At 42.8% G+C, this 161,896-nt stretch carries 145 protein-coding genes, 11 tRNA genes and 1 rRNA gene (1 of these 157 running past the window's edge); 108 read left to right on the top strand and 49 right to left on the bottom strand.

Annotated elements, in window-relative coordinates; translation table 11 throughout:
- Positions 1-7 precede the first annotated feature (7 nt).
- The 3 genes from rrf (at position 8) to C5469_RS09120 (ending at position 334) form a co-directional block, all read left to right on the top strand.
- Positions 8-123, top strand: a 5S ribosomal RNA gene (gene rrf / locus C5469_RS09130).
- 50 nt (positions 124-173) lie between these two features.
- Positions 174-250: transfer RNA gene (locus C5469_RS09125), tRNA-Asp, on the top strand.
- Between the two features lie 8 nt (positions 251-258).
- A tRNA-Trp gene (locus C5469_RS09120) sits at positions 259-334 on the top strand.
- 597 nt (positions 335-931) lie between these two features.
- Here C5469_RS09120 and C5469_RS24035 read toward each other — a convergent pair.
- Both C5469_RS24035 and hdfR read right to left on the bottom strand, forming a co-directional pair.
- Positions 932-1,060 carry a hypothetical protein gene (locus C5469_RS24035; RefSeq protein WP_278249752.1) on the bottom strand — a complete coding sequence of 43 codons (129 nt, stop codon included), beginning with the start codon at positions 1,058-1,060 and terminating at the stop codon, positions 932-934.
- Between the two features lie 474 nt (positions 1,061-1,534).
- Positions 1,535-2,371 carry an HTH-type transcriptional regulator HdfR gene (gene hdfR / locus C5469_RS09115; protein ID WP_166305140.1) on the bottom strand — a complete coding sequence of 279 codons (837 nt, stop codon included), beginning with the start codon at positions 2,369-2,371 and terminating at the stop codon, positions 1,535-1,537.
- Between the two features lie 125 nt (positions 2,372-2,496).
- Here hdfR and C5469_RS09110 point away from each other — a divergent pair, with 125 nt between their 5' ends.
- Positions 2,497-2,835, top strand: coding sequence for a MaoP family protein (locus C5469_RS09110; RefSeq protein WP_166305137.1), 339 nt, complete (start codon positions 2,497-2,499; stop codon positions 2,833-2,835).
- A gap of 47 nt (positions 2,836-2,882) precedes the next feature.
- Here C5469_RS09110 and C5469_RS09105 read toward each other — a convergent pair whose 3' ends face one another.
- The gene (locus tag C5469_RS09105; protein WP_166305134.1) at positions 2,883-4,406 is read right to left on the bottom strand and encodes a YifB family Mg chelatase-like AAA ATPase; all 1,524 of its coding nucleotides are present in this window, start codon (positions 4,404-4,406) and stop codon (positions 2,883-2,885) included.
- Between the two features lie 627 nt (positions 4,407-5,033).
- Here C5469_RS09105 and ilvL point away from each other — a divergent pair.
- The 6 genes from ilvL to ilvA all read left to right on the top strand — a co-directional run bounded on the left by ilvL (position 5,034) and on the right by ilvA (position 11,620).
- Positions 5,034-5,132: an ilv operon leader peptide gene (gene ilvL / locus C5469_RS09100; protein WP_072161874.1), complete on the top strand. Its 99-nt coding sequence runs from the start codon at positions 5,034-5,036 to the stop codon at positions 5,130-5,132.
- Positions 5,133-5,270: 138 nt separating this feature from the next.
- Entirely contained in the window at positions 5,271-6,917 is a 1,647-nt protein-coding gene (gene ilvG / locus C5469_RS09095; protein ID WP_166305131.1) for an acetolactate synthase 2 catalytic subunit, read from the top strand.
- Positions 6,914-7,171 carry an acetolactate synthase 2 small subunit gene (gene ilvM / locus C5469_RS09090; protein ID WP_054478877.1) on the top strand — a complete coding sequence of 86 codons (258 nt, stop codon included), beginning with the start codon at positions 6,914-6,916 and terminating at the stop codon, positions 7,169-7,171. The genes ilvG and ilvM overlap by 4 nt, the downstream gene beginning before the upstream one ends.
- Positions 7,172-7,194: 23 nt before the next feature.
- Positions 7,195-8,121, top strand: a complete 927-nt coding sequence (locus tag C5469_RS09085; protein ID WP_166305128.1) for a branched-chain amino acid transaminase — start codon at positions 7,195-7,197, stop codon at positions 8,119-8,121.
- Positions 8,122-8,190: 69 nt separating this feature from the next.
- Entirely contained in the window at positions 8,191-10,041 is a 1,851-nt protein-coding gene (ilvD, locus tag C5469_RS09080) for a dihydroxy-acid dehydratase (protein WP_166305125.1), read from the top strand.
- A gap of 4 nt (positions 10,042-10,045) precedes the next feature.
- A complete protein-coding gene (gene ilvA, locus C5469_RS09075) occupies positions 10,046-11,620 on the top strand; it encodes a threonine ammonia-lyase, biosynthetic (RefSeq protein WP_166305123.1) in 1,575 nt (524 codons plus the stop codon).
- 114 nt (positions 11,621-11,734) lie between these two features.
- Here ilvA and C5469_RS09070 read toward each other — a convergent pair whose 3' ends face one another.
- The 9 genes from C5469_RS09070 to C5469_RS09030 form a co-directional block, all read right to left on the bottom strand.
- On the bottom strand, positions 11,735-13,252 hold the full coding sequence (locus C5469_RS09070; protein ID WP_166305121.1) for a DHA2 family efflux MFS transporter permease subunit: 1,518 nt from the start codon (positions 13,250-13,252) through the stop codon (positions 11,735-11,737).
- A 7-nt stretch (positions 13,253-13,259) separates the two neighbouring features.
- A complete protein-coding gene (emrA, locus tag C5469_RS09065; protein WP_166305119.1) occupies positions 13,260-14,432 on the bottom strand; it encodes a multidrug efflux MFS transporter periplasmic adaptor subunit EmrA in 1,173 nt (390 codons plus the stop codon).
- 329 nt (positions 14,433-14,761) lie between these two features.
- Positions 14,762-15,505, bottom strand: coding sequence for a 3-oxoacyl-ACP reductase FabG (fabG, locus tag C5469_RS09060; RefSeq protein ID WP_166305117.1), 744 nt, complete (start codon positions 15,503-15,505; stop codon positions 14,762-14,764).
- Positions 15,506-15,690: 185 nt separating this feature from the next.
- Positions 15,691-16,323, bottom strand: a complete 633-nt coding sequence (locus C5469_RS09055) for a MaoC/PaaZ C-terminal domain-containing protein (protein WP_242689422.1) — start codon at positions 16,321-16,323, stop codon at positions 15,691-15,693.
- Entirely contained in the window at positions 16,320-17,585 is a 1,266-nt protein-coding gene (locus C5469_RS09050; protein WP_166305115.1) for a beta-ketoacyl-[acyl-carrier-protein] synthase family protein, read from the bottom strand. The genes C5469_RS09055 and C5469_RS09050 overlap by 4 nt, the downstream gene beginning before the upstream one ends.
- 154 nt (positions 17,586-17,739) lie before the next feature.
- Positions 17,740-17,976, bottom strand: coding sequence for an acyl carrier protein (locus C5469_RS09045; RefSeq protein ID WP_054478893.1), 237 nt, complete (start codon positions 17,974-17,976; stop codon positions 17,740-17,742).
- 123 nt (positions 17,977-18,099) lie between these two features.
- A complete protein-coding gene (locus C5469_RS09040; RefSeq protein WP_166305113.1) occupies positions 18,100-19,284 on the bottom strand; it encodes a cysteine desulfurase family protein in 1,185 nt (394 codons plus the stop codon).
- Positions 19,281-19,637 carry an iron-sulfur cluster assembly scaffold protein gene (locus C5469_RS09035; RefSeq protein WP_166305111.1) on the bottom strand — a complete coding sequence of 119 codons (357 nt, stop codon included), beginning with the start codon at positions 19,635-19,637 and terminating at the stop codon, positions 19,281-19,283. Before C5469_RS09035 ends, C5469_RS09040 begins: the two co-directional genes overlap by 4 nt.
- A gap of 16 nt (positions 19,638-19,653) precedes the next feature.
- Positions 19,654-20,832 (bottom strand): LuxE/PaaK family acyltransferase, encoded by a 1,179-nt coding sequence (locus C5469_RS09030; protein ID WP_166305109.1) that lies wholly within the window; start codon positions 20,830-20,832, stop codon positions 19,654-19,656.
- A 385-nt stretch (positions 20,833-21,217) separates the two neighbouring features.
- Here C5469_RS09030 and C5469_RS09025 point away from each other — a divergent pair, with 385 nt between their 5' ends.
- Positions 21,218-22,303 (top strand): flavin-containing monooxygenase, encoded by a 1,086-nt coding sequence (locus tag C5469_RS09025; RefSeq protein ID WP_166305107.1) that lies wholly within the window; start codon positions 21,218-21,220, stop codon positions 22,301-22,303.
- 230 nt (positions 22,304-22,533) lie between these two features.
- On the opposite strand, the gene C5469_RS09020 is transcribed toward C5469_RS09025, so the two are convergent.
- Positions 22,534-23,370: an AraC family transcriptional regulator gene (locus C5469_RS09020; protein ID WP_166305105.1), complete on the bottom strand. Its 837-nt coding sequence runs from the start codon at positions 23,368-23,370 to the stop codon at positions 22,534-22,536.
- 577 nt (positions 23,371-23,947) lie between these two features.
- A complete protein-coding gene (gene ilvY, locus C5469_RS09015) occupies positions 23,948-24,829 on the bottom strand; it encodes an HTH-type transcriptional activator IlvY (protein ID WP_166305103.1) in 882 nt (293 codons plus the stop codon).
- A gap of 190 nt (positions 24,830-25,019) precedes the next feature.
- On the opposite strand from ilvY, the gene ilvC reads away from it, so the two are divergent.
- Together ilvC and rep are read left to right on the top strand one after the other, a co-directional pair.
- Positions 25,020-26,498 (top strand): ketol-acid reductoisomerase, encoded by a 1,479-nt coding sequence (gene ilvC, locus C5469_RS09010; protein WP_166305179.1) that lies wholly within the window; start codon positions 25,020-25,022, stop codon positions 26,496-26,498.
- A gap of 187 nt (positions 26,499-26,685) precedes the next feature.
- Entirely contained in the window at positions 26,686-28,713 is a 2,028-nt protein-coding gene (gene rep, locus C5469_RS09005) for a DNA helicase Rep (RefSeq protein WP_166305101.1), read from the top strand.
- Positions 28,714-28,761: 48 nt separating this feature from the next.
- Here rep and gppA read toward each other — a convergent pair whose 3' ends face one another.
- The gene (gene gppA, locus C5469_RS09000) at positions 28,762-30,276 is read right to left on the bottom strand and encodes a guanosine-5'-triphosphate,3'-diphosphate diphosphatase (protein ID WP_166305176.1); all 1,515 of its coding nucleotides are present in this window, start codon (positions 30,274-30,276) and stop codon (positions 28,762-28,764) included.
- An 8-nt stretch (positions 30,277-30,284) separates the two neighbouring features.
- Positions 30,285-31,571 carry an ATP-dependent RNA helicase RhlB gene (gene rhlB / locus C5469_RS08995; protein WP_166305100.1) on the bottom strand — a complete coding sequence of 429 codons (1,287 nt, stop codon included), beginning with the start codon at positions 31,569-31,571 and terminating at the stop codon, positions 30,285-30,287.
- Between the two features lie 118 nt (positions 31,572-31,689).
- Between rhlB and trxA the strand changes: the two genes are divergently transcribed.
- The 20 genes from trxA to C5469_RS08895 all read left to right on the top strand — a co-directional run bounded on the left by trxA (position 31,690) and on the right by C5469_RS08895 (position 50,224).
- Complete coding sequence (gene trxA / locus C5469_RS08990; RefSeq protein ID WP_054478909.1) at positions 31,690-32,016, top strand: thioredoxin TrxA; 327 nt, start codon at positions 31,690-31,692, stop codon at positions 32,014-32,016.
- A gap of 476 nt (positions 32,017-32,492) precedes the next feature.
- Positions 32,493-33,752: a transcription termination factor Rho gene (gene rho, locus C5469_RS08985; protein ID WP_015836218.1), complete on the top strand. Its 1,260-nt coding sequence runs from the start codon at positions 32,493-32,495 to the stop codon at positions 33,750-33,752.
- 291 nt (positions 33,753-34,043) lie between these two features.
- Positions 34,044-35,129, top strand: a complete 1,086-nt coding sequence (wecA, locus tag C5469_RS08980; protein WP_166305099.1) for a UDP-N-acetylglucosamine--undecaprenyl-phosphate N-acetylglucosaminephosphotransferase — start codon at positions 34,044-34,046, stop codon at positions 35,127-35,129.
- Between the two features lie 26 nt (positions 35,130-35,155).
- The gene (gene wzzE, locus C5469_RS08975; RefSeq protein ID WP_166305098.1) at positions 35,156-36,211 is read left to right on the top strand and encodes an ECA polysaccharide chain length modulation protein; all 1,056 of its coding nucleotides are present in this window, start codon (positions 35,156-35,158) and stop codon (positions 36,209-36,211) included.
- A 126-nt stretch (positions 36,212-36,337) separates the two neighbouring features.
- Entirely contained in the window at positions 36,338-37,459 is a 1,122-nt protein-coding gene (gene wecB / locus C5469_RS08970; protein ID WP_166305097.1) for a non-hydrolyzing UDP-N-acetylglucosamine 2-epimerase, read from the top strand.
- A 4-nt stretch (positions 37,460-37,463) separates the two neighbouring features.
- A complete protein-coding gene (gene wecC, locus C5469_RS08965) occupies positions 37,464-38,726 on the top strand; it encodes a UDP-N-acetyl-D-mannosamine dehydrogenase (protein WP_166305096.1) in 1,263 nt (420 codons plus the stop codon).
- Positions 38,723-39,793 carry a dTDP-glucose 4,6-dehydratase gene (rffG, locus tag C5469_RS08960; RefSeq protein WP_166305173.1) on the top strand — a complete coding sequence of 357 codons (1,071 nt, stop codon included), beginning with the start codon at positions 38,723-38,725 and terminating at the stop codon, positions 39,791-39,793. Before wecC ends, rffG begins: the two co-directional genes overlap by 4 nt.
- Positions 39,794-39,810: 17 nt before the next feature.
- Complete coding sequence (gene rfbA / locus C5469_RS08955) at positions 39,811-40,692, top strand: glucose-1-phosphate thymidylyltransferase RfbA (RefSeq protein WP_166305095.1); 882 nt, start codon at positions 39,811-39,813, stop codon at positions 40,690-40,692.
- Entirely contained in the window at positions 40,670-41,410 is a 741-nt protein-coding gene (rffC, locus tag C5469_RS08950; protein WP_166305094.1) for a dTDP-4-amino-4,6-dideoxy-D-galactose acyltransferase, read from the top strand. Before rfbA ends, rffC begins: the two co-directional genes overlap by 23 nt.
- Complete coding sequence (gene rffA / locus C5469_RS08945) at positions 41,397-42,527, top strand: dTDP-4-amino-4,6-dideoxygalactose transaminase (protein WP_166305093.1); 1,131 nt, start codon at positions 41,397-41,399, stop codon at positions 42,525-42,527. Before rffC ends, rffA begins: the two co-directional genes overlap by 14 nt.
- Position 42,528: 1 nt before the next feature.
- A complete protein-coding gene (gene wzxE, locus C5469_RS08940; protein ID WP_166305092.1) occupies positions 42,529-43,779 on the top strand; it encodes a lipid III flippase WzxE in 1,251 nt (416 codons plus the stop codon).
- On the top strand, positions 43,776-44,861 hold the full coding sequence (locus C5469_RS08935; RefSeq protein WP_166305091.1) for a TDP-N-acetylfucosamine:lipid II N-acetylfucosaminyltransferase: 1,086 nt from the start codon (positions 43,776-43,778) through the stop codon (positions 44,859-44,861). The genes wzxE and C5469_RS08935 overlap by 4 nt, the downstream gene beginning before the upstream one ends.
- Entirely contained in the window at positions 44,858-46,213 is a 1,356-nt protein-coding gene (wzyE, locus tag C5469_RS08930) for an ECA oligosaccharide polymerase (protein WP_166305090.1), read from the top strand. The genes C5469_RS08935 and wzyE overlap by 4 nt, the downstream gene beginning before the upstream one ends.
- 16 nt (positions 46,214-46,229) lie before the next feature.
- Complete coding sequence (wecG, locus tag C5469_RS08925) at positions 46,230-46,967, top strand: lipopolysaccharide N-acetylmannosaminouronosyltransferase (RefSeq protein WP_166305089.1); 738 nt, start codon at positions 46,230-46,232, stop codon at positions 46,965-46,967.
- A 242-nt stretch (positions 46,968-47,209) separates the two neighbouring features.
- Positions 47,210-48,589 (top strand): bifunctional threonine/serine APC transporter ThrP, encoded by a 1,380-nt coding sequence (gene thrP / locus C5469_RS08920; RefSeq protein ID WP_166305088.1) that lies wholly within the window; start codon positions 47,210-47,212, stop codon positions 48,587-48,589.
- A gap of 153 nt (positions 48,590-48,742) precedes the next feature.
- Positions 48,743-48,819, top strand: a tRNA-Arg gene (locus C5469_RS08915).
- 67 nt (positions 48,820-48,886) lie between these two features.
- Positions 48,887-48,962: transfer RNA gene (locus C5469_RS08910), tRNA-His, on the top strand.
- A 15-nt stretch (positions 48,963-48,977) separates the two neighbouring features.
- Positions 48,978-49,064, top strand: a tRNA-Leu gene (locus C5469_RS08905).
- Between the two features lie 17 nt (positions 49,065-49,081).
- Positions 49,082-49,158, top strand: a tRNA-Pro gene (locus C5469_RS08900).
- Between the two features lie 763 nt (positions 49,159-49,921).
- The gene (locus C5469_RS08895; protein WP_166305086.1) at positions 49,922-50,224 is read left to right on the top strand and encodes an NINE protein; all 303 of its coding nucleotides are present in this window, start codon (positions 49,922-49,924) and stop codon (positions 50,222-50,224) included.
- 99 nt (positions 50,225-50,323) lie between these two features.
- Here C5469_RS08895 and hemY read toward each other — a convergent pair whose 3' ends face one another.
- From hemY to hemC, 4 genes are read right to left on the bottom strand one after another with little or no spacing between them, the layout of a single operon-like run.
- Positions 50,324-51,532 (bottom strand): protoheme IX biogenesis protein HemY, encoded by a 1,209-nt coding sequence (hemY, locus tag C5469_RS08890; protein ID WP_166305084.1) that lies wholly within the window; start codon positions 51,530-51,532, stop codon positions 50,324-50,326.
- A 3-nt stretch (positions 51,533-51,535) separates the two neighbouring features.
- Positions 51,536-52,669 carry a uroporphyrinogen-III C-methyltransferase gene (gene hemX / locus C5469_RS08885; RefSeq protein WP_166305081.1) on the bottom strand — a complete coding sequence of 378 codons (1,134 nt, stop codon included), beginning with the start codon at positions 52,667-52,669 and terminating at the stop codon, positions 51,536-51,538.
- Positions 52,670-52,689: 20 nt separating this feature from the next.
- Complete coding sequence (hemD, locus tag C5469_RS08880; protein WP_166305078.1) at positions 52,690-53,430, bottom strand: uroporphyrinogen-III synthase; 741 nt, start codon at positions 53,428-53,430, stop codon at positions 52,690-52,692.
- Positions 53,427-54,368, bottom strand: a complete 942-nt coding sequence (gene hemC, locus C5469_RS08875) for a hydroxymethylbilane synthase (protein WP_166305075.1) — start codon at positions 54,366-54,368, stop codon at positions 53,427-53,429. Before hemC ends, hemD begins: the two co-directional genes overlap by 4 nt.
- A 596-nt stretch (positions 54,369-54,964) precedes the next feature.
- Between hemC and C5469_RS08870 the strand changes: the two genes are divergently transcribed.
- On the top strand, positions 54,965-57,547 hold the full coding sequence (locus tag C5469_RS08870; protein ID WP_166305170.1) for a class I adenylate cyclase: 2,583 nt from the start codon (positions 54,965-54,967) through the stop codon (positions 57,545-57,547).
- A gap of 29 nt (positions 57,548-57,576) precedes the next feature.
- On the opposite strand, the gene cyaY is transcribed toward C5469_RS08870, so the two are convergent.
- A complete protein-coding gene (gene cyaY, locus C5469_RS08865; protein WP_166305072.1) occupies positions 57,577-57,897 on the bottom strand; it encodes an iron donor protein CyaY in 321 nt (106 codons plus the stop codon).
- A 78-nt stretch (positions 57,898-57,975) separates the two neighbouring features.
- Between cyaY and lptM the strand changes: the two genes are divergently transcribed.
- The 7 genes from lptM (at position 57,976) to corA (ending at position 64,671) form a co-directional block, all read left to right on the top strand.
- Positions 57,976-58,164 (top strand): LPS translocon maturation chaperone LptM, encoded by a 189-nt coding sequence (gene lptM / locus C5469_RS08860; RefSeq protein WP_166305069.1) that lies wholly within the window; start codon positions 57,976-57,978, stop codon positions 58,162-58,164.
- 45 nt (positions 58,165-58,209) lie between these two features.
- Positions 58,210-59,034 (top strand): diaminopimelate epimerase, encoded by an 825-nt coding sequence (gene dapF, locus C5469_RS08855; protein ID WP_166305066.1) that lies wholly within the window; start codon positions 58,210-58,212, stop codon positions 59,032-59,034.
- Positions 59,035-59,067: 33 nt separating this feature from the next.
- Positions 59,068-59,772 carry a DUF484 domain-containing protein gene (locus tag C5469_RS08850; RefSeq protein WP_166305063.1) on the top strand — a complete coding sequence of 235 codons (705 nt, stop codon included), beginning with the start codon at positions 59,068-59,070 and terminating at the stop codon, positions 59,770-59,772.
- Positions 59,769-60,680, top strand: coding sequence for a tyrosine recombinase XerC (gene xerC, locus C5469_RS08845; protein WP_166305060.1), 912 nt, complete (start codon positions 59,769-59,771; stop codon positions 60,678-60,680). The genes C5469_RS08850 and xerC overlap by 4 nt, the downstream gene beginning before the upstream one ends.
- Positions 60,680-61,396 (top strand): 5-amino-6-(5-phospho-D-ribitylamino)uracil phosphatase YigB, encoded by a 717-nt coding sequence (yigB, locus tag C5469_RS08840; protein ID WP_166305057.1) that lies wholly within the window; start codon positions 60,680-60,682, stop codon positions 61,394-61,396. Before xerC ends, yigB begins: the two co-directional genes overlap by 1 nt.
- Before the next feature lie 66 nt (positions 61,397-61,462).
- Positions 61,463-63,625, top strand: a complete 2,163-nt coding sequence (gene uvrD / locus C5469_RS08835; protein WP_166305054.1) for a DNA helicase II — start codon at positions 61,463-61,465, stop codon at positions 63,623-63,625.
- A 95-nt stretch (positions 63,626-63,720) separates the two neighbouring features.
- Positions 63,721-64,671 carry a magnesium/cobalt transporter CorA gene (gene corA, locus C5469_RS08830; protein WP_054480821.1) on the top strand — a complete coding sequence of 317 codons (951 nt, stop codon included), beginning with the start codon at positions 63,721-63,723 and terminating at the stop codon, positions 64,669-64,671.
- A 302-nt stretch (positions 64,672-64,973) separates the two neighbouring features.
- Here corA and C5469_RS08825 read toward each other — a convergent pair whose 3' ends face one another.
- The 3 genes from C5469_RS08825 to C5469_RS08815 form a co-directional block, all read right to left on the bottom strand.
- The gene (locus C5469_RS08825) at positions 64,974-65,312 is read right to left on the bottom strand and encodes a GNAT family N-acetyltransferase (RefSeq protein WP_166305051.1); all 339 of its coding nucleotides are present in this window, start codon (positions 65,310-65,312) and stop codon (positions 64,974-64,976) included.
- A gap of 8 nt (positions 65,313-65,320) precedes the next feature.
- Complete coding sequence (gene rarD / locus C5469_RS08820) at positions 65,321-66,211, bottom strand: EamA family transporter RarD (protein ID WP_166305048.1); 891 nt, start codon at positions 66,209-66,211, stop codon at positions 65,321-65,323.
- A gap of 120 nt (positions 66,212-66,331) precedes the next feature.
- Complete coding sequence (locus C5469_RS08815) at positions 66,332-66,802, bottom strand: thioesterase family protein (RefSeq protein WP_166305045.1); 471 nt, start codon at positions 66,800-66,802, stop codon at positions 66,332-66,334.
- Between the two features lie 402 nt (positions 66,803-67,204).
- Between C5469_RS08815 and recQ the strand changes: the two genes are divergently transcribed.
- The 5 genes from recQ (at position 67,205) to C5469_RS08790 (ending at position 72,506) form a co-directional block, all read left to right on the top strand.
- The gene (gene recQ, locus C5469_RS08810; protein ID WP_166305042.1) at positions 67,205-69,031 is read left to right on the top strand and encodes an ATP-dependent DNA helicase RecQ; all 1,827 of its coding nucleotides are present in this window, start codon (positions 67,205-67,207) and stop codon (positions 69,029-69,031) included.
- 14 nt (positions 69,032-69,045) lie between these two features.
- Positions 69,046-70,044 carry a lysophospholipase L2 gene (pldB, locus tag C5469_RS08805; protein WP_166305039.1) on the top strand — a complete coding sequence of 333 codons (999 nt, stop codon included), beginning with the start codon at positions 69,046-69,048 and terminating at the stop codon, positions 70,042-70,044.
- 21 nt (positions 70,045-70,065) lie between these two features.
- Positions 70,066-70,866 (top strand): sugar/pyridoxal phosphate phosphatase YigL, encoded by an 801-nt coding sequence (yigL, locus tag C5469_RS08800; protein WP_166305036.1) that lies wholly within the window; start codon positions 70,066-70,068, stop codon positions 70,864-70,866.
- A gap of 1,134 nt (positions 70,867-72,000) precedes the next feature.
- Positions 72,001-72,255 (top strand): type II toxin-antitoxin system Phd/YefM family antitoxin, encoded by a 255-nt coding sequence (locus C5469_RS08795; RefSeq protein ID WP_166305033.1) that lies wholly within the window; start codon positions 72,001-72,003, stop codon positions 72,253-72,255.
- Positions 72,252-72,506 (top strand): Txe/YoeB family addiction module toxin, encoded by a 255-nt coding sequence (locus tag C5469_RS08790; protein ID WP_166305030.1) that lies wholly within the window; start codon positions 72,252-72,254, stop codon positions 72,504-72,506. The genes C5469_RS08795 and C5469_RS08790 overlap by 4 nt, the downstream gene beginning before the upstream one ends.
- Before the next feature lie 94 nt (positions 72,507-72,600).
- Here the strand turns inward: C5469_RS08790 and C5469_RS24030 are convergent, their stop codons facing one another.
- From C5469_RS24030 to C5469_RS08780, 3 genes are read right to left on the bottom strand one after another with little or no spacing between them, the layout of a single operon-like run.
- Positions 72,601-72,723 carry a hypothetical protein gene (locus C5469_RS24030; RefSeq protein WP_278249751.1) on the bottom strand — a complete coding sequence of 41 codons (123 nt, stop codon included), beginning with the start codon at positions 72,721-72,723 and terminating at the stop codon, positions 72,601-72,603.
- A complete protein-coding gene (locus C5469_RS08785; RefSeq protein WP_166305025.1) occupies positions 72,720-73,943 on the bottom strand; it encodes a hypothetical protein in 1,224 nt (407 codons plus the stop codon). Before C5469_RS08785 ends, C5469_RS24030 begins: the two co-directional genes overlap by 4 nt.
- Positions 73,940-74,248, bottom strand: a complete 309-nt coding sequence (locus C5469_RS08780; protein ID WP_166305022.1) for a hypothetical protein — start codon at positions 74,246-74,248, stop codon at positions 73,940-73,942. The genes C5469_RS08785 and C5469_RS08780 overlap by 4 nt, the downstream gene beginning before the upstream one ends.
- Before the next feature lie 285 nt (positions 74,249-74,533).
- Between C5469_RS08780 and C5469_RS08775 the strand changes: the two genes are divergently transcribed.
- Positions 74,534-74,797 (top strand): PAAR domain-containing protein, encoded by a 264-nt coding sequence (locus C5469_RS08775; RefSeq protein ID WP_166305019.1) that lies wholly within the window; start codon positions 74,534-74,536, stop codon positions 74,795-74,797.
- Positions 74,798-74,875: 78 nt separating this feature from the next.
- Here the strand turns inward: C5469_RS08775 and mscM are convergent, their stop codons facing one another.
- From mscM to rsgA, 3 genes are all read right to left on the bottom strand, one after another.
- Positions 74,876-78,211, bottom strand: a complete 3,336-nt coding sequence (gene mscM / locus C5469_RS08770) for a miniconductance mechanosensitive channel MscM (RefSeq protein WP_166305016.1) — start codon at positions 78,209-78,211, stop codon at positions 74,876-74,878.
- Positions 78,212-78,237: 26 nt separating this feature from the next.
- Entirely contained in the window at positions 78,238-79,131 is an 894-nt protein-coding gene (gene asd, locus C5469_RS08765; RefSeq protein ID WP_166305013.1) for an archaetidylserine decarboxylase, read from the bottom strand.
- A 76-nt stretch (positions 79,132-79,207) separates the two neighbouring features.
- The gene (gene rsgA / locus C5469_RS08760; protein ID WP_166305011.1) at positions 79,208-80,263 is read right to left on the bottom strand and encodes a small ribosomal subunit biogenesis GTPase RsgA; all 1,056 of its coding nucleotides are present in this window, start codon (positions 80,261-80,263) and stop codon (positions 79,208-79,210) included.
- 94 nt (positions 80,264-80,357) lie between these two features.
- Here rsgA and orn point away from each other — a divergent pair, with 94 nt between their 5' ends.
- The 4 genes from orn to C5469_RS08740 all read left to right on the top strand — a co-directional run bounded on the left by orn (position 80,358) and on the right by C5469_RS08740 (position 81,483).
- Complete coding sequence (orn, locus tag C5469_RS08755) at positions 80,358-80,903, top strand: oligoribonuclease (protein WP_166305008.1); 546 nt, start codon at positions 80,358-80,360, stop codon at positions 80,901-80,903.
- A 218-nt stretch (positions 80,904-81,121) separates the two neighbouring features.
- Positions 81,122-81,197: transfer RNA gene (locus C5469_RS08750), tRNA-Gly, on the top strand.
- A 61-nt stretch (positions 81,198-81,258) separates the two neighbouring features.
- Positions 81,259-81,334, top strand: a tRNA-Gly gene (locus tag C5469_RS08745).
- Positions 81,335-81,407: 73 nt separating this feature from the next.
- A tRNA-Gly gene (locus C5469_RS08740) sits at positions 81,408-81,483 on the top strand.
- Between the two features lie 11 nt (positions 81,484-81,494).
- Here the strand turns inward: C5469_RS08740 and C5469_RS08735 are convergent.
- The 4 genes from C5469_RS08735 to C5469_RS08720 all read right to left on the bottom strand — a co-directional run bounded on the left by C5469_RS08735 (position 81,495) and on the right by C5469_RS08720 (position 84,642).
- Positions 81,495-81,827 carry a type II toxin-antitoxin system RelE/ParE family toxin gene (locus C5469_RS08735; protein ID WP_166305006.1) on the bottom strand — a complete coding sequence of 111 codons (333 nt, stop codon included), beginning with the start codon at positions 81,825-81,827 and terminating at the stop codon, positions 81,495-81,497.
- The gene (locus C5469_RS08730) at positions 81,827-82,102 is read right to left on the bottom strand and encodes a type II toxin-antitoxin system Phd/YefM family antitoxin (protein WP_166305003.1); all 276 of its coding nucleotides are present in this window, start codon (positions 82,100-82,102) and stop codon (positions 81,827-81,829) included. Before C5469_RS08730 ends, C5469_RS08735 begins: the two co-directional genes overlap by 1 nt.
- Positions 82,103-82,437: 335 nt before the next feature.
- Positions 82,438-83,433: a DMT family transporter gene (locus C5469_RS08725; protein WP_166305001.1), complete on the bottom strand. Its 996-nt coding sequence runs from the start codon at positions 83,431-83,433 to the stop codon at positions 82,438-82,440.
- A gap of 18 nt (positions 83,434-83,451) precedes the next feature.
- Positions 83,452-84,642: a tetratricopeptide repeat protein gene (locus C5469_RS08720; RefSeq protein ID WP_166304998.1), complete on the bottom strand. Its 1,191-nt coding sequence runs from the start codon at positions 84,640-84,642 to the stop codon at positions 83,452-83,454.
- 147 nt (positions 84,643-84,789) lie between these two features.
- Here C5469_RS08720 and C5469_RS08715 point away from each other — a divergent pair, with 147 nt between their 5' ends.
- Positions 84,790-85,707 (top strand): LysR substrate-binding domain-containing protein, encoded by a 918-nt coding sequence (locus tag C5469_RS08715; protein ID WP_166304996.1) that lies wholly within the window; start codon positions 84,790-84,792, stop codon positions 85,705-85,707.
- A gap of 239 nt (positions 85,708-85,946) precedes the next feature.
- The gene (locus C5469_RS08710) at positions 85,947-86,402 is read left to right on the top strand and encodes a hypothetical protein (RefSeq protein ID WP_166304993.1); all 456 of its coding nucleotides are present in this window, start codon (positions 85,947-85,949) and stop codon (positions 86,400-86,402) included.
- 644 nt (positions 86,403-87,046) lie between these two features.
- Here C5469_RS08710 and queG read toward each other — a convergent pair.
- Positions 87,047-88,204 (bottom strand): tRNA epoxyqueuosine(34) reductase QueG, encoded by a 1,158-nt coding sequence (queG, locus tag C5469_RS08705; RefSeq protein ID WP_166305167.1) that lies wholly within the window; start codon positions 88,202-88,204, stop codon positions 87,047-87,049.
- Positions 88,205-88,375: 171 nt separating this feature from the next.
- Here queG and tsaE point away from each other — a divergent pair, with 171 nt between their 5' ends.
- The 19 genes from tsaE (at position 88,376) to C5469_RS08610 (ending at position 108,879) form a co-directional block, all read left to right on the top strand.
- Positions 88,376-88,840, top strand: a complete 465-nt coding sequence (gene tsaE, locus C5469_RS08700; RefSeq protein WP_166304990.1) for a tRNA (adenosine(37)-N6)-threonylcarbamoyltransferase complex ATPase subunit type 1 TsaE — start codon at positions 88,376-88,378, stop codon at positions 88,838-88,840.
- Between the two features lie 14 nt (positions 88,841-88,854).
- Positions 88,855-90,138, top strand: a complete 1,284-nt coding sequence (amiB, locus tag C5469_RS08695; protein WP_166304988.1) for an N-acetylmuramoyl-L-alanine amidase AmiB — start codon at positions 88,855-88,857, stop codon at positions 90,136-90,138.
- Positions 90,139-90,149: 11 nt separating this feature from the next.
- On the top strand, positions 90,150-92,051 hold the full coding sequence (mutL, locus tag C5469_RS08690; protein WP_166304985.1) for a DNA mismatch repair endonuclease MutL: 1,902 nt from the start codon (positions 90,150-90,152) through the stop codon (positions 92,049-92,051).
- Entirely contained in the window at positions 92,044-92,985 is a 942-nt protein-coding gene (gene miaA / locus C5469_RS08685; RefSeq protein ID WP_166304982.1) for a tRNA (adenosine(37)-N6)-dimethylallyltransferase MiaA, read from the top strand. Before mutL ends, miaA begins: the two co-directional genes overlap by 8 nt.
- A gap of 110 nt (positions 92,986-93,095) precedes the next feature.
- Complete coding sequence (gene hfq, locus C5469_RS08680; protein WP_054478358.1) at positions 93,096-93,404, top strand: RNA chaperone Hfq; 309 nt, start codon at positions 93,096-93,098, stop codon at positions 93,402-93,404.
- A 97-nt stretch (positions 93,405-93,501) separates the two neighbouring features.
- Positions 93,502-94,782 (top strand): ribosome rescue GTPase HflX, encoded by a 1,281-nt coding sequence (gene hflX, locus C5469_RS08675; RefSeq protein ID WP_166304979.1) that lies wholly within the window; start codon positions 93,502-93,504, stop codon positions 94,780-94,782.
- 105 nt (positions 94,783-94,887) lie between these two features.
- Positions 94,888-96,114 carry an FtsH protease activity modulator HflK gene (hflK, locus tag C5469_RS08670; RefSeq protein WP_166304977.1) on the top strand — a complete coding sequence of 409 codons (1,227 nt, stop codon included), beginning with the start codon at positions 94,888-94,890 and terminating at the stop codon, positions 96,112-96,114.
- Positions 96,115-96,116: 2 nt separating this feature from the next.
- Positions 96,117-97,127 (top strand): protease modulator HflC, encoded by a 1,011-nt coding sequence (gene hflC, locus C5469_RS08665; protein ID WP_166304975.1) that lies wholly within the window; start codon positions 96,117-96,119, stop codon positions 97,125-97,127.
- Between the two features lie 148 nt (positions 97,128-97,275).
- Positions 97,276-98,574 carry an adenylosuccinate synthase gene (locus C5469_RS08660; protein ID WP_166304973.1) on the top strand — a complete coding sequence of 433 codons (1,299 nt, stop codon included), beginning with the start codon at positions 97,276-97,278 and terminating at the stop codon, positions 98,572-98,574.
- Positions 98,575-98,765: 191 nt separating this feature from the next.
- The gene (gene nsrR, locus C5469_RS08655; protein WP_054478350.1) at positions 98,766-99,191 is read left to right on the top strand and encodes a nitric oxide-sensing transcriptional repressor NsrR; all 426 of its coding nucleotides are present in this window, start codon (positions 98,766-98,768) and stop codon (positions 99,189-99,191) included.
- A gap of 47 nt (positions 99,192-99,238) precedes the next feature.
- Complete coding sequence (gene rnr / locus C5469_RS08650) at positions 99,239-101,680, top strand: ribonuclease R (protein WP_166305164.1); 2,442 nt, start codon at positions 99,239-99,241, stop codon at positions 101,678-101,680.
- A gap of 116 nt (positions 101,681-101,796) precedes the next feature.
- The gene (gene rlmB / locus C5469_RS08645) at positions 101,797-102,531 is read left to right on the top strand and encodes a 23S rRNA (guanosine(2251)-2'-O)-methyltransferase RlmB (protein WP_166304971.1); all 735 of its coding nucleotides are present in this window, start codon (positions 101,797-101,799) and stop codon (positions 102,529-102,531) included.
- Positions 102,532-102,690: 159 nt separating this feature from the next.
- Positions 102,691-103,086, top strand: coding sequence for a 30S ribosomal protein S6 (gene rpsF / locus C5469_RS08640; RefSeq protein ID WP_036770502.1), 396 nt, complete (start codon positions 102,691-102,693; stop codon positions 103,084-103,086).
- 5 nt (positions 103,087-103,091) lie between these two features.
- A complete protein-coding gene (priB, locus tag C5469_RS08635; protein WP_166304969.1) occupies positions 103,092-103,409 on the top strand; it encodes a primosomal replication protein N in 318 nt (105 codons plus the stop codon).
- A gap of 4 nt (positions 103,410-103,413) precedes the next feature.
- On the top strand, positions 103,414-103,641 hold the full coding sequence (gene rpsR, locus C5469_RS08630; protein ID WP_000135199.1) for a 30S ribosomal protein S18: 228 nt from the start codon (positions 103,414-103,416) through the stop codon (positions 103,639-103,641).
- Positions 103,642-103,679: 38 nt separating this feature from the next.
- Entirely contained in the window at positions 103,680-104,132 is a 453-nt protein-coding gene (rplI, locus tag C5469_RS08625) for a 50S ribosomal protein L9 (RefSeq protein ID WP_166304967.1), read from the top strand.
- A 679-nt stretch (positions 104,133-104,811) separates the two neighbouring features.
- On the top strand, positions 104,812-105,477 hold the full coding sequence (locus C5469_RS08620) for a pyridoxal-phosphate dependent enzyme (RefSeq protein ID WP_242689421.1): 666 nt from the start codon (positions 104,812-104,814) through the stop codon (positions 105,475-105,477).
- Entirely contained in the window at positions 105,474-106,664 is a 1,191-nt protein-coding gene (locus tag C5469_RS08615; RefSeq protein WP_166304965.1) for an argininosuccinate synthase, read from the top strand. Before C5469_RS08620 ends, C5469_RS08615 begins: the two co-directional genes overlap by 4 nt.
- A gap of 517 nt (positions 106,665-107,181) precedes the next feature.
- Positions 107,182-108,879: a carbamoyltransferase family protein gene (locus C5469_RS08610; protein ID WP_166304962.1), complete on the top strand. Its 1,698-nt coding sequence runs from the start codon at positions 107,182-107,184 to the stop codon at positions 108,877-108,879.
- Between the two features lie 631 nt (positions 108,880-109,510).
- Here the strand turns inward: C5469_RS08610 and C5469_RS08605 are convergent.
- A complete protein-coding gene (locus C5469_RS08605; RefSeq protein ID WP_166304959.1) occupies positions 109,511-110,221 on the bottom strand; it encodes a helix-turn-helix domain-containing protein in 711 nt (236 codons plus the stop codon).
- 324 nt (positions 110,222-110,545) lie between these two features.
- On the opposite strand from C5469_RS08605, the gene bamJ reads away from it, so the two are divergent.
- Together bamJ and cysQ are read left to right on the top strand one after the other, a co-directional pair.
- Positions 110,546-111,166, top strand: coding sequence for a BamJ family beta-barrel-assembly machinery protein (gene bamJ / locus C5469_RS08600; protein ID WP_166304956.1), 621 nt, complete (start codon positions 110,546-110,548; stop codon positions 111,164-111,166).
- A gap of 148 nt (positions 111,167-111,314) precedes the next feature.
- Positions 111,315-112,058, top strand: a complete 744-nt coding sequence (gene cysQ, locus C5469_RS08595; protein WP_166305161.1) for a 3'(2'),5'-bisphosphate nucleotidase CysQ — start codon at positions 111,315-111,317, stop codon at positions 112,056-112,058.
- A gap of 81 nt (positions 112,059-112,139) precedes the next feature.
- On the opposite strand, the gene C5469_RS08590 is transcribed toward cysQ, so the two are convergent.
- Positions 112,140-112,694: a YtfJ family protein gene (locus C5469_RS08590; RefSeq protein WP_166304953.1), complete on the bottom strand. Its 555-nt coding sequence runs from the start codon at positions 112,692-112,694 to the stop codon at positions 112,140-112,142.
- A 288-nt stretch (positions 112,695-112,982) separates the two neighbouring features.
- On the opposite strand from C5469_RS08590, the gene C5469_RS08585 reads away from it, so the two are divergent.
- Positions 112,983-113,189: a DUF1107 domain-containing protein gene (locus tag C5469_RS08585; protein WP_015836134.1), complete on the top strand. Its 207-nt coding sequence runs from the start codon at positions 112,983-112,985 to the stop codon at positions 113,187-113,189.
- Between the two features lie 116 nt (positions 113,190-113,305).
- On the opposite strand, the gene paeA is transcribed toward C5469_RS08585, so the two are convergent.
- A complete protein-coding gene (gene paeA, locus C5469_RS08580; protein WP_166304950.1) occupies positions 113,306-114,628 on the bottom strand; it encodes a polyamine export protein PaeA in 1,323 nt (440 codons plus the stop codon).
- Positions 114,629-114,784: 156 nt separating this feature from the next.
- Positions 114,785-115,432 (bottom strand): peptide-methionine (S)-S-oxide reductase MsrA, encoded by a 648-nt coding sequence (gene msrA / locus C5469_RS08575; protein WP_166304947.1) that lies wholly within the window; start codon positions 115,430-115,432, stop codon positions 114,785-114,787.
- A 115-nt stretch (positions 115,433-115,547) separates the two neighbouring features.
- Between msrA and tamA the strand changes: the two genes are divergently transcribed.
- The 3 genes from tamA to C5469_RS08560 are packed head-to-tail and all read left to right on the top strand — an operon-like array spanning position 115,548 to position 121,410.
- Complete coding sequence (gene tamA, locus C5469_RS08570) at positions 115,548-117,290, top strand: autotransporter assembly complex protein TamA (RefSeq protein WP_166304944.1); 1,743 nt, start codon at positions 115,548-115,550, stop codon at positions 117,288-117,290.
- Positions 117,287-121,060, top strand: coding sequence for an autotransporter assembly complex protein TamB (gene tamB, locus C5469_RS08565; RefSeq protein WP_166304941.1), 3,774 nt, complete (start codon positions 117,287-117,289; stop codon positions 121,058-121,060). The genes tamA and tamB overlap by 4 nt, the downstream gene beginning before the upstream one ends.
- A 2-nt stretch (positions 121,061-121,062) precedes the next feature.
- A complete protein-coding gene (locus C5469_RS08560) occupies positions 121,063-121,410 on the top strand; it encodes a gamma-glutamylcyclotransferase family protein (protein WP_166304938.1) in 348 nt (115 codons plus the stop codon).
- A 101-nt stretch (positions 121,411-121,511) separates the two neighbouring features.
- Here C5469_RS08560 and ppa read toward each other — a convergent pair whose 3' ends face one another.
- On the bottom strand, positions 121,512-122,042 hold the full coding sequence (gene ppa, locus C5469_RS08555; RefSeq protein WP_166304936.1) for an inorganic diphosphatase: 531 nt from the start codon (positions 122,040-122,042) through the stop codon (positions 121,512-121,514).
- Between the two features lie 415 nt (positions 122,043-122,457).
- Here ppa and C5469_RS08550 point away from each other — a divergent pair, with 415 nt between their 5' ends.
- The 4 genes from C5469_RS08550 to C5469_RS24020 all read left to right on the top strand — a co-directional run bounded on the left by C5469_RS08550 (position 122,458) and on the right by C5469_RS24020 (position 126,886).
- A complete protein-coding gene (locus C5469_RS08550; RefSeq protein ID WP_166304933.1) occupies positions 122,458-123,900 on the top strand; it encodes an L-tyrosine/L-tryptophan isonitrile synthase family protein in 1,443 nt (480 codons plus the stop codon).
- 35 nt (positions 123,901-123,935) lie between these two features.
- Entirely contained in the window at positions 123,936-125,345 is a 1,410-nt protein-coding gene (locus tag C5469_RS08545) for a hypothetical protein (protein ID WP_166304930.1), read from the top strand.
- Positions 125,346-125,359: 14 nt separating this feature from the next.
- Entirely contained in the window at positions 125,360-126,538 is a 1,179-nt protein-coding gene (locus tag C5469_RS08540; protein WP_166304927.1) for an MFS transporter, read from the top strand.
- Positions 126,539-126,757: 219 nt separating this feature from the next.
- Complete coding sequence (locus C5469_RS24020; protein ID WP_278249750.1) at positions 126,758-126,886, top strand: hypothetical protein; 129 nt, start codon at positions 126,758-126,760, stop codon at positions 126,884-126,886.
- A gap of 152 nt (positions 126,887-127,038) precedes the next feature.
- Here C5469_RS24020 and fbp read toward each other — a convergent pair whose 3' ends face one another.
- Positions 127,039-128,043, bottom strand: a complete 1,005-nt coding sequence (gene fbp, locus C5469_RS08535; RefSeq protein WP_166304924.1) for a class 1 fructose-bisphosphatase — start codon at positions 128,041-128,043, stop codon at positions 127,039-127,041.
- A 166-nt stretch (positions 128,044-128,209) separates the two neighbouring features.
- On the opposite strand from fbp, the gene mpl reads away from it, so the two are divergent.
- Complete coding sequence (gene mpl / locus C5469_RS08530; protein WP_166304921.1) at positions 128,210-129,580, top strand: UDP-N-acetylmuramate:L-alanyl-gamma-D-glutamyl-meso-diaminopimelate ligase; 1,371 nt, start codon at positions 128,210-128,212, stop codon at positions 129,578-129,580.
- A gap of 44 nt (positions 129,581-129,624) precedes the next feature.
- Here the strand turns inward: mpl and argR are convergent, their stop codons facing one another.
- Positions 129,625-130,095: a transcriptional regulator ArgR gene (gene argR / locus C5469_RS08525; RefSeq protein ID WP_054478317.1), complete on the bottom strand. Its 471-nt coding sequence runs from the start codon at positions 130,093-130,095 to the stop codon at positions 129,625-129,627.
- A 455-nt stretch (positions 130,096-130,550) separates the two neighbouring features.
- Here argR and mdh point away from each other — a divergent pair, with 455 nt between their 5' ends.
- Positions 130,551-131,489, top strand: coding sequence for a malate dehydrogenase (mdh, locus tag C5469_RS08520; protein ID WP_166304918.1), 939 nt, complete (start codon positions 130,551-130,553; stop codon positions 131,487-131,489).
- Between the two features lie 99 nt (positions 131,490-131,588).
- On the opposite strand, the gene C5469_RS08515 is transcribed toward mdh, so the two are convergent.
- On the bottom strand, positions 131,589-131,855 hold the full coding sequence (locus C5469_RS08515; RefSeq protein ID WP_036770439.1) for a helix-turn-helix domain-containing protein: 267 nt from the start codon (positions 131,853-131,855) through the stop codon (positions 131,589-131,591).
- 185 nt (positions 131,856-132,040) lie between these two features.
- Between C5469_RS08515 and C5469_RS08510 the strand changes: the two genes are divergently transcribed.
- Both C5469_RS08510 and C5469_RS08505 read left to right on the top strand, forming a co-directional pair.
- Positions 132,041-132,388, top strand: coding sequence for a DNA-binding protein (locus C5469_RS08510; RefSeq protein ID WP_166304915.1), 348 nt, complete (start codon positions 132,041-132,043; stop codon positions 132,386-132,388).
- A gap of 76 nt (positions 132,389-132,464) precedes the next feature.
- Positions 132,465-132,845 (top strand): DNA-binding protein, encoded by a 381-nt coding sequence (locus tag C5469_RS08505; protein ID WP_166304912.1) that lies wholly within the window; start codon positions 132,465-132,467, stop codon positions 132,843-132,845.
- A gap of 22 nt (positions 132,846-132,867) precedes the next feature.
- Here C5469_RS08505 and ispB read toward each other — a convergent pair whose 3' ends face one another.
- Positions 132,868-133,839 (bottom strand): octaprenyl diphosphate synthase, encoded by a 972-nt coding sequence (ispB, locus tag C5469_RS08500; RefSeq protein ID WP_166304909.1) that lies wholly within the window; start codon positions 133,837-133,839, stop codon positions 132,868-132,870.
- A 251-nt stretch (positions 133,840-134,090) separates the two neighbouring features.
- Here ispB and rplU point away from each other — a divergent pair, with 251 nt between their 5' ends.
- The 3 genes from rplU (at position 134,091) to cgtA (ending at position 135,979) form a co-directional block, all read left to right on the top strand.
- Positions 134,091-134,399, top strand: coding sequence for a 50S ribosomal protein L21 (gene rplU, locus C5469_RS08495; protein WP_166304906.1), 309 nt, complete (start codon positions 134,091-134,093; stop codon positions 134,397-134,399).
- Positions 134,400-134,418: 19 nt separating this feature from the next.
- Complete coding sequence (gene rpmA / locus C5469_RS08490) at positions 134,419-134,676, top strand: 50S ribosomal protein L27 (protein WP_054480223.1); 258 nt, start codon at positions 134,419-134,421, stop codon at positions 134,674-134,676.
- Between the two features lie 127 nt (positions 134,677-134,803).
- Positions 134,804-135,979 carry an Obg family GTPase CgtA gene (gene cgtA, locus C5469_RS08485; protein WP_166304898.1) on the top strand — a complete coding sequence of 392 codons (1,176 nt, stop codon included), beginning with the start codon at positions 134,804-134,806 and terminating at the stop codon, positions 135,977-135,979.
- A gap of 56 nt (positions 135,980-136,035) precedes the next feature.
- Here cgtA and dacB read toward each other — a convergent pair whose 3' ends face one another.
- Positions 136,036-137,469: a serine-type D-Ala-D-Ala carboxypeptidase gene (gene dacB / locus C5469_RS08480; RefSeq protein ID WP_166305158.1), complete on the bottom strand. Its 1,434-nt coding sequence runs from the start codon at positions 137,467-137,469 to the stop codon at positions 136,036-136,038.
- Positions 137,470-137,744: 275 nt separating this feature from the next.
- Here dacB and greA point away from each other — a divergent pair, with 275 nt between their 5' ends.
- Positions 137,745-138,221: a transcription elongation factor GreA gene (gene greA, locus C5469_RS08475; protein WP_166304895.1), complete on the top strand. Its 477-nt coding sequence runs from the start codon at positions 137,745-137,747 to the stop codon at positions 138,219-138,221.
- 136 nt (positions 138,222-138,357) lie between these two features.
- On the opposite strand, the gene yhbY is transcribed toward greA, so the two are convergent.
- Positions 138,358-138,651 carry a ribosome assembly RNA-binding protein YhbY gene (gene yhbY / locus C5469_RS08470; protein ID WP_021323300.1) on the bottom strand — a complete coding sequence of 98 codons (294 nt, stop codon included), beginning with the start codon at positions 138,649-138,651 and terminating at the stop codon, positions 138,358-138,360.
- A 137-nt stretch (positions 138,652-138,788) separates the two neighbouring features.
- Here yhbY and rlmE point away from each other — a divergent pair, with 137 nt between their 5' ends.
- The 17 genes from rlmE to C5469_RS08385 all read left to right on the top strand — a co-directional run bounded on the left by rlmE (position 138,789) and on the right by C5469_RS08385 (position 156,737).
- The gene (gene rlmE / locus C5469_RS08465; protein ID WP_166304892.1) at positions 138,789-139,418 is read left to right on the top strand and encodes a 23S rRNA (uridine(2552)-2'-O)-methyltransferase RlmE; all 630 of its coding nucleotides are present in this window, start codon (positions 138,789-138,791) and stop codon (positions 139,416-139,418) included.
- 57 nt (positions 139,419-139,475) lie between these two features.
- On the top strand, positions 139,476-141,428 hold the full coding sequence (gene ftsH, locus C5469_RS08460; protein WP_166305155.1) for an ATP-dependent zinc metalloprotease FtsH: 1,953 nt from the start codon (positions 139,476-139,478) through the stop codon (positions 141,426-141,428).
- 76 nt (positions 141,429-141,504) lie between these two features.
- Positions 141,505-142,353, top strand: coding sequence for a dihydropteroate synthase (gene folP / locus C5469_RS08455; RefSeq protein WP_166304889.1), 849 nt, complete (start codon positions 141,505-141,507; stop codon positions 142,351-142,353).
- Positions 142,346-143,683: a phosphoglucosamine mutase gene (glmM, locus tag C5469_RS08450; protein ID WP_166304886.1), complete on the top strand. Its 1,338-nt coding sequence runs from the start codon at positions 142,346-142,348 to the stop codon at positions 143,681-143,683. The genes folP and glmM overlap by 8 nt, the downstream gene beginning before the upstream one ends.
- A gap of 177 nt (positions 143,684-143,860) precedes the next feature.
- A complete protein-coding gene (gene secG, locus C5469_RS08445; RefSeq protein WP_166304883.1) occupies positions 143,861-144,199 on the top strand; it encodes a preprotein translocase subunit SecG in 339 nt (112 codons plus the stop codon).
- A gap of 58 nt (positions 144,200-144,257) precedes the next feature.
- A tRNA-Leu gene (locus tag C5469_RS08440) sits at positions 144,258-144,346 on the top strand.
- A 58-nt stretch (positions 144,347-144,404) separates the two neighbouring features.
- A tRNA-Met gene (locus C5469_RS08435) sits at positions 144,405-144,481 on the top strand.
- A gap of 210 nt (positions 144,482-144,691) precedes the next feature.
- Positions 144,692-145,144 (top strand): ribosome maturation factor RimP, encoded by a 453-nt coding sequence (rimP, locus tag C5469_RS08430; RefSeq protein ID WP_166304880.1) that lies wholly within the window; start codon positions 144,692-144,694, stop codon positions 145,142-145,144.
- Positions 145,145-145,165: 21 nt separating this feature from the next.
- Positions 145,166-146,674, top strand: a complete 1,509-nt coding sequence (gene nusA, locus C5469_RS08425; protein WP_166304877.1) for a transcription termination factor NusA — start codon at positions 145,166-145,168, stop codon at positions 146,672-146,674.
- A 24-nt stretch (positions 146,675-146,698) separates the two neighbouring features.
- Complete coding sequence (gene infB, locus C5469_RS08420) at positions 146,699-149,428, top strand: translation initiation factor IF-2 (RefSeq protein ID WP_166304874.1); 2,730 nt, start codon at positions 146,699-146,701, stop codon at positions 149,426-149,428.
- Between the two features lie 64 nt (positions 149,429-149,492).
- Complete coding sequence (gene rbfA / locus C5469_RS08415) at positions 149,493-149,903, top strand: 30S ribosome-binding factor RbfA (RefSeq protein ID WP_054480212.1); 411 nt, start codon at positions 149,493-149,495, stop codon at positions 149,901-149,903.
- Positions 149,903-150,850, top strand: coding sequence for a tRNA pseudouridine(55) synthase TruB (gene truB / locus C5469_RS08410; RefSeq protein ID WP_166304871.1), 948 nt, complete (start codon positions 149,903-149,905; stop codon positions 150,848-150,850). Before rbfA ends, truB begins: the two co-directional genes overlap by 1 nt.
- A 124-nt stretch (positions 150,851-150,974) precedes the next feature.
- Positions 150,975-151,244: a 30S ribosomal protein S15 gene (gene rpsO, locus C5469_RS08405; protein WP_166304868.1), complete on the top strand. Its 270-nt coding sequence runs from the start codon at positions 150,975-150,977 to the stop codon at positions 151,242-151,244.
- Positions 151,245-151,491: 247 nt separating this feature from the next.
- Positions 151,492-153,621: a polyribonucleotide nucleotidyltransferase gene (pnp, locus tag C5469_RS08400; RefSeq protein ID WP_166304865.1), complete on the top strand. Its 2,130-nt coding sequence runs from the start codon at positions 151,492-151,494 to the stop codon at positions 153,619-153,621.
- Between the two features lie 125 nt (positions 153,622-153,746).
- Entirely contained in the window at positions 153,747-154,631 is an 885-nt protein-coding gene (gene nlpI, locus C5469_RS08395; protein WP_166304862.1) for a lipoprotein NlpI, read from the top strand.
- Between the two features lie 101 nt (positions 154,632-154,732).
- Positions 154,733-154,813 (top strand): protein YrbN, encoded by an 81-nt coding sequence (gene yrbN, locus C5469_RS24440; protein ID WP_105394837.1) that lies wholly within the window; start codon positions 154,733-154,735, stop codon positions 154,811-154,813.
- Positions 154,803-156,737, top strand: a complete 1,935-nt coding sequence (locus C5469_RS08385) for a DEAD/DEAH family ATP-dependent RNA helicase (protein ID WP_166304859.1) — start codon at positions 154,803-154,805, stop codon at positions 156,735-156,737. Before yrbN ends, C5469_RS08385 begins: the two co-directional genes overlap by 11 nt.
- A gap of 274 nt (positions 156,738-157,011) precedes the next feature.
- On the opposite strand, the gene C5469_RS08380 is transcribed toward C5469_RS08385, so the two are convergent.
- From C5469_RS08380 to C5469_RS08370, 3 genes are all read right to left on the bottom strand, one after another.
- Complete coding sequence (locus C5469_RS08380) at positions 157,012-158,814, bottom strand: carbon starvation CstA family protein (protein ID WP_166304856.1); 1,803 nt, start codon at positions 158,812-158,814, stop codon at positions 157,012-157,014.
- Positions 158,815-158,985: 171 nt separating this feature from the next.
- Positions 158,986-159,702, bottom strand: a complete 717-nt coding sequence (gene btsR / locus C5469_RS08375; protein WP_166304853.1) for a two-component system response regulator BtsR — start codon at positions 159,700-159,702, stop codon at positions 158,986-158,988.
- 2 nt (positions 159,703-159,704) lie between these two features.
- Positions 159,705-161,402, bottom strand: coding sequence for a sensor histidine kinase (locus tag C5469_RS08370; protein WP_166304849.1), 1,698 nt, complete (start codon positions 161,400-161,402; stop codon positions 159,705-159,707).
- A 235-nt stretch (positions 161,403-161,637) separates the two neighbouring features.
- On the opposite strand from C5469_RS08370, the gene C5469_RS08365 reads away from it, so the two are divergent.
- On the top strand, positions 161,638-161,896 hold the 5' portion of the coding sequence (locus C5469_RS08365) for an HlyD family secretion protein (protein ID WP_166304846.1). Its footprint extends 713 nt past the window's final position; the window shows 259 of its 972 coding nt (coding positions 1-259); it begins with the start codon at positions 161,638-161,640; its stop codon lies off the right edge, out of view.

The following is a 161,896-nucleotide window of genomic DNA, read 5'->3' as shown; positions in this document are numbered from 1 at the left end:
GAATATGCCTGGCGGCGATAGCGCGGTGGTCCCACCTGACCCCATGCCGAACTCAGCAGTGAAACGCCGTAGCGCCGATGGTAGTGTGGGGACTCCCCATGCGAGAGTAGGGCACTGCCAGGCTTTAAATTAAAGTGTTATGTTGTCGCGACATAGGACGTAAGGAATTCGGTGGTGCGGTAGTTCAGTTGGTTAGAATACCGGCCTGTCACGCCGGGGGTCGCGGGTTCGAGCCCCGTCCGCACCGCCACCTAATTTAGGGGCGTAGTTCAATTGGTAGAGCACCGGTCTCCAAAACCGGGTGTTGGGAGTTCGAGTCTCTCCGCCCCTGCCAATTACAAACTAAGTAATAACGAAAGTAGTTCCTGATATTGATAACCCAGCTATTTAGCTGGGTTTTTTCTTATGTGTGCTAGATACGGTGTGTGTAGTTTTAATGGGACTCTTCTTTAGAAAACTGTGGTATAGGACAATATTCTCATCCGATTACACTGTAGTTTCATAATACTCCGGGGACGGATAACCAACGTAGAATGTTTACGACGTTCGGTTTAAAACACTTTGATATGATTAAATATCATGCTCATTGCTTGCCCTAAGGCTTCAGGCAACGAATCACTTCAAGTCTGTGAGGATTATAATGGCTATGATACGAAATACGCTATTTGTTTGCTGCACGATCTCCCACTCGCTATTAAGTCTGCGGTAATTGGTTTTACTCGAAGGCACAGTAACTGTAGACTGACGTCTCATAACGCAGGAAATCTAGATTCCTAACGTAATTTCTTATTGTCTGTATGGATAATGACTCTTTCCTACATTTGACGCCGGTTTACCTCTATTCTGTTGTCCAGGCGATGATATTGGGTGTTACCGGATAATGATACTGACTGTTAGTCATCATTTTATATCGTGGCTGATTAGTGGTTTTCTACTCGGCTAGCTTCATTAGCCAACTGATACGGACTTTACCATGAAAATGCGGCTCATCGTACAAATCACTTTGCAAACGTCGGATACCGTAGGTCCCCTGAAGCTGAATTATCCGCTGTTTAATCACTTCATTCTGCTATTGAGCTGACAAGGTAAGCAACTATGTCACGCGGATAACTCCTGCACGCTGTCCTTGAGTAACAGATAGATCTGATTAACTAAATGGAGAGCTGATAAATGAGAGACTATGACATTTTTCAGAGGCTTTTCTGCGTAAATAACGCCGCTTTTTTCAGGATAATGTTATTCATTTTCCAGCTTGACTATTTTGTTAAGGCACGACGGATCTCCAGTTGTAGAGTTGTATTCTCTTTGATATCGGTTTCTTGCGTCATGTGGGCACGGATTTGCTTCTTTCGAGTAACCGAGCGACAGCTTTGCGTTTGAACTCTAGAGCATATTGTTGTTTTATCATGTGCCCTCCTCACCTTTGTTGATTGATTTGAAAATAAGGTGGGTACTAAATCAAGAACTGTAAGAACAGGTCAAATACATATTTGTTCATTGAATAAAAGTGGATTTATTTTGCATAAAATGTTCCTTAACCTCTTATTGAGGTATTTATGACAGGTATTTTTAATAGCTGCTGAATGCATGCTTGCTGATCATTTTTTTGTAACCATATAGCGTATAATGGACGTTCAATCAGTTCAGTATTTGGGTAAGAAACAAGTTCTGAATACTCATTTTGCCAGTGTAGTGGTAAGAAGGCGGCTCCTCTTACACTATCGAGTAGTTGACGGGCTATATGTGCTGAAGTGGTTGTGATGATGGGTAACTGCTCACTTTTTAAAATCTGTTGCTCCTGATGATGGAAATCAGCCCCCCATTCTAGTTTGATGTAATTTTTAACTTGGTATTTCAGATTTTCTTCCGTCGTTAATAATTTCAGGCGAATATTCCCTAACAACAGGCTCTGGAACTCATCCATTTTAGGTGGTTCAGTGGTTATTAAAAGATCTAATTCACGTGAATGAAGTTGTTTAATAAGGGATTGCCGTGTAGAAACCCGGGATTCCAATCTTAGTCCCTGATGTTTTTTATAGAAATCCTGTAGCCAGGGCGTTAAATAAGCTTCCCATAGTGATGCAGTAGCGCCAATTGTTAATTCAGTATGCTGAGATGCATGTGTTATCTCTTTTTTAGCCAACTGCCAGGTATTCATCAGTGATTCTGCATAGGGAACAAGGCGCTCGCCAGCAGCTGTAAGACGGATGTTATTACGATGACGAGTAAAAAGATTAGCACCTAATTGATTTTCTAATTGGCGTATGCGAAAGCTGACTGCTGACTGTGTCAAGTACAGTGATTCGGCTGCACGACCAAAGTGACGAGTTTTACTGACCTCCAGAAAGGTTTTCAGTAATTCAGTGTCCACGTATATCTCCAATAATTTTTATCGTTAAGATTTAAATTTTTTGTTTTACAGAATGCCGGGCCTATCTAATACTCCGCGCCATAATTGGCATGATAGTAACAGTACTAGAATTAGGAGTGTGTCAGATGGCTGAAAGCTTCATCACGACTAATCGTTTTTTTGATAACAAACATTATCCTCGCGGGTTTTCCCGTCATGGCGATTTCACCATTAAAGAGGCGCAATTGCTAGAGCGCCATGGCTATGTGTTTAATGAGTTAGATCTCGGTAAACGCGAGCCTCAAACAGAAATAGAAAAACTGTTTGTTGCTGTTTGCCGGGGTGAACGTCAGCCTGTGACAATGGAAGAAAAGGTTTGGACTAAGTATCTTGCAAGGATTAGTCGTCCAAAGCGTTTTCATACTCTTTCAGGTGGTAAGCCTCAGGTTGATTCTTCTGATGACTATACCGACACTGATGATTAATATCATCACAAGTTATGAATGCAGGGGGCTTTGCCCCTTTTTTATTTTTAACTTGATTGCTTTTGTAACTGTATTAATAGTCTGTCCATACTACGGTAGCTTAAGGCTTCCATGATATGCGGTTTTTCTATCTCTTTTTTTTCTTCTAAGTCAGCAAGTGTCCGAGATGTTTTGAGAATTCGGTGCCATGCTCGAATTGAAAGCCCAAGTTTTACGAGTGTTTCTTCTAGAAACACCGCATCGTTAGGTTTGAGTTTGCAAAATGATTCTGTTTCTTTACTGTTCAGGTGAGCATTAATTTTACCACAACGTTTCAGTTGTATTTCCCGTGCTGTCAGTACTCTTAATTTTACATCTTTGCTGCTTTCGCTTAATCTCACTGGGCTACTCAATGTGCCAATGGGTAATAAAGGAACCTCAATTGAGAGATCAAAACGATCTAAAAAAGGTCCGGATAGTTTTGCCAGGTATCGAAGGATTTGCTGAGGATTACTCCGATTGTGAATTCCTTGATGGTAGCCTGTAGGACTGGGATTCATTGCTGCTATCAATTGAACCTGTGCAGGAAAACAAACTTTTGCTCTGGCCCGGGAGATGATGATTTCCCCTGATTCCAATGGTTCTCGGAGAGCATCAAGGACTCTGCGTTCAAATTCGGGCAGTTCATCCAGAAACAGCACCCCATTGTGAGCAAGCGAAATTTCACCGGGTTTAGGAAGTCCACCCCCGCCAATTAGTGCTGCCATTGAAGAGCTGTGATGAGGCGCTCTGAATGGGCGTGTATGCCATTGTTCAGGTGGAAGGTAGGTATCCATTAAGCTGTTGATAGCGGCAACCTCAAGGGCTTCTTTGTTTGTTAATGGCGGCAATAAACTACATAGGCGGCTTGCTAACATTGTTTTTCCTGTCCCTGGTGGGCCAAGTAATAGAAGATTATGTCCACCTGCTGCTGTGACTTCTAGTGTGCGTTTTGCTTGTTCTTGACCAATAATATCCTGTAGATCTGGTTGTGATTGTTCTGTTGAGAATTCATGTCGGGCCGGTGCTGTCAGTCGTTGTTTTTCTCCCTGAAGAAAGTGGCAGATGTGCAAGAGGTGTTCTGCCATTAAGGTTTCATTCTGAGATAAGATTGCCAGCTCAGCTTCGTTTTCTATCGATAAAATAAGTTGCCTTCCTGCTTCTCTTGAGCAGAGTGCCGCTGGAATTGCGCCAGTTACTTTCCGCAAGCTTCCTGATAGAGCGAGCTCACCAAGAAATTCGTAATGATTCAGTTTATTGGTAGGTATCTGTTCTGAGGCTGCCAGAATTGCGATAGCGATTGGCAAATCATAACGACCACCTTCTTTGGGCAGATCTGCTGGTGCAAGATTGACTGTGATTCTTTTCGCTGGATAAGTAAATCCGCTGTTGATCAACGCGCTTCTGACACGATCTCTGGCTTCTTTGACAGCTGTTTCAGGCAAGCCGACCAGAGTTAATCCAGGTAAACCATTACTAATATGCGCTTCAACAGTAACAATGGGTGCCTGAATACCAATAGTCGCTCTGGTATAAATAACAGAGAGGGACATCCTATTCTCCTTAGTAATAAAGCGTATATGATGGCCTGAAATTAGATAATAAATAGTGTTCTGTTATTTTTTTGCGGGATGGCTCTGAGAAATATTTTGCGAAGTGGCTCTAAAGTTATTCTTCATAAAATGATTTGCAAATTTTTATCAACTTGTTGATTTTGATCTATTTATTAATTTGTGGTGTTAATCATGATGTTTATTGTTTTTATAAGTTTTAAATAGCGTTCTGAGACTGATTTTTTAGTGAAATAGCATATTTAAACTTTTGGTTAATATATTATTACGGTAAATAAAATTGGTGTTTTATGTAATTCTACTTTATTAATAATAATAAATTTTTGTCACTCAGGTGATTAATAATCAGATATTTATTTGATAACAGTTAAATAATTTAATTCTCTGATTTATTTCTTATGGATTATTTTATTCTTATCTGAAATTAGTTGGTTTTTATCACTTAAGGATGGCTTTTTTTGGGTAAATAATTTGGAATTTAATTATTTTATTGAAAACAAAAGATATTTTTTAATATGAAGTAAAAAAATAAAATAAATGTTGTTTAGTTATGAAGAACATGGTAACTCTTAAATATACGTAAAACAAACGAGTTAAACGACCAGAATTATGAACGCATTCGTCCAAGTGATTAGCCTAGTTATCGTCAGCGTGGTGGTGATTATTATCCCACCGTGCGGGGCTGCACTTGGACGAAGACAGGCTTAGACAAACAGCCAGATCTCTCGAAGACCCCCGCACCGAAAGGCGCGGGGGTTTTTTTTGGCAGGTGGAAATCAAGCAGAGGCAAAAACATACAACAGAACAAAATTTTGTCTCACAGGGTAAACACAGGGGATATGAAAAATGAATGGGGCGCAGTGGGTTGTAAAAGTATTACGAACGCAGGGAGTTGATAAGGTTTTCGGCTATCCTGGTGGTGCGATTATGCCGGTTTATGATGCTTTGTACGATGGTGGTGTGGAACACTTGCTTTGCCGACATGAACAGGGGGCCGTTATGGCCGCTATCGGCTATGCGAGAGCTAGTGGTAAACCGGGAGTTTGTATCGCTACATCGGGACCGGGAGCAACAAATTTAATCACTGGATTAGCAGATGCGCTGTTAGATTCTGTTCCTATTGTGGCTATCACCGGCCAGGTGAGTTCTGAATTTATTGGAACAGATGCCTTTCAGGAAGTCGATGTTCTAGGTCTTTCCCTTGCTTGCACCAAACATAGTTTCTTAGTGGATTCCCTGGAAAATCTGCCTCAAATTATGGCGAACGCCTTTTCTATTGCAACCAGTGGTCGACCTGGCCCGGTTTTGATTGATATTCCTAAAAATATTCAACTGAAAGAGGGGAGTTTGACTCCATATTTAGTTCCTGTTGAGCAAGAGATACTCTGTTCGAAAAGTGAATTAGAACAGGCCAGGAAGATAATTGCCGCTGCGGTAAAACCAGTATTGTATGTTGGTGGTGGAGTAGGTATGTCACAGGCCGTTTCTGTTCTGCGTGATTTTGTCACTGAAACGGGTATGCCGGTTGTTTCCACATTGAAAGGTTTGGGCGCTGCTGATGCAGAACATCCATATTATCTGGGAATGCTTGGAATGCATGGCACGAAAGCAGCAAACTTGGCGGTTCAGTCATGTGATTTACTGATTGCCGCAGGTGCTCGTTTTGATGATCGCGTGACTGGCAAACTCAACACTTTTGCACCGAATGCAAAAGTTATTCATTTGGATATTGACCCGGCAGAGTTAGGTAAATTACGTCAGACTTATGTGTCGTTACTCGGAGATTTGAAGGCGTTATTACCTCGTTTACAGCAGCCATTATCAATTATGTCCTGGCAACAAGAAGTTCAGCGCATGAAAGTTGAATATTCTTGGTGTTATGACCATCAGGGCGAGAGCATCTACGCACCTTTGTTACTAAAGCAGGTTTCAGATCGCAAAGCGTTAAACACGGTTGTTACCACTGATGTTGGGCAGCATCAGATGTGGACTGCTCAGCATATGACCTTTGACAGACCTGAAAATTTCATTACATCCAGTGGGTTAGGAGCTATGGGGCTTGGTATTCCTGCTGCAATTGGCGCTCAGATTGCCCGACAGGAAGACATGGTGATCTGCGTATCCGGTGATGGTTCTTTCATGATGAATGTGCAGGAATTGGGGACAATTAAACGCAAACAACTGCCAGTAAAAATTTTATTGCTGGATAACCAGCGACTGGGAATGGTGCGGCAGTGGCAGGAACTGTTTTTTGATAAACGATATAGCGAAACAACATTAACAGATAACCCTGATTTTGTTGCATTAGCGAAAGCGTTTGATATTCCTGGGCAACATATCACTGAGAAATCACAGATTGATGAAGCTCTGGATGCATTGTTCAACAGTAAAGGGCCATATTTACTGCGGGTATCCATTGAAGAATTAGAGAATGTTTGGCCGTTGGTCCCTCCCGGTGCAAGCAATGAAACTATGTTGGAGAAATCATTATGATGCAGCATCAACTTGCAATCCAGGCTCGTTTCTGTCCTGAAATATTAGAGCGCATCTTACGAGTAACGCGGCATCGTGGATTTCAGATATGTTCAATGAATATGGATCAAACAATGGATGGCGATAATGTTAATATCGAACTAATTGTTGCCAGCCAAAGACCTGTTAATTTGTTGTTTTCGCAATTGACTAAATTAGTGGATGTCGCTGGTGTCAAGATCCTGCAACAAAAATCACAACTAATACGTGCATAATTGTAGAAATAAAGGAATAGAGAATGACTAAGCAATCCGATTATATTTGGTTCAATGGTGAGATGGTTCCTTGGGCAGCTGCTAAAGTTCACGTAATGTCCCATGCCTTACATTACGGTACGTCTGTCTTTGAGGGAATTCGTTGCTATGACTCTCATAAAGGGCCTGTCGTTTTCCGCCATCGTGAGCATATGCAGCGCTTACATGATTCTGCAAAGATTTACCGCATGCCACTAAGTCAGAGTGTCGATGAATTGATGGAAGCTTGCCGGGCAACTCTGCGTAAAAATAATTTAGTCAGTGCTTATATACGCCCATTGGTTTTTATCGGTGATGTTGGAATGGGGGTTAATCCACCTGCTGGCTATAAAACGGATGTCATAATTGCCGCTTTTCCATGGGGGGCTTATCTCGGAGAGGGGGCGCTGGATCAAGGAATTGATGCCATGGTTTCTTCATGGCACCGTGCAGCGCCAAATACAACGCCAACTGCGGCTAAAGCAGGTGGTAACTATTTGTCTTCTCTGCTGGTGGGGAGTGAAGCTCGTCGTCATGGATATCAGGAAGGTATTGCACTGGATGTTTATGGTTATATCTCTGAAGGTGCCGGTGAAAATCTGTTTGAAGTAAAAAATGGCGTACTGTTTACTCCACCATTCACTTCATCTGCACTGCCAGGGATTACTCGTGATGCCATCATTAAACTAGCGAAAGATTTGGGGCTGGAAGTGCGTGAACAGGTACTATCGCGTGAATCTCTGTATCTGGCTGACGAAGTGTTTATGTCTGGTACTGCGGCTGAAATCACACCAGTTCGTAGTGTTGATGGTATTCAGGTTGGTATCGGTAAATGTGGGCCTATCACTAAGAAAATTCAGAAAGCTTTCTTTGGTTTGTTTAATAGCGAGACAGACGATAAATGGGGTTGGTTAGATCCAATAAACTCTTAATAGAACTATAAATAATTTACAGGCGGTTCGTTCCCCGCCTGTTTGTTTTGATAACACGGGAGTGAAATAATGCCTAAGTATCGTTCTGCTACCACGACCCACGGCCGTAATATGGCCGGGGCTCGCGCTTTATGGCGTGCGACAGGGATGACCGACGCAGATTTCGGTAAGCCGATTATTGCGGTAGTTAACTCATTTACTCAGTTTGTCCCAGGACATGTTCATTTACGGGATTTGGGTAAACTAGTTGCTGAGCAGATTGAAGTATCAGGCGGTGTTGCAAAAGAATTTAATACAATAGCGGTAGATGACGGTATCGCAATGGGGCATGGTGGTATGCTCTATTCTCTGCCATCACGTGAATTGATCGCTGACTCCGTCGAATATATGGTGAATGCTCACTGTGCTGATGCCATGGTGTGTATTTCCAATTGTGACAAAATCACGCCGGGAATGCTGATGGCAGCATTGCGTTTGAACATTCCAGTGATTTTTGTTTCCGGTGGCCCCATGGAAGCGGGTAAAACTAAATTGTCGGATCAGATTATCAAGCTTGATCTGATCGATGCCATGATCCAAGGGGCAAACCCTAATGTCAGTGATGAAGATAGTCATCAGATTGAGCGCTCTGCTTGCCCAACCTGCGGTTCCTGTTCAGGAATGTTTACTGCTAATTCCATGAATTGTCTGACAGAGGCGCTGGGTCTGTCTCAGCCAGGGAATGGCTCATTGCTGGCGACTCATGCAGATCGCAAGGCGCTATTTCTCAACGCGGGCAAACGTATTGTTGAGCTGACTAAGCGCTACTATGAGCAAAATGATGACAGTGCTTTGCCGCGTAATATTGCAACGAAAGCCGCATTTGAAAATGCGATGATGCTGGACATTGCAATGGGTGGCTCAACTAATACTGTGCTTCACTTACTGGCTGCGGCGCAGGAAGGGGAAGTTGATTTCACCATGGCAGATATTGACCGTTTGTCTCGCCAGATTCCGCATCTGTGTAAGGTTGCACCAAGCACACAAAAATACCATATGGAAGATGTTCATCGTGCTGGTGGTGTGATCGGTATTTTAGGTGAGTTGAATAGAGCGGGTCTGTTGAATTGTCAGGTTAAAAATGTTTTGGGGTTAGACTTACTACAAACGTTTAATCAGTATGATGTGATGCAGACGGCAGATGAATCGGTGAAGAAAATGTATTCAGCGGGCCCGGCAGGTATTCGTACTACTCAGGCATTTTCACAGGATTGTCGCTGGCTTTCTTTGGATACAGATCGCGTAGAAGGCTGTATTCGTGACATTGAACATGCATATAGCCAAGATGGTGGCCTCGCGGTTTTATTCGGCAATTTGGCTATGGATGGTTGTATTGTAAAAACCGCAGGGGTTGATGAAGGTAGCCTGACGTTCCGTGGGCCAGCCAAAGTTTATGAAAGCCAGGAAGATGCAGTTGATGCGATTCTTGGTGGAAGAGTCGTTGCTGGTGATGTGGTCGTCATTCGCTATGAAGGACCAAAAGGTGGACCAGGCATGCAGGAGATGTTGTATCCGACGACTTATCTAAAATCTATGGGGTTGGGTAAAAGTTGTGCATTGATTACCGATGGCCGTTTCTCTGGTGGTACATCTGGTTTGTCTATCGGCCATGTTTCTCCAGAAGCGGCTAATGGTGGCCTGATAGGTTTGGTTCAAGATGGCGATATTATTGATATTGATATTCCACAGCGGAAAATTCAGCTTGATGTGGATGAAAGTACGCTTATCGCCCGTAAAGAGGTGGAACTAGTCCGTGGTGATAAAGCGTGGACTCCAAAATCCCGTGAACGTCAGGTATCTTTTGCTTTGCGAGCTTATGCTTCATTGGCGACCAGTGCGGATAAAGGAGCTGTTCGCGATAAATCTAAGTTAGGGGGATAATCGCATGGCTGCATTTCTTCCCTTAACTTCTGCACCAAGCGGTGCGGAATATCTGAAAGCCGCATTAAGTGCTCCTGTTTATGAAGTTGCTCAGGTGACTCCCTTACAGGAAATGAATAAAATTTCGGCCCGTTTGGGAAATACTATTTTGGTAAAACGGGAAGATCGGCAGCCTGTTCACAGTTTCAAGCTCCGTGGTGCTTACACCATGATTGCGGGTTTGACTGAAGAACAAAAAAAACAGGGCGTGATTACTGCATCTGCGGGTAATCATGCTCAGGGTGTTGCACTGTCTGCTAATCGCTTGGGAATTAAGTCCCTGATTGTTATGCCGATTGCCACTGCGGATATCAAAGTCGATGCGGTCCGTAGTCTCGGTGGTGAAGTCCTGTTATATGGCGTCAATTTTGATGAAGCTAAAGCCAAAGCAATAGAAATAGCACAGCAGCAAGGCTATACCTTTGTTCCTCCATTTGATCATCCAGATGTCATTGCAGGTCAGGCGACCTTGGCGATGGAACTTTTGCAACAGGATGTGCATCTGGATCGAATCTTTGTGCCTGTAGGTGGAGGGGGATTGATTGCTGGAGTTGCTGTATTGATTAAGCAACTGATGCCAGAAATCAAAATTATTGGTGTGGAAGCAAAAGATTCCTCTTGCTTGAAAGAGGCAATGGAAGCTGGGCATCCGGTAGATTTACCAAGAGTAGGTCTGTTTGCCGAAGGTGTTGCGGTTAAACGTATTGGTGATGAAACTTTTCGTTTGTGTCAGCAATATGTAGATGATGTTATTACGGTAGACAGTGATGCCATTTGTGCAGCAGTAAAAGATCTGTTTGAAGATGTACGTGCTATTGCGGAGCCATCTGGTGCATTGGCACTGGCTGGGCTGAAAAAGTATGTTCAGCAGTATCAGATCAGAGGTGAGCGGTTGGCGCATATTCTTTCTGGTGCTAACGTAAACTTCCATGGATTACGTTATGTCTCTGAGCGTTGTGAATTGGGTGAACAGCGGGAAGCATTGTTGGCTGTGACTATTCCTGAGCAGAAAGGTAGTTTCTTGCGTTTTTGCCAGAAACTGGGTGATCGAGCGGTAACCGAGTTCAATTACCGCTACACGGATGCTGATCCTGAACAGGCTTGTCTTTTCGTTGGTGTCCGCCTGAGCCGTGGTGAGGTGGAGCGACGAGAAATCATTGAAGAATTGCGAGCCGAAGGATATCAGGTTGCAGACCTTTCAGATGATGAGATGGCGAAATTACATGTCCGCTATATGATTGGGGGACGTCCATCTACGCCATTGAAAGAGCGTTTGTTTAGTTTTGAATTTCCTGAATCGCCGGGTGCTTTGCTGAAATTCCTACAAACTTTGGGAACTTACTGGAATATTACGTTATTCCATTATCGCAATTATGGTACAGATTATGGTCGGGTGTTAGCAGCATTTGAATTGTCAGAAGCAGAAGTGCGTTTTAAACGTCATCTTGATGCATTAGGCTACGCGTATCACGATGAGACGGATACCCCTGCGTTTAAATTCTTTTTAATGTGCCAAGTATCAGAAACAGACAGATGCTAGTAAGTGTTTTGACGTTAAAGAAATATATTCTATAGAACAACAAAATAGCACCTTCGGGGTGCTATTTTAAAAAAAGGTTTAGTGTTTGCAGAGGTTTCCACCTTTGTTATTGTTTTATTTCTTCTCTCCAATTGTGGGTTTTGCCAGCCAGATAAGAAGCAGCAAGACGAGAAAAATAAAGCCAAATAGCCAGTAAAGCTCGTTAGCGGCAATAATCAATCCTTGATTAGTGACTTCGCGCGCCAGAGAGCTGCTAGCTTGAGGCTGTGACATCCCTAACTGCTCCATTTTCTGATAGGCTTGCTGAGCAATGGGATTATGTGGGGTTATCGACTCAGTTAATTGAACGTGATGGACTGCTTCACGGCGGGACCACATGGTAGTGGTAATTGAGGTGCCCACGGATGTTGCCAGAGTGCGTAGGAAGTTGAACAGGCTGCCCGCAGAGGCGACTTTAGCGGGTTCGACATCGGACAAAATAATGGCGGCTAGTGGCATTATTAAACAGGCAATAGCAAAGCCTTGAATAAATTGTGGCCAGGCAGCGGTAGCAAAGTCCATTGATAGTTCGAAGGTATAAGCCCGCCAAAAAAAACAGAGTGCAAAAACGATAAAGCTGAACATCACCAAATAACGCATATCGATTTTTGAACTAAAACGGCCAATCAGTGGAGCAAGTATTATCGGCACGATCCCTAATGGGGCCATTACCAACCCTGCCCAAGTGGCCGTATAGCCAAAGACCATCTGTAATAGTTGGGGTTGCAGAACCAAAGTGCCGATGTGGAGTAAGAAGGCCAAACTGATACATAAGGTACCGATAGTAAAATTACGTGATTTAAATAGTGATAAATCAATGATCGGATCATCATCGGTCAGTTCCCAGATGATCAGGAAAGTAATGGCAATAATCGCGATAATCGCTAAGGCAATAATTTCTGTTGAGTTAAACCAGTCAAGTTCCTTCCCTCTATCAAGTAATAACTGAAAACAGCCGACACCGGTAATCAATAAAATCAGCCCTATGCCATCAATTGGTCTGATCTTTGTTTCAGTTTCTCGATTTTTTAATAGTGTCCAGGTGATAGCGATAACGGCACAGCCGACCGGGACATTGATGAGGAAGATCCACCCCCAATGATAGTTGTCACTGATCCAACCACCGAGTATGGGACCACAAACTGGAGCGACAACGATAGTCATTGACCACATTGCCAGTGCCATATTTCGTTTTAGTGGAGGGTAGTTGTTTAGTAATAAACTTTGTGAAAGGGGCATAATCGGCCCGGCTGAGATACCTTGTAAAATGCGGGAAATAATCAACATTTCCAGGCTATTAGCAATACCGCACAACCAGGAAGTTATCACAAACAAGATCATTGAAATTAAGAAAACACGAACTTCTCCAAACTGTTTAGCTAACCAGCCAGTTAATGGGATAGAAATCGCATTAGCAACGGCAAATGAAGTAATAACCCAGGTACCCTGCGATACCGATGAACCCAAATCTCCGGCGATCGTCGATATTGCGACGTTAGCAATGGTCAGGTCTAATATTTGTAAAAAAGCGGCTAATGCTAAAGCCAGGGTTAGCCAGCCAAGTTTGGCTCCTGATAATGGCTCTTTTAGCATGTTAACCTCACTCATTTTGACTGGTATTAACTTGAATGATTTCGTTAATTAGCCGATCAATTTCTCCTGTGTTGTAAGACAAAACGCTGGTTTCATAAACAATGCCATTGCGAGGCGTGTCGGCAAGCACCAGTCCATCTCGATTTCTGGTATCGACAGTGGCATGCATGGATAAACCGATCCGTAAAGGGTGATCAATAAGTTGCTGTGCTTCCAGTTCAACACGGACAGGCAAACGTTGGACCACTTTGATCCAGTTACCGGTGGCGTTTTGTGCTGGTAGTAAAGAAAATGCGCTACCAGTACCCATATCAAGACCTACGATCCGGCCCTGATAAGTAACATCACTACCATAGAAATCGCTAATCAGGGTTACTGATTGACCAATACGCACATTGGCAAGTTGAACCTCTTTGAAGTTAGCTTCGACCCAAAGTTGGTTAGCAGGCACGATAACCATCAGCGGGGCGCCACTTTTTATTTGCGATCCTACCTGAACACTACGGCGCGAAACGTAGCCTGTCACGGGGGCTGTAATTTGGGTGCGCTGTAAGGTTAACCATGCATCACGGAGTTGGGAGGCTGCAAGTTTAATGGCTGGTTGTTGTTCTAATGGGGTATCTATAATTAACGCTTTGTTAGCATAGTATTGTTGCCGGGCGACATTCAGCTCAGATTTTGCCATTCGAACGCTATTACGGGCATGAATGAGATTTTCTTTGGCGATAGCGCCTGTTATTCCCAGATGTTCACGTCGTTTCAAATCATCCTGAGCTTGCTGTAGTACAGTTTTTTTTAGCTCAATATTAGCCAGCAACTTTTCATTATCAATTATGGTCTGGTGGGTTTGTCTAACATGATTAGCCAGTGTATTTTTTGCCCGTTCAAAGGCATGTTCTGCATCAATACTATCTAAACGCAGCAGAATGTCTCCCTGCTGGACGAAGTCGGTATTATCGGCATAGATAGTGGTTACGCTTCCCGTGATTTGCGCCATTACTTGCACTTGATTACCGACAACATAAGCATCATCAGTAGTTTGGTAATGACGTAGTGCAACAAACCAATAGGCAAAGTAACCTAATCCGGCAAAAACAAATAAGAGAGTTGCAAGGATCAGAGCTAACTTACGTTTTGACTTTTTCTCACTAAGTGGAGGTGATTGTATTTCTTCGGCCATGTTCCTCTCCCATAACAGCGATCAAAAATAAATTATTCTTGTTAATGTATTTGTGTTTGATTAAACACCTTGGAGTCGACTTCAAGGTCAAGCTTTATTAGCATTGATAAATTTAAAATTTGTGATATTTAGCACTTAATGCTAAATATATTATTAACATCGAAATTATTTATCATAGTTATTAACATTTATCTGAGATGCCGGTTGTCTATCTGACGGTGTGATTTATGACTAATGGCATTAGGTGTCAGTACCCAGAATGTTTTTCTGGGTACAAATAACCGTTGGATTATAGATACGAAACCACTGATGCCAATTACTTAAACTGATCAGGCAGTCATTCCCCCATCAATAACGAATGTTTGCCCGGTGATGTAACGCCCTCCAGGGCTGAGCAAGAAATTGATTGTCAGGGCAATATCTTCCACTGACCCTAAACGACCCAGTGGAATATTGGATAATAGTTTTTTCTTATGTGGTGCTGGGATGTGATCTAGCATTTCAGTATCAATCAAGCCTGGAGCGACTGTATTAACGCGAATGTTAAATCGGCCAACTTCAACGGCTAATGAGCGGGTAATGCCGATCATAGCGGCTTTGGTTGCAGCGTAGTTAACTTGCCCTGAGTTAGCTTTAAACGCGGTGACTGAGCTCATGTGGATAATACAACCTTCTCCAGCAGTGAGCATTTCAGGTAGAAATGCGTGATTGACTAAATAAACAGAGGAAAGATTGGTGGAAATCACATTGTGCCACTCTTCTTCTTTCATATTTATCAGTAATGCATCTTGTGTAATTCCAGCGTTATTGATAATTGCATAGGGAGGGCCATATTGTGAGATAAGCTTTGCCGATAGTGTTGCGACTTCTTCAGCATTTGATACGTCACATTGATGGCCTTCACAGCTATAACCTTGTTGCTGAATTTCCTGACAAAGTATTTGAGCTTCACTTGTACTTGATTTGTAGGTAAAAACCACATGATAATTTTGAGTGGCCAGCATCTTTACTATGCCTTTACCAATACCACGTGATCCTCCTGAAACAAAAACCCAAGGTATGCTGATATTCATTAATTTATTCCTCTAAATTTATGCCATTCGTCTGCCAATACAGAATTCATCAACCTTAGTTGGCAATCTGTTTTCTTTTTGTTGTTCCCATCAGGCTCATCTCAACAACTAAAGAGATTTCTCCATTTAGCCAGATTGGAATTTCCAACGTGCCGTATAATGAGCCATCAACATCAAAGGTATCCTTAGGCAGGAGAGAAACTGACTGTATGCATAACATGTAAGACGATAAGATCTTTGAGGCATGTTTCATCATGTTTCCCTTGTTTGCCGAAATAGTTTTTAAATTCTGTTGCTAGTGCAGTTTTTGCACTTTGTTGCATAAAGAGATAAAAAATCAGGGCATCCAGAAAGATCCAGAACTCATTGACCTCAGGGAAGGTGTTCTTGAATTCAATGGCTTTTCTTGTCGTTTCTTGTAGGGGAACCTGGCACTGTGGTTTTTCCGGAAAGCCAGTTTTTTGCGAAAAATCGAAGTGACTATAATGACCAACTAAAGGTTTTAGGTTTGTTGTTTCATCTTGCAGATTGAAAGTAGTTTTCCCATTTAAATCAGTGTGCTTAGTTTTGACACAATAGCAAGCATCCAAAGGCACGGGATTTCGTAAATTAGCGTGCCATTGTCTGCCAATGTTCTTGTTTGGTTGCGATAGATAGTTATATCCACTTTTAAGCGGGATCATTGCCAACATGCCGTGTACTGCAATGCCACCCAATCCAACTTCTCTTGCGATTTTTTCATCAAAATGGATGGGATTGTAGTCTCCAGAGAATTCAGCCCACTGTTTGAGATCTTTTTTGCTAAATTGAACGTTCATCTGTCGGCTTTCCTGAAAATAAGTGCACAGTTTGTACCGCCGAATCCATAGTTAACATTTAAAGCAGTATCGATAACTTGGTGAGTTCGGTGGGTGTTGGGTACGTAATCCAGATCGCATAGCGGATCTGGATTGTTCAAGTGCATAGTTGCGGGAATAGTGGCTGTTTCTATTGCTTTGATACAGAAAATGGATTCAATTGCTCCTGCCCCGGCAATAAGATGGCCTGTGTAGGATTTTGTACTGGAAATAGGAACATGGTAGGCGTGCTCTCCCAGGCTCATTTTTAGAACATCAGTTTCGTTAATATCGTTTAACGGGGTTGATGTCCCATGAGCATTGATATAGTGAATATCTGAAGTGGAGAGTTGGGCTTGTTCCAGCGCTGCTTGAATTGCCATTACTCGCCCTTTGCAATCAGGTGCTGGTGCTGTCATATCAGATGCATCGGAGCAGTTACCATAGCCAATGATTTCTGCTAGTATTTTGGCTCCTCTGGCAACAGCGCTGTCATAATCTTCAAGGCATAATACTGCCGCGCCTTCCGACATAACAAAACCACTACGGTCTTTGCTAAATGGGCAACAGGCTTTTTCGACCGATTCTTGTTCTTTACTTAGTGCGCCAAGAATGTCGATGCTCCAAACGATGAAAGGATCTCTGATACTTTCACCGCCACCTGCCAACATCATTTTAGTGCGTCCGCTCCGGATAAGTTCAAAAGCATCCCCTATTGCCATGCTGCCAGTTGCACATGCTGCAACTGGGGTATTCTGATATCCCCGTAAATTCCAGTTCATTGAAATAGCTGCTGTACCTACACTGTGCATGGACATAATATTTGTCATGGGTGAGGCAATACCTTGGGTAGCATAGGAATGGTTGTTTTCAACGGTTGCATCTTCCCCACCCCATCCAGTACCAAAAATGACACCTCGTTCAAAAGGTGAATAACTTTCGTCAAGGGCTGCTTTATCGTTACCAAATGCCATTTTGATTGCATCGTCCGCAGCAATCAGCCCAAGTTTGCTGAATCTGGGAAGGTTCTTTAGCAACTTTTTGGAAAATCGTGACACATCAGGAGCAAAAGATATGTTGCCGAAGAATTTTGCAACAACAGAAGCGTCTGGGTGGGTTTCCTTTTTGTAACCTACACGATAGTTTAGGATTGCATCCCAAATTTCCTGAGTATTTTGCCCAAGAGAACAGATAGAACCATAGCCTGTGATGGCAACGCGGCGGTAGTTAGTTTGAAAATTCATGAAACATTATCTCCAAAAGTAAGTTCCTGGTGACATGCTTTATTTTTTAATACAACCAAATAATGGGATTGGTAGATAAAAGCATCACAAAAATAAATGTTAGCTGTGTCGTGATATGCCATAGACAGCTAACATCCAAGTATATTGATAATAATTATTTTGTTGCTTCACTGACGTAATTGACGAAATCGCCGATTGTCGTCGTATTATCTCGCTGGAATTTATCGAAATTCAGTTGAATACCCATTTCTCTTTTTAAAGCAACTTGAATGGATACAAAATCCAGGCTCACCAGGTGAATATCATCGAGTAAGGTGTCAAGAGTAATGTCCTCTGGTTCGATATCAGTCAATTCAGTAATCTGAGATTGCAGTAATTCAAATAGTTTCATATTAATATCCCGTAAAATCTAAAAAAATATTAACGGAGCTTAGGCGCAGGAATATAGGTATCAATAGGTAATAAGTTAGTTATTCCTGCTGTGCCGTCTTTAAATGTTGTTTTACTGTTATTCCTAAGCGTTTAAAGATTTGCCCGAAATTTTCAGCAAGTTATAAGTTTCCTGTTTGATAGCGTTAGCCAGCATTTCAATATCATTTTGGCTTGTTGTATGTCCAAAACTGATACGTACCGCGCTATCAATACGATCATCAGGCAGCCCCATAGCAACCAGAACATGGGAACGTTGCGTTGATTTGTTATTGCTACAGGCTGATCCTAAAGATAAGGAGACTCCGTGACATAAATCCAACCTACTGGCCAATGATTCAGCTCGGACCCCAGGGAAACTTAAATTGAGTGTCCAGGGTGCTTGAAACTCTGGGTTTGTACTGCCATTAACCAGATAGTTAACATGATGCTGTTCCAACAGAGATAGCAAGGTTTCTCTGAGTGTTTTGTAGGTATCGAAACGTTCTTTCAACCCGTTCAGAGATTCTTTAGCTGCGGCAGCCAGTCCTGCAAGGCCCAGAGTGTTCTCAGTGCCACTGCGTATTCCTTGTTCTTGCCCTCCTCCATGTAACAAAGGATTTAATGGAATGCCTGGTGCATGATATAGACCACCGATACCTTTAGGACCATTAAATTTATGGCCTGAAAAAGATACGGTTGTTATGCCAGCAAATTTGTCACAGTTAAAAGGCAGTTTACCAATAGCCTGTACCGCATCTATGTGCAGATAAACATTGGCTTCTTTTGCCAAAGAGGCGACGGCTTCATAGGGCTGTATCACACCGGTTTCATTGTTAATTGCCATTAATGTGATCAGGCGTGTTTCTGGCCGCAAGTTTTTCTCAATGCTTTGTACACTTATTCGTCCCTGATTATCAGGATCGATTAGTGTCAACTGAAGCCCGCGTTGTTGGTACCAGAGTAATGGTGCCAGAACAGACGGATGTTCAATGGAAGAGCTAATGACATGATATGCAGACAGATCCGAGCCGGGAAGTGTCGCTAACAGGCTGGACAACGCTTGGTTATTACTTTCGGTTCCTCCTGATGTAAACAGGATTTGTTCTGGTACCGTGCCCATTAATGACGCCATAGATCTTCTGGCGTCGGTGAGCAAGTTTTTAGCCATGTTGCTTAAGCTGTAGTGGCTGGATGGATTAGCAAAAACAGATAAAGCGTCTTTAATCGCCAACTGTGCTTTAACACTTAGCGGTGTTGTGGCGTTGTAGTCGAAGTATAGGCTTGTCATATTTTTCCCTTTAGCTGCTCGAATAGCTTATGCAGCATATCAAGGCAGTGTTGCTGGGCTGGTTCTAACTCTCCTAATAACGCATCAATGCCATCAGGTGATAATGTGTTTAATTCTTCGAGAGTTTTGCCTTTAGCGTGACGACAAAATTGGTTAGACATTGCCAGGGATGCGGTGCACCCCCATGCACGGAAACAGGCATTATTTATCCGCCCCTGGTTATCTAATGTCAGGTCAATATCAACCTTGTCACCACATACAGGGTTGCCTAACGCCAGCTTAATTGTGGGTTCGGATAACTTCCCCTGACAGTCAGGATTGCAAAAATTGTCAATAATGATGCTGTTAAACATAATTCCACCTTGCTATTTATACCGCGGGGGTAGCTGAGGAATCTTCGTCGTTTGACATTTTTCTTTCAAGATTGACCGCACAACAACCAAACTCTTTAGCTGCGGCAGTGCGCATAACAAACTGAATTCGCTGAGAAGTACGCCAGGATTTGTTAGGGTCAGTGCGTAAGTAGACCAAGTCTTCTGTCAGTAACATACCCGGGGTAGAAACAGAAAGTGGGTCCAGAATGACTAATTGTCCTGTTTCTCCATCAGGTAATTCGCGTGATAAATCATTAGGATCACGGACGGAGAAATGAATATAAGGCGGAACATGCTTATGGTTATATTCATCTTCTATAGCAAGAACGTTGGCTTCAACCAGACCGTACATATCACGTGTCCGGGATGCTGGAATTCCCATCCATTCTTCAATATCTGCATTCAGTTCGCCACGGGAGATCATATCTCCGGTAAAACGTTTCCAGCCGCCCATTGTGATTACCATGCTATCGCGGTCTAAAGTGAGTTTGGTCTTATTCTCTTTTAGAAACGTGATAAAACGATGGATTATGAATGGAGGACCAATTAAATGCCGGGTGAATTTGCCTTTCCACTCGATTAATTGATTCAGTGCATCTTCTGGGGAAAAACGATCTTGATTGATCATATAGCGTCGAGTATCTAATAAACCTGTAAAGAAATTAAAGATTTTGACCAACGCCATTTCTGGAATATCTTCCGTTGAAGGGCATAAGCATAAGACAGCACCGCCAGATACTTTGAACATGCTGCGATAATTAGAGTAAACAGCTAATACTGTGTGATCCATAGTATCGTGGCAACGGCGATAAACACTAGGAATTCCACTTGTACCGGTTGAACGCATTTCATGTTCGATTTCAGATAAAGGTTTGCTTAATAAGCGATGACTTTCGGCTGATTTATATGTTGCAACAGGTATCAGTGGAATGCGAACTAAATCATTATAACTCTGGATATCTTCTGGTTTAATGTTTTGCTTTTCACAGATATCTTTATAGTAAGGGTTATTATGGTAATGAAAATGAAAAGCATCTTTAAGTAAGCAAGTTTTTAATTCTTGTTGCTCTTCTTTAGACAGCTTATAGAGAAAGTCGACATCTGCTATTAACCATTTCAGCGGATTTCCTCCACGAAATTTTATACCATCATATATATTTTTGATATTTTCCATTTTTGCATCTCCGGTAGAGTAGATGAACTCATCTTTGTTTATTATATGTTATAGCAATAATGCATAAGTTACGTAGGCAAAAAGGATAGTTATTAATTATGTCATTTTATTGAATAAATCGGCTATATTATTATTGCTGATAACTATATGGACTTATCAATATTGATAAATTCATGATAAGAACAGCTGATTTATTCAAAATATCCACTTTAATACGAATATGACCAGTTAATTCAAGTAAATTTTTTAGTTATCTTTTATATTTTTGTGAAGTTTGTTGTTTTTCAATCTATTAAATGGTTTTCCATAAAATTTTTATTGTCCTAAGATTGAGATAATGATAAAAATAAAATACAGATAAATTCCGAATTAAAAACGAGTACGCATGATGAAAATGGACTGTTTAATTGTGGGTGCCGGTCAAGCCGGGTTAAGTTTAGCCGCTATCCTTGCTGCTAAGAATATTAATGTTTGCATATTAGAGCGAGAGGTGCGTATTGGTGATGTGTGGCGTAAGCGTCCTGATAATATGCTATTATTCACTTCACGTGGTATGACTCAGCTTCATGGCTTCCCGTTTCCTGGAATCGAAGATGGATATCCGGATAAAAATGAAGTTGCTGATTACCTTGAATGCTATGCCACACATCATAATCTTAATATACATACTCAAACCGAAGTAGTTGAAGTGACGCATGATAAAAACGGCTACCGTGTTAAAACAAAAGATGGAAAAGTATTTAGTGCGCCTTGTCTGGTTAATGCAACAGGTGCTAATCAGTTAGCTGATGTTCCTGCATTTGCTAAGCAACTTTCGGCTGATATACAGCAACTGGTGGCAGATAAATATCAGGGGCCTAAACAAATTAAAGAAGGTAGTAGAGTAGCCGTTGTTGGTGATGGTGCTAGTGGGCGCCAGATTGCTAAAGATTTAGCGGCTACTACGAATGTGACGTTATTTTGCGGTTCTTCCCGTCCTCTCTTACCTAATAGAATAATGGGCAAAGATATCTTTTGGTGGTTGAGTAAAAGTGGTCTGTTATTTGCTAATTATTATAGCCTGGTGGGAAAAATCATGCGCCGGCGTAATCCCATTCCTTGTGGGGATCTAAAAAACCATCGGTTAGCTGCTTTTGGCGTAAAAGTAGCAAATAGATTGGTTGATATAAAAGATAATAAATTATGTGATTTGTCTGGTAATCAATATGAAACAGATACTGTTATTTGGTGCCTGGGTTATAAAGATAATACAGCATGGTTGACTCTTCCCGGTGCTACGGATGCCAATGGATTTGTTTGTAAAAATGGTCATGCAGAAGGTGGGAAAACACCTTACCCAGGGTTATTTATCGTCGGGCGGAAATGGCTGAGTAGCCGTGGTTCTGAACTAATATTAGGTGCTTATAAAGATACAAGCCGGATAGCTAAATGGGTAGAGAATTATTTGAAAGAGTATGTATCATTAAAATGAATAATTAGTACAGGATAGTGATATTTTTCTCTGTATGTTTTATTTGTAATGGATTTGTGATTTATTGGCTGATATTGTTATGAAGTTATTCTGAATTCTGTATCATTACTAAAAGTACATAATTTAAATATGTTATTGGTGTAGAATGATACAGAATCTTTAATATACTGGTTCTTGATAATGACAATTATAAATAGGATTTATTTATTCTAGGTGATTTATCAAAAATACTATTCATGCATGACACAGATATTTTGCTTTGGAAAATTTAATCCTGCTAATGTTGATGAAAAATTGAGTTGTTTTTGTTGTAATCTGTTCATACAAGCATTTTTTAATTCAGATGGTCTTAATCCATATAGCATCATACAGGTACGACTGAAATGTGCGCTATCGGAAAACCCGCTATTACTGGCTAATAGAGTAAGGGAATCAGATAAATGTATCTCATCAATAGCATGATGTAGGCGTTTCCATAATAGATAGCTACGGAAATTTGTTCCCATTTTTTCTCGAAATAGATGTAAAAATCGACTTTCAGATAAATAAAGTTGGTTTGATATTTCTCGGGAAGATATACATTTAACCGGCAGTTCAGTGATGAGAGTGGCTGCTTTCATGATCCTTTTATCCTGATAACAATGACAATTTTCTATTTCACCTAAGAGGTTATTTAAGATAAAAATATCTGGGGAGGTTTCTGATTGTAAACAATTGATAAAATAATTTGCTATCAAACTGGATGACTCTTGACTTAAATATATTATATCTGAGTTTCCCATTTGATGTGATAACAAATGGCATAGAGGATTGGCTGGATCTATTAGTAAATTAAAACAGAGTTGTTCTTCTGTGTGTAATTTATGTTTAATATTAGAAGAAATAATAAATCCATGCACTTGTCTAGATTCATTGTCAGTGTCAATTCTCATGGATGAATTATTTGGTGTTACACTTAATTGTATACAAGGGTGGCGATGCCATTCTGTTTTCATATTATAAGAGAAAACTAAATCTTGCAGATGAAACTTATAGAATTTAATAAAATACGGTATTTTATGTAACATAATCTTATCCTTTATTAAATTGTTGTGTGTGTTTGAGTTAATTATTTCCTGTGATTATAATAAATCCATGATATTAATTTTTTAATTAAATAATTATTATTGTAAACTATATTGCATTGATATTATAAAATGATTATTATGAAATTGATATTATTTCCTATGGTATCGTTCGGGGAATAATTTCACTATTGGCAAATATCGTTTTGTCATAGCATAGAGAATTTTTCACCGCTATGTTTGTAGCTGATGAAATATTCAAAGTGACTTGCTTTTGCTAGCCAATCTTAACAATAGTTGAGTGCTTTAGTGGTAAATATCACTATCCACTTGATATAGCTATAGATATTTTCTTTAGTAACATAATTAGTAACCAAAAACTTAATGAAGAGTCAATATTTCATATAATTATTATTGATTAGTTATAACTTATATTAAACATATTATCGTGAAAACTATATGGTTATTTTTTTATATTCTTTGTGAATTATGTCACACCAATCATAAGTATATGAGCATAATGCGGGAAGTGGGTTATATCAGACTTGTAATGAATAAAAATACCTGCTAAGGCTATTCATTATAGCAATCCCCAAAATGCTTTAATTAAGGGCTCATTTAGCCGTTTTCTCTGTACACATATACCCAATTCGAACGGCTCCACCAGAGAAATGTTCTCCAGTAAAGATATGCGATTGCGCACTGGTTCAGGACTGTTCTCTACAACTACATTGGGAATTAATGCAATTCCACAACCTAGCGCAACCATAGAAACAATCGCTTCGTGGCCGGATACTGTAGCGTAAATCAATGGGTTGTTGATTTGATGATGGCGGAACCAGTACTCAATGCGTTTACGTGAAGGACCATGTTCCGGCAAAATAAAGGGGATAGTATCCCAGTCAGGGTTCTCTTGTGTTACGAGCGTTCGCACAGTACAGGGGAGGGACGGTGCAATCAATACTAGTGGTACTTCACCGATTTTGGTGAAGCTGACATTATCTGGTAGCTTTTCTGGCTTACCTGCGATTCCTAAATCGGCATCATTAGACTGTACTTTATTGACTGCATCTGCGGCATCACCAGTGGTAAGTTTGATTTCAACCAGGGGATGCTCCGCACGGAAACGATCAAGAATCTGTGGTAAGTGACTGTAGGCCGCAGTGACTGAACAAAACAGACGTAATTCGCCACTTAACGATGGGCTTTGTTGATTTAGTGAGTGTTGTAGTTGCTGATATTGTAACAATGTTTGTTGGGCGAATTGTTTAAGTTGCTCTCCAGCGAATGTCAGCTTTACGGTGCGATTATCCCGTAAAAATAATGGATGACCCAGAATATCTTCAATGCGCTGGATTTGGCGAGATAATGTAGAAGGACTGACATGCATTGATTTCGCAGTGCGGCCAAAATGACAGCTTTCAGCCAGATGCAGAAACAGTTTTAGATCACGTATGTCCATAATCTGTTTACCTTTTATTATCCCATAATCAGTATTGCATAAAATGCAATGTAGTATTGTTAATATATCAATTTAAGCAATAGCTTTCATGTCATATATTGAAAATATGCAGACACCTCACTGGGTGAGGAAATATCAAAAACAGTCGCAGCACTTAATTGCTGAACACAACATGACCACGGAGTTACTAATGGCTAATTATTTTAATACGCTGAACTTGCGTCAGCAGTTGGCGCAGTTAGGTAAATGTCGTTTTATGGCACGGGAAGAATTTGTTGATGAGGCAGGATATTTAAAAGGCAAAAAGGTCGTCATCGTCGGTTGCGGTGCGCAGGGGCTGAATCAAGGTCTGAATATGCGTGACTCCGGTTTGGATATCGCTTATGCCCTGCGTAAAGAGGCAATTGAAGAAAAACGAGCTTCATGGCGTAAAGCAACAGAAAATGGTTTTCAAGTCGGTACTTATGAAGAGCTGATCCCGCAGGCTGATTTAGTTATTAACCTGACGCCAGATAAACAACATTCTTCTGTTGTTCGCGCAGTTCAACCGTTGATGAAAGAGGATGTTGCACTGGGTTATTCTCACGGTTTAAATATTGTTGAAGTAGGTGAACAAATCCGTAAAGACATCACTGTTGTGATGGTAGCGCCTAAGTGCCCTGGTACTGAAGTGCGTGAAGAATACAAACGGGGTTTTGGTGTTCCTACCTTGATCGCTGTTCACCCAGAAAACGATCCAAAAGGTGAAGGTATGGCGATCGCTAAGGCATGGGCAGCGGCAATGGGTGGGCATCGCGCCGGTGTTCTGGAATCTTCTTTCGTTGCTGAAGTGAAGTCCGACCTGATGGGTGAACAAACCATTCTGTGCGGTATGTTACAAGCTGGCTCACTACTGTGTTATGACAAATTGATAGAGGAAGGTGCTGAACCAGGTTATGCAGGAAAGCTGATCCAATTTGGTTGGGAAACCATCACCGAAGCACTGAAACAAGGTGGTATTACCTTGATGATGGATCGCTTGTCTAACCCTGCAAAATTGCGTGCATATGCGTTATCTGAGCAATTGAAAGACATCATGACGCCACTGTTCCAAAAACATATGGATGATATTATTTCTGGTGAATTCTCTTCCGGTATGATGGCGGACTGGGCTAATGATGATAAGAAGTTATTAGGATGGCGTGAGGAAACTGGTAACACTCAGTTTGAAAATTCACCGCAATATGATGGCAAAATCGGTGAACAGGAATACTTTGATCACGGTGTTTTGATGGTTGCTATGGTGAAAGCTGGGGTTGAACTGGCATTCGAAGTTATGGTTGATACCGGTATTATTGCAGAATCTGCATATTATGAATCTCTGCATGAATTGCCGCTAATTGCTAATACTATCTCTCGTAAACGTCTGTATGAAATGAACGTGGTTATTTCTGATACAGCAGAATATGGTAACTATTTGTTCTCTCATGTTGTGGTTCCATTGCTGAAAGAAAAGTTCATGAGATCACTACAGGCAGGTGATTTAGGTAAGTCTGTTGCAGAGAATGGTATTGATAACGCTCAGTTACGTGATGTTAATGAAGCTATCCGTAACCATCCAATTGAGGTTGTTGGCCGTGTGTTACGTGGCTATATGACAGATATGAAACGTATTTCTGTTGGTGATTGATATCAGATTTGAGTTAAAGATAGAGGGAGATAAATCTTCCCTCTTTAAATTTAAAATGTGTTGAGTAACAAGCCATCGTGATTGAGAAAGGTGGCTTGTTGCTTTAAAGAAAACGGCGTTTCCTTCCCCTCTTTCTGCTACAATTCCACCCCCTGGAGTTCTGTCCTGATATAACTCATTAGATACTATGCGATTAAATCCTAGCCAACAACAAGCAGTTGAATTTGTTACCGGCCCCTGTCTGGTTTTGGCGGGGGCTGGTTCCGGCAAAACCAGAGTGATTACGAATAAGATCGCTCATCTTATCCGTATTTGTGGCTATCAGCCTCGTAATATCGCAGCTGTGACTTTTACTAATAAAGCAGCAAGGGAAATGAAAGAGCGTGTAGCGCAGACTCTAGGGCGTAAAGAGGCTAAGGGGCTGATGATTTCTACTTTCCATACCTTGGGATTGGAAATCATTAAGCGCGAATACAAGGCGCTGGGAATGAAAAGCAATTTCTCACTGTTTGATGAGCAGGACCAAATGGCTTTGCTGAAAGATCTGACAGCTGATTTGTTAGAAGAAGATAAGGAACTGCTACAAAAACTAATTTCTTCCATTTCAAACTGGAAAAATGATCTGCTTTCTCCACAACAAGCAGCGGCATTGGCCCGTTCTGCTCAGGAGCATCAGTTTGCTGAATGCTATCACCGTTATGATTTACATCTGGCGAGTTGTAATGTGTTGGATTTTGACGATCTGATTGCCAAACCTACCTTGTTGATGCAGCGTGATGAAGAAGTCAGGGAACGTTGGCAAAACCGCATCCGTTATCTGTTGGTAGACGAATATCAGGACACCAATACTAGTCAATATCAATTGGTTAAATTGCTGGTGGGACAAAGGGCTCGTTTTACTGTGGTGGGTGATGATGACCAGTCGATTTATTCATGGCGCGGAGCAAGACCACAAAATCTGGTGTTATTGAAACAAGATTTTCCGAAACTTAATGTGATCAAGCTGGAACAAAACTATCGTTCTTCGGGCTGTATTCTGAAAGCCGCTAATATTCTGATCGCCAATAACCCCCATGTATTTGAAAAACGTCTTTTTTCTGAGCTGGGGTATGGTGATCCGTTGAAAGTTATCACGGCTAATAATGAAGATCATGAGGCGGAAAGAGTTGTCGGAGAGCTGATTGCACATCACTTTATTAATAAAACCCAATATAAAGATTACGCTATTCTCTATCGGGGAAATCACCAATCCCGAGTGTTTGAAAAAATGCTGATGCAAAACCGTATTCCTTATCGGATTTCTGGTGGTACTTCTTTTTTTGCTCGTCCTGAAATTAAGGATCTGCTGGCTTATCTGCGGGTGCTGACTAATCCTGAAGATGACAGTGCATTTCTGCGGATTGTTAATACGCCAAGACGTGAAATTGGTGCGGCTACAGTCCAAAAACTGGGCGAGTGGGCGAATCAACGCAGTAAAAGTCTCTATCAAGCCAGTTTTGATCTTGGTTTGGAACAAAGTCTGACCGGTCGTGGTCTGGTTGCATTGCAGCGTTTTACTCACTGGATGGACGAGATAGCCCGCCAGGTTGAACAGGAACCTTTGCTGGCTGTGCGTGATTTACTGCATGGTATGGATTATGAAAGTTGGTTGTACGAAACATCACCGAGTCCGAAAGCAGCTGAAATGCGGATGAAAAATATTAATCAGTTATTCACTTGGATGAGTGAAATGTTGGAAGGTGATGAACTGAATGAACCAATGAATTTACCTCAGGTGGTAGCACGTTTCACATTGCGGGATATGATGGAGCGTGGCGAAGATGGTGAGGAGTTTGATCAGGTACAATTGATGACTCTGCATGCCTCTAAAGGGCTGGAGTTTCCATATGTATTTCTGGTCGGTATGGAAGAAGGGTTATTACCTCATCAGAGCAGTATTGATGAAGACAATATTGATGAAGAGAGACGATTGGCTTATGTGGGAATCACCCGTGCACAACGGGAGCTATTCTTCACCTTATGTAAAGAACGTCGTCAATATGGTGAATTAATCCGTCCAGAACCAAGCCGTTTTTTACATGAGTTACCACAGGATGATTTGCATTGGCCAAAAGATAAAAAAATGGTGACTGCTGAAGAGAGAATGCAGAAAGGACAATCACGTATTGCAGATATCAAGTCACGTTTAGGGCTTGGGCAGAAAAATAAGCAGTAAAAAATACATAGGAGGTCCCTATGTTACAGAGATACGGCGAGATGTGATTTAGCTCAGATTTGAGCCACCTAATTCTTGTTCTTGCAAAATAAGCGGCCACTGAACATGGTTTTGCCACTGAATTTCTTGCTGTAAAGACTCTGCTCGTAGAGGATGTTGCATTAGCCAGCCATGAGGCAAGGTGATCATCAATTCTTCCCCCCTCACATTTAAACGCAGAGCAGAAAAGGTGTCATCTCGGTGATGACTGGCTAATATAATAGCTAATCGCAATAGACGGCATAAACGTTGGGCCTGTATTAGAGGCAAAGCATTTTGTTGACTGAAGGAAACTGGATCAATCGTGGCACTCTGGTTCTTTAGCAATGTGGCTAATAGCTGTTTTTGTGCGGGAGTATAGCCGGGAAGATCGAGGTAACTGATAAGATAGGCAGCGTGCGATGGAGCCTGATGGAAGTCAACACTCAGGCCAATTTCGTGTATCAGACAAGCACTGAATAATAATTCATGACATCGGCTATCAAGTTCCCAAGGTTTAGCAATCTGTTGTAAAAAGTGTTCAGCCAACTGTTTGACTCGTTGAGATTGTTCAACTTCTAACTGAAAGCGGCGCTGTATATTACGTAAAGTTCTGATGCGAATATCTTGTTCTATCGGTAAATCCAGCATGCCGTAAACAAGACCTTCCCGTAAAGCGCCGCCAGCAAGAGTCATACTTTCAATATTTAATGTCTGAAAAATAGCTATCAGGATAGCAAGACCGCTTGGGAAAACCAGTGCCCGTTCCAGCGTCAATCCTTCGATTTCCAATTCTTCCAGCTTACCGCATTCAATCGCTTTATGTTTGAGTTCCTGGAGTTTTGGCAAAGTAATCAGCTCATCCATACCTTGGGCAATCATGATTTCTTGCAGTGCCTGAACTGTGCCGGAAGCTCCGACGCAAATCTGCCAGCCTTGTTCTATAAGCTTTGAAGCAACAGGTTTCAGCGTTTCATGTGCGGCAGCTTCGGCTTTGGCAAAGTTTTCTTCCGTCAGGCTACGATCATTAAAGTAACATTCAAGCCAAGTAACACAGCCCATGCTCAGGCTGGATAACTGATTAGCCTTTGCCCCATTTCCTGTGACCAGTTCTGTACTTGCACCGCCAATATCGACAACCAAGCGTTTTTCAGGGCCGCCGGTCGTATGAGCAACCCCTTGATAAATAAGCCTAGCTTCGTCTTCGCCACTGATTACTGTAACTGGGCAACCAAGTATTTCTGATGCTTTTTTCACAAACTCACCAGAATTTCCGGCGATACGCAAAGTTGCTGTAGCAACGACGCGGATTTGTGATGGCGGTATATCCTGTAAGCGTTCAGAGAAAACTCTGAGACATTGCCAACCTCTCTCCATTGTTTGCTGGGATAAATAGTTATTTTTATCCAGTCCGGCGGCTAACCTGACTTTACGTTTGATTCGAGCTAGTATCTGCATACTGCCGGATATTTCACGCACGACCAGCATATGAAAACTGTTTGAACCCAGGTCAATAGCCGCGTAGAGAGAAGAGGAACTCAACATCATTTAATTTAACCTGAACGTTTACGGTTATTACGCGGTGTATTGTTACGATGCGACAAATTATTTCGACGCTGATGGTTCCCTGAACGCGAACGATGGCGGCGTTTAGGAACCGGTAAATCTTTCAGCAATGCATTACTGTTATATTTACTGACAGGGATTTGGTGCTGAATATAATCTTCGATTGCTGGCAGGTTCAGAGCATATTCTTCACAGGCCAGGCTGATAGAGTGGCCACTTTCACCTGCACGTCCAGTACGGCCAATGCGGTGAACATAATCTTCGCAGTCATCTGGTAAGTCATAGTTAAAAACATGAGTTACGGATGGAATGTGCAATCCACGAGCTGCCACGTCAGTTGCAACCAGAATATCAATATTGCCCTTGCTGAATTCTTCCAGAATACGTAACCGTTTTTTCTGTGCAACATCACCAGTTAGCAAACCAACGCGATGCCCGTCAGTAGCAAGATGGGCCCAGATGTCTTCACAACGATATTTAGTATTGGCGAAAATAATGCAGCGATCGGGCCATTCTTCTTCCAATAACGTTTGAAGCAGACGCATTTTCTCTTCATTAGAAGGATAAAACAGCTCTTCGCGGATACGGTGCCCCGTTTTCTGTAGCGGTTCCACTTCTACATATTCTGCATGATTCATTTGCTCAAATGCCAGTTCTCGGACTCGGTAAGACAGAGTGGCAGAAAACAGCAGGTTCATGCGTTCATTTGCAGGTGGCATCCGACGGAATAGCCAGCGGATATCTTTGATAAAACCCAGATCGTACATACGATCAGCTTCATCAAGCACCATAACCTGAATGGCATTCAGATTAATATGCCCTTGTTTGGTATAGTCGATCAGACGTCCGGTTGTGCCGATGAGAATGTCAACACCGGATTCCAGCACTTTCAGCTGTTTGTCATAACCATCGCCACCATAGGCAAGACCCATCTTTAATCCCGTTGTTTGCGCTAGATCTTCTGCATCAGAGTAAATCTGTACGGCTAGTTCGCGGGTAGGAGCCATAATCAGCGCTCTTGGCTGATTGGTTTGACGCCCCTTTGTTGTGGGATGAGTCAGTAAATAATGAAAAGCAGACGCTAAAAATGCTAGTGTCTTCCCGGTACCAGTTTGCGCTTGCCCCGCGACATCACGACCTTCGACAGTGAAAGGTAATGTCAGTGCCTGTATAGGCGTACAATTAGAAAACCCCTTGTTATCAAGAGCTTCTATGACTCTGGGGTGCAAGGCGAAGTCGGAAAACTTCTTTTCTGTCAAGTGTGTTTTACTCATAGTGTGGTAGAATATCAGTTAACCGTTGTTTTACGGAAGTGTATCCTCTGAAATAAAAGCAACCTTATATCAGTAATGTTACACTAGCATAGTAAAAAATTATTCTTTGGAGTAAAAAATGAGCGATAAAATTATTCATTTGAGTGATGATAGCTTTGATGCTGATGTTCTGAAAGCAGCGGGTCCAGTTCTTGTCGATTTTTGGGCGGCATGGTGTGGTCCATGTAAAATGATTGCACCTATTTTAGATGAAATTGCACCGGAATATTTAGGCAAACTGACGATTGCAAAACTGAACATTGATGATAACCCGGCAACTGCTCCTAAGTATGGTATCCGCGGTATTCCTACGCTACTACTGTTTAAAGACGGTCAGGTAGCTGCCACCAAAGTGGGGGCATTGTCAAAAACTCAGTTGAAAGAATTTTTGGATGCTAATCTCTGATTGAAGTGAGATCACACTAATACCGGACGTTTGGCGTATATCACTATTTATTTCATTGACCGCTAGACGTCCGTAAAGAAGCATGATAAGTTAGCGCCACTGCCTGTATCACATACCTCTATGTTTAGAAGTATGTTGCATACTGAACAATCTGTAGTGTCTGATAAGTCTGTTATCTCTGGATAGTCTAAAATATCCAATGGGTTGTACAGGAATAATCTGGTGTATAACTCATTACGTTGAGATAGTTTTTTTATAGAAATCAGTAATGTTTCGGCATTATCTCAACAGCGTTTTTGACAGCCTGTCAGTCTTATTTGAGCTCAATCTTGGTACTTCAAATTATTACCTTTTTATATAAATGATGTATTAAAGGTCTTATTTGTTTTTGTACAAAATAAACAGGCATCGATGACGCTGCCATACTATTCACGTTCATAGTTCGAGATATACCCCGAGTTAAAGAACCCACCATTATGAATCTTACCGAATTAAAGAATACGCCGGTATCTGAACTGATTACACTCGGCGAAAATATGGGGCTGGAAAATCTGGCCCGTATGCGTAAACAAGATATTATCTTCTCTATTCTTAAGCAGCATGCGAAAAGTGGAGAAGATATCTTCGGTGACGGTGTGCTGGAGATATTGCAGGATGGATTTGGATTCCTCCGTTCAGCAGACAGCTCCTACCTTGCCGGTCCCGATGATATCTACGTCTCTCCCAGCCAAATCCGCCGTTTTAACCTCCGTACCGGTGACACAATTTCAGGTAAAATCCGTCCACCTAAAGAAGGTGAGCGCTATTTTGCACTGTTGAAGGTTAACGAAGTTAACTTTGATAAACCAGAAAATGCCCGCAGCAAAATTCTTTTTGAAAACTTAACTCCTTTGCATGCGAATAACCGTTTGCGGATGGAGCGTGGTAATGGTTCCACTGAGGATCTGACGGCTCGTGTTCTGGATCTGGCGGCACCAATTGGTCGCGGACAACGTGGTCTTATTGTTGCTCCACCAAAAGCGGGTAAAACTATGTTGCTGCAAAATATCGCAGCTAACATCGCTCATAATCATCCGGATTGTGTATTGATGGTACTTCTGATTGATGAACGTCCGGAAGAAGTCACTGAAATGCAACGTTTGGTGAAGGGTGAGGTTATTGCTTCTACTTTTGATGAGCCGGCTTCCCGCCACGTTCAGGTGGCAGAGATGGTCATTGAGAAAGCAAAGCGTCTGGTTGAACATAAAAAAGACGTTATTATCCTGCTTGATTCTATTACTCGTCTGGCACGTGCCTATAACACTGTTGTTCCGGCATCCGGTAAGGTACTGACTGGTGGTGTAGATGCTAACGCGTTACATCGTCCAAAACGTTTCTTCGGGGCTGCACGTAATGTAGAAGAGGGTGGAAGCTTGACCATTATTGCTACTGCATTGGTGGATACAGGCTCGAAGATGGATGAAGTGATTTACGAAGAGTTTAAAGGCACTGGTAATATGGAGTTGCACCTCTCACGTAAAATTGCTGAAAAGCGCGTCTTCCCTGCTATCGATTACAACCGCTCCGGTACACGTAAAGAAGAGTTACTTACCACATCTGAAGAGCTACAAAAGATGTGGATTCTTCGCAAAATTATTCACCCAATGGGAGAAATTGATGCGATGGAGTTCCTTATCAATAAACTGGCTATGAGTAAAACAAACGACGATTTCTTTGACATGATGAAACGCTCGTAGTTTTTAACTTGGTTCATGATGATTTTTCAACGCCACAGTTCTGTGGCGTTTTTTGCATCTGGTGCGATAGCACCATATAGATATGGTATGTATTTTGCATGGAACTTATATACTGCCATTTTCCAATAAGCATCGTAGATTATGATGTAAAGGTTATTAATTTTTCTACAGTAAAGAAAAGTATCCTCACAAAATGGAGAATTTATGGGGTTGGTTCCTGGCCAGAAAAACCATGTGGCTGTGGATGATAAATAACCAGGTTATATTTGTTTTTCACGGAGAGTTTTTATCGTGAATATTCCCAGTATGAGTATTGAAATTTTTTGCATTTTTCTGTTTTCGTTTGCGTTTTTGTTTATGGCGCGTATCGCAGGAAGGAAAATTGGCCTCGTTGATAAACCCAATTATCGTAAGCATCATCAGGGACTAGTACCTCTGGTTGGTGGGATAACTGTATTTGCTGGTATCTGTTTTGCTTTTGTTATAACAAACGAGTTTATACCTCATAAATGGCCGTACTTAATTTGTGCCACTGTACTGGTATTTGTTGGTGCATTGGATGATCGTTTTGATATCAGCGTTAAGGTCCGGGCAACTATTCAGGCTCTGGTTGGTATTGCAATGATGTATTTTGCTGGCCTGAAATTAAATAGCCTTGGCTATGCTTTTGGTCCTTGGGATATGAATCTTGGGCCATTCAGTTATGTTGTGACGCTATTTGCTGTTTGGGCTGCTATTAATGCATTCAATATGGTTGATGGGATAGATGGACTATTAGGTGGATTATCTTGTGTCTCTTTCGGTGCTTTGGGGATCTTACTGTATCGAAGTGGTAACACGGCACTGGCATTATGGTGTTTTGCATTTATTGCGGCCATTCTTCCTTATATTCTTCTCAATCTTGGTTTCTTAAGCCAACGTTTCAAAGTATTTATGGGTGATGCGGGCAGTACACTGATTGGTTTTACCATTATCTGGCTACTTATTGAATCTACTCAGGGGAATGAACCTTCTGTGAAGCCAGTTACTGCATTGTGGATTATTGCCATTCCCTTAATGGATATGGTTGCCATCATGTACCGTCGCTTGCGTAAAGGAATGAGCCCATTTTCTCCAGATAGACAACATATTCACCACCTGATTATGCGGTCTGGATTTTCATCACGTCAGGCATTTGTTTTGATCACTGTTGCTGCGGCTTTATTCGCGGCTACCGGAATGATCGGAGAATGGTTGGAGTTTGTTCCTGAATGGGTAATGTTGGCATTGTTCTTGCTTGCATTTATGTTGTATGGCTATTGCATCAAGCGTGCATGGCGGGTGGCTCGTTTCATTAAACGGCAAAAACGTCGTATACGCTATTCTGCTAACCATTAAACATCTATCAACAGAGGTTTTGTGCAGTGATAAAATCAGAAACGAAATCTATTCAAGATCAACAGACTCTGGAGCATGAGCTGGATATCGGGGCCTTGTGTAGTGCTCTATGGCGTGGAAAAATATGGATTGTCGTACTGGCAATAATCTTCGCTGCTATAGCTCTGGGAGCATCTTATCTGATGCAACAGAAATGGAGTGCAACGGCAACCATTGACTTGCCTACGACTAATCATTTGGGTAGTTATTATTCTCAGCAGCAGTTTTTACGCAACTTGGATACTCACATTAACGTTTCAAAGGAAACTCAGTTACCGTCTATTCCAGAAGAAGCGTATAAAGAACTTGTCACTCAGCTCGCGGCATATGATACCCGCCGTGAATTTTGGTTAAAGTCTGATTACTACAAACGACATCAGGAGGGTGATGCCAGAGCAGATGCAGCTTTACTGGATGAGTTAATCAATAATATTCAGTTCATTCCTCATGATGATAAAAAAGTGCTGAATGATAGTATCAAACTGACAGCAGACTCTTCTGCACAAGCGAATCAACTCTTACGCCAATACATTGCTTTTGCAAACAGTCACGCTAGTACCCATTTGAATGATGAAGTAAAAGGTGCATGGACTACCCGTACTAACTCTATGAACGCATTGGTTAAACGACAAAAAATGGTTGCTAAAGCGGTTTATAACCGTGAAATGAATGTATTGCAGCAATCTTTGAAAATTGCGGAAAAGCAAGGGATTCGGCGTAGTCAAACTGATACACCGATGGATCAGTTACCTGATTCAAAAATGTTTATGTTAGGTGCACCGTTGTTACAGGCTCAGCTTGAAACTCTCGAAGCAATAGGTCCTGATTACGATGTGGACTATGAGCAGAATATTGCGATGTTAGCAACATTGAATGTTAGCCCGATATTGCAGGATCAATTCCAGACTTACCGTTATCTGAGAACCCCAGAGGAACCTGTTACCAGAGACAGCCCACGCAGAATGTTCATTGTAATCATGTGGGGTGCGGTTGGTACTTTAATTGGTGCCGGAGTGGCGCTAATACGGCGTTCGCGTAAGTAACCAAGTAGTTATAGAAGTGACTGCTTTTGAGAGATACTTTTCGCAACTACAGAAGCAGAAATAAATAGTATCAAATAGTGTTTTTGCAGGAAGATCTGCAAATTACTGACCAATAAGAGAGTCACTGTGAAAGTGTTGACTGTGTTTGGTACCCGGCCAGAAGCCATCAAGATGGCTCCGTTGGTACATGCGCTGGCAAAGGATGAAGCCTTCGAAGCAAAAGTATGTGTCACTGCCCAACACCGGGAAATGTTGGATCAGGTATTACATCTTTTTGAGATCACTCCCGATTTTGATCTCAATATTATGAAATCAGGGCAAGATTTAACGGATATTACGTGTCGTATTCTGGAGGGATTAAAGCCTGTTTTGGCCGAATTTAAGCCTGATGTTGTGTTGGTTCACGGTGATACTACAACAACTATGGCAACCAGTTTAGCTGCGTTCTACCAGCGTGTCCCTGTCGGTCATATTGAAGCTGGACTGAGAACCGGCGACCTCTATTCCCCTTGGCCGGAAGAGGCAAACCGTAAGATTGCTGGGCACCTGGCAATGTACCATTTTGCTCCGACGGAAAACTCTCGTAAGAATTTGCAGAAAGAATCGATTGCAGATAATCAGGTTTTTGTCACGGGCAATACAGTGATTGATGCGTTGTTATGGGTACGCGATCGAATAATGAATGACGAGATTATGCGGAGTAAGTTGGCGGAACACTACCCGTTTATTGATACCAATAAAAAAATGATTCTGGTAACAGGCCATCGTCGTGAAAGTTTTGGTGGTGGATTTGAACGAATTTGTGAAGCTTTGGCGCAGATAGCCCGTACTCATCCAGAAGTGCAGGTAGTTTATCCGGTTCATTTGAACCCAAATGTTTGTGAGCCGGTAAAGCGCATTTTGCATAATATTGATAATATCATTCTTATAAAACCACAGGACTATTTGCCATTCGTCTATCTGATGAACCATTCCTATATGATCCTGACGGATTCCGGTGGCATTCAGGAAGAAGCGCCTTCTTTGGGAAAACCGGTTTTGGTGATGCGTAATACTACTGAACGACCAGAAGCGGTTGATGCCGGAACGGTACGGCTGGTAGGAACAGACACAAAAACTATCGTAGAAGAGGTGACACGATTGTTGACAGACGATACCGCCTATCAGCAAATGAGCCGTGCTCATAATCCTTACGGGGACGGTGATGCCTGTCAACGTATTCTCGATGCTTTGAAAAAAATCAGGTGACATTATGAGTTTTGAAACTATTTCTGTTATCGGTCTTGGGTATATCGGTTTACCCACTGCGGCAGCGTTTGCATCCCGTAATAAGAAAGTCATAGGAGTCGATATTAATCAGCACGCGGTAGAAACGATTAACCGAGGTGCAATTCATATTATAGAACCGGATCTGGACAAAGTGGTGAAAATTGCTGTGGAAGAGGGTTACCTGAAAGCGGTGACTTCTCCGTTACCAGCAGATGCTTTTTTGATAGCTGTTCCAACTCCTTTTAAAGGTGATCATGAGCCGGATATGAAGTATGTGTGTTCCGCTGCTGAATCAGTGGCACCAATTCTGAAAAAAGGCGATCTGTTGATTCTGGAATCTACTTCACCAGTGGGTGCGACGGAGCAGATGGCAGCATGGTTGGCGGCAGCACGTCCTGATTTGACTTTTCCTCAGCAGGTAGGTGAGGAATCTGATATTGATATTGCTTACTGTCCTGAACGCGTGTTACCAGGCCAGGTTATGGTCGAACTGATTAAGAATGACCGTGTTGTTGGCGGTATGACACGAAAATCTTCAGCCAGAGCCAGCGAGCTGTATAAAATTTTCCTTGAAGGTGAATGTGTTATCACTAACTCAAGGACAGCAGAAATGTGTAAGCTGACAGAAAATAGCTTTCGAGATGTAAACATTGCATTTGCTAACGAACTTTCCCTGATTTGTGCTGATCAAGGTATCGACGTGTGGGAACTTATCAGTTTGGCAAACCGCCATCCCCGCGTAAATATTCTTCAGCCGGGGCCTGGTGTGGGTGGTCACTGTATTGCTGTTGACCCGTGGTTCATTGTTTCCCAAAACCCGGAACAATCACGTCTTATACATACAGCACGTTTGGTTAATGATGGCAAGCCCTTGTGGGTTGTGGATCAAATAAAAGCGGCTGTTGCGGACTGTCTGGCTGAGAGTGGAAAACGTGCCGGAGAAGTGAAAATTGCCTGTTTTGGTTTGGCATTTAAACCAAATATTGATGATTTGCGTGAAAGTCCAGCGGTGCATATCACCCGTATGATTGCGCAATGGCATGCAGGTGAGACATTGGCTGTAGAACCTAATGTTCATGAATTACCAACTTCTTTGAAGGAAATAGTTCGACTGGTTAACTTGGAGAAAGCTTTGGAAGAAGCAGATATCCTGTTGATGCTGGTGGATCATAATCAGTTTAAAGCGATAAATGGTTATGACATTAAACAGAAATGGATTGTGGATACAAAAGGGGTCTGGTGTTGAGACGTATTCTAATCACAGGTGGAGCGGGTTTTATTGGTTCTGCTGTTGTGCGACATGTTATTGATAATACAGAAGACAGTGTAGTTGTGGTTGATAGCTTGACTTATGCTGGCAATCTAGAGTCTCTTGCCTCGGTTGCGGATAGCCCACGCTATGCTTTTGAACAGGTTGATATTTGCCAGCGTGAAGCGCTGGACCGGGTGTTTGAGCAGTATCAACCGGATTGTGTGATGCATCTGGCGGCAGAAAGTCATGTGGATCGCTCTATTGATGGCCCTGCGGCTTTTGTCGAAACCAACATTGTTGGTACTTATGTTTTGCTGGAAGTTGCTCGAGCTTTCTGGCAAAAATTGAGTAAAGAGAAACAGGCCGCTTTCCGTTTTCATCATATTTCAACAGATGAAGTGTATGGTGATTTACATGGTGAGGATGGTTTCTTTACCGAAGAGACACCTTATGCGCCAAGCAGCCCATATTCAGCGTCCAAGGCATCTAGTGACCATCTGGTAAGAGCATGGCACCGAACTTATGGTTTGCCGACAATTATCACTAATTGTTCAAATAATTATGGTCCTTACCACTTCCCGGAAAAATTGATACCGCTGATGATTTTGAATGCATTAGCGGGCAAGTCCCTGCCAGTATATGGAGAAGGGAAGCAAATTCGTGATTGGCTGTATGTGGAAGATCATGCCAGGGCGCTTTATCTGGTTGTAACAACAGCAGAACCGGGTAAAACCTACAATATCGGCGGTCATAATGAACGAAAAAATATTGATGTGGTTTACGCGATTTGTGAATTGTTGGAAGAATTTCACCCAGAGAAGCCAGCAAATATTGCTTACTATCGTGATTTGATTACTTATGTCATAGATCGTCCTGGTCATGATATGCGCTATGCCATTGATGCGGCGAAAATTGAACATGAGTTGGGCTGGAAACCCCAGGAAACTTTTGAATCTGGTATTCGTAAGACAGTTCAATGGTATCTGGAAAATGAAAACTGGTGGAGCAGAGTTCAGGATGGTTCTTATGCTGGTGAGCGTCTTGGATTAGGTAAAGACTGAGTTACTTTGGAGGTAACATGAAAGGCATTATTCTGGCAGGAGGATCGGGTACCCGGTTGCATCCGATAACACGAGGTGTTTCTAAGCAATTACTGCCAATTTATGATAAGCCGATGATTTACTATCCCTTGTCAGTACTAATGCTGGCAGGGATACGCGATGTTTTGATTATCTCCACGCCAGAAGATTTACCTTCTTTCCAGCGATTGCTTGGCAATGGTGACGCATTTGGTATTCGCTTGAGTTATGCAGAGCAGCCATCACCGGATGGTTTAGCTCAGGCATTTCTGATTGGTGAAGAGTTCATTAACGGCGAATCCTGTTGCTTGGTATTGGGAGACAATGTCTACTTTGGGCAAGCATTCAGTCCGAAACTGAAGAGTGTCGTTTCCCGTGGAAAAGGAGCGACTATTTTTGGTTATCAGGTGATGGACCCTGAGCGATTTGGTGTGGTGGAGTTTGATGACGAGTTTCATGTTCTTTCCATTGAAGAAAAACCAGAAAAACCAAAATCTAACTGGGCAGTAACAGGTCTCTATTTCTATGATAATCAGGTTGTGGATTTTGCTAAACAGGTAAAGCCTTCTGCACGGGGTGAATTAGAAATTACCAGTATTAACCAGATGTATCTGGATCGCGGTGAACTGAATATTGAACTGTTAGGGCGCGGTTTTGCTTGGTTGGATACCGGCACTCACGATAGTCTGATTGAGGCCAGCACTTTTGTGCAGACTGTTGAGAAGCGTCAAGGTTTCAAAGTCGCCTGTCTTGAAGAAATTGCCTGGCGTAATGGTTGGTTAGATGATGATCACTTAAGAGAAACAGCAAAATCCTTGTCAAAGACTGGTTACGGCCAATATCTGTTGGATCTGCTTCATGTCCGTTCGCGCCAATATTGAACCGTTAGAGTGGGATAGCCATTATTTTGGATTCTCCACTGCTCGCCTTGATTTTGCACCTGATTCCAGGTTGTTAACTTTATCTCAGTTAGAACAGTATTCTTTAGTGCAGGCTAAAGTGCTAGTACAACGGCCAGACATTATTGATGGATTATCGGCATTGGGTTTTTCGCTGGTGGAAGGGGAAGTAGACTTCTCTTTAATGATTGGCACAAAAAATGCGTATACTACGAATTGTAGTGATAGTTCTGAGACTGAGATGATATCGGCAACGCAGCAAGATATTCCCATGTTGAAAGAAGTGGCTTCTAAAGTATTTTCTTCAAGCCGTTTCCGCACCCCTTGGTATCAGCCGCTGGATGGTGGTCGTTTCTACGCTACTTGGGTTGAGAAAGCGGTGTTGGGCACATTTGATCATCAATGTTTACTGGTAAATGGGGATAATGGGCAACCCGCAGGGTTCGTTACTTTGCGGGAGTTAGAGAGAGGCCAGGCTCGCATGGGGTTGCTGGCAGTGTTTCCAGGAAATACCGGTTGTGGGATCGGTTCAAAATTAATGTCGACGGCGCAACAGTGGTGCCAGTACCATCAAATACAACGATTAAGAATCGCGACACAAACCAGCAACATCGCTGCTTTGCGTCTCTATAAACGCAGTGGTGCATTTGTTGAAAGCACTGCTTATTGGTTATATCGGGGGCGAAATGATTCCATTTAACAGACCGCCAGTAGTCGGCACTGAATTAGATTATATGAAGCAGGCAATAGCGAGCGGTAAGCTCTGCGGGGATGGTGGTTTTACCAAACGTTGTGAAGAGTGGATGGAACAACATTTCAATTGCCTGAAAGTTCTATTGACACCATCCTGCACAGCTTCGCTAGAAATGGCGGCTATTTTGCTAAATATCCAGCCCGGTGATGAGGTTATCATGCCGAGTTTCACTTTCGTTTCTACTTCGAACGCATTTGTACTGCGTGGAGCAACGATTGTTTTTGTGGATATCCGTCCGGATACCATGAATATTGATGAAACTAAAATCGAAGCAGCGATTACAGATAGAACACGTGCGATTGTTCCTGTTCATTACGCGGGTGTGGCTTGTGAAATGGATATAATCATGGCTTTGGCAGAGAAATATAATCTGTTTGTAGTAGAAGATGCAGCACAGGGCGTAATGTCTACTTATAAAGGCCGCGCATTGGGAACTATTGGACACATCGGTTGTTACAGTTTCCATGAAACCAAGAACTATTCTTCTGGTGGTGAAGGTGGTGCAATACTTATTAATGACAAATCACTGATCTCCCGTGCGGAAATTGTCCGTGAAAAAGGAACTAACCGCAGCCAGTTTTTTCGTGGTCAGGTCGATAAATATACCTGGCGTGATATTGGTTCCAGTTATCTGATGTCAGAACTTCAGGCTGCTTATTTGTGGGCACAACTTGAAGCTGCTGAGAAAATCAATGAACGTCGTCTTGCCTTGTGGGATACCTATTATCAGTCGTTAAAACCTTTGGCTGATGTTGGTCGCCTGACATTGCCTGTAATACCGGAAGGATTAGAGCATAATGCCCATATGTTCTATATCAAGCTGAAAGATATTGGAGAACGCTCTGCATTCAATAGCTATATGAACGATGCTGGTGTACTAACGGTATTCCATTATGTTTCTCTGCACAGTAGCCCAGGTGGTGAGAAATTTGGCCGTTTCCATGGAGAAGATCGCTTTACTACTAGTGAAAGTGATCGCTTGGTACGTTTGCCAATGTTTTACAACATAACAGAGACTGAGCAACAAACTGTTATCAAACATATCAAGGAATTCTTTTCCTGATATGTCACTGGCTAAAGCATCGGTATGGACTGCTGGCTCTACACTGATAAAGATCGGTGTGGGGCTTTTGATTGTTAAATTACTGGCAGTTGCTTTCGGTCCCAGTGGTGTTGGGCTGGCGGGTAATTTCCGTCAACTTATTACCGTGCTGGGGGTATTGGCAGGAGCAGGTATTTTTAATGGTGTGACTAAATATGTTGCTGAATATCAGCAGCAACCGGAAAGGCTGCGTGCGGTATTAGGAACGTCTTCTGCCATTATCTTGGGGTTTTCCACGCTGTTGGCAGTAATTTTTTTGTTGTTCAGTGGGTCAATCAGTATTAGGTTATTTGGCCATCGAGATTATGAACCCGTTGTGCAGGCGCTCGCATTTATTCAAATGGGTATTGCCAGTGCCAACTATTTTCTGGCTATTTTGAAAGGATACTGGGATGCTCAGGGGAATGCCCTGGCGATTATTCTTGGTAGTTTAATTGGTGTGATGGCCTATTATCTCTGCTTTACTCTTGGAGGGTATGAAGGTGCTTTGGCTGGTTTGGCTTTAGTGCCAGCACTGATAATATTTCCTGCGGGGCTGATGCTTTGGTATCGCAAAGTGGTTCCGTTATCAGCTCTTAAGCCTATGTGGGATAAGGTACTCGCTAGTCAACTCGGCAAATTTACCCTTATGGCTTTGTTGACTTCTATCACTTTACCAGTTGCTTATATTATGATGCGAAACTTGCTGGCAGCGCATTATAGTTGGGATGATGTGGGTATCTGGCAAGGTGTAAGTAGTATTTCCGATGCTTACCTGCAATTTATTACGGCTTCTTTCAGTGTTTATCTGTTGCCAACGCTTTCACGATTACAGGGTAAGGTCGAAATATCAGATGAGATAGTCAAGGCGTTGAAACTTGTTTTGCCAGCGGTGGCTGTTGCAAGTTTTACTGTATGGTTGTTGCGTGATTTTGCCATTTGGTTGCTGTTTTCCGACAAATTTACGGCTATGCGTGATTTGTTTGCTTGGCAGTTGGTTGGTGATGTCTTGAAAGTGGGTGCCTATGTTTTTGGTTATTTGGTGATTGCCAAAGCTGCGTTGCGTTTTTATGTGCTGACTGAGGTTAGTCAGTTTTTGTTGCTTACTGGTTTTTCCCACTGGCTTATTCCTGCTAATGGAGCGTTAGGTGCAGCACAAGCCTATATGACAACTTATATTGTTTATTTCACCCTTTGTTGTGGTGTATTTCTTATTTACCGTAGGCGAGCATGACTACCCTAATTCACGTTCTGGGATCTGATATTCCGCATCACAATCGAACGGTATTGCGCTTTTTTAATGATGTATTAGTGCAAGAAATTGGTTTTTCGGCCAAACCAAAGTTTATGGTGGTGACCAGGAATCGAGCTTCTCTGGATGATTGTCCGGAGTTGGATATGACATTTTTTGACAGTAAAAAAGTTCTGGCGCGGGCGGTTACTGCTAAAGCGCAATCAGACAGAGCTTGCCGGTTTTTTTTTCATGGTCAATTTAATACAGGTTTGTGGTTGGCACTGTTGTCAGGAAAAATTAAACGTAATCAATTTTGGTGGCATGCTTGGGGAGCAGATCTGTATGAAGATTCTCGCCAGTTGAAATTCCGCCTGTTTTATTTTTTACGTCGTTTGGCGCAGAGTCGGGTGGAACATGTATTTGCGACTCGTGGGGATTCACATTTTTATTCTCAGCATCATCTGGAGGTACCAACATCATTGCTTTATTTCCCAATCAGAATGGAGCCAGCTTTGACGATGGTAGAAAAAACACCTTCTGACGATAACAGAGTGACAATTTTGCTAGGGAACTCCGGTGATCGATCAAACCGACATATTGCCGCACTCAAAGCTATTCATAAGCAATTTGGTGATAAGGTACGAATAGTCATTCCGATGGGTTATCCAGAGAATAATCAGGTTTATATTGCTCAGGTTGAGCAAACGGCTTTATCACTGTTTTGCTCAGAAAGTTTGAAAATTATTAAGCAAAAGATGGAATTTGATGACTATCTGGCATTATTGCGTTGTTGCGATTTAGGGTATTTCATGTTTGACCGCCAGCAAGGGGTTGGAACAATTTGCCTGTTGATACAATTTGGTGTGCCGTTTGTACTTAGTCGTCGAAATCTTTTCTGGCAGGATCTGACAGAACAGCAGGTACCGGTATTTTTCCTCGGCGATCCTTTGGATAGACAATTGATTGCCGAAGCACAACGGCAGATGCTTTCCTTAGACAGGAATACAATAGCTTTCTTCAGCCCGAACTTTGTTGATGGTTGGCGGCAGGCGCTGGCAAAAGCGGCAGGAGAGCAGCAATGAGTTTAACGCAGTTTGGCGGATTATTTACTGTTTACCTGATATCACTGGTTTTTATCCTGACGCTAACTTATCAGGAATTCCGGCGTGTACGTTTTAATTTTAATGTGTTCTTCTCATTGCTTTATTTGCTGACGTTCTATTTCGGTTTCCCACTGACGTGCTTGCTGGTTTTTCAGTTTGATGTTGAGGTGGTACCAGTAGACTCTTTGTTACATGCTCTGTTGGCTTCAACGTGCTTCTATGCAATTTATTACGTCAGTTATAAAACTCGGCTAAAAAAACCTTCTGGGCAACCCAAAGCACCTGTATTCACCATGAACCGGGTAGAAACTAATTTGACATGGTTACTACTGACATTAGTTGCGGTTGTGACAGTTGGGCTATTCTTCATGCAGAATGGTTTTCTATTGTTTAAGTTACAGTCGTATAGTCAGATTTTCTCCAGTCAGGTGTCTGGTGTTGCCTTAAAACGGTTCTTTTACTTCTTTATTCCAGCCATGCTAGTCGTTTATTTCCTGAAGCCGACACAATTACGCTGGCTGTTTTTTCTGATAAGCACGGTTGCTTTCGGGATTTTGACTTATGTGATTGTTGGGGGAACGCGGGCTAATATTATTATTGCGTTTGCGCTGTTTCTGTTTATCGGCATTGTTCGTGGTTGGATAACATTGTGGATGCTGATAACTGCGGGAGCAGTGGGAATTGTTGGTATGTTCTGGTTGGCACTTAAACGCTATAGTTTGGATGTTAGTGGTGCAGAAGCGTTTTATACTTTCCTTTATCTCACAAGAGATACTTTCTCTCCGTGGGAAAATTTTGCGTTATTATTGAATAACTACGACAAAATCGATTTTCAGGGGTTGGCACCTATTATCCGTGATTTCTATGTCTTCATTCCAAGCTGGCTTTGGCCAGGACGCCCTGATGCTGTGTTGAATTCTGCAAATTACTTTACTTGGGAAGTGTTAGATAACCACTCCGGCTTGGCAATCTCCCCAACTTTGATAGGATCTTTGATTGTTATGGGGGGAGTGCTGTTTATTCCGGTTGGTGCGATTGTTGTTGGGTTGATAATTAAGTGGTTTGACTGGATTTATGAGTTGGGGAAACAGGAGACTAATCGTTATAAGGCTGCTATTTTGCAGGCATTTTGCTTCGGGGCGATCTTCAACATGATAGTTCTGGCTCGTGAAGGGTTGGATTCATTTGTTTCCCGTGTGGTGTTTTTCTGTATTATTTTTGGTTTATGTTTGGTGGTTGCTAAGTTGTTGTATTGGCTGTTTGACAGTGCTGGGCTTATCAGAAAATATTTGACTAGCAACCTGGCTTTATCGCAAAAACGTCCGTTGTAATATTTAAGGAAAGAAAATGGAGCTAAACAATATTCCTAAGTATAACATTCGCGGCTTGAATATTTGGGGTTTCCGCGATATGGCGCACTTTCTTGACCATATTTTTCAGCGAGGGCAGGTAAAGACGGGTACTCTGGTTGCAATTAATGCAGAAAAAGTTCTGACAGCAGAAGAAGACAATATTCTGAGTACTTTGTTAGGTGAAGTAGAATATCTGTATGCCGATGGTATCAGTATTGTACGTGCTATCCGCCGTAAATACTTTGATGCTGAAGTTTCTCGTGTAGCGGGTGCAGATTTGTGGGAAGCGATGATGGAACGTGCTGGCAAGGAAGGCACACCTGTTTTTCTGGTTGGGGGAAAACCAGAGATATTGGAGCAAACGGAAAACAAATTACGGACTCAATGGAACGTCAATATTGTTGGCAGCCAGAATGGTTATTTCACACCAGAAGAACGTAGTATTGTTTTTGAACGGATTCATGCTAGCGGAGCAGCAATTGTAACAGTTGCAATGGGGTCGCCTAAGCAGGAAATTTTCATGCGCGACTGCCGTAAAATTCATTTCGATGCTCTCTATATGGGGGTTGGTGGTACTTATGACGTATTTACCGGTCATGTAAAACGTGCGCCGAAAGTATGGCAGAACCTTGGGCTTGAATGGTTTTATCGTTTGTTATCACAACCAAGCCGTATCCGTCGTCAGTTTAAGCTATTGAAGTTTTTGGGATATTACTACTTCAATCGCCTGTAAATGTGTTGTCTGCCTGTCGTATAACAATTTGCGACAGGTTGTCAAAAAATTCATTTCACAGCGTCTATATAACCGTTTGATCCTGCCGGGCTTTTACTATCAATACTAATTATTAGGTAATTTTTTATTCCACTGAGTGGAAAAACATGTTTTGATCCCTGCCATTTTTATGGCTGGTCAAAACCAGTTTTGTATATTTTGACTATTACACATTACAACACATAACAATGGACAGGGAATTTATGGCAGATCAACAACAGGGCCTGCAACGAGGTTTAGAAGCCCGTCATATCGAGCTAATCGCATTAGGTGGAACTATTGGTGTCGGTCTGTTTATGGGCTCAGCCAGCACGCTGAAATGGGCTGGTCCTTCTGTTTTGCTGGCTTACATTATTGCCGGAATTTTTGTTTTCTTCATTATGCGCTCCATGGGTGAAATGCTGTTTCTTGAGCCTGTCACGGGTTCTTTCGCTTCTTTTGGACATAAATATCTCAGCCCATATTGGGGATGCCTGACCGCTTGGGGTTATTGGTTTATGTGGGTGGCAGTAGGGATATCAGAAATAACAGCTATTGGCGTTTATGCCGAGTTCTGGTTCCCAGAACTTCCTCAATGGGTGTCAGCATTAATTGCAGTGGCATTGGTCGCTTTGGCAAACTTGGCGGCGGTACGTCTTTATGGTGAGCTAGAATTTTGGTTTGCCATGATTAAGGTGACCACAATTATCGTGATGATCCTGGTTGGTCTGGCGCTGATATTTTTTGGCATCGGTAATCAATGGCAACCTATTGGATTGGGTAATTTGACTGCTCATGGTGGTTTTTTTGCTGGTAGTTGGCAAGGGTTCTTGTTTGCGCTCTGTATTGTGGTTGCATCTTATCAGGGGGTGGAACTGGTAGGTATCACGGCGGGGGAGGCTAAAAATCCACAGGTTACGTTAAAGAAAGCGATTAACAATATTCTCTGGCGCATCCTGATTTTCTACGTGGGCGCGATTTTCATTGTGGTTACATTATTTCCGTGGACAGAAGTTGGTTCACAGGGTAGCCCGTTTGTGATGACATTTACCAAAGTAGGGATCACTTCAGCAGCAGCCGTGATTAACTTTGTCGTATTGACCGCTGCACTTTCCGGCTGTAATAGTGGTATGTACAGTGGTGGACGTATGCTCTATGCATTGGCGCAAAACCGCCAGTTACCTTCATCACTGACTAAATTGTCAAAGAATGGTGTACCGGTAACTTGTATTGCCATTACGATCTTGTGCTTGATGGTAGGTTCCAGTTTGAATTACCTGATCCCAAATCCACAGGCGGTTTTTGTTTATGTCTATAGTGCTAGTGTCCTGCCGGGGATGGTTCCGTGGTTTGTTATTCTGATGAGCCAGCTGCGTTTTCGTCAGCATCATCAAGCAGCACTGAAACAACATAGTTTCAAATCTATTTTGTTCCCATATGTAAATTATCTGACATTGGCATTTTTATGTTGTGTGTTGGTGGGCATGGCAATTAACCCTGATACCCGTTTTTCACTGCTGGTAGGCGGAGGATTTTTGCTAATAGTGTCGCTGATTTATTGGTTGGTAAGGCTTTTTAGTGGTAGAAAGCTAATAGCCCGATAGATTAATTTGCTGTCATAGCTGGGGTGGTAGGAAAATTGAGAGCTAGCTTTATCAACGAAATGAACAAGGTGTAATCAAACGCATCATTTCTTTAAAAAAGCACTGGACAGCATATCATTAAATCCGTACTATCCCCATCCGCAACGGCGTTAAGCGCCCGTAGCTCAGCTGGATAGAGCGCTGCCCTCCGGAGGCAGAGGTCTCAGGTTCGAATCCTGTCGGGCGCGCCATTAATAGCGTGCGAGAGCTGCGGTGATTATTCTGCTGTTGTAAGTAGCGAATTAGTAAATAGCTATGGTGGCTATAGCTCAGTTGGTAGAGCCCTGGATTGTGATTCCAGTTGTCGTGGGTTCGAGTCCCATTAGCCACCCCATCTTTTTTGTGACACGCGAGGGTGGCGGAATTGGTAGACGCGCTAGCTTCAGGTGTTAGTGTCCTTACGGACGTGGGGGTTCAAGTCCCCCCCTTCGCACCATAAAAAAGAAAAAATTTCGGCGAGTAGCGCAGCTTGGTAGCGCAACTGGTTTGGGACCAGTGGGTCGGAGGTTCGAATCCTCTCTCGCCGACCAGATTCTGAAAAAACCTGCTTAGGCAGGTTTTTTTGCATTCAGCGCTTCTACCTCTCAATTTTTCTGTTCCCTCTTTAGTCTCTTATTTCAATGTGTGCTCTGTTGAGATAGGTTCAGTGAATTTTTTTCTTCTTGATACTAACCATTCGTTTTATATGGCAATTTATTATTTTGTTATATTCTGACGACAATTGATATATTAACTGTCTCAAATAAGAGACTCATAACATATTGAATTTAATTAAAAAATTTAAAACGTGGGACGAATTGTCTCAAATAAGAGACAGTTAATGAGGCTGGCTTTATCGTGGTTTGCTTTCTTATTGTAATAAATGGAGAAATAGCTGATAAAGCGAGGCAGTTATTCACTTGTATAAAAGCTGGCACGTTAAATGCATACCATAAAAATGTAGATGCTCATCCTATTTCTTATGACAGCATAGGCTTCATAAACCCAGGGATGATGCAGAGCCAATTATCGGTGCCTATTGTCCATGTCACAGATGAATAAGATGCAGTTATCTTTTCATCACCGACCGGACTCAACGTTGAGTGAGGCACTATCCGTCTGTAGACCTGATTGTATTTATACACCTATCTTTCTAAGGTAGGTGTTTTTTTGGCCCATCTTTAGGAATATCTTTGATCTATAAACTGTTCAGATATGAATATCTAATATAGGCAAAGCTGAAAATATGATTGCTGGTTTCGCTATAAAACAGGTTTGGTTACTTTTTTTAACCTACTTAAAGGGAATATATAAATGTCAAGAATGATTGGATGCTTTGGCTGCGGAAAAATGTTGCATGAATCTGCACAGTCGTGCCCACATTGTGGGGCGATGATAAGAGCATATTCTTCTGGTAGTAATAACAGAATTGTGGCTGCATTACTGGCATTTTTTCTTGGTGGCTTTGGTGCTCATAAATTTTATTTGGGCAAGATAGGTATGGGAATTTTATATCTGGTATTTTGCTGGACGTTCATTCCTTCACTTATCTCATTCGTTGAATTTATTATTTACCTCTGTACTTCCGATGAAGATTTTGGCAGAAAATATGGCTAGAAACATGCCCTCGTATGGGAGGGCATTTTTAACGAGTAGTGTGAAAAATGCGCAAAGGAATAACGGTAACTGGATAGCGAAGACACCGTGTTATCTGAGCTATTTGCTATAAACTACGTTACTCTCCTGCTTCAAAGTTAGCACCAATCCCTCACGGCGAACCTGTGCCGCTTCTTCCGGTTTGCGTAACTTATCCAATGCATCTGCTAGCCAGGCATAATCATGAGCATCGGGACGCTGAGCTAATGCTGCTTTAAAATCTTTTGTTGCTTTTTCCCATTCTCCGTGGCGTAAAGCAACCTGCCCAAGAGTACTATTCAATAAAGGAGTAGTACCATATTGCTTTAATTGATGGTCCAGTGCTTTTTGTACCGGTTTTGGATCTTCATTTTTCAACCGTGGGATCAGCCGCAGTAAACGTTCATCGTATTGACGTTTTAAACTTTCTAGGATGATCTTTTGTGCAGTTTCATGATCGTCACATTCGATCAAATGCTCAGATATTGCAATTTGCAAAGCCACATTATGACGAATTTTACGGCCTTGATCATGCCACCAACGTTTTAAACCTTCACTGCCCTGTTCTGACATATATTGATTCATCAGACCGATATAGGCTTGTTGACGCAGCTTATGAATTTGTGACTCATCATGGAGATGGATTTTTTCCATTGTCGGTAGTATGTCAATCAGTGACTGGTAAGCCCCTGATCTTGTATAAGCTTGCTCAGCCAGGCGCAACACTTCTGGATGGCGTGAAGCTTGATTCAGTAGTTTGTCCACACCATGGCGGGCCGCATGAATTTCACCTTGCGCTAGTTGAATACGTACACGGGTAATATCCACAGGCAACTGATTGTTGTCTGCGACTTCTGCTGCACGTTCCAGATATTGATTAGTACGGAATTCATCTCCGCGTTGCTGGGCTGCTTCAGCGGCCAGTAAATAGTTGACTACAGGTTGTTCTGCATGATCAGCATTACGGGTCAGCAATTGCTCTACCTGTTTGAAATCACCTTCTGCCAGTTTAATCAGTGCTTCTTTTGTTTGGGCATGGGCACGGCTGCGTTTGCGCCCAAGGAACCAACCTCGAGTGCGTGAGCTTGTGCGCATAACTCTGCGGTAGCACCAACCAAGAAAGCAAAGTACTAACTGTAAAAGAACAAATATAATAAACAGACCGGTAACGCTAGTTTCAATATTGTAGTTGTCAGTTTGAATTAGTACATACCCTTGATGACCCGCAACTATTGGACCAAGCACAATACCAACAATCAGCACAACAAACAGTAACAGAACTTTCAGCATAGCTTAGCCCTCCTGACTGGTTTCAGAAGATTGGGACAGCAAGCTGCGGACCCGGGTTTGCATCAGCTTTTCCAGTAAAGGCTGGCTTGAAAGATGGTCTGGCACAGTGATGGAAATAGGTTGCTGACTCAGTGAATCAATTTCTTCCAGGAATGTTTTAGTATTTGGATCGTTAATATTAAAGTAAGCTCTGACCCAGGTTGAAACCGTTTCCAGTGACTGTTTAAATACTTCTCCTTGATGACGCGGTATTGCCTGAGCTGCAATCAATAAACGGGCGCGGATATTTTCCCGTAGATAGATATCCTGATTTGGTGCCAATAATGGCTCAGCAGCAGTATCACGGCGACGGATAGTAATGAAGTTATCCATAAAACTGTTCCAGCTTTTGCTCAGGTTCTGGCGCCATTCGGATAACGTACCGGTTAATTGATGATTGTCTTCATCCATTGGTGAACCATCGGGGGTATTGTCAGCCAGACGCAGGTTGTCTACCTGATTAGAGAGCTGATTAACTCGCAGGATAATGCCATCAAAATCAACTTGACTGATGGCAGACAATTCGCTGATGTCCTGTGTAATTGCACGACGGATTTCAATCAGGCTTGGATCATTCATTTCAGCAAGACTGGCATCTGCATTTTTTAGCAGAGCAGCGGCAGTGACGACATCCTGGTCATTCCATAATTTTCGGCCAGCCATTTTGACTAGAAAATCAGCCTGTGCCAGTAGCCAGCTTTTTACATCAGAACTGGATAACGCAGATATTTTGGCCTGTAATTCTTGCAGATGACGATCCAATTGCTCATTTTGTGCGGCTTGTGTGGCAACCTTGCTAGAAGCTTGCGCCTGCTCTTTGAACAGAGCTTCAATACGTTGCTGATCTTGTGATTGTTGATGTTTCAGCGATTCCAGTTGTTGGCGCAGCTCATGGTTCTCTGCACTTAGTAAGTGGCTTTGCTGTTGTCCGTAGTAATAAAGACCACCACCGATTGCCAGAATAATTGCAATAGTAATAATGTTTCTCAGAACGCCAGAACGTTTTTGCTTCTGAGGCTCTACTCTGGGCTGTTGCGGGGGTTCAACCGTTTCTATTGTTTTTTCAACTGTCTCGGCGGACTGTTTTTGTTCCGTCATAGTGGGTATCCCATGTCAGTTTATTCTAGGGCCTGAATTAAGGCATCATTATCTGCACTTTTAGCAACTTTAATATCTTGCCAGCCCAAATTCCGGGCGGTATGTGCAAGACGTTCGCTTACCACAATAAGATGGCAATTCAATAACCACCCGTTTCGATCACTTTCGGGTATTAAGTTGTATAACAATTGCAGTATTTCGCCGCTGGTTACAACTAAAGTTTTTACCCCATATCTTTGCCAGCGGGCGCTGAATTCTACTGCCGAATAATCTACTCGCTGGCGAAAATAACATTCACAATAATTAACTGTGGCACCTCTTTCTGTCAAAGTTTGGGCAATAAGTTCACGCCCGCCATTTCCTCTGAGCAGCAACGCTTGTTTATTTTCAACCTGATATAATGAGGGTAGTTCTAGCAGGATTTCGCTGGTTTCGCCCTCTGATGGCCAGGCAATATTTATACCAGTCAGTTGATGAAAAGCCAGAGCGGTTGATCTGCCAATAGCATAATAAATCAGCTTGTCTGGCCATGATAGATTAATTTGATTTAACTTTGAGTTTGCATAATGCACTGCATTTTTTGACAGCAGAAATACCATATCACCGGTATTCAGACGGCAAAGTTTTTCAGCCAGTTGTGACAGCTCTGAACCTAGGCGAATATAGATTAAAGGTGCGCTAAAAGCAGTTTTGCCCGCGGCCTGTAACCTTCTAACTAATTCTTCTCCGGCAGGAGAAGGGCGTGTTACCAGAATGCTCATGTGGGAGGATTGCCTTGATAAACTTCCGCCAGAATTTCTCTTGCTCCCCGCTCCAGCAATTCTTCGGCCAGTTCAACACCTGCTTGACATGCATCTTTGGGTAAGATTGTTCGCTCGCCACGAATAATAACGCTGCCATCTGGCGCTCCAACCAATGCTCGCAGCCAGATTTTTCCATCCTGCCAGATGGCATAGCTACCTATTGGTACCTGACAGCCTCCTTCCAGACGGGTGTTCATTGCTCGTTCGGCAAGAACACAGATTTCTGTATCATAGTGGTTTAATGGTGCCAGTAGAGCTCGTGTTTGCTGGTCGTCAAGGCGGCATTCAATCCCCACGGCTCCTTGACCAACGGCAGGTAATGATTGTTTTGCGGATAATGGTATACGGATACGGTCATGCAATTCTAACCTTTTCAATCCTGCAACAGCGAGAATGATGGCATCGTAATGACCATTATCCAGCTTACTCAGACGGGTTCCAACATTACCTCGAAGGTCACGGATAATCAGGTCAGGGTGTAATTCACGGAGTTGACACTGACGGCGTAAACTTGATGTGCCAACAATGCTGCCTGTTGGCAGTTCATCAAGAGAGTGATATTTAGCAGAAACAAAAGCATCACGCGGATCATCACGTTCGCAGATAGTGACCAATCCTAGCCCTTCAGGAAAAGAGATAGGTACATCTTTCATCGAGTGAACGGCGATATCGGCCCGGTTTTCAAGCAGAGCCAGTTCAAGTTCTTTGACAAATAGTCCCTTACCACCCACTTTTGCCAGAGGTGTGTCCAGAATGATGTCTCCCTGGGTTACCATAGGAACCAGTTGAACTTCCAGATCTGGGTGAAATTGTTGTAATTTTTGCTGAACATATAGTGCCTGCCACATAGCCAGAGGGCTTTGGCGGGTTGCGATACGGATGGCTTTATTTGACATAGATGCTTGTATTTTTCAGGCTTTGCAGCCGCCATATAAATGAAAAACATAATACCTGTTTTAACACTTCAACAGTTTTTTTTCCAGCTAAGACCTGGGAAGATAATATACAGATCATATTAAAATATAAAATAAATTTTAATTTTTAAATTATTTTTATGTCAATGCCATTGGATTGATTTAAATGTGAATTAAATTTTCCAGTAAATTATTTCTGTAATTGGAGAATTCTGAATAGAAAGAATTGCTAATTGAAATATAACCAATAAGGTGATTTCTATAAGGTCGTTAATAACAAAGAATTACATACAATACCTGAAAACCGGACAGGGGAAATTTCCTTATATAAAAGAAAGTATAAATGGTGTGGGTTTTGTTGTTATTTTTATATATAACAATGTGTTACTCGGTTTCTTGTTGGGAGAGATATTGCAATTCAATTGCTTTACTGACTTTACGGTTTATCTACAAGGTGTTAAATTGATCACGTTTCCGGTAATAAATTGGTAAAAATCATTATAAATAATTCCATTGAGCTATATCAGCCGGAAGCAGGGGATTTATCTGGGCACTGGAACTCAATCGGGCGATACGTCTTGTACCTTTATATTGAAACGCTGAAGCAGAGACTGGACGCGATAAACCAACTCAGGTTAGAACGCGCCTCTACCGCCATGAGTGCGGAATTCAAACAGGTATACAGTTTACTGCCAGTATTATTGCATTATCATCATCCGCTGATGCCAGGTTACATCAATGGTAATGTTCCCTATGGCGTGTGTTTTTTCGAGCATGATCATGATGAAGTACAGAAATCTTATCTTATTGATTTAGAGAATAAATTAAATCACGTTATGGAACCGCCTGCCAATGGTGAACTTCCTATTACTGGTATCTATTCAATGGGGAGTACTTCGTCAATCGGGCAAAGCTGTTGTTCCGATCTGGATATTTGGGTATGTCATCAGTCATGGCTTGATAATGATGAGCGCCTTCTGCTGCAACGTAAATGTACGCTTATTGAACAGTGGGCTGCGGCGCTTGACATCGAAGTTAATTTTTTTCTTATTGATGAAAACCGATTTCGCCATAATACCAGTGGTAGCCTTGGTGGTGAGGATTGTGGTTCTACTCAGCATATTCTGTTACTTGATGAATTTTATCGTACTGCTGTACGTATGGCCGGTAAGCGTTTGCTATGGGAGATGGTGCCAGTAGAAGAAGAGAGCCATTATGATGAATATGTTTTGTCGCTTTATGCGCAAGGTGTTCTGACTCCAAATGAGTGGCTTGATCTCGGTGGATTGGGCGAATTATCCGCTGAAGAATACTTTGGCGCCAGTTTATGGCAACTGTACAAAAGTATTGACTCTCCTTATAAAGCTGTATTGAAAAGCCTGTTATTAGAAGCATATTCTTGGGAATATCCCAACGGTAAGTTATTGGCAATGGAGATGAAGCAGCGTTTGCACGCTGGTGAAATCGTCTCCTTTGGCCTTGATGCATATAGCATGATGCTTGAGTGTGTTACCCGCTATCTGACAGAAATTAATGATACGACTCGCTTGGATCTAATACGTCGATGTTTCTATTTAAAAGTTTGTGAAAAGCTCTCTCTTGATCAAGATGATAAAGGTTGTAACGGCTGGCGGTGCCAAGTTCTGACTCAACTAGTATATGAGTGGAAATGGGATGCAGAACGGTTGGAAATCTTGGATAACCGTAATTCATGGAAAATTGAACAGGTTCGTGACGCTCATAATGAGCTGCTTGATACCATGATGCAAAGTTATCGTAACCTAATCCGTTTCGCTCGCCGCAATAATCTGAGTGTCAGTGCCAGTCCACAGGATATTGGTGTACTGACCCGTAAGCTATACGCTGCATTTGAAGCGTTGCCGGGGAAGGTGACGCTGGTTAATCCACAGATTTCGCCAGACTTGTCAGAAAAAAATTTAACATTTATTTATGTTCCTCAAGGGCGTGCAAATCGTAGTGGTTGGTATCTCTACAATCAAGCACCAACCATTGAATCAATTATTGGTCACCAGCCTCTGGAATATAACCGTTATCTGAATAAACTGGTGTCGTGGACCTATTTTAACGGCTTGTTGACAGAAAAATCCTGTATTCATATTCATAATGGTGAAGCCCAGTGTGATGAGCTGAAATTGCATGAATTAATTAACGATATTTCCGTTCATTTCCCTATCCGTCTGCCAGCCCCGACGCCAAAGGCCCTTTATAGTCCATGTGAGATTCGCCATCTGGCAATTATTGTCAATCTGGAGAAAGATCCGACCGCTGAGTTCGCCAATCAGGTCGTGCATTTTGATTTCCGTAAGCTTGATGTATTCAGCTTTGGTGAATCGCAACGATGTTTGGTCGGCAGTATTGACTTACTTTACCGTAATTCATGGAATGAAGTGCGAACTTTACATTTTAGTGGCGAACAATCTGTTCTGGAAGCATTGAAAACCATTTTGGGCAAAATGCATCAGGATGCTGCGCCACCAGCAGCGGTTGAAGTGTTCTGTTACAGCCAGCATTTACGTGGACTTATCCGCACTCGAATTCAGCAACTCGTATCTGAATGTATTGAGTTGCGTTTATCCAGCAATCGCCAGGACCCGGGCCGTTTTAAGGCGTTGCGCATTGCAGGACAGACCTGGGGGCTTTTCTTTGAACGTCTTAACGTATCTGTGCAGAAGTTAGAAAATGCGGTGGAATTTTATGGGGCAATTTCTAATAACAAATTGCATGGGTTGCCGGTAAAAATCAATACCAAAGAGACACATTTGCCTGCGGTGGTTGATGGTTTTGCCAGTGAGGGGATCATTCAATTTTTCTTCGAAAATGCGGAAGATGGCAAAGGCTTTAATATTTATATTCTGGATGAAGCCAATCGGGTAGAAATTTACTCTCATTGTGAGGGTAGTAAGGAGGAACTGGTGCGCGATGTCAGCCGGTTTTATTCTTCATCTCATGATCGGTTTACTTACGGATCAAGTTTTATTAATTTTAACTTGCCACAGTTTTATCAAATTGTCCAAATGGGAGGCCAGATTCAGGTTATTCCATTCAGCGGATCATCTTTCTCACATTTATGTGTGACTGATGATGGGGAAAACAGTGCAGAAGAGCCGCAGGAACTTTATCGTTCTGTATCACATTATTGATTTACCCCGCTACGCGGGGTATGGGTTAATCATTCAAAACTGAACAGTTCACCACTTTGTTCTGTGATGGACTGCGCCAGCATGGTGAGGAAATCTCCGCCGCTACGGTCGCAAATCCACTGACCATCTTTATAGTCAAAATGATAACCCCCGTTTTTGGTTGCTAGCCAGATTTGATGGAAAGGTTCCTGGCGGTTGATAATAATTTTGCTATCGTTATCAAAGCTCAGGGTTATGACACCGCCATTGGTTTCACAGTCAATATCAGCATTGCCATCATAGTTATCCAGTTGTTCTTCAATATAAAGCATTAGTTGGTCAGCTAACTGATGAAATTCACTATCGTTCATCTTCATTTCCTATTTGCTTTTCGAGGTCTAACTGCGATTATAGAGAATATTGACGTATGAATTACAGGCATTAATGCAATGAAGAAAAAATTACACGGGTTTCTGGCTATCATAACCTTATTTACACTTTCTGGTTGTGGCCTAAAAGGCCCTCTTTATTTTCCACCAGAACAACCCCCGGCAGAAAAAATGGCGACTGCGGCTCAGGTACATGAAGATAGCGCGCAGAAAGAGCAGAAAGTGGGCAGCAGCATCTCTCAGAAATAAGCGAGATAAGCCGGGTAGTTACCGCGATTTACGGTGGAGCGTTATATGCAGTTCTCCAAAATGCATGGTCTTGGTAATGACTTTATGGTCGTTGATGCTGTGACCCAAAATGTTTATTTCTCACCAGAACTGATCTGCCGTCTGGCAGACAGGAATACGGGTATCGGCTTCGATCAATTGTTAATTGTTGAAGCCCCTTATGATCCGGATCTGGATTTCCATTATCGCATTTTTAATTCCGATGGTAGTGAAGTCGCACAATGTGGCAATGGAGCCCGTTGTTTTGCCCGTTTTGTCCGTCTTAAGGGATTGATTAATAAACGTGAGATAAAAGTCAGTACCCAATCGGGACGTATGGTGCTGAATATCACCAATGATGATCAGGTTTGCGTTAATATGGGGGAACCTGAATTTGAGCCCCATAATGTACCATTTCGCGCGTTAAGAGCAGAAAAAACCTATATTTTAAGGGTAATAGAGAAAACGGTTCTTTGTAGTGTTGTTTCTATGGGAAATCCCCATTGTGTGATTCAAGTAGCAGACGTAGAGACCGCCGAAGTGGAAATTCTGGGGCCAGCCCTGGAAAGCCACGAAAGATTTCCTGAACGGGCTAATATTGGTTTCATGCAAGTTTTAAACCGTGGTCATATTCGTTTACGGGTTTATGAACGTGGAGTTGGGGAAACTCAAGCTTGTGGTAGCGGCGCTTGTGCTGCGGTGGCAGTTGGTATTCAGCAACAACTACTCGATAGTCATGTCCGGGTAGATTTGCCGGGAGGCTCGTTGTTTATTTGCTGGGCCGGGCAGGGAAACCCCCTCTACATGACTGGACCGGCGACACATGTTTATGATGGCACAATTCATCTGTAATCGATTCTGTTTTGAACTATGGGGTGTCGGAAGATGGAGAAAAAAGAAGAGCCGTTAAACATCAGTGGTATACTTGATGATCAGACGGTTGTGGATTATTTGTTGGAAAACCCCAACTTCTTTATCCGCAATGCACGTGCCGTTGAACAGCTACAGGTTCCTCACCCGGTAAGAGAAGCGGTTTCTTTGGTTGAATGGTATATGAGCCGTCAGAGAACACGTATTACTTATCTGGAAGAAGAGATAACCCTGCTAATGGAGCAGGCCAGAGTGAATGAGCGATTGTTTGAGCAATTGTTTAAAGTACTTGTTGATTTGTCGGCGGCAGAAAGTTTACAGGATATGTTTGGTCGGTTGAATTCATGGGCGAAGAATCTGGGGCTAAATAGCGCAACTATCCGTCTTTTCAGCGATCTATGGCATATTGGAACACCGTTTAATGCGCCTGGTTTAGCGCTTTCCCGTAATGCTTTCGAACCAATCCGTATTCAGCGTTTTGGTAATAATAACCACTACCTCGGAATGCTGAATGGGCCGGAAATTTTATTGTTATTGCCACAGGTTCGTCATGTAGGTTCAGTTGCTGTATCTCTACTGGGTACTAGGGGAGAGTTAGGGATGGTGATATTTAACAGCCGAAATCATCAGCATTATCAGGAGGGCATGGGAACTGATATGCTTGATCATCTGGCTAAGTTATTGCCGGATATACTATCCCGATGGATTAAACGGATATGACGCAGGAAATCGATCTATTACTGGAGCCGGTTGAGGCATTTCTGCGGTATCTCAGGGTAGAGCGCCGGCTAAGCCCGGTGACTATCATTAATTACCGTCGTCATCTTTCTGCGCTGGCAGAGATGGTTTTAGCAATAGATGTTAGACAATGGAAAGATCTTGATCCTGCCAAAGTGAGAATGCTGGTAACACGTAGTCGCCGCGCTGGTTTACAGTCAGCTAATCTGTCTTTGCGTTTATCTTCCTTGCGCAGTTTCCTTGATTGGCTGGTTACTCAGGGCGTGATTGCTGTTAACCCGGGTAAAGTCGTGAGTACTCCGGGAACTAAGCGCCACTTGCCGAAAAATATTGATGTGGATGAAGTCAACCAATTACTAAATATCAATTTCGATGATCCATTATCAGTGCGTGACCGGACTATGTTGGAAGTGATGTATGGTGCTGGGTTGCGTTTATCGGAGCTGGTTGGTCTTGATTGCCGGCATCTGGATCTTGAAAGTGGAGAGGTATGGGTTTCAGGTAAAGGGAGTAAAGAGCGGAAGGTTCCTGTGGGACAGACTGCTGTTGAATGGCTTAATCGTTGGCTGGAGATGCGAGAACTGTTCGAACCGGGGGATAATGCTGTTTTTATCTCAAATAGGGGGCGAAGAATATCAACCCGGAATGTACAGCAGCGATTTGCGCAGTGGGGCATACGTCAGGGGATAAGCAGCCATATCCATCCTCATAAATTGCGCCACTCTTTTGCCACTCATATTCTAGAATCCAGTGGTGACTTGCGAGCGGTTCAGGAACTACTTGGTCATGCCAGCTTGTCTACCACGCAAGTCTACACACATCTGGATTTCCAGCATTTAACAAAAGTGTATGATGTCGCTCATCCCAGAGCCAAACGAGGGAAATCGTGATGCATTTTTATCGGCCTCTTGCGCCAGTCTCAGCAATGACATTTGATCTGGATGATACTCTTTACGACAATCGTCCAGTGTTAGATAAGGCAGAAGAAGCGGTATTGAATTTTGTGCGGCAATACTCACCTAAATTTAGTCACCTCGATCATCAGGATCTGTGTGTTTTCCGTAAAGCGATACTTGAGCAACATCCTGACATTTATCATGATATGACTTTATTGCGTTGGCAGTCTGCTGAGTTGATGTTTTGTCATTACGGTTTTAGCCGTGAAGATGCTTGTCGGGGAGCTGATGAGATTACGGCTCATTTCGCACACTGGCGCAATCAGATTGATGTGCCTGAAGCAACACATAAAACCCTAGCTATACTTGCTGAACGGATGCCATTGGTAGCCATTACGAATGGTAATGCAGAACCAGCGGCTTGTGGTCTTGCTCGTTATTTTAAATTTGTGTTGAAAGCTGGCCCTGATGGGCGCTCAAAACCTTACAGTGATATGTACCGTTTGGCAGCCGATCGTTTGAGTTTACCGCTTGGGCGAATTTTGCATGTCGGTGATGACCTGAATACCGATGTGGAAGGGGCACTTCGTAGTGGTATGCAGGCTTGCTGGATTAATACAGAAAATAAAAAACTATTGCAGGTAGCTGAAAGTCGCCTGTTGCCGCATATTGAGATTTCCGATTTGGCTTCTTTGACAGCATTGATATAATCAAGAAATTATTCTGTATAAAAACACAGCAGCCTTTGGTTGCTGTCTAATCAACTGATGGTAATTATGGACGTCTCCTATCTGCTCGAAAGTCTAAATGACAAACAACGGGAAGCTGTAGCGGCCCCGTGGACAAACATGTTGGTACTGGCCGGAGCAGGGAGTGGTAAAACCCGGGTTCTGGTACACCGGATTGCCTGGTTATTATCAGTGGAGAATGCTTCACCATTTTCCATTATGGCAGTGACTTTTACCAATAAGGCTGCTGCAGAAATGCGTCACCGGATTGAAAACTTGATCGGTACCAGTCAAGGGGGCATGTGGATTGGTACATTCCATGGTTTGGCCCATCGTTTATTACGGGCACATCATCTGGATGCCAATCTGCCACAGGATTTTCAGATTCTTGACAGCGAAGATCAGCATCGTTTGCTTAAACGTATTATCAAAGCGATGAATTTGGATGATAAACAATGGCCGGCCCGTCAGGGTATGTGGTACATCAACGGCAAAAAAGATGAAGGGTTGCGGCCACAGAATATTGAAAGTTATGGCAACCCTGTTGAGATGACATGGCAGAAAGTTTATCAGGCTTATCAGGAGGCTTGTGATCGGGCCGGGCTGGTAGATTTTGCTGAGCTTCTACTACGGGCTCATGAACTGTGGCTGAATAAACCGCAGATCTTGCAACACTACCGTGGTCGCTTTACTAATATTTTGGTGGATGAGTTTCAAGACACTAACAGTATTCAATATGCCTGGATTCATTTGCTGGCAGGGGAAACGGGCAAAGTGATGATTGTCGGGGACGATGATCAATCTATTTATGGCTGGCGTGGGGCTCAGGTTGAGAATATTCAGCGTTTTCTGAAAGATTTTTCTGGCGCTGAAACTATCCGTTTGGAGCAGAACTACCGTTCTACCAGTAATATTCTGAAGGTTGCAAATACACTGATTGCTAATAACAGTGATCGTCTGGGTAAGAATCTGTGGACTGATGGTGTAGAGGGTGAACCCATTTCCCTTTATTGTGCATTTAATGAATTGGATGAAGCTCGTTATGTGGTCAGTCGGATTAAAAACTGGCTCGAAAACGGGGGTGCGTTGAAAAACTGTGCCATACTTTACCGCAGCAATGCCCAGTCCCGTGTACTGGAAGAGGCGCTGTTACAGGCATCAATGCCGTACCGTATTTATGGTGGTCAACGGTTCTTTGAACGTCAGGAAATTAAAGATGCACTGGCTTACTTACGTTTAATTGCTAACCGCAATGATGACGCGGCGTTTGAACGCGTGGTGAATACGCCTACCCGTGGTATTGGTGACAGAACGTTGGATATTGTCCGCCAGGCTGCCCGTGAACGGCAGGAAACGTTGTGGGACTGTTGTCAAATTTTGCTTCAGGAGAAGGTACTGGCTGGGCGTGCAGCTTCTTCCTTACAGCGCTTTATTGAACTGATAGAGGCGTTATCATCAGAAACTGAAGATATGCCATTGCATGTTCAGACTGACAGGGTTATTCGTGATTCTGGCCTGCGAGCGATGTATCAGCAGGAAAAAGGTGAAAAAGCACAGGCGCGTATAGAGAACCTTGAGGAACTTGTCACTGCAACCCGCCAATTTAATTATCAAGATGAGGATGAAGATTTGATGCCATTGCAGGCATTTCTTTCTCATGCAGCGCTGGAATCAGGAGAAGGTCAGGCAGATGCCTATCAGGATTCGGTGCAACTGATGACATTACATTCGGCTAAGGGGTTAGAGTTCCCGCAGGTATTTATTGTTGGCATGGAAGAAGGTATGTTCCCAAGCCAGATGTCGATTGAAGAAAGTGGACGTTTGGAAGAAGAGCGTCGTCTGGCTTATGTGGGCCTGACACGAGCAATGGAAAAGTTGACAATCACTTATGCAGAAAGCCGCCGTTTATATGGCAAAGAAGTTTATCATCGGCCATCCCGTTTTATTGGGGAGCTGCCGCCAGAATGTATTGAAGAGGTTCGGTTACGTGCGACAGTATCTCGTCCAGTCAGCCATCGTCGGTTAGGTACGCCAATAAGTTCCAATGATAGCGGTTATACTCTCGGACAACGAGTTCGTCACCCTAAATTTGGTGAAGGAACCATTGTTAATATGGAGGGTGATGGTGAACATAGCCGGTTGCAAATCGCGTTTCAGGGCGAAGGGATTAAGTGGCTGGTAGCTGCTTATGCCAGGCTTGAAACGGTCTGAAAATAATATCCAGGTTGAATGTTGACACGCTTTTTCTTCTAAGCGTAACATTCGCGCCTTACGATCATGTAGGGAGTAAAGGAGACTTATGATACATGCTGAGCGCATTTAAGTTAGAGAATAATCGCCTGCTCCGTCTTGAATTAGAAGAGGGAGAAAAGTTATCCGATTCCTTGTGGGTAGATTTGGTTGAGCCGGAAGAACAAGATAGGCTTCATGTCCAAAATGAATTAGGCCAGATTTTGGCAACCCGACCGGAATTGGATGATATTGAGGCATCAGCGCGTTTTTTTGAAGATGAAGACGGAATACACGTCCACTCATTTTTTTACTTCGAAGACGCAGAAGACCATGCTGGCAACGCGACAGTTGCATTTACTATTCGTGATGGTCGTCTCTATACATTGCGAGAGCGTGAGCTCCCTGCATTCCGATTGTACCGTATGCGTGCTCGTAATCAGATATTAGTTGATGGTAATGCTTATGAAGTGCTGATGGATTTGTTTGAAACAAAAATCGAACAGCTGGCTGATGTTATCGAAAATATTTATAGCGTGCTGGAATCCCTGAGCCGGGTCATTATGGAAGGGAAACAGGGGGATGAGTTTGACATTGCCTTGTCCAGTCTTGCTGAGCAGGAAGATATTGGTTGGAAGGTTCGTTTGTGCCTGATGGATACTCAGCGCGCGCTTAACTTTTTGGTGCGACGTGCCCGTTTACCGGCTGATCAACTTGAGCAAGCCCGTGAAATACTGCGGGATATCGAATCCTTGTTGCCACATAATGAATCTTTGTTCCAGAAAGTTAACTTCCTGATGCAGGCAGCAATGGGATTTATCAATATAGAACAGAGCCGGATTATCAAAATTTTCTCAGTTGTCTCAGTGGTATTTTTGCCACCAACGCTGGTGGCTTCCAGTTACGGTATGAACTTTGAGTTTATGCCAGAGTTGCACTGGACATTTGGTTATCCGGGCGCAATTGGTCTAATGATTGCGGCTGGCCTTGCGCCGTATCTTTATTTTAAGCGGAAGAATTGGTTGTAATGTATTACAGATTACTGACAAAATGCTGGTTCTCTTTATCCGGCATTTTGTTTTAATCAAGTTCCGTCCACCAAACAGAGTTTGCCGCCATTGATTTCGAATTTATCCGTGAATTAGTTGCTCTTTTGTATTGCCATAATAATGGCTGGCCTACCGTCGATCCGGTATATACCCGTTATCTTTCAAGTTGCCTCTTTGTTGGCTGCACTCACCCCGGTCACATAGTTCGCTATGCTCCCGGGGATTCGCTCCTTTGCCGTCGCGATGCATCTTGAAATCCATAGGGTATAGATAATCAGAAATTAGTAACAAAAATGAATGTTCATGATATGTTTGAATGACGAGAAATACATTCCTTGCCTGCCGATACCTTGATGCCAGGCAGTGGGTTCAACAAATAATCCATCAAGTTCTGAATCTCCATCAGATTGCGGCAATACAACACTGAACCCTAGAATTACGCCAGCTTGTTCCGCAATATAAACATACCCTGCTTCAATATATTCTGTAGGGAGTTCTATCATGTGAGGATTTGCTAATAATAATTCCCGATTTTCTTCCCACATCAGAGAAGCACGTAACTGAAGTGCTTCAAGGGCAATTTGTTCTGTTGTTTTGGCTAATCTGATGGTTCTTTTCATTATTTTTGCTATCTCTGCAATCTACGCTGTGTATACACGGCATCCAGTGTAAATAGCATCAATGCAGCCCAGATAAAGCCGAAAGTAATCAGCCGGTCAGTGCCTATTTGTTCATCGTAAACCAAGGTTGCCAGCAAGAACATCAGTATTGGGCCGACATACTGGAAGAATCCGAGCGTAGATAGACGCAGATGAGCAGCAGCTTCTGTGAATAACAGTAATGGCACAGTAGTGATAATGCCCGCAGAAATCAGCAATAAATTAAGTGTTGTAGAGTTAGTACTTAAATCACTGGTTGGACTGTTGGCAAAACCAAACAGGTAAATGGCCGCAACCGGCAGTAACCACAGTGTTTCAATCGTCATACCCGTTTGCGCATCAACATTCATCTTCTTACGAAGCAGGGCATACAAGGCAAAAGTGACCGCTAAACTTAACCCAATGACCGGTATAGAGCCAAATTGCCATAGCTGGATTAACACGCCGGTAAAGGCCAGAATAACCGCAACCCATTGCATTCGACGGAAACGCTCACTCAGAAACAGCATACCAAACAAAACGTTAACTAGTGGGCTAATAAAATAACCCAGGCTGGCTTCCAACATATGACCGTGATTGACCGCCCAGATGTAAATCAGCCAGTTACAGGCAACTACAGTAGCAGTCACGGCCAGCAGCAGCACTTTTTTAGGTTGATGAAAAACCTTGGCTACCTGTGACCAGTGGCGAGTTAATGTTACCAGCAGCAACATAAAGAAAAATGACCATATGACACGATGGGTCAAAATTTCGTCGGCAGGTACTTGCTGAATATATTTAAAATAAACTGGAGCAATTCCCCAGATAAAACAGGCTCCTAAGGCGTATAGAACTCCTTTGGTAGTTTGTGGTTTGTTCATATTGTCCTGATGCAAATTAAAGGTGGAAAAAGTGTTATGAGCTTTTAGCCCGTTAACATGGAAATAATATGTCATCGGGCTGAATATTACGCAATGGATTAAATAGTTAAAATTATATGATTAGCCTACCAGATAAGCCGCCGTTGCGCTGGCAATATGGGCTCTTTGCTCATTATGGAGTTCAGCTCTGGCAACAGAAACTTTATTTCCACTACGGATAATACTACTGGTAGCAGTAAATAATTCACCTCTGCCGGGGCGTAGATAATCCACCCGCAAATCGATAGTTCCCATTGTTGATAATCGCTTTTCTAATTCTTCTCGTGAAATGGGGGTCAGACGGCTTAACGTATTACCGATGCAGACCAGTCCGGCGCATACATCCAAGACTGAGGCAATCACACCACCATGTAAAATTTTCTGCGCGATATTACCTACCAGCTTACTCTGATTATGGAACTGTATTTCTGCATAATCCTGTTCAAATCGAAGTAATTCAAGCCCTAATAACTGGTTAAAGGGCATATGGTGAACAAAAGCATCTCCAATCAGTTGACGGGCTTCCTCTAGGGTTATTTCAGTTGTAGGCATTTAATTTAATCCCAAATCAAGGTATGTGTTATTAACATGACTTTATATAGTTAATGAATTGTTGATATTATGCTTTTGTTGCTAACCTTGCCAGTTTGCCGGGAATATAGAGTAATAACCTGAAAAAAATCAAATTACTAAATAATATGATTGGATGTAACCATGACAAATTGAAACCCCAATATTGGGCTTAACTTACTGAAAATAGACTATTTCGTACTTAAAAGTATTGAAGTCAGCTGATTAACTTCGGGGAAAGGGAAATAGTCAAAGATTTGTCCAGACTGTGTTGGTATCGGGCTGATTGTTCAATGACATGCTGTAATTATTCCAAGAGTGAGATAGCATAATGCACAGGCGTTTTGAATAGCGTCTGTGATTTTTTAATGGTTGAGGAAAAGTGTGTCTACCGCAGAAGTCATCAATACGATATCACTGACAGAGCAGGTATTGCGGGAAACCTTTGGTTACCAGCAATTTCGGCCTGGACAGCAACAAGTCATTAATACCATTCTTGAAGGGCGTGATTGTCTGGTCATTATGCCGACGGGTGGTGGTAAATCGTTGTGTTACCAAATCCCGGCACTGGTACAGGGCGGGATCACGTTGGTTGTTTCCCCATTGATCTCTCTGATGAAAGATCAGGTGGATCAATTGCAGGCAAATGGCGTTGCTGCTGATTGCCTGAATTCAACTCAGTCTCGCGAACAGCAGATTGATGTGATACGGCGCTGCCGTCAGGGAATGATCAAATTGCTATATATCGCCCCTGAGCGCTTGATGATGGATAACTTCCTTGAGCAACTTCTGGAATGGCAACCGGCTATGCTGGCGGTGGATGAAGCACACTGTATTTCACAATGGGGCCATGATTTTCGGCCTGAATATCGGGCGTTGGGGCAGCTCAGGCAACGGTTTCCAACATTACCGGTCATTGCGTTGACCGCGACCGCTGATGAAACTACCCGCAATGATATTGTCCGCCTACTGAATCTTAATAATCCGCTTATCCATATCAGCAGTTTTGATCGTCCCAATATTCGTTATACCTTGATAGAAAAATACAAGCCATTAGATCAATTATGGCTATTTATCCGTGCTCAGAAAGGCAAAAGTGGCATCGTTTACTGCAACAGCCGCAGTAAAGTTGAAGAAACGTCAGAACGCCTACAAAAACGTGGCTTGAGTGTTGCTCCATACCATGCCGGGTTAGATAACAGCCAGCGTGCTCGGGTACAGGATGCATTTCAGCGTGATGACTTGCAGGTTGTTGTGGCAACAGTCGCGTTTGGTATGGGAATTAATAAACCCAATGTTCGGTTTGTGGTTCATTTTAATATTCCACGTAATATCGAATCCTATTATCAGGAGACAGGGCGGGCCGGACGTGATGGACTTCCTGCGGAAGCGGTGTTGTTCTATGATCCGGCTGACATGGTATGGCTTCGCCGTTGTTTGGAAGAGAAACCTGTTGGCACGCAACAGGATATTGAACGGCATAAACTTAATGCAATGGGCGCTTTTGCCGAAGCACAAACTTGCCGCCGTCTGGTATTGCTGAATTATTTTGGTGAAAATAAGCAAAACCTTTGTGGCAACTGTGATATTTGCCTTGATCCACCTAAAAATTATGATGGTCTGGTGGATGCGCAAAAAGCGCTTTCTTGTGTTTACCGGGTTGGTCAGCGCTTTGGTATCGGCTATATCGTTGAAGTGCTCAGAGGCGCGAATAATCAGCGTATCCGTGATATGGGGCATGACCATTTACCAGTTTATGGCATCGGTAAAGATCAAAGCCAAGAGTATTGGATCAGTGTATTGCGGCAACTTATTCACTTAGGCTTTATCAGTCAAAACATCACCAATTATTCTGCACTACAATTAACAGAAGCCGCACGGCCAGTATTGCGTGGTGAAGTTCCGCTGAAACTGGCTGTTCCACGAATACAGAGTCTGAAAGGGCGCAGTCAGCAAAGTAAATCATATAGTGGTAATTACGATCGTAAGCTGTTTGCTAAGCTGCGTAAGTTGCGGAAATCGATTGCTGACGAAAATAATATCCCTCCCTTTGTTGTATTTAACGATGTCACCTTGATTGAAATGTCAGAGCAATGCCCGGTCACTTCTGATGAAATGTTATTAATCAACGGGGTAGGGCAACGGAAACTTGAACGTTTTGGTAGCGTTTTTATGGCTTTGATCTGTGAACATCTGGAGGAATTCGAATAGCTTGAGGACAATTTATGACGCCCGAAAGATTGAAAGAAAGCTGGCTCAATCGTGAGATACAGTTCTCTGCTTTTGCTAACGGGCCTCTGTTAGATTTCTGGCAAACCAGAGAAGAACATGAGTTTATCGGTGTCGATAATGTGCTGATACGCTATGTCCGTTTTTGTACAACCACAAAGAATCATAGAGCGGTTGTTATCTTGCCTGGCCGTAGTGAAAGTTATGTCAAATACCCGGAAGTGGCATTTGATTTCTATCACCTGGGCTACGATGTTTTTATTATTGATCATCGTGGGCAAGGGCGATCCAGTAGGATGCTTGAAGATCCGCAAAAAGGGCATGTAGAAAAATTCAATGACTATATTGATGATGTTGAAACGTTTATAGAAAGAGAAATTCTTCCTCGTCATTATTCCCACTGTTATGCGCTGGCTCATTCCATGGGGGCGGCAATATTAGGGGGATTCTTATTACGTCATAGCCAGGTTTTTGATGCAGCGGCCCTGTGTGCTCCTATGTTTGGTATTAACTTACCTATGCCACGTTGGTTGGCAACCTTTCTGGTAAACCGGGCAGAAAAGTACCCGGATATACGCAACAATTACGCAATATTGACCGGGAAATGGCGCCCATTGCCTTATTTGATCAACCTTCTGACACATAGCCAGGAACGTTATTGCCGTTACCTTCGTTATTACGCTGATTACCCAGAATTACGCATAGGTGGCCCGACATATCATTGGATGCGGGAAAGTATGCAGGTTGGCGACATACTGATAGAAAAAGCAGGGAAAATTGAGACGCCACTGATGGTTTTAAAAGCCAGCGAGGATAAGGTCATTAATAATCAGAAATTACGGGCTTTTTGTGAATTACGTCAGAAAGAAGAGATTCTCATTCAAGAGCAGTCACCTTTGATTATACAGGGGGCACATCATGAAATCCTGTTTGAAAAAGATAAATTACGTAGCCAGGCACTCAACGCCATTTGTGATTTTTTTGATCAAAATTGATTTAATTTAGGAACTATAACTATGTATCACATTGTTGCTTCAGATTTAGATGGCACTTTGCTGTCTCCTGATCACAAATTAACTTCTTACACCAAGGAAACGCTTAATTTACTGATAAAAAAAGGCATCCATTTTATTTTTGCTACCGGCCGTCACCATGTGGATGTTGCGCAAATCCGGGATGGTCTTGGTATTGATGCCTATATGATCACTTCCAATGGTGCTAGGGTACATAATACTGCGGGTGAATTGGTTTTCAGTCACAATGTTGATCCTGATATTGTGCATGACTTATGTTTAATGGAGTTTGATAATCCCAATATTCTGACGAATTATTACCGTAATGACGACTGGTATATGAATCGTGAAAGCCCTGAGCAGGAAGCATTTTTCCAGGAGTCAGTATTCCATTATCAGCTTTTTGAGCGTGATAATTTTAAGACTGATGGTGTGTGCAAAGTTTACTTTACCTGTGAAGATCATGATTTATTGATTACTCTGGAGGAAGCAATTAACGCACGTTGGGGTGATAGAGTAAATGTGAGTTTTTCATTGCGTAATTGTTTGGAGGTTATGGCTGGTGGTGTTTCCAAAGGTCATGCACTTGAGCAAGTTGCTAAATCTATGGGTTATAAACTAAGTGACTGCATAGCTTTTGGTGATGGGATGAATGATCTGGAAATGCTAATGGCGGCAGGTAAGGGTTGTATTATGCGGGATGCTCACCAGCGCTTGAAAGATATCCTGCCAGATATGGATGTGATTGGCTCAAATGCGGATGATGCTGTTTCCCGCTATTTATGCAAAATGTATCAGGTTTAACTGGTCAATCATCATTAAGTGCTATTGGTTTAGATTACTGGTGAAAATGCGAGTTCTTTAATTGGCATTTAATGAGTAATGGTCTTTTCAAATCAAGCCGTGTGGATGGAAACATCCCGCGGTTTTTCTGTTTTTACTGTTGCTCTGAGACAAAATCAGTGTGGTTTTAAAATCTGGAAAAAGGGTAAATGTATTACGAAGAAACAGGTAAAAACTTTAATCATTAAAGGTAAAACATAAATGATTAAAGATTTTTTTAAGCAGGTAAAAAATGCGGTTTTACACTAATATTGGAAGAGAAAACATCAGGAAAAGCGGATTTTAAGTTTATTAAAAAATGACGAGTTAACTAAAAAACAGAAATATGAGATTATATAAAAATATTTAACAGGATTAACCGCATTAAGAAAATTTGCTTAAACAAAAGATTTTGAATGGCTGAAAAAAGTTTATGAAAAACTAAAGGTAATCGTTGAAACTTACATTTCCATTTTTTGGCGATAGCAAATTTCTTTTTATCGGTGATTAACTTAGTTATCTATCAGCCAAGGATTAAAGGATAGGTTATCGATTAATGCTCGGTTTTTAAATAGACATAAAGTGACTAAAAAAAGCTGGTTTAATTCATTTGCCTAACCTCCATAACTATTTAAAAGAGTAAATGAAGAGATATTAAAACTTTTATATCAAGAGGGGTTAACTAAATAAGTGCAGATTTTCAGAAAGATGGTTAATCGCACTTAATCAAAACCATCAACCATTAATAGAAAGTTGAAAAGAAATTAGCCCGTAAAAGAATATTATCTGAAAAGACGGGTATTTAAGCGTTATTTTATGAAAAAAACCATAAAAAATAACGCAATAGAAAAATGGATAAAAAAGTTAATTTTCAGGGTTTAAGCTAATACATTTAAGCCCTAAAAACACCTCTCATTTTTTTACTGTTTAAGTTTGTCGTCGGTTTTGTCAGATGAAAATTCCGGGTGGAAAACATGAAATTATCATCGAAAATTCCCACTCAGTAATTTTCTTCATGAGATTGGATTGGAGTCACAGAAATATCATTAGTGCAACACTTGCGTACTTATATTTGTACAAGTACAGTTATGGGTACAACATTGGGAGGTAATGACTATGAATACGATGAGCTATTCAGCATTTCGGGCTAACTTGACCAGAACTCTGGATAAAGTAAATGATGACCACAAGCCCATTATTATCACTCGCCGGAACGGTAAACCAGCGGTCGTTATTAGTTTAGAGGATTTCCAGGCTTATGAAGAGACAGCCTACTTGATGGCCAGTCCCAAAAATGCTGCTCGTTTGAACCAGGCCATTGCGGAAGTGGAAGCTGGTAAAACCGTTGAAAAAGGACTGTTGGAAGAATGATTTTATCTTGGGTGGGGATGGCATGGGAGGATTATCTGCACTGGCAACAAACTGATAAAAAAATCTTAAAGCGCATAAATACGTTAATTAAAGATATTAAACGGCAGCCCTTTGATGGGCTGGGTGATCCAGAGCCTTTAAAACATAATTGGTCGGGGTATTGGTCCAGGCGGATTGATCGAGAACATCGTTTGGTTTACAAGGTGACAGACGAAGCAATCATTATTGTGCAATGTCGTTATCACTACTAAAAACCTTATTGATGCTCTTTAGGGGTATTTTATGAAAGTACAGGATCATCCAGATTTTTTCAGGACATCCCAATAATACCAGCCAATTACATTGCTATAGAGTTTTAATATCCGGCGGTTCGCTAGAAGCTTTTTCCCAACGAGCCAGCCGTTTAGCTGGCAGTGGATGAATCGTAGGAAACCATTTTTTAAGTAATCTTTTTAATCGCTGCTTCATAATATGCGTTCTCCGTCAAAACTACCTTTAATGATATTTTCTGCTGTGGGTACTTCTCCCTGGAGATAGCGCAGAGGGGCGATGACATTTTCTGATTGCTCATAATACCAGTACAGTTCGCTACTGCGGGGATAAACGCCCATTGTTTCCGTGACTGTTATCTCCAACGTTGCTGTATCGCCATTTAGGGTCAATTTGGCCTGTTCCTGAGCTTCCCTGAATTTGGCATTGCGAAAAGCATCAGGGGTATATTTGAGGCGGTTAATCTCAATATAATCGACTTTTCCTTCCCAATAGTAGGGAGTTCTAGACGGAGTTACAAAAACCCTTCGGATATTTGAGAGACTCATCTGAAAAGCTGGCAGGGTAAAACGATAGGTAGTAATTCCAATCCCCTGCTGTATTTTTAATTGTGGTTGAATAAAGAGATTTAGAAATTCCTGATTTTCTATAGAAAAGCAGTTTTGTGTAACATTATCCATCTTTCTTGCGGTCTTGAGTTGTCCCAAAATACTTGGACGCTCATCCTCTGGCCAAAAATCATATTTCTTCCCCGCCCCCCAGAAACAGTTATTCAACACTTTCTCTAAATCTGACCAGGCACTGCTGGCTTGAACGATGCTGCCACCGATAAACAAATTGGCTCCTGCGACTATCGCAGTGAGTACCCCCCCTGTCAGGAAGGTGCCTGCGGCAACCCCGATCCAGACCGCGGTTGTCAGAATAATGGAGCCTGTCCCTATCGCCACCTGACTATAACCTTCCACTTTATTACCTACTTTAAAGGCGTTACTGGCATCATAGAAGGAAACCATCGCCCCTAAATAGCCTGCCACGCTACCGGCAACCCGGGAGAACTGACTGACCATGGACGTATTGATGGTAGGTACTTTTATCCCATTCATCAGCGCCTTGACTATCGGGGAGTTCACTTTGCTCGCCAGCGTCGAGCCGATAGAGGCTAAATCAGCACTCATACCAATCACCGCGGTACTAAAGCGTAGCAGATTCATATAGGTCGGGCCGGGTTGTAACGGGTTGTTACGGGCATATTCTGTCTGCGTGAGCACGTCCGATAGGGTAAACGTATTTAAAAACAGGCTGACACCGGTCATTGAAGAATCAAACAGTAAGCCAATAGAAGGTTTACCGGCTCCTTCCAAGGTAAAAAGCTGAACCGGTGAGTCTGCACTGGTTTTAACCGCAGGCAGGGTTATCACCGGTTTATTGCCGAGTGATTCCAGGCGTTTACTCCAGTTAAAATAGCCTGTGTCCGCACCGCTGGATCTGGCAGGTGGCGATTCGTTTTCGATTCCAGCCGCTTGAGTACTTCCTGATAGCTCTGTTCACTGAGTGCCACCCGGCCACCCGGTTCAATCACTACACCTAACGTAGATAACAGAGCGGGGACAAATTGTTGGGTTATCTGGTCAATGGCTTTCTGGGGAAGTTGTCGGACATAATCTGCCCCCTGAGAAATCGCCTGATCGGGGTTAGCGCAGACGGTGGCCAGAAAGGTCCCCATCCCTTGTAAAATATTATCAACTCCGCTTCTTTTGTGCTCAACTGTTAATGTAAATTTATATTTTGATCTGATGAATATCAAGGTTGATTGTTTGAATGTATGAAAATTGTGGTTTAAAACAGTTGATGATGTAAATTTTATAGGCGTTCAGGTAACTTGATTATGTAGTTTATTTTGATGAATTTGATTGGGGGAGGTTTGCCTTAATTAAGAAGTTATGACGCCTTGATAGCCAGATGGCGGAAGCTGAAATTAATATTCAATTAATAGTTAAGAGGGTGAAATATGTTACGTTCCATTATTTTGGTTGGGGATTCGACTTCGCATGGTGGCAAAGTGTTAACCGGTGATGAAAGCTGTGATGTGTTGGGGAAGAAAGCGGCTCGGGTTGGGGATGCGGTATCCTGTCCAAAATGTGGTGGCAATCAAACCATCGTGGAAGGAACGCCTGGCATAGTCGGCTCTAATGGGCAAACATATGCTCTGGAGGGAATGAAAACCTCTTGTGGGGCGACATTGATTGCTTCGCAAAGTCTATTTCAGGCATAGGATGGCGGTAAAAGGTAATACTTTGCCTGAAATAGAGTGGGTTGATTTAAGTACGGGTGTTCAGTGCTTCATCATTTTTTACAAACTACCCGGTTGACGTGGTGGATTTCGGCCTGACATATTGGTTGTAGTGCTGCGGATATTTTGACCAATTATATCAATGCTAGCCTGAAATGGCGGGAATGGCAGAGTAATACCATGCTTGTGAAATTCTTGCAGAATAAGCTGGTGGATTTCATGGCGGACAGGCATCCGGTGCCCCATTTCAGCGGCATAAATACGTAATTCAAATATCTGAATGCCGTGCTGGAGATCAACCAGATACACTTCAGGCGCCGGGTTATCCAGGATCAGAGAGCTGCGTTTGGCCGCATTTAACAGGATTTGGGTGATTTCTTCGCTGTTATTCTCTGCCGGAGCAGGAATTGTCAGTACGACACGGGTGATGGTGTCTGACAATGACCAGTTAATAAACTGCTCAGTGATAAAGGCTTTGTTAGGAACAATAATCTCTTTCCGGTCCCAATCTGAAAGCGTTGTTGCCCGTGTATTGATCTTGGTGATGCTGCCGGTCAGATTGCGGATAGTGACGGTATCACCGATACGGATGGGCTTTTCAAACAGGATCATCAGGCCAGAAACGATGTTGGCGAAGATCTCTTGTAAACCAAAACCAAGCCCAACCCCTAGCGCAGCAACAAGCCATTGTAGTTTTGACCATTCAATACCAATCAGCGAGAAACCTACTAAGCCTCCGATCAGGGTAATGGTGTATTTAGTCAGTGTGGTAATGGCAAAGCCAGTACCTGGCGTTAACTCCAAATGCTGCAATAAGGCCAGCTCAAGTAGTGCGGGCAGGTTACGTACCAATTGAGTTGTGATAATAATGACCAGTATGGCAATCAATACAGAACCCATGGTGATGGGTTGGATAGTTTCTATATTGTTCATTGTGGTGGTGACATCCCACAAACGGATGTTTTCTAGGAATGAGAAAGCTGAATGGAGTTCTGACCAGAGCCAAATCAATGAAACCAGCGCAAACATGGTTAGAATTGAACGTATCAGTCCCAATGATTGGGCACTAATTGCATCCAAATCAATAATCGGTTCGTCAACTTCAATAGCACCTTCGATGCTGCTTGAACCCGTTGAATCATCTTCTCCTTTGGCACGTTGAGCCAGAATTTCTGCCCGCCGCTGTTTTGCCCGTTCGAAGGCGATCTTGCGTCGCTGAATTAACATCCAGCGCCGGATAATATGGTAAATAACCAGCAGGAAGAACCAGATAGCAACAGAAGTCTCCAAACGTCCCAGTAATGCCTGCGATGTACTGAAATAGCCCAGTATGGAAGCCAGAGCTGCGATTATCGGCGCAGAGAGTAAAATCCACCAGAGAGCAGTATTGATAACGTTTTCACCGGAGCCATTTTTATCCAGATAGAGCGGGACTCTTGCCCGTTTCAGGCTGCTGGTAATCAAGCTTAAGGAGACGCACAGTATCAGGAAACAGAGCCTGCCAAGTGTGGAGGCAAATTCTCGATCACTGTAATGTTCGAAAGTGATTAGTGCCATCACCAATGGCACAATGGCAAAGATAGAGAGCTGGTAGAATCGCAATGCCCGTTTGACCCGTTCTTCCTGCCAACGAAAATGGGCAATGAATAATCCATTTGGATGTGCAAAAGTCGCACTCAGCATAAAGATCCATAATACGGGCGTCGTCGCACTGACACCGTATCCAATGGCGATCGCCATTGGATACTGCCAGGCGCTTTGCAGCCCATAGCCAATTGCAGACCAGAGCATTGGCAAAGGTAATGCGACAATAACTGACCAGAACACAGTACGTAAAGTGAGGGAAAAGTGATCATATGTTACTTTGCCAATACGGTTACTCGCGCGTTCAAGAAATGCGTGATAGTGGCGGAGAGAGCTGATACTGAATATCACAAGGAGTAGCGCGCCAAGCAGATATAGCAGTGTATCCTGAGTGGTCAGCATGACTATCAGGGCACCACTTAACTGAGAGAAAGTATCCAGTGATAATAAACGAGTCAGATCCTGCACAACATTAATAGGGTAATTGAGCGAAACAGAATTGACATCTGCGACCCAGAACAGATAACGGTGGGTGGCTTCTTTTACTTCTGTCAGTGCATCGTTTAGCTGGTTGGTAGAGACTTTTAGCTTGGTTAGTTCAAGAATCTCACTGTCATAACCAGATAGTAGTGAATTGAGTAATTCTTTACGGGTACGAATCAGGGAATCGTAAATCCGTTCTTGTTCGGCCGTCAGTGCAACGTTGTTTGCCTGCGTTGGTTTTGTTTCTTTTTGTAACTGTTCTAGCATATCTTCGTATTTCAGCCGATCGACCCTGAATTTGACAATATTCCGGTCAAGTTGCTGAGGTTTAGACATGTCGGGTAAACGGGCAAGCTGAGTTCGAAGTGCTTCCCCAAGCGTCGTAGAGCCACCAAGCCATTGTGCCTGTTCACGAATGGTACTCAGTGCTTGCCGGACTTGAATAATATCACTGGCGGCCTGGCGTTGCTTTGAGCCTATGGTATTCATTCGTTGTACTTGCTGATTTAGCTCCTGAGATAAATGGCGGTTCAGTTGTAATTCATCAAGCAGAAATTTGGGTAGTTGATCACTTTGTTCTGCCAGCATTTCGGTATGTTCCAGAGCTAATTCTGCTTTTTGCTGGCGTTGTGCATTGAGTTGGCTGCGGAGTTGTTGCAGCTCAAGATCAAGTCGCTGATAACGCTTTTTGAACAGATCAACTCGCATACGGGAAATTTCCTGCCGGTTATTGGCAGAAAGCTGAGCTATTTCCAGTTCATTAACTGTCGCTTTGTGAGCATTTACTTCGGCTTGAGCTAAAGCAAATTGAGCTTCTCCTAATGGAGTGGATGGTGTTCCTAATGATTGAAGGCGAGAGGATGCTTCAGTCAGAAGGCGTCGTGCTTCTGATTGTTGTTGTGGTAATAACCCAAGGGAGTCGCTGATTTCCCGCCCTTTGTCCTGTTCTTGCTGTAATTGCCCACCTTGGTCCAGCAACCGACTGCTGATCTGAATAATCTGCTGCTCAAGATTTGCGATTGACTGGTTAGCAGGAATTTGGCGGGGAGTATCACTTTCAGCAAGTAATTTTTGACGAAGCTCTCTGATTATTTTTGGAAAGTTATCAATGGCAGCCTGATATTTCTGCGTTCTGTCGTTAGTAGATTTAGTATCGGCAATCCAATTGAGCGCCCCTTGAAGCGCCTGAGCAACTTCTGCATCCTGCGGATTTTTACTGGATTCAATTTGTTTCAGTTCTTGTTTGAGCTGGTTTTCATCAAGTTGAGTAGCAGCAAAAACTGGACTAATAATGAGCAGGCTAAGCAATAAGCTGATAATCAGGCGCACGATAGAGGGCTCTCCTTGGAAGGGAATTAGCTTATGTTATCAGTAGGTTCTTCAGGTATTACAGCCTGGGCTAATAGTTCACCCATACGGGTTGCTGAACCACTGTTTAAGTTCCCGGCTAACTGCACCTGATTTGCTGCGAACAGGTTAATAACGGTAGAGCCCAGTTTGAAGCGCCCCATTTCTTCACCCTTCTTGAAAGAAATCGCGCCAGTTGCACCAGCTTCAGGGTAAGTCCAACGTTTTATGATGCCTTCCCGTGGTGGTGTCACTGTACCACACCAGACCATTTCAATACTGCCGACGATAGTTGCACCAACCAGAATCTGTATCATTGGTCCAAAGTGAGTATCAAACAGGCAGATGACTCTTTCATTACGAGCGAACAGGTTTGGCACGTTGGCGGCAGTCAGTGGATTTACAGAGAATAGATCACCGGGAACATAGATCATCTCTTTCAGCAATCCATCACAAGGCATATGCACACGGTGATAATCTTTAGGTGATAAGTAAGTGGTTACAAACTGCCCATCACGGAATATTTCTGCTAACTGGTAATTTCCGGCTAGCAAGGCTTCAAGTGTATAGTGGTGACCTTTGGCCTGGAGAATTTGGTCTGATTGGATATTACCTAACTGACTAATGATACCATCAGCAGGTTGCGCTAATTGATGTTCTTCGCTGACAATCGGGCGAATACCATCTTTTAACGGACGGATAAAGAATTCATTGAATGTAGTATAGGCTGAAAATTCAGGCGCTTTCGCTTCATTCATATTCACTTTATAAACACGGGCAAACGCCTTGATTGCTAGTTGGGTGAGCCAGCCAGCCTTTTTGTTTGCAAACCAGCCTGCCAGATTAGTAATTCCCTGTTTAGGGAGTAAATAATGCAACCTGATTTTAATGTTATCCAGCACGTCAACCTCTTGGATTTTATTATCGGCAAATTAGACAAAAGGGTGTTATTGTACCTGCCCTTTTATTTGATGTCAGTTAGCTATTGTTTTTTGTAAATGTCTTGCGTGGTTTAATTTGGTCCATGCTGTCGAGAATACGGTGATAATTCTCAAAACGCTCTTCAGCTATTTCATTATTTTCTACAGCTTTTCGTAACGCACACTCTGGGTCATCCCGATGTTTACAATCACGGAATTTACAGCTTCCCAGATAATCACGGAATTCCACAAAACCTTGAGTGACTTGTTCTGGTGTTAAATGCCATAGCCCAAATTCCCGTACACCGGGAGAATCAATAACATCACCGCCATGTGGAAAATGATAAAGGCGGGATGCAGTCGTAGTGTGCTGACCCAAACCAGAAACATCGGAAACCTGATTGACCAATATTTCTTCTTCATCTTCCGGCAGGAGTGTATTGAGTAAGCTTGATTTACCCACACCGGACTGACCAGCAAAAATACTGATTCTGCCAGCGAGCATTTTTACCAACTCTTCCATACCTTCACCAGTATGGCTTGATAGCTGTAATACTCGGTAACCAATATTATGGTATGTAGACATCACTTCGCTGACCCACTCACGGCTTTCTTCGTCCAGTAGATCGATTTTATTCAGTACAATCAATGGCTCGATACCCCGTGTTTCACAGGCAACAAGGTAACGATCGATAATATTGAGTGAAAGCTCAGGAAGAATTGCCGAAACGATGACTATTTGGTCAATATTGGCGGCAATAGGTTTGATGCCATCATAGTAGTCAGGGCGTGTAAGTACGGAAATACGCTCGTGAACCGCTTCAACAATGCCATTCACTTTAACATCCGTTTGTGTTTGTAGTGAAGGACGCCATACCACTTGATCACCGGTTACCAGTGAACGAATAGTCCTGCGGATATTACAGCGTTGTATAGAACCGTTTTTTGCCTCTACGTCAGCATGTTGACCGAAACGGCTAATGACCAGACCTTCTTGGGGTTCACCTAACTGGCTGTCATCCATTTCAGGTTTATTATCCTGTGTTTTCAGTCTGCGCTGATGATTTGCCTGTACCCGCCGTTGTTGGCCTTTGGATAGTTTATGTTTAGCCACTAAACCTCACTTGTTCCGCATTTATCGCTGCTATTTCTTAAAAGCGTTATGATACACCATTAATGAGAATTATCTCTCTAACCTAGGATATAACATGTCAAAAAGTGAGCACAATCTTATCTGGATAGATTTGGAAATGACGGGTTTAGATCCAGAGCGGGATCGCATTATTGAAATTGCAACAATTGTCACTGATGCAAATTTGAATATCTTGGCTGAGGGACCTGTCATTGCGGTTCATCAGTCTGATGAACAACTTGCTCTGATGGATGAATGGAACGTGCGTACTCATACTGGCAGTGGGTTAGTTGAACGTGTTAAAGCAAGCAAAATTGATGCGCGTGGCGCCGAGAAGGCGACGATTGAATTTCTGGAAAAATGGGTTCCGGCGGGTGTTTCACCCATTTGTGGTAATAGTGTTGGTCAGGACCGCCGTTTCCTGTTCTGTTATATGCCAGAATTGGAAGCCTATTTCCACTACCGTTATCTGGATGTCAGCACATTGAAAGAGTTAGCCCGTCGCTGGAATCCAGAGATCCTGACTGGATTTAAAAAACAAAATACTCATCAGGCACTGGATGATATCCGCGAATCAGTTGCTGAATTGGCTTATTATCGGGAACATTTTATTCAATCGTAACAAGAGTAACAAGAACGTTTGATTTTTGTCCTTTGCTGGTATGATAATGCAAGCCCGGTATGATGATTAATTAATCTGAGTTGGTGTTTAAATCATCACTCGACCGAAAAGTTTATTTTTTTGCGTTGAAGGGCTTGCGAGCGCAAGGATTTCTCGTATAATGCGCTCCCCGTACCGATGAAGAATTTCATAGGGTATGATGGCATACTAAAAAGATTGCGGGAATAGCTCAGTTGGTAGAGCACGACCTTGCCAAGGTCGGGGTCGCGAGTTCGAGTCTCGTTTCCCGCTCCAAATTTGGTAGTTAGTTGGAAGTTAGTATGTTGTTTCAGGCTGTCATTAGCCCATCAGTGACGCGGGAATAGCTCAGTTGGTAGAGCACAACCTTGCCAAGGTTGGGGTCGCGAGTTCGAGTCTCGTTTCCCGCTCCAAGTTCAAGCCTGAAATCGATATCGTGAGATTAATGTATTGTCTCAAGTTATCACCAGCCAGCCAGTCAGTAATGCGGGAATAGCTCAGTTGGTAGAGCACGACCTTGCCAAGGTCGGGGTCGCGAGTTCGAGTCTCGTTTCCCGCTCCAATCCTTACTTATCATGCAGATACACTTAGCAACCGGTGCGTAAGCAAGGTTTGCATATCCCGTCGACCATCGGCAATCACAAAAATGACCACCTGTTGATCTATGATTTGATAAATGACCCGGTAAGGTTTAAAAAATGTTTGGCGGAAGTCGCGAATCCCTAACTCCTGCAACTCTTTGGGATAATTGCCTTTCTCAGGAAAGTTAGCCAGATTGTCTGCTGTTTTCAGCAACTGATCCAATACATAATCGGCTTTCTCTGAACTGTCATTTTCGACAATGTAATCGTAAATATCCTCTAAATCCGCTTCGGCATTTTTAGTCAGCACTATATGATATGGCATTAGGAGAACTTCCCTTTGTTCTTTAAACGTTGAACCACATCATTTACTGGTGTGACTTCACCTGCTTTAACTTGTTGTTGTCCTAAAGCTAAAATCTTTAACAACGCTATAGTTTCCTGAGTCTGCTCATAAGAGGCAATATCTTGAATCACCGCTTTTGCCTCGCCATTTTGTGTAATAATCATCGGTGAGCGAGACTCAGCGAGTGTCGTCATCACCGTAGCTGCATTGGCTTTTAGGTAACTAATGGGCTTAATCTGTTCTGAATAACGCATAGAATCCCTCATATCAAAGAAGACTAAATATAGACTATAAAAAGTCAATTAATTGATTATAAAATGACTTAACCAATTAAGCAAATGCCGATTTTGGAAAAGTGGAACAAACAAGTCTATTGACATGAGGTAATGTAGGAAAAGTGATTATTTTTTGGCTTGTTAGAGAGAGAGGTTGTGAATTGCATTTCTCCGTTCCAATTTTTGATATGCAAATGTCCGTTGAAGTTTCTTACATTCACGGTTTTTAAGTCCAGAAATCAGGTTTGCCATCAGTTTTTGTAAGATCGACGCTTTTGTTCTGTACCAAAGCGTCGATAGGGTAAAATTCTGGTTTATCTCCTGTAACTTTTTGTTTTAACTATATGGTCGATCCCAGGTTTAGATTTGTGTGGAATAAGTTTCTTACTGGTTGATGTCTTATTGCAGATCAGAATACCTCCAATAACGAGGGCACCTCCGACGAACATTGGGAACGTTAATCCTTCATTTAATAGTACTGCGCCAAGCAATACCGCGGTTAAAGGATTAAGTGCAATGAATACGCCAGAGCGAGTGGAACCAATCCTTTGGATTCCGTTGTAATACCAGATGTAGGCTATTGCTGAACCCACTACGCCAAGATAAAGTACGCTGTAGAGATCTGTAATAGATAATGCATGTATTGCCGATAAATTCATTTGCTCGGTAAAAATGGCAGTTGCTGTCAGCATGATAGCTCCCGCCAGAATGGAGTATGTCACTGTGTGTAGCGGACCGATTTGGTTTACGATGTTCTTGCAGAAGACACTATAAGCAACCCAGCTTAAAACACAGCCGAAGATCAACGCGTCACCTAACCAGTTGCCCCCTTCTCCAACAGTAAGTTGTGGTGCTTTGCTAAAGATCACGATTATTGCACCAAGCAAGCAAAATGTAATTCCCAGTGCTTTTAATGGCGATAGCTTTTCCTTATAAAAGAAATATGAAAAAATCGCCATTATTGCTGGATTCAGCGCTACGATAAGTGAAGCTCTGGATGCGGTGGTGTGATGCAGACCATAAAAGAAGAAAAGGTTGTAGGTGTATATCCCGCAGAAGCCAAGTCCAATGATTTTCAATAGTTGATGCCGATTAATCTTGACGAACATTTTTCCCGATAGAATAAGGAAGATGATTAGTGTCATGGCCGCAAGAATGAATCTCAGGCTTGCTGAGAGTAAGGGGGGCGTTTCGGCAGAAATGTATCGACCTGCAACAAATGTCCCGCCCCAGATGATAGCGACAAGAGACAGCTTGATATAGGTTGAATGGTTGTTGACCGACTGCGTTAATGTGTGATTGCTTTTCATGTTTGTTAGTGTCGAAATTTATATGATAGAAGATGCTTTTAAGGCAGCGTATTCCATGGTCTGGTCCAATATTTCACGTTGAGCACGGCTACCTCCTAATAATGGCCACTTCTCATGGCTGAGGTAGAGTTTGCTTAGACACTCCTCGTAGTGTTTAGCTATGAATAGTAAGATCGCTTTAAGGACGTCTATACCTGTGGAATGTGTGTCAGGTTCGATGCCAAATCCATCACTTTCTGCGATCAGCTTCTCGATAAGGAAAGACTGGTTTGTTGCAGAAAAAGCTAATGCTGCATGGATCTTGTGGAAGTAAGATGTGGATGCGCTGATGCTTCCTGTCCAAAGGATGGCAAGACGCTCCCATATTGGTTGGAACTTGGTATCAGCAGATTTGAGCCTGAGCCGCCATAAGAATCCTACGGCGTCCAGGTCCTGTTTGGCGAATGGATTGTCTTTTAGCGCATATAATTCATCAAAAGCTTGCAGTGCCAGTGTGATTTCATTGGATCGTTCGTAAGCAATAGCCAGATGCCAGTACACATGCATTCGCATCCCGGCGTTGGTTATCCAATTCTCTTTGCAGTCGGTCAGGAAGTGGCAAAGGTCTTTCCAGCGACCTAGCTCATGCAAGGCATGCGCGACAGCATGAATGCCATATATGTTGTTTGGCATTAATTTAACAGATTCAATACCAATCTCTAAGGCATCATTAAAACATTGATCTTCACAAAGGACGAATGATTTTATGGAAAGATAGTATGGATAGAGGTAATGAGTTTTAGGAATGTATGCGTCACAATAAAGCAGAAGAGGTTTCAGTTTGGCTGTTTTTCCTGTACAGAAATCAAGCATGTGAATAAAGAAGATCGCAACAATATCCGATGGGTAAGCTCGAATATGCTGTGTCAGAAGCGATCTCGCGTTATCGTAATCAAATTTCACCCAAGCAGTGAATGCTTTATGGATAAGGCAAAGCTCAGGGCGAGAGATTTCTTGCTCGTCCATTTGAGCTAATATAATTTTGAATCTATAAAGCTCTTTCATTTCGCAAGTGGTGATTGCATCAAGTCCCATCAGGAGTTTTTTGTAGGTTCTCTGAGTCTCATTCATTGGAATGAGTTTGTCTGAAAATCCACGGAGAGATAAGAATGTTCTGTTGATCTCCGGCCATATGGAAGATATTCCGTCTGAAGACCATTGGTAACTCATAAAATCCCCTTTTTAATTAATTATGGTTTGGAAACTCTGGTGAGTGCTAGACGAGCATGCCTTGCCTATTAGCTTTATACCCGCATTGCATATACTTATTCAGATGTATGATCATGAGGAAATGAGTGATTACTCAAGGGGGAGATAGTGACTTTAACTCAGCTCGAAATTTTTGCTGTTGTTGCCGAACGGAAGGGCTTTACCTTAGCAGCAGCCCAGCTCAAGATCTCTCAGTCTGGGGTCTCCCATGCCATCAGAGTCCTTGAACAGGAACTGGGTGTAGAGCTGTTTCATCGGTATCAAGGAATTATTGAACTGACAGATATAGGGGAAAGTTTGCTTCGGAAAGCCCAGGCAATTCTTGGTCTGGCGGAGACCATGCAGCAAGAAGCATCCGATGTACGAGGAATGAAGTGGGGGACGTTGCGGATCGGATCGTTTGGTCCAACCTCATCCCTGCGGCTGTTGCCAGCGGTACTGGCTGACTATCGCAAGCTTTATCCTGGTATTGAGATTCATGTTGATGAGGGACCTGACAGGCAAGTTGTGCAATGGCTTATGGATAGGCGAGTAGATGTGGGATTCGTGACGCTACCGGAAGATCAATTCGATACCTATCCGATTCTTGAAGATCAGATGGTGGCGTTGCTGCCGACAGATCATCCTTTGGCATTGGAAGATACCGTGACATTGAAGGATCTGTGTGTCGGTCCATTCGTGTTGACAGAAGCGGGATCGGCTGAACTGGTTTCCAGACTTTTTTTATCAGCAAAGTTGCAACCCAATATTCGTTATCGAACGTCTCAATTGTTAAGCACCTTGGCCACGGTTGCATGTGGGGATGCGGTGACGATTGTTGCTGAGTCATCTCTGCCGCTGACTATCGAAGCTCGTTATGTTAAGAAGGCTCTGAATCCAAAAGTGAAACGACGCGTTGGATTAGCTGTGTTTGATGAACGTCAGTCGTCACCAGCTACTAAAGCATTTATCACATTGATGACTAAAAAATTTCGCGTAGCGAGTCCGACTTCCTCTTTAATTTCCAGGGTGCTCGTCAACGAATGAGCGCGGGTAGTGTCATTTTGTTGTTGATGGCTAAGGTTTTGCCGGAATCGATCGTTTCGCTGATAATTAGTTGAAGGTGCACGTATAAGCTAAGAAGCGGGAAGTTGTGTATGGAGTATTCTCGGTGAAAATTAGGTGCGCCGAAGTTTTGTGTTTTTTCAGGTAGATGTTGTTCGGTTGAAGGTTGTTTGTTCGAAAGTAACTAACTTAATTTCAATAAAGAGCAATAGGGGTAAGAAATGAAAAAACTACTTTTCCTGGCATTATTGGGGGCTGTATCTCCTGTATTAGCTGCGTCACACACTATTGTTAAGACTGTTAATCCACCTATTCTAATGGTGTTCTCAACGGGTACGGGTTCTTCTCTTAGTCAGTTTTCATTGCTATCGTCAGATTTCCCTTCTGGGACATTGAACGCAACCAAAAAGTTGTCATCAGTTAACTGGAGGACTTCGTCCTATCCCACTACAACTGGAGAACGGGCGGAACTCTGTTACTCCCAACCTTACTCTTCGACAGAAGTTCTTTGCATTCCGGTTGCGCTCAATTCGGCAGGAAGTACGGATGTATTCAACAACTATCGGTTTGACAATGGCGTTAGAGTGGTTATCCGGCATGTGGTGACAAACGGCACGCCTTCATATTATCACAGCCCAGCCGGGCAGGAGCAGGTATCGTTCACTTACAGCTACTAATTGTGTATCTGAGATAGTTTGAACAATAAATGTCAGCCCTTTTGCTATGGGGCTGATATCAAGAGGTTGTTAATGGAGGGAATTAACTTTGGTTTATCGTCGTTTGGTGCAGAGAGTGTAGGGAAGGGTATTATGCTTAATTCCAAAATATTTTTTCAACTTCTGCTTGCCAAATTTTCCAGGGTGGTACATAATGCACTCCTTTCAGTGCCTGGTAGTAATAAAAATATCTTCTTAATCAATAAGTTATATGAGGTTTGATGGGTTTACCTCTCGTTCTAAGTTTCTTCCTCAATGACAATACTCGCTTATTTTGATTCGATTTTGGGGCTATCCCGTTCGATACAGCTTCCTGTTTTTTTATCCACAGAGTGGAAAGTCATTGCCCAATAAATAAGTACGACACCTTAAAATTATCACACAGACTTATCCACAGGCTGTTTCCTTTAGATTTTTCTTATTCTAAATTTTATAAAACAGATGTTTCTTCTGTAACCTATTGATAATTTTTCGGAATGCTCCTTTGTTAAGAAATGACATATTGATCACTTGCGCTTTTTTTGAACATTGATCAGCAAGGGGTTTTTATTTTATTCACAGGAGAATTATCTGACTCTTTTGTGTATTAGATAAATGGCTAATAATTAAGCGTCTCTGGGCAATCCCTTGATTATCGCTTTAATAAGCCGTTTTTGTTGTGAAGTCTGTACATTGACAATATTAGCTTTGCGACGAGTCATTTGTTGCTCAATAGCCCAATGAATGTGTTCATCAAGCATGGTGTTTAATCCTAATTTCTGTTGTAGAGATAGAACGATATCGTCTTGATATGGCGCGTTTCCTAAAGCAACAATAATGTTACGTAACCAGCGTAAATGACCAATACGTCGGATTGCGGAACCTTCCGTTATCCGAAGGAATTTTTCTTCACTCCAATTAAATAAATCCAATAACTTCGGTGCATGTAGTGCTGCTCGTGGACTGAAATCATCTTCATCTGTCAACTGAGAAAAGCGGTTCCATGGGCAGATAATCTGACAGTCATCACAACCATAAATGCGGTTTCCCATTAGTGGGCGCAATTCTTCAGGAATAACACCTTCCAGTTCAATCGTGAGATAGGAAATACAACGGCGGGCATCAATGATATAAGGGGCGGTAATCGCGCCTGTTGGGCAGGTTGTCATACAGGCCACACAGCGGCCACAATGTTCTTCTTGTGGAGTGTCTACAGGCAGGGGAAGATTAATCAGTAGCTCACCAAGGAAAAACCATGAACCAGCTTCTTTATTAAGGATAAGTGAGTGTTTGCCAACCCATCCTAATCCGGCTTTAGCGGCTAGTGGACGCTCCATTATCGGGGCTGAATCAACAAAAGGCCGGAAATTAAGGACTCCCTGATACTCAAAATCATGGCAATAATCTTGAATTTGTTCACCCAATTTCTTCAGGCGTTGGCGTAGTAGTTTGTGATAATCTCTTCCCAAGGCATAGCGGCTTACATAGCCGAGTTCGGGATCATTCAACGTGCTAGCAAAAGAAGCTTTGGCAGGGAGATAATTCATTCTTACACTGATAACTCTCAATGTCCCTGGTAGTAGTTCATTAGGACGTGTACGCATCATACCGTGGCGTTCCATCCATGCCATCTCGCCGTGATACTGTTTATCCAGCCATTCCTGAAATTTTGGCTCTTCTACTGATAAATCAGTATCGCAAATGCCAACTTGCTGAAAACCAAGAAAGAGGCCCCATTGTTTGATATTTGTGGTCAGGAGATTGAGGTCGAGAGGAGCTGCCATGGTGGAAATTAGTTTATGCTGCAAGGAGCCACAGTGTAGCATGATCTGTTGCAGGCTAAAAATAATGAGTTTGGTAATGAAACTGAGTAGAAGACGTTAGATGTTGATAATAGGGCTGTGTTAGGGTTATCGTTTTAACTGATGAGTTAATAAAACAGCAGATATTATTCGATGAAAGAACTTGTTTTGTCACTTCAAAATGAAGATGCGACTGTTTCTCTTGGGCGTGCGGTTGCGGTTGCCTGTAATCGTGGCAGTGTAATTTATTTGTATGGTGATTTAGGTGCCGGTAAGACCACATTTAGTCGTGGTTTTTTGCAATCTTTGGGTCATAAAGGACATGTAAAAAGCCCAACTTATACTTTGGTTGAACCTTATGCTTTAACGCCAAGGCCGGTTTACCATTTCGATCTTTACCGATTAGCTGATCCAGAAGAATTGGAATTTATGGGAATACGTGATTATTTTCATCAGGATGCTATTTGTCTGGTTGAATGGCCTCAGCAAGGAGAAGGCGTGTTACCGGATGCAGATATTAAATTACATTTGAGTTACCAGTCTGAGGGGCGGCAGGCACATTTTATTGCTTTGTCTGAATATGGTGAGAGCCTGTTAGATAATTTGAAATATTTATGAGGGATCACCCGAGTATGATGCGTGCTTTAGTCGCAAAAATGATAAAGAAATGGCAAATTCGTTTTATGATGATTTGCTGGTTGTTTATCATAATGAGCAGTTTAGTGGTGACAACAGCAACAGCGGCAACTTTATCCAATATTCACGTCAGTAACAGTATAAGTGAATCTAAAGTGACCATGGTTTTTTTAGGTGGTCGCCCTGATTATAGTTTTTTCCCACTACATTCGCCGGAACGTTTAGTCGTAGATATCCACCAGTCTGGAAATATTATTGGTTTGCCAATGAGCTTGCCGGGGCAGGACTTAGTGAGGAAAATCCGATCCAGTCAATCACCTGTGCCACAAAAAAAACGTATCGTGCTTGAACTAAATCATAAAGTTAAAGTCAACTCTATAGTGCAGAAATCGGGGAGTGAACATCAGGTTATCTTTACCTTACGGGCTTCCGACATGTCTGTCAGCAATCCTGTTTTCAGAGAAAGCTCACAGGTGGCAGCAAGTAAGCCGTTACTTACTAACAATAAATTACCTGCGACAAAAAAGGTAGTTCCACAAATAATACCTAAAGGCTGTCAGCAGGTCGTTGTTGCTATTGATGCAGGCCATGGCGGACAAGATCCTGGAGCAATTGGACAACGTGGACTGAAAGAGAAGAATGTCACTATCAGTGTAGCGCGTAAACTTGAAGTGTTGTTACGCAATGATCCTATGTTCAAACCTGTTCTGACCCGTAACGGAGACTATTTTATTTCTGTCGCTGGTCGTTCCGAGGTTGCGCGTAAGCATAGTGCAAATATGCTGGTTTCTATTCATGCGGATGCCGCACCTAATCATAGTGCGAGTGGTGCCTCTGTGTGGGTACTGTCGAACAAGCGTGCAAACAGTGAATTGGGTAATTGGCTTGAACAGCATGAGAAACAGTCTGAATTATTGGGTGGGGCAGGTGATGCATTGGCAAATGGGGCAGATCCTTATCTGAGCCAAGCTGTGTTGGATTTGCAATTCGGTCACTCTCAACGGGTGGGTTATAATGTTGCTGTACAGGTTTTGAGCGAGTTGCGTAAAGTCGGTTCATTACATAAACGTTCGCCAGAACATGCCAGCTTGGGTGTATTACGTTCACCGGATATACCTTCAATTTTGGTAGAAACAGGATTTATCAGTAACTCAGCTGAAGAAACATTACTTGGTTCTAGTGATTTTCAGGATAAGCTGGCAAGTGCTATCCACAGAGGATTGCGTAACTATTTTCTGAAAAATCCATTACAGGCTGCACCTAAAACAGCTGGGAAGTAAAGGTTAAAAATATGGCGATCAAGATCTTACCTCCTCAATTAGCAAACCAAATTGCTGCCGGCGAAGTAGTAGAACGTCCTGCATCAGTAGTAAAAGAGTTGGTGGAGAATAGCCTTGATGCTGGCGCTAGCCGCATTGATATTGAAATTGAGCGCGGTGGAGTAAAGCTTATTCGTGTCCGTGATAATGGCTGTGGAATCAATCACCAGGATCTTGCTCTAGCGCTGGCTCGTCATGCCACCAGTAAGATTGCAACACTGGATGATCTGGAAGCCATTATTAGTATGGGATTTCGTGGAGAGGCGCTGGCCAGTATCAGCTCAGTCTCGCGTTTGACATTAACTTCCCGTACGGAAGAGCAAAATGAAGCCTGGCAAGCATACGCTGAAGGGCGGGATATGGAAGTGACGGTGAAACCGGCTGCGCATCCGGTGGGCAGTACTGTCGAAGTGTTGGATTTGTTTTATAACACACCGGCACGGCGCAAATTCCTTCGAACAGAAAAAACGGAATTTGGTCATATTGACGAAGTTATCAGACGTATTGCATTGGCCCGTCTGGATGTATCAATCAATCTGCATCATAGCGGCAAACTGGTTCGCCAGTACCGGCCGGCAAAAGATGAATCCCAGCATGAACGGCGGTTGGCCTCTATTTGTGGTACCGCTTTTATGCAGCAGGCGCTTTCTCTTTCGTGGCAGCACGGAGATTTATCAATCAAAGGGTGGGTTGCCGACCCAATGAATGCTACTGCGAGTGGAGATATTCAGTACTGTTATGTGAATGGACGCATGATGCGTGATCGTTTGATCAATCATGCTATTCGCCAAGCTTATCAGGATTTGATACGGGGAGAACAACAGCCGGCTTATGTTTTGTATCTGGAAGTTGATCCGCATCAGGTGGATGTTAATGTGCATCCGGCAAAGCATGAAGTTCGCTTCCATCAAGCCCGCTTGGTACATGATTTTATCTATCAGGGTGTGACAGCCGTATTAAAACAACGCAGCAGTGGCGCTGAACTGGATATGGCATGCTGTGAACCTGCACCGGTTTGGGAGCCGGAAAACCGCCCATCAGCGGGAGAAAATCATTTTTCCCGGCAGAATAACGCCGCATCTGTGGCAACTTCATTACCAAAAGAAGCTCCGTCAAGTAAGGGGAGCACGGGTTTTTCTCGTAGTGGTGAAAACTACCAGTATCATGGGGACGTTTATCAGAAACGTCAGGGTGAGTTGTATCAAAAGATGATGCAATCTGCGCCGGAGACTGAAGAGAAAAGAGAACTGTTTCCGACAAGAACCGTTCCTGTTATGGTGGAAAAGGTGACTTCTTCTCCTGTTCAGGTTAGAAATAATAGCCATAGTTTTGGTAAAGTGCTAGGCATATATCCGCCATGCTATGCTCTGATTGAATCTCCATTAGGAATTGGGTTGTTATCCTTGACAGTTGCTGAATGTTGGTTAAAACAAGTACAGTTAACACCAACGGAGCAAGGACTGAAATCACAGCCACTTTTGATACCGCTAAAACTTTCTCTCAGTAAAGACGAAGCTGGTGCTTTAAATCGTTATAGTGACTTATTAGGCTCTTTTGGTGTTGAAGCATCTGTATCTCATGGAAAAGCAACACTACGTGCGGTATCGTTACCATTGCGTCAGCAAAATTTGCCTAAATTAATTCCTCAGTTGCTGGGTTACTTGGCACAGCAGCCATCAGCATCGGCAGAACAGGTTGTAACCTGGCTTGCTTGCCATATCGGTAGTGAGCATGAAACGTGGAATGTTGCTCAGGCAGTGCAGTTGTTGGCTGATGTTGAGCGGCTTTGCCCACAACTGGTGAAATCTCCGCCAGGTGGGTTATTACAATTAATTGATTTACAAGCAGTGGTGGCATCCCTTACTCATGAGTGATCAGAAAACTCAACATCTGCCGACGGCAATCTTTGTTATGGGCCCGACGGCTTCTGGCAAAACAGCCTTATCTATCGCTTTACGCCAGCATCTTCCTGTGGAACTTATCAGTGTTGATTCTGCGCTGATTTATCGTGGAATGAATATCGGTACGGCTAAACCGACAGCGGAAGAGCAAACATTGGCACCTCATCGTTTGATCGATATTTTGGACCCTTCTCAACCCTATTCTGCGGCTGATTTCCGTCGGGACGCGTTGAGAGAAATGGCAGAAATTACAGCTTCCGGCCGTATTCCTCTATTAGTTGGTGGAACTATGCTCTATTTCAAAGCATTACTTGAAGGTTTATCACCATTGCCTTCGGCTGATCCGGTTATTCGGGCGCAGATAGAACAACAGGCAGCAGAACAAGGATGGGATGTATTACATCAACAATTACAGAAGATTGATCCTGTGGCTGCATTAAGAATTCATCCAAATGATCCGCAGAGACTTTCCCGGGCATTGGAAGTTTTTCTTATTTCAGGTAAAACTCTTACTGAACTGACTAAATTGTCAGGCGAAGATCTTCCTTATCGTGTCCATCAATTTGCTATTGCTCCAGCAAAGCGTGAGATCCTTCACCAACGTATTGAAGAGCGTTTTCATCAAATGCTTGAATCAGGGTTTGAAGAAGAAGCTAAAGCACTTTATGCTCGTAATGATCTGCATGTGGACTTACCTTCTATTCGTTGTGTTGGTTATCGCCAGATGTGGTCCTACCTTTCCGGCGAGATTGACTATGATGAAATGGTTTATCGCGGTATTTGTGCGACGCGCCAGTTGGCAAAGCGTCAAATAACTTGGCTCAGAGGTTGGAAGTCGGTTCATTGGTTGGAGAGTTCCCAACCTGAACAGGCTTTAAGCACAGTTATGCAGGTTGTTAGTGCATAGGTTTATTGATTGTGTACAATTGATGAGTACCAAAGCGCAATTTTTGAGTAGTTCATTTTTTCGAACCTCTAGGTTCTTAGTTAAAAACAACAAAATAAGGAAAATATAGAATGGCTAAGGGGCAATCTTTGCAAGATCCGTTCCTGAACGCATTACGGCGTGAAAGGGTCCCGGTTTCTATTTATTTGGTCAACGGCATCAAATTGCAGGGTCAGATTGAATCTTTTGACCAGTTTGTCATTTTACTGAAAAATACGGTTAGCCAGATGGTTTATAAACATGCCATCTCTACTGTTGTACCTTCTCGCCCGGTTTCTCATCACAGTAGCAATACAGGTGTAGGGGCCAGTGTAGGTAATTATCACTCCGGGGGAGCCTCAGCTCCAGCAGCACAACAGGACAGTGATGGCGCTGAATAAGCTTGAGAATAGTGACTGAATGAAGAAAAACATAGGTAGGGAGGTTTTACCTATGTTTTTTCCTGTAATTTTTGACTCAGCCTGAGAGGTCGCACCTTTGTTTGAGCGTTATGAAGGCGGTGAACAAGCCGTTGTGGTGCATGTTTTCTTCTTGCAGGATAAAGACACCGATAATCTCAGAGAGTTTGAATCACTGGTAATTTCTGCTGGTGTAGTTCCTGTACAGATTGTCACGGGAAGTAGAAAAGCCCCTCATCCGAAATATTTTGTCGGAGAAGGTAAGGCTGAGGAGATTGCTGAGGCTGTACAGGCCAGTGGTGCTGATGTTGTGTTGTTTAATCATGCACTCAGTCCTGCACAGGAGCGCAATCTTGAACGGCTCTGTCAATGTCGGGTGATCGACCGTACCGGCGTGATTCTGGATATTTTTGCCCAGCGGGCACGGACTCACGAAGGGAAGTTACAGGTAGAATTGGCGCAGTTACGCCATCTTTCTACCCGTCTTATTCGTGGTTGGACTCACCTTGAACGCCAGAAAGGTGGGATTGGCCTAAGAGGGCCAGGGGAAACTCAGCTTGAGACGGATAGGCGTTTATTGCGGGATAAAATTCGCCAGATTTTGAGCCGTCTCAGCCGGGTTGAGAAACAGCGAGAGCAGGGGCGTCAGGCGCGGAATAAAGCGGATATACCGACGATTTCACTGGTGGGATATACCAATGCCGGTAAATCGAGCTTGTTTAACCGTATGACTTCCGCTGAAGTTTATGCGGCTGATCAATTATTTGCTACTCTGGACCCAACGCTGCGGCGGATTGAAGTTGATGATGTTGGCACTGCGGTGTTGGCTGATACTGTTGGTTTTATCCGTCATTTGCCTCATGATCTGGTTGCGGCATTTAAAGCCACATTGCAGGAAACCCGGCAGGCAACATTATTGCTGCATGTCGTTGATGCTGCGGATAGTCGTATAGACGAAAATATTGCCGCAGTTGACAGCGTACTGGAAGAGATAGACGCTCATGAAATTCCGGTACTGCTGGTGATGAATAAGATTGATATGTTGGGAGATTTTACACCGCGTATTGATCGCAACGAAGATAACTTACCGGTCAGAGTTTGGTTGTCAGCGCAAACCGGTGAAGGTATCCCGTTGTTGTTACAAGCGTTGACGGAGCGTCTTTCGGGTGAAATCGCACACTACGAATTGCGCTTGCCGCCAGAGGCGGGTCGTTTACGCAGCCGCTTCTATCAACTTCAGGCAATAGAGAAAGAGTGGATAGAAGAGGACGGCAAAGTTGGTATCGAAGTGAGAATGCCGATTGTTGACTGGCGCCGTCTGTGCAAACAAGAACAGGATTTGCTTGATTACATCGTCTGATTTATCTGGCAGATGAATATCAGAAAACTTGTGTGATTGAGAGTTAGCTTGTTTACAAGCAGCTCTTAGCCTGAAAAACCAATCATAAAAGAATGGAGCTAAAACATGGCGTGGAATCAGCCCGGGAACAACGGACAAGACCGCGACCCGTGGGGGAGCAGCAATAATAATAGCGGCAACTCCGGCGGGAACAAAGGTAGTCGAAACCGTGGGGCATCTGATCTCGACGATCTGTTCCGTAAGCTGAGCAGTAAACTCGGTGGTTTCGGTGGGAATAAGGGCAGTAATGGTTCTGATCAGGGGGCAAAATTTGGCGGGCGTATTGTTAGCCTTGCTGTTGTCGCGGTCGTCGTGATCTGGGCCGCCAGTGGTTTCTATACGATTAAAGAAACAGAACGTGGTGTTGTTACCCGTTTGGGTAAATTGAGCCATATCGTGCAGCCAGGTCTGAACTGGAAACCAACGTTCATTGATGAAGTGGTTCCGGTCAACGTGGAATCTGTTCGTGAACTGGCGGCATCCGGTGTGATGCTGACTTCCGATGAAAACGTTGTTCGCGTGGAAATGAACGTTCAGTACCGTGTGACGAATCCAGCCGCTTATCTCTACAGCGTAACAAGCCCTGATAACAGCCTGCGTCAGGCAACTGACAGCGCGGTTCGCGGTGTTATCGGCAAATACACTATGGATAAAATCTTGACTGAAGGCCGTACTATTGTACGTAGCGATACCCAGAAGGTACTGGAAGAAACGATTCGTCCATACAAAATGGGTATTACTTTGCTGGATGTTAACTTCCAGACTGCCCGTCCACCGGAAGAAGTAAAAGCGTCATTTGACGATGCGATAGCTGCCCGGGAAAATGAACAGCAGTACATTCGTGAGGCGGAAGCTTACGCTAATGAGGTTCAACCGCGTGCAAATGGTCAGGCTCAACGATTAATCGAAGATGCTAAGGCTTATAAAGCGCGTGTGGTATTGGAAGCGCAGGGTGAAGTGGCGAGTTTTGCCAAGATGCTGCCTGAATATAAAGCAGCACCGGAAATTACCCGTGAGCGTCTGTATATTGAAACTATGGAAAAAGTACTGAGTAATACCCGCAAAGTTATTGCTAATGAGAACAGTAATAACCTGATGGTCCTGCCATTGGAGCAAATGTTCCGTAGCGATGCAGCCAGTGGTAAAACAGCCGTGGAAAGTCAGCTTGGTAATACCACTGTTTCTGGTTCGCACATTACTCGCCCGACAGCACCCTTAAGTTCAAACCGGACAGTAGATTACAACCGTACTGATAATCTGCGTAACGATACTGTCAGAGTAGGGAGACAATAATCATGCGTAAGTCATTCCTCGTTATTATTGTTGCTGTATTGGTGGTTTTGTATACTTCAGTGTTTGTTGTGCATGAAGGACAGCGCGGTATTGTTCTGCGTTTCAGTAAGGTTGCCCGTGACGCGGAAAATAAACCGATTGTTTATGCACCGGGTTTGCACTTTAAAGTGCCATTCATTGAAACAGTGAAAACACTTGATGCTCGTATCCAGACTATGGATATTCAGGCGGACCGTTTCCTGACCAGTGAAAACAAAGACCTGATTGTCGATTCTTACCTGAAATGGCGCATTATCGACTTCAGCCGTTATTATCTGGCTACCGGTAATGGTGATATTTCTCAGGCTGAAGTGCTGTTGAAACGTAAGTTCAGTGACCGTTTGCGTTCTGAGATTGGTCGTCTGGATGTTCGCGGCATTGTGACTGATTCCCGTGGTAAGCTGACTACCGATGTTCGTGACGCCCTGAACAAAGGTACGACTGACGGTGAAGCGGTGGCTACCAGTGAAGCCGATGATGCGATTGCCTCAGCGGCGGCTCGTGTAGAGAAAGAAACTGCGGATAAACAACTAGCTATTAACCCGAACAGTATGGCTGCTCTGGGGATTGAGGTTGTTGATGTGCGTATCAAACAGATTAACCTGCCATTGGAAGTTTCAGAAGCTATCTTCCAGCGTATGCGTGCAGAGCGTGAAGCGGTAGCCCGTCGTCACCGTTCTCAGGGTCAGGAAGAAGCAGAGAAATTGCGCGCAACATCGGATAAACAAGTGACTGAAACATTGGCAAGAGCGGAGCGTGAAGCCCGTACCTTGCGTGGTTCCGGTGATGCAGAAGCCGCTAAACTGTTTGCTGATGCATTCAGCAAAGATCCTGACTTCTATGCCTTTATCCGTAGCTTACGTGCTTACGAGAAGAGCTTCAGTGAAGATGGAAAAGATGTTCTGGTGCTAAGCCCAGATACTGATTTCTTCCGTTATATGAAAGCACCTGAAAAACGTGCAGCTCAGCATTGATAGATGTTTGAATATCTAAGTAAGGCCCGCATCAGGCGGGCCTTGTCGTGTCAGGTGGTCAACAAAAATAACAGATCTGATAAAAATTACTGAAAGGTGTGGAATGAGATGTTAGAATCCATTTTTAAGCAACCGAGTGAATTTTGAAATGGGTAAGAACGTTGTCGTATTGGGCACCCAATGGGGTGACGAGGGCAAGGGCAAGATCGTCGACTTGCTGACTGAACGAGCTAAGTATGTTGTTCGTTATCAAGGTGGCCATAATGCTGGTCATACACTGGTTATTAACGGTGAAAAAACCGTTCTCCACTTAATCCCATCTGGGATCTTGCGTGAAAATGTTATTAGCATCATTGCAAACGGGGTCGTATTAGCGCCTGATGCACTGATGAAAGAGATGAACGCATTAGAGTCCCGTGGTGTTCCTGTTCGCGAACGTCTGCTTATTTCAGAAGCTTGTCCGCTTATTCTTCCATACCATGTTGCATTAGATAATGCCCGCGAGAAAGCCCGTGGTGCAAAAGCTATTGGTACAACCGGTCGTGGTATCGGTCCTGCGTATGAAGACAAAGTTGCACGTCGCGGCTTACGTGTTGGTGACTTGTTTGATAAAGAAGCATTCGCAGCTAAACTGAAAGAAATTATCGAATATCACAACTTTCAACTGGTTAACTATTACAAAGAACCTGCGGTTGATTACCAGAAAACTCTTGACGAAATCATGGCTGTTGCCGATATCCTGACGGGTATGGTCGTTGACGTTTCTGACCTGCTGTACAAAGCAACTCAGAAAGGTGAATTGGTTATGTTCGAAGGAGCGCAAGGTACTTTGCTGGATATCGACCACGGTACCTATCCATACGTGACCTCTTCCAACACTACGGCTGGTGGCGTTGCAACAGGTTCCGGTTTAGGTCCATGCTATGTTGATTATGTTCTGGGGATCATTAAGGCTTATTCTACCCGCGTAGGTGCTGGCCCATTCCCAACGGAGCTGTTTGATGAAACTGGCAACTACCTGCGTGAAAAGGGTCAAGAGTTTGGTGCGACTACTGGCCGTAGCCGTCGTACCGGCTGGCTGGACATCATTGCTATCCGCCGTGCGGTACAGATCAACTCGCTGTCAGGTTTCTGTATGACCAAATTAGACGTGCTGGATGGCTTAAAAGAAGTAAAAATTTGTGTTGGCTACCGTATGCCTGATGGCCGAGTGGTTGAAACGACTCCTTTGGCAGCAGATGATTGGGAAGGTATTGAACCCGTTTATGAGCCAATGCCTGGCTGGGACGAAAGTACTTTCGGTGTGAAAGAGCATAGCAAATTGCCTCTGGCAGCGTTGAACTATATCAAACGTGTAGAAGAACTTACTGGTGTTCCTGTTGATATTATTTCTACAGGTCCAGATCGTTCAGAGACAATGATTCTGCGTGATCCGTTTGATGCCTGATTGTGTGAGATAATTAGGTAAAGCCGGGCTTTTCAGCCCGGTTTTTTGCTATTTATTATGGCCTTTTTTGCTTAACTACCAGAAGATCAACAGAATTTTGGCCAATCCATGGTATATAATTTGAACAAATGCTTATTTTTTCAGTTTGTTCTCGGATATATTAACTTATATCTCATTATCCAGAGGTTGATGTGCAGTTAACGAGTTTTACAGATTATGGCTTGCGCGCGCTAATTTATATGGCTGCTTTACCGCAAAGCCAGATGACCAGTATTTCTGAAGTCACTGATGTTTATGGTGTTTCTCGTAACCATATGGTAAAGATCATTAACCAATTGAGCCATTTAGGATTAGTGGATGCTGTTCGTGGTAAAAACGGCGGCATTCGTCTGGGTAAACCGGCAAAAGATATCAGAATTGGTGATGTAGTTCGTGCGCTAGAACCATTGTCATTGGTTAACTGTAGTCAGGAATCTTGCCATATTACGTCTGCATGTCGTCTGAAGATGGTATTAAATCAGGCAATAGAGAAGTTTTTAGAAGAATTGGATAAGCATACTTTAGCTGATATGGTTGAAGGCAATATCCCCCTTTATAAGCTGCTTCTGACCGAATGAAGAAATGGCGCAAACAGCTTGCTGATGACAACGGAGGAACAACTACCATGTCACAAGATCCTTTTCTGAAACGAGAGGCGGAAAAATATGAATCGCCTATTCCAAGTCGTGAGTACATCTTAGACATTATTTCTAAACGTGCTGTACCTGTAAGTCGCCAGGAACTGGCACAAGAGCTGAATCTGACCAATGATGAGGATCTTGAAGCATTACGTCGCCGTTTACGGGCTATGGAACGTGATGGTCAACTGGTTTTCACCCGTCGTCAATGTTACGCCTTGCCAGAAAGACTGGATTTATTGAAAGGTATCGTCATTGGTCACAGGGATGGTTATGGTTTTCTGAGGGTGGAAGGGTATAAAGATGATTTTTATCTTTCTGCCGAGCAGTTGAAAATGGCTATTCATGGTGATGTTGTATTGGCGCAGCCATTGCCTTCAGATCGTAAAGGGCGCAGTGAAGCGCGTATCGTTCGTGTATTGGTACCTAAGACCAGTCAGATTGTTGGCCGTTATTTTCTTGACTCTGGCATGGGGTTTGTCGTACCGGATGACAGTCGCTTGAGCTTCGATATCTTGATCCCGAAAGATGAGAGTTGTGGTGCTCGTATGGGGAACGTGGTAGTGGTGGAATTAACTACACGCCCAACGCGCCGCACAAAAGCGGTGGGTAAAATTGTTGAAGTGTTGGGTGAAACCATGGGAACGAATATGGCAGTGGAAATTGCCTTGCGTACTCATGAAATTCCACACAATTGGCCACCACAAGTGGAAAATCAGGTGGCATCTCTGGATGAACAGGTGCCTGAATTTGCGAAAGAAGGCCGTGTTGATCTACGTGCCCTACCATTGGTGACTATTGATGGTGAAGATGCTCGTGATTTTGATGACGCCGTTTATTGCGAGAGGAAGAGAAGCGGTGGTTGGCGTTTATGGGTTGCTATTGCTGATGTCAGTTACTATGTTCGCCCACAAACGGCATTGGATACAGAAGCCTGTAACCGGAGTAACTCGGTTTACTTCCCGTCTCAGGTTGTTCCTATGTTGCCAGAGGTGCTTTCCAATGGCCTTTGTTCGTTGAACCCACAGGTTGATCGTCTTTGTATGGTGTGTGAGATGACAGTTTCAGCTCAAGGAAAATTGTCATCTTATAAATTTTATGAAGCAGTCATGAATTCTCATGCCCGCCTGACATATACCAAAGTATGGCGTATGTTGCAGGGAGATGAAGAGTTGCGTGAGCAATATAAGCCTCTGGTTCAGCATATTGAGCACTTACATAAACTTTATCAGGCATTGGAAAGTGCCCGAGAGCAGCGTGGTGCGATCTCTTTTGAATCGGAAGAGGCGAAGTTTATCTTTAATGCTGAACGCCGAATTGAGCGGATTGAACCAGTTGTTCGCAATGACGCGCATAAACTGATTGAAGAGTGCATGATTCTGGCGAATATTGCTGCTGCGCGTTTCGTAGAGAAAAACAGAGAACCGGTGCTTTACCGTATTCATGATCGACCAAGAGAAGAGAGCATTCTTAACCTGCGTTCTGTTTTTAGCGAATTGGGATTGACTTTGCCGGGTGGCATGACGCCAACGCCAAAGGATTATGCGCAACTTATGCATCAAGTGGCGGAACGTCCCGATCGTGAATTACTGCAAACCATGTTGCTGCGTTCAATGAAACAGGCAATTTATGACTCGGAAAATCGAGGTCACTTTGGCCTGTCATTAAACTCTTATGCGCACTTTACTTCACCTATCCGACGCTATCCTGATTTGGTACTGCATCGGGCGATAAAATATCTGTTGGCAAAACAGGAAGGTATTGTTGAGCAATGCGGAACAACAACCGGTGGATGGCATAACGATGTGGAGCATATGCTGCAACTGGGCGAACACTGTTCTATGACTGAGCGCCGTGCAGATGAAGCGACGAGAGATGTTGCTGATTGGCTTAAGTGTGATTTCATGCAGGATCAGGTGGGCAATATTTTTACCGGAATTATCACCAGTGTGACAGGCTTCGGCTTCTTTGTTCGCTTGAGTGATCTGTTTATCGACGGCTTAGTACATGTTTCCACACTGCATAATGATTATTATCGCTTTGATAATGTGGGGCAGCGTTTAATTGGTGAATCTTCTGGTCAAACTTACCGGTTGGGGGATGAAGTTGAAATCCGAGTGGAAGCTGTCCATATGGATGAGCGTAATATTGATTTTAAATTGCTTTCCACTACCCGCAAAGCCCGGAATGCAGGCAAAACAGCGCGTGACAAGCTGAAAAAAGCAGAGCCTGGCCGTAGGGACGGTAAGAAAGGGCGTGGTTATAGCAAAGAGACTCGCTTTGAACCTGATGGTGCTTTCCGTAAAAAGAAATCTGCGGATAAGCCGAAAGGGAATAAGAAAAAAGATAAGAAAAAACCTTCAGCCGAAACACAAAAAATTGCCTCTAAATTCAAAGCTAAACGGGCTAAGAAAAGTGCAGAGAAGTAATCAAAGGGCTATTCCTTCCGAGGTAGCCTGAATATTTTAGTGTCTTGAATACAGAGAGCCTGATGGATAGGCTCAAAGTATCAGTCAGTACTGTATAATAGTGAAATAAGAAGATTATGAGTGAAATTATCTACGGTATTCATGCCGTTAAAGCTTTACTGGAGCGTGATCCTCAGCGTTTTATAGAAGTTTATGTACTGAAAGGGCGCGAAGATCGTCGTTTGATGCCTCTGATTAATGAACTGGAAAACATTGGGATGGTTGTCCAATTGGCAAATCGTCAGTGGCTGGATAATCAAACGGAAGGTGCTGTGCATCAGGGGATTATCGCCAAAGTGAAGTCAGGGCGTCAATATCAGGAAAATGACTTACCAGATTTACTGGCACAGGTGGACACGCCTTTTTTGCTGGTGCTTGATGGTGTGACAGATCCACATAATCTGGGTGCTTGTTTGCGTAGTGCTGATGCGGCAGGTGTGCATGCGGTTATTGTTCCCCGTGACCGTTCCGCTCAGCTTAATGCTACGGCGAAAAAAGTGGCATGTGGCGCTGCGGAGAGCGTACCACTTGTTTGTGTAACTAATCTTGCCCGTACTCTGCGTTTGTTGCAGGAACATAATATTTGGGTGGTTGGTACAGCTGGGGAAGCCGACCATACGCTATATCAGAGCAAACTAACAGGCCCCATTGCTTTGGTGATGGGGGCGGAAGGGGAAGGTATGCGTCGTTTGACCCGTGAACACTGTGATGAATTGATTAGTATTCCTATGGCGGGTTCTGTCTCATCCCTTAATGTGTCTGTTGCAACGGGTGTTTGCCTGTTTGAAGCGATGCGTCAGCGTAGTTCGTAGTAACGAAAAATATAAAGCGTTGTTCGCTCCTTGAGTTTTTTATGTGAGGCGGGTATAGTTACGCGTCAATTTTTCAGCCGCACTTAAACAAGTTCCTTGCCTCCACGGGCCGCGGTTGACCCTGACAGGAGGCTGAATAATCCGTAAGGAGCAATACTAATGCGTCATTACGAAATCGTTTTTATGGTCCATCCTGACCAAAGCGAACAGGTTCCGGGCATGATCGAGCGTTACAGTGCGACTATCACTAACGCGCAAGGTCAGATTCACCGTCTGGAAGACTGGGGTCGCCGTCAACTGGCTTATCCAATCAACAAACTGCACAAAGCCCACTACGTTCTGATGAACGTTGAAGCTCCGCAGGAAGTGGTTGATGAGCTGGAAACTAACTTCCGCTTCAACGATGCCGTTATCCGCAGCATGATTATGCGCGTTAAGCACGCGGTAACTGAAGCATCTCCAATGGTTAAAGCCAAAGATGAACGTCGCAGCCGCGATTACTCTCTGGAAGACGCCGGCGTTGATGCTGAAGAAGCTGGGGATTCTGAAGAGTAATAACTGTGACAACTAATCGTTTGGTGCTTTCTGGCACAGTGTGCAAAGCCCCTATTCGAAAAGTCAGTCCAGCCGGCATCCCTCATTGCCAGTTTGTACTTGAGCATCGTTCACAGCAACAGGAAGCCGGTCTAAGCAGGCAAGCATGGTGCAGAATGCCCGTCATTGTCAGCGGACAAACGTTACAAGTTTTAACTCACAGTATAACGGTCGGCAGTCGATTAACCGTTTTAGGATTCATTAGTTGCCATCAAGGTCGCAATGGTCTTAACAAACTGGTTCTTCATGCCGAGCAGATTGAATTGATAGATTCTGGAGACTAGCCAAATGGCACGTTATTTCCGTCGTCGCAAGTTCTGCCGTTTCACCGCGGAAGGCGTTCAAGAGATTGATTATAAAGACATCGCTACGCTGAAAAACTACATCACCGAGAGCGGTAAAATTGTACCAAGCCGTATTACTGGCACCCGTGCAAAATACCAGCGTCAGCTCGCTCGTGCTATCAAGCGCGCGCGCTACCTGTCTTTGTTGCCTTACACTGATCGTCATCAGTAATCGGCACAGTCCATTAACGACTCTGAGAGGATAAGGTAATGCAAATTATTCTGCTTGATAAAGTAGCAAACCTGGGTAGCCTGGGTGATCAAGTTAACGTTAAACCGGGTTATGCCCGTAACTACTTAGTACCACAGGGCAAAGCTGTTCCTGCGACTAAGAAAAACATCGAATTCTTCGAAGCTCGTCGCGCTGAACTGGAAGCTAAACTGGCTGACGTTCTGGCAGCGGCGCAAGCTCGTGCTGAGAAAATCAGCGCACTGGGTTCCGTTACTATCGCTTCTAAAGCGGGTGACGAAGGTAAACTGTTCGGTTCTATCGGTACCCGCGATATTGCTGATGCAGTGACTGCCGCAGGTGTTGAAGTATCTAAAAGTGAAGTTCGCCTGCCTAATGGTGTTCTGCGTACCACTGGTGAACATGAAGTTCATTTCCAGGTACACAGCGATGTATTCGCGAAACTGAACGTTAACATTGTTGCTGAAGCTTAATATCTAATTAACGGATGCAACAAGTAAAAAACGCTGGCAATGCTGGCGTTTTTTGTTTTGCCAATTCATTATTACCTTGTTCGGCTATAAGATTTTCTCTGATAGTTTCCGTTAAATCTGATTGCGGTTCTGTCTATGCTTTTCCAGAATATTCTACTATTATTTTACCTTTTAGTTCGTTTTATTTCTTGGTATTGGTAAAAACACCGTTGATTAGTGGGTAATAATTGGATTGATTTTTCCCTTCTCTAATAATATGGTATTACCAATTCAATTGTAATATGGGGATTTATTGCTAGATATTCTCTAATTTACCTACTTGCAAATATAATTTATATTCTTATTATATAGAAATAAGAAAATTAATAATCTTTATATTCCAATAATAATTTTAAAGATTTATATGGTTTTTTAGACTAAACTGTCAAGATTGACAGTAGACTTCTGCGCGGGAATTTATAATCATTATCTATGTTAATTAATTATTGTGTAAGAGCGTAGATAAATGAAATTACTTATAATAGGAATGATATTATTTTCTGGGATTATTTCTAAAATAGGTAATTTCATAGATAAATTAATCTATTAATGAAACATAAAAGTACTTTACTTATTTTAGAATAAAAATACCTTGTCATCGTTGTATATTTTTCACATTAGTCAAAAAATGAGAGACAAAATGGGTATGAAGACAGGTAAAAATATTATAGGCTTAGCCAAAAATATCGTAGAAGCATATCCAAATGCGTTCAGTCCTATGCAATTTGATAATCAGCTTAATCCCGATGAACATTATCACTCTACAGGACGTGAGTTGTATGAAACCTTTGGTGATAATTTGGCAGCTTGTTTTGCGACGGCAGGAAGTTGTGGAACGCTTACTGGGGTCTCCCGTTATTCGAAAGAGAAAAACCCACAGGTGCGAATTTATGGTGTTGAACCTATTGGATCTGTTATTTTCGGTGGTGAACAAGGAAAATTTTTGGTACAGGAAGCGGGGCTGCCATTTACACCTTCTATTCTCGATATCAATAACATCGATTTTACTTTAAAGGTTGCAGATATTGATGCATTCCGGACGGCAAGAAAATTAGCTAGAAGTGAAGGCATTTTGATTGGAGAAACGGGAGCGTGTTCGGTTTATGCTGCATTAGATCATTTAAATGATTTTAAGCCTAGAAATAATATTGTTGTCATTATTCCTGATGGTGGGGAACGTTACATAGACACCATTTATAACAATGCCTGGTTATCTGAAAATAATTTCTCAGAATTAATTGAGGAAAGCACAATGGAGCCTGGCTTAGAAGAAATTATTATAATAGAGGGGGGGCAGGCTAAATGAACTCTAATAGTGTTTTGGTGATTTATTATAATCGCCGCTACAATCCTCTTATCATCAGAAGTCTTAAATATGAATTTAAAGAGGTGATTTCTCTTTATATTGATGAGGGTAAAGTAAGAGATATTGAGGATATTGAAGACATTGAATTGGAGTGCATGGTTGCGGGTGCTGATAAATTTATTTATAAAGATTATCGAATACAATATGTTGAAAACTTTATTTTAAAGGCAATAAAAGCGAATGCTATTTATCAAAATGGTTGTTTTCTTAGTGCTGAACTTTCCCGATCAGCAATTGCTGAAGCGGCAGTTGAAGTGGCAAATGATCTTAATATTGATTATATTGCACATCAATTCAGTGGTAATGATCAAGTCAGAATGGATATGAATATAGAAATTCTGAATAAAATACCTATTGCTGCCTTGAGAGAGTTTAAATACGATGAAAATATCGTATTTAATTATGCTATGCGGTATGGTATTCCTCAAGAGTTTGGTGGTAATAACCCTTATTCTATTAATGAAAATATAGGCGGATTCAGTATCGAGAGCAGTCCGTTGGAAGAGTCAGAAATATTACTTCCTGAAGATGGAAAAGAGAAATTATTTGAGCATGCACTATCAGCCACTGAGCCAATATTTTTGTCATTAGATTTTGAGAATGGCGTACCTATATCACTTGATGGTGAAAAAAAATCATTATATGAAATTATTGAAATATTAAATGAGATTGGTAAAAAACTATCAATTGGTATTTTTGACATTGTTGAAGATGGCATTGTTGGTTTGAAAACACGTGCAATTTATCAATCACCTGCTGCACATGTATTAATTACCGCTCACCGTGATTTGGAATATTATTGTAGTAATCGTAATGAAAATTGGTTTAAAGAAATAATCGATAAAAAATGGGGTGAACTAGTTTATTCTGGGCTTTGGTATGATCCTTTATTAACTCATTTAAACCATTTTATTAATAGCATGAACCAAAATGTCAATGGTGAGGTTACACTTGAGTTAGGTTATAAGTATGTCAATGTTTGCTCTCGTACTTCAAAGACCAGCATTCATGATCATAATCTAGCAATATATAACCGAGGGAATTTATATAGTCAAAGTTATGCCGAGGTATTTGAAAAAACATTTAATATCTATAATAAACAAAACGCTAAACCTAAAATGAGATAAATTTCTTGATGAATCTTAATAACAAATTTTTTGCCAGTAGTTTCCGGTATGCTGACCGTTAGGGTGAAAGTCAGTACTATAGATTATTTTGAAAAATTGGGTTATGGCCTTAGATTATATAAAGAAGAAATAAATAAAATTAAAAAAGGGTATTCGGAGCTGAGGGTTAAATCTTAGTTATATATCCAGGATAATGTTTTTTTATGTGGTCATAGAATTTCAATTTTTTGATGAATATACTGTTATTTATTATCCAGAAATACTTACTAAATAAAACTAATATTATATTGCTGAAACATTTGAACGAAGAATCTCAATGCCATAATATGATGCCAAAGAATTATTTTTATGTAATAACATTTCAATAGGTAAATATATTCTAATGCATGATTTTTCTGTAGAGGTTGAACGTTATGGTTACAATTTCGTCAAATGCAATATGATTGAATTCTTAGCGATTGGTGGTAGCTTGTGCTGCTTGATATTAAAGATAAAATAACTATGAGGATAATAGGCCATGTATGTTTTAGGTATAAATTCTGTTTACCATGAATCAGCAGTTTGTTTATTAAAAGATGGAGAAACTATTTTTGCTATTGAAGAAGAGAGATTAAATAGGAGGAAACACGGTAAACCAGCAAATATTGATAATCCAGATGAACTACCATTAGCTTCCATTGAAGTTGCATTAAACTTTGCGGGTATTAGTTTGGAGGATGTGAGTCATATCGGGTATTCTATTGATCCGATAGAACGAAGAAAGTCAATCTTCATTGATGAAGTAACGAATGAAGGAAGCTGGGGAAGTGAATCAGGTGAATCAATTTTCTATCGTAAAATCACTTCAGTACCAGAGATTTTGCAATCAATGGGATTTCGTGGTCAATTTCATTGGGTTCCACATCACACCGCTCATGCGGCGTCTGCTTATTTTGTTTCACCATTTGATAAAGCGCTAACATTATCACTGGATGGTGTTGGAGAGGATAATACCGCAGGGGTATATCTGGGCGATGGTAATAGCATGAAAAAAATTAAAACCATTGAATATCCTAATTCAATCGGTTTTATGTGGGAAAAATTGGCAGAATTTCTGGGTTTCTCTGTATACGATGCCTGTAAGGTGATGGGAATGTCCGCTTATGGTAAACCTGAAGGTTTTATGCCGGCATTTCGACAATTAGTTAAGATTGGTGAGAAAGGCGAGTTTACTATCGATCACACCATTCTTGATTTCCGCATCGAAGAATTTTCTAAATTAGAATCCCTGTTTGGTATTGAGAAAAGAGTGCCTGGTGGAGAAGTTGCACAGGAATACTATGATATTGCTGCATCTCTTCAGCAAATAACTGATGAGATAGTTTTAAATATGGCTCGTCATTATTTGCAGGAAACAGCAACGAATAAACTCTGTCTTGCGGGTGGTGTTGCATTAAATTGCATAACGAATAAACGATTATATGAGGAATTGGATATCGAAGATATCTTTGTTCAGCCTGCCGCCCATGATGCAGGGACTGCTACAGGTGCCGCGTTATTTATTTGGCATCAGATTCTTGAAAATAATCAACGTTATCCTTTGACTCACACATATTGGGGGCTTGAATATAGTGAAGATGATTACCAGCGTAGTTTGAAAGCCTATGGTTTGGAGTGGACATATGAAGAGAATATTTATGAAGTAGTGGCAGGTTTATTGGCTGAAAATAATGTGGTTGGCTGGTTCCAGGGGAGAATGGAGTTTGGGCCGCGAGCGCTGGGTAATCGTAGTTTGTTGGCAGATCCGAGAAATAAAGATATTCGGGATTTGATGAATCGTAAAGTTAAACATCGTGAAATGTTCAGACCGTTTGCGCCTAGCGTACTACGTCAGCATGTGGCTGATTGGTTCCATGTTCGGAAAGAATTACCTGAAGCTGCAAAATATATGCTGTTGGCGATGGATGCTAAAGTAGATAAAGCATCACAAATTCCGGCAGTCGTTCATGAGGATGGTACTGCTAGAGTTCAGGTTGTAGATAGTGGGTCAAATTCAGGTTATGCTCAGTTGATTGAGGAGTTTTATCGGAAAACAGGTGTTCCTATGTTGTTGAACACCTCTTATAACGATAGCGAACCAATCGTTTGTTCTCCTGAGGATGCTATTAAAACTTTCATGAAAACAAATATTGATTATTTAGTTCTGGGCAATTATTTGATTAAATCTATTCATTAATTTTTTAGTAGTAAAAGTCTATCCCAGCAGGCGTAATTGGTTCAGTTAATTAGAGAATTATTTGTTATAAGGAATAGAAAATAGAATAGCTTAATGGGATAGATAATAAGGTTGAGGTAATACTAATGATACACAGAATTTTCATAAAGTTATTATGTTTACTGTGCTTGTATTAGTGTATACCTCGACCAATAGTGCTTCACTTTCATCTTTAATGAAGTTCAATAGTTGGAAAATTTTTATGATTTTGTTCCGTATGGTGTGATGATTAAACCTAACTGTGGTCGGGGAAATCTTGGTGTCGTGGCTGTCAAAGGTAGAAGTAAAATTCCTGTTGTTTTTACTCAATCTGTTATGCAGCTTGGCGGTAATTAAATTCTTGCAGGAAATCTTAGTTGATCATTTAGATTATGAAATAATTGCAATGAAAATTAATTTGGATAAGAATTCATACACTTAAGAAATACCTAAGAGTAATAATGATTTCTGTGGTTATGTTTGTGTGCATATTAATGATGAGTATATCAAATGTGAATCCCTGGTGAATGAGATTAATGATGGTTGCCAGAGCATTTTGGCGAATTATATTTCATAGCTCCATCTGGTTAGAGCCTCAATCTGGCTATAATTATTATATAATCAGGTTATACGCTATTGCTTTGGCAACCGCAGCAACTTTGTTGGGGACAACTAATTTTTCCATAACGTTATTAATGTGGAAATTAACTGTTCTTGTTGATATATCCAGTATATTGGCTATTTCAGCAGATGTTTTTCCTTCGCAAGTCCATCTTATTACTTCGACTTCTCTTGTGGACAGTGTTGGAACGATTATCTTATCCTTTTTATTTTTTAAGTTATTAAACGTTTTTATGCATTCATTCGCTAATATTCCTAACATTCCTGCTTTGTTAAGTATTTCATTGTGGGAGATAGCGCCTTCTTTTCTGGACACTGAAAAAATTGATCTTTCCCCATGGTAGCCTTTGATTTTAATTGAAATACTGTTTCTAATCTCATTTTGATTGGTTTTTTTAATCATGAAGTCAGTATGCTTTGATGTTTTATCATTACAAATTGAAGGGATAGAGAAAATAAAATCACCATTCATTAGTTGATCACTGTCATGATTGTCATTTCTATTATAACCACCCATGGCTTCTGTGTTTAAATTGGTTATTAGAACATATTTTTTTGTCGTGAATGGGTATTTTTCTTCTTGATAAATTGAGTAGAATTCAAAGTCCAGATAATTTATAGCATTTAGTACCTTATCTTCTAATTCTGGTATGGTTTTGGTCTTCTGAATTTCCGATAAGGCTTCATTAAATAAAGTATTCATAAGATTTCTCCCATTAAACAATATTTTCAATAAAACTAATTTTATATCAGTAATATTTTATTCATATAATCAATTATAAGTAAAAATATTTTTAAAGAGATTATTTATATTGAAATTTTAAGAAGTAAAGACGCTAATCTGGAGCAATATCCTTAATTGAGTTCTATATTTTTTAGTAAAAAAACTACCGTAACCCTTTGTTCTACCTCCAGAGAGTGAGGAATCGTGGCTTGAATATTTCCCTCTGATGATATCTTCAGTTTACCCTGTTACATAGCACTGCTATGCTTGCAAGCCTAATTTGATTTAATCACAGGTATTTTCATGGCAAAACTTTCTTTTGACTCTATCGAAGCACAAGCAAGTTATGGGGTTGGCTTGCAAATTGGTCAGCAATTATTGGAATCTGGCCTGCAAGGTCTGGAGCCCGAAGCACTGTTAGCAGGGTTATGTGATGCGTTGGAAAGTCAGTCTCCAGCGGTGCCAGTTGAAACACTGCATCGTGCTTTACGTGAAATGCATGAACGTGCGGATAGTGTGCGCCGTGAACGTCAGCAGGCTATGGCAGAAGATGGTCAGAAGTTTCTGGCAGAAAACGCTCAGCGTGATGGTATAAGTACGACAGAATCTGGTTTGCAGTTCTCAGTACTGAAACAGGGTGATGGTGCAATTCCTGCCCATACTGACCATGTACGTGTTCATTATACTGGCCGCTTAATTGATGGCACTGTGTTTGACAGTTCAATTCAACGCGGTGAACCTGCTGAATTTCCAGTAAATGGTGTGATTGCCGGATGGATCGAAGCATTAACCTTGATGCCTGTTGGTTCTAAATGGGAACTTTATATCCCACATAATTTGGCTTATGGTGAAAATGGTGCTGGTGCATCGATTCCTCCATACAGTGCGCTGATTTTTGAAGTGGAGTTACTGGATATTCTATAATTTTATCCAGGAATATGATTTAAAAATAGCCGGTATATCCGGCTGTTTTTGTTTTGATGATAGTAATAAAACTCTTACAATCCCAGTAAAAGCTCAATCAGTAATATAGTCTAAAATGATAACAGATAACTAACCGCAGAGGTGTATGATGCTAGAACAAATCTGCCAACTGGCCCGGGAAGCTGGCGCGGCTATTATGACAATTTATCAGGATGAACATCCTTTGAAAGTTGAGCATAAGCAGGATGATTCACCGGTTACTGTGGCTGATATTGCGGCTCATAAAATAATTAAAGCTGGATTATCCCGCATTGCACCGGAAATTCCGCTGTTGTCGGAAGAAGAGCCGCCTGCTTGGGAAGAAAGGCGTGATTGGAAGCGTTATTGGTTAGTTGACCCTCTGGATGGGACTAAGGAGTTTATTAATCGTAATGGTGAGTTCACGGTTAATATTGCCCTGATTGATGAGGGAATCCCGGTGATGGGGGTGGTATATGCTCCAGTGCGGGATACGCTTTATTCAGGGCAGGGGCGGCAGGCATGGAAAAAAACCGGTGGTGGTCAGTGGCTACCGATTAAAATTCGTGATGCCAATCCCCCGATGGTGGTTGTTAGCCGCTCTCATATGGATACAGAATTGGAAGATTATCTCAATCAGTTAGGTGAACATCAGACTGTTTCTGTTGGTTCTTCATTGAAATTTTGCTTGGTGGCCGAAGGAAAGGCACAACTTTATCCTCGCTTTGGGCCAACTCATATCTGGGATACCGCGGCGGGCCATGCTGTAGCAATTGCTGCTGGTGCTCATGTGACAAACTGGAAAGGTCAAACTCTGGATTATACGCCTCGTGAATCATTTTTGAATCCGGGATTTAGAGTAACAATTTTTTAGCTGCGGCGGTTTTTTAGTAAAGATCGTGGTGATAATTGCAAATCGAAACGTATCTGCAAATCGTTATCACCACGAATGTTTTTATTGTAATTCTTTACGAACTAATTCAATGACGTGTTTGACTTCGCTACCACTTAATGCCCCTTCTTTGGCAAACTTCGCTACGCCGTTTTTATCCAGGACAATAATGGCAGAACTTTTAGGCTCCAACTGCCATGATTTTTTGGCTACGCCATTGCTATCAGCGATAAATTGGGACCATGGAAACTCTCTTTTACTGTCTTCAATACTGCTACGGACAAATGGCCCAGTACCGAATATTGCATCATTAGTATTGATGATAGTGGTTGTTTGATATTTTTCTTTTGGAAAATCAGCACGTTTTATCTCTTCTATCAATGGAGCATTCATCTCTTTAGCTGCACTGCGACCTGCAATATGTTGTATGACTCTCACTTTTCCAATCAGTTTTCCACTATCCCAATTTTGGTAGCTAAACTTGTTATTATTGAGTAGCAGTTCTCCTTTATCAGAAATACTGACCGCAGGAACTTGTTGTTCCAAGGTAATGTTGTGAGCGAATGCTAAAGCGGGAGAGCAAAGTAGCGCAGCATATAACATGAAATTCTTTATCATAATTTTTCCTTTATAAGTGAATGTGACGATGCACGGGTTTTTAGCATAGCGGTTATTAATGGATTTATCCCTTTAAAGAAGATCAATTTTTTAACATTAAGTAAGACATAAAGTTACATAGTTATGTATGTCTAAATATCTGTCATTTTATGTAAATTCAGTGAATAGAACTAAAAATAGGAGGAACAAAACTCGATAAATTCAGTCTATTATTCTACATAACGGTATGGTGTATGTAGTTGGTTCACCAAGGTAACCGTAAGAAGCATTAAGAGGAAAAAAGCAGAGATGAAAATTTTTCACCAATATAACCCACTGAAAATTGCTCTCTACGTTAAAACCCTATTCCGTGGACGTTTATACATTAAAGATATGGGGGCTTTTGAGTTCGACTGCGGTAAAATTTTACCACCGAAGGTGAGAGATAAGCGCCATTTTAGTGTGATGAGCGAAGTTAATCAGCAGGTGTTACGTTTGCAGGCCGAAATAGGATAGATAACGAGAAAAGCCGAGCAATAGCATACTGAATAATCAGCGCCACAAATTAAGTGGCGCTTAATACAGAAATATTAAACGGTTTAGATAGATGAACCGTTTTTACTTATTGATTATCACCGAATGGGTGATTCTTGTATTGGAACTGTGGTTAATGTATCTGTGATTTTTGTGACTAATAGCTGATCGATTTTGTAGTTATCAATATCGACAACTTCAAACTTATAACCAGCAAACTTGACAGAATCGGTACGTTTTGGAATTTTCCGCAGCCGAAACATCATAAAACCCGCTATAGTTTCGTAGTTGCTGGAGTCAGGGAAATCATCGATATCCAGTACCCGTTGTACATCATCAATAGGTGTGCCACCTTCAACTAGCCATGAATTCTCGTCACGGACGATAATCTGTTCTTCCTGTCCCTGACCAACTAAATCGCCCATCAGTGTGGTCATAACATCATTGAGAGTAATTACACCCATCACCAGTGCGTATTCATTCAAGATGATAGCGAAATCTTCACCAGCAGCTTTAAAACTTTCTAGTGCATCTGAGAGTGTCAGAGTATCTGGAATGATTAGAGCATTGCGGAGCTGGACGCCTTTATTGAAGCTCAGGCTCTGACCACTTAGGACACGGTTAAGCAGGTCTTTAGAATCGACATAGCCAATAACATGATCGATATCGCCATCACATATCAGATATTTGGAATGTGGTTGGGTAGAAACCTGTTGTTTGATACTTTCTTCACTTTCATTTTTATCAAAATAGACGACACTTTCTCGTGAGGTCATAGCCGAAGGAACAGTGCGAGATTCAAGTTCGAATACGTTTTCAATCAGTTCATGTTCTTGCTTACGGAGGATACCTGCGACAGCGCCTGCTTCTACAACAGCAAAAATATCATCAGATGTGATGTCTTCATTTCGAGCCATCGGAATTTTAAAGATCTTAAAGATAAGATCAGCCAGGCCATTAAACAGCCAGACTAATGGGCGGCAAATTGCCAGGCAAAAACGCATTGGGTTAACGATTTTCACTGCGACAGCTTCTGGTTTGATCATGCCAATACGCTTTGGTGTCAGGTCAGCAAGCAAAATAAACAGACTTGTCACAATGGCAAATGAACAGATAAAGCCTAGTTGTTCTGCCCATTCATAGCTCATAAATTTAATGAAAAAAGCTTTTAGTGAAGGAGAGAATGCAGATTCACCAACAACACCAGCCAAAATGGCAACTGCATTTAGGCCGATTTGCACGACAGTAAAAAACATTCCCGGCGTTTCTTGTAATTTGAGGACATGGGCTGCGTTGACATTACCTTCATCTGCCATCAGCTTTAATTTGATCCGCCTTGAGGCGGCGAGAGAAATTTCAGATAACGAAAAAAAGGCGCTTATCGCACACAGTAAAAGCACCACTAATAGACTATTCAACATAAAGTATCCATGTTTTACCTCCGGTGGTAGGGTAGGTTGTCATTGAAAGAACACCGGAGGAAACAGTAAAAATCATATAAAATAAAAAGTTGCAATAAATACAGAAAGAAACTATTTATTATCGTAATAATTATAACATTAACTTAAATAAATCGGCTAGTTTTTATCCATTTGTGGCAAGCAAACACCAATACCACCTAACCCACAATACCCTTCAGGATTTTTAAACAGATATTGCTGGTGATAGTCTTCTGCAAAATAGAATGGCCCAGCTTCTGTGATTTCCGTTGTAACAGGACGGTTATCTCCTTGCTGTTGCATTGCCTTTTGGAAATGTTCACGGCTGGCTAATGCCAATTCATGCTGTTGAGGTGACACAGTATAAATTGCGGAGCGGTACTGAGTGCCAATATCTCCGCCTTGGCGCATTCCCTGAGCCGGATCGTGGTTTTCCCAGAAAAGCTTTAATAGGTTTTCATAACTATTTTTTGCCGGATCATAAACAATTCTGACAATCTCAGCATGTCCAGTCAGACCGCTACAGACTTCTTCATAAGTTGGATTCGGTGTTGTGCCACCGCTATAACCTGCGGAGGTCGTGTAAATATCAGGTTGTTGCCAGAATAGACGCTCTACGCCCCAGAAGCATCCCATACCAAAATAGGCAACTTCCATATTTTCTGGAACAGGCTCTATCGCATGGTTGGTGACAACATGGTCTGATGAAACCTTAAGTGGTTCTGTTCTGCCTGACAGTATGTGTTGAGAATCAACAGATTGGATCTTGTTAGTTGAAGTTGGCAAAATTCCCTCTCGTAATTATTAGGTTTTCAGATATTAATAGATTGTATATATTATAAACTTTAATCAAAATAAATTTTATTATAGTCAAATTATTCCGATCAGGTTAGGAGTTCGCGTGTCGAGATACCCCGTTTTATGTTTTCTTTGTGTGTCTGTCGCAACTCCCATCGCTCATAGTGCTAGTCTTCGCCTGAAAATGGAAGGATTAACAGGCAATTTAGAAAAAAATGCTCGAGTTCATCTTTCAACTATCAGCACTGACGAAGTTGCTGCTGATGGTCGTTTCCGCTCTCGCGTAGATAAAGCGATTCGTGAAGGTTTGCGACCTCTTGGTTATTATGAACCTATCATTGAATTTACCTATCAGGAAAATAAACCTCCCGCTCGTTCGGTATTAACAGCAAAAGTCATCGCGGGTGAGCCTGTACGGATTGCCGGTGTTAATGTTGTTTTGGAAGGTGGAGCTAAGACAGATGGAGATTATGCCAAACTTGTCAAAAGCAAAAGTCCGAAAAAGGGGACAATTCTTAATCATGGTGAATATGAAAGCTTCAAAAGCTCTTTAACTGGACTTGCTATTAGAAAAGGTTACTTTGACGCCGTCATGAAGAAGAACCAATTAGGTGTTTCCAAAGAGCGGCATGAGGCATTCTGGGATTTTGATTTTGACAGTGGTGAACGTTATCGCTTTGGTCCGGTATATTATCAAGGCTCACAGATTCGCGAAGATTATCTGAGTAACTTAGTTCCGTTCAAAGAAGGGGATTTTTATACCTTAGAGCAATTGGCAGAGCTGAACCGGCGACTGGCAGAAACCGGCTGGTTTAACTCGGCACTAGTGACACCTGATTTTGCTCCTGCCAGAAAAAGAGGTAATAGGACTCTCCCTCTTGATGCGGTCTTAACACCACGTTCCGGAAATTATGTTGAACTTGGGGGTGGCTATGGCTCAGATGTGGGGCCACGGGTTAAGGCTAAATGGGCAAAACCGTGGCTTAATTCCCGTGGACACAGCTTTAATACCAGCGTCAACCTTTCTGCACCCGAACAGATTATTGATGCCAGCTATAAAATGCCGCTAAAAGCGAACCCTCTGGAGCAGTATTATGCGTTGCAGACCGGTTATAAACGCAAGGATCTCAACGATACCGTATCAGATACTGCGACGGTGAATCTTTCTCGTAATTGGGATCTCTCTACTGGCTGGCAGTATGGAATCAACATGCGTTGGAGTCTCAGCCACTTTACTCAGGCGGATGTCACTAACACCACTATGTTGTTGTATCCGGGAGCGAATGTCAGCCGTATCCGCCAGCGTGGTGGTACGATGCCTTATTGGGGCGATAGTCAGCGCTATTCCATTGATATCTCTGATACTACTTGGGGTTCTGATGTGGATTTTTTGGTATTACAGGCGAAAAACGTTTGGATAAGAACTTACTGGGATAATCATCGCTTTGTTGTTCGAGGTAATCTGGGTTGGATAGAAACTAATGAATTCCAGAAAGTTCCACCTGATTTACGTTTCTTTGCTGGTGGTGATCACAGTGTCCGTGGCTACAAATACCAGAAAATTTCTCCTAAAGACGATAAAGGAAAATTAACGGGGGCATCTGCATTGATAGTGGGTTCTCTCGAGTATCAGTATAACGTAACGGGTGATTGGTGGAGCGCGGTTTTTGTTGATACAGGTGAAGCAGTCAATGATATTAAAAACAGCGACTTCAAAACCGGCGCAGGAATTGGTGTGCGTTGGGCTTCTCCTGTCGGGCCAATTAAGTTTGATCTTGCCAGGCCAATAGGGGGTTCAGAATCCCATGATATCCAGTTTTACATTGGATTAGGATCTGAATTATGAGATGGATTAAAAAGATCAGTATTGCTTTTTTGCTGACGGTTACTCTGTTGGTCATTACTGCGGCTGGGTTGATAGGAACGCAATCTGGCTTGCATTTTATGATTAACAGTGCTGCCCGTTGGGTCCCGGGGCTGGATATAGCTAGCGTCAGTGGTGGCTGGCGTGATTTAACCCTGAAAGAAGTCAGGTATCAGGTGCCCGGTGTTGATGTCAATGTGGATCAATTCCACCTTTCGTTACGTCTTTCTTGTTTGAAAAACAGTCAGTTATGTATTAATGCATTGACGACGGAAGGAGTGAAAATTGCGATTAACACTAAACAATTTCCTGTTTCGGAGGAACTATCACCAGAATCAGAACCTCTGACTGAGCTAAGGACTCCGTATCCGATTTCACTTGATTTGCTATCTGTTAAAAATGCCACTGTTACCGTAGATGATATGGTAATTGCCCTTGATGAATTCAGAACAGCGGCTCAGTGGCAGCAAAAGGTGTTAACTTTTAAGCCAACTCAAATCAATAAGTTATTAGTTGGATTGCCAAAAACTACCCCTGAACAATTGAAAATTGCGGAAGCAGCAAAGAAAGTAAAACAGGAGGTTGAACCGGAAAAGTCGCTGGGAGAAATCCTGAAAGAATTGTTCTCTCAGCCGTTACTGGAAAAGTTACCGGAAGTGCCTATTCCACTGGATATTACTGTTGAAGAGATCAGTGGTAAACAATTACAGCTGACCGGTGATACCAATATCACAATCAATGACTTATCACTGCAACTGAGCAATCAGGGGCAGCAGATTCAGCTCAATAAACTGAATATTAATGCGCCGGAAGGCTCTTTAGCTATTAATGGCTCAGCGACTCTGGCACAGCAATGGCCAGTAAAACTGACAATAAAAGGTGAATTGAATCGGCAAGAGATACAAGGGCAAAAAGTTGATTTGAAGCTTGATGGTGCCTTGCTGGAACAACTCAACTTGGGTCTGAATTTGTCTGGTCCTGTCAGCGCTAAACTTGATGCCCAGGTAGAATTAGCTCAGGCCGGGTTGCCAATGCGTGTAACGCTTGAAAGCCAGCAATTTAGCTGGCCTTTGACTGGAGAGCCTGAGTATCAGCTTGATAGTATAAAAATGCGGTTGAATGGTAAGGCCAGTGGTTATGACTTGTCATTACGCTCGGATATTAAGGGTAATGAAATTCCACCGGTATTACTCGTGCTGGATGCTAAAGGTAATGAAGAGCAGTTCAGGTTGACTCGTTTACGTCTGTCTGCTTTGCAGGGAAGGGCTGAATTAACCGGTGTGGCAGATTGGAGTAAAGCGGTAAGTTGGAATACGGTGCTGACACTCTCTGGGATCAATACTGCGAAAGAGTGGCCGGAATGGCCAGCCAGAATAGATGGCAAAATTGTTACCCGTGGTAGCTTGCACGGTGGTAGTTGGCAGCTCCAGATCCCGGAAATCACACTGGATGGCAATGTAAAACAGAACTTGGTAAAAGCCAGAGGTAAGGTTTCTGGTAATGCTGCTGGTCAGTGGAATATTCCTCAGTTTGAGCTGGCTTTGGGGCGTAATAAAATGAATTTCCAGGGGCAGTTGTTCAAACAATGGAAACTTGATGGCGATATCAATGCACCGAGACTGGATGGTTTATTGCCGGGGCTTGGCGGTGTGGTTAATGGAACACTGAAACTACGTGGTAGTATGCAAGCACCGCAGCTTTTGGCGGATCTGAATGCTAATGGATTGAAATGGCAGGATCTGCGCATTGATAGTGTAAATGTGAAGGGGAATGTGCGTTCTGCTGAACAGATCCAGGGGGATCTTGCTGTCAATGTCCGTCAGTTAAAACAGGTTGACTTGATCATCCGTAATCTAACGCTGAATGCCAAAGGCAATGAAAAACAGCATGATTTGCAACTAAGGATCGATGGCGAACCTGTTTCCGGTCAATTTGCACTTAACGGTAGTTTTGATCGCAAGCAACAACGCTGGAAAGGCAACATCAACAATACCCGTTTTGACACTCCGATTGGAGAATGGCGTTTAACTAAACCTATTATTGTCGATTATCTCAACCCGCAGCAAAAAGTGACTGTGGGTACTCATTGCTGGCTGAATCCACATGCTCAGCTGTGTGTACCTAAACCGATTGAAGCTGGTGCTAACGGCAGCGCATCTGTTGTTCTTGAACGTTTTGATCTCGCTATGATCCAACCATTACTGGGACCTGAAACACAACTGAAAGGTGTATTTAGTGGTAATGCAGATGTTAAATGGAGTGCGGGACATGGATTGCCTCAAGCTAATGTTAATTTGCGCGGTAGCGAGGTGCAGGTTAAACAGATGGTCGATGGTGTTGCACTACCCGTAGATTTCCAGACACTGACACTCAAGGCTGGCTTGAAGAATGGTACAGCGGAGCTAGATTGGTTGTTTAAAATCATGGGAAATGGTCAGTTTAACGGTGACGTACAGATTGCAGATCTTGAAGGGCGTCGCAAACTATCTGGCAATGCAGGTATTCAGGATATCTCACTGGCATTGATTAAGCCAATCCTTGATAAAGGCGATAAAGCTGAAGGTCATCTGAACGCTAATCTGCGCCTGGGAGGAAATGCCAAAAACCCATTACTGTTTGGCCGACTGGCTCTAAGTTCACTGCAAGCTTCGGGTCATTGGATTCCATTTGATATTACTCAAGGGCAACTTGGGGTAAATTTTGATGGAGTGCGCTCTGCTCTTGATGGTGTTATCAAAACGCCTAAAGGGCAACTTAACTTAAGTGGTGATGCTGACTGGCATGATTTGAATGCATGGCATGCAAGAGTTGCCGCTAACGGTAATAAGCTGAGGGTAACTTTTCCTCCAATGGTAAAAATTGATGTTAGCCCTGATCTGGTATTTGAGGCTTCACCTCAATTGTTGAAATTAGATGGTAATGTTGATATTCCTTGGGCGCTCATTACAGTTAAGGAATTACCAGAATCGGCAGTTGAGGCTTCATCGGATGAGGTTATATTGAATGAGAACTTTCAGCCATTAGAAGAGAAAAAAGCATCAATTCCGATTCAAAGTAATTTGACGATTCATATAGGGGAAGATGTTCGCCTCAGTGCTTTCGGCCTTAAAGCTCAGCTTAAAGGTGATCTGAAAGTTGCTCAAGATAAGCAAGGTCTAGGTTTGAATGGTCAAGTTGATATTCTTGATGGTCGTTTCCACGCTTATGGACAGGATTTGATCGTCCGCAAAGGGCTGATTATGTTCTCAGGTCCACCGGATCAGCCATTGCTTAACATTGAGGCTATCCGTAACCCAGAATCAACTTATGGCCGTGTTATTGCTGGGGTGAGAGTGACGGGTCTGGCAGATCAACCAAAAATAGAAATTTTCTCAGAACCTGTTAAATCACAACAGGAAGCGCTTTCCTTCCTGTTGCGTGGAGAAGGATTAGAGAGCAGTGGCTCTGATAACTCAAAAATGACGGCTGTGCTGATAGGCTTAGGAGTTGCACAGAGTGGTCAACTGGTGGGTAAAATCGGTGAAACATTCGGTGTTTCCGATTTGGCACTGGATACACAAGGGGCTGGCGATAAATCACAGGTGGTTGTTAGCGGAAGGATTACAAAAGATCTGCAAGTTAAGTATGGTGTTGGTATATTTGATTCGCTGGCAACGTTAACCTTACGCTATAGGTTAATGCCTAGATTGTATCTGGAAGCAATGTCTGGTATTGATCAGGCATTGGATTTGCTCTATCAGTTTGAGTTTTAAAAATGCGAATTATTGTTTATGGCAGCTTACGGCGCAAACAGGGCAATCATCACTGGATGACCGATGCTCAATGGTTAGGGGATCACAAGCTAGAAGGCTATGAGTTGTATGACCTTGGGCATTATCCTGCGGTAATCCGTGGTGACGGGAATATTGAGTGTGAGGTATATCGTATCAATTCTACTATCCTGACAGAGTTAGATGATTTGAAACATAATTCTCGGGAATATGTAAGGGAGTTGATTCAGACTCCGTATGGCAGTGCATGGATATATCTTTATCAGTTTCCGGTAGCGGGTTTACGACGGATAAAAAGCGGCGATTGGCTGAAACGCCACGAAAAAGAGTAAGGCGAGGTTCCCTTTTATACTGAAGGTAAAGGGGCTGTGATATCAAAAACCTCTGTCAGAGATCTTCTGGCAGAGGTTTTAATTATGCAGGCAGAGAAAAATTATTTCTTAGCCGCACGTTCGAAAGAGGAGATAATTTCTGCTTTAGCAGCTTCGGCGTTATCCCAACCGTCAACTTTAACCCATTTACCTTTTTCCAGATCTTTGTAGCGCTCAAAGAAGTGGGTGATCTGAGCGCGCAGCAATTCTGGCAAATCGTTCACATCTTTGATGTGATCATATTCTTTGGTCAATTTGCTGTGTGGAACCGCAACCAGTTTGGCATCTTCACCTGATTCATCAGTCATTTTCAGAACGCCAACCGGACGGCAACGGATCACAGAACCTGGTTGCAGCGGGTATGGAGTTGGAACCAGAACATCAACCGGGTCACCATCCAGAGACAGAGTGTTGTTGATGTAACCATAGTTGCATGGATAGAACATTGCGGTAGACATAAAACGATCTACAAACAGTGCACCAGATTCTTTATCAACTTCATATTTAATGGGATCTGCGTTGGCAGGGATCTCAATGATGACGTAAATGTCTTCAGGCAGTTCTTTCCCTGCCGGTACTGAGTTCAGACTCATGAAAGTTTCCTTTATTTCAAACCAGAATGGAGTGGGGGTTATTATAGCCAGAATGAGGGGGAAGTGGAACGATGGCGTGGGATGGTGTCGTTTCCATGCGTCAGTAATACCTTCATAGTGCTGTGAGATATGAAGCTTGGTATTTCAAACATGAGATAAGCATATATTAATTAGTTACGATGAGAATTATCTCATGTTGGTAATTATATGTTTATTTCATTTTATTTAAATTGAAGTTATTTTTTCTAATATTGTTTATTTTATTTTTGTTAATTTTAATTATTTATTGAAATTATTTATGTGTTTAAGTGATTTTGCTCACAATTATGGTTTCTTGATCTGATTATTATTAATATTGTAAGTTAATATACTAATAATAAAGTTGATTCTTATATTAATTACATTGGGAATATGGATGAATTCGGAGAAGATATTTACTACGGACAGGATGAGGACACAGATATCCAGTAGTCATCGTTTAATAGAATTAACGAGAAAATTACGTTATTCTCTTTATCTTGGAGGTGAGACTAATGTAAAGTCAGAATGTATTTCGGCTGATTATTTTTTGGATGAATTTATTCCTTTATTACAAAATGTAATGAATAAATCCATATCACAGCGCCAGAGCGCTACGCTCATAAGAGCAAGAAAATTACAGAACGAATATGAGGTTAAAAATATAGGTATTCCAGAGATCGTAGCTGAATCTCTATTTGATAATTATTTCTTTAAAATTAAGAAAGATTATACACCTAGGAACTATATTCGTGATCAGGTAAAGAACTGTCTTAATAAAGAAGAGAAAATTGAGCTATTATTACCTATTTTATCAAGAAAACCTCTCTCACCTATTAAAAACCGTGGAGGATTGGCTGATTTGGCAGAGATTCAGACCATTATCCGCTGTGCTAAACTTGGGCGTTTGACGAATAATCTTTCCCCTACAGGATGTAAATTTACGATCTTATCGGATGGATTAAAATATAATCGAGCTTGTGGTACTCCTTCTCATATTGTACAGGAATATCAAAATTCCATTGCTTTTTGGATTAAAAAATTAGGAGTTGAAGATGTAATCAATTTTCAGGATTATGAAAGTTGGATTGATAAACGTATGCCATCTAACCGATATACACAAAGAGATAAGATGTATAAAGGACATTGTGATGATTTATCAACTCATTATGATAAATATTTTAGCCATGATGATTTGATGGTATCTTTGCAGAAGATAAATGAGAAAGATGATATTGGTAATCAGCTTTATTACACATTTTTTTCTATTATTACATCCGTTTACTATAAATGCTTATATGATGGAAAGGCAATAAATGAATATTATACTGACTCATATACTCAAAGCCTGTATATTGCCTATATATCCTCATTGCATCTTAACTTAAATAATATTTCCTATATGGGGTTATTGTCTGGTTTTTCAGGTAATTCTCATGTTATCGATATTATATCGGCAATGAGAGATGAAGCCTGGAATGCCGCAAAACGTTATGTTGCAATATCATTAACTGACAGAAAACTTGATACAATCTTTGGTTCTTCTCCTAATGGATTAAAGTTAACGATTCATGGCAAAAAGGATGAATTACATTTTATATCAAGTTCATCAAAAGATGTCGCTATGACCGCTCAGCATTGTGTTGGTGGTCTGGATAATTCTCACGGAAAGTTATCTATTAATTTTAGATATCGTTTGGAAAGGGAAGCCAGAAAAGAGCTACCTGTATTCATTGAGAATCTCCCTGATACATTGTTTAATAGGCAGCATTATGGGCCTTTACTTAATATGGCAAATGCCGCTCAACCAATTTATTATATAGATAATAAAAACAACTAATTGTTAATTTCCCAAAATAAAAAACGAGTAAATATATGGAAAGTAATCTCTTATTCTTAAAAGAAAGAGAAGTTCTTAGTGAGTCTGGGCTTCCTGATTTCCTGGCAAGAAAATGGCGAGAAGAATATTTTGAGCAAGAGGATTCAGAAGTTATCTATTTAGATAACGAGCAAATTAGAGCACTACTTCCTGTGTGGAAAAAAACGATAGACAGAGAAGCATCTGAATTGGTAAAAAAAGCCAGAGGAACACTATCTGGATTACCTGAAGGGTGTATGTATCGTAATATTAATATCCCTGACTGGCATAAAGCGGCACTGATCGTAGAAATTTTTCGCAACAGCGCTATATCAAAGAACGCGGGTGTTCTTGCAACGGAAGAGTTACAGAAAAAGCTAGCGAGTATTATTCATATTGGTGAAATTGTTTTTGTGCTTGGATGGGGACAACCTAAACGCTCTTGTGGTGGTTTGAAAACTTTAGGTGCCTATGCTGATTTTTCTGAATTATATGCGATAGCACGGTTACAGATATTATCAAAAGCATTGAGTTTGGTTACTGGGAATAAGATTTTAATTAAAGTCCTAACAGGGGGAAGTCGTTTTTGGCAAGCTCTTTTTACTCGCCCTGAATTGACACGAGAATATGATAGGCAAAGAAATTCAATAGCGGAATGTTTTGCTGCAGAACAGAGCCGCGTGATGTTTCTTCCATGGACTGAAGAAAACTTTTATCAAAATGAAGATATTGAAAAATTAGTGACTGAACAGGCTAGTTCTGTTGATGAAAATGTCGTCAGCGGAAAGATTAGTACTATTCTATTGAATATTGATTGGGACACTATCATAGATAGCGATTCACTCATATCTCCACATAATATTAAATTGCCGGAAGTACTAAAACAGTTTTTAATTACAAATGGAAACAACGTTAAAAGTACACTCATTTATGCTGGAATAGTTTCACTGCTCAACCCAAGAACACAAAATTATTGGCTTGCGAAAATTGGTAATGAAGAAGTGTTTGAAGCATTAATTTCATTTATGTATAAAGTGGCATATGAATCAGCACGTAAATATATAGCTATTCATACTCTTAATCCTGATTCTGAAAAAATCTTAGAAACTAAAGAGTTGAATAATGCTATTCGTTTGACTGTACATGTAAAAAGAGATCGTCCTGATATTCCTGCAATATTTACATTAGGGGAACAGGGAGGGAATAAGCTTTCTCAGCATGTTATCGCATGTGTAAATAATGAAAGTAAGGTTCATTTTATGACCCATGTTGAGGCTATGAGCTTAGTTAATCGGCCATTAGCGATGAAAGCTGCTTCATCTGATGTTCCTTTTAGCTGGCTTTCCAATGCTCAACAACCATTACTGTATTTTAGCAATGGCTGTGCCGACCCGATTGAAATGCTAAAGAGAATCTCTTTTAATTGATGGAAACATTCGCCATGAACATTTCTCAGAAGAAAAATATTGTATGGTTGGCATTGGGGCAGGGATTAACGGGCAGCATCATTTCATTACTGACGCTATCATCAACCTTGGTTGGTGTACGATTAGCGCCTATTCCTGAATTAGCGACATTACCGGTTACTGGGACAGTTGTAGGCGCGGCGCTGATGATTTATTCCGTTTCGACTTTGATGGAAAAGTTTGGGCGGAGGATTGCTTTTATCATCGGTTCAATGTTGGGGTTATTAGGGTGTTTGATTGCGGGTGGTGCGCTTTTGTGGCACAGCTTTGCTTTTTTTGCTGTGGGAACCTTTGTGCTTGGTGCTTTTAGTGCATTTAACCAATACTACCGTTTTGCTGCTGCTGAAGTTTGTGAAGATGGCGAAAATAAAAAACGGGCCACTGCTTGGGTTGTCGGAGGAGGGATAATGGGCGGATTTCTGGGTCCATTTGTTGCCAGCCAGGGGGTAGAATTATTTCCTGAATATCCTTTCTTTGGTAGTTTCGTTTTTGCCGCTTTAATTTGCTTGCTTACTGCGATTGTTCAGGCGCAACTGACTTTAGGCGACACTGTGGCTAAAAGTTCTGTTGGGAAGGATATACGTCCATTATCTGCATTGCTTAAGGACAGGGCTTTCTTAATGGGCACCGCTAGCTGTGCAATCGCGTTTTCTGTTATGACGCTATTAATGAACTCAGCGCCATTAGCGATGCATCATCATCATTTTTCGATAGTGAATAGCGCTGTTGTACTGCAATGGCACTTTGTTGCTATGTACGCTCCTGCATTGTTATTGGTAGGATTAGCAACAAGGCTACGTTCTGAGATGATTATCGTGTTGGGAGTAGCGATGAACCTTATTGGTATCTTGCTAGCATACAGTGGAACTTCATTTTTCCATTTCCTTAGTTCACTTATCATGTTTGGTATTGGTTGGGCTTTTATGTTCAACGGTGGAACGTTCTTATTGAATGCTTTTTCTCACTCTATTCATAAGTCTCGTATTCAAGGAATCAATTCACTGATTACCTATGTACTGAATGCGATTGCCTCCCTGTCGGTGGGTGGAATGATGGCAATGGGAAATGGATGGGATCTTGTCAACACAATTGGGTTAGTTGGCGTGATAGCATTGCTGGCAATCTTGCTGGCAAATAAATGGAAAAAAGGGTAATAAGGTCTGTTTGAGCCTGTTTGGTCGTTTTTCAACCTATATACCCTATGGATTTCAGGATGTATCACGGCGGCAAGGGAGCGAATCCCCGGGAGCATAGATAACTATGTGACTGGGGTGAGTGAGTGCAGCCAACAAAGAGGCAACTTGAAAGATAACAGGTATAGTGACTGGCATAAATATTAGGGGTGGGAAGTCCCCTGAGGTATCCCCATAATTATGCCTGCGCTGACTTCCCTACATCTCTATCGTCAACGGACGCCACATCTGCTGTTATCAATGGTGCGTCATTGGTTCTCACCAGTATTGGCGACACTTACCCGGTTACGTTGGCGGAGAATGTCCTGAGGTATTCTCCGCAGTTATTTGTCAGGACCTCACTGGATAAATCTTTAAAATTACTCAGCCAGCGATACACAGAAATGATTTTAGTTTACTAAGGGATTTGTGGGGATACCTCAGGGGAAACCCCACCGTTTATTCATAATTAACCGATGAAATTATTCATCTGAAAATTCAGCCATAAAACTTTCGGCTTTCTCTACCATTGATTTACTGCCAACAAAGAAAGGCATTCGCTGATGCAGTTTAGACGGGATGATATCCAGAATGCGGTTGGCACCATCACTGGCTTTGCCTCCGGCTTGTTCAGCCAGAAATGCCATTGGGTTACATTCATACAGCAGGCGTAATTTTCCTGATGGGTGGCTGGCGGTACTTGGATAGATGTAGATGCCGCCTTTCAGTAAATTGCGGTGGAAATCAGCAACCAGTGAACCGATATAACGAGTGGTATAAGGACGCTGAGTCGCTTCATCCTGTTCCTGACAATACTTGATGTATTTCTTTACTCCCATAGGGAATTTGATGTAGTTCCCTTCGTTGATGGAGTACATATTGCCTTTGGGGGGGAATTGTACTTTTTCATGGGACAAGCAGAACACCCCAAGAGATGGATCGTAAGTAAAGGCGTGCACACCGCAACCAGTTGTATAGACCAGCATAGTTGAAGAGCCATAAACAACATATCCGGCTGCGACTTGGCGGTTACCCGGTTGCAGGAAATCTTCTTCAGTGACGGGTTTGCCGACAGGTGTAATACGGCGATAGATAGAGAAGATAGTACCAACGGAAACGTTTACATCAATATTGGAAGAACCATCTAGTGGGTCCATCAAAACAACATATTTTGCATTTTCAGCGCGGTCGCCTTCAAAAATAACGATATCGTCTTCTTCCTCTGAAGCGATACCGGCAACTTCACCGCGTGCTTTTAGTGCTGCTTTGAGTTTTTCGTTAGCATACAGGTCCAGCTTCATCTGCACTTCACCCTGGACGTTGGATACGCCGCTGGTTCCTAAGATATCCACTAAACCGGCTTTATTGATATCACGGTGAATAATCTTTGCTCCGAGCTTAATAGCAGAAAGCAATGCAGTGAGTTCACCTGTGGCATGAGAAAAATCGTGCTGCTTTTCGACGATGAATTCGCCTAATGTTTTCATGACGAAAGTCCTGAATGTGATTTGATAGTGGTTTCTGAGTGTCCATTGCACTCTTGCGCGGGCAGTTTAGCCAAAGAAAGGGATGATTCATAGGCTATTCCATTTCTTAATCTTGCTTTTGATGGTTAGAATAGTGACTAACTTCATGCTATGGAATGGAAAATCAATGCGTATTCATATTCTTGGTATCTGCGGCACTTTTATGGGTGGACTGGCAATTTTGGCACGTTCTCTTGGCCATGAAGTGACGGGGTCAGATGCCAATGTTTATCCACCAATGAGTACCTTACTGGAAAAACATGGGATTAGCCTGATTCAGGGATATGACCCGGCACAGTTAGAGCCTGCGCCAGATGTGGTCATCATCGGTAATGTTATGAGCCGCGGTAATCCTTGTGTAGAAGCCGTGTTGGAACGTGGCCTTCCTTATACTTCTGGCCCACAATGGCTACATGACTATGTTTTGCCTGAGCGTTGGGTTCTGGCAGTTGCTGGCACTCATGGCAAGACAACAACCGCCGGTATGTTAGCTTGGATTCTGGAAGCTTGTGGCTATAAACCGGGTTTTTTGATCGGTGGTGCCCCGGGTAATTTTGAAACATCAGCTCAGATCGGGGAAAGTCCGTTTTTCGTCATAGAAGCTGATGAATATGACAGTGCTTTTTTTGATAAACGATCTAAATTTGTTCATTACAGTCCACGCACGCTGATTATGAATAACTTGGAATTCGATCACGGTGATATTTTCGGGGATCTGGCAGCTGTTCAGAGACAATTCCATCATCTTGTCAGGATTGTTCCTGGTAATGGCAAGATTTTTGTCCCAGATAACGATATTAACCTGAAACAGGTTTTGTCTATGGGGTGCTGGAGCGAATTGGAACAGGTGGGTGAAACCGGTAACTGGCAGGCAAAAAAGGTAAGCACAGACAGCAGCGATTATCGGGTGTTTTATTGTGGTGAAGTTGTCGGAGAGGTGAATTGGTCATTAGTTGGCGAACATAATATGCGGAATGGGCTGATTGCGATTGCAGCTGCACACCATGTTGGTGTTCAACCAGCGGATGCTTGCCGTGCTTTGAGTGATTTTATTAATGCTCGCCGTCGTCTTGAACTACGCGGTGAGGAAAACGGCATTACTGTTTATGATGATTTTGCGCATCACCCAACAGCAATTTTGGCAACACTCGAAGCCCTGCGTAGTAAGGTTGGAGGAACTGCCCGTATTATTACCGTACTGGAACCGCGTTCAAATACAATGAAAATGGGTATAAGTAAGAATGAGATCGCACCAGCGTTGGGGCGTGCTGATGAAGTGTTCTTATTCCAGCCAGCTAATATCAAATGGCATGTATCAGAAATTGCAGATCACTGTGTTCAGCCTGCGTATTGGAGTGCTGATATCGATTCGTTGGTGCATATGATTGTTGATAAGGCACAACCGGGGGATCATATTCTGGTTATGAGTAATGGTGGGTTTGGTGATATTCATGAAAAATTACTCTCTAAGCTGAGTAAAAAAGCTTATCAATCCTGAAAATGGCAGCAGGAAAATGAATCGCGCCATGTTGGCGCGTTCATTTAAAGCTCTTGTTCGAAAAACCTAAGGATGGTTCCACGCAGCTGTTCTGCGGTGAAATCTCTGGCAGGCGTAATGAAAATGGTGTCATCACCTGCAATACTGCCGAGTATACCTTCTGCTTTGCCAAGAGAATCCAGCTGACGAGCAATAAGCTGAGCAGCACCAGGGCTTGTGCGAATTACAACTATGGAATGGTTGTGATCAACGTCCAGTACTAGATTTTTTATTGGGCTAGTGGCGGTAGGAACACCAAGCTCGGCAGGCAGGCAGTAAACCATCTCCATTTTAGCATTACGGGTGCGAACAGCGCCAAATTTAGTGAGCATTCTGGAGACTTTGGATTGGTTAATGTTCTCAAAACCTTCTTCCAGTAGAGCGGTGACGATTTCGCCCTGAGAGCTAAATTTTTCCTCTTTCAATAACGCCTTGAAAGCTTTTATTAAATCTTCCTGTTTAGAGGGAGTACGCATATTCCACCATATTCAATCAATTATGAAAGTTGCATTATGCATATTAGTGAATTTTTATGCAATAAAAATGATTGTTCGACTAAGTTGCAAAGCATAAGTTAGTCTTATGATAAATAGAAATTCACAAAATATGAATATGATGAATTTGTTTTCTACAGTTGGTTATCTGGTGAATATATTGTTAATCAAATGATATTGTTTAGTATTGTTGTTGGGTGTAAGGTATTTAACCGATTTTTTCATAAAATCATAGGACAATTCTTAAAATAGTGTCCGTTATCTCATTAACAGATAAGCATTTTGCCTAGAATACCGCGACTTTGACGTCCCATGATTAGAGCGTAAGTCCACAATTTGGCTGTTAATAGATTGTTTTTCAAAACGTAGTAATCTATGGTTTGTAACCAGATGAATTCACAGCATTTTAAAGTATAAACGATTTAAGGAGTATCAGGATGAAAGTTGCAGTTCTCGGTGCAGCCGGTGGTATTGGTCAGGCTCTTGCTCTTCTACTAAAAACCCAGCTTCCTTCAGGTTCAGAACTCTCTTTATATGATATCGCTCCAGTTACCCCTGGGGTGGCTGTTGATCTGAGCCACATTCCAACGGGAGTGAAAATTAAAGGTTTTGCTGGTGAAGATGCTACTCCAGCGTTGGAAGGAGCGGATGTTGTATTGATTTCTGCAGGTGTTGCTCGTAAACCAGGTATGGATCGTTCAGATCTGTTTAATGTTAACGCGGGTATTGTCCGTAACCTGGTAGAACAAGTGGCTAAAACTTGTCCGAAAGCACTGGTTGGTATCATTACTAACCCAGTTAACACAACTGTAGCTATTGCAGCCGAAGTGCTGAAAAAAGCAGGTGTATATGACAAAAACCGTCTGTTTGGTATAACAACCTTGGATGTTATCCGCTCCAATACTTTTGTTGCTGAATTGAAAGGTAAAAATCCACAGGAAATTGAAGTGCCGGTAATCGGTGGTCATTCTGGTGTGACTATCCTTCCTCTGTTGTCTCAGATCCCCGGTGTGAGTTTTACTGATGAAGAGTTGGCCGCTCTGACTAAGCGTATTCAAAATGCAGGTACTGAAGTTGTTGAAGCTAAAGCGGGTGGCGGATCTGCAACTTTGTCTATGGGACAAGCTGCTGCTCGTCTGGGCCTTTCTTTGATCCGTGGCTTACAAGGCGAAAGTAATGTTGTGGAATGTGCCTACGTTGAAGGTGATGGCGAGTATGCCCGTTTCTTCGCTCAGCCGGTTCGCTTGGGCAAAAATGGTGTAGAAGAGCGTTTGGACATCGGTAAGCTGAGCGATTTTGAACAGAAAGCATTGGAAGATATGTTGGATGTATTGAGAAAAGATATAGAATTAGGCGAAAATTTTATTAATAACTAATTAATATATTTTATAAATAAAAAATATATCCGTGAAGCAATAAAAACCGCTGGTATGACAATTACCGGCGGTTTTTATTTAACGAATATAATTCATTAGCTAATTATTTGTTTGTTCGCGTATTTTCCTTTCTAATAATTCTCCCGTGTTTGGATCAAAATAACGACTCGGCCAAATTTCGGAGGGGTGTATTTCCAGATAATTCGCAATTATCCATTCCCCTTTTGGCCATGGGCGTGATAGTGCATTAGCCAGTGTAGATGAGCTAAGCCCCGCTTTGCGTGATACTTCAGCTAAGGTTGTTCCCCGCTTGCGTAAAGCTGCAATTATGTCAGCAGGATGCCAATCAGATTTCCTTGAAATCATTTTTAATCCTTTTTTTATTAAATTTGATGCTATGTTAGTGGTATAAATAACAGGTCTGCATGAGAGCAATAACGAACTTAAACTTGTTATTGAGAAATAAAATAGCATTATTTTTCTGAAAATATTTCCAAATTTTTTCTTAAAAGCTTCTTTTTTGAACTTGGTTACAAAAATAGAGAAACGTGATGAAAAAAGAGTGGTATTCGGCCAAGGAATTAATCGGCGTGGGTGAGTTACCTGGATCACCACAAGGAATTAATGCCAGAGCAAAACGTGAAGAGTGGATACGTCAGAAAAGACGGGGCGTACAAGGTAAAGCAGTTGAGTATCACTATTCCTGTTTTCCGGAAACGACCATTGCAGCACTGGAACTTCATGAATCACCTTCTGAGTATCAGGTGCAGAAGCAAGATCCTTTATCGGTTTGGGTCGGTGCTTTCTACCAGTTGTCAGAATCTGAGAAACAGGCAGTAACAGCCATGATTTTACGGGATGGTATCAGAAGTTTTTTGGAAAAAATTTATGTTATTTGACCTATTTTGGGAAAGTAAAAATGCCAACTAACTTGGCTTCTTCTTCATTATCCCGGTGCAAAGTGAGAAGAAAAGTATGAAAAAAGAATGGTACTCAGCTAAAGAGCTGGTTGGTATTGCCGGACTTCCTTCTTCGCCACAGGGGATAAACCTGATGGCAAGACGAGAAGGATGGGAATATAGACGTAAACGGGGTGTTCAAGGCAAGGCTCTTGAATATCATATAAACAGCTTGCCTGAAGATGTACTTAATGTGTTATCCGTAGGGGAAAGTACTATTGATTACACAAATAAAAGGCAGGACCCATTTTTAATTTGGGTCGAGGCTTATTATCAACTGACGAAAGTTGAGCGAGAAAAAGTTGTGAAATTTATTCTGCGGGAAGGGCTGGCAAAACTGATTGGTTATATTGATGTAGGTGTTGAAGACACAGAGAAAAACCTGGAGTCAGATTAATTCCAGGTTTTGTTATTATTAATTAAGAAAGACGTTGTACAGCAATATGAGCTAACCCCACAAGTGCTTGCTTGTATGGGGAGCTTTCCAGTACCTGCAAAGCAATAATTGCTTTATCTGCTTCTTCTTCTGCTCGTTTACGGGTGTATTCCAGCGAGCCGCATTGTTTCATTGTTGTTAGTACGGTTTCAAGTAAGTGGCGGCCGTTACCTTTTTCAATCGCTTCACGAATAAGTGCCGATTGTTCTGGATTACCATGATTCATAGCGTGTAATAATGGCAATGTAGGTTTACCTTCATTAAGATCATCGCCAGTATTTTTGCCTAATGTATTGCTATCGGCATCATAATCAAGTAAATCATCAATTAGCTGGAATGCAGTGCCTAAGTAACGCCCGTAATTTTGTAAAGCGGTTTCTTGTTCTGGTGTAGCGTTAGAAAGAATTGCAGAAGAGTGAGCGGCAACTTCAAATAGCCGAGCTGTTTTACTGTAAATCACCCGCATATAATCATCTTCAGAGATATTTGGGTCATTGCAGTTCATTAACTGTAAAACTTCACCTTCAGCGATAACATTGGTGGCTTCTGACATCAATTTGAGAACCCGCATAGAGTCAAGAGCTGTCATCATCTGGAAAGAGCGAGTGTATATAAAATCACCAACCAGTACACTTGCCGCATTACCAAAAGTGGCATTGGCGGTTGCTTTGCCGCGTCGCATATCTGATTCATCTACAACATCATCATGTAATAGGGTAGCTGTATGGATGAATTCAATTAATGCAGCAACAGTAATATGCTTATTACCTTGGTAACCCAATGCTTTGCCAGCCAGAATGGCAATTATTGGGCGAATGCGTTTTCCTCCTCCACTGATTATGTAGTAGCCCAGTTGATTTATAAGGATAACGTCAGAATTTAACTGACTAAGAATGGCTTCATTTACCGCTGCCATATCATCAGCGGTTAGCTTGATAATAGATTCTAAATTCATGTTTTTTTCGGCTATGAGTTCTAATGCAGAGCTGTGTTCATATTAACGTTACAAGAGTTATCGCTGTGTCTTGATTGTACTCGAAAAACAGTTCAAATAAATGACAATTCAGAAACTACGTTTTTTTATCTTCTGCTCTAATTCTGCTCTTGTCTTCTTAGGCTTTTTTGCGTAGAATTCGCGCCCTATTATGAATATTTATAGCGCGCTCTGGAATGATATATAGGGGGCGTGCGGAAAGCGGAGTTTATATGTACGCGGTTTTCCAAAGTGGTGGTAAACAACACCGAGTCAGCGAAGGTCAAACAATTCGCCTGGAAAAGCTGGACATCGCAACGGGTGAAACTGTTGAGTTTGACCAGGTTCTGATGGTCGCTAATGGTGATGACATCAAAATCGGCGCTCCTGTCGTTGAAGGCGTTAGAATCAAAGCTGAAGTGGTTGCTCATGGTCGCGGCGAGAAAATTAAAATAGTTAAGTTTCGTCGCCGTAAACACAGTCGTAAGCAGCAGGGCCACCGTCAGTGGTTCACTGATGTTAAAATCACTGTCATCGCTTAAGATTTAGGAGAGCAGATTAATGGCACACAAAAAGGCTGGCGGCTCAACTCGTAATGGCCGCGATTCTGAAAGTAAACGTCTGGGTGTAAAACGTTTTGGTGGCGAGTCTGTATTAGCAGGCAGCATCATTGTCCGTCAACGTGGTACTAAATTCCACGCTGGCAATAACGTTGGTTGTGGTCGTGACCATACCCTGTTCGCACTAACTGACGGGAAAGTTAAATTCGAAGTTAAAGGCCCGAAAAACCGCAAATTTATCAGCATCGAAGCTGAATAAGTTTTTCGAGTTATAAACCGAATCAGAAGCCCTGCAATGTGTTGCGGGGCTTTTTATTATTCTCAATACGCCATCTCTGGGTAAAACAGCCGTCCAGCACTATATGGCTCTCATACGGAGAAAAGATATGAAATTTGTAGATGAAGCCAGAATACTGGTTGTTGCGGGGGATGGTGGCAATGGTTGTGTTAGCTTCCGCCGTGAAAAATATATTCCGAAAGGTGGGCCAGACGGTGGTGACGGTGGAGATGGTGGAGATGTTTATCTATTGGCAGATGAAAATCTCAACACATTGATTGACTATCGTTTTGAAAAATCTTTTCGGGCAGAACGTGGACAAAATGGTCAAAGCCGGGATTGTACAGGTAAGCGTGGTCAGGATATCACTATCAAAGTGCCTGTAGGTACGCGTGTTCGCGATGTGGCAACTGGTGAGGTTCTTGGCGATATGACGCGCCATGAACAGCGTTTGATGGTAGCTAAAGGTGGGTTTCACGGACTCGGTAATACCCGTTTTAAATCTTCTGTCAACCGGGCTCCTCGCCAAAGAACGATGGGAACTTCAGGTGAAACCCGTGAACTGATGCTGGAGCTGATGTTATTAGCGGATGTTGGTATGCTGGGGATGCCAAATGCGGGCAAATCCACATTTATCCGCTCTGTTTCTGCTGCTAAACCAAAAGTTGCAGATTATCCGTTTACAACTCTGGTACCAAGCTTGGGTGTAGTAAGGATGGATAACGAGCAGAGTTTCGTTGTCGCTGATATTCCAGGGCTTATTGAAGGTGCTTCTGATGGCGCTGGCTTGGGAATCCGTTTCTTGAAGCATTTGGAACGTTGCCGAGTACTACTGCACTTAATCGATATCTGTCCTGTTGATGAATCGAATCCTGTCGAAAATGCTCGGATTATTGTCAACGAGCTACAGCAATACAGTGAAAAGCTGGCACAAAAACCACTCTGGTTAGTATTCAACAAAGTTGATCTGTTGGAGCCTGAAGAAGCTAAACAGCGTGCGCAAGCCATTGCTGATGAATTGGGTTGGGAAAGTAGCTTCTATATGATCTCCGCGGTGAATCGTCAGGGCGTTCAAGAGCTTTGCTGGGATATCATGGAGTTTATGAAAACTCAGCCGCGTAATATGAGTACGACAGAAGGTGAAGCTCAGCCTGAGAAAGTTGAATTCATGTGGGATGATTACCATAAAGAGCAATTGGATCAGGTTTCGGAAGCAGACGATGATTGGGATGACGATTGGGACGAAGATGACAACGAAGGTGTTGAGTTTATTTATAAACGCTGATTCTTCCGTTCTTTCACTATAGTTAAGGGCGCCACATGTTTGTGGCGCTCATTGTATTAGTTGTATTGGTAGAGATCTTTATATAGCCTGCTTTCAAATCTCACTAAAGGAATTCGGCGGTTACGATGTTCTTTTGGTGGTACGGCATAGGCAGAAATAAACTGTACGAAGGCAATTCGCTGACCATTGGCAGTGGTTATAAAGCCAGCGAGATTATAAACTCCTTGCAGGGCACCGGTCTTAGCTGAAACTTTTCCATTTACTCCTGCTTCATCTAACCCTCCCCGATATCTCAGCGTGCCGTCATGACCCGCTAATGGCAGCATAGAAATAAAATCTAATTCTTGATCATGTTGAGCAATAAACTGTAACACTTCTATCATGGTTGCTGGAGTGATCAGATTGTGGCGGGATAATCCTGAACCATCCACCATAACGGTATTTCCCAAATCGATACCGGCTTTTTGTTTTAATACTTGCCGCACAGCATCAGAGCCTGAACGCCAGGTTCCTGGTATATTAAAGTGTTGTTGGCCTATTGTTCGGAATACAGTATCAGCGATCATATTGTCAGATTTTTTCAGCATGACTTTCAACAGATCATGTAATGGTACTGATTGATTCTGAGCCAGGACTTTACCGGGTTCAGTGGGTAAGCTTTGGCGTTTGAGATTGCCTGTTACTTCAATTCCTGCAATTTGCAGTTCGTTTTTGAGAATTGCCCCTGCATAGCTGGCACCATTCTGAATAGCGAAAGCCAGTGGTAATGGTTCACTACGTTGAGTAAGGCATCCGGTTAGGGTAAAACGGTTAAGTTCTCCGGGAACCACATCCAACTCACAGTACTGGCTTTCAGGTGATCCTTTTGCCAGGGTTTTAACTTCACTGAACATATTCACTGGATAAAAGGATGCGACACGGATAAATGCAGTATCGCCGGGACGTTCCGCGCTATACAGTGAAACTGAAAAACAGTTTCGATCCACAATTGCGGCAGAAGGTGGAGCACTGAAACATTGGGTCATGTCATTCCATACCCAACCGGGAGCTTTATCGTGGCTGGCAAAAGCGGAAACATCTATCAGAAGATCCCCGTCAATTTTTTTCACACCAGATTGTTGTAGAAAAGTAACCATATTGCGAAGTTGTTGACGGGTCAGTGTCGGATCTCCAACAAAACGAGCAGTCAAATTTCCTTTTAAAACACCATTTGAAATTTTGCTATTACTTTCTAGTGTGGTGATAAAGCGATAGTCTTTGCCCAGTTGCAATAATGCTGCAAGGGCCGTGACAACTTTTAGAGTACTTGCTGGTAGAGCCATTTGCTGGCCGTGATAATCAAGTAACGGTGTATTGGCGCCAACTTTTTGGGCGATTAACGCCAGATTAGTACCGTCAGGCAAATATTGTGCATATTCCTCAACTGGTGTGGCATTTGCGTTGGTGATAGTCAAATACAGCGTGGTAACGCAAACTAATCTGCTGGCCATTTTAAAAAGGGACATAAATTTCGCATGTGGATGTGGACATACCACAATACTAAGGTGCAAAGTGGGGAAAAGTAAACGATGACCCATCATCAAGTCTACGTTAGAATGACACATTAATATGTAGAAATGATTGTGAACTCTGGGTAATCCTGTGGTTTACATTACTGTTTATTGTCTGGAAGCCCGCCCGACAAGGCGTGCTCATTGTGCTGTTATCTGAAAACATCAGGATGATGCTTGGTTTTTGCTCAGGAAAGATTTAGAGGATTAATATAATGAAACAGATTCCAATGACGGGACGTGGCGCGGATAAGTTGCGCGAAGAGTTAGATTATCTGAAAAACGTACGTCGTCCAAAAATTATTTCAGACATTGCTGAAGCGCGTGAACATGGTGATCTGAAAGAAAACGCTGAATATCATGCAGCTCGTGAACAACAAGGTTTCTGCGAAGGTCGTATCCAGGAAATTGAAGCTAAGCTTTCTAATGCACAAGTGATTGATGTCACAAAAATGCCCAAGACTGGACGTGTTATTTTTGGTGCTACAGTTACAGCTTTGAATGTAAATACTGATGAAGAGCAAACTTACCGGATTGTAGGTGATGATGAGGCTGATATTAAAGAAAATTTAATTTCCGTGAATTCACCGATTGCTCGTGGCCTGATTGGCAAAGAGGTTGATGACGTTGTGACTATCAAGACGCCTGGTGGTGAAGTTGAATATGAAATCTTGAAAGTTGAATATATTTAAACTTTAGGATCAGCCTGTTGCTGTCGATTTCCGTTAGGTAAAGTTACACTAGAATTGTATAGAAAGTAAAAAAGGCCGGATTCGGCCTTTTTTATCATAATAATGCGCATGGCATTTTTATATAAATGTGATTTGATTATTTAGGTAAAATAATTCTGCGTTCTTCCGATTGGCGGTAAAGAACCAGAATTTTCCCGATAATTTGCACATTATATGCGCCGGTCTCGCGAACAATTGCATCGGCGATCAAATTTTTGATTTCACGATCTTCGCCTGCGATTTTGACTTTGATAAGCTCATGGTGTGCCAGCGTTTGTTCAATTTCAGCCAACACGCCTTCAGTCAGACCGTTGTTACCGATCATAACGACAGGTTTTAACGGATGAGCGAGACTTTTTAGGTGTTGTACTTGTTTTTTGTTAAGAGTCATTGTTTTTTTGCTTAGTTAGGATTGAAAACGGGACATTCTACCGCCATCTCATATCTATCACCATAAATAGTGTGTTGTGGTTTTGGTGTGTCGAGCAATAGATATCTGGCTCTTTATTAGTATAGTTGGAAAGGACAATGGCCAATAAAAAACGTTCGGCAAGTTCCAGTCGCTGGTTACAAGAACACTTTAGTGATAAATATGTTCTTCAGGCACAGAAAAAAGGGCTGCGTTCTCGCGCTTGGTTTAAACTTGATGAAATTCAACAAAGTGACAAAATTTTTAAGCCTGGCATGACCGTTGTCGATTTAGGAGCAGCCCCTGGTGGATGGTCTCAGTACGCAGTGAGTCAAATTAATGAGAATGGGCGGGTAATTGCCTGTGATCTTTTACCGATGGACCCAATTGTTGGAGTCGATTTCCTTCAGGGAGATTTCCGTGATGAACTTGTATTGAAAACATTGCTTGAGCGAGTTGGTAATAACAAAGTCCAGGTAGTCATGTCGGATATGGCACCCAATATGAGCGGAACACCTGCGGTCGATATTCCTCGATCCATGTATCTGGTTGAATTGGCGTTAGATATGTGTCGTGATGTGCTGGCCCCCGGGGGGAGTTTCATCGTCAAAGTATTTCAGGGAGAGGGCTTTGATGAATACCTGAGGGAAATTCGCTCCCTGTTTACGAGTGTGAAAATTCGTAAGCCAGACGCTTCGCGGGCACGATCGCGTGAAGTATACATTGTAGCGACAGGGCGGAAACTGTAGTACCCTGAATGCTATTTGTTAACACAGTTGTAATATGAGGTTAATCCCTTGAGTGACATGGCGAAAAACCTGATTCTCTGGTTAGTTATCGCAGTTGTGCTGATGTCGTTATTCCAGAGTTTTGGCCCCAGCGATTCTAATAGTCGTAGGGTGGATTACTCTACCTTCATCAATGAGTTAGCCCAGGATCAGGTGCGCGAAGTTCGTATCTCAGGTCGTGAGATTAATGTTAGTAAGAAAGATAACAGTAGATATACCACTTACCTGCCAGTGCAGGATGAGAAGCTGTTAGATACCTTACTAAATAAGAATGTAAAAGTAGTTGGTGAGCCGCCGGAAGAACCAAGCCTGCTAACCTCTATTTTCATTTCTTGGTTCCCGATGTTACTGCTTATCGGGGTCTGGATTTTCTTTATGCGTCAGATGCAAGGCGGTGGTGGTAAGGGGGCGATGTCATTTGGTAAAAGCAAAGCCCGTATGCTAACAGAAGACCAGATTAAAACCACTTTTGCTGATGTTGCTGGTTGTGACGAAGCAAAAGAAGAGGTTGGTGAACTGGTGGAGTACTTACGTGAACCAGGCCGTTTCCAGAAATTGGGTGGGAAAATTCCGAAAGGTATTCTGATGGTAGGGCCACCGGGTACCGGTAAGACCTTACTGGCAAAGGCAATTGCTGGTGAGGCGAAAGTGCCATTCTTTACAATCTCTGGTTCTGACTTTGTTGAAATGTTTGTTGGTGTTGGTGCATCCCGTGTTCGTGATATGTTTGAGCAGGCGAAGAAAGCCGCACCTTGTATCATCTTTATCGATGAGATTGATGCAGTAGGCCGCCAGCGTGGTGCTGGCTTGGGTGGTGGTCATGATGAACGTGAGCAGACTTTAAACCAGATGCTGGTTGAGATGGATGGTTTTGAAGGTAACGAAGGTATTATCGTCATTGCTGCGACCAACCGTCCTGATGTACTTGATCCAGCGTTACTGCGTCCTGGCCGTTTTGACCGCCAGGTTGTTGTTGGTCTACCAGACGTACGTGGTCGTGAACAGATTTTAAAAGTTCATATGCGTCGTGTTCCTTTGGATACTGATGTTGACGCTTCGGTTATTGCACGTGGTACTCCAGGATTTTCTGGTGCTGATTTGGCGAATCTGGTGAATGAAGCTGCTCTGTTTGCCGCCCGTGGCAACAGACGTGTGGTGTCTATGGTTGAATTCGAAAAAGCGAAAGACAAAATCATGATGGGTGCAGAACGCCGCTCCATGGTGATGACGGAAGAGCAAAAAGAATCAACTGCTTATCATGAAGCAGGCCATGCAATTATCGGTCGTCTAGTTCCTGAGCATGATCCTGTTCATAAAGTTACCATTATTCCGCGTGGCCGAGCTTTAGGCGTGACTTTCTTCCTACCGGAAGGTGACCAGATTAGTGCCAGCCGCCAGAAACTGGAAAGTCAGATTTCAACCCTGTACGGTGGTCGTCTGGCAGAAGAGATTATTTACGGTCCGGACAATGTTTCTACTGGTGCATCTAACGATATCAAAGTAGCGACCTCAATCGCCCGAAATATGGTGACACAGTGGGGGTTCTCGGAAAGACTTGGCCCATTGCTCTATGCGGAGGAAGAAGGTGAAGTGTTTCTTGGACGTTCAGTTGCTAAAGCTAAACATATGTCTGATGAAACAGCTCGTTTGATTGATCAGGAAGTTAAGGCAATTATCGATAATAATTATCAACGTGCCCGCCAGATTTTGATGGATAACCTTGATATCCTGCATTCAATGAAAGATGCATTGATGAAGTATGAAACTATTGATGCACCTCAGATTGATGATTTAATGAATCGCACAAATGTGCGACCACCGGCAGGATGGGAAAATGGTAATGGTAGCAACAATAACAGCCGTCCAGCAGATAATACATCTCCGCCACAGCCTGTAAAACCAACTGGTGATATCGATACATCGGTACAAGGTGGCGAACAGCCAGGGAAACCGGGAAACAATGATCGGTAAGTGTTCCTGAGTCTGGCAGATATACTCATCAAACCCCAGGTAAGCCCTGGGGTTTTGACATTAAAGGCAGACCAACATGCAACTCATAGCCAGAGGTAGTGTTCTCGATCTTTCTCGCCCACAAGTGATGGGTATTTTGAACGTTACTCCAGATTCATTTTCTGATGGTGGTGCTTACAATACTTTTGATATGGCCTTACGACATGCGGAAGAGATGATTACTGAAGGAGCTGCGATTATTGATATCGGTGGAGAATCTACCCGTCCGGGCGCTGATGAAATCAGTGAACAGGAAGAAATAGATCGGGTTGTACCGATTGTTGAGGCTTTAGCTCAGCGCTTTGATATCTGGATTTCTGTTGATACATCAAAAGCATTAGTTATGAGTGAATCGGCAAGAGCTGGCGCTTGTTTGATTAATGATATTCGTTCATTGCAAGAGCCTGGTGCCTTAGAAAGCGCTGCTCAATCTGGCTTACCTATTTGTTTGATGCATATGAAGGGGCAGCCACGGACTATGCAGGATGCGCCACATTATGAAAACGTATTGGGTGAAGTGAAACAATTTTTTACTAAACAAATTGAACGTTGTGTTGCGGCAGGGATAGAAAAAAATAAACTTATTCTTGATCCTGGCTTCGGTTTTGGTAAGAGCTTGACACATAATTATCAATTATTGGCGCATTTAAACGAATTTCATCAATTTGGCTTGCCTGTGCTAGCAGGAATGTCTCGTAAGTCTATGATAGGTCAGTTGCTTAATGTGCCGCCACAAGAAAGGGTTGCCGGTAGTGTGGCCTGTGCTGTTATTGCTGCTATGCAAGGAGCGCAGATTATCCGGGTACATGACGTTAGAGAAACTGTGCAGGCAATGCGAATTGTCGAAGCAACACTTTCAGCAAAGGAAGAGAAAAATTATGAGTAATCGTAAATATTTTGGTACTGATGGCATCCGTGGCAAAGTGGGTGACAGTCCGATTACGCCGGATTTTGTGTTAAAGCTCGGTTGGGCTGCAGGTAAGGTATTGGCCCGTCATGGTTCTCGTAAAATCATTATTGGTAAGGATACCCGTATTTCTGGCTATATGTTGGAGTCTTCTTTAGAAGCGGGTTTGGCAGCTGCTGGTTTATCTGCTTCATTCACTGGTCCTATGCCAACACCTGCTGTTGCTTATCTGACCCGTACTTTCCGCGCTGAAGCTGGAATTGTTATCTCTGCTTCTCATAACCCTTATTACGATAATGGTATTAAATTCTTCTCTATCGACGGCACAAAACTGCCAGATGATGTGGAAGAAGCTATTGAAGCTGAAATGGAAAAACCACTGACTTGTGTAGAGTCTGCTGAATTGGGACGTGCAAACCGTATTGTCGATGCGGCAGGTCGCTATATTGAATTCTGTAAAGGCACATTTCCGAGTGAGCAAAGTCTAAATGGATTGAAAATTGTGCTTGATTGCGCTAATGGCGCGACTTATCACATTGCTCCAAATGTACTTAGAGAATTGGGGGCTAACGTTGTGACGATTGGCTGCGAGCCAAACGGTATTAATATTAACGAAAAATGTGGCGCTACCGATGTTCGTTTATTGCAGCAACGTGTTGTGGAGGAAAAAGCAGACGTTGGTTTGGCATTCGATGGTGATGGTGATCGCGTTATTATGGTTGACCATTTAGGGCAGAAAGTTGATGGCGACCAGATCCTTTATATTATTGCTCGTGAAGCATTGAGACTGGGACAACTGCGTGGTGGAGTTGTTGGTACGCTGATGAGTAATATGGGATTGGAGTTGGCATTGAAACAGCTTGGTATCCCATTCTTGCGTACTAAAGTGGGTGACCGTTATGTACTGGAAAAACTACAGGAAGAAGGTTGGCGTTTAGGCGCTGAAAACTCTGGTCATGTTATCCTGCTTGATAAAACCACTACAGGTGATGGTATTGTTGCTGGCCTTCAGGTTCTGAGCGCAATGGTGCGCAACCATATGAGCCTGCATGATTTGTGTAGTGGTATGAAACTTTTACCGCAGGTGTTGGTGAATGTTCGTTTCTCCGGTTCACATGATCCACTTCAATCAGAAAATGTAATTAATGTCACCAAGTCTGTTGAAGCTGAATTAAATGGCTGTGGACGAGTATTGTTACGTAAGTCTGGTACTGAGCCATTGATTCGCGTCATGGTAGAAGGTGAAGATAATGAGCAGGTAACCGCTCTGGCGCATCGTATTGCTGATGCAGTGAAACAAGCCGGTTAATTTGTTGTTTTTTTCTTCAAGTGATTCTGATTATTGAAATTAACCTTGCGTATCAGGTGTGGTTTGGTTAGTATTCAGACCCACTCAGTCAGGCGATTAACCTGTTTGAGTGGGTGATGCAGTATTAAGGTAACCACCTAGATTGTGGTAAACCCCACGAGGATACAGGTACAACATATGTATGAAGCTCTTTTAGTTGTTTTCTTGCTAGTTGCTATCGGGCTGGTTGCCTTGGTTATGCTACAGCAGGGTAAAGGTGCTGATATGGGTGCTTCCTTTGGTGCGGGTGCGTCTGCGACATTGTTTGGTTCGTCGGGTTCAGGTAACTTCATGACCCGTATGACCGCGATTTTTGCCACCCTGTTTTTCATTATTAGTCTGGTGCTTGGTAATATGACTAGCAACCAAACTGGTACGAGCAGTAAGTGGGAAAATATTGGTGAGCCCGCTAAAGTCGAGAAATCAACAGAAATTCCGACAGCGCCAGCAGCACCAAATAGTGACATTCCCCAGTAATCGTCACAAAAGAGAATTAAAGGTGAGGTTGTCAGTTGGTAGATTGCCTCATATCAGTGCCGAGGTGGTGAAATTGGTAGACACGCTACCTTGAGGTGGTAGTGCCCACACTAGGGCTTACGGGTTCAAGTCCCGTCCTCGGTACCATTATTCAGATAGCTTGCGTTTTCACAGTTATCGGCGTAATATTTGCCACGTTTTCGAACGCGGGATGGAGCAGCATGGTAGCTCGTCGGGCTCATAACCCGAAGGTCGTCGGTTCAAATCCGGCTCCCGCAACCACTTCTAAATAAGATGCACCTTTTTGAATGAAATAATTCAGCAATATTTAAGATATTGGTCCTGATTCGAAGGGTGCATGGAATGGGTGGTTGAAGCCGCTGGCAGCAAACAGGGTCCAGTTGCATAAAGCCCCGAATTTCGGGGTTTTTTGTTATTTGACAACAGAACTACTGGGCTAATAAGCCCTTTTTTTATGTCTTGGGGGTGGGCTTGTCCACATTAGAACAAAAATTAACAGCGATGATTTCAGCACCAGTTGAAGCTTTAGGCTTTGAATTAGTTGGCTTAGAGTTTATTCGTGCGCGTGTTTCTACACTGCGGATCTATATTGATAGTGAGAATGGTATCACTGTTGATGATTGTGCTGATGTTAGCCACCAGGTCAGTGCGGTATTAGATGTCGAAGATCCTATCTCAGCGCTTTATAACTTGGAAATTTCTTCACCTGGCTTGGAGCGCCCGTTGTTCACTGCTGAACATTACCAGCGTTTTATTGGTGAGGAAGTCAGTCTGGTTTTACGTATAGCAATGCAAAACCGTCGGAAATGGCTGGGCATTATCAAAACTGTCGACGGAGAAATGATCACGGTTACGGTGGATGGAAAAGATGAAGTGTTCGCACTGAGCAACATCCAGAAAGCGAACCTGGTACCCCACTTTTAAAGTTCGGATGAGGCAACTAGGATGAATAAAGAAATTCTGGCTGTTGTGGAAGCGGTTTCCAACGAAAAATCCCTTCCACGCGAAAAAATCTTCGAGGCGCTGGAAACAGCACTGGCCACAGCCACCAAGAAAAAATATGAACAAGATATTGATGTTCGTGTCAGTATTGATCGTAAATCTGGCGATTTTGATACTTTCCGCCGTTGGTTAATTGTTGAAGAGGTAACTCAGCCGACTCGTGAAATTACGCTGGAAGCGGCTAGATTTGAAGAGCCTGAAATTGATTTGGGTAGTTATACCGAAGATCAAATTGAATCAGTAACATTTGATCGTATTACAACACAAACGGCTAAACAGGTTATCGTACAGAAAGTACGTGAAGCTGAACGCGCTATGGTTGTTGACCAGTTTCGTGAGCAGCAAGGTGAGATCATCACCAGTGTGGTTAAAAAAGTAAATCGTGAGAATATCACTCTTGATTTGGGCAATAATGCTGAAGCAGTTATCCTTCGCGAAGATATGTTACCAAGGGAAAATTTCCGTCCAGGTGACCGCGTGCGTGGTGTACTGTATGATGTTCGCCCTGAAGCACGAGGTGCGCAATTGTTTGTCAGCCGTTCCCGTCCGGAAATGCTGGTTGAACTGTTCCGTATCGAGGTTCCGGAAATTGGTGAGGAGCTTATCGAAATTAAAGCTGCCGCCCGTGATCCGGGTTCCCGCGCTAAGATCGCAGTAAAAACTAATGACAAGCGTATCGATCCAGTTGGTGCTTGCGTTGGTATGCGTGGCGCGCGGGTACAAGCCGTTTCCAGCGAGCTGGGCGGCGAACGAATTGATATTGTATTGTGGGATGATAACCCTGCTCAATTCGTTATTAATGCTATGGCTCCGGCTGATGTTGCATCTATTGTTGTTGATGAAGATAAGTGCACGATGGATGTTGCCGTTGAAAGCAACAACTTAGCTCAGGCTATTGGTCGTAATGGTCAAAACGTACGCCTGGCTGCGCAGTTGCTGAAAAAACACCGTGGTGATGACAAGTGGGAATTGAATGTCATGACTGCTGAGGAGCTGCAAGCAAAACATCAGGCAGAAGCTCACGCTTCTATTGATACATTCACTAAGCATCTCGATATTGATGAAGAATTCGCTACTGTTCTGGTCGAAGAAGGTTTCTCAACTCTGGAAGAATTGGCCTATGTACCAATCAATGAGCTTCTGGAAATTGAGGGCCTTGATGAGGAAACTATCGAAGTCCTGCGTGAACGTGCGAAAGCTGCTTTAACTACTCTGGAACTGGCTCAGAAAGAAAGCCTCAGTGATAAACAACCAACTGAAGAGTTGTTAAATCTGACTGGCATGAACCGCACTTTGGCATTTGACCTAGCTGCCTGTGGCATCTGTACGCTGGAAGATCTTGCCGAGCAGGGTATCGACGACCTATCTGATATTGAAGGTTTGAATGATGAGAAAGCAGGCGAGCTCATCATGGCTGCCCGTAATATTTGTTGGTTTGGCGATGATGCGTAATAAACTGTAGCAGGAAGGAACAGCATGACAGATGTAACCGTAAAATCACTGGCAGAAGAGATCCAGACTTCGGTTGATCGTCTGGTACAGCAATTTGCTGATGCAGGGATTAAAAAAACCGAAGCTGATTTTGTCTCTCAGAAAGAAAAAGAAGCTTTACTGGCACATTTGAATCGTGAGCAAGGTGGTTCAGCTGGTAAACCCGATAAACTAACATTACAGCGTAAAACACGTAGTACACTAAATGTTTCAGGCACCGATGGTAAAAGCAAACCGGTAGCCGTTGAGGTCCGCAAAAAGCGCACATATGTGAACCGCGATGCAATTGAACAGGCTAAAGCGGAAGAACAAGCGAAGCGTGAAGCGGAAGAGCAAGCACGGCGTGAAGCAGAAGAAAAAGCGCAACGCGAAGCCGAAATAGCAGCGAAGAAACTTGCTGAAGATCAGGCTAAACGTGAGGCAGAAGAAAACGCCAAACGTGAAGCAGCTGAAAAAGCTAAACGCCAGGCAGCGGAAAATGAAAAAGTGACCAATCAACATACCGAACATAGACAAAAACCAGCTCAGACTGATAAAACAGCTCAAAATGAAAAAGCGCGTCGCGAAGCAGAAGCTGCTGATCTTAAGCGTAAAGCAGAAGAAGAGATGCGCCGTAAGGTAGAAGAGGAAGCTAAACGTGTTGCTGAGGAAGCTCGTCGTATGGCTGAGGAGAATCAGGATAAATGGTCAAGTGATTCAGATTCCAGCGATAACGATGATTATCATGTGACTACCTCTCGCCACGCCCGTGCTGCTGAGGATGAAAACGATGCCAAAGTTGAAGGTGATCGTCGTGCTCGTAGCCGTAGTGGTAAAACTACCCGTCAGAAGAAAAATAATAAACATTCAGAATCCAAAGCAGATCGCGAGGAAGCCCGTGCAGTTGGCCGTACAAAAGGCAAGCAGCGCAAAACCAGTACATTACAACAGAGTTTCAACAAGCCTGTAGCAGCCGTTAACCGTGATGTTGTGATTGGTGAAACGATTACTGTTGCTGAGTTGGCTAACAAAATGGCTGTTAAAGGTTCTCAGGTCATCAAAGCCATGATGAAAATGGGTGCAATGGCAACTATCAACCAGGTGATTGATCAGGAAACTGCACAACTGGTTGCTGAAGAAATGGGCCATAAGGTCATCCTGCGTCGTGAGAATGAGCTGGAAGAAGCGCTGATGAGCGATCGTGATACAGGTGAAGCTGTCGCTGAACCTCGAGCACCGGTTGTTACCATCATGGGGCATGTTGACCACGGTAAAACTTCTCTTCTGGATTACATTCGTTCTACGAAGGTTGCTTCTGGTGAAGCCGGCGGGATTACCCAGCATATCGGTGCTTACCACGTTGAGACTGAAAGTGGCATGATTACTTTCCTGGATACTCCGGGGCATGCTGCATTTACTTCAATGCGTGCACGTGGTGCGAAAGCTACTGACATCGTGGTTCTGGTTGTTGCTGCTGATGATGGTGTGATGCCTCAGACGATTGAAGCTATCCAGCACGCAAAAGCAGCGAATGTTCCTGTGGTTGTTGCGGTTAACAAAATCGATAAACCAGAAGCTGATCCAGATCGTGTGAAAAGCGAGCTTTCTCAGCATGGTGTTCAGCCTGAAGAGTGGGGAGGTGAAACTCAGTTTATCAATGTATCTGCTAAAGCCGGTATCGGTATTGATGAGCTGCTAGACGCAATCTTATTGCAGGCTGAAGTTCTTGAACTGAACGCTGTTCGTTCTGGTATGGCTAGCGGCGTTGTCATCGAATCATTCCTAGATAAAGGTCGTGGCCCAGTTGCAACAGTACTAGTTCAAGAAGGTACTTTAAATAAAGGCGATATCGTACTTTGTGGTTTTGAATATGGACGAGTTCGCGCAATGCGCGATGAACTGGGTCGTGAAGTATTCTCTGCGGGCCCATCTATTCCAGTGGAAATCCTTGGCTTGTCCAACGTACCTGCGGCTGGTGATGAAGCAACCGTTGTACGTGACGAGAAAAAAGCCCGTGAAGTGGCTCTTTATCGTCAGGGTAAATTCCGTGAAGTTAAGCTGGCTCGTCAACAGAAATCTAAACTGGAAAACATGTTTGCTAACATGGAAGAAGGTGAGGTTTCTGAGCTGAATATCGTTCTGAAATCTGACGTTCAGGGGTCATGTGAAGCGATTCGCGAAGCATTGGAACAACTGTCTACCAATGAAGTGAAAGTAAAAATTATTGGTTCTGGTGTAGGCGGTATTACAGAAACTGACGCTACACTGGCTGCTGCTTCTAATGCAATTATTCTAGGTTTCAACGTTCGGGCCGATGCTTCTGCGCGCCGTGTCGTTGAAAATGAAAACCTGGATCTGCGTTATTATTCTGTCATTTATAGCCTGATTGATGAAGTTAAACAGGCGATGAGTGGTATGTTGTCACCTGAATATAAACAGCAGATCATGGGCTTAGCAGAAGTTCGCGATGTGTTTAAGTCACCCAAATTCGGTGCGATAGCCGGTTGTATGGTGACTGAAGGTACTATTAAGCGTAATAACCCAATTCGCGTACTGCGTGATAACGTGGTGATCTACGAAGGTGAGCTGGAATCCCTGCGCCGCTTTAAGGATGACGTTAACGAAGTTCGTAATGGTATGGAATGTGGTATTGGTGTTAAGAACTACAATGACGTTCGTGTCGGTGACATGATAGAAGTATTTGAAATAATTGAAGTTAAACGTTCTATCGCTTAATTCCTACCGCTGGTTAATTTCATTGTTGGGGGGCTTATGCCCCCCAATGTCAGGAGATACAACAATGGCAAGAGAATTCAGTCGTACTCAGCGTGTTGCACAGGAAATGCAAAAAGAAATTGCCATCATTTTGCAGCGAGAAGTAAAAGATCCACGGATCGGTATGGCAACTGTTTCTGGTGTTGAAGTTTCACGTGATTTGGCTTATGCCAAAGTTTTCGTCACTTTTCTAAATGTGCTGACTGAAGAGCATGATTCTGATGTGGTGAAAAACGGTATTAAGGCATTGAATGAAGCATCTGGTTTTATACGTTCTCTGTTGGGTAAAGCAATGCGTTTGCGTGTTGTACCGGAATTGACATTTTCCTACGATAATTCCCTAGTAGAGGGGATGAGAATGTCTAATCTGGTCACTAATGTCGTGAAGGATGATGAACAGCGTCGGGCTTCTGCGGATCGCAAAGAGGAGAACTAATGGGGCGTCGTCGTCGCGGTCGTGATATACATGGTGTGCTGTTACTGGATAAGCCGCAAGATATTTCTTCTAATGATGCACTGCAAAAAGTAAAACGTATTTTTAATGCCAGCAAAGCTGGCCACACTGGTGCGTTGGACCCATTGGCAACGGGTATGCTACCGGTTTGTCTCGGTGAAGCGACTAAATTCTCCCAGTTCTTACTTGATTCCGACAAGCGTTACCGGGCAGTGGCTCGTCTTGGTCAGCGAACTGACACATCTGATTCACATGGGCAGATCATTAGTGAGAGAGCAATTCAGCTAGATCAAGCTCAGCTTGATGATGCTTTGAATAAATTCCGTGGTAATACCATGCAAATTCCCTCTATGTATTCTGCACTGAAACATCAGGGAAAACCATTGTATGAATATGCCCGTCAGGGTATTGAAGTAGAACGAGAAGCTCGGCCAATTACGGTTTATGAATTACAGTTTATCCGTTGGGAAGAGGATGAGCTGGAATTGGAGATACACTGCTCGAAAGGAACTTATATTCGTACCATTATTGATGACTTAGGCGAGTTATTAGGTTGTGGTGCTCACGTTATTTATTTACGCCGTTTGCAGGTAGCGAATTACCCAAATGATCGAATGGTGACACTTGAGCAATTATATGAATTGCAAAAGCAGGCCGAAGATCGGGAAATACCTGTGGGCGAATTAATTGATCCATTGTTATTGCCAATGGATAGTGCAGTTGCTCATTTTCCTGAAGTTAATTTACTTCCAGTCGTTGCGTCTTATTTTAAACAAGGCCAAGCAGTGCGAAGTGCCAAATCTTTGGCTCTAGTTGAAAGTATGGTACGCGTAACTGAAGGTGATGAACGGAAATTCATCGGCATTGCTGCTATTAATGATGATGGGCTTGTTGCTCCCCGTCGTTTGGTTGTTGAAAGCAGGGACTAGGGTATTTGGGGTCATCTTGCGCTTAACTTATTTGCGGCGTAGAATGGCGCAGCTATATGTTGGGCGGCTGAATTAGAGATCGGCACCCGTGATTTTAATTTATATATTTTTTTGGAGTTGTAATATGTCTCTAAGTACTGAAGCAAAAGCGCAAATTATTGCGGAATTTGGTCGTGATGCGAATGACAGTGGTTCTAGTGAAGTACAGATTGCTCTGCTGACTGCGCAGATTAATCACTTGCAAGGCCATTTTTCAGAGCATAAAAAAGATCACCATAGCCGTCGTGGTCTGCTGCGCATGGTTTCTCAGCGCCGCAAATTGCTGGACTATCTGAAGCGTAAAAATGTGACAAGTTACACTGTGCTGATTGGGCGTCTCGGCCTGCGTCGCTAATCAAGCAAGTTTCAGCGGAAAGGGGCCATATATGGCCCCTTTTCTTCTGAAAAACCATCATTATGTAGCAGCATAAGAATGCTGATGGTGGTTTTTGGTAAGGCTCTTCGGTTACAGAGGTTCGCGCGGCTAATGAGAGTGCTTAAGGGAGTAAGTTCTGTCATTAGTCGCGAGGATGTGGCATGAAGAGATCATTCATTGTTGCCTGCTAACATATAAAAGGCAACGTTAACGAAAGGATATTATTTTGCTGAGTCCGATTGTTCGTAAATTTCAATATGGTCAACATACCGTTACTATCGAAACAGGTATGATGGCTCGCCAGGCCACAGCTGCTGTTATGGTAAATATGGATGACACTGCTGTATTCGTCACTGTTGTTGGTCAGAAAAAAGCAAAAGCTGGTCAGGATTTCTTTCCACTGACTGTTAACTATCAGGAGCGTACTTACGCTGCTGGCCGTATTCCAGGTAGTTTCTTCCGTCGTGAAGGCCGCCCGGGAGAAGGTGAAACGTTGGTAGCTCGTTTGATTGATCGTCCTCTGCGCCCTCTATTCCCAGAAGGTTTCCTGAACGAGGTTCAGATCGTAGCAACTGTTGTTTCTGTTAATCCACAAGTTAACCCTGATATTGTTGCAATGATTGGTGCTTCTGCTGCACTAGCACTTTCTGGTATTCCATTCAATGGCCCAATTGGCGCCGCTCGTGTTGGTTATATCAATGATCAATATGTACTGAACCCAACCAGTGATGAGCTGAAAAATAGCCGTTTGGATCTAGTGGTTTCAGGTACTGCTGGTGCTGTACTGATGGTTGAATCTGAAGCAGATCTGTTAACTGAAGAACAAATGCTGGGCGCGGTGGTGTTTGGTCATGATCAACAACAGGTGGTTATTGATAACATTAATGCGTTGGCTGCGGAAGCGGGCAAAGAAAAATGGGATTGGGCGCCAGAACCTGTTAACCAAGAATTACATGATCGGGTCGCTGCATTGGCAGAAAGCCGTCTGGGTGATGCTTATCGTATCACTGAGAAACAAGAGCGTTATGCTCAAGTTGATGCTATCAAAGATGAAGTTTCAGCAGCATTGTTGGAACAGGATGAAACTCTGGATGAAGCCGAAATCCATGAGATTTTAGGTAGCTTAGAGAAAAATGTTGTTCGCAGTCGTGTTTTACGTGGTGAACCACGTATTGATGGTCGTGAAAAGGATATGGTTCGTGCGTTGGACGTACGTACTGGTGTTCTGCCTCGTACCCACGGTTCTGCATTGTTTACTCGTGGTGAAACCCAGGCTTTGGTTACTGCGACTTTGGGTACAGAACGTGATGCGCAAATCATTGATGAGCTGATGGGTGAACGCACAGATCGCTTCCTGTTGCACTACAACTTCCCTCCATACTCTGTTGGTGAGACAGGTATGATTGGTTCGCCAAAACGTCGTGAAATTGGTCACGGCCGTCTGGCTAAACGTGGTGTATTGGCAGTTATGCCAAAAGCTAATGAATTCCCATATACTGTTCGTGTAGTTTCTGAAATTACTGAATCAAACGGCTCATCTTCAATGGCATCTGTTTGTGGTGCATCTCTTGCACTGATGGACGCAGGTGTACCGATTAAAGCTGCTGTTGCTGGTATTGCAATGGGGCTGGTGAAAGAAGGGGATAACTTTGTTGTTCTGTCTGACATTCTGGGTGATGAAGATCATTTGGGAGACATGGACTTTAAAGTAGCTGGTAGCCGTGAAGGTGTTAGCGCTCTGCAAATGGATATCAAAATTGAAGGTATCACTCGCGAAATTATGCAAGTTGCTTTGAATCAGGCAAAAGGTGCACGTTTGCATATTCTGAGTGTAATGGAGCAGGCAATTCATTGCCCACGTAATGATATTTCTGAATTTGCACCACGCATTCACACTATCAAGATTAATCCTGACAAGATCAAAGATGTTATCGGTAAAGGTGGCTCAGTTATCCGTGCGCTGACTGAAGAAACCGGTACTACTATTGAAATCGAAGATGATGGTACAGTGAAGATTGCTGCAACTGATGGCGAAAAAGCAAAACATGCAATCAGCCGTATTGAAGAAATTACTGCGGAGATCGAAGTTGGGCGTGTTTACACTGGTAAAGTAACCCGTATCGTTGATTTCGGCGCATTTGTTGCTATCGGTGGTGGTAAAGAAGGTCTGGTACATATTTCTCAGATTGCTGATAAACGTGTTGAGAAAGTGGCTGATTATTTGCAGGTAAGTCAGGAAGTATCAGTTAAAGTACTAGAAGTTGATCGCCAGGGCCGTGTTCGTTTGAGCATTAAAGAAGCAACAGCGGGTACAACTGTTGAGGAAGCATCACAGGTACCACAATCAGCAGAATAAATTTGATGTCATAAACGGTGTCTTGTAAAAAAGCGCCGTTTAATAGACTCAAGGGCAGGAGGCCCAATAAATGCAAGATGGGTGATAGGTCATTCTTATCAATGTCTGACTTTCGGGAGTAGGAAATGAATTTTTTTCTGCGCTGGTGTTATGCTGTAGCAATACTTATTTTAACAGGATGCAACAGCAAGGATTGGCGTAAAAACGAAGTTTTTGCTATTCCGTTACAACCTTCATTGCAGCAGGAAGTCATTCTGGCTCGTATGGAACAGATTCTCGCGAGTCGGTCATTGACAGAAGATGAGTACGCACAGCTTTTATATGAGAGAGGTGTGCTGTATGATAGTCTCGGGCTGAGGGCTTTGGCACGGAATGATTTTTCTATTGCCTTATCTATTCGCCCTAATATTCCAGAGATTTTTAATTATCTGGGGATTTACTTTACGCAGGCTGGCAATTTTGATGCCGCCTATGAAGCGTTTGATTCTGTATTAGAGCTTGATCCAACTTACAATTACGCGCGTCTGAACCGCGGCATCGCGTTGTATTACGGTGGCCGGTATAAGTTAGCGCAGGATGATCTGCAGGCGTTTTATCAAGACGATCCAAATGATCCCTTCCGTTCGTTGTGGTTATACCTGGTGGAAAAAGAATTTTATCCTAAAGGAGCGATGGTAAACTTGTCGCAACACTATGAAAGAGCGAACCGGGGGCAATGGGGCTGGAATATAGTTGAATTCTATTTAGGCAAAATCAGTGAATATACATTGATGGATCGCTTGAAAGAGAATGCAACGGATAACACTTCGCTCGCTGAGCATCTCAGTGAAACTGACTTCTATTTAGGTAAACATTACCTAAGTCTGGGGGACAAGGATAGCGCATCTGCGTTATTCAAGCTGACGGTGGCTAACAATGCACATAACTTTGTTGAGCACCGCTATGCATTGTTGGAATTGGCGCTGTTAGGCCAGGAACAAGACGACCTATCAGAATCGGACCAGCAATAGCTGACGAACATTTCGAGATCGATTTGCAAAGTCCATCATCTTGACCGATGAGGGCTTGTTTGTTCGTTTAATTACATACTTTGAGCCAGTTCACATTTTAAATGAAAATGACCGAAATTTTTTTCGATGCGTTATGTAGGCTGGCCGCCATAACTAATGAGGCACCATTACATGACCACTGAAACTGAAATCTCCTTTGCTGATCTGGGTTTATCAGCACCTATTCTTTCTGCACTGGAAGATCTTGGCTATGAAAAGCCATCTCCAATCCAGCAACAATGTATCCCCCATTTATTAAATGGTCGTGATGTGCTGGGTATGGCCCAGACCGGCAGTGGTAAAACGGCGGCATTCAGCCTGCCTTTATTGCATAACATTAATGCTGAGCTGAAAGCTCCGCAGATCCTTGTGCTGGCACCGACCCGTGAACTGGCGGTACAGGTAGCTGAAGCATGCGCAGATTTTTCTAAGCATATGCGTAATGTGAATGTTGTTGCACTATATGGTGGACAACGTTATGACGTTCAATTACGCGCTTTGCGTCAGGGGCCACAAATTGTTGTGGGTACACCAGGTCGTCTTCTGGACCATCTGAAGCGTGGTACTTTGGATCTTTCTAACCTGAGCGGTTTGGTTTTGGATGAAGCAGACGAAATGCTGCGCATGGGCTTCATTGAAGATGTTGAAAACATCATGAGCCAGATCCCCGCAGAGCACCAAACTGCGTTGTTCTCTGCAACTATGCCAGAAGCTATCCGCCGTATTACTCGCCGTTTTATGAACGATCCGCAGGAAGTGCGTATTCAGGCGAGTGTAACTACTCGTCCTGACATCAGCCAGAGCTATTGGTCTGTTTACGGTATGCGTAAAAATGAAGCATTGGTGCGTTTCCTGGAAGCTGAAGATTTTGATGCTGCGATTATTTTCGTGCGTACTAAAAATGCAACGCTGGAAGTGGCAGAAGCACTGGAGCGTAGTGGTTACAATAGTGCGGCCCTGAACGGTGATATGAACCAGGCACTGCGTGAGCAGACACTGGAACGTCTGAAAGATGGTCGTTTGGATATTCTGATCGCAACGGATGTTGCAGCGCGTGGTCTGGATGTTGAGCGTATCAGTTTGGTTGTTAACTATGATATTCCAATGGATGCGGAATCTTATGTTCACCGTATTGGTCGTACAGGTCGTGCGGGACGTGCTGGCCGTGCATTGCTGTTTGTAGAGAACCGTGAACGCCGCCTGTTACGTAACGTTGAACGTACAATGAAGTTGACTATCCCTGAAGTTGAACTGCCGAATGCCGAGTTGCTGAGTCAGCGCCGTCTGGAAAAATTTGCAGCCAATGTGCAACAACAGCTGGAAAGCAGCGATCTGGAGCAGTACCGTGCTCTGTTGTCCAAATTGCAACCTGCGGAAGATTTGGATATAGAAACTCTGGCAGCGGCGTTGTTGAAAATGGCACAAGGTGAGCGTCCGTTGATTCTGCCACCAGACCCGGTTCGCCGTCCTCGTCGTGAGTTCAACGAGCGTGATGATCGTCGCCGCAATAGTTTCGATGATCGTGGTGAGCGAGGTGAACAACGTGGTGATCGTCCTCGCCGTGAGCGCCGTGATGTTGGTGACATGGAGCTGTACCGTATTGAAGTGGGTCGTGATGATGGTGTTGAAGTTCGTCATATCGTTGGTGCGATTGCTAACGAAGGCGATATCAGCAGCCGTTATATTGGTAACATTAAACTGTTTGCAACTCATTCTACAATTGAGCTGCCAAAAGGTATGCCAGGCGACTTGTTGTCTCACTTTACCCGTACTCGTATTCTGAATAAACCAATGAATATGCAGTTAATGGGTGATGCGCAACCATCTGAACGTCGTGAACGCCGTGGTGGCCCACGTAACGGTAACAGTAATGGCAATGCTCCTCGCCGTGATCGTGAGAATTTCAACGGTGGTGGCCGTCGTTTCAGCGGTGAACGCCGTAGTGGAGAAGGTCGTGGTGGTGAAAGTCGCGGTGAAGGCCAAAGCCGTAGCAATTTCCGTGGTCGTAGCGATGAGAATGGTTCATCTACTCCACGCCGTCGTTATAACAACAGCAACGCGCAGTAATTGACTGATATTTGAATGATAAAACGGCTCCTTTTTACAGGAGCCGTTTTTGTTGCCAATGCACTTCAATCTACCGAGTGTTTCAATTGTGGTATGTTCAGTCTTCTTGGGGAATTTTTCCTTTTAGTTATCATTGTATTCGTTACTTTCTTAATCAAGTTAATGTAGTCATAACTATTCCTTAAGAACACTCATTATGTGATGTAAATATTTCTGTAGTAGAAAAAGCTGCTCTACACAAAGAAGCAGCTTTTGATGTTTATATGAAGGAAAATCAGTTAATCAGTACTCCGACAGGATTGTTTGCACTACGTGCGCGCCATAGTTTCAGCCATTGCATGATAGAAGAAACCATAATCACTACGCCGAGGATAACCATCACAATGGAGATAGTCCCGTTGAAGATATTGAAACCTTTTGCTGCGGAGTTGAAATAAACATGCTTCACCATCCAATAAGCAGCGTAGTTTACCGTAACATACAGGTAAGTCAGCGGGATCAGACAGGTAAGCATATACCAGCGTTTTTCAGACAGACGCAGGATAATTGTTGCACCAATCATCAGGCCGATAGATGCCATCAGTTGATTGGATACACCAAATAGTGCCCAAACTGAATTGATATCACCGGAATTCAGCAGATAACCCCACAGTAAACAGGCAGCGATACTGCAACCGACCGAACCTGGCAACCAGTCGAGGCGTTTCAGTGGTGCCCAGATATCGCCCAGAAAATCTTGCAGCAGATAGCGGGCAACACGTGTACCAGAGTCAACAGCTGTCAGGATAAACACTGCTTCGAACATGACGACGAACTGGAAGAAATAGGATGCCAATTGGTTGAACCAGGGGATACGGGTGAAGATATCCGCCATACCCACTGCTAGGGTTACTGCACCACCAGTACGGCCATACAGATCCAGACCAATTTCCTGACTGAGTGTTGGCAGGTGGACAACATCCATACCCAATGTGGCGAAGACTTCCGGGGCGGAGTTAATAGCGAAATAGTCAGCAGGATACAGGGATGTCGCAGCGATCAGCGCCATTACACCAACAACACATTCTGCCAGCATTGCGCCGAAGCCAACTGGCAGAATATCACTCCACTTATCAATCTGTTTTGGTGTCGTACCAGAACCGATAAATGCGTGGAAACCAGAAATTGCACCACAAGCGATAGTGATAGAGATAAACGGCCATACCGGTCCAGCCAGCACCGGGCCATTGCCATGAATAAATTCAGTCACTGCCGGGAATTGGATCTCTGGGTTAATAAAGATCACACCCACAACCAGCGCACCGAATACACCAATTTTCATAAAGCTGGAGAGATAGCCCCGTGGGGTCAGTAGCATCCAGACAGGCAGGGCGGTTGCGAAAAATGCATAGATTGGCAGTGCCATGCTGACGGTGGATGTTCGCAGACTCAGCCATTCACCGAAAGCAGATTCCTGAATATAAGGGCCGATGAGCACACAAGCCATAATGGTGATAATGCCTACCCAGGTTGCTCCGCGCATATTGCCGGTAAAGCGTTCCCACAGGCCGACCCCGATGGCTACCGGGATGGTCATAAATACTGCAAATGTTCCCCAGGGGTTACGTTCTAATGCGTGAACCACCACCATAGACAGACCTGCCATGGTAATCGTGATGATGAACAACATTGCAAGGCCGGTACACCAGCCCGCAACCGGGCCAAGTTCTGCTTTGGCAACTTCTGACAGAGATTTACCGCGATGTTTCATTGAAGCGAATAGAACAACAGTATCGTGTACAGCACCGCCGATGACACAGCCGATTAATAGCCATAACATACTGGGCAGATAACCATATTGAGCGGCTAATACTGGGCCAACCAGAGGCCCTGCGGCTGCGATTGCTGCGAAGTGGCTACCGAAATTCACCCATTTTTTCGTGGGAACATAATCTTTGCCGTCTTCCAGTAAATGCGAAGGTGTCACTTCACTGTCATCAGCTTTCAATACTTTCTTAACGAAGAATACGCCGTACAAGCGGTAGCAGATAACTAGGATACACAACGTCGCAATAACAAATGTGAGAGCGTGCTGCATTTCTCTTCTCCTGAGGGCTATAATTTTTTATTCCCATCTTGTCACTGTTAAATGAAGTCGTAAGGGATAGTCTGAGTGAGTGGTTGTATGGCGAGTTAAGTGGTTAGATTCAGCAGGTAAGCGGTGAGTTGAAATTTACTAACCTGCTGAAGATGTGATGAGTATCACGCATTACTTCAAGCCTAATGCCTCTTTCAGCGGTTTCAGATAGCGGCGGCTGACAGGAATAGTTTGACCATTACGTAAAATCAGTTCGGCTTGTCCGTTATCACCAAACAGGATTTCGCGCAGATGGGTCATATTGACCAAATATTGACGATGATTTCTCATCAGCGGTGTACGGGTTTCCAGTGTACGAAGCGTCAGTTCAGTGAATCCTTCTTGCCCGTTGGTACACATAACATAGACTCCGCTTGGGCGGGAAGTGACATAAAGTACCTCATCCTGTTGAACCAGCCAGATCCGGCTGTGGCCTGTGCATGGGATATATTTCAGCAGCTCTTCTGCTTTCAGTATGGAAATATCCTGTTTCTGATGTCCTTGTCGCAATCGTTGTAAAGTTTTGGTCAGACGGTTTTTTTCCAGTGGTTTTAATAAATAATCAAATGCGTGCTCTTCAAACGCTTGTATTGCATATTCATCAAATGCGGTCAGGAAAACGATATAGGGGCGGTGCTCTGGATCGAGCATACCTACCATTTCTAATCCGGTGATACGTGGCATCTGGATATCCAAAAACACAACATCCGGTTTCAGGCGATGTATGGCCCCAATAGCCTCAACGGCGTTAGAGCATTCGCCAATAATTTGGATATCCCGCTCTTCTTCCAACAAACAACGCAGGTTTTCTCGCGCTAGCGGTTCGTCATCAACAATTAATATATTCATGCTCACACAGTTTTATCAGCCTCTTTATTTAATGGTAAACATAAAATTACGCGGGTAAATTGTTCTGGCTGGCAATCTATTTGCACACCATAATTTTCACCATAGCGAAGTCGCAGCCGTTTATCCACTAGGCTCATTCCTAGTCCATCCCCCATAGAAACTGACTTATAAAGACCCGCATTATCTTCCACTTCCAATATCAGCAATCGATCCTGTTGATAAGCCCGGATGGTAATCCTACCGGTTTCCAGTAATTGTGAGGTGCCGTGTTTGATCGCATTTTCTACTATTGGTTGGAGGGAAAAAGCAGGCAGTTTTGCGTGAAGCAGAGATTCCGGCAGTTCAATAGTTATTTGCAGGTGATCACGGAAACGGGCCTTCTCAATTTGTAAGTAAGCATTCACATGCTCTATTTCATCAGACAGAGTGACAATCTCTTCTGACCGTTTCAAGTTTTTACGGAAGAAGGTTGAGATATATTGTACTAACTGACCAGCCTGATGACTGTCCCGTCGGATCACTGCTTGCAGGGTATTTAAGGCATTAAATAAAAAGTGAGGATTCACTTGCGCGTGAAGCAGCTTAATCTCTGACTGGAGCAGTGATTGTTTGTTACGTTCATATTGTCCGGCGAGGATTTGGGCAGATAACAGGCTGGCAATACTTTCCCCCAAGGTGCGATTGATTGAGCTAAATAGACGGTTTTTGGCTTCGTAAAGTTTAATTGCTCCGATAACTTGCTGATTTTCTCCCCGTAGTGGAATGACCAGGGTGGAGCCTAGTTTGCAAGCTGGATTGATTGAACAACGGTAAGGTATTTCATTGCCATCGGCATAAACCACTTCATTATTTTCAATCGCCCGGCGGGAGTGCTCTGAGGAAATAGGTGTTCCAGGAAGGTGATGATCTGAACCGATACCGATAAACGCCAGCAGTTTTTCCCTGTCTGTAATGGCGACGGCTCCAATTTCCAGTTGCTGATAAATAACTTTTGCTACCCGCATACTGTTATTTTCATTAAATCCTTTTCGCAAAATACCCTCAGTATAGACAGCGATTTTCAGTGCCTGAGCAGAAAATGCACTGGTATATTTTTCAAATATGGCACGCCGGTCAAGCAAGATACGCATGAACATGGCTGAACCAATACTATTGGTTACAATCATCGGGGAGGCGATATTTTTTACCAACGCTAATGCTTCACTGTATGGGCGGGCAAGTAGCAGTAAGATGCCCATCTGTATCATTTCAGCGCAAAACGTGACGATAGCGGCTGTCCAGGGATTAATTAGACGGTTTATTTGACCACGTTTCATCAGATAGCTGTGAATAATGCCACCGATTAAACCTTCAACAATGGTTGATATCATACAACTGAAAGCGGTCATCCCGCCCAGAGAATAGCGGTGCAGCCCTCCGGTTAAGCCAACCAAAGCACCGACGCCTGGTCCGCCCAGAAGTCCGCCAAGCACAGCGCCAATAGCACGGGTATTGGCAATGGAATCACCGATATGCAGACCAAAATAAGTCCCCATAATGCAGAAAATGGAGAAAATGACATAGCACAGCAATTTATGAGGTAAACGCACTGTAACTTGTAACAGTGGAATAAACAGAGGTGTTTTACTTAGCAGCCAGGCGATCACCAAATAGACGCACATCTGCTGTAGTAATAACAACACAAGGTTAAATTCGTACATGGTTTTTCCGGCAGGATGGTGAATGTTGCTAGTTTACAGAAATAGCTAAATAAGATTATCAAAAGTTTATTTCAAGTAGTTCAATATTTGACAAGAATCATAAACCACTACACTATTATAAAGACTTATTCTTTACGTCAGTGATTATACGCACAAATATATAAGAAATTTTCTACAGAATAATGTGAAGATGCTATTAGTTTCAGGTTGAGCAATTTTGGGTGTGTAAGACATAATGAAAAAAAGAACACTTTTTACGATCTTACTGGTTATCTTGCTCACAGCAATGGCTGTGTTATTTCGTTCTCATAACCAATATTTATTGTTGCAAGGTGAAGTTGATGCGCCGGAAGTGATTGTGGCATCTAAAGCCAAAGGCCGGGTGATCGTGCGCCACGTCGAGCGGGGAGATGATGTCAAAACTGGTCAGCTGCTGATCACGCTTGAAAGCCCTGAATTACTGGCTCAAGTCGCCTCATTGGAAGCTGCCCGTG

The organism is Photorhabdus cinerea (assembly GCF_011189575.1).
GTDB lineage: Bacteria > Pseudomonadota > Gammaproteobacteria > Enterobacterales > Enterobacteriaceae > Photorhabdus > Photorhabdus cinerea.
Note: the sequence above shows the minus strand (reverse complement) of the source record. Positions and strands in the feature narration are given on the sequence as shown.

What these genes read in the sequence shown, in the direction of transcription:
- rep (WP_166305101.1), top strand. Translation starts at nt 26,686, where the DNA reads ATGCGATTAAATCCTAGCCAACAACAAGCAGTTGAATTTGTTACCGGC.
- yrbN (WP_105394837.1), top strand. Translation starts at nt 154,733, where the DNA reads ATGAAAATGACCGAAATTTTTTTCGATGCGTTATGTAGGCTGGCCGCC.
- ppa (WP_166304936.1), bottom strand. Translation starts at nt 122,042, where the DNA reads ATGAGTCTGAACTCAGTACCGGCAGGGAAAGAACTGCCTGAAGACATT.
- C5469_RS09055 (WP_242689422.1), bottom strand. Translation starts at nt 16,323, where the DNA reads ATGAACGTTCAATTTAGCAAAAAAGATCTCAAACAGTGGGCTGAATTC.
- rnr (WP_166305164.1), top strand. Translation starts at nt 99,239, where the DNA reads ATGTCACAAGATCCTTTTCTGAAACGAGAGGCGGAAAAATATGAATCG.
- C5469_RS08620 (WP_242689421.1), top strand. Translation starts at nt 104,812, where the DNA reads ATGGGTATGAAGACAGGTAAAAATATTATAGGCTTAGCCAAAAATATC.
- C5469_RS08590 (WP_166304953.1), bottom strand. Translation starts at nt 112,694, where the DNA reads ATGATAAAGAATTTCATGTTATATGCTGCGCTACTTTGCTCTCCCGCT.
- cysQ (WP_166305161.1), top strand. Translation starts at nt 111,315, where the DNA reads ATGCTAGAACAAATCTGCCAACTGGCCCGGGAAGCTGGCGCGGCTATT.
- C5469_RS08780 (WP_166305022.1), bottom strand. Translation starts at nt 74,248, where the DNA reads ATGGGGACCTTTCTGGCCACCGTCTGCGCTAACCCCGATCAGGCGATT.
- nlpI (WP_166304862.1), top strand. Translation starts at nt 153,747, where the DNA reads ATGAATTTTTTTCTGCGCTGGTGTTATGCTGTAGCAATACTTATTTTA.
- C5469_RS08720 (WP_166304998.1), bottom strand. Translation starts at nt 84,642, where the DNA reads ATGAGTTACCAATGGTCTTCAGACGGAATATCTTCCATATGGCCGGAG.
- ilvM (WP_054478877.1), top strand. Translation starts at nt 6,914, where the DNA reads ATGATGCAGCATCAACTTGCAATCCAGGCTCGTTTCTGTCCTGAAATA.
- C5469_RS08660 (WP_166304973.1), top strand. Translation starts at nt 97,276, where the DNA reads ATGGGTAAGAACGTTGTCGTATTGGGCACCCAATGGGGTGACGAGGGC.
- gppA (WP_166305176.1), bottom strand. Translation starts at nt 30,276, where the DNA reads ATGTTGAGTTCCTCTTCTCTCTACGCGGCTATTGACCTGGGTTCAAAC.
- C5469_RS08585 (WP_015836134.1), top strand. Translation starts at nt 112,983, where the DNA reads ATGAAAATTTTTCACCAATATAACCCACTGAAAATTGCTCTCTACGTT.
- C5469_RS09025 (WP_166305107.1), top strand. Translation starts at nt 21,218, where the DNA reads ATGATGAAAATGGACTGTTTAATTGTGGGTGCCGGTCAAGCCGGGTTA.
- wecC (WP_166305096.1), top strand. Translation starts at nt 37,464, where the DNA reads ATGAGTTTTGAAACTATTTCTGTTATCGGTCTTGGGTATATCGGTTTA.
- mpl (WP_166304921.1), top strand. Translation starts at nt 128,210, where the DNA reads ATGCGTATTCATATTCTTGGTATCTGCGGCACTTTTATGGGTGGACTG.
- ilvG (WP_166305131.1), top strand. Translation starts at nt 5,271, where the DNA reads ATGAATGGGGCGCAGTGGGTTGTAAAAGTATTACGAACGCAGGGAGTT.
- hemY (WP_166305084.1), bottom strand. Translation starts at nt 51,532, where the DNA reads ATGCTGAAAGTTCTGTTACTGTTTGTTGTGCTGATTGTTGGTATTGTG.
- rlmB (WP_166304971.1), top strand. Translation starts at nt 101,797, where the DNA reads ATGAGTGAAATTATCTACGGTATTCATGCCGTTAAAGCTTTACTGGAG.
- rarD (WP_166305048.1), bottom strand. Translation starts at nt 66,211, where the DNA reads ATGAACAAACCACAAACTACCAAAGGAGTTCTATACGCCTTAGGAGCC.
- C5469_RS08380 (WP_166304856.1), bottom strand. Translation starts at nt 158,814, where the DNA reads ATGCAGCACGCTCTCACATTTGTTATTGCGACGTTGTGTATCCTAGTT.
- C5469_RS09105 (WP_166305134.1), bottom strand. Translation starts at nt 4,406, where the DNA reads ATGTCCCTCTCTGTTATTTATACCAGAGCGACTATTGGTATTCAGGCA.
- C5469_RS08730 (WP_166305003.1), bottom strand. Translation starts at nt 82,102, where the DNA reads ATGCGTTATTCAGAACAGATTAAGCCCATTAGTTACCTAAAAGCCAAT.
- yigL (WP_166305036.1), top strand. Translation starts at nt 70,066, where the DNA reads ATGTATCACATTGTTGCTTCAGATTTAGATGGCACTTTGCTGTCTCCT.
- rffC (WP_166305094.1), top strand. Translation starts at nt 40,670, where the DNA reads ATGTCCGTTCGCGCCAATATTGAACCGTTAGAGTGGGATAGCCATTAT.
- emrA (WP_166305119.1), bottom strand. Translation starts at nt 14,432, where the DNA reads ATGGCCGAAGAAATACAATCACCTCCACTTAGTGAGAAAAAGTCAAAA.
- rbfA (WP_054480212.1), top strand. Translation starts at nt 149,493, where the DNA reads ATGGCAAGAGAATTCAGTCGTACTCAGCGTGTTGCACAGGAAATGCAA.
- yhbY (WP_021323300.1), bottom strand. Translation starts at nt 138,651, where the DNA reads ATGACTCTTAACAAAAAACAAGTACAACACCTAAAAAGTCTCGCTCAT.
- yigB (WP_166305057.1), top strand. Translation starts at nt 60,680, where the DNA reads ATGCATTTTTATCGGCCTCTTGCGCCAGTCTCAGCAATGACATTTGAT.
- ilvA (WP_166305123.1), top strand. Translation starts at nt 10,046, where the DNA reads ATGGCTGCATTTCTTCCCTTAACTTCTGCACCAAGCGGTGCGGAATAT.
- cgtA (WP_166304898.1), top strand. Translation starts at nt 134,804, where the DNA reads ATGAAATTTGTAGATGAAGCCAGAATACTGGTTGTTGCGGGGGATGGT.
- ftsH (WP_166305155.1), top strand. Translation starts at nt 139,476, where the DNA reads ATGGCGAAAAACCTGATTCTCTGGTTAGTTATCGCAGTTGTGCTGATG.
- C5469_RS08370 (WP_166304849.1), bottom strand. Translation starts at nt 161,402, where the DNA reads ATGTACGAATTTAACCTTGTGTTGTTATTACTACAGCAGATGTGCGTC.
- rffA (WP_166305093.1), top strand. Translation starts at nt 41,397, where the DNA reads ATGATTCCATTTAACAGACCGCCAGTAGTCGGCACTGAATTAGATTAT.
- C5469_RS08515 (WP_036770439.1), bottom strand. Translation starts at nt 131,855, where the DNA reads ATGATTTCAAGGAAATCTGATTGGCATCCTGCTGACATAATTGCAGCT.
- C5469_RS09070 (WP_166305121.1), bottom strand. Translation starts at nt 13,252, where the DNA reads ATGCTAAAAGAGCCATTATCAGGAGCCAAACTTGGCTGGCTAACCCTG.
- ilvC (WP_166305179.1), top strand. Translation starts at nt 25,020, where the DNA reads ATGGCTAATTATTTTAATACGCTGAACTTGCGTCAGCAGTTGGCGCAG.
- nusA (WP_166304877.1), top strand. Translation starts at nt 145,166, where the DNA reads ATGAATAAAGAAATTCTGGCTGTTGTGGAAGCGGTTTCCAACGAAAAA.
- dacB (WP_166305158.1), bottom strand. Translation starts at nt 137,469, where the DNA reads ATGGCCAGCAGATTAGTTTGCGTTACCACGCTGTATTTGACTATCACC.
- bamJ (WP_166304956.1), top strand. Translation starts at nt 110,546, where the DNA reads ATGGCAAAACTTTCTTTTGACTCTATCGAAGCACAAGCAAGTTATGGG.
- fbp (WP_166304924.1), bottom strand. Translation starts at nt 128,043, where the DNA reads ATGAAAACATTAGGCGAATTCATCGTCGAAAAGCAGCACGATTTTTCT.
- C5469_RS09110 (WP_166305137.1), top strand. Translation starts at nt 2,497, where the DNA reads ATGGCTGAAAGCTTCATCACGACTAATCGTTTTTTTGATAACAAACAT.
- C5469_RS08710 (WP_166304993.1), top strand. Translation starts at nt 85,947, where the DNA reads ATGAAAAAACTACTTTTCCTGGCATTATTGGGGGCTGTATCTCCTGTA.
- C5469_RS08605 (WP_166304959.1), bottom strand. Translation starts at nt 110,221, where the DNA reads ATGAATACTTTATTTAATGAAGCCTTATCGGAAATTCAGAAGACCAAA.
- tsaE (WP_166304990.1), top strand. Translation starts at nt 88,376, where the DNA reads ATGAAAGAACTTGTTTTGTCACTTCAAAATGAAGATGCGACTGTTTCT.
- rpsO (WP_166304868.1), top strand. Translation starts at nt 150,975, where the DNA reads ATGTCTCTAAGTACTGAAGCAAAAGCGCAAATTATTGCGGAATTTGGT.
- C5469_RS24020 (WP_278249750.1), top strand. Translation starts at nt 126,758, where the DNA reads ATGCCTGCGCTGACTTCCCTACATCTCTATCGTCAACGGACGCCACAT.
- C5469_RS08790 (WP_166305030.1), top strand. Translation starts at nt 72,252, where the DNA reads ATGATTTTATCTTGGGTGGGGATGGCATGGGAGGATTATCTGCACTGG.
- C5469_RS08560 (WP_166304938.1), top strand. Translation starts at nt 121,063, where the DNA reads ATGCGAATTATTGTTTATGGCAGCTTACGGCGCAAACAGGGCAATCAT.
- rplI (WP_166304967.1), top strand. Translation starts at nt 103,680, where the DNA reads ATGCAAATTATTCTGCTTGATAAAGTAGCAAACCTGGGTAGCCTGGGT.
- folP (WP_166304889.1), top strand. Translation starts at nt 141,505, where the DNA reads ATGCAACTCATAGCCAGAGGTAGTGTTCTCGATCTTTCTCGCCCACAA.
- rpsR (WP_000135199.1), top strand. Translation starts at nt 103,414, where the DNA reads ATGGCACGTTATTTCCGTCGTCGCAAGTTCTGCCGTTTCACCGCGGAA.
- C5469_RS08895 (WP_166305086.1), top strand. Translation starts at nt 49,922, where the DNA reads ATGTCAAGAATGATTGGATGCTTTGGCTGCGGAAAAATGTTGCATGAA.
- rfbA (WP_166305095.1), top strand. Translation starts at nt 39,811, where the DNA reads ATGAAAGGCATTATTCTGGCAGGAGGATCGGGTACCCGGTTGCATCCG.
- wzyE (WP_166305090.1), top strand. Translation starts at nt 44,858, where the DNA reads ATGAGTTTAACGCAGTTTGGCGGATTATTTACTGTTTACCTGATATCA.
- infB (WP_166304874.1), top strand. Translation starts at nt 146,699, where the DNA reads ATGACAGATGTAACCGTAAAATCACTGGCAGAAGAGATCCAGACTTCG.
- cyaY (WP_166305072.1), bottom strand. Translation starts at nt 57,897, where the DNA reads ATGAACGATAGTGAATTTCATCAGTTAGCTGACCAACTAATGCTTTAT.
- hemX (WP_166305081.1), bottom strand. Translation starts at nt 52,669, where the DNA reads ATGACGGAACAAAAACAGTCCGCCGAGACAGTTGAAAAAACAATAGAA.
- secG (WP_166304883.1), top strand. Translation starts at nt 143,861, where the DNA reads ATGTATGAAGCTCTTTTAGTTGTTTTCTTGCTAGTTGCTATCGGGCTG.
- uvrD (WP_166305054.1), top strand. Translation starts at nt 61,463, where the DNA reads ATGGACGTCTCCTATCTGCTCGAAAGTCTAAATGACAAACAACGGGAA.
- ispB (WP_166304909.1), bottom strand. Translation starts at nt 133,839, where the DNA reads ATGAATTTAGAATCTATTATCAAGCTAACCGCTGATGATATGGCAGCG.
- hflK (WP_166304977.1), top strand. Translation starts at nt 94,888, where the DNA reads ATGGCGTGGAATCAGCCCGGGAACAACGGACAAGACCGCGACCCGTGG.
- fabG (WP_166305117.1), bottom strand. Translation starts at nt 15,505, where the DNA reads ATGAATATCAGCATACCTTGGGTTTTTGTTTCAGGAGGATCACGTGGT.
- C5469_RS08850 (WP_166305063.1), top strand. Translation starts at nt 59,068, where the DNA reads ATGGAGAAAAAAGAAGAGCCGTTAAACATCAGTGGTATACTTGATGAT.
- queG (WP_166305167.1), bottom strand. Translation starts at nt 88,204, where the DNA reads ATGGCAGCTCCTCTCGACCTCAATCTCCTGACCACAAATATCAAACAA.
- lptM (WP_166305069.1), top strand. Translation starts at nt 57,976, where the DNA reads ATGAAGAAAAAATTACACGGGTTTCTGGCTATCATAACCTTATTTACA.
- C5469_RS08935 (WP_166305091.1), top strand. Translation starts at nt 43,776, where the DNA reads ATGACTACCCTAATTCACGTTCTGGGATCTGATATTCCGCATCACAAT.
- rlmE (WP_166304892.1), top strand. Translation starts at nt 138,789, where the DNA reads ATGGCCAATAAAAAACGTTCGGCAAGTTCCAGTCGCTGGTTACAAGAA.
- btsR (WP_166304853.1), bottom strand. Translation starts at nt 159,702, where the DNA reads ATGAATATATTAATTGTTGATGACGAACCGCTAGCGCGAGAAAACCTG.
- C5469_RS08795 (WP_166305033.1), top strand. Translation starts at nt 72,001, where the DNA reads ATGAATACGATGAGCTATTCAGCATTTCGGGCTAACTTGACCAGAACT.
- hfq (WP_054478358.1), top strand. Translation starts at nt 93,096, where the DNA reads ATGGCTAAGGGGCAATCTTTGCAAGATCCGTTCCTGAACGCATTACGG.
- C5469_RS08825 (WP_166305051.1), bottom strand. Translation starts at nt 65,312, where the DNA reads ATGAAAAGAACCATCAGATTAGCCAAAACAACAGAACAAATTGCCCTT.
- C5469_RS08550 (WP_166304933.1), top strand. Translation starts at nt 122,458, where the DNA reads ATGAATTCGGAGAAGATATTTACTACGGACAGGATGAGGACACAGATA.
- C5469_RS08815 (WP_166305045.1), bottom strand. Translation starts at nt 66,802, where the DNA reads ATGCCTACAACTGAAATAACCCTAGAGGAAGCCCGTCAACTGATTGGA.
- ilvL (WP_072161874.1), top strand. Translation starts at nt 5,034, where the DNA reads ATGAACGCATTCGTCCAAGTGATTAGCCTAGTTATCGTCAGCGTGGTG.
- tamB (WP_166304941.1), top strand. Translation starts at nt 117,287, where the DNA reads ATGAGATGGATTAAAAAGATCAGTATTGCTTTTTTGCTGACGGTTACT.
- orn (WP_166305008.1), top strand. Translation starts at nt 80,358, where the DNA reads ATGTCAAAAAGTGAGCACAATCTTATCTGGATAGATTTGGAAATGACG.
- C5469_RS08540 (WP_166304927.1), top strand. Translation starts at nt 125,360, where the DNA reads ATGAACATTTCTCAGAAGAAAAATATTGTATGGTTGGCATTGGGGCAG.
- C5469_RS09020 (WP_166305105.1), bottom strand. Translation starts at nt 23,370, where the DNA reads ATGTTACATAAAATACCGTATTTTATTAAATTCTATAAGTTTCATCTG.
- mdh (WP_166304918.1), top strand. Translation starts at nt 130,551, where the DNA reads ATGAAAGTTGCAGTTCTCGGTGCAGCCGGTGGTATTGGTCAGGCTCTT.
- C5469_RS09030 (WP_166305109.1), bottom strand. Translation starts at nt 20,832, where the DNA reads ATGGAAAATATCAAAAATATATATGATGGTATAAAATTTCGTGGAGGA.
- C5469_RS08615 (WP_166304965.1), top strand. Translation starts at nt 105,474, where the DNA reads ATGAACTCTAATAGTGTTTTGGTGATTTATTATAATCGCCGCTACAAT.
- glmM (WP_166304886.1), top strand. Translation starts at nt 142,346, where the DNA reads ATGAGTAATCGTAAATATTTTGGTACTGATGGCATCCGTGGCAAAGTG.
- C5469_RS08385 (WP_166304859.1), top strand. Translation starts at nt 154,803, where the DNA reads ATGACCACTGAAACTGAAATCTCCTTTGCTGATCTGGGTTTATCAGCA.
- C5469_RS08735 (WP_166305006.1), bottom strand. Translation starts at nt 81,827, where the DNA reads ATGCCATATCATATAGTGCTGACTAAAAATGCCGAAGCGGATTTAGAG.
- C5469_RS08610 (WP_166304962.1), top strand. Translation starts at nt 107,182, where the DNA reads ATGTATGTTTTAGGTATAAATTCTGTTTACCATGAATCAGCAGTTTGT.
- C5469_RS08505 (WP_166304912.1), top strand. Translation starts at nt 132,465, where the DNA reads ATGAAAAAAGAATGGTACTCAGCTAAAGAGCTGGTTGGTATTGCCGGA.
- wecG (WP_166305089.1), top strand. Translation starts at nt 46,230, where the DNA reads ATGGAGCTAAACAATATTCCTAAGTATAACATTCGCGGCTTGAATATT.
- paeA (WP_166304950.1), bottom strand. Translation starts at nt 114,628, where the DNA reads ATGTTGAATAGTCTATTAGTGGTGCTTTTACTGTGTGCGATAAGCGCC.
- ilvY (WP_166305103.1), bottom strand. Translation starts at nt 24,829, where the DNA reads ATGGACATACGTGATCTAAAACTGTTTCTGCATCTGGCTGAAAGCTGT.
- ilvD (WP_166305125.1), top strand. Translation starts at nt 8,191, where the DNA reads ATGCCTAAGTATCGTTCTGCTACCACGACCCACGGCCGTAATATGGCC.
- xerC (WP_166305060.1), top strand. Translation starts at nt 59,769, where the DNA reads ATGACGCAGGAAATCGATCTATTACTGGAGCCGGTTGAGGCATTTCTG.
- rhlB (WP_166305100.1), bottom strand. Translation starts at nt 31,571, where the DNA reads ATGAGTAAAACACACTTGACAGAAAAGAAGTTTTCCGACTTCGCCTTG.
- hflC (WP_166304975.1), top strand. Translation starts at nt 96,117, where the DNA reads ATGCGTAAGTCATTCCTCGTTATTATTGTTGCTGTATTGGTGGTTTTG.
- rpmA (WP_054480223.1), top strand. Translation starts at nt 134,419, where the DNA reads ATGGCACACAAAAAGGCTGGCGGCTCAACTCGTAATGGCCGCGATTCT.
- rpsF (WP_036770502.1), top strand. Translation starts at nt 102,691, where the DNA reads ATGCGTCATTACGAAATCGTTTTTATGGTCCATCCTGACCAAAGCGAA.
- mutL (WP_166304985.1), top strand. Translation starts at nt 90,150, where the DNA reads ATGGCGATCAAGATCTTACCTCCTCAATTAGCAAACCAAATTGCTGCC.
- thrP (WP_166305088.1), top strand. Translation starts at nt 47,210, where the DNA reads ATGGCAGATCAACAACAGGGCCTGCAACGAGGTTTAGAAGCCCGTCAT.
- rplU (WP_166304906.1), top strand. Translation starts at nt 134,091, where the DNA reads ATGTACGCGGTTTTCCAAAGTGGTGGTAAACAACACCGAGTCAGCGAA.
- C5469_RS09040 (WP_166305113.1), bottom strand. Translation starts at nt 19,284, where the DNA reads ATGACAAGCCTATACTTCGACTACAACGCCACAACACCGCTAAGTGTT.
- amiB (WP_166304988.1), top strand. Translation starts at nt 88,855, where the DNA reads ATGATGCGTGCTTTAGTCGCAAAAATGATAAAGAAATGGCAAATTCGT.
- wzxE (WP_166305092.1), top strand. Translation starts at nt 42,529, where the DNA reads ATGTCACTGGCTAAAGCATCGGTATGGACTGCTGGCTCTACACTGATA.
- C5469_RS24030 (WP_278249751.1), bottom strand. Translation starts at nt 72,723, where the DNA reads ATGAAGCAGCGATTAAAAAGATTACTTAAAAAATGGTTTCCTACGATT.
- trxA (WP_054478909.1), top strand. Translation starts at nt 31,690, where the DNA reads ATGAGCGATAAAATTATTCATTTGAGTGATGATAGCTTTGATGCTGAT.
- hemD (WP_166305078.1), bottom strand. Translation starts at nt 53,430, where the DNA reads ATGAGCATTCTGGTAACACGCCCTTCTCCTGCCGGAGAAGAATTAGTT.
- C5469_RS08775 (WP_166305019.1), top strand. Translation starts at nt 74,534, where the DNA reads ATGTTACGTTCCATTATTTTGGTTGGGGATTCGACTTCGCATGGTGGC.
- truB (WP_166304871.1), top strand. Translation starts at nt 149,903, where the DNA reads ATGGGGCGTCGTCGTCGCGGTCGTGATATACATGGTGTGCTGTTACTG.
- C5469_RS08545 (WP_166304930.1), top strand. Translation starts at nt 123,936, where the DNA reads ATGGAAAGTAATCTCTTATTCTTAAAAGAAAGAGAAGTTCTTAGTGAG.
- C5469_RS08510 (WP_166304915.1), top strand. Translation starts at nt 132,041, where the DNA reads ATGAAAAAAGAGTGGTATTCGGCCAAGGAATTAATCGGCGTGGGTGAG.
- C5469_RS09085 (WP_166305128.1), top strand. Translation starts at nt 7,195, where the DNA reads ATGACTAAGCAATCCGATTATATTTGGTTCAATGGTGAGATGGTTCCT.
- argR (WP_054478317.1), bottom strand. Translation starts at nt 130,095, where the DNA reads ATGCGTACTCCCTCTAAACAGGAAGATTTAATAAAAGCTTTCAAGGCG.
- dapF (WP_166305066.1), top strand. Translation starts at nt 58,210, where the DNA reads ATGCAGTTCTCCAAAATGCATGGTCTTGGTAATGACTTTATGGTCGTT.
- C5469_RS09035 (WP_166305111.1), bottom strand. Translation starts at nt 19,637, where the DNA reads ATGTTTAACAGCATCATTATTGACAATTTTTGCAATCCTGACTGTCAG.
- miaA (WP_166304982.1), top strand. Translation starts at nt 92,044, where the DNA reads ATGAGTGATCAGAAAACTCAACATCTGCCGACGGCAATCTTTGTTATG.
- pldB (WP_166305039.1), top strand. Translation starts at nt 69,046, where the DNA reads ATGACGCCCGAAAGATTGAAAGAAAGCTGGCTCAATCGTGAGATACAG.
- hemC (WP_166305075.1), bottom strand. Translation starts at nt 54,368, where the DNA reads ATGTCAAATAAAGCCATCCGTATCGCAACCCGCCAAAGCCCTCTGGCT.
- greA (WP_166304895.1), top strand. Translation starts at nt 137,745, where the DNA reads ATGAAACAGATTCCAATGACGGGACGTGGCGCGGATAAGTTGCGCGAA.
- rho (WP_015836218.1), top strand. Translation starts at nt 32,493, where the DNA reads ATGAATCTTACCGAATTAAAGAATACGCCGGTATCTGAACTGATTACA.
- C5469_RS09050 (WP_166305115.1), bottom strand. Translation starts at nt 17,585, where the DNA reads ATGAATTTTCAAACTAACTACCGCCGCGTTGCCATCACAGGCTATGGT.
- corA (WP_054480821.1), top strand. Translation starts at nt 63,721, where the DNA reads ATGCTGAGCGCATTTAAGTTAGAGAATAATCGCCTGCTCCGTCTTGAA.
- C5469_RS09045 (WP_054478893.1), bottom strand. Translation starts at nt 17,976, where the DNA reads ATGAAACTATTTGAATTACTGCAATCTCAGATTACTGAATTGACTGAT.
- C5469_RS08725 (WP_166305001.1), bottom strand. Translation starts at nt 83,433, where the DNA reads ATGAAAAGCAATCACACATTAACGCAGTCGGTCAACAACCATTCAACC.